The sequence below is a fragment of the Roseomonas sp. CAU 1739 genome (assembly GCF_039839775.1).
Lineage (GTDB): Bacteria > Pseudomonadota > Alphaproteobacteria > Acetobacterales > Acetobacteraceae > Neoroseomonas.
This window is the reverse complement of record NZ_JBDOQQ010000011.1, coordinates 1-199,964: the sequence shown is the minus strand read 5'-3', so window position 1 is coordinate 199,964 and position 199,964 is coordinate 1. Positions and strand designations below refer to the sequence as shown.

The 199,964-nt window shown below is 69.4% G+C and carries 181 protein-coding genes, 3 tRNA genes and 1 pseudogene; 112 read left to right on the top strand and 73 right to left on the bottom strand.

Features of this window, described 5'->3' with window-relative positions:
• Together AAFN86_RS18555 and AAFN86_RS18550 are read left to right on the top strand one after the other, a co-directional pair.
• A pseudogene (locus AAFN86_RS18555) lies at positions 1-103 on the top strand (IS5/IS1182 family transposase); the annotation flags it as partial.
• Positions 104-224: 121 nt separating this feature from the next.
• On the top strand, positions 225-1,349 hold the full coding sequence (locus AAFN86_RS18550) for an OmpA family protein (protein WP_347544934.1): 1,125 nt from the start codon (positions 225-227) through the stop codon (positions 1,347-1,349).
• Positions 1,350-1,807: 458 nt separating this feature from the next.
• Here the strand turns inward: AAFN86_RS18550 and AAFN86_RS18545 are convergent, their stop codons facing one another.
• Positions 1,808-5,602 carry a translocation/assembly module TamB domain-containing protein gene (locus tag AAFN86_RS18545; protein WP_347544933.1) on the bottom strand — a complete coding sequence of 1,265 codons (3,795 nt, stop codon included), beginning with the start codon at positions 5,600-5,602 and terminating at the stop codon, positions 1,808-1,810.
• A gap of 2 nt (positions 5,603-5,604) precedes the next feature.
• Entirely contained in the window at positions 5,605-7,539 is a 1,935-nt protein-coding gene (locus AAFN86_RS18540) for an autotransporter assembly complex family protein (protein WP_347544931.1), read from the bottom strand.
• Between AAFN86_RS18540 and AAFN86_RS18535 the strand changes: the two genes are divergently transcribed.
• Both AAFN86_RS18535 and AAFN86_RS18530 read left to right on the top strand, forming a co-directional pair.
• Positions 7,538-8,692, top strand: coding sequence for an amidohydrolase (locus AAFN86_RS18535; protein ID WP_347544929.1), 1,155 nt, complete (start codon positions 7,538-7,540; stop codon positions 8,690-8,692). The two genes, AAFN86_RS18540 and AAFN86_RS18535, sit on opposite strands and share 2 nt — an antisense overlap.
• Positions 8,693-8,764: 72 nt before the next feature.
• Positions 8,765-9,337 (top strand): hypothetical protein, encoded by a 573-nt coding sequence (locus tag AAFN86_RS18530; RefSeq protein ID WP_347544927.1) that lies wholly within the window; start codon positions 8,765-8,767, stop codon positions 9,335-9,337.
• 16 nt (positions 9,338-9,353) lie between these two features.
• Here the strand turns inward: AAFN86_RS18530 and AAFN86_RS18525 are convergent, their stop codons facing one another.
• Positions 9,354-9,812, bottom strand: coding sequence for a nuclear transport factor 2 family protein (locus tag AAFN86_RS18525; RefSeq protein WP_347544926.1), 459 nt, complete (start codon positions 9,810-9,812; stop codon positions 9,354-9,356).
• A gap of 79 nt (positions 9,813-9,891) precedes the next feature.
• Here AAFN86_RS18525 and AAFN86_RS18520 point away from each other — a divergent pair, with 79 nt between their 5' ends.
• Complete coding sequence (locus AAFN86_RS18520) at positions 9,892-11,325, top strand: NAD(P)/FAD-dependent oxidoreductase (RefSeq protein WP_347544924.1); 1,434 nt, start codon at positions 9,892-9,894, stop codon at positions 11,323-11,325.
• Positions 11,326-11,529: 204 nt separating this feature from the next.
• On the opposite strand, the gene AAFN86_RS18515 is transcribed toward AAFN86_RS18520, so the two are convergent.
• From AAFN86_RS18515 to AAFN86_RS18500, 4 genes are all read right to left on the bottom strand, one after another.
• Entirely contained in the window at positions 11,530-12,771 is a 1,242-nt protein-coding gene (locus tag AAFN86_RS18515) for a glycosyltransferase (RefSeq protein ID WP_347544923.1), read from the bottom strand.
• 100 nt (positions 12,772-12,871) lie between these two features.
• Positions 12,872-13,843, bottom strand: a complete 972-nt coding sequence (locus AAFN86_RS18510) for a tripartite tricarboxylate transporter substrate-binding protein (RefSeq protein WP_347544921.1) — start codon at positions 13,841-13,843, stop codon at positions 12,872-12,874.
• Positions 13,844-13,911: 68 nt separating this feature from the next.
• Complete coding sequence (locus AAFN86_RS18505) at positions 13,912-14,724, bottom strand: hypothetical protein (RefSeq protein ID WP_347544920.1); 813 nt, start codon at positions 14,722-14,724, stop codon at positions 13,912-13,914.
• 1 nt (position 14,725) lies between these two features.
• Entirely contained in the window at positions 14,726-15,688 is a 963-nt protein-coding gene (locus AAFN86_RS18500) for an alpha/beta hydrolase (protein WP_347544918.1), read from the bottom strand.
• A gap of 224 nt (positions 15,689-15,912) precedes the next feature.
• Here AAFN86_RS18500 and AAFN86_RS18495 point away from each other — a divergent pair, with 224 nt between their 5' ends.
• Positions 15,913-17,385 (top strand): hypothetical protein, encoded by a 1,473-nt coding sequence (locus AAFN86_RS18495; protein ID WP_347544917.1) that lies wholly within the window; start codon positions 15,913-15,915, stop codon positions 17,383-17,385.
• Between the two features lie 12 nt (positions 17,386-17,397).
• Positions 17,398-18,543 (top strand): GNAT family N-acetyltransferase, encoded by a 1,146-nt coding sequence (locus tag AAFN86_RS18490; RefSeq protein WP_347544916.1) that lies wholly within the window; start codon positions 17,398-17,400, stop codon positions 18,541-18,543.
• A gap of 122 nt (positions 18,544-18,665) precedes the next feature.
• Here AAFN86_RS18490 and AAFN86_RS18485 read toward each other — a convergent pair whose 3' ends face one another.
• Complete coding sequence (locus AAFN86_RS18485) at positions 18,666-19,544, bottom strand: helix-turn-helix transcriptional regulator (RefSeq protein ID WP_347544915.1); 879 nt, start codon at positions 19,542-19,544, stop codon at positions 18,666-18,668.
• 283 nt (positions 19,545-19,827) lie between these two features.
• A complete protein-coding gene (locus tag AAFN86_RS18480) occupies positions 19,828-20,712 on the bottom strand; it encodes a 2-hydroxy-3-oxopropionate reductase (protein WP_347544914.1) in 885 nt (294 codons plus the stop codon).
• A gap of 211 nt (positions 20,713-20,923) precedes the next feature.
• Between AAFN86_RS18480 and AAFN86_RS18475 the strand changes: the two genes are divergently transcribed.
• A complete protein-coding gene (locus AAFN86_RS18475; protein ID WP_347544912.1) occupies positions 20,924-21,478 on the top strand; it encodes a hypothetical protein in 555 nt (184 codons plus the stop codon).
• A 27-nt stretch (positions 21,479-21,505) separates the two neighbouring features.
• Here AAFN86_RS18475 and otnI read toward each other — a convergent pair whose 3' ends face one another.
• Entirely contained in the window at positions 21,506-22,285 is a 780-nt protein-coding gene (gene otnI / locus AAFN86_RS18470) for a 2-oxo-tetronate isomerase (RefSeq protein WP_347544911.1), read from the bottom strand.
• Between the two features lie 240 nt (positions 22,286-22,525).
• Between otnI and AAFN86_RS18465 the strand changes: the two genes are divergently transcribed.
• From AAFN86_RS18465 to AAFN86_RS18440, 6 genes are all read left to right on the top strand, one after another.
• Positions 22,526-23,614, top strand: a complete 1,089-nt coding sequence (locus AAFN86_RS18465) for an AI-2E family transporter (protein ID WP_347544910.1) — start codon at positions 22,526-22,528, stop codon at positions 23,612-23,614.
• A gap of 66 nt (positions 23,615-23,680) precedes the next feature.
• Positions 23,681-25,267, top strand: a complete 1,587-nt coding sequence (locus AAFN86_RS18460) for an ABC transporter substrate-binding protein (RefSeq protein WP_347544908.1) — start codon at positions 23,681-23,683, stop codon at positions 25,265-25,267.
• A 54-nt stretch (positions 25,268-25,321) separates the two neighbouring features.
• On the top strand, positions 25,322-26,305 hold the full coding sequence (locus AAFN86_RS18455) for an ABC transporter permease (RefSeq protein WP_347544907.1): 984 nt from the start codon (positions 25,322-25,324) through the stop codon (positions 26,303-26,305).
• Between the two features lies 1 nt (position 26,306).
• The gene (locus AAFN86_RS18450) at positions 26,307-27,221 is read left to right on the top strand and encodes an ABC transporter permease (protein WP_347544906.1); all 915 of its coding nucleotides are present in this window, start codon (positions 26,307-26,309) and stop codon (positions 27,219-27,221) included.
• Positions 27,221-28,207 carry an ABC transporter ATP-binding protein gene (locus tag AAFN86_RS18445; protein ID WP_347544904.1) on the top strand — a complete coding sequence of 329 codons (987 nt, stop codon included), beginning with the start codon at positions 27,221-27,223 and terminating at the stop codon, positions 28,205-28,207. Before AAFN86_RS18450 ends, AAFN86_RS18445 begins: the two co-directional genes overlap by 1 nt.
• The gene (locus tag AAFN86_RS18440; protein WP_347544903.1) at positions 28,200-29,231 is read left to right on the top strand and encodes an oligopeptide/dipeptide ABC transporter ATP-binding protein; all 1,032 of its coding nucleotides are present in this window, start codon (positions 28,200-28,202) and stop codon (positions 29,229-29,231) included. The genes AAFN86_RS18445 and AAFN86_RS18440 overlap by 8 nt, the downstream gene beginning before the upstream one ends.
• A gap of 682 nt (positions 29,232-29,913) precedes the next feature.
• Here AAFN86_RS18440 and AAFN86_RS18435 read toward each other — a convergent pair.
• Both AAFN86_RS18435 and ggt (AAFN86_RS18430) read right to left on the bottom strand, forming a co-directional pair.
• Entirely contained in the window at positions 29,914-30,384 is a 471-nt protein-coding gene (locus tag AAFN86_RS18435; RefSeq protein ID WP_347544901.1) for a CreA family protein, read from the bottom strand.
• 42 nt (positions 30,385-30,426) lie between these two features.
• A complete protein-coding gene (ggt, locus tag AAFN86_RS18430; RefSeq protein WP_347544899.1) occupies positions 30,427-32,109 on the bottom strand; it encodes a gamma-glutamyltransferase in 1,683 nt (560 codons plus the stop codon).
• Positions 32,110-32,126: 17 nt separating this feature from the next.
• On the opposite strand from ggt (AAFN86_RS18430), the gene AAFN86_RS18425 reads away from it, so the two are divergent.
• The gene (locus AAFN86_RS18425) at positions 32,127-32,519 is read left to right on the top strand and encodes a YraN family protein (RefSeq protein ID WP_347544898.1); all 393 of its coding nucleotides are present in this window, start codon (positions 32,127-32,129) and stop codon (positions 32,517-32,519) included.
• A 100-nt stretch (positions 32,520-32,619) separates the two neighbouring features.
• Here AAFN86_RS18425 and AAFN86_RS18420 read toward each other — a convergent pair whose 3' ends face one another.
• A complete protein-coding gene (locus AAFN86_RS18420; RefSeq protein WP_347544897.1) occupies positions 32,620-34,140 on the bottom strand; it encodes a YifB family Mg chelatase-like AAA ATPase in 1,521 nt (506 codons plus the stop codon).
• A gap of 130 nt (positions 34,141-34,270) precedes the next feature.
• On the opposite strand from AAFN86_RS18420, the gene AAFN86_RS18415 reads away from it, so the two are divergent.
• Both AAFN86_RS18415 and AAFN86_RS18410 read left to right on the top strand, forming a co-directional pair.
• On the top strand, positions 34,271-34,648 hold the full coding sequence (locus tag AAFN86_RS18415; RefSeq protein WP_347544896.1) for a hypothetical protein: 378 nt from the start codon (positions 34,271-34,273) through the stop codon (positions 34,646-34,648).
• Positions 34,649-34,665: 17 nt separating this feature from the next.
• Positions 34,666-34,863 carry a hypothetical protein gene (locus tag AAFN86_RS18410; RefSeq protein WP_347544894.1) on the top strand — a complete coding sequence of 66 codons (198 nt, stop codon included), beginning with the start codon at positions 34,666-34,668 and terminating at the stop codon, positions 34,861-34,863.
• Between the two features lie 10 nt (positions 34,864-34,873).
• On the opposite strand, the gene AAFN86_RS18405 is transcribed toward AAFN86_RS18410, so the two are convergent.
• Together AAFN86_RS18405 and AAFN86_RS18400 are read right to left on the bottom strand one after the other, a co-directional pair.
• Positions 34,874-35,887 (bottom strand): dipeptidase, encoded by a 1,014-nt coding sequence (locus AAFN86_RS18405; RefSeq protein WP_347544893.1) that lies wholly within the window; start codon positions 35,885-35,887, stop codon positions 34,874-34,876.
• The gene (locus AAFN86_RS18400; protein ID WP_347544891.1) at positions 35,884-36,921 is read right to left on the bottom strand and encodes a histone deacetylase family protein; all 1,038 of its coding nucleotides are present in this window, start codon (positions 36,919-36,921) and stop codon (positions 35,884-35,886) included. The genes AAFN86_RS18405 and AAFN86_RS18400 overlap by 4 nt, the downstream gene beginning before the upstream one ends.
• A 116-nt stretch (positions 36,922-37,037) precedes the next feature.
• Between AAFN86_RS18400 and AAFN86_RS18395 the strand changes: the two genes are divergently transcribed.
• From AAFN86_RS18395 to AAFN86_RS18355, 9 genes are read left to right on the top strand one after another with little or no spacing between them, the layout of a single operon-like run.
• Complete coding sequence (locus tag AAFN86_RS18395) at positions 37,038-38,627, top strand: ABC transporter substrate-binding protein (protein WP_347544890.1); 1,590 nt, start codon at positions 37,038-37,040, stop codon at positions 38,625-38,627.
• A 3-nt stretch (positions 38,628-38,630) separates the two neighbouring features.
• Entirely contained in the window at positions 38,631-39,617 is a 987-nt protein-coding gene (locus AAFN86_RS18390) for an ABC transporter permease (RefSeq protein WP_347544889.1), read from the top strand.
• A 51-nt stretch (positions 39,618-39,668) separates the two neighbouring features.
• Entirely contained in the window at positions 39,669-40,514 is an 846-nt protein-coding gene (locus AAFN86_RS18385; protein ID WP_347544888.1) for an ABC transporter permease, read from the top strand.
• Positions 40,511-42,118, top strand: coding sequence for an ABC transporter ATP-binding protein (locus AAFN86_RS18380; RefSeq protein ID WP_347544887.1), 1,608 nt, complete (start codon positions 40,511-40,513; stop codon positions 42,116-42,118). Before AAFN86_RS18385 ends, AAFN86_RS18380 begins: the two co-directional genes overlap by 4 nt.
• A gap of 10 nt (positions 42,119-42,128) precedes the next feature.
• A complete protein-coding gene (locus AAFN86_RS18375) occupies positions 42,129-43,424 on the top strand; it encodes an ArgE/DapE family deacylase (protein WP_347544886.1) in 1,296 nt (431 codons plus the stop codon).
• The gene (locus AAFN86_RS18370; RefSeq protein ID WP_347544885.1) at positions 43,421-44,656 is read left to right on the top strand and encodes a Zn-dependent hydrolase; all 1,236 of its coding nucleotides are present in this window, start codon (positions 43,421-43,423) and stop codon (positions 44,654-44,656) included. The genes AAFN86_RS18375 and AAFN86_RS18370 overlap by 4 nt, the downstream gene beginning before the upstream one ends.
• Complete coding sequence (locus AAFN86_RS18365) at positions 44,653-45,906, top strand: Zn-dependent hydrolase (protein WP_347544884.1); 1,254 nt, start codon at positions 44,653-44,655, stop codon at positions 45,904-45,906. Before AAFN86_RS18370 ends, AAFN86_RS18365 begins: the two co-directional genes overlap by 4 nt.
• Before the next feature lie 54 nt (positions 45,907-45,960).
• Complete coding sequence (locus AAFN86_RS18360) at positions 45,961-47,463, top strand: M81 family metallopeptidase (protein WP_347544883.1); 1,503 nt, start codon at positions 45,961-45,963, stop codon at positions 47,461-47,463.
• Positions 47,464-47,469: 6 nt separating this feature from the next.
• Entirely contained in the window at positions 47,470-47,964 is a 495-nt protein-coding gene (locus tag AAFN86_RS18355) for a GNAT family N-acetyltransferase (protein ID WP_347544881.1), read from the top strand.
• On the opposite strand, the gene AAFN86_RS18350 is transcribed toward AAFN86_RS18355, so the two are convergent.
• From AAFN86_RS18350 to AAFN86_RS18335, 4 genes are all read right to left on the bottom strand, one after another.
• Positions 47,925-48,338, bottom strand: coding sequence for a hypothetical protein (locus AAFN86_RS18350; protein WP_347544880.1), 414 nt, complete (start codon positions 48,336-48,338; stop codon positions 47,925-47,927). The two genes, AAFN86_RS18355 and AAFN86_RS18350, sit on opposite strands and share 40 nt — an antisense overlap.
• Positions 48,335-49,255, bottom strand: a complete 921-nt coding sequence (locus tag AAFN86_RS18345; RefSeq protein ID WP_347544879.1) for a sugar kinase — start codon at positions 49,253-49,255, stop codon at positions 48,335-48,337. The genes AAFN86_RS18350 and AAFN86_RS18345 overlap by 4 nt, the downstream gene beginning before the upstream one ends.
• Before the next feature lies 1 nt (position 49,256).
• Entirely contained in the window at positions 49,257-49,883 is a 627-nt protein-coding gene (locus AAFN86_RS18340; protein WP_347544878.1) for a bifunctional 4-hydroxy-2-oxoglutarate aldolase/2-dehydro-3-deoxy-phosphogluconate aldolase, read from the bottom strand.
• A gap of 61 nt (positions 49,884-49,944) precedes the next feature.
• Positions 49,945-50,244 carry a hypothetical protein gene (locus AAFN86_RS18335; protein WP_347544877.1) on the bottom strand — a complete coding sequence of 100 codons (300 nt, stop codon included), beginning with the start codon at positions 50,242-50,244 and terminating at the stop codon, positions 49,945-49,947.
• Positions 50,245-50,697: 453 nt separating this feature from the next.
• Between AAFN86_RS18335 and AAFN86_RS18330 the strand changes: the two genes are divergently transcribed.
• Complete coding sequence (locus tag AAFN86_RS18330; RefSeq protein WP_347544876.1) at positions 50,698-51,996, top strand: hemolysin family protein; 1,299 nt, start codon at positions 50,698-50,700, stop codon at positions 51,994-51,996.
• Positions 51,997-52,198: 202 nt separating this feature from the next.
• Here AAFN86_RS18330 and gpt read toward each other — a convergent pair whose 3' ends face one another.
• The 3 genes from gpt to AAFN86_RS18315 form a co-directional block, all read right to left on the bottom strand.
• The gene (gpt, locus tag AAFN86_RS18325) at positions 52,199-52,675 is read right to left on the bottom strand and encodes a xanthine phosphoribosyltransferase (RefSeq protein ID WP_347544875.1); all 477 of its coding nucleotides are present in this window, start codon (positions 52,673-52,675) and stop codon (positions 52,199-52,201) included.
• A gap of 1 nt (position 52,676) precedes the next feature.
• Positions 52,677-53,018, bottom strand: a complete 342-nt coding sequence (locus AAFN86_RS18320) for a tRNA-binding protein (protein WP_347544874.1) — start codon at positions 53,016-53,018, stop codon at positions 52,677-52,679.
• A 324-nt stretch (positions 53,019-53,342) separates the two neighbouring features.
• Complete coding sequence (locus AAFN86_RS18315) at positions 53,343-54,125, bottom strand: tetratricopeptide repeat protein (RefSeq protein WP_347544873.1); 783 nt, start codon at positions 54,123-54,125, stop codon at positions 53,343-53,345.
• Positions 54,126-54,230: 105 nt separating this feature from the next.
• Between AAFN86_RS18315 and gorA the strand changes: the two genes are divergently transcribed.
• Complete coding sequence (gene gorA, locus AAFN86_RS18310) at positions 54,231-55,613, top strand: glutathione-disulfide reductase (protein WP_347544872.1); 1,383 nt, start codon at positions 54,231-54,233, stop codon at positions 55,611-55,613.
• A gap of 81 nt (positions 55,614-55,694) precedes the next feature.
• Here gorA and AAFN86_RS18305 read toward each other — a convergent pair whose 3' ends face one another.
• Positions 55,695-56,858 carry a serine hydrolase domain-containing protein gene (locus tag AAFN86_RS18305; RefSeq protein ID WP_347544871.1) on the bottom strand — a complete coding sequence of 388 codons (1,164 nt, stop codon included), beginning with the start codon at positions 56,856-56,858 and terminating at the stop codon, positions 55,695-55,697.
• 153 nt (positions 56,859-57,011) lie between these two features.
• Here AAFN86_RS18305 and AAFN86_RS18300 point away from each other — a divergent pair, with 153 nt between their 5' ends.
• The 14 genes from AAFN86_RS18300 (at position 57,012) to AAFN86_RS18235 (ending at position 70,488) form a co-directional block, all read left to right on the top strand.
• On the top strand, positions 57,012-58,391 hold the full coding sequence (locus AAFN86_RS18300; protein WP_347544869.1) for a class II 3-deoxy-7-phosphoheptulonate synthase: 1,380 nt from the start codon (positions 57,012-57,014) through the stop codon (positions 58,389-58,391).
• 113 nt (positions 58,392-58,504) lie between these two features.
• Complete coding sequence (locus AAFN86_RS18295) at positions 58,505-59,635, top strand: nicotinate phosphoribosyltransferase (RefSeq protein ID WP_347544943.1); 1,131 nt, start codon at positions 58,505-58,507, stop codon at positions 59,633-59,635.
• On the top strand, positions 59,632-60,423 hold the full coding sequence (locus AAFN86_RS18290; protein ID WP_347544868.1) for a transporter substrate-binding domain-containing protein: 792 nt from the start codon (positions 59,632-59,634) through the stop codon (positions 60,421-60,423). The genes AAFN86_RS18295 and AAFN86_RS18290 overlap by 4 nt, the downstream gene beginning before the upstream one ends.
• Before the next feature lie 16 nt (positions 60,424-60,439).
• On the top strand, positions 60,440-61,324 hold the full coding sequence (locus AAFN86_RS18285) for a DMT family transporter (protein ID WP_347544866.1): 885 nt from the start codon (positions 60,440-60,442) through the stop codon (positions 61,322-61,324).
• A 61-nt stretch (positions 61,325-61,385) separates the two neighbouring features.
• Complete coding sequence (locus tag AAFN86_RS18280; protein WP_347544864.1) at positions 61,386-62,306, top strand: DMT family transporter; 921 nt, start codon at positions 61,386-61,388, stop codon at positions 62,304-62,306.
• A gap of 34 nt (positions 62,307-62,340) precedes the next feature.
• A complete protein-coding gene (locus tag AAFN86_RS18275; RefSeq protein ID WP_347544863.1) occupies positions 62,341-64,011 on the top strand; it encodes an NAD+ synthase in 1,671 nt (556 codons plus the stop codon).
• Positions 64,008-64,397 carry a hypothetical protein gene (locus tag AAFN86_RS18270; RefSeq protein ID WP_347544862.1) on the top strand — a complete coding sequence of 130 codons (390 nt, stop codon included), beginning with the start codon at positions 64,008-64,010 and terminating at the stop codon, positions 64,395-64,397. Before AAFN86_RS18275 ends, AAFN86_RS18270 begins: the two co-directional genes overlap by 4 nt.
• On the top strand, positions 64,394-64,699 hold the full coding sequence (locus tag AAFN86_RS18265; RefSeq protein WP_347544861.1) for a hypothetical protein: 306 nt from the start codon (positions 64,394-64,396) through the stop codon (positions 64,697-64,699). The genes AAFN86_RS18270 and AAFN86_RS18265 overlap by 4 nt, the downstream gene beginning before the upstream one ends.
• Positions 64,696-66,036 carry a glutamate--tRNA ligase gene (gltX, locus tag AAFN86_RS18260; RefSeq protein WP_347544860.1) on the top strand — a complete coding sequence of 447 codons (1,341 nt, stop codon included), beginning with the start codon at positions 64,696-64,698 and terminating at the stop codon, positions 66,034-66,036. The genes AAFN86_RS18265 and gltX overlap by 4 nt, the downstream gene beginning before the upstream one ends.
• A gap of 108 nt (positions 66,037-66,144) precedes the next feature.
• The gene (locus AAFN86_RS18255; protein ID WP_347544859.1) at positions 66,145-66,918 is read left to right on the top strand and encodes a hypothetical protein; all 774 of its coding nucleotides are present in this window, start codon (positions 66,145-66,147) and stop codon (positions 66,916-66,918) included.
• A gap of 291 nt (positions 66,919-67,209) precedes the next feature.
• Entirely contained in the window at positions 67,210-68,634 is a 1,425-nt protein-coding gene (cysS, locus tag AAFN86_RS18250; protein WP_347544857.1) for a cysteine--tRNA ligase, read from the top strand.
• A gap of 61 nt (positions 68,635-68,695) precedes the next feature.
• A complete protein-coding gene (locus tag AAFN86_RS18245; RefSeq protein WP_347544856.1) occupies positions 68,696-69,052 on the top strand; it encodes a DUF305 domain-containing protein in 357 nt (118 codons plus the stop codon).
• Complete coding sequence (locus AAFN86_RS18240) at positions 69,049-69,885, top strand: RNA methyltransferase (RefSeq protein WP_347544854.1); 837 nt, start codon at positions 69,049-69,051, stop codon at positions 69,883-69,885. Before AAFN86_RS18245 ends, AAFN86_RS18240 begins: the two co-directional genes overlap by 4 nt.
• 96 nt (positions 69,886-69,981) lie before the next feature.
• Entirely contained in the window at positions 69,982-70,488 is a 507-nt protein-coding gene (locus tag AAFN86_RS18235; protein ID WP_347544853.1) for a hypothetical protein, read from the top strand.
• A 184-nt stretch (positions 70,489-70,672) separates the two neighbouring features.
• Here the strand turns inward: AAFN86_RS18235 and glp are convergent, their stop codons facing one another.
• From glp to AAFN86_RS18205, 6 genes are all read right to left on the bottom strand, one after another.
• The gene (gene glp / locus AAFN86_RS18230) at positions 70,673-71,878 is read right to left on the bottom strand and encodes a gephyrin-like molybdotransferase Glp (protein WP_347544942.1); all 1,206 of its coding nucleotides are present in this window, start codon (positions 71,876-71,878) and stop codon (positions 70,673-70,675) included.
• Between the two features lies 1 nt (position 71,879).
• Positions 71,880-72,350: a cyclic pyranopterin monophosphate synthase MoaC gene (moaC, locus tag AAFN86_RS18225; RefSeq protein ID WP_347544852.1), complete on the bottom strand. Its 471-nt coding sequence runs from the start codon at positions 72,348-72,350 to the stop codon at positions 71,880-71,882.
• A gap of 10 nt (positions 72,351-72,360) precedes the next feature.
• Positions 72,361-73,200, bottom strand: a complete 840-nt coding sequence (trpC, locus tag AAFN86_RS18220; protein ID WP_347544851.1) for an indole-3-glycerol phosphate synthase TrpC — start codon at positions 73,198-73,200, stop codon at positions 72,361-72,363.
• Positions 73,197-74,222: an anthranilate phosphoribosyltransferase gene (gene trpD, locus AAFN86_RS18215; RefSeq protein WP_347544849.1), complete on the bottom strand. Its 1,026-nt coding sequence runs from the start codon at positions 74,220-74,222 to the stop codon at positions 73,197-73,199. The genes trpC and trpD overlap by 4 nt, the downstream gene beginning before the upstream one ends.
• A 4-nt stretch (positions 74,223-74,226) precedes the next feature.
• Complete coding sequence (locus AAFN86_RS18210; protein WP_347544848.1) at positions 74,227-74,826, bottom strand: aminodeoxychorismate/anthranilate synthase component II; 600 nt, start codon at positions 74,824-74,826, stop codon at positions 74,227-74,229.
• A 350-nt stretch (positions 74,827-75,176) separates the two neighbouring features.
• Positions 75,177-76,574 carry a hypothetical protein gene (locus AAFN86_RS18205; RefSeq protein WP_347544847.1) on the bottom strand — a complete coding sequence of 466 codons (1,398 nt, stop codon included), beginning with the start codon at positions 76,572-76,574 and terminating at the stop codon, positions 75,177-75,179.
• Between the two features lie 48 nt (positions 76,575-76,622).
• Between AAFN86_RS18205 and AAFN86_RS18200 the strand changes: the two genes are divergently transcribed.
• From AAFN86_RS18200 to AAFN86_RS18190, 3 genes are all read left to right on the top strand, one after another.
• Complete coding sequence (locus tag AAFN86_RS18200; RefSeq protein ID WP_347544846.1) at positions 76,623-77,618, top strand: tripartite tricarboxylate transporter substrate binding protein; 996 nt, start codon at positions 76,623-76,625, stop codon at positions 77,616-77,618.
• Positions 77,615-78,817, top strand: coding sequence for a mandelate racemase/muconate lactonizing enzyme family protein (locus AAFN86_RS18195; protein WP_347544844.1), 1,203 nt, complete (start codon positions 77,615-77,617; stop codon positions 78,815-78,817). The genes AAFN86_RS18200 and AAFN86_RS18195 overlap by 4 nt, the downstream gene beginning before the upstream one ends.
• Before the next feature lie 115 nt (positions 78,818-78,932).
• Positions 78,933-79,940: a hypothetical protein gene (locus AAFN86_RS18190; RefSeq protein WP_347544842.1), complete on the top strand. Its 1,008-nt coding sequence runs from the start codon at positions 78,933-78,935 to the stop codon at positions 79,938-79,940.
• A gap of 117 nt (positions 79,941-80,057) precedes the next feature.
• Here AAFN86_RS18190 and AAFN86_RS18185 read toward each other — a convergent pair whose 3' ends face one another.
• The 5 genes from AAFN86_RS18185 to AAFN86_RS18165 form a co-directional block, all read right to left on the bottom strand.
• Positions 80,058-81,152 carry a glycosyltransferase family 9 protein gene (locus AAFN86_RS18185; protein WP_347544841.1) on the bottom strand — a complete coding sequence of 365 codons (1,095 nt, stop codon included), beginning with the start codon at positions 81,150-81,152 and terminating at the stop codon, positions 80,058-80,060.
• 11 nt (positions 81,153-81,163) lie between these two features.
• The gene (gene trpE, locus AAFN86_RS18180; protein ID WP_347544840.1) at positions 81,164-82,678 is read right to left on the bottom strand and encodes an anthranilate synthase component I; all 1,515 of its coding nucleotides are present in this window, start codon (positions 82,676-82,678) and stop codon (positions 81,164-81,166) included.
• Positions 82,675-84,567 (bottom strand): peptidyl-prolyl cis-trans isomerase, encoded by a 1,893-nt coding sequence (locus AAFN86_RS18175; protein ID WP_347544839.1) that lies wholly within the window; start codon positions 84,565-84,567, stop codon positions 82,675-82,677. Before AAFN86_RS18175 ends, trpE begins: the two co-directional genes overlap by 4 nt.
• Before the next feature lie 305 nt (positions 84,568-84,872).
• The gene (locus AAFN86_RS18170; RefSeq protein WP_347544838.1) at positions 84,873-85,643 is read right to left on the bottom strand and encodes an ABC transporter permease; all 771 of its coding nucleotides are present in this window, start codon (positions 85,641-85,643) and stop codon (positions 84,873-84,875) included.
• Positions 85,643-86,566, bottom strand: coding sequence for an ABC transporter ATP-binding protein (locus AAFN86_RS18165; RefSeq protein ID WP_347544837.1), 924 nt, complete (start codon positions 86,564-86,566; stop codon positions 85,643-85,645). The genes AAFN86_RS18170 and AAFN86_RS18165 overlap by 1 nt, the downstream gene beginning before the upstream one ends.
• A 320-nt stretch (positions 86,567-86,886) precedes the next feature.
• Here AAFN86_RS18165 and tpiA point away from each other — a divergent pair, with 320 nt between their 5' ends.
• The 8 genes from tpiA to AAFN86_RS18125 all read left to right on the top strand — a co-directional run bounded on the left by tpiA (position 86,887) and on the right by AAFN86_RS18125 (position 92,462).
• Entirely contained in the window at positions 86,887-87,606 is a 720-nt protein-coding gene (gene tpiA / locus AAFN86_RS18160; RefSeq protein ID WP_347544941.1) for a triose-phosphate isomerase, read from the top strand.
• Positions 87,607-87,642: 36 nt separating this feature from the next.
• Positions 87,643-87,966, top strand: coding sequence for a preprotein translocase subunit SecG (gene secG, locus AAFN86_RS18155; RefSeq protein WP_347544835.1), 324 nt, complete (start codon positions 87,643-87,645; stop codon positions 87,964-87,966).
• A 90-nt stretch (positions 87,967-88,056) separates the two neighbouring features.
• Positions 88,057-89,691: a CTP synthase gene (locus AAFN86_RS18150; RefSeq protein WP_347544834.1), complete on the top strand. Its 1,635-nt coding sequence runs from the start codon at positions 88,057-88,059 to the stop codon at positions 89,689-89,691.
• Between the two features lie 237 nt (positions 89,692-89,928).
• The gene (kdsA, locus tag AAFN86_RS18145) at positions 89,929-90,750 is read left to right on the top strand and encodes a 3-deoxy-8-phosphooctulonate synthase (protein WP_347544833.1); all 822 of its coding nucleotides are present in this window, start codon (positions 89,929-89,931) and stop codon (positions 90,748-90,750) included.
• Between the two features lie 5 nt (positions 90,751-90,755).
• Positions 90,756-90,959, top strand: a complete 204-nt coding sequence (locus AAFN86_RS18140) for a hypothetical protein (protein WP_347544832.1) — start codon at positions 90,756-90,758, stop codon at positions 90,957-90,959.
• Entirely contained in the window at positions 90,956-91,198 is a 243-nt protein-coding gene (locus AAFN86_RS18135; RefSeq protein ID WP_347544831.1) for a hypothetical protein, read from the top strand. The genes AAFN86_RS18140 and AAFN86_RS18135 overlap by 4 nt, the downstream gene beginning before the upstream one ends.
• A 261-nt stretch (positions 91,199-91,459) precedes the next feature.
• A complete protein-coding gene (locus AAFN86_RS18130) occupies positions 91,460-91,759 on the top strand; it encodes a hypothetical protein (protein WP_347544830.1) in 300 nt (99 codons plus the stop codon).
• 400 nt (positions 91,760-92,159) lie between these two features.
• Positions 92,160-92,462: a hypothetical protein gene (locus tag AAFN86_RS18125; protein WP_347544829.1), complete on the top strand. Its 303-nt coding sequence runs from the start codon at positions 92,160-92,162 to the stop codon at positions 92,460-92,462.
• Between the two features lie 76 nt (positions 92,463-92,538).
• On the opposite strand, the gene AAFN86_RS18120 is transcribed toward AAFN86_RS18125, so the two are convergent.
• From AAFN86_RS18120 to AAFN86_RS18105, 4 genes are all read right to left on the bottom strand, one after another.
• Positions 92,539-93,555 carry a hypothetical protein gene (locus AAFN86_RS18120; RefSeq protein WP_347544827.1) on the bottom strand — a complete coding sequence of 339 codons (1,017 nt, stop codon included), beginning with the start codon at positions 93,553-93,555 and terminating at the stop codon, positions 92,539-92,541.
• A 413-nt stretch (positions 93,556-93,968) separates the two neighbouring features.
• Positions 93,969-94,241 carry a hypothetical protein gene (locus tag AAFN86_RS18115; RefSeq protein WP_347544826.1) on the bottom strand — a complete coding sequence of 91 codons (273 nt, stop codon included), beginning with the start codon at positions 94,239-94,241 and terminating at the stop codon, positions 93,969-93,971.
• Between the two features lie 65 nt (positions 94,242-94,306).
• Positions 94,307-95,380 carry an LLM class flavin-dependent oxidoreductase gene (locus AAFN86_RS18110; protein WP_347544825.1) on the bottom strand — a complete coding sequence of 358 codons (1,074 nt, stop codon included), beginning with the start codon at positions 95,378-95,380 and terminating at the stop codon, positions 94,307-94,309.
• Between the two features lie 185 nt (positions 95,381-95,565).
• Positions 95,566-96,399 carry a hypothetical protein gene (locus AAFN86_RS18105; protein ID WP_347544824.1) on the bottom strand — a complete coding sequence of 278 codons (834 nt, stop codon included), beginning with the start codon at positions 96,397-96,399 and terminating at the stop codon, positions 95,566-95,568.
• A 611-nt stretch (positions 96,400-97,010) separates the two neighbouring features.
• Between AAFN86_RS18105 and AAFN86_RS18100 the strand changes: the two genes are divergently transcribed.
• Positions 97,011-97,928 carry a thioesterase family protein gene (locus tag AAFN86_RS18100; RefSeq protein ID WP_347544940.1) on the top strand — a complete coding sequence of 306 codons (918 nt, stop codon included), beginning with the start codon at positions 97,011-97,013 and terminating at the stop codon, positions 97,926-97,928.
• 24 nt (positions 97,929-97,952) lie between these two features.
• Here AAFN86_RS18100 and AAFN86_RS18095 read toward each other — a convergent pair whose 3' ends face one another.
• The gene (locus AAFN86_RS18095; RefSeq protein WP_347544822.1) at positions 97,953-98,381 is read right to left on the bottom strand and encodes a DUF1810 domain-containing protein; all 429 of its coding nucleotides are present in this window, start codon (positions 98,379-98,381) and stop codon (positions 97,953-97,955) included.
• A 107-nt stretch (positions 98,382-98,488) separates the two neighbouring features.
• Here AAFN86_RS18095 and AAFN86_RS18090 point away from each other — a divergent pair, with 107 nt between their 5' ends.
• Complete coding sequence (locus AAFN86_RS18090) at positions 98,489-99,463, top strand: tripartite tricarboxylate transporter substrate binding protein (protein WP_347544821.1); 975 nt, start codon at positions 98,489-98,491, stop codon at positions 99,461-99,463.
• 99 nt (positions 99,464-99,562) lie between these two features.
• Here the strand turns inward: AAFN86_RS18090 and AAFN86_RS18085 are convergent, their stop codons facing one another.
• On the bottom strand, positions 99,563-100,282 hold the full coding sequence (locus AAFN86_RS18085; protein ID WP_347544820.1) for a carbonic anhydrase: 720 nt from the start codon (positions 100,280-100,282) through the stop codon (positions 99,563-99,565).
• A gap of 116 nt (positions 100,283-100,398) precedes the next feature.
• Between AAFN86_RS18085 and AAFN86_RS18080 the strand changes: the two genes are divergently transcribed.
• The 3 genes from AAFN86_RS18080 (at position 100,399) to AAFN86_RS18070 (ending at position 104,369) form a co-directional block, all read left to right on the top strand.
• A complete protein-coding gene (locus tag AAFN86_RS18080; RefSeq protein WP_347544818.1) occupies positions 100,399-101,742 on the top strand; it encodes an LLM class flavin-dependent oxidoreductase in 1,344 nt (447 codons plus the stop codon).
• A gap of 60 nt (positions 101,743-101,802) precedes the next feature.
• The gene (locus AAFN86_RS18075; RefSeq protein WP_347544816.1) at positions 101,803-102,633 is read left to right on the top strand and encodes an NADPH-dependent oxidoreductase; all 831 of its coding nucleotides are present in this window, start codon (positions 101,803-101,805) and stop codon (positions 102,631-102,633) included.
• A 197-nt stretch (positions 102,634-102,830) separates the two neighbouring features.
• Positions 102,831-104,369: a glycosyltransferase family 39 protein gene (locus tag AAFN86_RS18070; protein ID WP_347544815.1), complete on the top strand. Its 1,539-nt coding sequence runs from the start codon at positions 102,831-102,833 to the stop codon at positions 104,367-104,369.
• A 247-nt stretch (positions 104,370-104,616) separates the two neighbouring features.
• On the opposite strand, the gene AAFN86_RS18065 is transcribed toward AAFN86_RS18070, so the two are convergent.
• The 8 genes from AAFN86_RS18065 to AAFN86_RS18030 are packed head-to-tail and all read right to left on the bottom strand — an operon-like array spanning position 104,617 to position 114,766.
• Complete coding sequence (locus AAFN86_RS18065; protein ID WP_347544814.1) at positions 104,617-105,579, bottom strand: UDP-glucuronic acid decarboxylase family protein; 963 nt, start codon at positions 105,577-105,579, stop codon at positions 104,617-104,619.
• The gene (locus AAFN86_RS18060; protein WP_347544812.1) at positions 105,576-106,742 is read right to left on the bottom strand and encodes a glycosyltransferase family 4 protein; all 1,167 of its coding nucleotides are present in this window, start codon (positions 106,740-106,742) and stop codon (positions 105,576-105,578) included. Before AAFN86_RS18060 ends, AAFN86_RS18065 begins: the two co-directional genes overlap by 4 nt.
• Positions 106,743-106,753: 11 nt before the next feature.
• Positions 106,754-107,809 (bottom strand): glycosyltransferase family 4 protein, encoded by a 1,056-nt coding sequence (locus AAFN86_RS18055; RefSeq protein WP_347544811.1) that lies wholly within the window; start codon positions 107,807-107,809, stop codon positions 106,754-106,756.
• Between the two features lie 4 nt (positions 107,810-107,813).
• Positions 107,814-108,776, bottom strand: coding sequence for a glycosyltransferase family A protein (locus AAFN86_RS18050; RefSeq protein WP_347544810.1), 963 nt, complete (start codon positions 108,774-108,776; stop codon positions 107,814-107,816).
• Positions 108,773-109,813, bottom strand: coding sequence for a glycosyltransferase family 2 protein (locus AAFN86_RS18045; protein WP_347544809.1), 1,041 nt, complete (start codon positions 109,811-109,813; stop codon positions 108,773-108,775). The genes AAFN86_RS18050 and AAFN86_RS18045 overlap by 4 nt, the downstream gene beginning before the upstream one ends.
• Positions 109,810-111,282 carry an O-antigen ligase family protein gene (locus AAFN86_RS18040; protein ID WP_347544807.1) on the bottom strand — a complete coding sequence of 491 codons (1,473 nt, stop codon included), beginning with the start codon at positions 111,280-111,282 and terminating at the stop codon, positions 109,810-109,812. The genes AAFN86_RS18045 and AAFN86_RS18040 overlap by 4 nt, the downstream gene beginning before the upstream one ends.
• The gene (locus AAFN86_RS18035) at positions 111,279-113,426 is read right to left on the bottom strand and encodes a hypothetical protein (protein WP_347544805.1); all 2,148 of its coding nucleotides are present in this window, start codon (positions 113,424-113,426) and stop codon (positions 111,279-111,281) included. The genes AAFN86_RS18040 and AAFN86_RS18035 overlap by 4 nt, the downstream gene beginning before the upstream one ends.
• Entirely contained in the window at positions 113,423-114,766 is a 1,344-nt protein-coding gene (locus AAFN86_RS18030) for an oligosaccharide flippase family protein (RefSeq protein WP_347544804.1), read from the bottom strand. The genes AAFN86_RS18035 and AAFN86_RS18030 overlap by 4 nt, the downstream gene beginning before the upstream one ends.
• Before the next feature lie 315 nt (positions 114,767-115,081).
• On the opposite strand from AAFN86_RS18030, the gene AAFN86_RS18025 reads away from it, so the two are divergent.
• From AAFN86_RS18025 to AAFN86_RS17985, 9 genes are read left to right on the top strand one after another with little or no spacing between them, the layout of a single operon-like run.
• Positions 115,082-116,569 (top strand): exopolysaccharide biosynthesis polyprenyl glycosylphosphotransferase, encoded by a 1,488-nt coding sequence (locus AAFN86_RS18025; protein WP_347544802.1) that lies wholly within the window; start codon positions 115,082-115,084, stop codon positions 116,567-116,569.
• 47 nt (positions 116,570-116,616) lie between these two features.
• Positions 116,617-117,324: a sugar phosphate nucleotidyltransferase gene (locus tag AAFN86_RS18020; RefSeq protein ID WP_347544800.1), complete on the top strand. Its 708-nt coding sequence runs from the start codon at positions 116,617-116,619 to the stop codon at positions 117,322-117,324.
• A 17-nt stretch (positions 117,325-117,341) separates the two neighbouring features.
• A complete protein-coding gene (locus AAFN86_RS18015; RefSeq protein ID WP_347544799.1) occupies positions 117,342-118,349 on the top strand; it encodes a GDP-mannose 4,6-dehydratase in 1,008 nt (335 codons plus the stop codon).
• Entirely contained in the window at positions 118,346-119,857 is a 1,512-nt protein-coding gene (locus AAFN86_RS18010) for a Wzz/FepE/Etk N-terminal domain-containing protein (RefSeq protein WP_347544798.1), read from the top strand. Before AAFN86_RS18015 ends, AAFN86_RS18010 begins: the two co-directional genes overlap by 4 nt.
• Positions 119,858-119,860: 3 nt before the next feature.
• Positions 119,861-120,460, top strand: a complete 600-nt coding sequence (locus tag AAFN86_RS18005) for a hypothetical protein (protein ID WP_347544797.1) — start codon at positions 119,861-119,863, stop codon at positions 120,458-120,460.
• Positions 120,457-121,455: a glycosyltransferase gene (locus AAFN86_RS18000; RefSeq protein ID WP_347544796.1), complete on the top strand. Its 999-nt coding sequence runs from the start codon at positions 120,457-120,459 to the stop codon at positions 121,453-121,455. Before AAFN86_RS18005 ends, AAFN86_RS18000 begins: the two co-directional genes overlap by 4 nt.
• A 21-nt stretch (positions 121,456-121,476) precedes the next feature.
• Positions 121,477-122,373, top strand: a complete 897-nt coding sequence (locus AAFN86_RS17995) for a methyltransferase domain-containing protein (protein ID WP_347544795.1) — start codon at positions 121,477-121,479, stop codon at positions 122,371-122,373.
• Positions 122,374-122,411: 38 nt separating this feature from the next.
• Entirely contained in the window at positions 122,412-123,584 is a 1,173-nt protein-coding gene (locus tag AAFN86_RS17990; RefSeq protein ID WP_347544794.1) for a glycosyltransferase family 4 protein, read from the top strand.
• 2 nt (positions 123,585-123,586) lie between these two features.
• Entirely contained in the window at positions 123,587-124,669 is a 1,083-nt protein-coding gene (locus tag AAFN86_RS17985; protein ID WP_347544792.1) for a polysaccharide biosynthesis/export family protein, read from the top strand.
• 121 nt (positions 124,670-124,790) lie between these two features.
• Here AAFN86_RS17985 and AAFN86_RS17980 read toward each other — a convergent pair whose 3' ends face one another.
• Complete coding sequence (locus tag AAFN86_RS17980; protein WP_347544791.1) at positions 124,791-125,846, bottom strand: alpha/beta hydrolase; 1,056 nt, start codon at positions 125,844-125,846, stop codon at positions 124,791-124,793.
• 133 nt (positions 125,847-125,979) lie between these two features.
• On the opposite strand from AAFN86_RS17980, the gene ggt (AAFN86_RS17975) reads away from it, so the two are divergent.
• Together ggt (AAFN86_RS17975) and AAFN86_RS17970 are read left to right on the top strand one after the other, a co-directional pair.
• Entirely contained in the window at positions 125,980-127,584 is a 1,605-nt protein-coding gene (gene ggt, locus AAFN86_RS17975) for a gamma-glutamyltransferase (protein ID WP_347544789.1), read from the top strand.
• 388 nt (positions 127,585-127,972) lie between these two features.
• Positions 127,973-129,469 carry an amidase family protein gene (locus tag AAFN86_RS17970; protein ID WP_347544787.1) on the top strand — a complete coding sequence of 499 codons (1,497 nt, stop codon included), beginning with the start codon at positions 127,973-127,975 and terminating at the stop codon, positions 129,467-129,469.
• A 7-nt stretch (positions 129,470-129,476) separates the two neighbouring features.
• On the opposite strand, the gene AAFN86_RS17965 is transcribed toward AAFN86_RS17970, so the two are convergent.
• Entirely contained in the window at positions 129,477-129,719 is a 243-nt protein-coding gene (locus AAFN86_RS17965; protein ID WP_347544786.1) for a hypothetical protein, read from the bottom strand.
• A 316-nt stretch (positions 129,720-130,035) separates the two neighbouring features.
• Positions 130,036-130,290: an Lrp/AsnC ligand binding domain-containing protein gene (locus tag AAFN86_RS17960; RefSeq protein WP_347544784.1), complete on the bottom strand. Its 255-nt coding sequence runs from the start codon at positions 130,288-130,290 to the stop codon at positions 130,036-130,038.
• 426 nt (positions 130,291-130,716) lie between these two features.
• Here AAFN86_RS17960 and AAFN86_RS17955 point away from each other — a divergent pair, with 426 nt between their 5' ends.
• From AAFN86_RS17955 to AAFN86_RS17935, 5 genes are all read left to right on the top strand, one after another.
• A complete protein-coding gene (locus tag AAFN86_RS17955) occupies positions 130,717-131,769 on the top strand; it encodes an ABC transporter ATP-binding protein (RefSeq protein WP_347544783.1) in 1,053 nt (350 codons plus the stop codon).
• Positions 131,766-132,758, top strand: coding sequence for an ABC transporter ATP-binding protein (locus AAFN86_RS17950; protein ID WP_347544781.1), 993 nt, complete (start codon positions 131,766-131,768; stop codon positions 132,756-132,758). The genes AAFN86_RS17955 and AAFN86_RS17950 overlap by 4 nt, the downstream gene beginning before the upstream one ends.
• A 73-nt stretch (positions 132,759-132,831) precedes the next feature.
• A complete protein-coding gene (locus AAFN86_RS17945; RefSeq protein ID WP_347544779.1) occupies positions 132,832-133,950 on the top strand; it encodes an efflux RND transporter periplasmic adaptor subunit in 1,119 nt (372 codons plus the stop codon).
• A gap of 16 nt (positions 133,951-133,966) precedes the next feature.
• Positions 133,967-137,104 carry an efflux RND transporter permease subunit gene (locus tag AAFN86_RS17940; protein WP_347544778.1) on the top strand — a complete coding sequence of 1,046 codons (3,138 nt, stop codon included), beginning with the start codon at positions 133,967-133,969 and terminating at the stop codon, positions 137,102-137,104.
• 63 nt (positions 137,105-137,167) lie between these two features.
• Positions 137,168-138,931, top strand: a complete 1,764-nt coding sequence (locus tag AAFN86_RS17935) for a thiamine pyrophosphate-dependent enzyme (RefSeq protein WP_347544777.1) — start codon at positions 137,168-137,170, stop codon at positions 138,929-138,931.
• 4 nt (positions 138,932-138,935) lie between these two features.
• Here AAFN86_RS17935 and AAFN86_RS17930 read toward each other — a convergent pair whose 3' ends face one another.
• Positions 138,936-139,343 (bottom strand): carboxymuconolactone decarboxylase family protein, encoded by a 408-nt coding sequence (locus AAFN86_RS17930; protein ID WP_347544776.1) that lies wholly within the window; start codon positions 139,341-139,343, stop codon positions 138,936-138,938.
• A 50-nt stretch (positions 139,344-139,393) separates the two neighbouring features.
• Here AAFN86_RS17930 and AAFN86_RS17925 point away from each other — a divergent pair, with 50 nt between their 5' ends.
• A complete protein-coding gene (locus AAFN86_RS17925; protein WP_347544775.1) occupies positions 139,394-139,885 on the top strand; it encodes an NAD(P)H-dependent oxidoreductase in 492 nt (163 codons plus the stop codon).
• 88 nt (positions 139,886-139,973) lie between these two features.
• Here AAFN86_RS17925 and AAFN86_RS17920 read toward each other — a convergent pair whose 3' ends face one another.
• From AAFN86_RS17920 to AAFN86_RS17910, 3 genes are read right to left on the bottom strand one after another with little or no spacing between them, the layout of a single operon-like run.
• Positions 139,974-140,795, bottom strand: coding sequence for an amidohydrolase family protein (locus AAFN86_RS17920; RefSeq protein WP_347544774.1), 822 nt, complete (start codon positions 140,793-140,795; stop codon positions 139,974-139,976).
• Positions 140,792-141,649 (bottom strand): hypothetical protein, encoded by an 858-nt coding sequence (locus tag AAFN86_RS17915; protein WP_347544772.1) that lies wholly within the window; start codon positions 141,647-141,649, stop codon positions 140,792-140,794. Before AAFN86_RS17915 ends, AAFN86_RS17920 begins: the two co-directional genes overlap by 4 nt.
• Positions 141,649-143,490, bottom strand: a complete 1,842-nt coding sequence (locus AAFN86_RS17910; RefSeq protein ID WP_347544771.1) for a gamma-glutamyltransferase — start codon at positions 143,488-143,490, stop codon at positions 141,649-141,651. The genes AAFN86_RS17915 and AAFN86_RS17910 overlap by 1 nt, the downstream gene beginning before the upstream one ends.
• Before the next feature lie 78 nt (positions 143,491-143,568).
• Between AAFN86_RS17910 and phnN the strand changes: the two genes are divergently transcribed.
• Positions 143,569-144,120 carry a phosphonate metabolism protein/1,5-bisphosphokinase (PRPP-forming) PhnN gene (gene phnN / locus AAFN86_RS17905; RefSeq protein ID WP_347544769.1) on the top strand — a complete coding sequence of 184 codons (552 nt, stop codon included), beginning with the start codon at positions 143,569-143,571 and terminating at the stop codon, positions 144,118-144,120.
• Here the strand turns inward: phnN and AAFN86_RS17900 are convergent.
• From AAFN86_RS17900 to phnG, 8 genes are all read right to left on the bottom strand, one after another.
• Complete coding sequence (locus AAFN86_RS17900) at positions 144,086-144,766, bottom strand: DUF1045 domain-containing protein (RefSeq protein ID WP_347544768.1); 681 nt, start codon at positions 144,764-144,766, stop codon at positions 144,086-144,088. The two genes, phnN and AAFN86_RS17900, sit on opposite strands and share 35 nt — an antisense overlap.
• The gene (locus AAFN86_RS17895) at positions 144,763-145,905 is read right to left on the bottom strand and encodes an alpha-D-ribose 1-methylphosphonate 5-triphosphate diphosphatase (protein WP_347544767.1); all 1,143 of its coding nucleotides are present in this window, start codon (positions 145,903-145,905) and stop codon (positions 144,763-144,765) included. The genes AAFN86_RS17900 and AAFN86_RS17895 overlap by 4 nt, the downstream gene beginning before the upstream one ends.
• Positions 145,902-146,600 carry a phosphonate C-P lyase system protein PhnL gene (gene phnL, locus AAFN86_RS17890; protein WP_347544766.1) on the bottom strand — a complete coding sequence of 233 codons (699 nt, stop codon included), beginning with the start codon at positions 146,598-146,600 and terminating at the stop codon, positions 145,902-145,904. The genes AAFN86_RS17895 and phnL overlap by 4 nt, the downstream gene beginning before the upstream one ends.
• Positions 146,597-147,382 carry a phosphonate C-P lyase system protein PhnK gene (gene phnK, locus AAFN86_RS17885; protein WP_347544764.1) on the bottom strand — a complete coding sequence of 262 codons (786 nt, stop codon included), beginning with the start codon at positions 147,380-147,382 and terminating at the stop codon, positions 146,597-146,599. Before phnK ends, phnL begins: the two co-directional genes overlap by 4 nt.
• The gene (locus AAFN86_RS17880; protein ID WP_347544938.1) at positions 147,379-148,227 is read right to left on the bottom strand and encodes an alpha-D-ribose 1-methylphosphonate 5-phosphate C-P-lyase PhnJ; all 849 of its coding nucleotides are present in this window, start codon (positions 148,225-148,227) and stop codon (positions 147,379-147,381) included. The genes phnK and AAFN86_RS17880 overlap by 4 nt, the downstream gene beginning before the upstream one ends.
• 86 nt (positions 148,228-148,313) lie before the next feature.
• Positions 148,314-149,399 (bottom strand): carbon-phosphorus lyase complex subunit PhnI, encoded by a 1,086-nt coding sequence (locus AAFN86_RS17875; protein WP_347544762.1) that lies wholly within the window; start codon positions 149,397-149,399, stop codon positions 148,314-148,316.
• A 3-nt stretch (positions 149,400-149,402) separates the two neighbouring features.
• Entirely contained in the window at positions 149,403-149,975 is a 573-nt protein-coding gene (gene phnH, locus AAFN86_RS17870) for a phosphonate C-P lyase system protein PhnH (RefSeq protein ID WP_347544761.1), read from the bottom strand.
• The gene (gene phnG / locus AAFN86_RS17865) at positions 149,972-150,427 is read right to left on the bottom strand and encodes a phosphonate C-P lyase system protein PhnG (RefSeq protein WP_347544760.1); all 456 of its coding nucleotides are present in this window, start codon (positions 150,425-150,427) and stop codon (positions 149,972-149,974) included. The genes phnH and phnG overlap by 4 nt, the downstream gene beginning before the upstream one ends.
• A gap of 87 nt (positions 150,428-150,514) precedes the next feature.
• Here phnG and phnF point away from each other — a divergent pair, with 87 nt between their 5' ends.
• From phnF to AAFN86_RS17840, 5 genes are all read left to right on the top strand, one after another.
• Complete coding sequence (gene phnF, locus AAFN86_RS17860) at positions 150,515-151,246, top strand: phosphonate metabolism transcriptional regulator PhnF (protein WP_347544758.1); 732 nt, start codon at positions 150,515-150,517, stop codon at positions 151,244-151,246.
• Between the two features lie 4 nt (positions 151,247-151,250).
• Positions 151,251-152,393, top strand: a complete 1,143-nt coding sequence (locus tag AAFN86_RS17855; RefSeq protein ID WP_347544756.1) for an alpha-D-ribose 1-methylphosphonate 5-triphosphate diphosphatase — start codon at positions 151,251-151,253, stop codon at positions 152,391-152,393.
• A 114-nt stretch (positions 152,394-152,507) separates the two neighbouring features.
• Complete coding sequence (locus tag AAFN86_RS17850) at positions 152,508-152,957, top strand: hypothetical protein (protein ID WP_347544755.1); 450 nt, start codon at positions 152,508-152,510, stop codon at positions 152,955-152,957.
• A gap of 40 nt (positions 152,958-152,997) precedes the next feature.
• A complete protein-coding gene (gene ppk2, locus AAFN86_RS17845) occupies positions 152,998-153,873 on the top strand; it encodes a polyphosphate kinase 2 (protein WP_347544754.1) in 876 nt (291 codons plus the stop codon).
• A gap of 130 nt (positions 153,874-154,003) precedes the next feature.
• Complete coding sequence (locus AAFN86_RS17840) at positions 154,004-155,155, top strand: glycosyltransferase family 4 protein (protein WP_347544752.1); 1,152 nt, start codon at positions 154,004-154,006, stop codon at positions 155,153-155,155.
• Positions 155,156-155,445: 290 nt separating this feature from the next.
• On the opposite strand, the gene AAFN86_RS17835 is transcribed toward AAFN86_RS17840, so the two are convergent.
• Together AAFN86_RS17835 and AAFN86_RS17830 are read right to left on the bottom strand one after the other, a co-directional pair.
• Positions 155,446-155,521: transfer RNA gene (locus tag AAFN86_RS17835), tRNA-Asn, on the bottom strand.
• A gap of 59 nt (positions 155,522-155,580) precedes the next feature.
• A tRNA-Cys gene (locus AAFN86_RS17830) sits at positions 155,581-155,654 on the bottom strand.
• Between the two features lie 107 nt (positions 155,655-155,761).
• Here AAFN86_RS17830 and AAFN86_RS17825 point away from each other — a divergent pair.
• From AAFN86_RS17825 to AAFN86_RS17815, 3 genes are all read left to right on the top strand, one after another.
• A complete protein-coding gene (locus AAFN86_RS17825; RefSeq protein WP_347544751.1) occupies positions 155,762-156,418 on the top strand; it encodes a protein-L-isoaspartate O-methyltransferase in 657 nt (218 codons plus the stop codon).
• Positions 156,419-156,633: 215 nt separating this feature from the next.
• The gene (locus AAFN86_RS17820) at positions 156,634-158,169 is read left to right on the top strand and encodes a TolC family outer membrane protein (RefSeq protein ID WP_347544750.1); all 1,536 of its coding nucleotides are present in this window, start codon (positions 156,634-156,636) and stop codon (positions 158,167-158,169) included.
• Positions 158,166-158,735, top strand: coding sequence for a DUF2497 domain-containing protein (locus AAFN86_RS17815; RefSeq protein WP_347544749.1), 570 nt, complete (start codon positions 158,166-158,168; stop codon positions 158,733-158,735). The genes AAFN86_RS17820 and AAFN86_RS17815 overlap by 4 nt, the downstream gene beginning before the upstream one ends.
• An 18-nt stretch (positions 158,736-158,753) precedes the next feature.
• Here AAFN86_RS17815 and AAFN86_RS17810 read toward each other — a convergent pair whose 3' ends face one another.
• Positions 158,754-159,722, bottom strand: a complete 969-nt coding sequence (locus AAFN86_RS17810; protein ID WP_347544748.1) for a tripartite tricarboxylate transporter substrate-binding protein — start codon at positions 159,720-159,722, stop codon at positions 158,754-158,756.
• A 106-nt stretch (positions 159,723-159,828) separates the two neighbouring features.
• On the opposite strand from AAFN86_RS17810, the gene AAFN86_RS17805 reads away from it, so the two are divergent.
• From AAFN86_RS17805 to AAFN86_RS17780, 6 genes are all read left to right on the top strand, one after another.
• Positions 159,829-162,528: a valine--tRNA ligase gene (locus AAFN86_RS17805; RefSeq protein WP_347544747.1), complete on the top strand. Its 2,700-nt coding sequence runs from the start codon at positions 159,829-159,831 to the stop codon at positions 162,526-162,528.
• A gap of 6 nt (positions 162,529-162,534) precedes the next feature.
• The gene (locus tag AAFN86_RS17800; protein WP_347544745.1) at positions 162,535-162,708 is read left to right on the top strand and encodes a hypothetical protein; all 174 of its coding nucleotides are present in this window, start codon (positions 162,535-162,537) and stop codon (positions 162,706-162,708) included.
• Positions 162,709-162,782: 74 nt separating this feature from the next.
• The gene (locus AAFN86_RS17795; protein ID WP_347544744.1) at positions 162,783-163,586 is read left to right on the top strand and encodes a DUF72 domain-containing protein; all 804 of its coding nucleotides are present in this window, start codon (positions 162,783-162,785) and stop codon (positions 163,584-163,586) included.
• 41 nt (positions 163,587-163,627) lie between these two features.
• Complete coding sequence (locus AAFN86_RS17790; RefSeq protein ID WP_347544743.1) at positions 163,628-164,629, top strand: LLM class flavin-dependent oxidoreductase; 1,002 nt, start codon at positions 163,628-163,630, stop codon at positions 164,627-164,629.
• 86 nt (positions 164,630-164,715) lie between these two features.
• Positions 164,716-166,440: a dihydroxy-acid dehydratase gene (gene ilvD, locus AAFN86_RS17785; RefSeq protein WP_347544742.1), complete on the top strand. Its 1,725-nt coding sequence runs from the start codon at positions 164,716-164,718 to the stop codon at positions 166,438-166,440.
• Between the two features lie 366 nt (positions 166,441-166,806).
• Positions 166,807-167,130: a hypothetical protein gene (locus AAFN86_RS17780; protein WP_347544740.1), complete on the top strand. Its 324-nt coding sequence runs from the start codon at positions 166,807-166,809 to the stop codon at positions 167,128-167,130.
• Positions 167,131-167,166: 36 nt separating this feature from the next.
• On the opposite strand, the gene xth is transcribed toward AAFN86_RS17780, so the two are convergent.
• Together xth and AAFN86_RS17770 are read right to left on the bottom strand one after the other, a co-directional pair.
• Positions 167,167-167,934: an exodeoxyribonuclease III gene (gene xth, locus AAFN86_RS17775; protein WP_347544739.1), complete on the bottom strand. Its 768-nt coding sequence runs from the start codon at positions 167,932-167,934 to the stop codon at positions 167,167-167,169.
• Between the two features lie 275 nt (positions 167,935-168,209).
• On the bottom strand, positions 168,210-168,563 hold the full coding sequence (locus AAFN86_RS17770) for an iron-sulfur cluster assembly accessory protein (RefSeq protein ID WP_347544737.1): 354 nt from the start codon (positions 168,561-168,563) through the stop codon (positions 168,210-168,212).
• Between the two features lie 102 nt (positions 168,564-168,665).
• Here AAFN86_RS17770 and AAFN86_RS17765 point away from each other — a divergent pair, with 102 nt between their 5' ends.
• The 12 genes from AAFN86_RS17765 (at position 168,666) to serS (ending at position 180,575) form a co-directional block, all read left to right on the top strand.
• Positions 168,666-169,814, top strand: a complete 1,149-nt coding sequence (locus AAFN86_RS17765) for a deoxyguanosinetriphosphate triphosphohydrolase (protein WP_347544736.1) — start codon at positions 168,666-168,668, stop codon at positions 169,812-169,814.
• Positions 169,815-169,893: 79 nt separating this feature from the next.
• Positions 169,894-170,469: a hypothetical protein gene (locus AAFN86_RS17760; RefSeq protein ID WP_347544735.1), complete on the top strand. Its 576-nt coding sequence runs from the start codon at positions 169,894-169,896 to the stop codon at positions 170,467-170,469.
• A 179-nt stretch (positions 170,470-170,648) separates the two neighbouring features.
• Positions 170,649-172,496 carry an arginine--tRNA ligase gene (gene argS, locus AAFN86_RS17755; RefSeq protein WP_347544734.1) on the top strand — a complete coding sequence of 616 codons (1,848 nt, stop codon included), beginning with the start codon at positions 170,649-170,651 and terminating at the stop codon, positions 172,494-172,496.
• A 43-nt stretch (positions 172,497-172,539) separates the two neighbouring features.
• Positions 172,540-173,319 carry an SPOR domain-containing protein gene (locus AAFN86_RS17750; protein ID WP_347544733.1) on the top strand — a complete coding sequence of 260 codons (780 nt, stop codon included), beginning with the start codon at positions 172,540-172,542 and terminating at the stop codon, positions 173,317-173,319.
• 10 nt (positions 173,320-173,329) lie between these two features.
• Positions 173,330-174,361 carry a beta-N-acetylhexosaminidase gene (gene nagZ / locus AAFN86_RS17745; protein WP_347544731.1) on the top strand — a complete coding sequence of 344 codons (1,032 nt, stop codon included), beginning with the start codon at positions 173,330-173,332 and terminating at the stop codon, positions 174,359-174,361.
• Positions 174,361-175,068 carry a site-2 protease family protein gene (locus AAFN86_RS17740; RefSeq protein ID WP_347544730.1) on the top strand — a complete coding sequence of 236 codons (708 nt, stop codon included), beginning with the start codon at positions 174,361-174,363 and terminating at the stop codon, positions 175,066-175,068. The genes nagZ and AAFN86_RS17740 overlap by 1 nt, the downstream gene beginning before the upstream one ends.
• Positions 175,065-175,823: a ScpA family protein gene (locus AAFN86_RS17735; protein WP_347544729.1), complete on the top strand. Its 759-nt coding sequence runs from the start codon at positions 175,065-175,067 to the stop codon at positions 175,821-175,823. The genes AAFN86_RS17740 and AAFN86_RS17735 overlap by 4 nt, the downstream gene beginning before the upstream one ends.
• 118 nt (positions 175,824-175,941) lie before the next feature.
• Positions 175,942-176,631 (top strand): SMC-Scp complex subunit ScpB, encoded by a 690-nt coding sequence (scpB, locus tag AAFN86_RS17730; protein WP_408906612.1) that lies wholly within the window; start codon positions 175,942-175,944, stop codon positions 176,629-176,631.
• A gap of 156 nt (positions 176,632-176,787) precedes the next feature.
• Positions 176,788-177,843 (top strand): ABC transporter ATP-binding protein, encoded by a 1,056-nt coding sequence (locus AAFN86_RS17725; RefSeq protein ID WP_347544728.1) that lies wholly within the window; start codon positions 176,788-176,790, stop codon positions 177,841-177,843.
• An 88-nt stretch (positions 177,844-177,931) separates the two neighbouring features.
• Positions 177,932-178,489 (top strand): Sec-independent protein translocase protein TatB, encoded by a 558-nt coding sequence (tatB, locus tag AAFN86_RS17720; RefSeq protein WP_347544727.1) that lies wholly within the window; start codon positions 177,932-177,934, stop codon positions 178,487-178,489.
• A 57-nt stretch (positions 178,490-178,546) separates the two neighbouring features.
• The gene (gene tatC / locus AAFN86_RS17715) at positions 178,547-179,293 is read left to right on the top strand and encodes a twin-arginine translocase subunit TatC (protein WP_347544935.1); all 747 of its coding nucleotides are present in this window, start codon (positions 178,547-178,549) and stop codon (positions 179,291-179,293) included.
• A gap of 13 nt (positions 179,294-179,306) precedes the next feature.
• Positions 179,307-180,575 (top strand): serine--tRNA ligase, encoded by a 1,269-nt coding sequence (serS, locus tag AAFN86_RS17710; protein WP_347544725.1) that lies wholly within the window; start codon positions 179,307-179,309, stop codon positions 180,573-180,575.
• 144 nt (positions 180,576-180,719) lie between these two features.
• Here the strand turns inward: serS and AAFN86_RS17705 are convergent, their stop codons facing one another.
• From AAFN86_RS17705 to AAFN86_RS17695, 3 genes are all read right to left on the bottom strand, one after another.
• Positions 180,720-184,727 carry a clostripain-related cysteine peptidase gene (locus tag AAFN86_RS17705; RefSeq protein ID WP_347544724.1) on the bottom strand — a complete coding sequence of 1,336 codons (4,008 nt, stop codon included), beginning with the start codon at positions 184,725-184,727 and terminating at the stop codon, positions 180,720-180,722.
• Positions 184,728-184,827: 100 nt separating this feature from the next.
• Entirely contained in the window at positions 184,828-185,787 is a 960-nt protein-coding gene (locus AAFN86_RS17700) for an MBL fold metallo-hydrolase (protein ID WP_347544722.1), read from the bottom strand.
• Positions 185,784-186,647: an ATP-binding protein gene (locus AAFN86_RS17695; RefSeq protein ID WP_347544720.1), complete on the bottom strand. Its 864-nt coding sequence runs from the start codon at positions 186,645-186,647 to the stop codon at positions 185,784-185,786. The genes AAFN86_RS17700 and AAFN86_RS17695 overlap by 4 nt, the downstream gene beginning before the upstream one ends.
• Positions 186,648-186,815: 168 nt before the next feature.
• On the opposite strand from AAFN86_RS17695, the gene yajC reads away from it, so the two are divergent.
• The gene (gene yajC, locus AAFN86_RS17690) at positions 186,816-187,178 is read left to right on the top strand and encodes a preprotein translocase subunit YajC (protein WP_347544719.1); all 363 of its coding nucleotides are present in this window, start codon (positions 186,816-186,818) and stop codon (positions 187,176-187,178) included.
• 82 nt (positions 187,179-187,260) lie between these two features.
• On the opposite strand, the gene AAFN86_RS17685 is transcribed toward yajC, so the two are convergent.
• Entirely contained in the window at positions 187,261-187,902 is a 642-nt protein-coding gene (locus tag AAFN86_RS17685) for a superoxide dismutase (protein WP_347544718.1), read from the bottom strand.
• Between the two features lie 152 nt (positions 187,903-188,054).
• On the opposite strand from AAFN86_RS17685, the gene AAFN86_RS17680 reads away from it, so the two are divergent.
• The 3 genes from AAFN86_RS17680 (at position 188,055) to AAFN86_RS17670 (ending at position 191,091) form a co-directional block, all read left to right on the top strand.
• On the top strand, positions 188,055-188,864 hold the full coding sequence (locus AAFN86_RS17680) for a squalene/phytoene synthase family protein (protein WP_347544717.1): 810 nt from the start codon (positions 188,055-188,057) through the stop codon (positions 188,862-188,864).
• Positions 188,865-189,021: 157 nt separating this feature from the next.
• Positions 189,022-189,825 (top strand): hypothetical protein, encoded by an 804-nt coding sequence (locus AAFN86_RS17675; RefSeq protein WP_347544716.1) that lies wholly within the window; start codon positions 189,022-189,024, stop codon positions 189,823-189,825.
• A 138-nt stretch (positions 189,826-189,963) separates the two neighbouring features.
• The gene (locus AAFN86_RS17670; RefSeq protein WP_347544715.1) at positions 189,964-191,091 is read left to right on the top strand and encodes a hypothetical protein; all 1,128 of its coding nucleotides are present in this window, start codon (positions 189,964-189,966) and stop codon (positions 191,089-191,091) included.
• Between the two features lie 398 nt (positions 191,092-191,489).
• Here the strand turns inward: AAFN86_RS17670 and uvrA are convergent, their stop codons facing one another.
• Positions 191,490-194,351: an excinuclease ABC subunit UvrA gene (uvrA, locus tag AAFN86_RS17665; RefSeq protein WP_347544714.1), complete on the bottom strand. Its 2,862-nt coding sequence runs from the start codon at positions 194,349-194,351 to the stop codon at positions 191,490-191,492.
• A 243-nt stretch (positions 194,352-194,594) separates the two neighbouring features.
• Between uvrA and ssb the strand changes: the two genes are divergently transcribed.
• The 6 genes from ssb (at position 194,595) to AAFN86_RS17635 (ending at position 199,767) form a co-directional block, all read left to right on the top strand.
• Positions 194,595-195,134, top strand: a complete 540-nt coding sequence (gene ssb / locus AAFN86_RS17660; RefSeq protein WP_347544713.1) for a single-stranded DNA-binding protein — start codon at positions 194,595-194,597, stop codon at positions 195,132-195,134.
• 109 nt (positions 195,135-195,243) lie between these two features.
• On the top strand, positions 195,244-198,015 hold the full coding sequence (gene gyrA, locus AAFN86_RS17655) for a DNA gyrase subunit A (protein ID WP_347544712.1): 2,772 nt from the start codon (positions 195,244-195,246) through the stop codon (positions 198,013-198,015).
• Positions 198,008-198,517, top strand: coding sequence for a pantetheine-phosphate adenylyltransferase (gene coaD / locus AAFN86_RS17650; RefSeq protein WP_347544711.1), 510 nt, complete (start codon positions 198,008-198,010; stop codon positions 198,515-198,517). Before gyrA ends, coaD begins: the two co-directional genes overlap by 8 nt.
• A 14-nt stretch (positions 198,518-198,531) precedes the next feature.
• The gene (locus tag AAFN86_RS17645) at positions 198,532-199,122 is read left to right on the top strand and encodes a peptidylprolyl isomerase (protein ID WP_347544710.1); all 591 of its coding nucleotides are present in this window, start codon (positions 198,532-198,534) and stop codon (positions 199,120-199,122) included.
• Positions 199,123-199,144: 22 nt separating this feature from the next.
• Complete coding sequence (locus AAFN86_RS17640) at positions 199,145-199,648, top strand: peptidylprolyl isomerase (protein WP_347544709.1); 504 nt, start codon at positions 199,145-199,147, stop codon at positions 199,646-199,648.
• Positions 199,649-199,691: 43 nt separating this feature from the next.
• Positions 199,692-199,767: transfer RNA gene (locus AAFN86_RS17635), tRNA-Lys, on the top strand.
• Positions 199,768-199,964: the final 197 nt, after the last annotated feature.

Below are 199,964 nucleotides of genomic sequence, written 5' to 3'. Positions count from 1 at the left end.
CAAGCTCAAGCAGTTCCGCCGCGTCGCCACACGCTACGAAAAGACCGCCCGCAACTTCCTCGCCGTCGTCACCATCGCCGCCACCATCCTTTGGCTCAGGTAACTGTCCACGGAACCTAGCGCCACATATCGCGGCCTGAATATCGGTCGCAGGAAACGCATGCCGCTCTCGGCGGTTGGATGTTCGGCTTCGCAGGCCGCTCATCAACCACGGGATCCATGCCATGAACCTCAAGAATGCATTGCTCGCGGCGACCATGCTGGCGCTGCCGGCGGCGGCGTCCGCCCAGCCCGTATCGGGCCTGTACATCGCCGGCGGCGCCGGCCTGAACTGGTTGACCGATTCCGATGGCGGCAACCTCCAGAGCTTCATCGATGCCTCGGATGTGAACCCGAACAACCTCGGCCTGACGCCGAGCGGGCGTTTCAACGCCTCCTTCGACATGGGTTTCGTGGGCGTGCTGTCCGTTGGCTGGGGCTTCGGCAACGGGCTGCGGCTCGAACTGGAGGGCAATTTTCGCTACAACGAGGTGGATCAGGTCACCGCGCGAGGCTTCGGCGGCACCTCCGGCGGCCGCGCCAAGACCTACGGCATGATGGTCAATGCGCTGTACGATTTCGGCGCCACGCAGAACTGGCCCGTGCAGCCCTATCTCGGCCTCGGCGCCGGCTACGCCTGGCAGGAATACGACAATGTGAATGTGCGGGCGCGGCAGACCGCCGGTAGCACCCTGCCGCAATTCAGCATCGACGGTACCGATGGCCGCTTCGCCTACCAGGCCATCGTCGGCGCCGCGCTGCCGATCTCCTCGGTTCCCGGCCTTGCCCTCACGGCGGAATACCGCTTCTTCGGCACGCTCTCGCCGGAACTCGATGCCAGCGCGCGCAATGCCAATGGCGTCGTCCGCCGCACCTCGGTCGAGGTGGATAACTTCAACCATTCCATCCTGCTCGGCGTCCGCTATGCCTTCGGCGCCGCTCCGCCGCCGGCCCCCGCGCCCGCGGTGGCCCCCACGCCGGCGCGCACCTTCCTGGTGTTCTTCGACTGGAACCGGGCGGACCTGAACGACCGCGCGCGGCAGATCATCTCCGAGGCGGCGCAGGCGCGCAGCCGCCAGGCGGTCACCCGCATCGAGGTCAATGGCTACACCGACACCTCGGGCTCGGCGCAGTACAACCAGGGCCTGTCGGTCCGCCGCGCCAATGCGGTGGCGGCCGAATTGGTGCGGCTGGGCGTGCCGCGTCAGGAGATCGTCGCGCAGGGCTTCGGCGAGACCAACCTGCTGGTCGCGACGCCGGACAATACCCGCGAGCCGCAGAACCGGCGTGTGGAGATCATCCTGCGCTGACCGAGCAGGCGCTTTCGCGTCGGCTGGAGGAATCCGGAGAGGGGCTTTGCCCCACTCCGGACTACCCCAAACAAAGCCTTGGAGCGGATCCCGATCAGGTGGAACCACCTGATCGGGTGACGTTTGTTGCGAAAACAATGGGCTGAAGACGGGGCCGTGGGCCGGTGCGAACGGAAGCGTCCCCAAGCCATCGGATACCTCGACCTGGTGACGGGCGGCTGGCGGGGCGACCGTTGGTCAACACCGTCCCAGGCACGCGTCTCGGCTGCCGCACCCGGCGCCAAGTGGCGGCTCCCAAAGGCCTCAAGCCTGTGGTGGGGTGGCGTGGAGGGGCAAGGCCCCTCCAACCTGTTTCCCGCCCGCGCCCGGCCAATCCTCCGCCCACGACCAACGCAACTCTGCTGGCCCATGGCATTGCGGCCAGCCGGCACGCGTTTCCCGTGCGATCGCGCGGCGTTTCAGTATTCGAACTCGAACGTCACCCCGAGGCGGTCCCCTGCGCTGCTGTTGCCGCCCGTCTCGGCCTGCAGCCGCACCCGCGGCAGCACATCCACCTGCACGCCGACGCGCGGTGGCCCGCCATCGGTGCCCTGCCGCACGCCGACATAGACGCCATCGGCAACGTAGCGCCCGGTCTCCAGCGTCGCGCCCTGGTTGCGATTGTCATTGCCCTGGCTGGTGTCGCTGCCCACGGCCAGGCGGTCCAAGGCGAGCGCCCGGCGGATGCGGTCGAGGATGCCGCCCGCGCCCGGCACGTCGATGCCGGCCGCGCCGGCGAGTACCTGCGCCAGCTGCGCCAATTGGAACGGGCTGAGCTCACTCGCCCGCCGGTCGAACAGCAGTCGGGACAGCACCTCATCCTGCGGCAATTCGGGAGTGGAGGAGAATTCCAGTTTCGGATCATTCGCCGGCCCGGTGACGGTGACATTGGCCGTCACCTCCCGCGCCCGCGCGCTGGCCAGGAAGTCGAGGCTCGGCACCAGCGTCCCGGCATCGAAGGCGATGGTGCCGCGGCGGAAATCCAGCCTGCGGTCGAACACCGAGATCTCGCCGCGCCGCAGCGCCAAGCCGCCGGTGACGAGCGGTGCCGCGAAGCTGCCGCCGACGCCGAGCGTTCCGCCGAACTCCGCATCGATGCCGCGCCCGCGCACGAAGACGGCGCGCGGTGCCGCGACCTCCACCTCCAGCGTGATGTTCGGCCCGCCGGATGCGGCGGCGGGCGGTGCGGGCGGTGCCAGCGGCGGCGTGCCGGCGGGGCGACGTCCGGTCTCGCGCACGCCGTCAAGGCGCTGCACGCTGCGCGGCAGGCGTTCCGGCACCGTGATGTCGAGCCGCCGGACCTCCATCCGTCCCGTGAGCCGCGCCTGGTCCAGCAACTGGCCGGTCAGCCGAAGATCGGCGTCGAACAGGCCGGTGATGATGTCCGACCGCAGCGGCCGCGCATTGCGCGCCGTCAGTGCGATCTCCGCCGGCAGGCCGGGTGCGGCGGGCGACAGTGAACCGCTGGCGCCGAGCGTCCCGCCGCCTGGGGTGCGCGCATCGAAGCGTTCGATCACCACGCGGTCGCCTTCGCCGCGCAGTTCGGCCGCGATGCCGGTCAGCGTCAGTCCCTGGGCGAGGTCGCGGAACGTCCCGTTCGCCACGCTGGCGCGGCCGGTGGCGCGCGGCGCGCCGACCGTGCCGGCTACATCCACCTGCAGGCTTGCCCGGCCGGTGGCACGCTGCGCCCCGGCCGCGAGCAGCGGCCCGGCCAGCGCGGCAAGGTCGGAATTGGCTTCGAGCCGCGCCGTGAGCGGCGCGCTGGCGGCGAAGCCGCCCGGCAGCCGCGCGGTGCCGGTGGCGCGCAGCGCGGTGCCGGCATTGGCCTCCAGCCGGATATCCGCGGCACGCGCGCCTGCCGTGCCTTCGACGACGACACGCCCCGCGGGCAGGCCGCGCAGCGCCGGATCGGTGTAGCGCAGGCCGCTCGCTTCCAGCCTGAACCGTGCCGAGGGATCGGCGACCGGCCCGGTGATGCGCGCCTCGGCGCCGATCGTGCCTTCCACCGCCAGATCCGGCGAGGCCAGCGCGGCCAGTCCGGCCACCGGCAAGGCGCCGAGCGTGGCGCGCAGATCGGCCTGCGCCGGGCCCCAGCGCCCTTCCGCGCGCAGCGCCCCGCCGCGGCTGGTGGTCAGCGCCAGGGCCTCGATCGTCACGCCGCCATCCGGGGTGACCAGGATGCGCGCCGGCGCCGTGGTCCGCAGGCTGTCGGCGCCACGGCGCAGCAGTAGTTCCGGGACCTCGACGCGACGCGCCCCGCCGTCCTGGGTCACGCGGGCGCGGGTGGTCAGCCGGGCATCCTGCGCGCGCGCCTCCAGCGATGCTTCCAGCGCCGCCAAGGTGCCCGCCGCCTTCAGCGTGCCGCCAAGCGGCGTGCCGGCGATGGTCGCCTGTGGAACCTCCAGCGTCGCATCGAAGCCCTGCACCCCGTCGCGCAGGTCGAGCGCGGCACGCAGCGCGACGCGCCCGGCCATCGGCGTGCCCGCCAGGGCGGCGAAAGGTGCGAGGTCGGGCACATCGAGCGTCGCCTCGCCGACGAAGGTCGCCGCCTGCGGGTCCAACAATCCCTGGCCCGCGAGCCGCGCCGAGCCGAAACCTGCGGTCAGCGCCTCGATCCGCAGCTTCTCGCCCTCGGGCAGGCCGCGCAGGTCGAGCGCGACCGCCAACCCGGCATAGGTGGCGCGCAGGGTTCCCTCGGCACGCGGCGCTGACAGCGGCGTCGCGACCCGCAGATCCAGCGCGAGCCCCTCGAGCACCTGCCCCTCGCGTTCCAGCCTTTCGCCCTGCGCGGTCAGGGCCAGGGAGGGATCGCCGCGCGCGCCGGTGGCGCGCAGTTCTGCCTGCACCCCGCCGGCCAGTCCCGGCACCAGCGGCGCGAGATCGGCGATGGTCGCGCGCAGCGTGGCATCCAACGTCTCGCCGACGGTGCCCTCGGCGGTGACGCGCAGCGAAGCGCCCTCCAGCGTCAGCGTCTCGATCCGGTCGGGCAGGGTGGCGCGCAGCGCGAGGCGCGGCGCCGAGCCCAGCGCGGCCACGACCTGGGGAATGGCACTGCCGAAGCCTTCCGGCGCGACATCCAGCGTGACGGTCGGCGCCGCCATCCGCCCGGTGGCGCGTGCCTGGGCGCGCAGGGCCTCCCAACGCGCGGCATCGGGGAGCAGCGCGCCGAACGCCGCGCTGCCGACGGCCTCGATCCGCGCGCCGAGGTCGAGCGTCCCTGCCGCGAGATCGGCGCTGCCGTCCGCCACTACCTGGCCGAAGGGTCCGCGCAGCGTCAGTCCGCGCAGCGCGACCTTCTTCGCGGCGTCGATCCCGGCATCGAGCGTCAGCGCCAGCGGCATGGCGACGGCGCGCAGATCCTCGGGCAGCAAAGGCGCGGCGGCGACCTCGATGGCGAGCCGCGCCCCGGCTGCACCATCCGGCGCGGCGCGCACATCGCCATTGGCGGTCAGAATGATGTCCGGGCCGAGCGTCGCGCGCAGGTCGAGCCGTGCGCCCGTCGCCGGTCCGTCCAGGGTCAGCAGCGCCTCGGACGCGCGGTCGGGCAGGCCGAGCATCGTCGCCAGCAGCCCGCCCGGCGGTTCACGCGCTTCCAGCCGCGCCGCCAGCCTATCGGCGCCGGGGGCGAGGTCGAGGGTCAGCTTCACCTCGGCCGGCGCATCGAGCCGCCGGACATCGAGCCGCGCGGATAGTCGCCCGGCGGCAAACAGCGCCTCGCCTTCCGCCGCCAGCATGGCCGCCACGCCCGCGACGGGCGCGCCCAGTTCGATCCGTTCCACCGCCAGCCGGTCCAGCCGGACATCGACCGGCAGGGAGGGCAGGGCAGGGATCAGCGGCGCATCGGGGGCGGCCGGCGGGGCCGGTTCGGTCGCCGGCGGCAGGCGATGCAGGGTGACGCGCCGCGCGCTTAGCGCGGTGATCCGCGCCTGCCGGCCGAGCAGCGCCGGCAGGTCGAGCGCGATCCGCGCATCCTCCAATTCCAGCCAGGGGCCATCGGCATCGGCCATGACCAGCCGGCCGATGCCGAGGCTGGACGGCAGGTGGCCGCCGAGCCGTTCGATCGTCAGGCCGGGCACGGCATCGGAGGCGAGCCGCGCAATCGTCGTGCGGCCGGCCTCCGTATTCGCCCAGGCCAGCGCGCCGGTGATCGCGACCAGCAGCAGCACCGGCAGTCCCAGCAATACGAAGGCGGCAATGCGCAGGGTGCGTCGCATCTTCAGAAGGCCTGCCCGATTCCGACATACAGACCATAGGCCGGATCGCCCTGCTGCGGGTTCAGCGGCACGCCGATATCGACGCGGATCGGCCCGATCGTCGTGAGATACCGCAGCCCCGCGCCGACGCCGACGCGCAGCGTGCCGGTGCCGGGCGTCTGGTCCTCGCTGACCGTGCCGGCATCGACGAAGGCGACCGCGCCCCATGGACCCGAGATCTGCTGACGCCATTCGGCGCTGAGTTCCAGCAGGCTGGCCCCGCCGAGCGGCCGGTTGCCCGCATCGCGCGGCCCGATCGACTGGTAGGTATAGCCGCGCACCGACCCGCCGCCGCCGGCATAGAAGCGCTTGTCCAGCGTGATCTGGTCGAAGCTCGCCCCCAGCGCCGAGCCCACCGAGCCGCGCAGCGCCAGCACCCCCGATTGGTCGCCAGACAGGTCGAGATAGATGCTGCCTGTCCCCAGCAGCCGCACATAGGTCGTGCCATCCAGCAGCGAGTAATACGGCGTGGCGTTGAGGTTGATGCGATACCCGCTGGTCGGATTCAGCAGGCTGGTCGTGGTGTCGTAGCGCAGCCCGGTGACGAAGCCGGCCAGCGTATACTCCTCCAGATCGCCATAGCGGCCGATGCGACCGGTCTCGAAGGTCGGGCCGGCCTGGGCGGTCAGCCGGTCGGTCAGCCGCCGCTGGGCGATCGCCGAGGCGACGACGGCCTCCCGGTCATAGGCTTCGAGATTCTCCCGCACCGCCCCGATGCGGGTGACCAGCTGGATGTCCTGCTGCCACAGTTCCGGCAGGGTCAGCGTCGCGAAGGTGCGGTAGGTGGCGTTGCCGAAACTGCCATCGGAGATGCGGGACGCCTCGGCCTCCAGCCGCAGGCGCTCCGCACCGCCCCACAGGTTGCGGTGTTCCCAGAACAGGCTGACGGCGAGGCCGAAATTGGTCTCGTAGGCCACCGAACCGCCGATCGCGCGTAGTGGGCGCTCGCTGACCACGAAGGCGATCGGCAGCGTGCCGTCCGGCCCAACCGTCGTGCCGGCCTCCACCCGCACGCTGTCGAAGACACCGAGCGACACCAGCGCGCGGCGTGCGCGTTCGAGCGCGGCCGGGGAATAATCCCGGCCTTCGATCTGCCGGGCCGCGGTGCGACGCAGCAGGCCGGTGTCGGTGCGGGTCTGGCCGGTCACCTCGGGGGAGGCGAAGCGGGCGCGCGGGCCGGGGGCGAAGCGCCAGGCGATGTCCATCGCGCGGCGGTCATGATCGACCGTGACCTCGCGCCCCGCCACCGCGGCCAGCGGATGGCCGAGGTTGCGCAGCGCGTCGCGCATCGCCGTCTCGGCGGCCAGCACGGCCTCGGAGCGGGCCGGGTCGCCTTCGGTCAGGCCCGCCTGGCGGGCGGCGTCGCGCACCACGGGGGCGAATTCAGCGGGTTCGGCGGTGACGGCGACGCGTCCGATGCCGTAGCGCGGACCCGGGGTGAGGGTGAAGGCGACCGGCACCGGAGCGCTCGCGGCCTGGAGCCTGGACGGCAGGGCGGGATCGTCGGGCGCCAGGCCATCGATGGTGACGGCAACCTGGCCGCCCCAATAGCCTTCCGCCCGCAGGGCTTCCTGCAACCGTGGCAGGTCGGCCCGCACGCGGCCGATCAGGCCGAAGGCGTCGGTCGGCGCCCGTTCACGCAGCGTGACAGTCTGCGCCACAGCCTGGCCGAGGCTGGCAAGGTCGGGGTTGTCGGGTGCCGTCACCTCGGCGGTGTAGGGCAGGCCGGGCGGTTCGGGCGGGTCCTCGCCGGGCGCGGGCGGGGCCTCGGCGTCGCGCGGCTGGGCCTGGTCGTCCTGCGCCAGGGCGGGCACGAGCCAAAGCCATGCGCCGAGCGCAGCAATTGCGCCAAGGCCAGTGGTGAGTCGCAACGTGGCGGGATAGGCTTCCGGAATCATGCACACCGATCTCGCCGCGACCCTTACATCCTGGCGCCGCCATCTGCACGCCAACCCCGGCCTCACGCTTCACGAAGGGGAGACCGCGGCCTTCGTGGTCGCCCGCCTGAAGGAGATGGGCCTCACCGACATTGCCGAGAACGTCGGCGGCCATGGGGTGGTTGCGACGATCCGGCGCGGCGGCGGCAACCGCTCGGTCGGGCTGCGCGGCGACATGGATGCGCTGCCGATCCAGGAGCAGAATGAGGACCTGCCCTGGAAATCGACGAATCCAGGCGTGATGCATGCCTGCGGCCATGACGGGCACACCACGGCGTTGCTCGGTGCCGCGAAGATGCTGATCGACGACCCGAACTGGACCGGCACCGTGCGGCTGGTGTTCCAGCCGGCGGAAGAAGGCGGCGGCGGTGCGCTGAAGATGATCGCCGATGGGCTGTTCGAAAAATTTCCGATGGAGCGCATCTTCGGCTGGCACAACTGGCCGGGCCTGCCGGCCGGGACCATCGCCGTGCATGACCGCGCCGTGATGGCCGCCGGCGCGCGATTCGAGATCGTCTTCAATGGCCACGCCGGCCACGCCGCCCTGCCTCACCTGACGCGCGACCCGATGATCGCCGCGGGGCATGCGATCGTCGCCATCCAATCCATCGTCGCCCGCAACCTGGATCCGCTGACCGGCGGCGTGGTGTCGGTCACCGTCGTCGAGGGCGGCGAGGCGCAGAACCAGATCACCGCCCGCGTCACGCTGAAGGGCACCGCCCGCTGGCTGCGCGACGAGGACCAGGCGACCATCGAGGAAGGCCTGTCGCGCATCGCCCATGGCATCGCCGCGACCTATGGCGTGGAGGCGACCTTCTCCTTCCGCGCCGGCGTGATGGTCACGGCGAACAGCCCGGCCGAGCGCGACCTGGCCGCCGAGGCCGCCGCCGCGGTGACCGAGGTCCGCCGCGACATGGCCCCGGCGATGACCGGGGAGGATTTCGCCTGGTACCTGAAATACGTCCCCGGCGCCTTCGTCTGGATCGGTAATGGTCCGGCGGAGAACGGGCGCGAACTCCACCACCCGCGCTACGACTTCAACGACGAGGTCCTGCCGACCGCGGCAGGCTTCCTGGCCGAGACGGCGAAGCGGGCGCTGGCGGGCAAGGACTGACCCGCGCGGCAGACCTCGCCAAATTGGTGCATCGGCGGCAAGATCATCGCGCAATGCGCGAGGATCGATCCCATGCCGCTGACCATCGTGGATGCCGAAGCGGAGCCCGAGGCGGCCGGGGCGATCTTTCGCGCAGGCTGGGACCTGACGTTCCGGCAGAATGGCGAGGCGGGCATGGGCGGCTTCTGGGTCAGCCAGCGCGCTGGGCTCGATACTGTGTTGACGACCTCGGGCGCCATCACCTGCGTCATCATCGTGATCCGCACGATCGACGGCAACGGGGCGCTGGGGCACTACGCCGCGGAGGTCGATCCGAATGAGGTCCTGCGCGGCGTCGCGGTGATGATCCAGTGTCTCGACCAACGCCCGATCGACGCCGTGCTGTTCGCGGCCGGCATGATCGGCGTCAATCCCGAGCAGTCCCAGTATCAGGACGCCATCATCGCCGGCACGCGGCAACTCGCGCCCTGTGCGCCCGTCGATTGGCGCCTGGAACTGCGCAATGGCTCGGTCCCAGATGCCGCGGTCTTCCTGCCGCATACCGGCCAGGTGGCGCTGTTCGACAGCCTTCCCCGCCAGTTCATTGGCCGATCCGATGCCGGGAACGGCCTGACGCCCTATTCCTATGGCGGCCTTCTGCGATAGGGGCGGGGCCGCGCCGTCAGGCGGCCGGGTTGTGGAACGGCCGCCCCGCCCAGCCTTCATGCAGCGGCGCCAGGAAGTAGAAGGTCAGCCGCCGCGCGGCGAAGCGCCAGACGCCGTCCTGCTTCACCATCTCGTCGTCGTAATGCCCGGCCGAGACGTAGGACACGCCCTTCATCACCGACAGGTATTCCATCGAGATCCGCCCCGTCGCGCGATCCCCGTCCAGCACCACCGTGCCGTTCGAGCAGAAATGCCAGAACTCCTCGGTCATGGCGGGGACGCAATGGGCGAAGAATTCGGTCAGCGCAGCGCGGCCGCGCACGGCGGACAGGCCCTCGAACACGCCCTCCTCGGTGAACAGGTCGATGAAGGCGGGCCATTGCCGGTCATCGAGCAGATGGCAGTAGCGCGCCCGCAGGTCGGCGATGGCGAGCTGGTCCTCCACCGCGCGCAGGCGGTCCTCAATGCTGGTCACTGCACAGTCCCCCTTCGTCATCCGCCAGTATAGGCAGCCCTCGGCGCTTCCGCGCGACACACCGACCGGGTAATCCCGGATGATGCAGCACGACACCGCGCCCGGCCTCCTCGTACTCGAGGGCCGCCTCGCCGAAAGCCTCGAACGCCTCCAGGAGCCCTCCAGCGACTGGGTACCGCCGACCATCGCGCCCGATGGCTCCCCGGCGCTCGACGTCGCCATCCTTGGCGCCGGCATGGCCGGGCTGTCGGCCGGCTTCGCGCTGAAGCGGGACGGGGTGCCGCGCGTCACCCTGTTCGACCCCGCGCCTGCCGGCGAGGAAGGCCCCTGGGCGACCTATGCCCGCATGCGCACGCTGCGCAGCCCGAAGCAGCTCGCCGGCCCGGCGCTGTCGCTGCCGGACCTCACCTTCCGCGCCTGGCATGAGGCGCAGCACGGCGCCGCCGGCTGGGAGGCACTGGGCAAGATCCCGACGCCGATGTGGATGGACTACCTGCGCTGGTACCGCCGCGTATCGGGGCTGGATGTCCGCAGCGGGGTCGGCGTGGCGCTCATCGAACCGGATGGCGCGCTGTTCCGCCTGACGCTGTCCGATAGCGGGACGGTCTTCGCGCGGCATGTCGTGCTGGCCACCGGGCGCGACGGCCTGGGCGGACCGCGCATCCTGCCGGGCTTCGAGCCGGGCTGGCGCGGCACGTTGTGGGCGCATTCGGCCGATGCGGTGGATTTCGCCGCGTTGGCCGGCAGGCATGTGGTCGTCATCGGCGCTGGCGCCTCGGCCTTCGACAATGCCGCCGAGGCGCTGGAGGGCGGCTGCGGCCGCCTGACCATGCTGCTGCGACGCAGTGCCCTGCCGCGGGTCAATTCCGGCAAGGCGCTGGACGGGCGCGGCATCTGGCATGGCTGGCACGACCTGCCGGCGGAATGGCGCTGGCGCCTCGCCCTGTCGGTCGAACGCCGCCAGACGCCGCCGCCGCATGAAAGCGTGCGCCGCGTCGCCGCCCATGCCCATGCGACCCTGCTGACCGGCGCGGGGGTCGAGGCCGTCACGCGCGACGGCGATGCCCTGCTGCTGGCGACGCCGCGCGGCGTCGTGCGCGCCGACTTCACCATCCTCGGCACCGGCTTCCTGCAGGATGCGGCGCTGCGACCGGAACTCGGCGCCATGGCGCGGCAGATCCGCCTGTGGCGCGACGCCTATGACCCGCCCGCGGCGGAACGCGATGCGGCGCTCGGGCTCAACCCCTGGCTCGACGGCGCCTTCGCCTTCACCGAGCGGGTGCCGGGCAGCGCCCCGCATCTGGCGCGGCTGCACTGCTTCAACTTCGCCGCGACGCTCAGCCACGGCAAGCTGACTGGCGACATTCCGGCGATCAGTGCCGGCGCGCAGACGCTGGCGCGGGGCATCTGCGCCAGGCTGCTCGCCGCCGACATTGGGCAGCACGCCGCGCGGCATGCGGCCTTCGACGAGCCGGAGATCGCGGGCGACGAATGGCCCGGCGTGGCGCTGTAGGCCACGGCCCCAAAGCGTGATCGCCGCAGGTGGACTCACCGGAGATGCGAATCACACGATCAAACAAAGGCATGGAGCAGGACGCGTGAGCGAAAGCGAACGGATCCTGCTCTAAACGCCCGCCGCGCCTGGCCTTGTCCGGGGAACCGGACGGGCAGCATCGCTTCCTTCCGACCCCCGAGGCCGCTCGATGGGCCGCCGGGATCAGCCGCCCATCCCCAGCCGCCGCAGCGCTATGCGCAGGCGCGCCCCGCGGCGGACCATTCGCCGCCGCCCGGTCAGTTGTCCGACCATGATCCGCAGCGCGGCCAGGGCCCTCAGCGGCGCGCGGGGCCCGCGTGGCAACGCCGCAAGGTCGCGCAGATGCGCCTTCATCCGGCCGATCTCCGCATCGCGCGCGGCGATGTCGCGACCCGCCTCCGCCCGTGCTGCGTCGCGGTCCCGGATCGCCGCCTCGCGGTCGCGCAGGGCGGCATCGCGTTCGCGCAGGACGATGTCGCGATCGACCTCCGGCGGCAGGTCGATCGCGGTGGCGATCTGCGCGGCGTCCATCAGCGCCTCCTCCGGCCGGCCCGGCGCCAGATAGGCTCGCTTGATGGCGAGGACGCAGCGCAGGTGGCGCAGCGTCTCCTCGCCCGGCGGCCCGGCGTCGCGCGCCTTGTGCGCGTGGTGCGACAGGGCGCCATGCACCGCGCGGGCGAAGGACGCGGCGTTGTCGCGGACCAGGTCCGCGGCGATCATCGCCTCGCGCATCCGCTCGAAGGTCACGACATGGTCCACGAGATGCGCGATGTCGAAGCCATGCGACAGCGAGTCCGGCCGCAGCAGGTAGTTGTAGTAGGCGTGGCCAAGGGTGCGGATGCGCCTGGCCTGCATCAGGGCGCGGTAGGTCCAGCCGAGATCGTCGTGGCGCGTCTGGCCGGCGAACCAGATGTCATGGTCGGTGTAGATCGACCGCCGCCACAGCTTGTTCCACACCGTCGGATCCATCAGGTCGAACAGGTCGCGGTGGCGGTCCGCCACGATCACCGTCGCATCGGGGCGGATCCAGGTGTCGATCACCCGCCCGGCTTCATCAATCACGCGGGCGCCGCAGCACACGACGTCGAAATCACCTTCAAGGGCGGTTGCGTGCAGGGTGGCCAGCATGTCGGCGTCGATGAAATCGTCATTGTCCACCGAGGCGATGTAGTCGCCGCGTGCGGCCCGCACCCCGGTATTGCGGGCGGGGCCGACGCCCTGGTTGGTGGCGTGGGTCAGGATGCGGATGCGCGCATCCTCCTGCGCCAGCGCGCGCAGGATGGCGGGGGTGCCGTCGGTGCTTGCATCATCGACGCAGATGATCTCGATGTCGCGCAGCGTCTGCGCGGTGATCGAGTGCAGGCACTTCGCCAGCAGGCGCTCCCCGTTATAGACGGGAACGACGACCGAGACGGGCGGGTTCACCGGCAGGTTCCAGCCTGCCGGCGGGCATCAAGCCGCGCGACCGTGCCCACCTCGACCCGGGGCACCACCCGCACAGGCCACCACCTTGCGCGGCTGGTGTTCAATCCGCGCTCAGCCGCATGTCCCGCGCGATCGCCTGCCAGCGCATCGCACTCGCCGCGATCCAGGCATCGCCTTCGGCTGCGGGCACCGAGATCGGCTCGACGAAGGCGGTGCGCAGGCGATCGCCGTTCTGCGGCGTGGCGATGTGCGCCATCGCCTCGCGCAGCCGTGCCACGATCGGGGCGGGGGTGCGCTTCACCACGCCGAGGTTGAACCAGATGCCGAGGTCGTAGCCCGGCAGCCCGGCCTCGGCCATGGTCGGCACATCCGGTAGCGCGCTGGCGCGGCGGGTGGTGGTCACCGCCAGCGCGCGGAAGGCGCCGGAGCGGATATGCGCGGTCGAGGTCGCCGTGGTGTCGAAGCCGAAATCGACATCCTTCGCAAGCATGGCGGCAACCAGCGGGGAGGAGCCGCGATAGGGCACGTGGGTCGCCTCGATCCCCGCCATCTTCATGAAGACGGCAGCGGAAAGATGCGAGGAGGAGCCGTTGCCGACCGACCCGAAGACCAGCGGGCGGCGCTTGGCTTCCTCAATGAAGGCGGTGAGCGTCGTCGCCTCGACCTTGCCGGGGATCACCGAGAGCACATTGGCGACCTCGCCGATCAGGCCGATCGAGGTGAAGTCGCGCAGCGCATCGACGCCGGTGCTCGCATAGACGACCGGGTTCACCCCGAACAGCGCGGTGGTGCCGAGCAGGATGGTCAGCCCATCCGCCTCGGCCTGGGCGGTGACCTGCGTGCCGATATTGCCGCCGGCACCCGCGCGGTTCTCGACCACCACGGGCTGGCCGAGTTCGCGCGACAGCGGCTCGGCGACGATGCGCGCGACGATGTCGTTCACCCCGCCGGGCGGGTAGGTGACGATGATGCGGATGGGGCGCGTCGGCTGCCAGCCCTGCGCGCGCAGGGCTGGGGCGGCGAGCATGGTGCCGAGCCCGGCAAGGGCAGCGCGGCGAGCGATCTGGGTCATTGGACGGTCCCGTTTCTCGGTTCGGTGGGGCGGTTCCTAGACCCGGCGCAATCGCGCGGCCAGGGGCTTCAGGACAGGGCTGCGTCGCCTTCGGTTCGATTGCTGCGCGAACGCAATGCTTCCTCGCGCATCTCGATGGCGTTCAACAACCACCAGATCGTGCCGGCGACGAGCAATGCGCCGACGGTTGTCATGAACACCGCCCCCGCCGCCGCAAAGCGCCATCCACCGGAGGCCAGGGCCGCCGTGACGTCCGGAGGCGGCGCCTTGTTCAGCAGACCGAAGGTCAATGGCACGAAGGCCAGGACGAGGGGGAAGAGTGGCAGAGCCACGTACATCAGGAAGCGGAATGGTCCCAGGATGTCCGCCTCCTCCAGCAACCGCATCTCGCCGCGCATGTAGCGGTTGTTCACGCTCGACAGGATCAGGAAGATCCCAGCCTGCATCGTGAGCCCGGCGGCGCCCAGTGAGATCAAGAAGCGCGAACCGCCAGCCGCCTGCAGGTCCTCAACCAAGTGCGACCGAATGCTGGGGCGCGATCCGCCTTGCCGAGTTGCTTCGATCGGGAGGTCAAGAAGCGTGGCTGGCCAAACGGCGCCCGTCCCGATCACGAATACGAGCATCGCGATGCCAACCGCCAGCACCATGCCGCCGATGGCAAAAGGGAGGTAGCGCCGTCTCCGAATCAGGTGGGACAGCACCGCAACCACCAGTGCTGCTGTGAAGACGCCACCGGCGGCGGGGCTGGAGCCCACCAGGGGAAATGCCAGGAACACCAGCGTCCAGGCAATATTGACGCGGAGTATGAACCGCAGGATGGCGTTCTGAATCCTGAAGACGGCGGCGCGCCATCCGGTGCCTTTGGATGATGACGCCGCCATCTCAGCGATAGACCCGCCGGAGCCACGCCCCCCCATCCGCCACCGCCTGGTCCGACGCCTTCACATGCCCGATCGCGCGCAGGAAGCCGTGCAGCACGCCGGGGAAGGTCTTCGCTTCCACGCTGACACCGGCCTCGCGCAGTCGCTTCTCCATCGCGAAGTTCTCGCCCGATAGCACGTCGAGTTCCGCGACATGCATCAGGCAGGGCGGCATCGCGGCGAGTTCCGCGAGATCCGCGCGCAGCGGCGCGGCGAGGGGATGCATCCGGTCCGCCTCCCGCGGGGCATAGCAGCGCCAGTAGAAATCCATCTTGTCGCGCGTCAGCGTGTGGCCGGTGGCGAATTCGTCATAGGATTTCGTATCCAGCCGTGAATCGAACACGCCGTAGTTCAGCAGCAGGCCCGTGAGTTTCAGGTCGGGGTCGGTCTGCCGCAGCAGCAGCGCCACCGCCAGCGCCAGGTTGCCGCCCGCCGAATCCCCGCCGATCACGATGCGCGACGGGTCCAACCCCCATTCCGCGCCGTTCTTCGCCACCCAGCGCACCACCGCGGCACATTCCTCCAGCGCCTGGGGGAAGGGCGCCTCGGGCGACAGCGCGTAATCCGGCCCGACCACCGCGCAATCCCCACCGGCGGCGTAGGACCGCATGATGTGATCATGCGTGTCGATGCTGCCCCAGACCCAGCCGCCGCCATGGATGTAGACCATCACCGGCAGTGCCGCGTCGGTGCGGGGGCGATGGACCCGGCAGGCCAGGCGGCGCCCACGCACGGACAACCATCGGTCGCCGCTCTCGGCCATCGCCGGCCCACCCGCCGCCGCCAGCGCCAGCCCCGGACCGTCATTCGAACGCCGCGCGTCATCCAGTGGCAATTCCAGCCGGATCGGTGGGAAGGCGCGGCCGCGCTCCTCCATCATGGCGGTGAAGGCGCGCATCTCGGGGTCCCAGCGGTCCTGGCTCATTCCATCATCCTTCAAGGCGCGGCTGCCGCGGGTCCGCACGGCCGGACAAGGCCGGTCGGTGAGGATCCTCGCAGCAGCCCGACGCTACAGTGCCTTCCACCATCAACGGCATATCGAGGCATCGCAGTGGAAGCCGCGCGGGCAAAACCGGCAAGATGCCGCGCGACGGTGAAACGAAACCGCGGTTGCGGCGATGGCCGCACATCGCCATGTTGCACTGCACAATGCTGAATACACTCTCCCTTGCCCCGCGTGCGGGGTTTCGCCCCGCTGCGCTGTTCCACCCGGCCAGCCTCGTGCTGGTCAGCGGGGAGGGCAGCGCCGAGGCGCCGATCCTCGCGCGCAACCTCGCCGCCGGCGGCTTCCGCGGGCGGATGATGGCGGTCGGCGCCGCGCCGGAGGGCTTCGAGGCGATCCCCGACATCGCCGCCTTGCCGGTTGCCCCCGACCTCGCCGTGCTCTGCCTGCCGCCCGATGGGCTGGAGCCGGCGATGATCGCCCTGGCCGCGCGGGGCTGCCACGCGGCGGTCGTGCCCGGCCCGGCGCCGGACCTGGCGGCGCTGGAGCGGCGCAGCGGCATGCGCGCGCTGGGGCAGGGGTCCTTCGGCCTCGCCGTGCCCGGGATCGGCCTGAACGCGACGCTGTCGCACATTCCCCCGGCCAAGGGGCGGCTGGCGCTGGTGACGCAATCCTCGGCCATCGCGCGCGCCGTGCTCGACTGGGCGGCGGCCGAGGCGGTGGGCTTCACCCATGTCATCGGCATCGGCGGCAATCAGGGCCAGGGCTTCGCCGGCGCGCTCGACTGGCTGGCGCGCGACCCGGGGACCGGGGCCATCCTGCTCGACATCCGCCGCATCAAGAACCGGCGCATGTTCATCTCCGCCGCCCGGGCCGCGGCGCGCACCCGCCCGGTGGTCGCCATCCGCGCCGGCGGGCGGCTTGCCGATGCCTCGGGGCAGGCCGATGCGGTGATGGAAGCCGCGCTGCGCCGTGCCGGGGTGCTGCGCGTCGCCGGCCTCGAGGATTTACTGTCCGCCGCCGAGACGCTGGCCAAGGTGCGCGTCTCCTCGCGGCCGCTGGCCGGGGCGGGGGACAGGATCGCGGTGGTGACCAACGGCATCGGCCTCGGCAGCCTCGCCTCGGATGCCGCACTGGCCGGCGGCGGGCGGCTCGCCGAGATTGGCGACGAGGCCCTGGCGGCCGTTGCGATCGGCCTGCCGGATGGCTGGACCGGTCGCAATCCGCTTGCCCTCGGGCCTGGTTCGGCGGCCCGGCTGGGCGAGGCGGCCGCCATGCTCGCCGGCCTCCCGGGCGTCGATGCCGTCGTTGCCCTGCACGCACCGGAACCCGGCGGCAGCCCTGACGTGGTGCGGGAAACCCTGGCGGCTGCGGTGAAGGCCAGCCGTGGCGCGCCGATCCTGGTTGGCTGGCCCGGCCAGGCCACCGCGGGCCCCCAGCGCGCCCGGCTGGCCGAGGCCGGCGTCGCGGTCTTTCCCACCCCCGAGGCCGCCGTGCGTGGCGCCCTGCATCTGGCGCAGGACCGCCGCAACCGCGTCGCCGCGGCCGAATTGCCGTCGCGCGCGGTGCTGGACCTGGCGCCCGACCGCGTCCGGGTGGCGCGCATCTTCGCCACCGCCCGCGCCGCCGGCCGGCGCGAGTTGACGGAGGAAGAAGCCCTGTCGGTGCTCGCCGCCTAGGGCATCCCGACGGTGCCGGGCCGCGGCGTCGCCGGGCCGGAGGAGGCCGGCGACGCCGCCGCAATGCTCGGCTTCCCGGTGGTGCTGAAGATCCTCAGCCCCGATATCTCGCGGAAGACGGAGGTGGGGGGCGTGGCGCTCGGCCTCACCAGCGCTGCCCAGGTGCGCGCGGCGGCCGAGGCGATGGCCGCGCGCGTCGCCACGCTGCGCCCCGCCGCGCGGCTGACCGGCTTTCTGGTGCAACGCCAGGCCGGGCGGGCGCAGGAACTGCGGCTGCGCCTTGCCGATGATGCGATGTTCGGGCCGTGGATCTCCTTCGGCCGGGGCGGCACCGCGGCGGATATCGACCCGGATGACGGCTTCGACCTGCCGCCGCTGAACCTGCCGCTGGCGCACTCGCTGATCCGCCAGACCCGGACCGCACGGCTGCTCGACGGTTGGCGGGACCACCCGCCGGCCAATATCCCGGCGATTGCCGATGCGCTGGTCCGGTTGTCCCAGATCGCGGTGGATTTTCCGGAGATTGAATTCTGCGGAATCAATCCGTTGGCGGCCGATGCTGACGGTGTACTTGCGCTCGATGCGTCGCTGATGCTGCGCCCGGCGGGGGTGGCGTCGCTGCTGGCAATCCCGCCCTATCCGGCGGAGTTGGCGCGCGTTTGGCGCGGCAAGGATGGGCGGTCGGTGCTTGTCCGCCCGATCCGGCCCGAGGACGCCGCGGCGCATGCCGAGGCCTTCCGGCGGCTGACCCTGGAGGATGTGCGCTACCGCTTCTTCTCGGCGATGACGGAACTCAGCGCGGCGCAGATCGCCCGCATGACGCAGATCGACTACGACCGCGAAATGGCCTTCGTCGCCGTGGAGCATGTCGACGGCGCTGCGGACCTGACGGTCGGCGTGTCCCGCCTGATCCGTGAACCGGGTGGCGAAAGCGGCGAGTTCGCCGTCATCGTGGACCCGACCTGGAAAGGGCAGGGGTTGGCCCGGCACCTGATGGAACGGCTGTTCGAATGGGGCCGCAGCGTCGGCATGACCGAGATCGTCGGCCAGGTGCTGGCGGAAAACCGGCCGATGCTGGCCTTCATGCGCGCCCTCGGCTTCGGGCTTCGCGTCAGCGCCGAGGATGCGGATGTGATGGAGGCCCGCAAGGTGCTGTGACGGCCCGGCGCTGGCGCCGGGCGCAGTGTTGAAGTGGCCACGCCATCGGCCGCCTTCGCGCCCCGGCGACATATCCAGGCAGGGCGCTCCCTTCCAATTCCGGAGCGCCCGGACCCGTCGCCCTACGACGCCGCGTGCACCCGGATCAGTTCGCGCAGCCGCGCAGCCGCCTCGCCGCCCTTCAGCGCATCGCGCCAGGCGGCCTCGGCCACACGCTGGTGGGTTCCCACCGCCTCATCCGCGGCGGTGATGAAGGCGACGCCCGCGGCGGCGGTCGGGTGGGCGTCCGGGGCGAAGGCGCTGCCGACGACATGGGCGCGTTCGCGCCCGCGCAGCACCATGAAGGGCCCCGAAGGTTCGGATCCGGCAATCAGGCCGAGTTGGAGGCCGATCGGAACCGTCTCCATCTGGTTGGCGATGGCCTCGGCTTCGGAACGTGCCGCAAGGCGGCACCGGATCCGCGCGCGTTCCGACAGTTGCAGGCCGCCGGCGACGCCGTCGGTGAGCAGGCGCGCGATGGTCGCTTCGCCGAGAAGGGCGATGATGTTGGGCTTGCGGGACTGCTGCAGCTTCTTCCGCGCCGTCAGCAGGCCAAGCATCTGTTCGACCTGGGTCCGGGCGAGCAGTCGATCGGGGCTGGCATCCGCGTGTTCGGTCCAGGCCTCGCTGAGCGCGCCGTCAAAGGCCTCGGTCGCCACCGGGTAGCACATGCCGCCACCCACCTGCAGGACCTGGTCGGCTTGCTCCTCCACCTGGCGCAGACGCTCCTGGAAAGCGGCGGGGCGCCCGAAATACTCGACGCCGATGCCCAGCAGCGACAGCGGCGAAATCTTGAGCAGTTCGGCGAGGCGGCGAATGGTGTCGAGCTTGATCACCTCGCCCTTTTCGTAGCGATACAGGGCGGCGCGCGACACGCCGAGCCGTGCGGCGATCTCCTCGGCCCGCAAGCCGGATTCCAGCCGATAGGCTCTCAATTGCTGGCCGATTTCCGCGAATCGCATTGCAACCCTCCCGTGGGCGAGACTGGGTCAGATTACCTGGTATCGGCACGATTTCCGAGACAAAATCTCACGGCACGGCCCTGGGCCCGTTGCCCGCACCGACAAGTGAGTGGCGAGACCTCCTGCGTGACCGTCCGATTTTCCGCGGACGGGGTCGCGGGCGGCGCGACGGCGCGGCATTGGGGCGCGCGCCGTCACCGCGGGAACCGGTTCGGCCCGCGATGTCTGTCGTCCGACCGGACCGCCGACGCAGCGTTGCTGCGCGGGCGGTCCGCCATGGCGTTCAGGCGTCCTCGGCAACCTTGTGGGCGGCGAGCGTCTCGAGTGCCTTCACCAGACCGGAATGGTCGAGTTCCGCCCCGCCGGCCGCCGCGACCGCGGCAAACAACTGCTGGGTCGAGGCGGTGTTGGGCAACGCCACGCCCAGGTCCCGCCCGGCCGACAGCGCCAGGTTCAGGTCCTTCTGGTGCAGCCGGATGCGGAAGCCCGGGTTGAAGGTCCGCTTGATCATCCGCTCGCCATGCAGTTCCAGGATGCGCGAGGTGGCAAGGCCGCCCATCAGCGCCTGGCGCACCTTGGCCGGATCGGCGCCTGCCTTGGAGGCGAAGGTCAGCGCCTCGGCTACGGCCTCGATGGTGAGCGCCACGATGATCTGGTTGGCGACCTTGCAGGTCTGCCCCGCGCCCACCGGCCCGACCAGCGTCACGTTCTTGCCCATGGCGTCGAACAGTGGCTTGGCGCGGGCGAAGGCGGCGTCGGACCCGCCGACCATGATGGTCAGGCTGGCCTGCTTCGCACCGACCTCGCCGCCCGAGACGGGGGCGTCGAGATAGTCGCCTCCCCTGGCGGCGATCTTCTCGGCGAAACCCTTGGTGGCGGTCGGGCTGATCGAGGACATGTCGATGACCAGCGTGCCCGGCTTCAGCCCCTCGGCCACGCCCTTCGCGCCGAACAGCACGGCTGCGACATCGGGGGTGTCGGGCACCATCAGGATGGCGACCTCGGCACCGGCGGTGGCGGCGGCGGCGTCGGGGGCGACGGCGAAGGCGGCGCGGTCCTCGGCGGTCAGGCTGGCGCGCTCGACCACGGTGATGTCATGGCCGGCGGCCTTGAGATGGCCGGCCATGGGGCGGCCCATGATGCCGAGGCCGATGAAGGCGATCTTCATGCATTTCACTCCGTGTTCGGCCGCTGCGGCGCGGGACGCCGCCCTTCTGGCCCGCTGCGGAGAGATAGCCGAGCCCTCCGGGCGGGGGAACCTGCCCCGCGCCGAAGCCGAACAGATGTGCGAATTCTGCGTCAGTGCACCAAAAAATATGAATCTGATCGGCAGTAACGCTATATTGATACGGACTTGAAGCCTTTCGGACGGGCAAAAAATGCACCGTATCGACGCCATCCGCCGCCTCGCGGCTCTTGCCATGATCTGCGCCGGCCAGCCGGCCGCCGCGCAGGACAGCATTGTCCGCCTGCAGGAGGCCGACACCGGCCAGCCGCTGATATCGGTGCTCGGCACCGGGTTGGGGCTGTCCTTTGCGACGCTTGCGCTCGAACTGGGCTGCCCGACGCCGCAGAGCTGGACGATGGCGGTGACCGGCGTGCAGGCGCAGCCCGGAACCCAGGTGAGCCTTGGCTTCGGCGATCCGATGGGTGGCTATACCGAGGTGCGCGCCTGGCCGGTCGACTACCGCGAGGACCGGCTGCGCCTGCGCGTCGACCGCAACGCCTTCCGCGCCGCCCTGGCCCAGGCGCGAACGGATTATCCGGAGCCCGCGGGCACCGATATCCGGGTCGTGGTCGGCGGCATGGTGGGCGTATCGGTGCAGCGCGATACGCTGGTGCGGGCACTGACCGCCTTCGCGCAGGATTGCGAGGCTGCCCGCCCGCCCCCGCGCCCCGCTGCCCGCCTCAACGCCCGCGGACCGGGGCGCTGAAGCAGAACGCGCGGGCGTGCGACCGCGTCACGCCAGGTAGGGCTTGGCCCACCCCAGCCCGGCCTCCGTGTTTCCCGCCGGGCGATACTCGCAGCCGATCCAGCCGCGGAAGCCCAGCGCGTCGATGCGGTCGAACACGAAGGGCCAGTTGACCTCGCCCGTGCCGGGTTCGTTGCGGCCCGGATTGTCGGCCACCTGCATGTGCGCGATCAGCGGCAAGTGCTTCTCGACGCGCTTCACCACGTCGCCCTCGGTGATCTGGCAGTGATACAGGTCAAACTGCATCCCCAGCCGCTCCGGCCCGACCGCCGCGATGATCGCCGCCGCCTGGTCGGTGGTGTTGAGGAAGAAGCCGGGGATGTCGCGGTGGTTGATCGGTTCGATGATCGGCTTGACGCCGGCCTTGGCGCATTGGTCCGCTGCCCATGCCAGGTTCGCGCCGTAGACGGCCGTCATGGTGTCATGCGCCACGCCTTCCGGCGCCAGCCCCGCCATCACATGCAGACGCGGGCATTGCAGCGCCGTGCTGTATTCGAGCGCCTTCGCGATGGCGTCGCGGAATTCGCCCTGGCGGCCGGGCAGGGCGGCGATGCCGCGTTCGCCCTTCGTCCAGTCGCCCGGCGGCGCGTTGAACAGCACCTGCGACAGGCCGTTGTCCTGCAGTCGCGCGGCGATCTCGGCGGCCGGGAAATCATAGGGAAACAGGAACTCCACCGCCTTGAACCCCGCCTTCGCGGCCAGCGCGAAACGGTCGAGGAACGGCACCTCGTTGAACATCATCGAGAGGTTCGCGGCGAAGCGAGGCATTCCGGCATGTCTCCCAAAGGTCGTGCGGCAGGCTAGAGCAGATCGCGTCCGGGTGGAATCACCCGGCAGGGTGACGACGGCGTCCTGAAAACGGCGCGCGACGCTTCCGTCGGCGGCGGAACCGCAGCGCCGCCCGCCCCGACGCTTGCCAATCCCGGGCGGGGTTTGCCCTGCTGCCGGCAGGTCGCGGCTGACTGCCCCGGGCTCGCCTCCGATCAGGGCTTCGGGCAGGATGGCGCCATGCCCATGGATACTCCGCGCGCGGCGCGCATCATCGGGATGGCGGCCTTGGCGGGGCTTGCCGCGGCCTGCCTGCTGGTGCTGCGGCCATTCATCTCGGCGCTGCTCTGGGCGGTGATCCTCGCCTTTTCCACCTGGCCGGTCTTCACCTTCGTCTGCCAGCGGCTGCGGCTGTCGCGCGGGATCGGCGCGGCGCTGATGGTCGCGGTCATGTTCCTGCTGATCGGCCTGCCCATCGCGCTCGCCGCACCGACCAGCCGCGAACAGGTCGAGGCGCTGCGGGTCAGCCTGGAGGCGCTGCTGACCGAGGGGCTGCCCGGCCTCGGCGCCTGGCTGTCCGGCCTGCCGGTGGTCGGTCCCTGGATCCATAGCTGGATCGGGGAGGCGGAGTTCGACCTGCTCGGCCTCGCTGGGCTGCTGCGACCCTATGCGGGGACGCTGACGCAGCAGGCGCTGTCGGTGCTGCTCGCGGTGCTGTCCGGGCTGGCGGAGCTGCTGCTCGCCATCCTGCTCGCCTTCTTCTTCTACCGGGACGGGCCGGCCATGGCGGACCGCGCCCAAGCGCTCATGCGGCGGCTGGCCGGCGATACCGGCATCCGGATGATGACGCTTGCCGCCGACGTCACGCGGGGCGTGGTCTGGGGCCTGGTCGGCACCGCCGTGGCGCAGGGCATCCTGACCGGGATCGGACTGTCGATCGCGGGCGTGCCGCAGCCCATCCTGCTGGCGGTGATTGCCGGGGTCATCTCGATCATGCCGGTCGGTGCGCCGCTGATCTGGATCCCGTCCAGCCTGTGGCTGCTGACCCAGGGTGAGACGGGGTGGGGGATCTTCATGGCGCTGTACGGGGCGCTGGTGATCTCCTCGGTCGACAACATCATCCGTCCCTGGGCGATCGCCCGCGGGGCGGACCTGCCGCTGCTGCTGACGCTGATGGGCGCGCTGGGCGGCGTGCTGGCCTTCGGCTTCCTCGGGCTGTTCCTCGGGCCCGTGGTGCTGGCGGTCGGCTATACGCTTCTGCTTCAATTCGCCAGCGGGGTGGAGGAGGGGCCGCAAGCCCCTTCCACGCCGTCCCCGCCGGCCCTATAGCCGCGGGCTTCCGTCCAAAGGCCGGTCCACAAGGCCCGGCGCCGGGAAACGAGGGGGTGCAAAGGGATGCGTAAGCTGCTGATGGCGGCCGCACTGGCCGTGGGGCTGGGCGCGGGATGGGCTGCGGAGGCCCGCACGGTACGCTGGGCCGCCTCGGGCGATCCGAACACCATGGATCCGCACAGCCAGAATGTCGGCACCGTGACGATGGTGCTGCAGCAGATCTACGACACGCTGATCTCCCGCAACCAGGAGCTTGGCCTCGCCCCGGGGCTTGCCACGCGCTGGGAACAGGTCGAACCCACCCGCTGGCGCTTCTGGCTGCGCGACGGCGTGAAGTTCCATGAAGGCCAGGCCTTCACCGCCGGGGACGTGGTGTTCTCCATCACCCGCGCGCAGCAGCCCACCTCCAACTACGCCATCTATGTCGACACCATCGACCGCGCCGTGCAGGTCGAACCGTTGGTGGTCGACGTCATCACCCGCGTTGCCGACCCGATCCTGCCGAACAAGATCGCGTCGCTGATGATCATGTCGCAATCCTGGTCCGAACAGCACAACGCCACCCGCCCGCAGAACACCCGTGCGCGGGAGGAGATGTTCACCACCCGCAACACCAACGGCACCGGCGCCTTCCGCCTGAGCGTGCGCGAGCCCGATGTGCGCACCGTGATGGTGCGCAACACCGACTGGTGGGGCTGGAGCGAGCCCGCGAGCCGCGAGGCCAACATCACCGAGATCATCTACCGCCCGATCTCTTCGGATGCGACGCGCATCGCGGCGCTGCTGTCCGGCGAGGTGGATTTCGTGCTCGACCCGCCGCTGCAGGACCTCGCCCGCCTGCGCGCCGCGCCGAACATCAAGGTGACCGAGGGGCCGGAGGTCCGCACCATCTTCCTCGCGATGGACGTGCATCGCGATGAGCTGCTGTACTCCGACGTGCGCGGCCGCAACCCGCTGAAAGACCTGCGGGTGCGCCAGGCGCTGTACCAGGCGATCGACATCCAGGCGATCCACCGCACGACGATGCGCGGCCAGTCGGTGGTGACCGGCACCTTCTTCCCGCCGCAGGTGAACGGCTACACGCAGTCCGAGGATGTCCGCCTTCCCTATGACCAGGCCCGCGCCCGCGCCCTGCTGGCCGAGGCGGGGTATCCGAACGGCTTCGAGATCACGCTCGACTGCCCGAACAACCGCTACATCAACGATGAGCAGATCTGCCAGGCGATCGTCGCGATGTGGGCGCGCGTGGGCGTCCGGGCGCGGCTGAACTCCATGCCACTGGCGCCGTTCTTCGCGAAGATCCAGCGCGACGACACCTCGATCTACCTGCTCGGCTGGGGCGTGCCGACGCTCGATGCGCTGTATTCCTTCCAGTCGCTGCTGCGCTCCCGCGATGGCGGGCAGGGCAACGGCATCTGGAATTACGGGCGGTATTCCAACCCCCGGATGGATGAGCTGATCGACATCATGACGAACCAATCTGGCGCGCCGCGCGACGCGGCGATCCGCGAGGCGCTGCGCATCTATCGCGAGGACGTGCCGCATATCCCGCTGCATCACCAGATGATCCCCTGGGCGATGCGGGCGAACCTGACCATCCCGCATATGGCGAACAACCAGCCGTATTTCCGCTGGGCCCGCATGAACTGAACAGCATCGCGGGCGCGGCGGAACACGCCGCCGCGCCCGTGCCGGAGTGAATGAATGTTCGCCTTCATCATCAACCGCATCCTGCAAGCGATCCCGGTCATGCTGGCGGTCGCGCTGATTTCCTTCGCGATGTTCGCCTATGTCGGCGACCCCGTGGCGATCATGCTTGGGCAGGATTTCACCGAGGCGCAGCGCGATGCACTGGTGCGCGACCTCGGCCTCGACCAGCCCTTCTGGGTGCAGTTCGCGTCCTTCGTGGGGCATGCGGCGCAGGGTGAATTCGGCCTGTCCTACCGGCTGTCGCGCCCGGTCGCGCAGCTGATCGCGGAACGCGCGCCGGCGACGCTGGAACTGGCCTTCTGCGCGGCGGCGCTCGCGCTGCTGATCGGCGTGCCGATGGGGGTCTATACCGGGCTGTACCGGCATTCCTGGCTGTCGCGGTTCTTCCTGACCTTCTCCCTGATCGGCGTGTCGCTGCCGACCTTCCTGATCGGCATCCTGCTGATCCTGGTCTTCGCGGTGTGGCTCGGCTGGCTGCCCTCCTTCGGGCGGGGCGATACGGTGCAACTCGGGTGGTGGTCCACCGGCTTCCTCACCTGGTCGGGGGTCAAGGCGCTGGTGCTGCCGGCGATCACGCTCGGGCTGTTCCAGCTGACGCTGATCATGCGCTTGGTCCGTGCCGAGATGATGGAGGTGCTGCGCACCGACTACATCAAGTTCGCCCGTGCGCGCGGCCTGCCGAACCGGGCCGTGTATTTCGGCCATGCGCTGAAGAACACGCTGGTGCCCGTCATCACCATCGTCGGGCTGCAACTCGGCGCCATCATCGCCTTCGCCATCGTCACCGAGACGGTGTTCCAGTGGCCCGGCATGGGGCTGCTGTTCATCCAGTCCGTCGGTGCGGCCGACATTCCGGTGATGAGCGCCTATCTACTGCTGATCGCGCTGGTCTTCGTGTCGATCAACCTGATCGTCGACCTGCTGTACTACGCCGTCGATCCGCGATTGCGGATCGGGCGCGGCAAGGGAGGGCACTGACATGGCCGCTTCCGTTGCGCGCTTCCTCGATTCCGACCTGTGGTGGTCCTTCAGGCGGTCCCCGGTCACGGTGGCTTCGGCCATCGTGGCGGCGATCTGCATCCTCGGTGCCCTGCTGGCGCCGTTGATCGCACCGCATAACCCGTTCGACCTGGCCAGCCTGAACCTGATCGACGCCTTCAAGCCGCCGGCCTGGGACGAGGACGGGGTGAGGGAGTACATCCTCGGCACCGATGACCAGGGGCGCGACGTGCTCTCGGCCATCATGTATGGTGCGCGGGTGTCGTTGCTGGTCGGGCTTTCGGCGACGGCCTTCGCGACGCTGCTGGGCGTCTCGCTGGGGTTGCTGGCCGGCTATATCGGCGGCGCGGTGGACGGGCTGCTGATGCGCATCTGCGACGTGCAGCTGACCTTTCCCTCGATCCTGGTCGCCCTGCTGGTCGATGGCGTGGTGCGCGCCGCCCTGCCGCGGGAAGTGCATGACCAGATCGCGCTGTTCGTGGTGATCTTCGCCATCGGCATCAGCGAATGGCCGAAATTTGCCCGCACGGTGCGCGGATCCACCCTGGTCGAGCGCAACAAGGAATACGTCCAGGCCGCCCGCGTGATCGGCGTGCCGAAGCTGCGCATCATGGTCAGCCATGTGCTGCCGAACGTCGTCGGGCCGGTGCTGGTGGTGGCGACGCTGAACCTCGGCCTGGCGATCCTGGCGGAGGCGACGCTGTCCTTTCTCGGTGTCGGCGTGCCGCCGACCCAGCCATCGCTCGGCACGCTGATCAGGATCGGCAACGACTTCCTGTTCTCCGGCGAGTGGTGGATCACCATCTTCCCCGGCGTCGCGCTGATCGCCATGGTGCTGTCCGTCAACCTGCTGGGCGACTGGCTGCGCGACGCCCTCAATCCGAAGCTGCGCTAATGTCCAATACCGCCCCCCTGCTGCAGGTCAGGAACCTGCGCGTTGAGTTTCCGACCCGGCGCGGGACGCTGGTCGCGCTGGACGACGTGTCCTTCGACATCGCGCCCGGCGAGGTGCTGGGCGTAGTCGGTGAATCCGGCGCCGGCAAGTCGATGACCGGCGCGGCCATCATCGGCCTGCTGGAACCGCCTGGGCGTATCGCGCGCGGGGAGGTCCTGCTCGACGGCAAGCGCATCGACAACCTGCGCTACGAGCAGATGCGCCGCATCCGGGGCAAGGAGATCGGCGCGATCTTCCAGGATCCGCTGACGACGCTGAATCCGCTCTACACCGTGGGCCGGCAACTGGTGGAGACGATGACCACCCATCTGCCGATCGGCCCCGGCGAGGCACGCAAGCGTGCCATCGGCTGGCTGGAGATGGTCGGCATCCCCGCCGCGGCGCAGCGGATTGATTCCTACCCGCATGAATTCTCGGGCGGCATGCGCCAGCGCGTGGTGATCGCGCTCGCCTTGTGTGCCGAACCGCGGCTGATCGTGGCTGATGAACCGACCACGGCGCTCGACGTGTCGATCCAGGCGCAGGTCATCGCTCTGCTCAAGACGCTGGCGCGGGAGAAGGGCACGGCGATGATGCTGGTGACCCACGACATGGGCGTGATCGCCGAGACCGCCGACCGCGTCGCGGTTATGTATGCCGGCCGCGTCGCCGAGATCGGACCTGTGCGGGAGGTAGTGAAGCATGCCAACCATCCGTATTCGGCCGGGCTGATGGCCTCGATCCCGCCCTTGGATCGCCGCGTCGAGCGCCTCGCGCAGATCGATGGTGCGATGCCGCGGCTATCCGCCATTCCGCAGGGCTGCGCCTACAACCCACGCTGCCCGCAGGTCTTCGACAAATGCCGCGAATTGCGGCCCGACCTGATCGACGCCGGTACCACCCGCGCGGCCTGCTGGCTGTTCGACACGGAGATCGCCCGTGGCTGACGCACCCCCGATGTTCGAGGTTCGCGACCTCGCGCGCCATTTCGACGTGTCGCGGCCCCTGCTGCAAAGGCTGGTAACGCGCGAGGGCAAGCGGATCCTGCGCGCGGTGGACGGCATTTCCTTCGCGATCCCGAAGGGCACGACGCTGTCGCTGGTGGGTGAATCCGGCTGCGGCAAATCGACTGTCGCGCGTCTGTCGGTCGGGCTCTACGGGCCTTCCGCCGGGGCGGTGATCTTCGACGGGCGCGACCTGGCGGAAGCGCGCGCCCTGGCCGACCAGCGCCGGCGCATGCAGATGATCTTCCAGGACCCCTATGCGTCGCTGAACCCGCGCTGGCGCGTGGCGGACATCATCGCCGAACCGATCCGCGCCTTCGGGCTGGCGGGCACGCGCGGCGAGCAGGAGAACCGCGTCGCCGAGTTGCTGACCCAGGTCGGGCTGTCGCCGCTCGACGGGCAGAAATTCCCGCATGAATTCTCCGGCGGGCAACGCCAGCGAATTTCCATCGCGCGCGCGCTGTCATCCAACCCGGAATTCCTGGTCTGCGACGAACCGACCTCGGCGCTCGACGTCTCGGTGCAGGCGCAGATCCTGAACCTGATGAAGGAGCTTCAGCAGCGGCTGGGGCTGACCTTCTTGTTCATCAGCCACAACCTCGCCGTGGTGCGTCAGGTCAGCGACCGGATCGGGGTGATGTATCTCGGGCGGCTGGCGGAACTCGCCCCGGCCGAGACGCTGTTCCGCGCCCCGCGTCATCCCTATACGCGCGCGCTGATGGAAGCGATCCCGGACCTCGACATGACCGGGCGGGAACGCATCCCGGTGGGTGGCGAGGTGCCGTCGCCGATCACGCCGCCATCCGGCTGCGCTTTCCATCCGCGCTGCCCGCTGGCCAACGACCGCTGCAAGCGGGAACGGCCGGAATTGAAGCCGGCCGGGGAGGCGATGGTCGCCTGCCATGCGGTGGAGGAAGGCCGTGACGACGCGATGCCGATGCCGGCGATCGCGCGGGCGGCGGCGTAGGGCGCAGCGGAGAGGGGCGTCGCCCCTCCCCGGAACCCCACCCCACCAAAGGCCTAAGGGCCTTTGGAAACCTCCTGCCGCCCTCGAAGGAAGGCTGCCCCAAGCTAGGGAGAACTTGAGCGTCTATAGTCTTCGCACAATAGCTCCCAGGACTCAGCGTGGCATTCGATCGTTTCATCGCGGAAATAGAACAAAAAATGTCGCTTTGGCCTCATGTGCGGTATACTTCCAGGAATTGCGTTCTCTCCCAACGGTTCACCTCCGATTATTTCGTAGAACTCGCCCCATTTTGGGGCTTGGAGCGCGAACCGCCCCGCGCCTGCATACCAGCCGTGGTCATTTGTAGAATCCCAGCACCATCGGCTGTAGTTTTCAAATCGCAATAAACCTCGAATACCCCAGCGGTCGTCCCAGCCAAATGATGAATTCGACATGAGGAAGGAGATGGTCAGGTAAGAGAATCTGTTAGAGACGGTTGGGTCAGGGCCATTCGAGTCAGCATTCCAATCAGTATTTTGTCGAACGAATTGTAGCTCAGCCATCGCGCTCGTCTTTCTGCATGGTCTCGGTGCTACGCGTGATCGGCGCCTGCAAATGCGCGGCGCCACGCTTGCAGCGGCATAAGGCGCCCAATAACGCGGACTCTTCTGGCGCCCACTATACTAACGTCTTCGTCGCATAGTCACCGATAGGGCACCACCGCCACCGCATTGAACGGCGACCCATCCACCAGCCGTGTCGACCAGGCGAGATAGACGACGGTGTGTGCGTCCTCATCCACGAAGCGGTGCACCCGCGTCTCCTTGAAGAACAGCGACGTGTTGCTCTCGTAAACCTGCTCGCCGCGTTCGCCGCGGCGGGCGCTGTCGGCCACGCGCACCTCGCCGGTCGCCACGCAGGTCAGGGAGAAGCGGCCGGGATCTTCGGCGAGGCCCACCATGCCGGACACGCCGCCGGTGCGCGCCTGGCTGATGTAGCAGGACACGCCGGCGACCTCGGGGTCGTTGAAGCGTTCGACCACCACGCGGTGGCTGCGCGTCAGGCCGAGATTGGTCAGCGCCGTGTTCACATAGCCGATCTCGCGGGTTTCCTGCGCCCGCGCGGGGGCGGCGAAGGTCAGCGCCAGCAGGGCGGCGAGAGCAATTCGGGTCATGGGTGTCTCCGTCATCCGCAGGCACAACGCAGCAGAAGGCAATCAGTCACCGATCGCCACGCCTTCCCGGCGCGGATCGGCACCGCCGACCAACCCCTCCGGCGTGACGCGGATGATCTGCAGGCCGGAATTCATCTCGCCGAGCCGCACGTCGTGGCCCAGCGCGCGCAGGGCAGGGGCGAGGGCCGCGGCCGGCGTGCCCGTCTCCAACTCGATGGACCCGCCCAGCGTGCCGACATGCGGCAGCGCGGCCGCCTCCTGCGGCGCCATCCGCCAGTCGAGCAGCGCCACCAGCGACTGCGCGACATACAGGATGATGCGCGCCCCGCCCGGCGCCCCGGTCACGGCGTAGAGCTTCCCCTCGCCATCCAGCACGATCGTCGGCGACATCGAGGATCGCGGGCGCTTGCCGCCTTCGACGCGGTTGGCGATCGGGCGGCCATCGCGCTGCGGCTCGAAGGAAAAGTCGGTCAGCTCGTTGTTCAGCATGAAGCCGCGCACCATCACCCGCGCGCCGAACAGCGCTTCGATGGTGGTGGTCATCGACACGGCATCGCCATCCGCATCGACGATCGAGACATGGCTCGTCCCGGCTTCGAAATCCTGCCGTTGCGGGGCAAGGTTCGTCTCCCGCCACGGTGGATTGCCGGCGCGCGGCGCAGCCACCGCACGGCCGCGATCCATCTGCTGCGCACGCGCGGTCAGGTAGCCCGGATCGGTCATGCCGCGCGTCGGCACCGAGACGAAATCCGGATCGGCGACATAGGCATTGCGGTCGGCGAAGGCGAGCCGCCCGGCATCGGCCAGCAGATGCGCCGCCTCGGCCCCCTGCGGGTCCAGCCGCGGCATGTCGAAATGCCCGAGCAGCCCAAGGATCTGCGCCACCGCGATGCCGCCCGAGGAGGGTGGCGGGAAGCCGCAGACGCGGAACCGGCGATAGGGCGTGCAGACCGCGTCGCGCCGCCGCGCCGCATAGGTGGACAGGTCGGTCGCCGCCATCACGCCGGGATTGGTCGGATGGCCGGTGACGGCGGCGACGATGGCCTCGGCGATCGGCCCTTGCGCGAGCGCCTGCGCCCCGTGATCGGCGATCGCCCGCAGCGTTTCCGCCAGCGCGGGATTGCGCAGGCGATGTCCCGCCGGCAGCGGCACGCCCTGCTCCGCGAAGAAATACGCCGCCGCCGCCGGGTCGCGCCGCAGCGCCGCGCTGTCCGCCACGATGTCGCGCGCCAGGCGTTCGCTGATCGGGAAGCCGTCCTCGGTCAGGCGTATGGCGGGAGCGATCAGGCGCGGCCAGGGCAGGCGGCCGAATTCCCGGTGCGCGGCTTCCAGCATCGCCACCGTGCCCGGCACACCGACGGCGCGGCCGCCGACCACGGCCTCCATGATGGGCATCGGGCGGCCATCGCGCAGGAACAGGTCCGGGCCGGCGGCGGCCGGCGCGGCTTCTCGCCCGTCCCAGCCGGTTAGGCGGCCGGTGCCGGCGCTGAGATGCAGCAGCAGCGCGCCGCCGCCGATGCCGGAGGATTGCGGTTCGACCAGCGTGAGGACCATCTGCACGGCGACGGCGGCATCGACGGCGCTGCCACCGTCGCGCAGGATTTCGACGCCGGCGGCGGCGGCCAGCGGATGCCCGGCCGCGACCATGAAGCGTCTTGCCGGGGCCTGGGCCGAGGCCACCCCGGTCAGCAGGATCAGCAGCAGGATGGCGCGGCGCAGGATCATCGCGGCAGGATAGCGCAATGAACGACCACGGCGAGCAGGCACGTCGGCTGTTGCGCGGGCGCCGGGCCGAGGCCACCGGCCGCGACGCGGAGGATGTCGCGGCGGCGGCGCTGGCCCGCGACGGCTGGGCCGTGCTGGCCCGACGCGCCCGCACGCCGGCGGGCGAGATCGACCTGGTGGCGGAACGCGATGGGTTGCTGGCCTTCGTCGAGGTGAAGGCGCGGCCTTCTTTGTCCGAGGCGGCCTTCGCGCTGGGTCCGAAGCAGCGGGCGCGGCTGGTGGCCGCGGCAGAATGCTGGATTGCGGCCAATCCCGGCCATGGCGCGGCGGGCATGCGCTTCGACGTGGTGATCGTGGCGGCGGATGGTACGGCGCGGCGGATCGCCGATGCGTTCAGGCTCGGGGATTAGAGCAGGTCGCGCCTGGCCGTACCCGGTCAGGCGCGTGAAGATGTTCGCTCAGACAATTGGCTGCGGCGGTTCGCGGCGGCACGGTTCGACGCCAAGCGTTCTAGGCGACCGCCGCGCGCCCCGGCATGCGGTGCCGGAAGGCCAGCGCTTCCGCCACATGCGCGCGGCGGATCGAGGCACTTCCGGCCAGGTCCGCGACGCTGCGCGCGACGCGCAGAGTGCGCACATGGGCGCGCGAAGACAGTCGAAGCCGCGTCGCCGCGGTCTCGACCAGCGCCTCGGCCTCGGCATCCAGCAATGGCATGAGGTGGCCGATCTCGGCCTCGGCATTGTTGCGCGGGCCATCCTCGCCCCAGCGGGCGCGCTGCGCGTCGCGGGCAGACTGCACGCGGGCGGCGACAACGGCGCTGGTCTCCCCCGCTGGGGCGCGCGTCAGTTCCGCCGCGGGGATCGGCATGACCTCGATCGTCAGATCCATGCGGTCGAGCAGCGGGCCCGACAGCCGCCCCTGGTAGTCCTCCCCGCAGCGCGGCGCGCGGCCGCATTCGCGCCCAGCCTGGCCGAGATAGCCGCAGCGGCACGGATTCATCGCGGCGATGCACTGGAAGCGCGCGGGATAGGTGACGTGCGCATGGGCGCGGCTGATCGTGGTGCGGCCGGTTTCCATGGGCTGGCGCAGCGCCTCCAGCGCCGGGCGCGGAAATTCCGGCCATTCGTCGAGGAACAGCACGCCGCGATGCGCCAGGCTGATTTCACCCGGCTTGGCGCGATGGCCGCCGCCGATCAGCGCAGGCATGGAGGCTGAATGATGCGGCTCGCGGAAGGGCGGTCGCGTCACCAGCCGCCCGCCTTCCAGCATCCCGGCGATCGAATGCACGAGGGAGACTTCGAGCGCCTCGCCCGGCGACAGATCCGGCAGCAGTCCCGGTAAGCGCGCCGCCAGCATGGATTTGCCCGCGCCAGGTGGGCCGACCATCAGCAGGTTGTGCGACCCTGCCGCGGCGATCTCGATGGCCCGTTTCGCGCTCTCCTGGCCACGTACCTCCGACAGGCAGGGGCCAGCCCGTGGCGCGGCCTCAAGGTTCGGTGGCGCGGGCGGCGAGAGCAACTGCGTGCCGCGGAAATGGTTGAGCAGTGCGAGGATGTCGGGCGCCGCCAGCACTTCGATCTGCCCGGCCCAGGCGGCCTCGCCGCCCTGCGCGGCAGGGCAGATCAGCCCGAGGTCGCGGGCGCTGGCCCCCAGTGCGGCAGGCAGCACGCCCGCCACCGGCATGATCGACCCGTCGAGCGACAATTCGCCCAACGCAGCATAGCCCGCAGCATCCTCCTTCGGGATGATCTCCATCGCCGCGAGCAGCGCGAGGGCGATCGGCAGGTCGAAATGCGATCCTTCCTTGAGGATGTCGGCCGGCGCCAGGTTCACCAGCACGCGCTTCGGCGGTAGCGACAGGCCGAGGCCGGTGAGGGCGGCTCGCACCCGTTCACGGCTCTCAGCGACGGCCTTGTCCGGCAGGCCGACTAATAAGAAGGCCGGAAGGCCAGGGGCGATCTGCACCTGCACCTCGACCGGCACGGGGTCGATGCCGGCGAAGGCGAAGGTAGCGATGCGGGCGATGGTCACGATTGCTTCATGCGAGCGTTCCGCGCCTCGAATTTCAACTAGTACGTTCTATTCGTACTCTTGCTCTCTCGGCAATGGCGATGGCCAATGTGGCTCCTGCCGAATGGGACGTCGCATGCGGCTTGCTTCGATGATTTTGATCGCCCTCGCACTCGCCTTGCCGGCCAATGCTCAGCCGCCCGCGCCCGCGGCCGACGCTGCACAGGCGGAACGTGACGCGATGATTGCCCGGGTGCTGGCGAGTGGTGATGGTCGCGGCTCCGCGACCGCCTATGTCGTCGAGCGCGCGGTCGACGCCCATCTGCTGATCCTCCAGCAGGGGAGACGCTTCCAGCGGCAGCGGTCGGTCGAGGATGGCCTATCCGTGCTCGATATCTGGACCGTGCGGGACACCGACGGGACGGAGCGCGACGTCTACTTCCGGGTCCCTGCCCCCGATACCTTCCCGGCCGAGGCTGGCGAGACGGAGCGGAATATCCGTCGCATCCTGACCTCGGGTGATGGGTGACGCCGGAGACGGCCTTCGTGGTCGGCGGCGCGATCCCGGCGGAATACGCGATCCTGCGGCTGATGGGCCTGCAACGGGGCGTCCAGGCGCTGATCAACCGCGACGGCTGCAATTACGACATCCAGAACGCCCGTGACCCCTCCAGCGGTGAATCGCGGCAGGTCTGGTTCCGCCTTGGTGGCGCCGGCCCGCTTGCTTATTCGGGCCGATGCTAAGCGTGCTGAACTAACCCGAAGCGGCGGCCGCAACGCGCATCATACGACGGAAATTGCCCGACCACAGCAGGTCGATCTCCCGCGCGCCGTAGCCGCGCGCGTGCAACTCGGCCGTGAGGTTCATCGTCTGGGACGCATCCGCCCAGCCCGGAATGCCGCCGCCGCCGTCGAAGTCGGATGACAGGCCGACATGGTCGATGCCGATGCGCTGCACCGCGTAGTCCACATGATCGACCATGTCCTTCACTGTCGCGGGCGACTTCCCGCCCGGCGGTGCCGTCTTGATGAAGGCATCAAGTGCGGTGATCTGCACCAGCCCGCCCGTCGCACGCAGCATGTCGAGCTGTTCGTCATCGAGGTTGCGCGGATGATCGCACAGTGCACGACAGCAGGAATGCGTGGCCACGATCGGCACCCGCGACAGTTCCGCCGCCTGCATCATGGTGGTCTTCGCGCTGTGCGAGACATCGACCAGCAGGCCGATGCGGTTCATCTCGCGCACCACATCGCGGCCGAAGGCTGAAAGCCCGCCATGCTCCGCGACGCCGTCGCCGAGGTCCGGCTTGGGCCGCGCCGCATCGGCGAGGTCGTTGTGCCCGTCATGCGTGAGCGTCAGGTAGATCGCACCGAGATCGCGCCACACCTTCAACCGCGACAGGTCGCGGGCGAGGGCGTTGCCGTTCTCGACCGCGCTCAGCACCGCCAGCGCGCCCGCCGCATGCGCGGCTTCGAGTTGCGCCGAGGTCGCGCAGAAATGCCGCGTGGTGCCATTTGCGCGGGTGCGGATGTGACGCAGCATCGCCTCGGCGCGTGCCGAGGCGGCGGCGAGCCCCTCCGCATCGCGCTTGCCCTGTTGGGTATAGGCGATGAACACCGCGGCCTTCAGCCCGCCGCGCAGCATCTTCGGGAAATCGACGCGGCGGTCGGTCTCGCCCGTGGCATCAGGCGGCTCGGGCCAGCGTATGTCGATATGGGTGTCGAGCGTCAGCGTCGCGGCGTGGATGGCGGCGGCGGTGGTGGTCATGCGGTGCTGCTCCAGCCGGTCAGGAAGCGTTCGAGCAGCGTGCCGATGATATCGACATTGTAGCCGCCCTCCTGGGTGATCGCGGTCGGGATCTTCAACCCGCCGATCATGGCGCCCGCACGGGCGAAGCCGTCCTCGGTAACCGCCAGGGCGCCGAGCGGTTCATCCTTCGACGCATCGAAGCCGAGCGGCACCACCAGCGCATCGGGCTTGAAGTCGCGGATCGCGGCGAGCGCGTAGCGCAGCGCATCGAGCCAGCCCGCATCATCGGTGCCGAAGGCAAGCGGCATGTTCATGTTGCACCCGTCGCCCGCGCCCGCGCCGCGTTCCGCCGTGCGGCCGACGAACCACGGATAATAGTTGTCCGGGTCGCCATGAATCGAGATCGTCAACACGTCGCCGCGGTCCCAGAAGATGCCCTGGGTGCCGTTGCCGTGATGGCTGTCGATATCGAGCACCGCGACGCGGCCCGCCCCGCCATCGCGCAGTGCCTGGGCGGCAAGGGCAGCATTGTTCACATAGCAATGCCCGCCGGCGCGCGCCGCATAGGCATGGTGGCCGGGTGGGCGACACAGCGCATAGGCGGTGCGGCCCTGCGCGGCCTCGGCCGCCGCGGCCAGCGCGCAGGCGGCCGCACCCTGGATCGCGGCCCAGGACCCGGGGCCGATCGGGCAGGCGGTATCGGCGGTGTACCAGCCGGTGCGGCCGACGATGTTCGCACCCGGCCGGCCGCCCTGGGCGAGCATCTCGGGCGCGGCATGGATGTTGGCGACGACCTCCGGGCCCGGCGAGGGCAGCTTCGCCCAATCGATCGCTGCCGTGGCGAGGAAGTCGAGGTAATCAGCCGTATGGACCGCCTCCATCGCGCGCGACGCCAATGGCGGCGGTGCATCCGGTGCGAGACCGAGACGGTGCAGCGCGGCTTCGAGTGCCTCGGCGCGGGCCGGGATCTCGAAGTTGCGGCGCACCTGGCCGCGTTGGAGGAAGAAGGTGGGCGTATGCCCTGCCTGATCGGGATGCGCGAAGGTCTTCATGCTGCCCCGAGGCTAGGCACCCACGTCAGGCTTGTCCACGCACCGGCCGGCAGGGACCTTGTCCGCGCCGCCACCGGGGGGATAGCCTCCCGCTACAATCCTGGGAGACTTCAACGATGGCCGTCTCGCGTCGCGGTTTCATGGCCGCAGCCGCTTCCGCCCCCGTCCTGATGACCGTCGAGCAGGCGCGGGCCCAGGGCATCGCGCCGCGGCGCGGCGGCACGTTGCAGATGATGCTGACGCCTGAACCCCCGGTGCTGCAGATCGGCGTGAACCAGCAGGGGCCGACGCTTGCCGCCGCGCCCAAGATCTTCCAGGGGCTGCTGACCTTCTCCCCGACGCTGGAACCGCTGCCGCTGTTGGCGAAGTCCTGGACCATCAGCCCCGATGGCAAGGAATACATCTTCAACCTGCAGGACAATGTGAAGTGGCATGACGGCCAGCCCTTCACGGCCGATGACGTCGTCTTCTCGATCATGAAGTTCCATACGGAACTCTCGCCGCGCGCGCGGGCGATCTTCACCCTGATCGAGACCTGCGAGGCGCGTGACCCGCTGACCGTGCGCATCGTGCTGAAGCAGGCCTTCCAGCCCTTCCTGCTGATGTTCGACGCGACTGCCGCGGCGATCGTGGCCAAGCACCTGTTCGACGGGCAGGATTATCGCACCGCGCCGGCGGTGCAGCGCCTGACCGGCACCGGTCCGTTCAAGCTGACTGAATGGCAGCGCGGCAACTTCATCCGCATGGACCGCAACGAGGATTACTGGAAGCCCGGCCAGCCCTATCTCGACACCATCATCTACCGCATCATCCCCGACAGCCAGAGCCGTCGCCTCGCCCTGGAATCCGGCCAGGTGCTGCTGAGCCAAGCCTCGGACATCGAGCCCTTCGACATTCCGCAACTTCGCCAGCGGCCGAACCTCGAGGTCAACACCAAGGGGTGGGAGTATTTCTCCCCGCTGTCCTGGATCGAGCTGAACCATCGCGTGAAGCCGCTGGATGATGCGCGGGTGCGGCGCGCGATGTCGATGGCGATCGACCGCAACTTCATCGTCAACCGGCTGTGGTTCGGCGTCGGCAAGCCGGCGACCGGCCCCGTGGCCTCGACCACGCGGTTCTTCGATGCCAATGCGAAGATCGCCGCCTTCAACGTGCAGGCGGCGAATGCGCTGCTGGACCAGGCGGGCTTTCCGCGCAACGCGCAGGGCATCCGCTTCACCCTGAAGCATATCCCGCTGCCCTATGGCGAGATCTGGACGCGGCTGTCCGAATACCTGCGCCAGGCGATGCGCCAGATCGGCGTGGCGCTCGACCTGGAAAGCACCGATGCCGGGTCCTGGGCGCGGCGTGTCGGCAACTGGGAATACGAGACGACGATCAACTTCGTGTACCAGTTCGGCGACCCGACGCTGGGTGTCGAGCGCACCTACGTCTCCTCGAACATCCAGAGGGTGACCTTCACCAATACGGGCGGGTATTCGAACCCGCAGGTCGATGCGCTGTTCCTGCAGGCGCGCAGCGCGGCGGCGGCCGCGGAACGGCAGCGCGCCTTCTCCGACGTGCAGAAGATCCTGGTCGAGGACGTGCCCCAGATCTGGCTGACCGAGCTGTCCTTCCCGACCGTCCACGACAAGAAGGTGCAGAACGTCATCACGACTGGCCTTGGTGTCAGCAAGTCATTCGACGACGTCTTCATCGCCGGCTGACGGATGGAGCTGTCACGGCTGCCGGGCTTCCTGCTGCGGCGCGGGATCAAGGCGCTGATCGTCATTCTGGCGATCGTCGTCTGCAACTTCTTCCTGATCCACGCCGCGCCCGGCGACCCGGCGAGCGTCATCGCCGGGCAGTCGGGGGCGGCGGATGAACGGTTCCTCGCGCAATTGCGGCAGCAGTTCGGGCTCGACCAGCCGCTGTATGTGCAGCTCTGGATCTATCTGAAGGGCGTGCTGACGCTCGATCTCGGCTTCAGCCACAGGCAGCAGTTGCCGGTCTGGACTCTGATCGCCGAACGGCTGCCGGCCACGCTGCTCCTGACTGCGGCGGCCTTCGTCTTCGCGGTATCGGCAGGGGTGACGCTGGGCACGCTGGCGGCGCGGCGCGTGGGCACCTGGTGGGATTCCGTCATCACCGTGATCGCCCTGACCTTCTATGCCACGCCGCTATTCTGGGTCGGGCTGATGCTGGTGCTGTTCTTCTCGGTCTGGTTGGAATGGCTGCCGAGCTTCGGCATGGCGAGCGTCGGCGTCGAGTTGCACGGCATCGCGGCGGTGCTGGACGTGGCGAAGCATCTGCTGCTGCCGGCGCTGACGCTGGGGCTGTTCTACCTGGCCGTCTATGCGCGGCTGACGCGGGCGACGATGCTGGAAGTGGCCGACCAGGATTTCGTCAAGACGGCGCGCGCCAAGGGCGTGCCGGAGGGGCAGGTGGTCCGCCGCCATGTGCTGCGCAACGCGCTGCTGCCGGTCATCACCTTCGCCGGTATCCAGGCCGGGCAGTTGATCGGCGGGTCGATCCTGGTCGAGACGGTGTTCGCCTGGCCGGGCATCGGGCGGCTCGCCTTCGATGCCTTGCTGGCGCGGGATTATGCCGTGCTGCTCGGCGTGTTCTTCTGCACCTCTGTCATGGTCGTGCTGTTCAACCTGGTGACCGACCTGCTCTACGCGGTCGTCGACCCCCGGGTGGAGGTCGAGGGATGAGCCCGTTTGGTCGCGGAGCACCGCAGCGGAGCGTGAATCGCGGGGGGCGGCATGTCTGACTTCTGGCGCCGATACCGTCGCAACCGTGGTGCCGTGGTCGGGCTGGTGATCCTGTTGCTGGTCTTCGCCATGGCGGCCTTCGCCTCAGTGCTGTTCCCCGGCAGCCCGTGGGACATGGCCACCGCGCCCTTCGCACCTCCGGGCGAGGACGGCATGCTGCTCGGCTCCGACAGCCTTGGCCGCGACGTGGCGGCCGGCATCGCGCATGGCGCGCGCATCTCGCTGATGGTGGGTGCGGTGTCCACCGTCGCGGCGCTGTCCATCGGTGTCACGCTCGGGGCCATTGCCGGCTATCTCGGCGGCTGGGTCGATGACGCGGTGATGCGTTTCACCGAATTCTTCCAGACCATCCCGTCCTTCGTCTTCGCCATCCTGCTGGTCGCGATCTTCACGCCGACCATCGGTTCGGTGGTCTTCGCCATCGCCGTGGTGTCCTGGCCGCCGGTCGCGCGCGTCGTGCGGGCGGAATTCCTGTCGCTGCGATCCCGCGAATTCGTCCAGGCGGCGGAGGTGCTGGGCAAGTCGCGCGTCGCCATCGTGGTGACGGACATCCTGCCCAATGCGCTGTCGCCCATCGTGGTGCTGTCCTCGCTGATGGTGGCCTCGGCGATCCTGCTGGAATCCGCGCTGTCCTTCCTTGGCCTCGGCGATCCGAACCTGATGACCTGGGGGTTCCTGATCGGATCGGGGCGTAGCGTGATCCGGATCGCCTGGTGGATGTCGGTATTCCCAGGCCTCGCCATCTTCGTCACCGTGCTGGCGCTGAACCTGGTCGGCGAGGGATTGTCGGACGCGCTGAACCCGCGCCTCGCGCGCCAGCGGGGGACGGCGGCATGACCCTGCTGTCCGTCGAAGGCCTGACCGTCGCCCTGCCGCCTGGCGGCGACCGTCCGCATGCGGTGGAGGACATCACCCTGTCCGTCGATGCGGGGGAGATCGTCTGCGTCGTCGGTGAATCTGGCTCGGGCAAGTCGATCACCGCCAATGCCGTGATGGGGTTGCTGCCCAAGGGCCTGCCGGTGAAGTCCGGCCGCATTGGCTTCGAAGGCCAGGACCTCCTGTCCTTCGGCGCCGAGGCGATGCGTCGCCTGCGCGGCCAGCGCCTCGCGATGATCTTCCAGGAACCGATGACGGCGCTGAACCCCGTCATGCGCGTGGGCGAGCAGATCGCCGAGGCGATGCGCGTTCACGGCTTCGGCGGCGATGCGGGCAAGCGCGTGCCGGAACTGCTGGCGGCGGTGAACCTGCCGGACCCGGCGGCGACGGCGCGGTCCTATCCTTTCCGGCTGTCGGGCGGGCAGCGGCAGCGTGTGATGATCGCCATGGCACTGGCGCTGGAACCGTCGCTGCTGATCGCCGATGAACCGACTACCGCGCTCGACGTCACGACGCAGATGCAGATCCTGCGGCTGATCCGCGAGATCCAGTCGCGCCGCGGCATGGGTGTCATGTTCATCACCCATGATTTCGGGGTGGTGGCGGAAATCGCCGACCGCGTCGCCGTCATGCAGAAGGGTCGCATCGTCGAACAGGGCAGCGCGGCCGAGGTGCTGAACAACCCGCAGCATCCCTATACCCGCGCGCTGATCGCCGCGGTGCCGCATGGCGCGCCTGCCACGACCGTGACTTCTACCGCGCCGCTGGTGCTGGAGGCGCGCGGCGTCGAGAAGACCTATCGGCGTCCCGGCGGCTGGTTCGGCCCGAAGCCCGTGGTGCGCGCCGTGCACGATGCCGATTTCATCCTCCGCAAGGGCGAGACGCTTGGCCTGGTCGGTGAATCCGGTTCCGGCAAATCGACGCTCGCGCGTTGCGTCGTGAAGCTGGTGGTCCCGGAGAAGGGTGAGATCATCTTCGAAGGCGAGGATCTGCGCCCGCTGACACGCGGCGCCTGGAAGCCCTTCCGCAAGAAGATCCAGATGGTGTTCCAGGACCCCTTCGCGTCCTTGAACCCCCGTCGACGTGTCGGCGACATCATCGCGGAAGGTCCGATCACCCACGGCGTCGAACGCGGAGCGGCACTCGACCGCGCGCGGGACCTGCTGCGACTGGTGCAACTCGACCCCGGTGCGATCGACCGGTATCCGCATGAATTCTCGGGGGGGCAGCGGCAGCGCATCGGTATCGCGCGGGCGCTGGCGATGGAACCGGAACTGCTGATCGCGGATGAGCCCGTCTCCGCGCTCGACGTGTCGGTGCAGGCGCAGGTGCTCGACCTGCTGGCGGACATTCGCGCGCGGCTGGGGCTGACCATGCTGTTTATCACGCATGATCTGCGCGTGGCGGCGCAGATCTGCGATCGCATCGCGGTGATGCAGCGCGGCGCCATTGTCGAACAGGGACCGACCGTCGAGGTGTTCGGCAATCCGCAACACGCCTATACGCGGCAATTGCTGGACAGCATTCCGGGCCGCGCCTGGACGCCGCCCGTCATCGCCGCCTGAGGAGCACGCCATGACCGAAACGCTCGACCCCGGCGCGCGCCGCGCGATCCTGCAGGCCGTGGATGCGCTGCGCGACGATGCGGTGCGCACGCTGGAGACGCTGGTGCGCTGCCCCTCGACCTTGGGCAATGAGCAATCCGCGCTGAACGAGATGGCGCGGATCTATGAGGGCCTGGGCCTGGCACCGCGCCGCGTGCCGACGGTGCCGGAACAACTGGAGTCGCATCCGGGCTTCTCGCCGCCGCTGGTGTCGTATGAGGGGCGCGACAACGTCGTCGCCGTGCACACGCCGCGCGAACGGCGTGGCCGCAGCCTGGTCTTGCAGGGTCATGTCGATGTGGTGCCTGAAGGGGCCGCCGACATGTGGGTCACGCCGCCCTATCAGCCCACCATCCGCGATGGCCGCATGTATGGCCGCGGCGCGGGCGACATGAAGGCGGGCATCGTCAGCTATGTCGCCGCTTTCAAGGCGCTGCGCCTCGCCGGGCTGCAGCCGGCGGCCGAAGTGCAGATGCAGTCGGTGATCGAGGAGGAATGCACCGGCAATGGCGCGCTCGCCGCCATGCTGGCGCTGCCGCGCACCGATGCGGTCATCATCCCCGAACCCGGCCCCGGGCTGCCGGCGATGTATTCGGCGGAGGTCGGCGTGGTCTGGGCATGGGTGACGGTCTCCGGCCGCCCGGCGCATGTGCGAGACATGCAGGCCGGCATCAACGCCATCAAGGCCGCCAATGCCATCGCCGCGCGCTTCGACGACTACCAGGCCGAGATGAACAAGGCCGAGCGCATCCATGCCTCCTTCCGCGGCGTGAACCATCCGGTGAATGTCAATTTCGGCACCATCGAAGGGGGCGAGTGGAACAGCAGCGTCCCAACGCGCGCGCGCATCGGCATGCGCGTGGGCGTGATGATGGGCTACACCGCCGCGCTGACGAAGGCGGATATCGAACGCCTGGTGGCCGAGGCCGCGCAGGACCCCGCGCTGAAGGGCGCGACCGTGAAGCTGGAATTCAAGGGCTTCATGGCCGATCCCTGCGTCTTCGACATGAATGCGCCGATCGTGACCATGGCCAAGGGCCACTTCGCCGATGTCTCGGGCGGCTTCCTGCGCGACTACCCGGCGACGGGGCTGACGGACGGGCGCTTCTTCGCGCTGTACCAGGATACCCCGGTCGCGTGCTTCGGCCCCGACGCGCAGGAAATCCACGGCATCGACGAAAGCGTCGGGCTGGATTCCATGCACGACATCACCCGCACCATCGCGTTGACCATGGCCGAGTGGTGCGGGGTGGAGAAGGCGGCATGAGCATCCCGTTCAGCGCCGACCGCTTCTGGGACAGCCTTGAACGGATGGCGCGCATCGGCGCGACGCCCGAAGGCGGGGTGAAGCGCCTGGCGCTGTCGCCCGAGGACGATCACGCCCGCAAGCTGCTGCGCGACTGGGCGATTGCCGCCGGCTGCACCGTGATGGTGGACCGCCTCGGCAGCATGTATTGCACCTATCCCGGTGCCGATCCGCAGGCCGCGCCGGTTGCGGTGGGCAGCCACCTCGACAGCGTGCCGACGGGCGGGAAATACGACGGCCCCTATGGCGTTCTGCTCGGGCTCGAGATCATCCGTGCGCTGCATGAAGCCGGGCGTCGCACGAAGGCGCCCATCGTGATGGTGAACTGGACGAATGAGGAAGGGTCTCGCTTCAGCCCCGCCATGTCGGCGAGCGGCGGCGCGATGGGCGTGATCGAGGAGGCGGCGGTCCTTGCCGCGCACGACAATTTCGATCCGTCCTTCACCTATGCCGATGCGCTCGCTGCCACGAGTTGGGCGGGCACTGCGGACCCTGCGCGGGCGCGTGACTTCGCCGCCTATTTCGAGGCGCATATCGAACAGGGCCCAATCCTGGAGCGCGAGGGCATCCCCATCGGCATCGTCACCCACTGCATCGGCGTCGAGCAATGGGACGTGATCGTCATCGGCACGGATGGCCATGTCGGCTACCCGATGCCCGGGCGAAAGGATGCGCTGGCGGCGTCGTCGGAGCTGATCCTCGCGCTGGAACGCATCGCCATCGAGACCGGCGGGATGGCGACGGCGACGCGGCTGACGTTGCAGCCTGATGCGCGCGGCAACATCCCGTCGATGGTGCGGGTCGCGGCGAACATCCGCCACCCCGATGCCGACGGCAACGCGCGGATGGAAGCGGCCTTCCGCGCCGTTGTCGCGGAGGTCACCGCGCGGCGCGGCGTGCAGGTGGATATCCACCGCGTCGGCGGCTATCCGCGCGTGCCCTTCGCGCCGACGCTGCTCGACGCGCTGCGCCGCGCCGCCGACGGCGCGCAGTTGAAGCACCGCGACATGCCGGGGCCGATCCCGCAGGACGCGCTGCATGTCGGCATCGTCGTGCCCTCGGCGCTGATGTTCATCCCCTGCCATGGCGGCGTCAGCCACCACCCATCCGAGAGCATCTCGCGCGAATGGTGCGCGGCGGGCTTGGCCACCATGGGCCCGGCCGTGATCGAAGCCGCAGGAGGCCTCGCATGAAGAACATCCCCTTCTCCGGCCCGCGGCTGTGGGACAGCCTGATGGAGATGGCGCGCATCGGTGGCACGGCGAAGGGCGGCAACAACCGCCAGACGCTGACCGATCTCGATTCCGAAGGCCGCCATCTGCTGCAGCGCTGGGCGGAAGCGGCCGGCTGCACCATGGCGGTGGATCGCGTCGGCAACATGATGCTGACGCGCCCGGGCCGCGATCCGTCGCGCAAGCCGGTCGCCTTCGGCAGCCACCTCGACACCCAGCCGACGGGTGGCAAGTTCGACGGCGTGCTCGGCGTGCTGGCCGGGCTGGAAGTGCTGCGCGCGGTGCATGAGGCCGGCATCGAGACCGAGGCACCGCTCATGCTCATCAACTGGACCAATGAGGAAGGCGCGCGTTTCGCGCCCCCCATGATGGGCAGCGGCGCGGCCATGGGCATCTTCACGGAAGACGAGGTGCTCGCGAAGCAGGACCCCGAGGGCCACGTCTTCGGTGCCGAACTCGCCCGCATCGGCTGGAAGGGCGATGCCGACCCGGCCGCGCTGCGCGACATCGGCGCCTATCTCGAACTGCATATCGAACAGGGCAAACTGCTGGAGGATGCCGGCAAGGATGTCGGCGTCGTCACCCATGCGCTGGCGCAGAACTGGCTGGAAGTGACGATCGAGGGCGAGGAGGCGCATGGCGGTTCCCCCATGGCCGGCCGCCGCGATGCGATGATGGCCGCCGCCCCGCTGATCGCGGCGATCGAGGAGATCGCGCTCGCCTCCGTCACGCCCCAGGGTGATCCGGGCCGTGCGACGGTCGGGCGGCTGACCGTCTATCCCGACAGCCGCAACATCGCGCCGTCGCGCATCTGGTTCTCGATCGACACGCGGCACCACGACCCGGAACTGCTCGCGCTGATGGCTGCCGAGATCCGCGCGCGCGCCACCGCCATCGCCGCGCAGCGCGGCGTGGCGATCTGCGTGGAGGATTTCTGGTATTCGCCGGCCACACCCTTCGATCCGGCGCTGGTCGGCCGCGTGCGTGACGCTGCCCAGCGTCTCGGCTACAGCCACATGGACATGCCGACCGGCATCGGGCACGACGCCGTCTATGTCGCGCGCCGCGTGCCCACCACGATGATCTTCTGCCCCTGCCATGGCGGCATCAGCCACAACGAGGCCGAGAGCATCACGCCCGCCTGGGCCGAGGCCGGCATGCGCGTGCTGGCCGATGCGGTTCTCGCCACCGCCGGCATTGCCAAGGACTGACGCATCCGCCATCCGGCCCGCGGGTCCGGATATCGGATGCGCAAAGGAGCATTCATGACCCGTATCGCCATCGGCGGCTTCCAGCACGAAAGCCATTCCTTCGCCCCGCGCCCGACGGCGTGGATGGATTTCGTCAAGCCAGGCGGCTTCCCGCCGTTGCAGCACGCCGCGACGCTGCTCGATGCGCTGCGCCCGACAGCCGCCCCCTGTGCCGGCGCCATTGCCGTCGCCGAGGCCGAAGGCGTGGACATTGCCCCGCTCGCCTGGGCCTTTGCCAACCCTGCCGGCCCGGTGACGCGCGAAGCCTTCGAGCGCATCACGGGGCTGCTCGTCGCCGCGCTGTCCGACGCGATGGAGGCCGGGCCGCTCGACGGCGTCTATCTCGAACTGCATGGCGCGATGGTGTCGGACGACTTCCCCGATGCGGAGGGCGAGGTGCTGCGCCGCGTCCGCGCCGTGGTCGGCCCTGACATGCCTATCGCCGTCAGCCTCGACCCGCATGCGAACAAGACCGCGGCGATGGTCGCGCATTCCGATGTGCTGGTGCCCTACCGCACCTATCCGCATATCGACATGAAGCCGGCCGGCGCGCAGGCGGTGCGCCTGCTGCTGCGCATGATCCGCGACGGCGTGCGTCCGGCCAAGGTGTTCCGCGAGCTGGATTTCTGGACCCCGCTGCCCGGCCAATGCACGATGGTCGCGCCGATGGCCGATGTGATGGCGGAACGCGCACGCCTGAACGAGGCCGATGGCGTCTGGGAACTCGGCTTCTGCTTCGGCTTTCCCTATGCGGATTTCCCCGGCTGCGGCATGGCCATCGCATCCTATGCCGACACGCTCGACCAGGCTGCCGCCGCGGCCGAAGCCCTCGCCGCCTTCATCACCTCGAAGGAGACGGACTTCGCCCTCGGCGTCGCACCGGCCGCCGAAGGCGTGGCGCGCGCGATGGCGATGCGTGGCATGACGGGACCTGTCGTGCTCGCCGACACGCAGGACAATCCTGGCGGCGGCGGGCATGGCGATACCACCGGGCTGCTTGCCGAACTGATCCGCCAGGATGCGCAGGGTGCGGTGCTCGCCCCGATGAACGATGCAGATGCCGCCGCCGCCTGCCACGCGGCAGGCGAGGGGGCGGAGATCACCCTCGACCTCGGCGGCAAGAGCGACGGCGCACCACTGCGCGTCACTGCGCTGGTCGAGAAACTCTCCGATGGCTGCTTCACCCTGTCGGGGCCGATGGGGAAGGGGAATCCGGCCAATCTCGGCCTCTCGGCGCTGATCCGCGTCGCACCGGGGGTGCGGGTGGTCGTCGTCAGCCGCAAGATGCAGGCGCATGACCAGGAGATTTTCCGCTTCCTCGGCATCGAGCCTGCGGAACAGAGCATCGTCGCGGTGAAGTCATCGGTGCATTTCCGCGCGCATTTCCAGCCCATCGCGTCGGAGGTCATCGTCGTCACCGCGCCAGGGCCGGTGGTCGCCGATCCGGCGGTGTTGCCCTTCACCAACCTGCGTCCGGGCCTGCGGCTGCGGCCAGGGGATAATCGCCGCACGGCGTGATCATCGATGCGGGAGCCCGAGGCGATGCAGATCCTGCGCGTCACGACGATCCTGCCCGCCGGATTGCCCGCCCTGGCACGCGATGCCGCCGGGGAGGGCTTCGGCATGCTCGATGTGCTGCTGCGCGACTGGGCCGATGGCCGCCAGCGTTTCACCGGTGCCGGGGAGGCGCTGTTCGCTGCACGTGATGCCGAGGGTCGGCTCTGTGGCATCGGCGGCGTCACACGCGACCCCTGGGTCGAGGCCCTGCGGATGCGACGCTTCTATGTCGCCGGCTGGGCGCGGCGGAGCGGAATCGGCGCGGCGCTGGCGCGTGCGGCGATCGGCCATGCGCGACAATCCGGGGCAGCCCATCTCCGGCTGCGGGCGCCGGTCACGGCCTTCCCTTTCTGGGAGGCTCTGGGCTTCGTGCCGATCCCGGGCAATCCGCAGGCAACCCATGCCTTGGCGATCGCCGCCGATCAGCCGCTGAGCGTCTCGATCTCCCGCCAGGCCGGCTGACGTGCCGCCGGGGCGCGGCCGATGCCCCACGTCACCACATGCGACTGCCCATCCCGCAGCCAGGTGATCGAGCAGGTCATGTTGGACGGCGCGCCGCGCGGCATGCGGACAAAGCCCGCACTGTCGAGCAGGGCGGCGATGCGGGCATAGGGTGCAGGCACGTCGAGCCGGGTCTCCTCGGCTGGCGCGCCGGCGCGCGGACGTCGTAGCAGGGCGGCTGTGCCATCTACTTCGATGCAGGTGCCGCCACCGCCTCCGGTCACGCCGCCGCCGCAATCGCTGATGATGGTATCGGTCGAGGCCTGCTCCGTTGCGCCCAGCAGCAGCGCCGGCAGCAGCGACAGTGCCAGCAGCGCAGCCGGACGCGCTGTCACCCGGCGAGCAAGGCGCGCACCGCCGCCTCGCGCGGTATGGGTGCGACCGCGCCATGGCCGGTGGTGGACAGCGCCGCGGCCGCGTTGGCGTATCGCGCGGCACCGACCGGATCATCCCCCGCCAGCAGGCGCGCCAGCAGCGCACCCGCGAAGGTGTCGCCGGCGCCGGTCGCATCCACCGCCTGCACGCGATGCGCCGGGATGCGCGTACGGCTGTCCCGCGTCGCCACGACGCAGCCCGCCGCGCCGCATTTCAACAGCACCAGCGGGCAGAGCCGCAGATAGAAATCCGCCACCGCATCCGGGTCGGTCAAGCCGGTCAACGCCGTCGCGTCATCCAGTGACGGCAGGGCGATATCGGCCATGCCGATCGCGGCATGCATCACCGCTGCGGCCCGCGCTGCCGGCCAAAGGCGCAGCCGAAGATTGGTGTCGTAGGACACCTTCGCTCCAGCCTCTCGTGCCAAATGGATGGCGTGGAAGACGGCGTCGCAGGCACTTTCGGAGATCGCCTGGCTGATGCCGGAGACATGCAGGATGCGCGCGGCGCCGATGGCATCCCCGGGCACCTCCTGCGGCCGGTACAGCGCGGCGGCGCTGCCGGTGCGGTAGAAGGTGAAGTGATGCCCGCCGGCATCATGGGTGACGAAGTAGATGCCGGTCTGCCCGCCAGGGCGGCGGATGACGGTGTCGGTGGCAACGCCTTCCCGGGCCCACAGCGCCATGAAGCTGTCGCCGGCCGCATCGGTTCCGATCGCACTGACATAGCCGACCGATGCGCCCGACCGTGCCGCGGCGATGGCGGCGTTGGAGGTGTCGCCGCCATGGCCTTCCAGATACAGCACGCGGCCATCCGGGCCGGGGCGAAGCTGGTTGAACTCGAGCATCGGCTCGCCCATGCACAGCAACTCGGCCATGTCAGGTCCTCACGATGCCGAGCGCGTCCTCGGCGGCGCGCTGCACCGCGGCACGGTCGCCGGCGGCGATCAGCGCCTCATCCACCAGCTTGCCGCCGATGCCGACGAAGGCCGCGCCGGCGGCCAGGTAGTCTGGCAAATTGCGCGCATCGACGCCACCGGTCGGGCAGAACACCACGTCGGGGAAGACCGAGCGCAGCGCCTTCACATGCGCCGGACCGCCGACCGAGCTCGCCGGGAAGACCTTCACCACATCGGCGCCGGCGGCCAGCGCCGCGCGCACCTCGGTCGGCGTCAGCGCGCCCAGCATCAGGCAGGCACTGGCCTCCTGCGCCACGCCGGCGAGGGTGGGATCGACCCAGGGAGCGACGATGAATTTCGCACCGGCATCAAGGCAGGCCTCGGCCATCCGCGCATCGGCCACCGTGCCCGCACCGACCAAGATGTTCGGATCGGCGGCCAGGGCTCGGATCAGGGCAGGGGCCTCGGGCACCGTCATGGTGATCTCGAAGATGCGCAGCCCGGCTTCTTGCAGCCAAGCGACGGCCGTCGCGGCGCGGGCCGCCGAGGAGGTGCGCACCACCGGGATGATGCGGGCCTCGCGCAGACGAGGGATCAATGGGTGCATGGCGCCGGTTCCTCCGGCCGGCATGCTTGGCCGGGCCGGGGGCGGTGGCAAGGGCCGGTGGTCAGACCACCATGCAGGCGGCCGTCATCTCCAGCCGGCGGGCGGCGGTCAGGGCGCGTTCGATCTCCGAGGCGGTGGTATCGAGCGCGCCGCGATAGCCAGCGACACTCTCGCCGAGGCGCGACATGGTGCGCGACAGGTCACCGATGGCATCGCGCAGCCCGGCGGTGGCGACGGACTGCTCGCCGATCGCTTCATCAAGCCGGCGCAGCGCGAGGCGGAGACGGTCCTCGGGACGCTGGGGGAACCGCGCGACGGAGGCCGGGTTAGCGGATTCGGGCGGGGAATTGGTGTCGGGCATCGGCCTCGCGCTCGCGTCTTAAGGCCTTCTTAACGAAGAGCTGCGCGCTGCGCGAGCAGAAATCGTCTCGGAATACGATGAGAGTCGCGAAATTCCACGAATCGTAGCAACCATGATTGGAATGTTGATTCCCATCAAAATTACATAATATCAGTAGTATAGGTGGTCGTTCGTATATTTGCGTTGAGGCGGCCGAGAAGCCCGCATCGATCCTTGTGCAATCCAGAGGCGAGGCCTCGCGCGTCACGGCCTACCCGCCACCATGCGGCGGCGACAGGGCGGTGTCGCTGCCTCACATCGGCATCCCCCATATGCTGTGGCGCGCTCCCGGATCGCAGCGCCGTCCCGTTCGGCGGCAGACATCTGTGTTTTGCCGAACATCTTCCCCCGACCAGGTGATTTCGCCTGCGCGGGATCTGCTCTAGAAGCCCGCGCGGAGGTTCCTTCTTACCCATGGGCACAGCCCTCGAAATTGGCGTCATCTTCCTGCTTGTCCTGCTCAATGGCGCTTTCGCCATGAGCGAGCTGGCCATCGTCTCCTCGCGCCGGTCGCGCCTGATGGCGCTGCAGCGCCGCGGCAGCCTGGGTGCCGAGGCCGCGCTGGCGCTGGCCGACGACCCGCAGCGCTTCCTGCCTACCGTGCAGGTCGGCATCACGCTGGTGGGCATCTTCGCCGGCGCCTTTGGCGGCGCGCGCCTGGCCGGCACGCTGGGGGAAGCGATCAGCGTCATTCCCTTCGTCGCCCCCTACGCGCCCGAAATCGCCTTCACGCTCGTCGTCATCGTCATCACCTATCTCAGCCTGATCCTTGGCGAGCTGGTGCCGAAGCAGGTCGCGCTGCGCAATCCGGAACGGGTTGCCGTGGTCGTCGCCCGGCCGATGGCCACGCTGTCTCGCTTCTCCTCGCCCGTCGTCTGGGTGCTGGGGCGCTCCTCGGCGGTGGTGCTGAAGCTGTTCGGCCCCGCCGTGCCCGGCGAGCAGTCCGTGACGGAAGAAGAAGTGAAGGCCGTGGTCGCCGAGGGTGCGCAGGCCGGCGCGCTGGAGACAGAGGAGCAGCACATGATCGAGCGCGTGCTGCGCCTGGCCGACAAGCCCGTGCGCGCGCTGATGACGCCGCGCAACGACCTCGCCTGGCTGGACCGGTCGGACGCACCGGCCGACATCGCCGCGCGGCTGCGCGCGAGCAACGTGACACGTTTCGTCGTCGCCGATGGCCGCGTCGACAACGTGGTCGGCGTGGTGGTGGCCAAGGACCTGCTCGACCAGATGCTGGAGGGCACGCCGATGTCGCTGAGCACCGTGCTGCGCCAGCCGCTGGTGCTGCCGGACACGCTGACCGCGCTCGATGCGCTGGAGCGGCTGCGCGGCGACCGGCTCGGCATGGCGCTCGTGATGGACGAATACGGGTCCTTCGAGGGCGTCGTCACCGCCTCCGACCTGCTCGAGGCGATCGTCGGCGATCTCGGCCCGACCGAGCCTTCGCCCGATGGCGTCGCCATCGAGCGGCATGACGGCTCCCTGCTGCTCGACGGGTCGATGCCCTCGGACGAGCTGCGCGCCCGGCTGGACCTGCCGGCGCTGCCCGGGGCCGGTACCTACCACACGGTGGGCGGGCTGATGCTGGCACTGCTCAAGCGCGTGCCCAAGGAGGGCGATCGCATCATCTGGGCCGGTTGGCGCTTCGAGGTGGTCGACATGGATGGCCGCCGCGTCGACAAGGTGTTGGCGAGCCGCGAGGATGTGGCGGCCTGAAGCGCCCGTGGTTACCACTGCCCGCCGATGAATGCCGACCGGCGCGGCCGGCATCTGTCGATCGGGTGATCAGCCAGACACCCAATGCCGAGATCCGCTGGAACGCCTGCCGCCCCGATGAAGACGGTACCGACGTCTTCGACTGGGATCAGCCGGAATATTCGCCGGCCCTGCTGGCGCCGGTCCGCCTCCGGGCAGCGTGCTACTTCGCGGCTGTTTTCGCGATCGGCGCGATGAATTGCGGCTCGGTGTCCCAGGGGAACATGATCCAGGTGTCCTGGGACACCTCCGTGATGAATGTATCGACCAGCGGCTTGCCGGCGGGCTTGGCGTAGACCGTGGCGAAATGCGCCTTCGGCACCAGGGCGCGGATCACGCGGGCCGTGGTGCCGGTATCGACCAGGTCGTCGACGATCAGCCAGCCTTCGCCATCGCCCGCCGCGACCGGTGGCTTGGCGACAAGCGGGTCGCCGCGCTTCTCCTCGTCATAGGTGACGATCGACACGCTTTCGATCAGCCGGCAATCCAGTTCGCGGGCGATGATCGCCGCGGGGATCAACCCGCCACGGGTGATGGCGACGATGCCGCGCCATGGTCCCTTTTCCAGCAGGCGCCAGGCCAGCGCCTTGCTGTCGCGGTGCAACTGGTCCCAGGTGACGGTGTAGTAGCGTGGCGCCATCTCAGAACATCCTTCCGCCGTCCGGGACCCGCAGGTCCGGCTTCAGCAGCACCACCGCGCCGCTTTCGTCAGGGACGCCGAGGACCAGCACCTCGCTTTCGAAGCCTGCGATCCGGCGGGGCGGGAAATTCACCACCGCCATCACCTGGTGGCCGATCAGCCGGTCCGGCGCGTAATGCACGGTGATCTGCGCCGCGGATCGTTTCACGCCGATCGTGCCGCCGAAATCCACCCATAGGCGGATGGAAGGCTTGCGGGCCTCGGGGAAGGGCTGGGCGTCCACGATGGTGCCGGCGCGGATGTCCAGGCGGTTGAAATCGTCGATGGTCGCTGGCGTGTCCATGGATGGCGTCTAGATCAGTTGGGCCGGCGGCGCGAGAGGGCGCGCGGCGTTGAGGGCCACTCGCCCTCTCCCGTCCTCCCCCACCAACGCGCCAAGCCCACTGAAAACCCTTGTTTTGGCACCGCACCGCGAAGGCGGCCGCAATGCGGTGCTGCGCACCCGTGCAAACAGGCGCTACTACCCCGGAAAATCGCCAGGAATCCGCGGTCCAGGGACCCGTTGGTCCCTGGCGGGGTGGCTTGGAGGGGCGGTGCCCCTCCAATCCTCACGCGTCCGGGCCAAAGCCCAGGGGCGGCGACGTCTGGCGCGCCATTTCGCTGCCTGTCACGCGGACCCGCCGCGCGGGATCTTCGCCGCGACTGCCCGCAGTTCAGGCTCCGGCCGTGCCGCCAGCCGTTCGGCCATGCTGTGCCGGAACGCCTCATGCGCGCCTTGCGCGGCTGCGCGGAACCAGTGCGCGGCCTCATCGATGCGCCCTTGCGCGGTCAGCAGGGTGCCAAGGTTGAACTGTCCGCGGAAATCCCCGCGCTCGGCCGACAGGGCGTAGAGGCGGGCGGCCCCCTCGGGGTCGGCAGGGCCGTCCCAGCCTTCCTCGAGGAAGCGCGCGACCATGTTGATCGACTTGGCATGACCCTGGGCGGCCGCGGCGCGATACCAGTGCAGCGCGACGGCGCGATCCTCCTCGATCCCGCGGCCCTGCAGCAGCATGTTGCCCAGGTTGTACTGCGCCCAGTCGAGCCCGGCCTTGGCCGCGCGCGCGAACCAGCGTGTCGCCTCGGCCTCATCGATGGCGACGCCCCAGCCATTCTCCAGACAGCGGCCGAGCATGTTCATGCCCTCGACCTCGCCGACCGAGGCGGCGATCCGGAACCAGGCGCAGGCCGCCGCGCGGTCCTGCGGGACCCGGCCCAGGCCGTCCAGCAGGAAGTGCCCCCAGAAGACCATTGCGCGCGGCATGCCGTATTTCGCGGCGGCCTCGACCCACGGCGCGGCGTCCTCGGGCGGGGCGGAAAAGGCTGTGGCGAGGCGCTCGGCGCTCGCCTGCCGGATCGTGGCGGCCGAGACACTGGGGCGCGGAAGGCGGGCGGGCGACCGGCGGCGGAACATGATGGTGGGTCTGACATAAATGCGAATGACTCGCAATTAAGGTGACTTGGCGCCTACCGGCTTCCACCCGATATGCTGCGCCGCAGAGACAGGAGCGTATGCCGCATGGCTGCCTATGATTTCGATCTGTTCGTCATTGGCGGCGGTTCCGCCGGCGTGCGCCTGGGGCGCATTTCCGCCGGGCATGGCGCCCGGGTGGCGGTGGCCGAGGAACGCTTCTGGGGCGGCACCTGCGTCAATGTCGGCTGCGTGCCCAAGAAGATCATGGTGCAGGCCGCCGAATACGGCGCCTGGGCCGAGGATGCGGTTGCCTTCGGCTGGCCGCAACACCGCCACCAGGGCCATGACTGGGCGAAGCTGGCCGCCGCGCGGGATGGCGAGGTGGCGCGGCTTTCGGGCATCTACGGCAAGCTGCTCGCCGGGGCAGGGGTGACCTCCTTCGATGCGCGGGCGACCTTCATCGATGCACATACGCTTGATGTCGGCGGCCAGCGCGTTACCGCCGAACGCATCGTCGTCGCCACCGGCGGCACCCCGGCGCGGCTCGACATTCCCGGCGCGGAACTGGGCCTGGTCTCCGACGACCTGTTCACGCTGAAGGCATTGCCGAAGCGCGCCATCGTGATCGGCGCCGGATATATCGCGGTGGAATTCGCCACCATCCTGCGCGGCCTCGGCGCCGAGGTGGACCTGATGTACCGCGCCCCCCTGCCGCTGCGCGGCTTCGACGAGGATGTGCGCGGCGCCGCGGCCGAGGCGCTCGCCGCCCAGGGCATCCGGCTGAACCCCGATGCCAGCCCGCTGCGCATCACGAGGCTGGGCGCCGGGCTGATGGTCGCGATGTCCAACAACTTCATGCGCGAGGCGGATGCCGTGTTCTTCTGCACCGGCCGCATGCCGAACACGGCGGGGCTGGGGCTGGAGAAGGCCGGCATCGGGGTCAATGCACAGGGCGCGATCCCGGTCGATGAGGATCACCGCACCGCCGTGCCGCACATCTACGCCATCGGTGACGTGATCGACCGGGTGAACCTGACGCCGATGGCAACCGCCGTCGGCCATGCGCTGGCCGACACGCTGTTCGGCAACAACCCGCGCCACGCCTCCTATGACAACGTCGCGACGGCGGTGTTCATGTCGCCGCCCATCGCCACCGTCGGCCTGACCGAAGCCGAGGCCGCCGCGCGCGGGCCGGTCGATGTCTACGTCACCCGATTCACCCCCATGCGCCACACCATCAGCAAGCGGGACGGGCGCAAGACGCTGATGAAGCTGGTGGTCTGCCAACAGACCCAGAAGGTGCTCGGCGCCCACATGCTTGGCGAGGATTCGGCCGAGATCATGCAGGGCATCGGCATCGCCATCGGCATGGGCGCGACCAAGCAGGATTTCGACCGCACCATCGGGATCCATCCGACGGCAGCGGAGGAATTCGTCACGCTGCGGACGCGCACGCGGGTGGCGGGGGTGCAGGCGGCGGCGGAGTGAAGGTCGGGGGAGGGAACTCCCCCGAGCCCCCTCCTTTGTCTGTCCGTCGGCGGGACAGCGCAGGCCCGTCGGTACGGCCCATCAAAGCCCGTTCAGCGTTGCCTCGAAATCACGGAACAGCCCCACCGCCTTGGCGTCGAAGAAGGGCAGCACCTGGGAGATGAAGATCCCCGTCGTGCCCCGCCCATGGTCGATCCAGTAGTAGGTGTTCGCCAGCCCGGCCCAGGCCAGGCCGCCCGCCGCGCGCCCCTGCGGCGAAGGATGCCGGTTGACCAGGAACGAAAGCCCCCAGCCGCAATGCTGGCCAGGGAAGAAATCCGCGTCGTTCGTCGCCCCGGGCATCGCCGAGATCATCGGCTGCACCGCCATGCGCGGGATCTGGTCCTGCGCCATCATCGCCACCGTCACCGGGCTCAGCAGGCGCTCGCGGCCATGCCGCCCGCCATTCAAGATCATCCGCGCGAAGGTCAGGTAGTCGCGCGCCGTGGAATACAGCCCACCGCCGCCGCTCTCGAATTCCGGGTCCTGCTCGATGATCATGTCGATGGGCGTGAGCACGCCATCGGGGCCCCGAGCATGGATGCTGGCCATCCGCGCGCGCATGTCGTCGCGCAGCCGGAAGGCGGTATCGGCCATGCCGAGCGGCGCGAAGATCGTCTCGGCGAAATGCGCGCCCAGGGTCTGCCCGGTCGCGGCCTCGACCATCCGCCCGACCCAATCCAGGCCGATGCCGTAGTGCCAGGCCTCGCCGGGTTCGAACAGCAGCGGCAGCATCAGCGCGGCGCGCCTGCCGCTGGTCATCGGCGGCAGGCCGAGCGCCTTGCGCGCCTTGATCGTCTGCGGGCTCCACATCTCATAGGAAAAGCCCGAGGTATGGGTCAGCAGGTGGCGCAGCGTGATGGCCTGCTTCGGGGCCCGCAGCACCGGCTGGCCGGCGCCGTCGAAGCCATCGAGCACCTGCACCTGCGCGAGTTCGGGCAGCATATCCGCCACGGGTGCATCCAGCGAAAGGCGCTTCGCCTCGACCAGACGCATCGCTGCGACCGCGGTGACCGCCTTGGTCATCGACGCGATCCAGACCACCGTGTCGGGTGCCATCGGCTCCGGCGCGCCCAGCCGCCGCGCGCCGAAGGCCTCGACGAAACCGGCCTCGTCGCGCCCGCCGGCGGCCACCACGATCCCGGGCAGGTCGCCCGCCTGGATGGCGCCCTGCATCCGCAGCGCGACCTGGTCCTGACCCTTCATCGGCGTTCCTCCCTGATGCTGTGTCGCGCGGCCGCGAAACCAACCCGGCGGCATCACATGGCCGCCCTGCCAGCCTCGCACGGCCGCGCCGCTTCCCCCATCCCCCGAGGCAGGGCTAAAGTGCCCGACTTTCATGGAGGAGAGTGCCAGACAATGAGCGCGCGAGGCTGGAGCCCCGAATCATGGCGGGCGATGCCGATCCGGCAGGTGCCGGACTACCCGGACCAGGCGGCCTTGGCCGCGATGGAAGGGAAGATCGCGCGATTTCCTCCCTTGGTTTTTGCAGGCGAGGCCCGGCGCCTCCGGTCCGCGCTGGCACGCGCCGGCGACGGTGAAGCCTTCGTCCTGCAGGGTGGCGACTGCGCCGAGAGCTTCGGCGACTTCACCGCCAACGTCATCCGCGACACCTTCCGCGTGCTGCTGCAGATGGCGGTGGTGCTGACCTTCGGCGGCCAGGTGCCGGTGGTGAAGCTCGGGCGCATGGCCGGGCAGTTCGCCAAGCCGCGCTCCAGCGACACGGAGAGCAAGGGCGGCGTCACCCTGCCATCCTATCGCGGCGACATCGTCAACGGCCCCGACTTCACCGCCGAGGCCCGCATCCCGGATCCGTCGCGCATGGAATTCGCCTACATGCAGTCGGCCGGCACGATGAACCTGCTGCGCGCCTTCGCCACCGGCGGCTATGCCGACCTGCACCATGTCCATCGCTGGAACCTCGGCTTCGTCGCGCGCAGCCCGCTGGCGGATCGCTATGCGGACCTCGCGACGCGCATCGACCAGACGCTGAACTTCATGCAGGCCTGTGGAATGTCCGACCTGCCGCAGGTGCGGGAGACGGATTTTTACACCAGCCACGAAAGCCTGTTGCTGCCGTATGAGCAGGCGCTGACCCGCATCGATTCGACCACCGGCGACGCCTATGCCTGTTCCGCCCATTTCCTGTGGATCGGCGACCGCACCCGCCAGCCGGACGGCGCGCATGTGGAATTCCTGCGCGGGGTGAAGAACCCGATCGGCATGAAGGTCGGCCCGACCATGGAGGCCGACGAACTGGTCCGCCTGACCGAGATCCTGAACCCGGCGAATGAGAAGGGCCGGCTGACCCTGATCTCCCGCATGGGTGCGGACAAGGTCGAGGCCAAGCTCGCCCCGCTGGTGCGCGCGGTGGCGCGCGCCGGGCGCAACGTGGTGTGGCTGTGCGACCCGATGCACGGCAACACCACCACCGTCGCCGGGTACAAGACCCGCGTCTTCGATTCCATCATGGGCGAGGTGCGCGGCTTCTTCGACGTGCATGAGGCCGAGGGCACCACCGCCGGCGGCGTGCATGTGGAAATGACGGGTTCGGACGTCACGGAATGCCTCGGCGGCGCGCATCGCCTGTCCGAGACGGACCTGTCGGCCAATTACGCGACCACCTGCGATCCGCGGCTGAATGCGGAACAGTCGCTGGAACTGGCCTTCTTGATCGCCGAGGAGCTCAAGGCCCGCAAGGCGGCGGCCCAGGCCGCACCGGCCCAGGCAGCCCAGTGAACAAGCCGGCGGCGCTGGGGTCTGGCGCGCTGGGCACAGCGTTGGCGACCGGCGTGCCGAAGCGGGATACCCCCGCTTCGGTCGCCGCGCCGGCGGCCGACACCAACGATGCGGTGATCACCGCGCGGACCGATTCCTACTTCAACCGCACCAAGCAGATCGTCCAGCGCTTCGGCGATTGCCGCGTGACCTATGCGGTGTTCCTCCGCCGCCCGGTCGTCTCGGCGCCCCGGCTGGCGTTGGACTGGATGCGTGCCGTCGCGGAGGCGCGCGGCACCGACATCCAGATCGACCTGGTGCATGAGGAAGGCACCTGGGTCGGCGCCGGCGATCCGCTGATCTACGCCACCGGATCGCTGATCGCGCTATCGGACCTCGAGACGCTGCTCCTGCAGAAGCTCGGCGCGGCCTGCGTGGCCGCCCACAACGCCTATCAGATGTGCCTCGAACTGCCGAACGTGGCCTTCCTGGCCATGGAGGCCCGCCACTGCGCCGGGGCCGAGATGCAGGAGATGATGGCCTATGCCGCCGCCATCGGCAGCCGCGCCGCGCAGGCCGAAGGGGCGAAGGGCTTCATCGGCAATGCCAATGACGCGACGGCCCACTGGTTCGGCCAGAAGGCCGGCTACGGCACCATGCCGCACGCGCTGATCGGCTATGCCGGCACGACCGTCCGCGCCGCCGAGATGTTCCACGAGACCTACCCGAACGAACCGCTCACGGTGCTGGTGGACTATTTCGGACGGGAGGTATCGGACGGCCTGGCCGTGGCGCATCGCTTCCGCGAACTGGCTGCCGAGGGCAGGCTCGCGATGCGGCTCGATACCCATGGCGGGCGGTTCCTCGAAGGTCTGGACCCGGCCGAATCCTACGCCGTGCTGGAACGCCACGCACCCGCCGCGATCCGCCGCTACCGATCCGAGACGGAGCTGCGCCACCTGGTCGGTACCGGGGTATCGGCGGCCGCCGTATGGAAGATGCGGGAAGAACTCGACGCCGCCGGCTTCACGAAGGTCCGCATCGTCGCCTCCTCCGGCTTCGGCGTCGGCAAGTGCCGCGTCATGGCGGAAGCCCGCGCGCCGATCGACGTGGTCGGCACGGGGTCCTTCATTCCCGATGCCTGGTCCGAGACCTACGCCACCGCCGACATCGTCGAATATGACGGGGCGCCGCGGGTGAAGGTCGGGCGCGAATTCCTGCTGCGCCGCGGCGAGGCGCGACGCAAGAGCGGTGGCGGTCAGTGACCACTGCGGTCCTTCGCCGCGCCATCCTGTTCCTGCCAGGCATTGCCCTGGCGCAATCCGCCCATCCGCTGGCACCTGGCGGGCAGGTGCGCATCGGCATCGGCGTCGCACCCGTCTCCTCGGCCTTCTGGGCGAGCCCCGACGCCGCCGGCGCGCCGCAGGGCGTGACCGTGACGCTGGCGCGTGCCCTGGCTGCAGATGCCGGGGCGACGCTCGACCTGATCACCTTCAACTCTTCCTCCGAGGTCACCGACGCGATCGCCTCGGGCCGGCTCGACGTCGCCTTCGTGCCGATGGATGCCGAACGCGCCGCGCGCGTCGGCGTCGGGCCCAACTACTACCTCTCCGTCTCGACGCTTGCGGTCGTGGCGGGCGTGGCCATCATGCGGGTCGCGGACGCCAACACGCCCGACCTCACCATCGCGGGCGTGCGCGGCACCACAACGTTGCGCAGCGCCGAGCGGGCCTTCCCCCGCGCCCGTTTCCTTGCGGCCGTCGGCGTGCCGGAGGCGCTGGGCTGGATGCGGGAGGGCAGGGCGCAGGCCATCGCCCTCGGGCTGGAATCGTTGCAGACGCTGCTGCCGCAGGTGCCGGGGCTGCGCATCCTGGAAGGGCATTTCCACGCCCTCGGCACAGCCATCATCGTGCCGCCGAACCGGCCGGAATCGCTGGCCGCCGCCACTGCCTGGATCGAACGCGCCAAGGCAGACGGCACGGTGCGGCGCGCGTTGGATGCCGGCGGCATCGGCGGGGCGGTCGCGCCGCCGGGCTCGCGCTTCGAGGGCTGAGACCTCGCCAGCCGCCATGACCGTGACGCCGAACGCTGCGCGCGAGCGGCTGGTCGGCTGGATCTGCGCAGGGCTGCTGTTGCTGGTCTGGACCGGGTTTCACCTGGTCTCGCGCTTCATCGTGCGCGACGGGCTGACGCCCTGGGATGTCGCGATGCTGCGCTATGCGGGCGCTTTCGTCTGCGTGCTGCCCCTGTTGGCCTGGCATGGCCTGCCGCGCATCGCCCCGCGCCGGGTGCCGGCGGTCCTGGTCTTCGCAGGGTTCGGCTTTCCGCTCGGCGCCTACGCCGGATACCAGCTGGCGCCTGCCGCGCATGGCGCGACGGTGATGGCGGCGGGACTGCCGGCGGTCACCGCGTTGCTCGCCACCGCCTGCGGGATGGGGCGGATCACGGCACGCCGGCTGGCGGGGCTGGGCATCATCACCATGGGCAGCGTGCTGCTGGCCTGGACCACCAGCGGCGCCTGGGAAGGGGCCTGGCGGGGGGATCTGCTGTTCCTCGCCGCCGTGTCGAGCTGGGCGGTCTATACGCTGCTGGTGCAGCGCTGGGCCTTGCCGGCGCTGGATACGACGATCGCGCTGGGCCTCGCGGCCGCGCCGGTCTTCCTGCCGGTCTGGTTTTTCCTGCTGCCCTCGGGCATGGCGGGGGCGTCATGGACCGTCATCCTGACCCAGGCGGCGTTCCATGGCGCGGGGGCCTCGGTGATCGCGGGCATCCTCTACACGCGGTCGGTCGCGGCCCTCGGGCCGGCGGCGACGACCATGATCGGCGCGGCGGTGCCGGCGCTGGTTGCCATCACCGCCTGGCCGCTGTTGGGGGAGGTGCTGTCCCCGGTCGCGATCCTGGCAGTGCTGCTGGTTTCGGGCGGGATGCTGGTGGGGATGGGGCGCGCGCGTTGACCAGCCGTCGCGCCAGGGCCGAAATTCCGCCCGTGGAAGGTTTGATCTAGGCTCCGGCACTATGAACGACATGATCCGTGCCACCCTGGCCGACCCCGACGATCAGGCCGGGTCCGCCACGCGCGAACGCCGCACCGGTTTCCTCTGCGCCTTCGGCGTGCTGTTCGTCTGGTCGGGCTTCCTGCTCAGCGCCCGGCTGTCGCCGTCGCTCGGCCTCACGCCCTTCGACATGCTGGCGCTGCGCCATGGCGGTGCCTTCCTCGCCGCCCTGCCGGTGCTGGCATGGCGCGGCCTGCCGCGCATCAGCCTGCCGCGCGCGGCCGTGCTGACGGTCTTCGCGGGCTTCGGCTTTCCTTATGCGGCGTATCTCGGCTTCTCGATGGCGCCGGCCGCCGATGGGGCGGTGCTGCTGCCGGGGCTGCTGCCCTTCAGCATCGCGCTGGTCTGGTGGGTCGCCTTCGGCGAGAAGCCGAAGGGGCGACGCTTCCTCAGCCTGGTGATCGTGGGGACGGGCATTGCGCTGATCGCCTCGGAGACCGTCGGCGCCTGGCCCGGCGCCTGGCGCGGCGACCTGATTTTCCCGCTCGGCGGCCTGTCATGGGCCCTCTACATGGCTTGCGTGAAGCGGTGGGAGGTCTCGGCGCTGGATGCGACGCTGGTGGTGATGCTGCTGGCGGCACCTGTCACCCTGCCGTTGTGGTGGTTGTTCGGCGGCGGTTCCATCGCCGCGGCGCCGCTGCTGCCGGTGGTGCTGCAGACCATCTACCAGGGGCTGTTCGCCGTGCTGCTGGCCGGCTTCCTGTTCACCCGCGCGATGAATTCGATCGGTGCGGAGACCACCAGCGCCATCACCTCCCTGGTGCCGGGCATGACCGCGCTCGCCGCCTGGCCCCTGCTGGGGGAGCCGTTGGGCGTCGCTGCGCTGACTGGGCTCGCCGTCGTCACGGCGGGGATGGTGCTGGGCGTCACCGGCTCTCGTTGACCCCCCGGGGCCACGTCCCTAGGTTCCGCCCATCATGGCCGACACGCTCAAGATCGCCCTCGCGCAGATCAACACCACCCATGTCGGCGCGCTGCACGCGAATGCCGACCGCATCCGCGCCGCGCGTGCCGAGGGTGCGCGCCTCGGCGCCGACCTAGTGGTCACGCCGGAATTCTCGGTGGGCGGCTACCTGCCCGAGGACCTCGTCCGCAAGCCGGCTTACGTCGCCGCCTGCGCCGAGATCATCGCGGCCCTGGCCGCCGAGACCGCCGATGGCGGGCCGGGCCTGATCGTCGGCGGTCCCTGGGCGGATGGGGACAAGCTCTACAATGCGGCCTTCCTGCTCGAAGGCGGGCGCATCGCCGCCCGCCGCGCCAAGCACGAGTTGCCTAATTACGGCGTGTTCGACGAGAAGCGCGTTTTCGACGCCGGCCCGGTGCCTGGCCCGATCCCCTTCCGCGGCTTCCGCATCGGGCTGATGGTCTGCGAGGATTGGTGGCTGCCGACTGTCGCCGAGACGCTGTGCGAGACCGGTGCGGAAATCCTGCTCTCGATCAACGGTTCGCCCTTCGAGGCCGACAAGCACGACCGGCAGCGCCTGCCGCTCGCGGTCACGCGGGTGGTGGAGACGGGGCTGCCCTTTGTCTTCCTCGCCCAGGTCGGGTCGCAGGACGAGATCGTCTTCGATGGCGCGTCCTTCGTGCTGAACCCCGACCGGTCGCTCGCTGGGCTGCTGCCGAGTTTCGCCGAGGAAGTCCGCCTGACCGAATGGCGACGCGAGGGCGAGCGCCTGGTCTGCGTCCCCGGCGCGGTGGTGCCCCCGCCCGACACGCTCGGGCAGGTCTATGCCGCGATGACGCTCGGCCTGCGGGATTATGTGAACAAGAACGGCTTCCCCGGCGTGGTGCTGGGACTGTCGGGCGGCATCGATTCGGCGATCTCGGCGGCCGTCGCGGTGGATGCGCTGGGCGCCGACCGCGTGCAGGCGGTGATGATGCCGTCCCCCTACACCAGCTCGGAAAGCCTGGAGGACGCCGCCGAATGCGCGCGGCTGCTGGGCATCCGCTACGACACCATCGGCATCGGCCCGGCGATGGACGCCTTCGCGGGGATGCTCGCGCCGACCTTCGGCAACCGCCCGCCCGACATCACGGAAGAAAACCTCCAGTCGCGCATCCGCGGCGTGACGCTGATGGCTCTGTCGAACAAATTCGGTTCGATGCTGCTGACGACAGGCAACAAGTCGGAGATGTCCACCGGCTACGCCACCATCTATGGCGATATGTGCGGTGGCTATTCGGTGCTGAAGGATGTCTACAAGACCATGGTCTTCGCGCTGTGCCGCTGGCGCAACGCGAATATCCCAGCCGGCGCGCTGGGTCCCGCCGGCGCGGTGATGCCCGAGCGCGTCATCACCAAGCCACCTTCCGCCGAATTGCGCCCCGACCAGAAGGACCAGGACAGCCTGCCCGAATACGAGGTTCTGGACGCCATCCTGGAAGGGCTGATCGAGGGCGAGAAATCCGTCGACGCCCTGGTCGCCGACGGCTTCGACCGCCCGACCGTGCTGCGCGTATGGAAACTGCTGGACCGCGCCGAATACAAGCGGCGGCAGGCCCCGCCGGGGGTGAAGATCACCGCCCGCGCCTTCGGTCGCGACCGCCGCTATCCCATCACCAACGGCTTCACGGCGCTCGTGAAATGACCGAGGAATTCGAAGCCCAGGTCTTCCCCGAAGGCGAATTCGCCGTGCAGATCATGGACATGTCCGGTGCCAACGGCTCTGACCCTGTCGAGACTGTCACCGGTTTCATCAGCATCGAGCACGCCAACGCCTTCGCCCGTCGCTACGTCCGCGATTCCGTCGAACGCTGTCGCGCGCCGGGGGCGGATGCCAAGGCCACGCTCGATGCCTGGTTCGCCTATGGCGAGGATGCAGAAGTCCTCGGCGCCGGCGACGATGCTTGGGTCAGCCGGTCGGAACTGAAGGATTTCGCCGACGCCCCGGTCCGCGATGCAGAGGACCGCAACTGGCGCGTCCTCGACCCCCGCCGCGACGAGGATGACGAAGACGAGGACGACGAGGCGTGAGCCATTCCGTCCTTTGCGGTGACTTCGCCCATTACCAGGACCCTGACGAGGAGTGGTCCGTCGACGGCTTCCGCACCGCCGAGGCCGCGGCGGAATACGCCCGCCGCTTCATCCGCGACCAGGTGGAGGGTCTGCGCGGCGAATATCCCGACCCCGCTGCGCTGGAGCAGGCCTTCCTGGCCTTCGGCGAATACGCCATCGCGCCGGGCTTCGAACTGAAGCCCTGGCTCGCCCACTGCATCGCGCAGCCGGCCACGAAACGGGCCGACACCGACTACCAGGCACTTGATCCCAACCCATGAAACTCCGCTTCGCTCCATCCCCCACCGGCCTGCTGCATGTCGGCAACGCCCGCGCCGCGCTCGTCAACTGGCTGCATGCCCGCCGGCATGGCGGCGCCTTCATCCTGCGCCTGGACGACACCGACCTCGAACGATCCAAGCCCGAGTACGCCGCGGCCATCGAGGAAGACCTCCGCTGGCTCGGGATGGATTGGGATGAGCGTGTCGCGCAGTCCGACCGGCTTGACCGCTACGCCGCCGCGGCTGAACGGCTGAAGGCGTCCGGGCGCCTTTATCCGTGCTTCGAGACGGAAGAGGAACTCGCCTACAAGCGCGAACGCCGCCGCCGCGAGGGCAAGCCGCCGCTGTATGACCGCGAGGCGTTGAAGATGACGCCGGACCAGATCGAGCGCGCCCTGGCCAACGGCAAGCAGCCCTATTGGCGCTTCAAGCTGGCACCGCGTTCGGTCGCCTGGCGCGACCTCGTCCTTGGCGAGCGCAGCGTGAAGCTCAGCGCCATCTCCGACCCCGTGCTGGTGCGCGCGGATGGCTCGCCGCTCTACACCTTCACCTCCGTCGTCGATGACATCGAGATGGGCATCACCCACGTCATCCGCGGCGAGGATCATGTCACCAACACCGGCATCCAGCTCGACATCTACGAAGCCCTGGGCGGCAACCCCAAGACGCTGACCTTCGGCCACCTGCCGCTGCTGACCGACGATGATGGCGGGCCGCTGTCCAAGCGCCTCGGTTCCATCTCGCTCCGCCACCTGCGCAAGGATGGGATCGAACCCGCGGCGCTGGCCGGGTATCTGGCGGCCCTCGGCACCTCGGCCGACCCGGTGCCGGGGATGCCGGCCGCACTCGCCCCGGCCTGGGACATCTCCCGCGTGTCCCATGCCACCGCGCGCTTCGACACTCGCCAGATGCTGGTGCTGAACCGGCGCATCCTGCATGAGGCTCCCTTCGCCACCGTGCGGGACCGCCTGCCGGAAGGCGCGGACGAAGCCTGGTGGCTGGCCGTGCGCGGCAATCTCGACCTGATGCGCGAAGCGAGGCCGTGGTTCGACATCATCCGCGGCACGATTGTCCCGCCGGTGCTGGACGGGGAAGGCGAGTTCCTGACCGCCGCCCTGGCCGCCCTGCCGCCCGAACCGTGGGACGCCACGACCTGGGCCGCCTGGACCGGCGCGCTGAAGGAAGCCACGGGCCGCAAGGGCAAGGCGCTGTTCCTGCCGCTGCGCCTCGCTTTGACCGGCGAGGACCACGGCCCCGACCTCGTCACCCTGCTGCCGCTGATCGGGCGGGAGAAGGCGGCGCTACGGTTGCGGCTATCTGGCAACGCGACGGCCTGACGGGGATCGCGGCCCGGCGGTAGGCGACCAAGCGGTGCGGATTTGTATCGCGCTGCTTGCAAATCCCGCGTCGCCGGTCATCAATTCGGTAAAACGCGAGCCGGATGCATGACCGTTCCCAGCCTGACTGCCAATGGCTTCATGCGTTGGCCCCTGCGGGCTTGGGTGGAAAGCCTCTGTACGCCGCAGCCGGATGGCACTTGGCTCGTTCAAACGCCAATCTCCGGCAAACAGGAGCCGCGGCTTTACCTTCTGCCGGATGCGAAGACCAAGGACCAATATCTGCGGTGGGCGACAGTAAAATGCTGGATAAGCGCCTTGGTGCAGTCGCTCGTCCCACTGTTTACGGCGCTTGTGGCTGCTGCAAATAGTCTTCCGTTGGTCATGCCACCGGGCGACCGCACTACCATGGTGGCCCTGTTAATCGTCGGTGTCATTCCCGCCCTTCTCTGGTTCTTAGCCTATGTCGTGGTGGCCAACCGGTTGTTTGATCTGTTGCCTGACGCGCGCCGCCAATCCACGGAGATATGGCTGCGGCACGGCGTGGTCGTGTGCCAAGCGGTCGAGTGGGATGCGATTTACATTTCCAGATGCTTGGCGCTCGCCTTCATCGCCATGTGGCCCACCATCGGCCTATGGGCGGCGCTTGGGATGCTGTTTGTGGTGACGACTCTCGATGCGTGCGGAAGCGTCGACATGCTCGCAGGAACCTTCCTCGAAACTCGACGGCTTGAAAGGCCGGAAGCGTTCAGCATCTGCCGAAATCTCTACCTGTGGCTGGGCGGCGTAGTCCTTGCTGTGGCCTTTTCGTGTGCGACCCTGATTCGTCAGCGGCAAAAACGGAAAGCAGGTCGCGCGAGACTTCTTCAGAACCGGGGGTGACGCCGCCAGGGCAGACCATGTCGAGCCGGGGCCATGATCGTGTCTCCCATCGCCGAGGGCCGATGCCGTGCGGGTTGAGATCGACCAGCGACAGGCCGTCAGGCCGGATCGTGAACTCGCCACTCTGCCCATGAAGGAGGACCCTTGAACGGGATGGCCGATCGGCGCAAAAGCTATCTCATGTCCGTGTCCAGGCCCTTCGTGCGCGCGCTCTGTCGCTGAACCGCCCAACCGGGGAAGAACCATCCCCGCGCGCCTGCACGACCGCCCCTTGATCCGCCGGACACCGCCATGACAGACCTCCTCATCCACGACAGCGCCGCGCGCACGAAGCGCCTTTTCGTGCCGATCGACCCCAGCCATGTCCGGCTCTACGTCTGCGGTCCGACGGTCTATGACCTCGCGCATCTGGGCAATGCCCGCCCGGTCGTGGTGTTCGACGTGCTGGCACGCCTGCTGCGCCGGCTCTACCCGCGCGTGACCTACGTTCGGAACATCACCGACGTGGACGACAAGATCAACGCGCGGTCGCGCGAATCCGGCGAATCCATCGCCGCCATCACCGCCCGCACCACGGAAGACTTCCACCGGGACATGGCAGCGCTGAACGCACTGCCGCCTGATGTCGAACCGCGTGCCACCGGCCACATCCCGGCGATGATCGCGCTGATCGAGCGCCTGGTCGCCAATGGCCACGCCTATGCGGCGGATGGCCATGTGCTGTTTTCCGTGCCGTCCTTCGCCGACTACGGGAAGCTGTCGGGCCGCTCGCCCGACGATCTGCTGGCCGGCGCGCGCATCGACGTCGCGCCCTACAAGCGTGATGCTGGCGACTTTGTGCTGTGGAAGCCCTCGGACGAGAACACGCCGGGTTGGGACAGCCCCTGGGGCCGTGGCCGTCCGGGCTGGCACATCGAATGCTCCGCCATGTCCTGGCAGCATCTCGGCGAGGAATTCGACATCCATGGCGGCGGCCACGACCTGATCTTCCCGCACCATGAGAACGAGGTCGCGCAATCCGTCTGCGCATTCCCCGGCCATGCCTTCGCGCATTACTGGATGCACAACGGCATGCTGCTCGTGGATGGGGAGAAGATGTCGAAGTCGCTCGGCAATTTCCGCACCGTGCGCGACATCCTCGCTGAGGGCGCCTGGGCCGGGGAGGCGTTCCGTCTGCTGCTGCTGCGCACGCATTACCGCCAGTCGCTCGACTTCACGATCGAGGGATTGCAGGAAGCCAAGGCGGAGCTCGACGACCACTACGCCATGCTGTCCCGCGCGCCGGCTGCGCCCGGTGGCAATGCTGCGGCGCAACTGACCGAATGGGCAGTAGCCCCGCTGCTCGATGACCTGAACTCGCCGCTGGCCCTCGCGCGCCTGCGCGACTTGCGCACGCTGGAGAACGCGGTGACGGTGGGCGGGTCTCCGGCGGTCGCGATGGAACGCGCCGGCCTGTCGACGCCGCCCGCGCCCGGCACGGCCGCCGCCGCCTTCCGCGAGGCCGCCGCTATCCTCGGCGTCGCCACCGGCGACCCGGCTGCCTGGCGCCAGGGCGGAGCCGATGACGCGGCCGCCGTCGAGGCCGCCATCGCCGCCCGCCTCGCCGCCCGCAAAGCCAAGAACTGGGCCGAGGCCGACCGCATCCGCGACGACCTCACTGCCCAGGGCATCCTGCTGGAGGACGGCCCCGCCGGCACCACCTGGCGCCGCGCTTGACCTTGACGCCATGGGAAGCCTGATCACCTCGCCCGGTCACGACCAACCGGGAGCCACCATCATGAACCGCCTGATCCTCGCCGCCGCCATCGTCCTGATCGCACTGCCCGCCGCCGCCCAGTATGCGGGCCACGGCGCGCCCGCGCCGGCGGCGCAGGAACCCGCCTCGACCCGCGAATTCATCGCGGCCAACGACCGCATGCACCGCGACATGGCGATCGCCTTCACCGGCAATGCCGACCGCGACTTCGCCGCCGGCATGATCCCTCACCACCAGGGTGCGATCGACATGGCGAATACCGTGCTGCGCCACGGCACCGACCCCGAGATGCGCGCCCTGGCCCAGGCCGTCATCCAGGCCCAGACGGCCGAGATCGCGCAGCTGCGCGCCTATCTCGCCCGCACCGCCCCGCGATGACCGGCGGGCGCAGGGACGGGCGCGCGACGCTCACGCCGCCTTCGGGCGAAAGCCCCATCGTGGTCCTGGTGCGCCCGCAGATGGCGCGCAACATCGGCACCACCGCGCGTGCCATGGCCAATGGCGGCCTGTTCCATATGCGCATCGTCGCCCCGCGCGACGGCTGGCCGCAGCCCGATGCCTATCCCTCCGCGTCGGGCGCGGATGCCATCCTGGATGCGGCGACGGTGTTCGGCAGCGTTCCCGAGGCCGTCGCCGATTGCCACCGGGTGCTGGCCACCTGTCCGCGGCCGCGCCACATCGTCATCCCTGTCCTGACCGCCCGTGCCGCGGCAGAGGATCTGCGTTCGCTCGCCGCGCGCAACCTGCGTTCCGCCGTGCTGTTCGGCCCCGAACGCGCGGGGCTTGAGAACGAGGACATGGCCTGCGCCGACACGCTGGTCCGCTACCCGCTCAACCCCGAGCACATGTCGCTCAATCTCGCCCAGGCGGTGATGATCCTCGCCTATGAATGGTGGACGGCGGCCGAAGCCACGCCCCCGCGCGCACTGATGACCAATGAGACGCGCATCGCCACCAAGGGTGAGCTGGAGATCTTCCTCAACCGCCTGGTCGGTGAGCTGGATGCGACGGGCTTCCTCGACACCGCCGAGAAGCGCCCGGGCATGGTGCGCAACCTGCGCCACTGGTTCCAGCGCGGTGAGGTCACCGAGCAGGAACTGCGCACCCTGCACGGCGTGGTGACGGAACTCTCGCGCGGGCGCATGCGGCGCGGCCGGCCCGAGCGCGACGATCCGCAATCACCCTGGGCGCGATCCCCTTCGGAGGGCTGACCCCGCGGCGTTCATATCACACGGGATTGTTCACGGAGTTTTGCGCGCAAAAGTTGTATAGCCGGTCCGGCCTCAGCACCGAGCCCGGAGCACCCCATGGTGGACGTCGTTTGCCTCGAATGCGCGCTCGCCTTCCGCAACGAGATGATGGACATCGTCGTCGCAGACGGAAACGACACGATCGTCTTCCCGCATGTGGACAGCTGTGTCGCGGTCGTATTCCTGCATGCCGGCGGCAAGGCGACCGGCGGCCATGTCTCCCTGACGGCGGCATCCGGCGGATTTGGCGAGGCGCTGAGCCTCACCGAAATGCTGGGGCGAATGCTCGACTGGACGCCCGATCCTGTCCAGCAGGTGATCTTCATCGGCCACCACGATTGGCGCGGCGTCTGCGATACGGTCATCGCCAGCCAACCGAAGCTCGCAGCCGTGCCTTACGCCAATGTCTGCCGCTTCAACGACCCGCTGGACATCTTCGTCGAACTCGGTTCGCAGAAACTGCGGGTTCAGAACTGGCAGAAGGACACCGCGCGCCACGAAACGGTCGCCCCTGCGCGGAGCGGCCACTGGATCTACGACGAGAACCTGCCGACAGGCAGTTGAGCCGTCGCCAGGCCGGATGGCGGTGTCCGGGAATGCAGGGCCGCCGAACGGGGCCGGTACGCTCGGGCGAACGCATCCGTCCTGGAGCATGCTGCGTTCGCATGCGCTCGCGCCACATGCTCCAGCCCAATGTTTTGAGAGCATCTTCACGCGTCCAGATGAGTCCATCCGAACGCGATCTGCTCTATACGCTGAGCTCCGCCAGGACGATCACCTCGACCTCCGTCCCGGCCGGCACGGCCGGTGCGAAAGGCGGGCGCAGCACCAGCGCATCCGCCCGCGCAAGCGTCGCCAGCATCGACGAATCCTGCGCTGCCGCGGGCGTGACCAGCATCCGCCCATCGCGATCGACGGACAGCGTCGCCCGCAGGTGATCCGCCCGCCGGTCATTCTGCGCCAGCGCCACCTGCGTCACCACGCGCCGCGTCGGCACCGCCGCACCCGGTAGGCCGGACAGCCTGGCGATGGCCGGGATCAGGAACACCACGCCGCAGACCAGCGCGCTGACCGGATTGCCCGGCAGCCCCATCACCGGCGTCCGCCCCAGCCTGCCCCAGATCAGCGGCTTGCCCGGCCGCATGGCGATCTTCCAGAAGCCGAGCGCGAAGCCCTCGCCGCCCAGCGCCTCCTGGATGAGGTCATGGTCCCCCACGCTGGCCCCGCCGGTGGTCACCAGCAGGTCGAAGGCCTGGGCGGTCGCGGCGACCTCGGCGATCGCGCGGGTGTCGTCGGGGGCGATGGGCAGCACCACCGGGTCGCCGCCGGACGCCCGCACCAGCGCGGCCAGCGCATGGGCGTTGGACGATACGATGCCGCCGGGCGGGATCGGGTCGCCGGGCAGGGCGATTTCGTCGCCCGTCGCCAGGATGCCGATGCGCGGCTTGCGATGCACGGCAAGCCACGGGTTGTTCGATGCGGCGGCGAGGCCGATGTCGCGCGCCGTCAGCCGTCGCCCCGCCGGCAGCACCTCGGTGCCCTCGCTGAAATCGAGGCCCCGCCGGCGGATATGCCGGCCGGCCGTGACCGTTTCATTGACGCGCACGGCGTCGCCTGAGGCCGTCGCGTCCTCCTGCAGCAGGATCGCGTCGGCGCCGGCGGGCACGAAGCCGCCGGTGAAGATCCGCACCGCCTGGCCGGGGCCGACGGTCCCGCCGAAGGGCCGCCCGGCCGGGGCCGACCCGATCACCGCCAGGCCCGCGCCCTCGGTGGCATCGGCCGCGCGTACCGCGTAGCCATCCATCGCCGAGACATCCGCCGGCGGCTGCGTCAGCCGCGCAGTGACGCCGCGCGCCAGGACACGCCCCGCGCCTTCGGCCAGCGCTACGGTTTCCGGCGCGGTGGGCGTCAACCCGGCGAGGATACGCGCACGCGCCTCATCGACCGGCAGCAGGTCATCCGCCATGGAACTCGCCCGACTTGCCACCGGCCTTGTGGACCAGGCGGACATCCTCGATCCGCATGCCGCGATCGACGGCCTTGACCATGTCGTAGACGGTCAGCGCGGCGACGGTGACCGCGGTCAGCGCCTCCATCTCGACGCCGGTGCGCCCGTTCAGCGCCACAGTCGCCTCGATGGCGACCGCGTTCTCACCCTCCGGCTCAAGATCGACCGTGACCTTCGAGATCATCAGCGGGTGGCACAGCGGGATCAGCTCCGACGTCTTCTTCGCCGCCATGATGCCGGCGATGCGCGCCACGCCCAGCACGTCCCCCTTGCCGGCGCGACCCTCGCGGATCAGCGCCAACGTGGCCGGTTGCATCACGATCCGCCCGCGCGCGGTCGCTGTGCGCGATGTCTCGTCCTTGGCCGAGACATCGACCATCGCCGCGCGGCCGGCGGCGTCGAAATGGGTCAGCGCCATGGCGATGCGCTCAGCGCGCGTCCACCAGGGTGCGCGCGGCGATGGTCACGTCCGGCTGGCGCATCAGGTGCTCGCCCACCAGGATGCAATGCGCCCCGGCCATCGCCATCCGCCGCACATCGTCCGGCGCGCGGATGCCGCTTTCGGCGACCGGCAGGCGGTCGGCCGGGACCAGCGGGGCCAACGCCTCGGTCAGCGCGATGTCCGTCTGCAGCGTGCGCAGGTCGCGGTTGTTGATGCCGATCAGGCGCGTTTCCAGGCCCAGGGCGCGATCCAGCTCGCGCCGGTCATGCACCTCGGCCAGCACCGCCATGTCGAGCGACCGGGCGATGTCCTCCAACTCGCTGGCGCGTTCGTCGGACAGCGCGGACATGATCAGCAGGATGGCATCCGCGCCCATCGCGCGGGCCTCGAAGACCTGCCAGGGGTGGATCATGAAGTCCTTGCGCAGCACCGGCAGGGAACAGGCGGTCCGCGCCGCTTCCAGATCCTCCCGCCGGCCTTGGAAATACGGCCCGTCGGTCAGGATCGACAGGCACGCCGCGCCGCCGGCCTCATAGGCCCGGGCCAGCGCCGGCGGGTCGAAGGGATCGCGGATCAGCCCGCCCGAGGGCGAGGCGCGCTTGATCTCGGCAATCAGCCCGGTGCGGCCCTCGCCGATGCGATGGCACAGCGCACCGATGAAGTCGCGCAGCTTCGGGGCATGGGCGGCGGCCCGCTCGATCTCGGCCTGGGGGGTGGCGGCCATGCGCTCGGCCACCTCCTTCTCCTTGTCGGCGAGGATGCGGACCAGCACGTCGGGAACCGAGCTTGCCTCGGCAGGGGGGGTGACGATAACGGGCGCGTTCATGCGGCGGCGTCCTTGGGGGGGCAGGCGGCGCGGAGGCGGGTGAGTACGCCAAGAGCCGCGCCATCGTCTATGGCCTTGGCGGCGATGGCCGCACCTTCACGCAGGTCTGCCGTGCGTCCGGCGACGATCAGCGCGGCGGCGGCGTTCAGCACCACCACGTCGCGATAGGCGCCGGGCGCGCCGTTCAGCAGGGCTTCCAGTGCGACGGCGTTCTGCGCCGGATCGCCGCCCTTCAGCGCCGTGGCGGGCGCACGGGGCAGGCCGGCATCCTCGGGTGAGATGGTGAATTCGCGCAGGCTGCCATCGGGTTCGAGCGCCACCACCTGGCTTTCGCCGGCCAGCGTCAGTTCATCGAGCCCCTGGCCATGCACCAGCCAGGCGCGCTCGCTGCCCAGCCGGCCCAGCGCCTCGGCCATCGGGCGCAGCCATTCGGGGGCGAAGGCGCCGGTCATCTGTCGCTTCACCCCGGCGGGATTGGCCATCGGCCCCAGCAGGTTGAAGATGGTCCGCGTGCCCAGTTCCACCCGCGGCCCGGCGGCATGGCGCATGGATGCGTGGTGGCGCGGCGCCATCAGGAAGACCATGCCGGCCTCCGCCAGCACCGCGGGCAGGCGATCGATCGGCACATCGAGCGAAATGCCCAGTGCGGAGATCGCATCCGCCGCGCCGGATTTGGACGACAGCGCGCGATTGCCATGCTTAGCGACCGGCACGCCGCAACCGGCGACGACCATGGCCGTCGCGGTCGAGATGTTGAGCGTTCCCGCCGCATCCCCGCCGGTGCCGACGATGTCCATCGCGTCGGGCGGTGCGGCGATCGCCACCATGCGGGCGCGCATCGCCCGCACGGCGCCGGTCATCTCCGCCACCGTCTCGCCGCGCACGCGCATCGCCATCAGCAGGCCGGCGATCTGCGCGGGGGTGGCCTCGCCGGCCATGATGATGCCGAAGGCTTCCTCGGCCTCGGCTTCCGCGAGGCGCTCGGCATTGGCCAATCGCGCCAGGATCGGTTTGAGCGACATCCGGTCAGGCCGCGGCAGGGGCGGCCATGCGGGCACCGGCAAGCGTCAGGAAGTTGCGCAGCAGGTCGTGACCATGGGCGGAGGCGATGCTTTCGGGATGGAACTGCACGCCCGAGATCGGCAACTCCCGGTGCTTCAGCCCCATGGCGATGCCGTCCTCCGTCCAGGCGGTGACCTCGAGGCAGTCCGGCATGGTCGCGCGGTCGACGATCAGCGAGTGATACCGCGTGGCGGCAAACGGGGAGGGGATGCCGGCGAAGACGTCCCGCCCATCGTGATGGACCTGCCAGACCTTGCCATGGACGGGTTCGGGCGCGCGCACCACCTGGCCGCCGAATGCTTGCCCGATGGCCTGGTGGCCCAGGCAGACGCCAAGCACCGGGAGCCTCACCTCGGCGGCGAGGCTGATCAGCGGCAGGCAGATGCCGGCTTCGTTCGGCGTGCAGGGGCCTGGGGACAGGACCACCGCCTCCGGCTTCATGGCGAGCACCCCCTGCGGATCGATCGCGTCGTTCCGCCGCACTTCCACCTGGGCCCCGAGGTCACCCAGGAAATGGAAGAGGTTGAAGGTGAAGCTGTCGTAGTTGTCGATCAGGAGGATCATGGGCGGATCGTTGGCCCCGCTGGCCGCCGAAATCAAGTCGGGTGGTGCGTGGAAGCCCCGGCGCCTTCGTTCCAAGGCGGGATCGCCTGGCGTGACAGCCGGTTTCGCCGCCGCGCCGCAGCGCCCGACCGCGACCGGCAGCCCTGCTCAACGCACCAGTCGCCTGAGGGTCGAGCACCAACGGGTCGAGGCAATGCCTCGATCCGGGAGCGCGCCGCGACACTGCCCAGACCGACAACCCCGTTCGCCGCGCCAGTCCAGGGCACGAAGTCCAGCGGCCCGGATGGGTCGCGCCCGCCGCCTGAGGGGCGCGCCAAAACGCCGACGATCGCCACGGGCGATCGTCGGGATCAGCGCACGTCGCCCATGAAGGTCGCGACCTGCCGCTCCAGCGGCGCGGCTTCCAACCCCGGGCGCAGGCGCAGCAGATGCAGCGTCCCGGTGCTTGCCTCGGTTTCCCAGGCTTCGAAGATCGGTCCGTAATGGGGGCGCTCGGGCCCGACATCGTGCAGCAGCATCGCCGGCGGCGTCAGGTCGGGCCGGCGCGCCACCTCCCACGCGATGGCCAGGGCACAGGCGACGCGGAAACGCCCATCGACCAGGACCAGGCCCGGCCAGGCGCCTTCGGCGCGCAGCGCCTCCAGCGGCGTGTCGATATAGGGGGCCCAGCTTGCGGCATTGCCGCCCTTGGGCCGGCCCCACGGGCCGGTGGGCCCGACATCGCCATGCAGGATGGTCAGCCGCCCCCCGGCCTCGGCGGCCTGCACTTCGGGATCGGCCTTGGCCTCGGCGATCCAGGCCTGGTCGCTTTCGACCGAGATGATGCGGCGCGCGGTGGACTGCAGCGCCGCGCGCGTAGACCCGCCGAGGCCCCATTCCAGGTAGCAGTCGAGCGGGCGGGCAAGGGCGGTTCGGAAGGCCTCGGCCTCGGCGGATGTCATGGCCAGCCGGCCGAAGACCGGCTTTTGCGGTGGCTTGGCGGTGGCCGCCGGCGCGGCCGGGCCGGAGGCACGCCAGCCCGGTGGCAGCGGCAGCGTCGCCAGGGTTTCCGCCTTGGCCATGCGAATGCCGCGCGCCTCGCGCAGGGCGATCCAGGCGGCGCGACGCTCCTCGGGGGGCTGCAGGCGGTCGATCTCGCGGAAGCGCCCGGGCTTGGTCCCGGTCTGGGGGTTGCAGGCGGTGATCGCGTCCATCACCGCGAAGCGGCCCGACCAGGCGGCGCCGAGTTCATGGGCGAACCACCAGTCGATGCCCCAGCCGACCAGGCTGCCATCATAGGCGGCGAGGAAGGTTTCCAGCTTGTCCCGGCGGAACAGCGGGCAGGTCACCTCGACGAAACTGGTCAGGCGGATCTGGTTGCGCGTCTCCGCCACCCTGGTCACCGGCCAGGACACGCGGCTGGCGGCGACAAAGGCGGGCTGGCTCACCCAGAGATCATAGGCGGCCGCCAGGGCGAACAGGCGCGGGATGTCCGCCGGGTCGATCTGCACGTCGTCATCGGGCACCCAGACGTGGCTGTAGGCGGACAGGTCGATCTCGCCGGCCTGAACCAGGGCGTGCAGGTTCTGCATCTTGCCGCCCTTGATGCGCCAGGCGCGGGTCGCGACCTCGCGCAATTCGGCGAATCGCGTATCGTCGTCGCCGTAGAAGGCAACGAGCAGGTCGAAGGTCCGATCACCGCCGGGTGGCAGCCAGTGCCGGACGGCATTGCGGTCCCCGGCGCTGGTGAAGACGCAATGTCGCTGCACGCACGGACCTTACAGGAGGAAATGATGGCATCGGCATATTCGGGCGGAATGCGACCGACCACAACGGGCGGGGCTGGCGCGGCGGTGCTGCGGGCGTTTGGCCTCGCTGGACTGCTCGCGCTGGCCAGCCCGCTGCCGGCGCGTGCGGCGGACCTGCCGGACCGCCCGGTGCGCATCATCGTGCCCTTTACCCCCGGCGGGTCGAGCGACATCGTCGCCCGCGTGCTGGCCGAAGCCGCGTCCGCTCATCTGCCACGCGGCGCGGTGGTGGAAAACCGCGGCGGCGCCGGCGGCAACATCGGCATGGCCGAGGCGGCGCGCAGCGCGGCGGACGGCTCCACCCTGGTGCAATGCGCCTTCGGCCCCTGCGGCGCCAATCCCGCGCTCTACGCCAATCCGGGCTACGACCTGCTCAACGACTTCGCCCCCGTCATCCTGACCGGGGCGGTGCGCAACGTGATGACGGTGCGGCGCGACCTGCCGGCGCAAAACGTCCAGGAATTCATCGCCCTGGCGCGACGGCAGCCTCTCACCTTCGCGTCATCCGGCGTCGGCGCGTCGAACCACCTGGGCCCCGAGCTGCTGCGTTCCATCACAGGCATCGAGATGACGCATGTCCCCTATCGCGGATCGGGCCCGGCGATCACCGACCTCGTCGCCGGCCGTGTCGATGTGTTCTTCGACAACCTGCCGTCGATCCTGCCGCATATCCGCGGCGGCTCGGTGCGCGCGCTCGCCGCCGTCAGCGACAGCCGCATCCCCGAATTGCCGGATGTCCCGACCTTCGCCGAACAGGGCGTGCAGGGCATGGCGATCGATTCATGGTTCGGCTTCATGGCGCCTGCGCGCACGCCGCCGGCCGCCATCGCCGCGCTGAACGCCGCCTTCGGCCGCGCGCTTCAGGACCCGGCTGTGCGCGCCCGCATGGCTGAACTGGGGGCGACGCCGCTGGGTGGCACGCCCGACCAGATGGGCACCCATGTCCGCGCCGAGGCCGCCCGCTGGGCCGAGGTTGTCCGCAAGCAGGGAATCCGCGCCGAATGAGCCGCATCACATCCATCCGCACCATCCGCATCGGCGAACGCCCCAACCTGATCTGGGCGGAGGTCACCACCGACGAAGGCCTGACCGGCCTGGGCGAGGCCTTCCGCGGTGCGGCGGCGGTCGAGGCGGTGATTCACGAAAGCGTGGCGCCGATGCTGATCGGCCGCGATTCCCGCGACATCGAGCCGATCTCCCGCGCGCTTCTCACGCCCTATGTCGGCTTCGGCGGATCATCCGCCGAGGTGCGCGCGGCGTCGGCCATCGACATCGCGCTGTGGGACCTCAAGGGCCAGCGCCATGGCGTGCCGGTGCATGAGGCGATGGGTGGCAGGTCGCGCGACAAGGTCCGCAGCTACAACACCTGTGCCGGCTACGACTACAACACGAAGTCCGCGCAGCGGCGCGACATCGGCGCGGCGGATGAAGCGCGCGGGCCGTATGACGACCAGGTCGCCTTCATGCGCGACGCCGGGGTGCTGGCCGAAAGCCTTCTGTCAGAAGGCTTCAACGCGATGAAGATCTGGCCGTTCGACATCTACGCCCCGGCGACGCAGGGCGTGTCGATCACGTTGTCGGATCTCAAGAAGGGGCTGGAGCCCTTCGCCAAGATCCGCCGCGCGGTGGGCGACCGCATGGAGATCATGGCGGAACTGCACTCGCTGTGGTCCTACCCGGCGGCGCTGTCGATCTGCCGGGCGCTCGAGGACTTCAACATCACCTGGGCGGAAGATCCGATCGCGAAGATGGACGACGTGGCCTCGCTCGCCGAACTGCGTCGCGCCGTGCGCACCCCGATCTGCGCGAGCGAGACGCTGGGCGGCAAGGTCGCTTTTCGCGACCTGCTGGTGGCCGGGGCGACGGATATCGTCATGCTGGATCTCGCCTGGTGCGGCGGGCTGACCGAGGCGCGCAAGATCGCCGCGCTCGCGGAAGCCTGGGCGCGGCCGGTCGCACCCCATGACTGCACCGGCCCGATCACGCTGATCGCGTCCGTGCACCTCGCGATGCACGCCCCCACCGCGATGTTCCAGGAAGTGGTGCGGGCGACACTGGCAACCTGGTATCGCGACCTGGTGACGGTGCTGCCGCGCGTCGAACAGGGCTGGGTTCTGCCGATGGCAGGGCCGGGGCTGGGGGCGAAGCTGCTGCCGGACGTGGCGCAGCGGGAAGACGCCATACTGCGCGTGACCGGCATGTGAATGCGATGGGGGACCATGGGATACGGCGCGGTCACTACCTCTCACCGGGCCGCGGCGCGGCGGCATGGATCGGGGTGCGATCAGCCGCGCCGCAATCCGGCCGGAGGGGAGCCGCTTGATCTACGTCTCGTTTCCCCGAACTCCTGATGACTATCTCCAGGATTGCCGGTGGCATGCCCAGCTGTCGCATCATGTCTATCATGGGCTGCGGTCGCGGTTCGGCCGGCTGGGCGTCGAGTTCGTTGGCTGGGACAGCGATATTCCGGCTGGTCCGACGGACCTTGTCGTCACCTGCCTGCCGAACCGCAACTATCGGTCCGGCGCGCGCATCATCGGCGTCGAGAATGACACCCTGATTCCGGAGCGTTGGACGCAGGCCACCGCCGATATCCATGGGCTCACGGTGCAGGTGGACGACATCGCCGCGCTCCACTCGCTGGTCGACAACGCAGTCGGCCTGATCGTCATGACGAATGACGTGGCGCTGGGCCGCCTCCGGGCGAATGAGGCGCGGGCAGCGTCACATGCCGCTTGGCTGTCGCGGGCCTGCAACGGCAACATTGGCTACACGCCGCACCCGATCGACCATCAGCGCTTCCGCAGGATCCCGAAGCTGTTCCTGAACCGCAAGCGGTTGTGGAATTCGCAGCAGCACCGGATGATGGTCTACCATGCCGGCTGGAGAAAGAACTCGGCCGAGGCCATCACCATTCTCGAGGGCCTGGGCCTGGTCCGCGATCAGCACTTCGACGTCGTCGATACCGTCGACAAGAACGACCCGCAGGCCATGGCCGCGCTGGTCGAGAGGTACAACGTCATCTTCTCGGGCTCCTTCTCGGAATCCGGCCCGATCAACATGATCGAGTATCTGGTGCAGGGCTTCGTCATCGCCGGCCACGAGGAATGGTGGGGTGGCTACGGCTTCGTGGAATCGGTGTGGTCTTACGATCCCGCCCTGCGCGACGAGATGACGCGTCGCATGGCCTGGCTGATGAACCCGCGGAATGTCGGTCAGATGCAGCAACACAGGGACCGGATCCTGCAGCACTTCCTGACGCGCGACGACATGAGGTGGGAGACCTTCCTCGAACGGCTTGGCACGATCATCCGCCACGCCCTGTGACAGTGCCGGCGCGGGGAAGCGCCGGTCCACCGGCCTGCCTTCAATGGCCTGGAATGCCGGGCAGCGGGTCCAATGCCGCTGGCAGCGGCGCATCCATCACGGCCCGGGCCGCCGACGTCACACGGCCGGCGGCAGATTCCCGGTTCGGATCAGCAGCGCCGCCCGTCCCGCCGCCGCCTGCCAATCCGCCGTCCCGTCCGGGCAGCGTACCAGCCGCATGGAAGGGTACCACACCGGCACATCCGCCGCGTTCAGCCAGCGCCAATCCATATGCCGCCCATGGGTCAGCATCAGCACCGGCCGACCGAGCGCGCCGGCCAGATGCAGCACCGCGGTATCGACGGTGACGACCAGGTCCAGAGCCTCGATCGCCGCTGCCGTGTCGAGGAACCAATCCGGCCCGCCATCCAGTTCCGGTCCCAGCCGGTCAAGCGGGAAGGGGGCTTGCTGGTCCTCCCCGGGTCCCTTCTGCAAGGCGAACAGCCGCACGCCGGGAATCGCCGCGATCGGCGCGAAGGCGGCCAGCGGCGCCGACCGGTTCGCATCGACCGGCGCGGCCGGATTGCCCTGCCAGACGATGCCGATGCGCAACCCGTGCTCGCCGATGCGCGCGCGCATCCGCGCGCGGCGTTCGCGGTCCACCGCCAGATAGGGCACCCGTCCGCGATACTGTTGCGGCGTCAGCCCCAGCGCCCGCGGCAGGTTCAGCAGAGGCAGCCATGCGGTCACCCCGGCGACGGTGCCCGGCGTGCCGCTGGATCGCAGGTCCAACCCCTCGGTCACCGGCGCCAGCAGCCTGTGCAGCCGTGGGTCGAGCACCGCATGCACCCGGATGCCCCGCGCCACCAGCAGCGGCAGGTAGCGCGCAAACTGGATGGTGTCGCCAAGGCCCTGTTCGCCCATCACCAGTATCGCCTCGGGCCGGCCGTCGCCGCGCCAGATCGGCATCGGCAGCGGGCCATCCGGACCTGGACGGGTCACCCGCGGGAAGGCGGAGGGCAGCAGGTCGAAGCGGACCTCGTAGGCGTCCCACGCCTCGTTCCACAGCCCGGCCTGGAACAGGGCGCGGGCGAGGGCGGCGCGCACCGCCGCATCGCCCGGCGCCATGGTTGACAGGCTGCGCAGCGCCGCCGCCGCCTCCAGCGCCTGGCCGCGGAAGCGTGCTTCCTCGATCAGCGACAGCAGCGCGGCGAGGTCAGGCGTTGCCGCCACGCGGCACACGTTCAAGCATTGCCGCGCTCCCGCCGTCCGGCGGCGAAGCGCACCGCTTCCTCCGCCGCGCGGAACAGCGCGCGCGCCTTCTGCTTCGTCTCCTCGTATTCCGACTTCGGGTCGGAATCGGCGACCACGCCCGCACCGGCCTGGACGTGCATCACGCCGTCCTTCACCAGCGCCGTGCGCAGCGCGATGCAGGTATCCATGCCGCCATCGGCACCGAAATACCCGATCCCGCCGGCGTAGAGCCCGCGTCGCGATGGCTCCAGTTCCTCGATGATCTCCATCGCCCGGATCTTCGGCGCGCCGGTCAGCGTGCCCGCCGGGAAGCCGGCGCAATAGGCATCGAGCGCATCGAGCCCGTCGCGCAGCCGCCCCTGCACCTCCGACCCGATATGCATGACCTGCGAATAGCGTTCGATCTGGAACTGCGCCGTCACCTTCACCGACCCTATGGCGGCCACCCGGCCCACATCGTTGCGGCCGAGGTCGAGCAGCATCAGATGCTCCGCCCGTTCCTTCGGATCGGCGAGCAACTCGATCTCCAACGCGCGGTCTTCCTCCGGCGTCGCGCCGCGGCGGCGCGTGCCGGCGAGCGGGCGGACGGTCACCGTGTTGTCGCGGCAGCGCACCAGGATCTCGGGGCTCGCGGCGACCACCGAGAAACCGCCGAAATCCCCGAACACCAGGAAGGGCGCGGGATTTATCCGGCGCAAGGCGCGGTACAGCGAGAAGGGCGGCAGCGCGAAGGGCACCGAGAAGCGCTGCGCCGGCACCACCTGGAACACGTCGCCGGCGCGGATGTATTCCTTCGCGCGCTCGACTGCGGCGATGTAGCCGGCCTCGGTGAAGTTGCTCTCGGGTTCGCCGAGCCGCGGCAATACCGCTGGCGGTGCCGCGCGCGGCACCGGGCGGTCGAGCGCCGCTTCCGCCTCATCCAGCCGTGCCTCGGCCGCTTCCAGCGCCGCACCGGGTTCGCCGCCCGGCCAGACCGGCGCGCACAGCGTCAGCGTGTCCCGCACATGGTCGAACACCGCCATCAGCGTGGGCCGCGTCAGCACCGCATCGGGAATGCCGAGCACGTCAGGGTTGGTCTCGGGCAGCTTCTCGATCAGCCGCACCATGTCGTAGCCGAGATAGCCGAACAGCCCCGCCGCCATCGGCGGCAGCCCCGGCGGCACCGGCATGCGCGCCGCCGCGATTACGCGGCGCAGGCTGTCCATCGCCGGGCCGGCTTCGGGCTCGAAAGCATGCGGCGCCGACAACGCGTGGCGGTTGATCTCGGCCTTGCCGCCGCGGCAGCGCCACACCAGGTCCGGCGCCAGGCCGATGCCGGAATACCGACCGCGCGCGGCCCCGCCTTCGATCGATTCCAGCAGGAAGGCATTGGCCTGCGCCCCGCCGGTCAGCTTCAGGAAGGCGCCGACCGGCGTGTCGAGGTCGGCCACCCGTTCCCGCACCAGCACCGTACCATGCCCGGCTTCCAGCGCCGCGCGCGCCTGTGCCAAGGACGTTCCGCTCATCGCCCGGTCACCTGTTCCAGCATCTGGGTGTTCACCCGCACATTCGACCGCGCCCGCAGCGCCGCGGCGAATTGCTGTTCGAGTTCTTCCTGCATGGATTGCTCGATCTCGGTCCGCACCCGCCCGAGTGCTGCCGCGTCGCTCGCCGGGTCGAAGGGGACGATACCGGTCACCTGCGCCACGGCGAAACCATCGCGCGTCTCGGCCATGGTCGCCTCGCCCCGCTTCGTCTCGAACAGCGGCGCGATGAGCTCCTGCGGCACGGTTCCGGCCAGCGCCGGGTCGCGGGTGAAGGGGCCCATCGCCTCGCCGGTCAGCCCGGCCTCGGCCGCCGCTTCGGCCAGCGTCTTGCCGCCACGCACCGCGGCCAGCAGACCGGCGGCCTTCTCCTCGGCCGCGCGCCGGCGCGCATCGGCGACATAGGCGGTGCGCAGCGCATCCTCCACGCTCTCGAACGGCCGCAGCGCGGGCGGCACCACGCCGCGAACCTCGATGGCGACGAAGGCGTCGCCCATCTCGGTCATGCGCGGCGCATCGCCCTGCCGCGCGGCGAAGACCGCGCGCAGCAGGTCGGCGCGCTGCGCCTCGGCGATCGGCAGCGCCACCACCGCATTGGCCTGGTCGCGCCCATTGGCATCTAGTGTCGCGGCCACGATCGGCAGGGAGAACCGCGTGCCCACCTCGGCCAGCGAGGCACCGCCGGCCAACGCATCCTCGACCCGGTTGGCACGCTCATAGGCGACGTCGAGGGCGCGATCATGCGCCACCTCGCGCCGCAGCTGGTCGCGCACCTCGGCGAGGCTGCGCTGCGTCGCCGGCTCCACCCGCGCAACCTTCAGCACATGCCAGCCGAAGGCGCTGCGCACCGGATCTGTCACCGCGCCCGGCTCGGCCGAGAAAGCGGCCGCCGCGACATCGGCGATCGGCAGCGCCGCCCGGTCCAGCAGCCCGAGATCGGCCGCCCCGCCATCGGCCGCCCGCGCCTGCGCCTCGATCGCCGCAAGATCCGCCCCGCCGCGCCACGCCTCGGCGATCGCGCGCGCGGCCGCCTCATTCGGCACCACGGCCTGTTCCAGCGCGCGCCGCTCGGGGGTCCCGAAGGCGGCGCGCCGCGCCTCATAGGCCTGCTCCAGATCGGCATCGCTCACCGCGACCTCGCCGGCCAGCGTCTCGGGCGAGAGCACCAGCACCGATGCCTCCCGGTATTCGGGCGAGGAGAAGCGCGCCGCGTTGTTCTCCTGATACCGCCGCAACTGCGTCTCGGTCGGCGCCTCCGGCTCGGGCATGTCGGCACGGGCAACCCGCACCACCTCGGCCGTTCGGCGCTGCAGCGCCCAGGCGAGCAGCGGCCCGGTCATCGCATCGGGGCCTGCCGAGCCCGCCCGGACGGCGCCGAGCAACTGCTGGCGCAGCACGTCATCGGCCACGATCTGCAGGAACTGTCCCTCGGACAGTTCATTGCCGCGCAGGAAACTGTCGAACACCTGGCGGGAGAAGCTGCCATCCAGCCCGCGCAGGCCGGGAATGGCGAATACCGAATCGCGCACCACATCGGCCGGCGCGACGATGCCCATGCGCTGGGCTTCCTGGCGCAGCACGCGTTCGCCGATCAGGCGTTCTAGGGCCGTGGCGCCCACCGCGCGGCGGATATTGTCATCCGGTTCGAAGCGGTTGCCGAGCTGCCGGGCAATCCGCGCCATCTCCCGCCGCGCGGCCATCTGGGCCTCGGGCAATTCGATCGCGCTGTCGCCCACGCGCACCACGGCGCTGTCGCGGCCGAAATTGCGCACGACATCCTCGATCCCCCAGATGGCGAAGGACGCAACGAGGAGCAGGAAGAGAAGCCTGGCGAACCAGGTGCCGGCGAGGCGGCGCATTGCGGTCAGCATGGGGCGCGTGCTTAGCCGGGGTGGGGGCGGGACGGAAGGGGCGGCGGCGAGGATCGGCCCCGGACCGCCGGCCATCGGCCCCCACCACCCTATGCAACGCGGCGTCGAGGGCGCAGCCAGGCCCGCGCGGGCGGACGCCGGCCAGGCTAGGTCGATGCCCGGCCGGGGCGATGTGCGGCCCGCCCGCCCGCTTTGGCGAGGCCTAACCGGGCCGCGCCTGTACGCGCCCCCGGCGCGTGCTCGAACGCATTGCCGTACCGGCGCGGCCCTGCGTCCTGTTACGGTCCCCCCGGATGCAATCCGCCCTACGGCTTCAGCCGATACCCCGTGCGGAACATCCACCACAGGATGCGCAGGCAGATCGCCATGAAGCCCGCCATGAAGGCGAGGCTCGCCGCCACGCTGACATCCCCCACCCCGTGGAAGCTCCAGCGGAAGCCGCTGACCAGGTAGACCACCGGGTTGAACAGGCTGATCGTCCGCCAGGGCTGCGCCAGCATGTCGATCGAGTAGAAGGCGCCGCCCAGAAAGGTCAGCGGCGTCATCACCAGGGAGGGGATGATCGCGAGCTGCTCGAAGCTCCTGGCCCAGATGCCGATGATGAAGCCGAACAGGCTGAAGGCGACCGAGGTGATCACCAGGAAGGCCAGCATCCAGAACGGATGGCGAATCTGGAGATCCACGAAGAAGGTCGCCGTCAGCAGGATGATCAACCCGATGCCGACCGATTTGGTCGCGGCGGCCCCGACATAGGCGATCACCGCCTCGAAGGCGGAAAGCGGTGCGGACAGGATCTCGAACAGCGTACCGGTGAATTTCGGGAAGTAGATGGCGATCGACGCGTTCGAGATGCTCTGCGTCAGGATGGTCAGCATCATCAGCCCGGGCACGATGAAGGCGCCGTAATCCACCCCGCCCATCTGCTGCATGTGCGACCCGATCGCCGCGCCGAACACGACGAAATACAGCGCCGTGGTGATCACCGGCGTGGCGATGCTCTGCCACACGGTCCGCCAGGCGCGCTGCATCTCGGTGCGATAGATCGCCCACATCCCGTGGTGATTGATCCCGCGCATCAGCCGCGCTCCACCAGGCTGACGAAGATCTCCTCCAGCGAACTGCGCGTGGTTTCCAGATCCGTGATGTCGATACCGAGCTCGCCGAGACGCTTGAGCAATGCGGGGATGCCGGTGCCTTCCGCATGGGCGTCGAAGGTATACAGCAGCCGGTGCCCCTCGGCCTGCAGCTCCAGCGGCCAGGCCTGGAGCTCCGCCGGGATCGCCGCCAAGGGGTGCTGCAGCACCAGCATCAGTCGGCGCTTGCCCATCTTCTCCATCAGCGCCGCGGTATCCTCGACCAGCAGGATGCGCCCCTTGTCGATGACGCCGACGCGGTCCGCCATCTCCTCCGCCTCCTCGATGTAATGGGTGGTCAGCACGATGGTCACGCCGCGGTCGCGCAGCTTGCGCACCAGCGCCCACATGTCGCGGCGCAGGTTCACGTCGACGCCCGCGGTCGGTTCGTCGAGGAACAGCAGGTCGGGCTCGTGGCTCAGCGCCTTGGCGATCATGACCCGCCGCTTCATGCCGCCCGACAGCTCGATGGTCTTGCTGTGGCGCTTGTCCCACAGAGACAGGTCGCGCAGCAGCTGCTCGAGATAGGCGGGATCGGGTGCGCGGCCGAACAGGCCGCGGCTGAACTGCACCGTGTTCCAGACGGTTGCAAAGATATCGAGCGCGATCTCCTGCGGCACGAGGCCGATGGCGGACCGCGTCGCGCGGAAATCAGTCACGATGTCATGACCGGCGACGCGCACCGTGCCCGCGGACATGGTGACGGTCCCGCAGACGATGCTGATCAGCGTCGTCTTGCCGGCCCCGTTCGGGCCGAGCAGGGCGAAGATTTCCCCCCGCCTGACCTCCAGATCGACGCCCCCCAGCGCGGTCAGGCCCGTCTCATAGTGCTTTTCGACACCGGAAATGGAAAGGATTGCCGACATTGCCTCTGCTCTGATGGCCACCTCGCGCCATGGCTGGCCGGCGCACGAATGCGGCGGCATGGCTGGGCGGCGGCGATTTCGATGATGCGTCCCGCGCGGTCGATCCTGGCTGAACGAGGCCGGGCGGGCAGGCGATCCTGCCCATGCCGCAAACGCGACCTGCCCTGATGTGATGCGGCGTCCGCCCGGCGCAAGGATCGCCTGGTCGCGATTGCCCGCCGTGCCGGCCCTGCGGCGTCCCACCCCCATGGACAGTCCCGCCCCCCGCCGCTAACCGCAATCCTCGCAAGCAAGGGGGAGACATCGCCGTGACGCCAGGACTGCGCCCGCTGATCGCCGGGAACTGGAAGATGCACGGTTCGCTGCGCGCCTCCGTCGCACTGGCCGAATCCGTCCGCGCCGGCGCCGACGATCTCGCCGCCGAACTCCTGGTCTGCCCGCCCTTTCCCTATATCCAGGCCGTGGCGATGAGCCTGCTCGGCCAGCCTGTCGCGGTCGGCGCCCAGGACTGCCACCCGGCGGTCCAGGGGGCCCATACCGGCGACGTCGCCGCGCCGATGCTGCGCGACTGCGGCGCCACCCATGTCATCCTCGGCCATTCCGAACGCCGCGCCGGCCACGGCGAAACCGACGTGGTGGTGAAGGCCAAGGGCGCCGCCGCCATCGCCGCCGGCCTGACGCCCGTCATCTGCGTCGGCGAAACCCTTGCCCAGCGCGAGGCCGGGCAGGCGGAAGCGGTGGTCCGCGCCCAGGTCGCCGGCAGCCTGCCGGACGGCTTCGCCGAGGCCGGCGGCATCGTCGCCTATGAACCCGTCTGGGCCATCGGCACCGGCAAGACGCCCACCGAGGCCGACATCGCCGCCATTCACGCCGCCCTGCGCCAGGCAGTCGGGCCGGACACGCGCCTGCTTTACGGCGGCTCGGTCAAGCCGGCCAACGCGGCGGCGATCCTCGCCTTGCCGCATGTCGACGGCGCCCTGGTGGGGGGTGCGAGCCTCATCGCCGAGGATTTCCTGGCCATCGCCCGCGCGGCGGGGTAGCCCCCCGGCCCGCCCTTGCTGTAGAAGCGCGCCACCATGACCACCGTCCTGCTCGTCCTCCACCTGTTCGTCACCCTGACCCTGATCGGCCTCGTGCTGCTCCAGCGCAGCGAGGGCGGGGGCCTGGGCATCGGCTCCTCCCAGGGGATGGGCTCCTTCATGGGCGGGCGCGGCACGGCGAACCTGCTGACGCGTGGCACCGCCATCATGGGCACCGCCTTCTTCGTGCTGGCGCTGGCCCTGGCGCTGCTGAACCGCGGTTCGTCGATGCAGTCGCGCTCGATTCTCGATTCGCCGCCCGCGACCAGCGCCCCGGCCGCACCCGCGGTTCCCGCGCTGCCGGCCGTGCCGAACAACTAAGCCAGTCTTTTCAACCACGTCCCGCCGCGTGGCCGCCCTGCGCAAACCGCAGGTAGCGGGACCGCGCGCGGCTTGTTATGGAGGCCGCCCATGGCCCGGTTCGTATTCATCACCGGCGGCGTGGTCTCCTCGCTTGGCAAGGGTATCGCTTCCGCCTCCCTCGGCGCGTTGCTCCAGGCACGCGGCTACAAGGTGCGGCTCCGCAAGCTGGACCCCTACCTCAACTACGATCCGGGGACGATGTCCCCGTATCAGCACGGCGAGGTCTACGTCACCGACGACGGTGCCGAGACCGACCTCGACCTCGGTCACTACGAACGCTTCACCGGAGTCGCGGCGCGCAAGCCCGACAACTGGACCACGGGGCGCATCTATTCGGATGTGATCGCGGCGGAGCGGCGCGGGGACTATCTCGGCGGCACCGTGCAGGTCATTCCGCACATCACCGACAAGATCAAGGAAGTCATCCAGGCCGAGACCGACGGCTATGACTTCATCCTGGTCGAGATCGGCGGCACCGTCGGCGACATCGAAAGCCTGCCCTTCCTCGAAGCCATGCGTCAGCTGGCCAATGAACTCGGCCCGCAGCGCAGCCTGTTCATGCACCTCACGCTGGTGCCCTACATCGCCTCGGCGGGCGAATTGAAGACCAAGCCGACCCAGCACAGCGTGAAGGAACTGCTCGGCCTGGGCATCCAGCCCCAGATCCTGCTCTGCCGCTCCGACCGCCCGATCCCGGAGAATGAACGCCGCAAGATTGCGCTGTTCTGCAACGTCCGGCCCGAAAGCGTCATCCCCGCCCTCGATGCCAAGACCATCTACGAGGTGCCGCTGAAGTACCACGCGGAAGGCCTCGACCAGGAAGTGCTTCGCCTGTTCGGCATGTCCGCCTATGGCGAGCCCGACATGTCGCGCTGGGAACGCATCGTCCATGCGGTGAAGGAACCGGAAGGCGAGGTCACCATCGCCGTCGTCGGCAAGTACACCAACCTGCTCGATGCTTATAAGTCGCTGGCGGAAGCCCTGACCCATGGCGGCATCGCCCACAACGTGAAGGTCAATCTCGACTGGGTGGACAGCCAGATCTTCGAGAATGACAGCGCCGCCGTCACCCGGCTGGAGAAGGTGAACGGCATCCTCGTGCCCGGCGGCTTCGGCGAGCGCGGCTCGGAAGGCAAGATCGAAGCCGTCCGCTTCGCCCGCGAGCGCAAGATCCCGTTCTTCGGCATCTGCTTCGGCATGCAGATGGCGGTGATCGAGGCGGCGCGGAATCTGCTCGACATCAAGGGCGCGTCTTCCACCGAATTCGGCCCCTGCCCGGAACCCGTGGTCGGCCTGCTGACCGAATGGCTGCGCGGCAACGAGATCGAGAAGCGGGCCGCGGCCGGCGACCTCGGGGGCACCATGCGCCTCGGCGCCTATCCGGCGGTGCTCGGCGACGGATCCCTGGTGCGGGCCGTCTATGACGGAGCCGGCACCATCGAGGAACGCCACCGCCACCGCTACGAGGTGAACGTCGCCTACAAGGACCGGCTGGAAAGCGCCGGGCTGCGCTTCTCCGGGATGTCGCCCGACGGGGTGCTGCCGGAGATCGTGGAATATCCCGACCATCCCTGGTTCATCGGGGTGCAGTACCACCCGGAACTGAAGTCGAAGCCGTTCGACCCGCATCCACTGTTCGCGGGGTTCGTCGGGGCGGCGGTGAAGCAGGCGCGGTTGGTCTGAACATGGCCAGGAGGGGCGCCGCCCCTCCCGGACCCTCCCCGCCAGGGGGCAGCGGCCCCCTGGACCGCGAAGACCTGGCGCGGACCGGTTTTCGCTTGCCGACCAGCCCGACGATGGGCTGTAGGAAGAATGTCAGGGCGCCTTGCACCGAATGGCGGCAAGTGACACCCGAATACAGGGCTGAAATCCAGTGTGGCGCGGCGAACCCCGGCGCGGCCAGCGCATCCGGAGCACACCATGCGTCACGTCACCATCGGCCCCGTCACCATCGGCAATGACCTTCCGCTGGTCTTCATCTCGGGCCCCTGCCAGATCGAAAGCCGCGCCCACGCGCTGGAAACCGCCGCCGCCCTCGCCGAGATGGCCAAGGCAGCCGGCGTGCCGATGATCTACAAATCATCGTTCGACAAGGCTAACCGCACCTCGGTCAGCGCTGCGCGCGGCATCGGCATGGCCGAAGGCCTCGCCATCCTTGCCGAGGTCCGTGAGCGCACCGGCCTGCCCACCCTGACCGACGTGCACCTGCCCGACCATTGCGCCCCGGCCGCCGAGGCGGTGGACGTCCTGCAGATCCCGGCCTTCCTGTGCCGTCAGACCGACCTGTTGCTCGCCGCCGGTGAAACCGGCCGCGCGATCAACGTGAAGAAGGGCCAGTTCCTCGCCCCGTGGGACATGAAGAACGTCGCTGCGAAGATCGCCAGCACGGGCAACGAGAACATCCTGCTCTGTGAGCGCGGCGCGTCCTTCGGCTACAACACGCTGGTCGCCGACATGCGCTCCCTGCCCATCATGGCTGGGACTGGCTACCCCGTGGTGATGGACGCGACCCACGCCGTGCAGCAGCCGGGCGGGCAGGGGACCTCCTCGGGCGGCCAGCGCGAATACGCCCCGGTGCTCGCCCGTGCCGCCGTCGCCGTCGGCGTCGCCGCCGTGTTCATCGAGACGCATGAGGACCCGGACCACGCGCCGAGCGATGGCCCGAACATGATCCCGCTGCGCCAGATGCCGGCGTTGATCGCCCGCCTCAAGGCCTTCGACGCCTTGGCCAAGGCCGGCTGACCGTCGTGCGGCGGCTCGGCCTGGGGGCCATGGCAGCCTCGGTGCCGCTGCTCGGGCTGTCCCTGGCCGGCCTGGGGCCGGGCGAGGGCGGTGTCGTCACCGGCATCTTCGGCACCGCGCTGGCCCTTGCCGCTGGTTCAACCGGCAGTGATGGCGGCGTCGATGGCGTCGATGGCGTCGATGGCGGCGATGACGGCGGTGGCGAATGACGCGCCCGCCTGGCCTGCCGCCGATGCCGCGCCGACCGGTGCCGGCCGCGATCCTGGTGGTCGCCCTGGCGGCGATCCTCTGGTTTTCCCTGCCCGCCGCCCTTCGGCTGATGCAGGCCTCCGGCTGGCAGTGGGAGATCGTGCTGGCGGCGGTGGGTGCACATGCCTTGGTGCTCGGCGGCCTCGGTTGGATCGCCTGGCTGTTCTGGGCCGCCCGCCGGCCCGGCGATGGCGGCTGACGACGCACGCGCGGGACACCCACAGCAGCGTCCGCTGCCGGCCTGGCCCCCTCGGCAGCGCATCGGGTTGGTTGTGACTGGGCTCAGAACGGCCATGGCGGCCGCCGCGCTCCGTACGCGAACCCGGCGCCGACTCCCGCAAGCCTGCGCTTGAAGTCCGCCATGGTCGGCGGCGGTTCACGATCGTGGCCGGGCACATAAAACAATCCTTCACCCACTTGCTGCGACGCTGCGGGGTTCATGGCGCAAACCGGGGCCGGCATGCGGATCAGCTATCGCGCGGACGGCACGCCCGTGCCGGTCTACGAGCCCGGTGATTTCGTGCGCCTCCTGCACGATGACCCGGGCCCCCTACCAATGGCGTTTGCCGGGGAGTGGGATTGCGTACTGCGCAATCGCGGCGTGGAAGGTCTCGATATCCGCCTCGCCGGCCATTCGCGGCCGCGCACCAGCGACCTGCCCGACGTCACCGGCGTGCCCGCGCGGCTGGTCCTGCCCTGCGACCGCGCCGGGCTGAGCCTTGGGCTGCAGCGTGACCTGCGGCGCGTGGCCCGCGCCTAGGGCAGGGTCCGCTCGCCTTCGCTCACGCCGCCTGCTCCATGCCTTCGTTGGGTCGTGTGATTCCACCTGATCGGTATCCGCGCGTGTGCCAGCGGCACGAGCCCTCAACCCGAGCCGAGGCTGCTGCCGCGTCGCGCCGGAGTACCGGTTGCGGCGGGGCGCCAAAGCGTCCGGAGGTGTGCGATCGGTGTTCGAGGATCAGGCAGACCGGAGATCAGGGCACGCGCCTGGCGACCCCGGTGTAAGCAATTCCTTCACCGATTGCCCGCAGACTGTCGAGGCGTGGATCGCCATCCATTCACCCCGGTGATCCGCCGCAGCGTTCTGGCTGAATGTCCGTGCGGGTGGATCCATCCGCGTGGTCCTGGACGCCCCCGCACCCATGCCGCCGGGAGGACCGATGCGAATTACGTATCAGCTCGATGGCACGCCGGTGCCGCGCTTCGAGCCTGGCGACATGGTACGTCTGGTGCGTGACGAGCCAGGCCCCATGGTCACCGCCCATGCCGGTGATTGGGGCGAGGTGATGCGCAACCATGGCGCAGGCGGCCTCGATATCCGGCTTGCCGGGTTTTCGCGTCCGCGCAACGCGCCCATGCCCATCGCGACCGCCGTGCCCGCCAGCTACGTCTCGCCCTGCGACCGCAATGGCGTCCGCCTGCGCCTCCAGCGCGATCTCGCCCGCCGCACCGAACTCATCTGACGGCCGCATCTGCGGCGCGCTGGCCGGGATGTGCCGGCCAGCGGCGCGCGGCGCGACGTGCCGTTCCTGCTGCTACCTATGTTCCCAGTTCGAACCCCGAACTGACGGCGCGCTGCAGGTCGTTCACCGAGGCCGCGAAATTCTCGCGCCGCGCGATGTTGGTCCCGACCAGCGTGCGCATCCGCGCCGCATCCCCGGCGCCCGCGACGGCCGGCATGGCGATCGCGCGGGTCTGGGAGGCAGGAATCGCGAAGGCTGAAGCCGGCGCATAGCCCAGCGGCTGGCCGGCCGGGGTTTGCACGGCGACGAAGGCCTCGTTGCGGGTCGGCACGATCTGCACGGCCTCGCGCGCGGGCACCTCTGCCACCGGCGCGGCCGAGGGCAGTGGCGCGGCCTGCAGCGGCACGGGGCGGGTCACGCGGGCGGTGACGGGGGCTGGCCGGGGCGCGGCCGCGGTCTGTGCGTCGGGAGCCACGGCAGCGACACCCGTGCCGATCTCGGTCGCGCGCGCCTGGATGCGCTGTTCGATCTGGCGGCTCTGCGCGAGGTCGCGCTCGGCCTGCTGGCGCATCGCGGCAAGGCGCGCTTCGGCCACCTGGCGCTGGATCTCGCCGGCGCGGGCGGCCTCCTGCACCCGGCGGGCCTCGCGCAGACGGCAATCGGTAACGCTGTCCAATGCCTGCTGCGACTGCGCGATGCCGTTGTTCTCCTGATCGATGTCCGTCGCAACGGTGGCGGCAAGGGCATCCGCATTGCCGGCCGCACGGCGCTGGCGATCCTCGAGATAGCTGGTGGCGGTGACGGCGGCGGCGGCGGAACTGGCCGCCCAGACCAGGCCGCCGATGATGCCCGGCCGGGTGCCAAGGATGCCGCCGGCGCCGATCACGGCGGCCCCGGCGACGATCGGCGCGGCGAAGAAGGCGGCGGAGCGGTCGAACTGCTCGACCTGCGGGCGACACGCATCGGTGCCGTCATCGGCGGCGAGGGTGTTGCCACCAGGCTGGGCGGCGCAGGCACTCACCATCAATGCGCAGGCCAGGGTCGCCGGAATGTGGAGCCGCACGGGCCGTGGGCCGGGGAACGGTTTGGACAAGACAGGATCCTCCGGTGACTGGTCCAGAACGATACACCCGCGCTTTTGAGACGACCAAACGCAGAAACAGCGGTGTCCGCGGTCCCTGAACGCAAGGATCGGACTGTGGTTGCCGCTGTTCGACCCAAGGTTGGCATGCCGGCGTCAGGCGGTGCCGTGCGCCAGCGCATCCCGCAAGCGGATCGCAGCATCTGGCGGCGCTTTTTCGGGCGACGATGATGCGCGGCGTGGCGCGCCCGCGCCCAGTTCCCCTCAGGCATGATCGGACACGTCCGCGCAAGCATCGCCATGTCTCGGCGCCGCGGAAGCCTTGCCGGCCGCCGATCCCGACCCTGCAAGCCCACCTTGGGCCATGCGCTTGGCGCCATCGGTCGCGCACGGTCTTCGACAGGGCGGGCCCGACGTCTGACGTGCTAGATCATCTGCCCGCGCAGGAAGCCCAGTGCCGGCAGCGGGGTCCATTTCCGCGGCAGGTCGGACCGGCGGATCGGCGCCACGGAATAATGCGGGACTGGCTGCTTCGCGCGTACCAGCCAATCGGCATAGGCCTTGACCTGCTGGTCGCGCCAGGCGCGGTCATCCAGCGCCTGGGCGCGGGACCGGAATACCTCCGCCACACGGCTGCGCCGCCCTACCGTCGCCACGACGGCCCAGAGCGTGTCGTCATCCCCGGCACGGACATTCACCAGGATCCCCACGGGTATGACGGTGGCAAATCCGGCCTGCGCGGGTCAAGCACCCCGGCCGGCGGTCAGGCGGCGGCGGCCGGCAGGCCAATCCGCTCCAGCGGGCCGAATTCGCGTTCGAGCAGCGGCTTCACCGCGCCCTGCCAGGCCGCGATCGACCGCAGCGCGGTCGCCGGCGCCATGTTCGCAACCTGGGCCTGCAGCAGGTAGTGGCAGGGATTCGCCGCGCGAATCTCGGCGGCCATACGGGATGCGACGGTCGCGGCGTCACCGACCAGCATGTGCGATCCCATCTCCTCGAGGCTCGGCTCGCCCTCCCAGGTCTTCTCGACCAGCATGCCGCCATCCATCTCCTGCTCGCGTCGGCGAAGGGACTGGGACAGGCGGATCTGCCAGCGGACATTCTCGAGGAATTCCATCGCCTCGGCGCGATCGTCGGTGACGCAGAAGGGGCGCATCGCACCAAAGCGCAGCGTGTCGGGCGTGCGGCCGGCGGCGGCGCGGATCGCCTCGAATCGTGCGCGCGCAGTCGCGAGCATCGCGGGCGTGAAGTGGCGTGGCGTGACCATCACCACGCAATCGCGCTCGGCGGCATAGCGATGGAGGTCGGGATTGTCTCCGGCGACGTAGATGTCCGGCAGGCCGCGCACCGGGCGCGGGGCGATGTGCGCCGTCGGCATGCTGTAGTGCGCGCCCTGGTGGGCGAAGGTTTCGGCGCCGAAGGCCGTCTCCATCATGCCCATCACTTCCAGCAGCCGGGCCGGGGCTTCCGCCAGGTCCTGGCCGAAGCGTTCGAATTCGAAGGGCTGGTAGCCGGAGCCGATGCCGAGGACGAGCCGCCCATGGGTCAGCGAATCGATCATGCCGATCTCGGCGATCAGCCGCGACGGGTGGTACAGCGGCACGATCACCACGCCGGAGCCGAGCCGGATGCGCGAGGTTTCGCCGGCCATGCGCGCCACCATCATCAGGGGCGACGGACAGACGCAGTAGTTGCTGAAGTGATGTTCTGCGAACCAGGCGATGGCGAAGCCGGCCTGCTCGGCGGCCTTCACCTGCGCGACGGCGTCATCGTAGATCGCGGCAGTCGGCGTGCCGCGCGTGCGATAGCCCATGAGGCAGAACAGGCCGACATCCATTGGTTGGTTTCCTTGGCTTCCCTGGGGGCATGGTTCCCGCGAAGGCAGCCGCCCGCAAGGGCGCCTGGTTTGCCCGTCGGCTGACAGGACCGGCGCCTTGGCTCGCCTTACCCGCCGGCAAGGTGTGCACCTTCGTGCGGGCACGGCTGCATCGCACTGCCAATCAGGTGGCGGGTCGTGCAGGGCTAACGAGCCGTCTGATCGGCCGCAAATTGCCGGAGGGCCCGCCGCGCGTTTGCCATGAAGACCTCGGCCTCCGACACGTCTACCGCGAAAAATGAGAAGTTTGCGTCTACTCGATCTGGCACGAGCCGTAGTCGCGCCGAGCATGTCAGCCGGCCGCGGGCATGGTCGAGGAATGGACTATCTGCTGGCTGTGGCCGCGGCGTCTCACAGGTCAGCGCGGCGACGGTATTGTCGCCCTCGACCCATGCGCGCGTCAAAAAGATGCGCTGTCCTCCAAGGTAAGGGTTCCGCTGCCAGTGGGGAGCCGGGCCCGCCGTCGGGGCGTCGTAACGCGAACTGTCATCCGACCAACGCAACGGCCGCCGAACCTGAACGTTCGTGACGCGCTCACAGAGCGGTTCCGAGCGCTGCAACCGACACCGCGACATGGCCTCGACGAAGCTCGCTGGATCGCCTGATAGATCGAGATAAAAATCGCCGAGCCGGGTTTCGCCAACAGGGACGTTGTTCCAGGCGTAGGGGCCAAGGTTTGCGATGGGCACCTGCAAGACTGCCGTGCCGATCCTGACGGGAACGAGCATCGCAGGATCGAGCGGCTGGTCTCGCCAGCCTCCGTCGACGTTCCGATCCCGCGCGCAAACGTGGAGGTAGGCCCCACTGTCAGTTCCGTCCGGCGGATGGCTCGGCAAGCGGTTGAGCAGGATCGTTTCCGGAGATACGCCCCGGGACAGCAGCAGCCCGCGCACCCGCTGGCCATTCAGCGTCGCAACAGCTTCAAGGTCTCGGATGTTGTTTTCACGTTCGGCGGGCGAATAAGTCCCAGTGATTGTCACCGCGCCGGTCCGCCGTCCGACAGCAGCCGCTGTGTCCAGAATTTGGTCAGCGCTTAGATCGGGTTCGCCCGATCCGGACGGGAGAACGACGCGGAACCCGCACTCCGAGATCCGTTGGGACGTCCTCGCTCCTGGCTGCGCGACGGCGCAGGAGGTCCCAAGCACCGCGCCAAAAATCAGCGCAAATGCGGACGCGCGTGCGTGTTGCGGGGAATGCGACATATCCCTCATGTCCAACAGAGTGCTGAACAGGATCGCTCGGGGGCGGCCGGACTGTCCATTGGCACCGTGCGCCCGCACAGGACCGCCGACCGCCATCACCATTCACGTTAGCCACCACCAGCGCCATCCGCGACTGGTCACAGCGCGCGCCGCCCGCCTCGCACAGCCGCGCGCCAGTGCCGTTGCGACCGCTCGACCCGACCCGACCAGCCGCAAACCCCTTAACGCCGCCAGCGACGCTCCCGTACGTCTTATTCATGCGTAGTCATGCGAATGACCGCACCGCCGACCCGATGACGCCACCCGACCCGACTGAGCCACCGCCCACTTCCCAGCCGTCCCCCGCCGCCCCACCCTGGTGAGCCGCCGTGGACACCCCCAGGGTCGGGATGAATGTGGACCAAAGTGTGGACCAGATAATGATCATCATCGGCAAAGGCAGTGTACAACAGGAAGAATGCGACGTGATGGGGCACATGAATGTGCGCCATTACGTCGCGCGCACGGCGGATGCACTCGATTGGCTGCTGTTGGAGGCAGGGTTGCCGCCCTCGCGGGGCCGGCTCGCGGTGGTGGACCAGCATCTGCGCTTCCTGCGCGAGATGTCGCCCGGCACGCCCTTCACCATCCGCGGCGGCATCGTGCGAGCCAGCGCGGATCGGCTGCGCACGGTGGTCGAAATTCGCAACAGCGCGACGGATGCGCCAGCGGCGACGCTGGTGACGGACCTCGGCGCCTGGGCGGGACCGGCAGGCGGGCTGGCGCCGCTGCCGGTGGCGCTCGCGACCGATGCGATGCTGGTCGTGCTGCCCGACCATGCCGGGCCGCGCGGCCTTGGCTTCGATTCGCCGCCGCCGCTGCCGGACCGCGCCGCGGCCCGGGCGATGGGCCTGACCGAGGGTTATCGCGGCGCCATCCGCCCGCATGAATGCGACACCAGCGGCGTGATGCGTCCGGATGTCATCATTGCCCGGATCTGGGATGGCGTGCCGAACCTGCGCAACCGCGGCACCGGGCTCGGCATCAAGGAGGAAGGGATGGGTTCCGCCGCGCTGGAATACCGCGTGGTGCAGTTCCGCCCGCTGCACGCCGGACAATTGCTGACCGTGTGCAGCGGGCTGAAGGCGTTGGGCGAGAAGACCACTACCTGGACCCACCTGGTCCATGACGGCGAGACCGGCGCCGTGGTCGCGGCGGCCGAGGCGGTGGGCATCGCCTTCGACCTCAAGGCGCGCAAGGCGGTGGCCATACCGCCGGAACGCCGCACGGCGCTGGAAGCGCTACTGGTGCCCGGGCTGGGGCTTTAGCGGAGGTCTGGCAGCGCGCTGGGGTCAGCCCGCGCCGAGCAGGGCCAAGGTCTGCGGGTCGGGCGATCCCGCGCAGAAAATCTGCAGCGCCTGGGTGAACTGCGTCGCCGCCGGATCGGCGGCGGCGAACAGCGTCATGCAGGAGCGGAACTTCATGTCGTCCGGACTACCGAGGATCTGGAAGATCGTGCGGCCCCGCACGGCGCAGACGAGGCTGGTGCATTCGACCAGCCGCGGGCCCAGCACCGGATGCGCCAGATAAGCTTGCGCCTCGGCCAGCGATGCGATGCCGTAGCGCTGCGCCATGGCGCTGTGGCCCAGGGCGCGCAGTTGCGGGAAGACGAACCACATCCAGTGCGTGCGCTTCCGCCCGGCGCGCAGTTCGTCCCGCACCGCCGCCATCACCGGGGCCTGTGCCTGCATGAAGCGTTCGAGGTCGAAGGGATCGTCCATGGACGCAGCATAGCGCGATGCGCCGTTCGGGCGTGACCGGGCGCGTGCATCCCTCTCCAAATACCGTCGCGGCTCGGCTACACCTACAGTCCCGGAGGAAACACAGAATGAAAATATCCATCCATCGCCGAGCCGCGCTTGCGCTGCCTGCCGTGCTCGCCCTTCCGGCCCATGCCCAGACCCTGCAGCGCCCGGCGCGGGTGGTGATTGGCTTCCCGCCTGGCGGGTCGTCGGATGTCGTCGCGCGGCTTTATGCCGAGAAGCTGCGCGGGACCTTCGCGCCGCAGGTCGTGGTGGATGGGCGGGTCGGCGCGGCCGGGCGGATCGCGGTGGAATTCGTCAAGGGTGCGGAGCCGGACGGGACGACCTGGCTGCAGACGCCGGCGTCGATGCTGACCCTGCAGCCGCATGTATTCCCCCGGGAGGTGCGCTACGACGCGCTGGTCGACCTGATCCCGGTCTCGACCGTGTGTTCCTATCCCTTCGCCTTCGCCGTGCCGAAGGATCATCCGGCGCAGGACTTGGCGGGCTGGATCGCCTGGGCGAAGGCGCAGGGGCGGGAGTTGCCCTGGGCGTCCCCGGCGGCGGGATCGGCGCCGCACTTCATGGGCATCATGCTGGCGCGCAAGGCGGGGATCGAGATGACGCATGTCCCGTTCCGCGGCGCCGCGCCGGCGGTGCAGGAACTGATCGCGGGCCGGCTGGCCTGCTTCATCGGCGTGCTGGGCGACGTCTCGCCGCAACAGGGGGAGGGGCTGCGCATGCTGGCGGTGTCGTCCCCGGCGCGGAACCCGCGCTTCCCTGCGGTCCCGACCTTCGCGGAACTGGACCAGCCTGATCTGAACAAGGATGAATGGTTCGGGGTGCTGCTGCCGGCGGGCACTCCGGATGCCGTGGTCCGCGCGCTGCACGGGGCCATCGTCGCCGCCGCCGCAACGCCCGAGATGGTTGCCGCGCTGGATCGCCTGGAATATGCGCCGACCGTCTCGGCATCCCCGGCGGCCTTTGCCGACCGTATTCGCCAGGAGCGTGCCGACTGGGCTTCGATCGTGCGCTACAGCGGCTTCCGCCCCGAAAACTGAGCGTCGCCGGATGGGCGTTCCCGTCGCACCGAAGCGCGCTGCCGACAGACAGAAAAAGGAGGGGGCTCGGGGGAGTTCACTCCCCCGCCCTTCCTTCCGTCAGACCAGTTCCACCCGCCCCGTCGCCAGGTCGTAGATCCCGCCCTTCACCGCCAGCGCCCCACGCGCGACGAGGTCCGACAGGATGGGCGTTGCCGTTTCCAGCGCGCGGACATTGTGCCGAACGTTCGAGACCAGCGCGCGTCGCGTCACGTCGCCGCCGGTCTCCGCCAGGGCGGGCTCGATGCCCGGCTTCATGGCCGTGACCAGCCGCGCGATGCTGCCGGGCAGGTTGTTGCCCTGCCGCAGGGCGGCAACCGTCGCATCCACCGCGCCGCAGCTCGTGTGGCCGAGCACCAGGATGAGTTTCGACCCCAGCACGGCGGAGCCGAATTCCAGGCTGCCCAGACCTTCCGGCGTGACGAAGTTGCCTGCCACTCGCACGACGAACAGGTCGCCCGGGTTCTGGTCGAAGGCGAGTTCGGGTGCGACGCGTGAATCCGCGCAGCCGAGGATGGAGGCGAAGGGTGCCTGGCCGCGGGCCCGGGCGGCACGCCCGGCCGAGAGGTCCCGTGTGCGGGGCCGGTTCGACGCGTAGCGGGCGTTGCCTTCCACCAGGGCGCGGAGTGCCGCGTCAGGGGTGTCGGGCCGGGCCGGCGTCGGGGCAGGGCGGGTGCCTTGTGCCTGCGCCGAAGGGATGGCCGCGCAGGCGAACAGGGCGGCGCCGGCGGCCAGCAGGCCGCGTCTGTCGAGCGTGACGGGAGGGCAGGCGAGGCACATGGGCTGGCTCCTGTGGATGGCGTCCATCTTCTGCGGCGGCAGCGTCGCACCATTGGGGTGAATGAACCAGCCGCCCGCCATTGCGGATCGGGGGGCTGCCGCGCACCCTGGGATGCATGACAGCACAGCGTGAAATCCGCCTTAACGCCTTCGACATGGCCTGCGTCGGCCATATCCAGCAGGGATTGTGGACGCATCCGCGCGACCGGGCGCTGGACTACCTGTCGCTCGATCATTGGATGGACCTGGCGCGGCTGCTGGAGCGCGGCCTGTTCGACGGTTTGTTCCTGGCCGATGTGCTCGGCGTCTACGACGTGCATGGCGGCAGCCAGGATGCGGCCGTGCGGCATGGCGTGCAGATCCCGCTGCTGGACCCGATGCTGCTGGTGCCGGCGATGGCGGCGGTGACGCGGCATCTGGGTTTCGGCGTGACGGTGAATTTGGCGTGGGAGCCGCCGGCGCTGCTGGCGCGGCGCTTCTCGACCCTTGATCACCTGACGCGCGGGCGGATCGGGTGGAACATCGTCACCGGGTATCTGGACAGTGCGGCGCGGGCGATGGGGCTCGACCGGCAGATGGCGCATGACGACCGCTACGGCATGGCGGATGAGTTCATGGGCGTCGTCTATCGGCTGTGGGAGGAATCCTGGGCCGCCGATGCGGTGAAGCGGGACAAGGCGAGCGGTGTGTATGCGGACGCCGCGCGGGTTTCGCGCATCCGTCATGACGGGCGGCAGTACCGGCTGGATGCGCCGCATCTGGTGGAGCCATCGCCCCAACGCACGCCGGTGCTGTACCAGGCCGGCGCGTCGGATCGCGGGCGGCAATTCGCGGCGACGCATGCGGAATGCGTGTTCATCAATGGCGGGCCGAAGCCGCATGTGGCCGCGCTGGTGGCGGATCTGCGCAAGCGCGCGGCGGGGCGGCCGATCCGGGCCTTCATGGGCGCGACGCTGATCGTCGGCCGCACCACGGCCGAGGCGCGGGACAGGCTGGAGGAATATCGGCGCCACGTGAGCGTGGAAGCCGCGCTGGTCCACGCCTCCGCCTCGCTCGGGATCGACCTGGCGGCATTCGGCATGGACGACGAATTGCCCACGACCTCTGAGGCGATCCGGTCGAATGTCGAGGCACTGCGGGCCGCCGCCCCGCGCGCGACCAAGCGGGCGTTGGTCGACCGGATGATCCTGGGCAGCCGGCAGCCGCCGATCGTGGGAAGCGTGGAGGACGTTGCCGAAGCGCTGATCGGCTGGGTGGAGGACGCCGACATCGATGGCTTCAACCTCTCGCGCACCGTTATCCCCGAATGCCTGGAGGATGTGGTGACGCTGCTCGTGCCTGCCCTGCAGGAGCGCGGACGCTACAAGCGGGGCTACGCGCCCGGCACCTATCGGGAGAAGTTGTTCGGTACCGGGCCGCGGCTGGTGGCACCCCATCCGGCGGCGGCCGTCGCCCGCTGACTTGCCGCGGCGTCTCATCACGCTACGTTTCCCGCCAAGACCCCAGGGGATGACGGAACGATGGACGGAAACCAGATGCCCGCCGCCGCGGCGGCGATGACCGCGCGCTACGGCGCCGGCGCCGAGCCCAAGCCGGGCCCGTGGAACGACACGCTCGCGCTGCTACTGTCGCATCGGTCGGTGCGCGGCTTCAAGTCGGACCCGGTGCCGGAGGGCACGCTTGAGACGCTGGTCGCCGCAGCGCAGTCCGCCGCGACATCATCCAACCTGCAGACCTGGTCGGTCGTCGCGGTGGACAGCAAGGAGGTGCGGGCGGAACTTGCCACCATCGCCGGCAACCAGAAGCACATCGAGGTCTGCCCGATATTTCTCGTGTTCCTCGCCGATGTGTCGCGCAATACGCGGCTGGCCAAGGACGCCGGGGTGGAACTGGCCGGTCTGCCCTATCTGGAATCCTTCCTGGTGTCGTCGATCGACGCGGCCCTTGCCGCGCAGAACGCGGTGGTGGCGGCGGAAAGCCTTGGGCTGTCGACCGTCTATATCGGCGCGCTGCGCAACGACGTGACGCGGGTGGCTGAGCTGCTGGGCCTGCCGCCGGGCGCCGCGCCAGTGTTCGGCCTGTGTGTCGGCCATGTGCTGCCCGGCCGGGAAGGCGAGGTGAAGCCCCGCCTGCCGCAGGACGCCGTGTTGCACCACGAGACCTACGACGCCGACGATGCCGGCCATCGCGCCGTATATGATCCGCGCATGGAGGCGTTCTCCCGCCGCCAGGAGATGGCGGGCAGCACCTGGACGCAGCGGGTGATCCTGCGGCTGGGCACCTTCGCTGCGCTGCATGGTCGGGAGAAGCTGAAGGAGAAGATCATCGCCCTGGGCTTCCCGCTGCGCTGAGGGGCGCAAGGCCGGGGCATGACGGCCTTCACTTCTGCGGCACCGGCGCGCCGGTGCCGTAGGTAGACCCACGGTTTCGGCCGCGACGCGCGCGGCCTTGGGTCGGCCGGGCGTTGTGATGCGCCTCCTGTCGCGGCCGCGCGTTCGTCTATAACGTGGCATCGATGCAGACCCGAGACGAAAGGATGCCGTGCGACGTGGCATCCCGTAACCCTGCCGACAGGACCGCTTCGGCCTGGCTCTGGCTCGGGGGCATCGTCGCCTTCGCCTTCCTGATCCGGTGCTACCGGATCGCGGCCGACCCGGTCTGGATCGACGAAGCCGCGAGCATTGGTCTGGGCTCATTGCCCTGGTCCGTGGTGTTCGGCGAAATGGCTCGGATCGAGGCCAGTCCGCCAGGCTATTACGCCATCGCCAAGGTGATCGGGATGGTGGCGGGTCCGCAGGGATTGCCGCTGCGGCTGGTCTCGGCCGCCGCGGCGGCGTTCGCCATCGTGCCGCTGTGGATGTTCTGCCGGGAGGCACTGGGCAGCCGGGCGGCCTGGACCGCCGGGCTGATCGTGGCCTTGCACGCGCTGCTGTTCCGCATGTCCCAGGACGGGCGGACCTACGCCATCCTGTTCCTGATGTTCTGCTGCGCGCTGCTGGCGGCCTGGCGCCTGGTGGCGGCGGCGCGGCGGGGCGAGGCCGGGGTGGCGGCGATCCTGGCCCTCGGCCTGTGCCAGGGTGGGATGCTGTGGCTGCACCACACGGCGGGTATCGCCAACCTGGCGCTGAACGCCTTCGTCCTGACCGTGCTGGTCGCATCGCGGCAGGGCGTCTGGCGGGGTGTCGTGCTGCTGGTCGCCGCCGATGCGGTCGGGCTTGCGATCGGGGCCGCGCCGATCTGGTGGGCCTTGCAGCACGCCGTCGAAGGCGCCTTCGTGACACGCTGGATCGAACCGCCCGGGCTCGAAGAAGCCTCCTTGATCTACACGCGCGGCTTGGTCGCGCCCTACCACCAGCCGGTGTCGATCATCACCGGCATGCTGTCGATCGCCGGTGTCCTAATTGGCGTGTTCGCCGCCCGCCAGCCGGGCTGGCCGGCGCGCCTTGGCCTGCTGGCGCTGCTTGGCAGCGCCGCGCTGCTGTTTCCGCTGGTGAGCCAGTCATGGCCGGTCATGTTGGACCGCACGGTGCTGTTCATGGCCGCCCCACTGGCCGCCAGCATCGCCGGCGGCCTCGCCTTGCTGCCGCGGTCCGCCTTCCTTGGGACCGTGGCCGTGCTGCTGGCGCTGCATGCGCACGGCATCGTCGGCTACATCGACTGGCCGACCCACAAGGAACGCTGGGACGATGCGGCCGGCTTGCTGCGGGCACGCGCCAGCCCGGGCGACCGCGTGGTCGTCACGGACAGCGTCTTCGCGGCCATCTCGCTGCGCATGGCGGCCATCGAGCAGGGGGGGCTGGCCGCGCCGATCCTGCTGGTGCCGGCGGCTTCGCCACTCGAAAGCCGATCGGCGGAATTGCTCGACCCTGCATCGAACACGACGATCGGTGACCTGTGCCGACGGCTGCATGGCGCGGAGTTCGTCTGGCTCGTGGCCCGCCCGGTGCCCGAGGCGGTCGAGGCGGATCCCGGCTTCTCCACCTGGCGGCCGGTGCGCGCCGCGCTGCGCAGGGCCGGCGGCGAGGAGGTCGACGACCTCAGCAGCCCGACCGTGCTGGTGCAGCGGTGGCGCGTGCCGGGGTGCTGAACAGGTGGGCGCGGCGAAACGGAGATGGGCTTTGCTCCTCGCCGGACCTCACCCCATCAAAGGCCAAGGCCTTTGGAAACCGTCACTTGGCGCCGGACCTTGCGGTCGGACAGCCGTGCGGGCCTGCTCATCGGCGGCATCTCACCCCGGCCGAACCCCGGCGCCAGGTGCCCGCGGTCCAGGGGCCCGTTGGCCACTGGTGGGGTGGTCTGGAGGGGCAAGGCCCCTCCATCCCGAGCGCCCGACGTCAGGTTTCGGTTGCCGGCTTGCGCAGCAGCCCATCGAAATAGGCGACCGTGCGCCGCAGCCCGTCCTCGAGCGGCACCGTCGGTTCCCAGCCGAGCAACCGGCGCGCCAGCGAGATATCGGGGCAGCGCCGGGTCGGGTCGTCCTGCGGCAGCGGGCGCTTTTCCAGCGGCACGGCGTCGCCGCACAGGGCGATGACGCGCTCGGCCAGTTCGCGCACGGTGATCTCGTGCGGGTTTCCGATATTGACCGGACCGGTCACCTCGTCGGGCGTGTCCATCAGCCGCATCAGCCCCTCGACCAGGTCGTCGACGAAGCAGAAGGACCGCGTCTGCGTGCCCTCGCCATAGATGGTGATCGGCTTGCCCTGCAGCGCCTGGACGATGAAGTTGGACACCACGCGCCCGTCATTGGGGTGCATGCGGGGCCCGTAGGTGTTGAAGATGCGCACAACCTTGATGCGCACATTATGCTGGCGCTTGTAGTCGAAGAACAGCGTCTCGGCGCAGCGCTTGCCTTCGTCGTAGCAGGCGCGGGGGCCGAGCGGGTTCACTGAACCACGGTAATCCTCGGTCTGCGGATGCACCTCCGGGTCGCCATAGACTTCCGAGGTGGACGCCTGCAGCACCTTCGCCTTCACTCGCTTGGCCAGGCCGAGCATGTTGAGTGCGCCGGAGATCGAGGTCTTGGTCGTCTGCACCGGGTCGAACTGGTAGTGCACGGGGGATGCCGGGCAGGCGAGGTTGTAGATCTCGTCCACTTCCACATACAGCGGGAAGGTCACGTCGTGGCGCATCGCCTCGAAGCGCGGATGCGGCAGCAGGTGGGAGATGTTGTCCCGCGTGCCGGTGAAGTAGTTGTCGACGCAGAGCACCGAATGCCCTTGCGCGAGCAGGCGCTCGCATAGATGGGACCCGATGAAGCCCGCACCCCCTGTCACCAATACGCGCTTGCGCGAAATCATACGGCCACCAGCTCCCTGCGTTCCTCGACCATCGTCTCGATAGCGTCGTCCAGCCCGCTCACGAAGGCGTCCCAGGTGAACAGCCGGGCGCGTTCCAGCCCTGCCTCACCCAGGCGCTTCGCCAGGGCGGGATCCTGCGCCAGCTGCACCATCCGCGCGGCGAAGGCGGCGGGGTCGTCGGGGGCGAGGAACCCGGTGACGCCATCCGCCACGCTTTCGCGCGGGCCGCCGCGATCCACGGCGATCACCGGCTTGGCGGCCGCCATGGCCTCGAGCGGCGTCAGCCCCCAATCCTCGTTGAACGGGGTGAACAGCAGCGCGGAGCAGCGGTCGTACAGGGCGCGCATTTCAGCGTCCGTATTGCCGATGCGGAATTCCACGTCGCCGATCTCCCGTCCCCGCGCCATTAAGTCGTCGGCGTATGCGCGGCTCTTTTCGTCCACCATGCCGGCGACGACAAGCCGCCATCCGGGCAGGTTCTTCTTCGCCAGGGCGAAGGCCTCGAGCCCCAGCCCGATATTCTTGGTCCACATGACACGGCCGCTGATCAGGAAATACGGATCCGAGCCGCTGCCCGCGGCGATCCGGCCGGCATCGATGCCCGGATAGAACACCTGGACACGGTCGGCCGGCCACAGCCCACCGGCATCGATCCGCTGGCGGATCGTATCGCTGATCGCGACGGCCGCCGAGTAATGCCGCCAGCAGGCGCGGTCGATCGCCCGGAAGCCGGCCTCGAGCCCCAGGGCCAGCGGCCGACCGACCGGCCCGACCCGGTCGAGCAGGCGGGTCCGGTAGGCATCGTCGAACACCGCGCGCAGCGGGGTGAAGCACAGCGACAGCACCGGCTTGTCGTGGTTGCGCAGCGTCAGCAGGTCGCCCAGCCCCTCGCAGGAGATCACAAGGGCGTCGAAACTGGCCGGGTCGATGCGCGTCCGGGCGATCTGCGCAGCGGCGGCCAGAACCTGCCCATATGACCGGCGCACCGATACGCGCGGCAATTCGACCACGCCGGTCTCGGCGAGTTCGGGATAGGTCCCATCCCGGTCGTAATGGCTCGTGTAGATCGTCACCTGGTGGCGGCTGCGCCGGTGGATCTCGAGCAGCGTCCGCTCGAGCCCCGACTTCAGGTAGACCCAGGGGTGATACAGGGCGACGCGCATGGGTCCTTCCATCACGGCGGGCCTTTGCCCGCAATGACCTCGGCATAGGTCCGCATGATCTTCGTTACAATGATGTCCTGGCCATAAGCTTCTGCGCGGCGGTGATTCTCCATCCCGGCGGCCTCGGCCCCGGTTGGATCGGCCGCCAGCCGCGCCAGGGCCTCGATCATGCCCGCCTCATCCCCCGGCGCGACTTTCGCGCCGGCGAAATCGAGCGTGTCGAGCGTCGAGACCACGGCGCAGCCCGATGCCATGGCCTCCGCCACCACGATGCCGAAGGTCTCGGCATAGGAGGGGAAGAAGAAGATCCGCGCCCGCGACAGCCCCTCGGTATAGGCAGGAGAGCCGCGATCCTCGACGATGTCGAGATTGGCCGGCGCGGCGGCGCGCAGCGCGGCGACATCGGGCGCCCAGCCCAGCGCGCGGAAGCGCAGATGCGGCAGCGCGCGGGCCGCGGCCATGACGTGGTGGAAGCCCTTCCGGCGGTCGAGCTGGCCGGCGAAGACGATCGCATCGTCGCGCGCGCTGGCCGGGCGGAAGCGGGCCAGGTCGATGCTCGGCGCGATGACCGTGCTGGCCGTGGCGCGCGCCCCCATGGCGATGCCGGCGCGGCGGGAGGCTTCGCTGAGGAAGATGGTGCGGGCATAAGGCCAGGAGACGATGCGCCGTTCCAGCGCCTCGAAGGCGCGACCGAGGATGGGGCCGCGCATCTCCCGCCAGGTCGGGCCGAACAGCCCGAGGATCGAGCACACCACCGGGATGCCGAGCCGGCGGCCGGCGGCGAGCGCGGGCAGGGCTGCATGGTAATTGAAGGCGTGGATCAGCGCGGCACCCTGTGCTTCCTGCGCGATGCGCCCCGCCTGCAGGTTCAGCGCGTAGCGCGAGATGGGCAGCCGGGTGGTCGGCACACCCTGGTATTCGCGCAGCGCCGGGTTGCCGGTGGTCAGCACGCGCAGGTCAACGCCGCGTTCGATCAGCCCGCGCGCCGTCTCGAACACCACGTATTCGCCGCCGCCGCGCACCTCGGGCGGGAAATGCTCATGTGCCAGCAGGACCTTCAGGGCCATGGCGCTACAGCACGATGCTGCGCGCGGCGACGGACGCGCGCAGCAGCACCGCGGCCAGGATGATCGCGCGCGGCAGCCCGAAGATCAGGCGTGCGACCAGGTGGATCGGGTTCGACAGCCGCCCGCGGTCGAACATGCGCAGCCCGAGATAGGGCAATGCCAGCAGCAGGAAGGCCGGGTGCAGCAGCGCGCCCAGCACCAGCCCCAGCGCGAACAGGTCGAAGGCCGCGGTCAGCCGCGACAGGAAATAGCCGAGGAACAATTCCCGCCGCATCGCCGGATAGGCGCGCACCAGCGCCGGCCAGTGGCGCATCGTGCGCGGCTCCATCAGCCAGCGCATGAAGGATACGGGGAAGACCTCGTGATGCACCAGGGCATCCGGGTCGTAGCCGGTCGGGTATCCCGCCAGGCGGACCGCCCAGCCCAGGGCGGTGTCCTCGCCATAGAAGCGTTCGCGGAAATCCGCCGGGAAGCCGCCGACGGCGTGAAAGGCGGCGGCATCGTAAAAGATGTTGCAGGTCTCGAAATACGACGTCGGGCCGGTGACGCTGACGGTCTTTTCCAACAACCGGCGCGACTGGTCGGGCCGGGGCAGGGTGCGGCCCTGCACCACGGCGAGGCCACCGGAGATAGCGCGCGCCCCGGCGGCGATCCAGCCAGGCGTCGCCGCGCAATCGTCGTCGATGAAGGCAATGATCGACCCGCGGGCTCGTTCCGCTCCGAACTGCCGCGACGGGCCGGGGCCGGAGAAGGCGGTGGGGTGATACGCGATCGGCACCGGGCTTTGCGCGGCGAGGCCGGCAACCATATCCGCCGTGCCGTCCTCGGTGACGTTGTGGACGACAATGATTTCGAAGCGGTCGCGCGGCCAGTCCTGCGCCATCAGCGACTCCAGCAGCCGGCGCAGCAGGTCGCGCCGGCGATGGGTCGGCACGATGATGCTGACGAAGGGGTGCGCCTCTGTCACCGCGCGGCCCGGTCATCGGCGATGTTGCCGACCGCGATGCCATCGACGGGGCGGCGGCGCAGTCCGGCGAGGCGCGTCGGCGGAAACCAACGGGATTCCATCAAGCGGAAGGCGACGGCATGGGGGACGCGCCGGCGCGCCTGCACCGCGGCGCGTGCGCGCAGCGCATCGGGCAGATTGCGCAGGTTCCACACCAGGCCGCGCAGCCTGGTGCGTCGTGGCTTGTGCAAGGTGGCATCGAGCAATGCATGGGCGAAGGCCACCGGTACCCACCAGGCCAGCTTGCCGGCACTGAAGCATTTCAGACCCATGCGCAGCCGGTTCTTGATGTGGTGGAAGACGAAGTCCGGATGGCTGCGCCCGATATCGCTGCCGACATGGTGGATGGCGATGGCGCCCGGCACCACGCGGCAGCCCCAGCCTTCGAGTGCCAGGCGCAGCCCGAGGTCCGGTTCCTCATAGGCGTAGAAGAAGCGTTCATCGAAGCCGCCCGTCGCGCGCACCGGCGCGGTGCGCGCCAAGAAGGCGGAGGCGTTCAGCCACAGCACGTCGCGCGGTGCATCGGCGACCGAGACGGGCGAGCCTTCCTCCAGATCCCAGCCGAGGCCGAGCGGGGACAGCGTCCCGCCATAGCAGTTCAGGATGGCGCGGTTGTGCCCGAACACCACTTGGCCACCGACCAGGGCGAGCGTCGGGTCGGCCTGCATCGCCGCCATCGTCGCCCGGGTCCAGGCCGGGTCCAGTTCGACGTCGCTGTCGACAAAGGCGCAGAAGCCGTCGGCCGCGGCCTTGGACAGGCCGACATTGCGCGCGATGGACGGGCCTTCGGGCGCCTTGCGGATATAGGTGATGCGGATCGGCAGGCGGGTGGCAAGGTCGGCGATCACCGCCTCGGTGTTGTCGGTGGAGGAATTGTCCACCACCAGCACGCCGAGTTCGTCCTTCGGCCAGTCCTGCGCGGCGATCGCACCAATGGTGCGCGGCAGGTCCTGCGCACGATTGAAGGTCGGGATGACGAAAAGGATCGGCTCTGTCATGGCAATCCTGGCCTTATCCGCGGCGCCGTCCCGAGCACCGCCGCGATCAGCGCCAGCGTGTACCAGGACGGGTCCCACCACAGGGAGAAATCGAGCGTCTGCTGCACGATCTGCACCAGCATCCCGGCGGTCAGGCCGACGCAGACGCCGCGCGATCCAGCCGTGGTCAGCCATACGCCGCGGATGCCCCGCAATACCACGGTGACGAGCAGGATGCAGAAGCCGAGGAAGCCGAGCGTGCCGGCCTCGGCCAGCATGACGACATAGACATTGTGGATCGGCGCACCGGCCCTGACGTCGGCGAGATGGGCGAAGCGCGCCACCTGGATCAGCTCGTCCGCGATCACCCACCACAGCTGCGCCATGCGCTCGGCTGACGAGCCGAATCCGATGCCCAGCAACGGGTTCTCGCTGAACACCAGCATGCCGACGCGGTTGTAGTCGGCGCGGAAGGTGATCGAGACGCCGAAATCGCCGCGGAATCGCTCGATGATGTCGTTGAGGAAAGGCAGAAGTGCGAGGGCGATGATCAGCAGGGCCCAGATGCCGGCGCCGAGCAGCGCCTTCGGCGTCAGCGCCCGCAGCCAGGCCCCGGCCATCGCGGTTCCGACCAGCGCGCCCAGCAGCAGCACCCCGGGCGCACGCGACTTGGTCGCCACCATGCCCGCGATGGCGATGGCGGTGATCGCCAGCGCGACCAGCTTCAACGGCGCGCTGCGGGAGAAGATCGCCACGCCGAATGCGCCCGGTGCGAGCATCAGGAGGTAGGGGGCGATCATGTTCGGATGGCCGAGCGTGCCGCGCGCGCGGTTGTCGATCTCCTCCGGCAGCGCATCGGCGCTGCCGGCACCGATGATGGACAGCAGCGACTGCCCTGCCTTGAACACCACCTGCAGCGTGCCGAAGGTCGCCTGCAGCGTGACCGAGGCAGCCAGGGCGCCGACCAGCGTCAGCCACAGGGAACGGTCCATGTTCCGGTGCAGCCACGCCAGCAGCAGCGCGAACTTCACGATGCGGAAGGTGTCGCCGGCGGCCAGGTCGATGCGCTCGGCGGCGAGCGTCGACAGCAGCGCGGCGAACAGGAAGGGCAGGACCGGGGCGCTGGCCACCTCGGCCACCGGCGGGGGCATGCGCGCGCGCCCGAGGCAGCCTTCGACGACATTGGTGGCGAACAGGCACAGCAGCATCAGGTCGGCCGGCACCCAGTAGAAGCCCGGGCCGAGCAGGGATGAAAAACCGCCGTAGTATTGCCGGTTGTAGGTCAGCGCGAAGACGAAGAAGGTCAGGAAGACTTCCTTCGGCCGCCCGGTCAGCAGGATGACCGCGCCGATCACGCCAAGCCCGCCGAGTGCCGCGATTCCCTTGGTGCCGAATTGCGGCAGCATGACCGCCAGCGTGACCGCCAGCAGACCGCCGCCGAGCAGCCCGGCGGCCGGCAGCAGCACCCGTGGGGGAGGCAGGATGGTCACGGCCGGCGCAGGCCCTCGTAGCGCAGCAGGGTGATGGAATGAGGCGGCACGCGCACCAGGGTCTCGGCCTTCGCCTCGCCCAGCGACTGGCGGTCCAGCCTGATCTCGCTTTCCGCCCCTTGCTGGAAACGCCCGCGCGGCCCCGCCCGCGCCTGGTCGCCCCAGCGCAGCCCGGGGATGCGCAGCACGTCGGTGCCGGTATTCGCATCCGCCGCGTCGCCCGTCAGCGTCTCGGTGGTCAGCGCCGCCGCGCCGGATGCACCGCTCAGGGCGACGCGCGTGGCGATCGCCGCCGAGGGATGGCGGTTGATCAGCAGCACCGTCGCCGTCCCGCGATCGGGCGTGGCCGTCGCCAGCACATCAAGGTAGGGCGCGTTGGATACGCGGTCGACGAAGCCGACGGCCCGGCTGCCATAGGTCGCCACCTCGACGCTGGAGGACAGCAGGCCGCTTTCCAGGCCGCGCGCTATCATGCGGAAGGCCATGGCCGGGGCGGTCATCGCCCACTGCCCATTGCGCCGCCCTATCCAGCCCATGAACAGCGATTCGTTGAGCTTGAAGAAATTGGCCAGTTCGACCGACGGGTCCTCGGCGAAGGCGCGCAGCGCGGAGGCGACGAAGATCGCCGAGCCGATCGTCTTGACATGGTCGATCATGGGCGAGGCCGGATCGACCGCGAACAACGGTCCCCATTCGGTGACGCCGAGGCCGATGCGCCGGCCGGGGGCGAAGCGGGCGACCTCCCCGCGCGTATCGGCAAGGTTGCGCGCGATGAGCTGCGGGAAGGCCCACATCGCCGCATAGACATCGAGCGGTTCCACCCCGCGCGCATCCGGCACGACCGGTGCATAGGCGTTGTGGACGGCGAGCAGGTCGATCTCGCCCCCTGCGCGGCGCAGCACCACCTCGTTCCAGTTGTCGTGGCTGTTGAAGCGGTAGCGGCCGAAATTGCGCAGGCCTATGGCGGCGACGCGGATGTTGGGATCGACCGCCCGCATCGCGCGGGAGAAGGCGATGACGCGGTCCGCATAGCGCTGCGGCGTGGTCGCCCCGCCGGAGGCATCGCCCTCCATGTACAGCTCGTTGCCGATTTCCCACCAGGTCACGCGACCATTGCGCGGGGACCGACCGCCATCGCCGTTGACGTAGCGTACCCAATCGGCGGCCATCTCCGGCGTGCCGGTGCCGGCATTGACGGTGATCAGCAGGCTGCCGCCGATCTCGCGGGCGAAGGCCAGCGCTTCGTCGGTGCCGAAGACGTGGCGGAAGCGTTCATCGGCGCCGGGATGGGTGGGCGTCGTCGCCCGCGCCGACATCGGGCCGATGCCGTGGCGCCAGTCATAGGCATCGGACCAGACGCCGCCGGGGAAGCGCACCAGGGAGATGCCCATGTCGCGCGCCATGCGCACCACATCGGGGTCGAGCCTGTTGCGCCGGGCATCCCACAGGCCGTTGGCGTCGCGGATGATCTCGACATTGGTGCCGAAGATCTCGCGCGGGATGACGCGGCGCACCGCCGTGGTGTCGACGCGCACGCGAGCGGGGATCTCGGTCGCCGGGGCGCTGGGCGCGGGGGCGGCGGCGCGCGGGGCAGGGGCCGCCGCCCCCGTGCCGATCACGACATTGGCGAACAGCGCGGTGCCCGACACCCCTTCGGCGACGAGGAACAGCACCACCCCCTCGACCGACCGGTCATCGGGCACCTCGAGCGTATCGGTCTGCACCTGCAGCGTGCCGTCGGCCGCGGCGCTGCGCAGTTGGATCGAGCCGCCATCCCCGCCGCGCCGCAGGATGGCGAGGCCGAGCACCGCCCGCGCCGCGCCGGTGGCGCCCAGCGACGCCGAGACCTGCAGCGTCCGCCCACGCACCGCCGCGGCCGGCAGCAGCTGGCCGAGCCCGAGCGGCTTCGCGCTGGGCGTGTTGCGCCCATTGGGCGCGAGTTCGAGAACCTGCCCCGGCAGGCCCGCCGGCGGCGGCAGCAGGCGGATGCGCCCCTTGGGCGTCGTCTCGTCATCCTGGAACCAGTCTGCGGGTGGGCTGCCGCCCGTGGCGAAGGTGCCGTTCTGCGGCAGGGACTGCCCCTGCGCGCCAGCGGACGCACCGGCAAGGGCAAACGCCAGGACCAGCAGCAGCCGTCGGATCATGGCGTTCCCTCATGTCCTGCGTCCGGCCGAAGCGACCGCCACGCCAGTCGCACCGCGCCCAGCAGCGTCGGGTCCACCCCGAGCGACCGCCACGCCACCGCCGACAATGCCACGGCCTGCGCCAGCAGCGTCGCCACCGTCGCGCAGGCCGCCCCCACCGGTCCGAACACTGGCACGAGCAGCAGGCACAGGGCCATGTCCAGGATCACAGCGGCAAGCGCAGCCGCGATCAGCGGGCGGTTGAGCCCGGCCAGGGCGAGCAGCCCACCGGCACTGCCGCAGGCGGCGACCGCGACCTGGCCGACCAGCAGGATCGCAAGCGGCATGGCGGCAGCCTCGAAGTCGCGCCCGAAGGCCGGGAGCAGCCAGGGCGAGGCGCCGCCCAGCACGGCCGCGACGCCGAGCGAGAGCAGCAACGCCAGCGCAACGGCGATCGACGCGCTGCGCTGCAGTCCCGCGCGGTCGCGCGCGGCGGCCTGGCGCGCCAGGGCCGGCGCCATCAGGGCCAGCACCGAAGTCGTCGCCAGCGCCACCGTCAGCGCCAGGCGCGAGGCAACGCTGTAGATCCCGGCCGCCTCGGCGCCGACCAGCGCGCCCAGCATGATGGTGTCGAGCCGCTCGATCAGCGAGACCGAGGCCATGGCGAGCACGAAGGTCATGCCTGCCGAGATCCAGATCGGGCGCTCATCCTGTGTGCGCGGGCCGGCTGCGCCCGCGGGCATGCTGCGGCGGGCGGCGGTGTTCGCCGCTGCCCAGGCAACCAGCCCCGCCAGGCCAGTGAGCCACAACGCGGTGACCGGCCCAGCCTGGTCGAACCACCATGACAGGAGCACGAACATTCCGATCAGCAGGGTGCGCGCGAGATTGACCAGAACATCTGCACGCAATGGCTGTCCCAGCGCCTGCAGCATCCCCGCCGCAAGAGTGGCGAGCCCGAAAACCGGAATGAGTGCCGCTGCAGCGAGTGCCGCGCCGAATTGCTCGCGCAGGGCGGGCAATGACAGGAAGACCAGGCTGAAGGCGAGCGCCACCGGGATCGCGGTCGCCAGCGTCAGTCGCTGCGCGGCGTGGACGAAGCCGCGCAGCCGCGTCTCCTGCCCGTTGGCGATGTACACGGGCATGAAGCGGACCGCGGCCATGGGCATGCCAAAGCCACCTGTGATTGAGAGCACCGTCGCCAGGGACAGAAACGTTGCATAGACGCCAAGACCCTCGGGACCGAGGGTCCGCGCCAGGATGATCTGCATGCCGAAGCCTGCTGCCACGATCCCGCCCTTGAGGCCGAGGGCCAGAACGGTCCGCGTGAGGACGTGCCGGGGCCCGGGCGTCGATCCGTCCACCAAGATCTTCCCTGTTTCAGGATTCGAGATTGAAGCAGAATGTTACGCTGGCATAGTGTGCCGCGGCATGATCGCCGTCTGCCACCGCGTCACCGTGACGGCGCAATGGCATGTCGGGCGTTCGTTCAGGCCGCGCGGACGGCAGAAGTCGCAGGCGCAGAGGGAGGCAGGGTCGAGGGTACTCCGGGGCGGCCATGGCGGCGCTTCGGAGGTTTCGCGCGTGACTGGGAGTGGCGATGGAGCCGTTGCCTTGACATCGACTGAACCCCGCCTGGACGGGCTGCGCCCCGCCGCGTGCCAGGGGCGCGCGTGGACATGAACCGCCTGACCCTGGTCGAGGCCGATGGCGGCAGCCATGGCGCCGCACTGATGGCCGGCGCAAGGCCTTCGCCGCTGATGCGCCGTTCGGTCGCCCTGATGGCCGGCATGTTGCCGGTGGTGGACGCGACGGTCGCTCTGGCCGCCAACATGGTCGTGGGCGTCGCCCTTGATGATGAGACCGGCATCGGCGTGGCGCGGCAGTCCGCAGCAGCGCTGGTCGGCACGGGCCTGTTTGTCGGCATGGCGGCGCTGGGCGGGCAATACCGCGTCGACAATCTCGACCGCCGGATCGGCGCGCTCGGTCCGCTGACCGCTTTGTGGGCGCTCGCGATCGTGCTGACCATCACCGTCGCCTATCTGTGGGATGGCGGTGTCGCGGTGCCGCGCGGTTGGACCGTGGGCTGGTTCCTCGGCGGCGGTGGGGCGCTCGCCGGCTGGCGCATGATTGCCGCGGCGCGCATGCGCCGGTGGCGCGAGGATGGGCGACTGGCCGAGCGTGTTGCGATCGTCGGCATGGCCGAACAGGCGCAAAGGCTTGTCGAACACCTGGCGCAGCCGGGCCTCGAAGGGCAGGTGAGCGTGCTGGGCGTCTATGATGTCGGCGGCATGCCGCGGGCATCGGGCGGTCACGGCATGCCGGTGCAGGGTTGTCTCGACGATCTGCTGCGCGATGCGCCGTCGCTCGGGCTGGACGCGGTGATGGTGGCGCTGCCCTGGTCCGACCCCGACCGGATCGGCGAGGTCTGCATGCGGTTGCGCGACCTGCCGGTCGATGTGCGCCTGGCGCCCGACCTGGCGGCCTATGAACTTCCAGCTGGGGCGCCGCGCAACTTCGCCGGGCGGCTCGCGCTCGAGGTCTGGGGACGGCCGTTGCGGGATTGGCGCGGCTTCGTCAAGCGTGGCGAGGACCTGTTGGTTGGTTGCGGCCTCGTGCTGCTGTTCGCGCCGGTGATGGCGCTCGCGGCCCTGGCGATCCGGCTCGACAGCGCGGGGCCGGTGATCCTGCGCCAGCGGCGCTACGGCCTGGGCAATCAGCCGATCATGATCTTCAAGTTCCGCACCATGTATCAGGACAAGGGCGACGCCAGTGGCCGGCTCGCCACCCTGCGCGGCGATCCGCGGGTGACGCGCGTCGGGCGCTTCCTGCGGCGCACGAGCCTCGATGAATTGCCACAGCTGTTCAACGTGCTGCTCGGCACGATGTCGCTGGTCGGCCCGCGCGCCCATCCGGTCGAAATGCAGGTCGGCGGCCGCTATTACCACGAGATCGTCAGCCACTATGCGGCGCGGCACCGCATGAAGCCCGGCATCACCGGCCTCGCGCAGATCAACGGGTATCGCGGCCTGGTGGACACGGTCGAGAAGGCGCAGCGACGGCTCGACTACGACCTGCACTATGTCGAGCATTGGTCGATCGGAATGGATCTGCGGATCCTGTTCGTCACCGTCTTCCGCGGCTTCACCAGCGACAGCGCATTCTGAACGCGATGGCCCGGCGGGCGCGCCCGCCACACGAAGGAGCACATGACATGAAGGTCGTCATCCTCGCCGGCGGCTCCGGCACGCGGGCCTACCCGTATACCGAATACCTGCCGAAGCCGATGATGCCGGTCGGCGGCAAGCCGATCCTGCTGCGCGTGATGGATATCTATGCGCGCCAGGGCATCACCGAATTCGTCATCTCGGTCGGCCATCGCAAGGAGATCATCCTCGACTATTTCGATGGCCGCGACTTCGGCTGGAAGGTGGACCTGGTGGATACCGGCGCGCAGACCGACACCGGCGGGCGCATCCATGGCTGCCGGCATCTGCTCGGCGACACCTTCATGGCGACCTATGCGGACGGGCTGTGCGACGTCGACTTGGGCAACCTGCTCGGCTTTCATCGCAAGATGGGCAAGCTCGCCACCATCACCTCGGTGCCGCTGCGGTCCCAGTACGGCACCATCGAGGCCGATGCCCACGGCGTCATCAACGACTTCCGCGAGAAGCCGGTGATGAAGGACCACTGGATCAACGCCGGGTATTTCGTCATGGACAAGCGCATCTTCGACCATTGGCACGGCGAGAACCTGGAGCGCGACGTGTTCCCCGGGCTGCTGCCGGGGCGCAACCTCGCCACCTTCCGGCATGACGGATTCTTCAAGTCGATGGACACCTACAAGGACCAACAGGAAATCGAGGCGATGTACAGCGAGGGGCGCACGCCCTGGGTCCGCACCGCGCAGGCTGCCTGAAGGGGATACGGATTCACATGACCGGAACTGCCGGCTTCTGGGCCGACAAGCGCGTATTCGTCACGGGATCCTCGGGCTTCCTCGGGTCCTGGACGGTGAAGGAACTCAATCGCCGCGGGGCGACCACCATCGGTTATGTGCGTGACCTCGGCCGGCACCTGTCGCGCCGCGACGACCCGGAGACCGAGCCGCATTTCACCGTGCATGGCGCGCTCGAGGACTACGAGACCATCCTGCGCGCCATCAACGAGCACGAGGCCGACACCGTCCTGCATCTTGGTGCCCAGCCCATCGTCGGCATCGCCAACCGCAACCCGCGCTCGACCTTCGAGGCGAATGTGCGCGGCACCTGGAACGTGCTCGATGCCTGCCGCGAACTTGGCGGGCGGGTGAAGCGCATCGTCGTCGCGTCGTCGGACAAGGCCTATGGCACCGCGCCGTCGCTGCCCTATGACGAAACGATGCCGCTGAACGGCCGGCATCCCTATGACGCGTCGAAATCCTGCACCGACATCATCGCGCAGACCTATGCCCATACCTACGGCCTGCCGGTCTGCGTGACGCGGGCGGGCAATTTCTATGGCGGGCGGGATCTCAACTTCAACCGCATCGTCCCCGGCGTGGTGCGCTGGGCGATCAACGGCGAACGTCCGATCCTGCGGTCCGACGGGTCGATGATCCGCGACTACATCTATGTGCGCGACGTGGTCTTCGCCTATCTCGCCTTGGCCGAGAAGATGGAAGACAAGGCGATCCACGGTCACGCCTTCAACTTCTCGACCGAACAGCCGATGTCGGTGGTGGCGCTGGTCAAGCACATCCTGGCCGCCGCCGGGCGCCCGGACCTTAATCCCATCATCCTGGGCGAGGCGACCAACGAGATCCCGGAGCAGCATCTATCCGCCACCAAGGCGCGTTCGATGCTGGGTTGGACACCGGCCTTCACGCTCGATGCCGCGCTGGACGAGACGGTCGCCTGGTACCGCGCCTGGCTCGCTGCCGCCGCCGAGGGCCAGCGCGCATGACCGACCCGGCCGGCACATCGCCGGCGCCTTCCGGCGGTCTGCTGCCGCCCGTCTCCCTGCACGAGATCGCCGAGATCCTGTTCCGGCGGATCTGGAGCGTGGTGGCGATCGTGGTGCTGTCGGTCACCTTCGCCTCGGTCTATGCGTTCGTGATCCGCGGCGATTTGTGGGTGGCCGAGGCCAAGCTTCTGGTCCGTCTCGGCCAGGAACAGGCCCCTCTGCCGACCATGCTGGCCGGCGGCCAGACGGTCGTTGCCACCACGCCGAGCCATGTGAACAGCGAGATGGAACTAATCCGGTCGCGCGACCTGATCGCCCGGCTGGTTGACCGCGTGGACATGACGCCACAGCCGCGCCCGGTGCCGACGTCCCTGTTCGGTCGGATCAAGGAAGCTGCTCGCAACGCGTATCATTATGTCCAGGACCAGTTCAGCGAATTGCTGATCGCCATTGGTGCGCGCACCCGCCTGACCCCGCGGGAGGCGGCGATCGAGGCGATCGCAGGGGCATTGCTGCTTGAGACGCAGGCCAACAGCAACGTGGTCGGCGCCCGCTTCTTCTGGCCGCAGCGTGGCGTTCCCGAAGCCATCCTGCGGGAATTGCTGAACCTGTATTTCGAGATGCGCGGCACGATGTTCCAGGGCACCCAGGCGGTCGCCTTCTTCACCGAGCGCCGTCGCGAAACCGCGCTGCGCCTTCAGGAACGCGAAGCCGCCCTGGCGAATTTCGAACGCGACAGGGGCCTGTTCAATCCGGACGAACAGCGCTCCACCCTGCACCGGCGTCTCGCCGAGGCGGATACCGCGGTGCAGGCCGCGACGCTGGAACTCGGCATGGCGCGCACCTCGCTCGAACAGCTTGAAGCCGCGCAGGCCGCCGGGGACGAGACGCTGGCGAGCGTCGCGCTGGCCGGCAACCCGCTGCAGCAGTCGCTGGCGACGGAACTGGCGACGCTCGGCGCGCGCAGCGCCGGGGCGCAGACCACGCTGAACCCGCAAGACGTCAATGTTCGCCGCCAGCGCGCCGAGATGGCATCGCTGTCGCGGCAATTCGCCGAGCAGGTGCGCGCCACCTTCACTCAGCGCCGGCAGTTGCTCGAGGCGCGCGAGCAGCAGCGCGCGGCGATCCTCGCGGAGCTCGAGCAGCTGCAGGCCGACCTGCCGCGCTGGTACGAGCTGCGCCGCGACGTCGATTCCACCCGCCGCGCCTATGAGTTCAACGACAACAAGCTGAACGACGCATTGTCCGTGGCAGCGCTGGAGGAAGCCCGCATCGGCAATGTCCAGATGGTGCAGCACCCAACCGAGAATGCGACGCCGGTGGGCGTGCGCAAGACGTCGCTGATCATGCTGTCGACGGCGGCGGGGCTGGTGCTCGCACTCGCCTGGGTGGCGTTGCGAACCTTCTTCGACCATCGCCTCTATGGCCGGAGCGATGTGGAGAAGCACCTCGGGCTGCGCGTCCTGGCCGTCGCGCCGCGCGTGCGGCGCCCGCAACCGGTCGCTTGAGCGATGCGCCACAGCCTGCGCCCCGAACTGGCTCGCGCGGCCGCAGCGCTCGCGCGCGCGGCCGAGGAAGGCGGCCTGCGCGCCTTGGCCGTCACCGCCGCCGCGCGGGGGGAGGGTGTGACGACCATCACCGCGCATCTCGCGCGCGAACTGGTCGAGGATCTCGGTCAACGCGTGCTGCTCGTCGATCTCTCGGCCGATGGCCAGGGATTGGAAGGGGTCCTCGCCGGCCTTGCGGAGCCGCCGCAGCGGCTGGCCGAGGCCGACGTCGCGACGGCTTCGGCGCGCTGGGTGCTGACCGGCCTGGCCATCGCTGCAGCGCGCGAATTGCGCCAGCGGCTCGATGCCCTGCTCGCGGCCGCTTCGGGCCGCTTCGACATCGTGCTGATCGACGCGCCGCCCGTGCCGGACGGGCTCGACGCCATGGTCGCCGCGCGTGCCTGTGGCCAGGCGCTGCTGGTGATCCGGGCGGGCAACCTGCCCTATGAGACCCTCGAACGGATGCGTGACGACCTGGTCGAGGCCAAGGTCGGCATTTTTGGCGCCATCCTGAACCAGCGGCGGGACGTCGTGCCCGGCTGGATCGACAGGTTGCTGCGATGACCGCGACACCGGATGTCAGCGTCGTCATCTCCTGCAGGAACCGCCAGGCGATGCTGTGGGACTGCTTCCTTGGCCTTGGCGAGCAGACCATGCCGCGCGACCGCTTCGAGGTCGTGCTGATGGACAATGTCTCCTCCGACAACCTTTCGGCCGTGGCCGAACGCGCGCGGCGGGACCTCGGCCTGACCGTGATCTTTACCCGGATGGACAGCGACCACGGTCCGGCCCCCGCGCGCAACCGCGGTGTCGAGATGGCACGCGCACCCGTCATTGCCTTCACCGACAGCGATTGTCGGCCGGAACCGGGTTGGCTCGAAGCCGGTCTGGCCCCCTTCGCTGATCCGTCGGTCGCGCTGGTAACCGGCCCCGTACTGCCGAAGGACGGCCAGCGCATCACCGTCACGTCCAAGCTGACCTTCATGGTCGAGACGGAACACCCGTCCTTCCCGAACGCCAACGCCTTCTATCGGCGCGACGTCTTTCTGGCCTTCGGTGGCTTCGACACGGCGCTGAGCTTTGACGACCCGTTCGGCCGGTCCACCGAATGCGCGGATACCGATCTCGCCTGGCGCATCATCAAGTCCGGCCATGCGCGCCGCTTCGTCCCCGAGGCGCGGATGCGCCATGAGATCGAGCAGCTTTCCGTCTTCAACTGGCTGATCGAGCCGACACGCGTCTTTCCGCTGCCGGAGCTGGTGCGTCGGCACCCCGAATTGCGCGCGGAATTGCTGACCTGGGGCGTGTTCTTCTACCCCTGGGGCACGGCGCGGGTGGCCGCCATCTTGGTGTGGCTGATGGCCTGCCTGTTCCAGCCCTGGCTGCTCCTGCTGGCACCCATTGGCCTGCTTGCCATCGCGCTGAAGCCCGGCCGCGCGCCGGCGGTGGGTGATCCCGGTCAGCGCCTTGGCAAGGCGGTCGGTGAGATACTGCGGCTCTTCGCCCTTTCCCTGTCGCTGGCCTATGGGAGCGTGCGGTTTCGCTCCCTGGTCCTCTGATCTTCTCCGGAGACGTTTCCCATGCCCCGCAAGACGCTTTCGGTCCTTGGCCTGCGCGCCAGCATCTTCGCCGATCGCGGTGAGCTTGGCCTTGAGGTCGCCGCCCGCCGCCCGCGCCGCGACGCGCCTGTGGCGCTCGAGGACATCCAGCCGCCGCCCGCACCACCCGTGCCGACCGGCGGCGGGGAGGAAGCCAAGGCGCTTGCTGCGCAGGTCGCCGAGCTGACCTGGTACCACACGCTCGAACTGCCGAATGGCATCGTGACGCCCGGCTATTTCGACCATCGTGACCTGCTGCCGCGCTACGGGCTGCCCGAACGCCTTGACGGGCTGCGCGTGCTGGATGTCGCGACCTTCGACGGCTACTGGGCCTTCGAGTTCGAACGCCGCGGGGCGGACGAAGTGGTTGCGCTCGACGTGCGCGAGAAGCGCGAGATCGACCTGCCACCGCGCACCCGCGCGGGGATGACCGAGGAGGAACTGTCCTTCGCCTTCGGCAAGGGTTTCGCGCTGGCGCACGCGGCGCTGGGCAGCAAGGTCCAGCCGCTGCACTGCAATGTCTATGACCTTTCGCCCGAACGGGCGGGCATGTTCGACCTGGTGCATGTCGGCGACCTGCTGCTGCATCTGCGCGACCCAGTCGGCGCGCTGACCGCCATCCGCAGCGTGTGCCGCGGCCAGGCGATCATCTCGGATGTCATCTTTCCCGATCTCGATCGCGGCAATCGCGGCGTGCCGCTGGTGCAGTACCAGGGTGGTCGCGGCCAGAACATCTGGTGGCGCCTGGGATCCGAGGCGCTGCGCGCGATGATCGAGGATGCCGGCTTCGAACGCGTGGAGGAGACCGCCCGGTTCAAATACGGCCAGCGCGGCATGCCGCCGTCGATCTGGCATGCGGTGTATCGCGCCGGCGTGTGACGGCACGCTACCCTGCTTGACGCCGCGCGGACCGGACCATGCGCCTCGCCATCACCCATGCCACCTGCTGGCCCGAGATCCGGCGCGGTTCCGAACGCATGCTCGCCGACATGGGCCGCGTGATGGCCGCGCGCGGGCACGACGTCACCATCATCTCGACCACGCCGGGCCTGCCGGGCGGCGGCGAGGAGCAGCGCGGCGCGGTGCGCCACCTGTTCCTGCCACGGCGCGACCCGCCGGCGCTGCTGGCGCGCACCCGGCAATTGACGCTGCATCACCTGTTCGCCTGGGAGGTACGGCGGGCATTGCTGCGCGGCGCCTATGACAGCGTCTTCTGCCTGGGCTGGCACGATGCCGCCGGCGCGCTGGTGGCGCGCCGTGCCGGTGCACGCTTTCGCCTCGTGGTCGCCATGACCGGCATCCCGGTCCGGGCGTATTTCCGGCGCACGCCGCTCGACGGCCTGGCATATCGGCGCGTGCTGGCCGGCGCCGATGCCATGGTCACCGTCTCCCGCTTCGCCGCCGAGCGGATGCGCGCGGAATTCGGCCGGCAGGCAGAGATGCTGCCCTCGCCGGTCGATACGGCGCCTTTCGCGGCGCAACCCGAGCCGACGCCGGACGGCGTCACCCGCATCCTGTTCGTCGGCGACGCCGAGGAACCGCGCAAGGGTGCGCTGCCCCTGGCGCGCGCCTATGCCATCGCGCGGACGCGGCTGGGTCCTGACGCGCGGCTCGAATTCTCCGGCCGGATGGCGGAGGCGACGCGCGCGGCCATCCTTGATGCGTTGCCCGAGGCATTGCGCGCCGAGGCAACCTTCCATGGCGTGGGCGCGGTGGACGACCTGCCCCGCTTGCTGGCGCGAGCGAGCGTGGTGGCCAATCCGGCGGTCTGGGAAGCGCTCGGCATGGTGTTGATCGAGGCGCTGGCCTCCGGCACGCCGGTGGTTGGCTGTGCCCATGCCGGGACGCTCGACATCATCGACGACCCGCGCATCGGCACGCTGTTCGACCCCGGTGCCTTTCGCCACGTCGCGGCCAATGATGCAGGCCTTGCCGAGGCGCTGGTGCGCACGGCGGGCCTCGCCGCCCTGCCCGGGACCGCTGCGCTGTGCCGGGCGCGGGCGGCGGCCTTCTCCTGGGACGCGCTCGCCCCGCGCTATGAAGCGTTGTTGCAGCCGGAAGGGGCAGGCATGGGGGGCGCAGTGCGCTAAGCATGACCATGGTCCGAAACCGATTCGCGGTCGCAAGGGCGTGGCGCCTCGCCGGGACGATGCTGGTGGTGCTGCTGGCCGCCTGCGTGCCGCGCAGCTTCGATCGTGCGCTGGGGGAGGAGCCGGTCTATTTCGACCAGGCCACGCCTGAACAGCGGGACGCGGCAGCGCGCATGGTCGGCGATGGGCTGCTGCGCGGCAGCGGCACCTATCGCCTGCAACCCGGCGACCGCGTCGAGGTCTTCTACCACACCAACAACCAGCGCCTGCGGCCCTACCGGATCGGCATCGGCGACGAGTTGGAACTGGATTTCGACTTCAACCGCGACCTCAACCGCCAGATGGTGGTGCGGCCGGACGGCATGATCTCGCTGCCCGGCAAGGGCGAGATTCGTGCGCTCGGGCAGACGCCGGCGGAACTGTCGGCAGAGGTCGCGCGACGCTTCAGCGATGTGGCGCGCACGCCGGTCGTCACCGTCATCGTCCGCCGTTTCACCACGCCGGCCGAGGACCTCGCCGAGGTGGTGCGCAACGGTGCGGATGGACGCGCGCGCACCGCGCTGGTGCGCCCCGATGGCGTGATCGACCTGCCGCTCGCGCAGGGCATCCAGGCGGCGGGGATGACGCTCGACGAACTGCGCGCGACGCTCAATGCCCGCTACGCGCGGGAGGTTGGCGGGGTGACGGTGACGGCGCGGCTGACCCAGATCGGCGCCAACCAGATCTTCGTCTTCGGCGAGGTGCGCCAGGCTGGCGCCATTCCGGCACCATCGCCGCGCACGCTGCTGCAACTGGTCGCCGCCGCCGGCGGGCCGATGCCCACCGGGGCGATGGACCAGGTGCGGGTGCTGTATTTCGACGCGGTCGGGCGGCCGCGCGTGCGGCAGGTGAACCTCGAACGCGTGCTGAACGACCTCGCGATCGAGGAGGACATGGTGGTCCCGCCGAACGCGACGGTGTGGATCCCGCCGACCGATGTCGCTCGCGTCGGGCGTTTCGTGGACCAGGTCATCCGCCAGATCTTCCTGTTCAACGGTACGTCGATCTCGTTCAACTACGGCAACAGCTTCCGCTTCCCGAACTGAGCCGCCGACGGCGCGCGCCCCATGCCAGGGAACGCGCCGTGATGGTCAGGACCGCCGGCATCCCCGTGGATCCGCGGCGACGTCGCTGCCTGCGGCCGATGCCCATCGGCCGGGCCGCCGGTCACAACAGATGCCGGTCCAGGAACAGGGCGATCTCGCGGAAGGCTTCCGTCGTTTCCGGCACGCCGGGGCTGATGAACTGGGCGTGGCTTTGCCCTTCGAACACCTGGAGTTCCGCCACAACGCCCGCCTGACGCAATTTGCGGTGCACGCGGACCGTGTCGCTCAGCAGCAGGTCGCGCGTGCCCGACGTCAGGATGGCCGGCGGGAAACCGGTGAAATCCCCGTGGATGGGGGAGATCAGCGGGTCCGCCAGGTTCCGCCCGCCGGCATAAAGCCGCGCCGCACCGGCAAGCCAGCCCGACCCGCTGACCAGCACATTGTCCACGAAGGCATTGGCCTGCAGCGAATCCCCCGCGCCGGCCAGGTCGCACCACGGCGTGCCTGGGGCGATGGCGCCCGGCAGCGGCAGGTCTTCCTGCCGCGCCCGCAGCAGCGTCGCCAGCGTCAGCCCGCCGCCGGCCGAACTGCCGAAGATGGCCATGCGGCGCCGGTCCCGCTGGCCCAGCAGCGCCCGCCATACCGCGCTCGCATCGTTCAACGCGGCCGGAAAGGGGTGGTCGGGGGGCATGCGGTAGTCGACCGACACGCAGCGGAAGCCGCCATGGCTGGCCATCAGCATCGCCTCGCCGGCGCCGACCTCGCCGGGGAACAGGACATAGCCACCGCCATGGAGATGCAGCAGCAGGCGGTCGCGATTGGCCGGCGGCAAGATATCGGGCGTGATGACGAAGACCGGCACGCCGGCGATGCTGGACCGTTCCACCTGCACGCGCAGCGCGGCGCGAAGGGCGGGCAAATGCGGCGCCATGGCGGCGGAACTGGCCGTCTGAAGGGCGCGCCAGCCCGCCGCATCGACGGGCACCGTGTCCCAGCCGGGCGGGTAGGGGGCGCCGATAAGCGCCTGCAGGGCCGGGCTGACGGTACCGGGCACCGGCAATGGTCGGGCGGGGATCGATCGCGCGGCCTCGACCGGCACCGCCGCTTCGCGCGCACGCGCCAGCGCCGGGACGGCGAGGGCCACGGTCAGGACGAGGCGACGACGCAACAGGGGCATGGCGGCGGGGATTCTCCGACGGGTTCGCCGAGCCATTCCAGCATCGCGGGGCGGGTCCGTCGCCCCCTGGCCTTTCCATGACCGCCGTCCCGTTGCATGGATGGGGCAATCCCTGACGGAAACGGACCCTGCGATGCGCGATTTCCACCTGCCCGGCCGCTCGGCCGCCTATGGCACCAATGGCATGGCCGCGACCTCCATGCCGCAGGCGACGCTGGCCGCGCTCGACATCCTGCGGGCCGGGGGCAATGCGATGGATGCCGCCATCGCCGCCTGCGCGGTGCAATGCGTGATCGAACCGGCCTCGACCGGCATCGGCGGCGACAATTTCTGCCTGTATGTGCCGGCCGGCTCGTCGAAGGTGATCGCGCTGAACGGGTCCGGCCGCGCGCCGGGGGCGGCGACGCCGGACGCCCTGCGCGCCGCGGGGCTGACCGCCATGGTCAATACCTCGGCCCATTCCGTGACCGTCCCCGGCGCCATCAGCGCCTGGGAATTGCTGAACAGGACGCATGGCAGGCTCGGCCTGGACCGCATCCTGCAGGCGGCGATCGGCTATGCCGAGGAAGGCTTCGCCGTCTCCCCGCGTGTCGCCTCGGATTGGGAAGGCTCGGTCGGCAAGCTGATGAAGCACCCGGCCTCGGCGCGGCGGTTCCTGCGTGATGGCGAGGCGCCGTCCCTGGGCAGCCGCTTCACCCAGCCGGAACTGGGCAAGACGCTCCGTGCCATCGCCGCGAAGGGCAAGAAGGCCTTCTATGAGGGCGAGGTCGCGGCCGACATCGTCGCCACGCTGCGCGCCGCCGGGGGCCTGCACACCGAGGAGGACTTCGCCCGCGGTGCCGATGTCGCCGAGTTCGTCGAGCCGATCTCGATCAAGTGGCGCGATGTCGAGGTGTTCCAGTGCCCGCCGAACGGGTCCGGGATGCATGTGCTCCAGATCCTCGGCATGATCGGCAGGATGGCCACGCCGGAACAGGGGCCGCTGTCGGCAGAACGTTTCCACCGCCATATCGAGGCGGCGCGGCTGGTCTATCGCGACCGCGACGCCTTCCTTGCCGATCCGTCGATGGTCGATGTGCCGGTCGAGAAGTTGATCTCCGACGAATACCTTGGCCGCCTGGCGAAGCTGATCAGCGATGAGCGCGCCATGGCCGAACTGCCGCCGGCCGGCGAGAGCGACTTCGCCAAGCACAAGGACACCGTCTACCTCTGCGTGGTGGACAAGGACGGCAATGCCTGTTCGTTCATCAATTCGCTGTTCGAGGGCTTCGGGTCGGGCATCCTGGCCGAGAAGTCCGGCGTGATGCTGCAGAATCGCGGCTTCGGCTTCCGCATCCAGGATGGCCACCCGAACTGCATCGCGCCGAACAAGCGGCCGCTGCACACCATCATCCCCGGCATGGTCATGAAGAATGGCCAGGCGATCATGCCCTATGGCGTGATGGGCGGGCGGTTCCAGCCGACCGGGCAGACGCTGTTCCTGGCCAATCACTTCGAGTTCGGCATGGATGTGCAGGCGGCGATCGACTTCCCCCGCCTGATGCCCGAGGCCGGCAAGGTGCAGGTGGAGCGTGGGATCCCGGGGCAGGTCATCGATCGGCTGAACCGGCTGGGCCACGACTGCACGCTGGTGGACAAGCCGCATGGCGGTGGCCAGGCGATCTTCATCGACCGCGAGCGCGGTTGCCTGGTGGGCGGGTCGGACCCGCGCAAGGATGGCTGTGCACTGGGCTACTGAGCCTGGCTTGGCGGCGCGCCGGAAGGGGGCGCCGCTGCGTATGACCGGACACGGCCCGTAGCCCGAGGCGGCCGCTCTCGATCGGCGCAGTCGAGACACGCGCGGTCGTGACGGCGAGGATCGGGCGCGCCCACGGGCTGCTGACGCCCACCGTCTCGCTTCGCCGAGGGGGACGCTCACTGCGCCGGCCTGGTTGCCGCCGACGCCGCAGCCTTCGGCGGCAGCGATGGCGACCCCGCGCGCCCGGCATCGCGCAGTGCAAGGCTTCGTCGACCCGGATTGCCGTCGCGGCGGCGAGGGAGGATGGTGCGCGCCACGGCGACCGCGACAGCACCTCCGCCTGTTTCGACCGGGCAATGCTGGATCTCTACGGGAAGGAACTCACGTCATGACCGAACCCTGCGACCTCACCGCACTTGAGGCGCGCCGCCTGATCGGGCGCAAGGCGCTCTCCCCGGTCGAACTGCTGGACTCCTGCCTCAAGCGCATCGGCGCGGTGAACCATGCCGTCAACGCCATGGTCGCGATCGACGAATCCGCTGCTCGTGCCGGCGCGCGTGCGGCCGAGGACGCGGTGATGCAGGGCGGCCCGCTCGGCCTGCTGCATGGGCTGCCGGTCGGCATCAAGGACCTCGAGGAGGTGAAGGGGCTTCGCACCACCTATGGCAGCCCGATCTTCAGGGACTTCGTGCCGGAGGCCGATTGCGACATGGTCGCCAACCTGCGCGACGAAGGCGCGGTGGTGATCGGCAAGACCAACACGCCGGAATTCGGCGCCGGGGCGAACACGCGCAACGCCGTCTATGGCGTGACGGGCAATCCGTTTGACCCGACCAAATCCGCCGCCGGGTCCTCCGGCGGGTCGGGCGTCGCGCTGGCTTGCGGCATGGCGCCGATCTGCTCGGGGTCCGACACTGGCGGTTCGCTGCGCAATCCGGCGGCGTTCAACGGGATTGTCGGCTACCGCCCCTCGCCGGGGCTGGTGCCGTCGGAGAAGCGTGGCCATGGCTGGTCAGGGCTGCCGGTGCTCGGGCCGATGGCGCGCAATGTGCCGGATGCGGCGCTGATGCTGGCCGCCATGGCGTCGGACGATGCCATGGACCCGCTTGCCTACACCCTGCCTGAAGGGCCGGTGCGCGGCGTGCCGGAAGCCTTTTTCCCGATGCAGCCAATCGACCTCGCGTCGCTGCGGCTGGCAATCAGCGTCGATTTCGGCCAGGCGCCGGTGGAGAAACTGGTGCGCGAGGCCTTCGCCATCCGCGCCAAGGCGATCGCCCCGCTGTTCGGCGCCGCCGAGGAAGCCGACCCCGATTGCCGCGGTGGCGACGAGGCTTTCGAGGTGCTGCGCGCCATGGGCTTCCTGACCGCCCACGCGCAGAAGGTGCGCGAGCGGCCGCAGGATGTCGGCCCCAATGTGCGGGCCAATGTCGAGGAAGGGCTGCGATACAGCCTGGAGGACGGGTCGAAGGCGGCGGCGGCTCAGACCCGCATGTATCGCGCCTGGCAGCATTTCTTCGCCCACCACGACGTTCTGATCACGCCGGCGATCACGCTGTCGCCGCGCCCGTGGAAGGAGTTGTATCCGGCCGAGATCGACGGCAAGCCGACGCGCACCTACTACCATTGGCTCGCCTGCGCCTATTACGTGACGCTGTGCGGTCATCCGGCGATTTCGCTGCCGATGGGCGTGGACCGGCTCGGCATGCCGTTCGGATTGCAGATCGTCGGGCCGCGCGGGGGTGATGCGCTGGTGCTGCGCGTGGCGGCGGCGATCGAGGAAGCCTTCGCCGCCGATTCGCTGTTGCGCCGGCCAGTGCCGGACCTCGCCGTGCTGGCTGCCGCGAAGCCGGTGACTGAGATGCCCGGCGCGGTCGGTTGGGACTGAACCCGCTTCACCAGCGGCGGTAGTAGCCCTGGTTGCGGTCGGCATAGCGTGGATAGCCGCGGTAGCGGCGCTGGCTGTAGCCATAGTCGCTGTTGTTGCTGCTGTTGGCGGCGACCGCCACCAGCCCGACCAAGGCGGCCGCGCCGATGCCGAGCGCGGCCGTGCTGCCCCAGTCGGTCTGCCCGTCAGGGGTCTGGCAGGCGCCGAGCGCGAGGCTGGCGGAGAGGGCGAAGGCGGGGAGCAGGCGCATAATCGGTAACCTCCTGGCCTGAGCATCCTGGAGGTCACGGGTGTCGGTCCGCAGGCGAAAGGAAGGCCGCGCCGCGACGTCATTGCGGCGGCGGCGCCACGATTGGCGCCGCGTCGGCCTTCAGGGACGCGTCGTGTAGCCCCCGCGCGGCGCGTCGGTGCGCGGTTGCGAGACCCCCGCGCCGGCCATGCCGACCGATCCGCCGACACCGATGGTCAGTGATCCCGGGCGGGCGGCGTCAGGGGTGGTGGTGGCGTCTTGGCAACCTGTCAGGACTGCCGCGGCGACCAGGCAGGTGGCGAACAGCCCACGCATCTCAGCCGCGCTGGCCGGAAAACGCGTTGAAGGTCTGCAGCGTATAGGTGTCCTTCACGCCGGGGACGGTCTGCACTGTCTCGACCACGAACTGGCCGATATCGCGGTCGGCATCGAGGTAGAATTTCCCGAGCAGGTCGTACTGGCCGGAGATGGAATGCATCTCCGACAATTCCTCGATGGTGTCGGCCATGTCGCGGGCGACGCGGTAGGCTTGGCCCATGTCGCATTTGATCATCACGAAGATCGCACGCATCGGCGATTGCATCCTTCTCGCGCAGCTTTCGGGGCCTTGATAACACCCATGGATGCGGCGGCCCAACCGATGGTGCCGAGGTCCGGTGTTTTGCTTCCCGGATCCTGCGATCGCCGAGCCCCAGCCACCTGGCGCCCGTGGTCATCCCGACCCGGCGCCGGGCCGTCCGGGCGTTCGGCTTCATCGGCTACGACCTGATCGCAGAGGCCATCTTGCCATGGTCAGCGAACGCCGTGGCCATGATGCCCGGAATAAGGATGCCCGTGCTTCCCGGCCTTTGGCCGGATGGTTCCGGGCGCCATGATCTTCCGAAGTCATGGCTGACCCCTCCGCGAGCGCTTCCGCCCACCGATTGGGCATCCTGTCGCGCCTATCGGAGTCGGCCTCCGCGCCGGGCGCGGCACGGCGGTTGCTTGTTGTTTACGCATGACAACCATCACCCAGGCGCCCGACCGCGGCGGACCCGCCCAGCCCCTCCTCAGCGTGACGGGGCTCGTGAAGCATTTCCCGATCCGTGGCGGGTTGCTCGGCCGCCAGGTTGCGGAGGTGCGTGCGGTGGATGGCGTGGACCTGACCATCCTCAAGGGCGAGACCTTGGGGATCGTCGGTGAATCGGGTTGCGGCAAATCCACCACCGCGCGGCTTTTGATGCGGCTGATGGATGCCGATCGCGGCGAGATGATCTTCGACGGCGAGACGGTCGGCGGCAATGACGAGACCGGCGGCGTACCGCTGCGCGACTACCGCCGCCAGGTTCAGATGGTGTTCCAGGATTCCTACGCCTCGCTGAACCCGCGCCTGACCATCGAGGAGACCATCGCCTTCGCGCCAAAGGTCCACGGGATCGGCACGGCCGAGGCGCGGGAACGGGCGCATGAACTGCTCGCCGCGGTCGGCCTCGCGCCGGGGCAGTTCGCGCAGCGCTACCCGCATGAATTGTCGGGCGGCCAGCGTCAGCGCATCAACATCGCCCGCGCGCTGGCGTTGCAGCCGAGGCTGGTGATCCTGGATGAGCCGGTCTCCGCACTCGACAAATCGGTTGAGGCACAGGTGCTGAACCTGCTGATGGACCTGAAGGAGAAGTTCGGCCTCACCTACGCCTTCATCAGCCACGACCTGAACGTGGTGCAATACATCTCCGACCGCGTGCTGGTGATGTATCTCGGCAAGGTCGCCGAACAGGGGCCGGTCGGCGAGATCTACGAACGGCCGGCGCATCCGTACACCCGGGCGCTGCTGGCCTCCCGTCCCTCGATGGATCCGTCGAAGCGGCGCACCGAACCGCCGCTGACCGGCGACCCGCCCAATCCGGTCAACCCGCCCTCCGGCTGTCGATTCCGCACGCGCTGCCCGATGGCCGAGGCGATCTGCGCCGAGCGCGAGCCGGCTGCGGCGACGCTGTCCCCGGGGCATGAAGCCGCCTGCCATGCGGCGATGCCCGGATCCGGGCATTCCCTGGCTGGGAGGATGGCAGCTTGAGCGCGGCGCTGAAGTTGGACGCGGCCCGCCCGCTGGTGCGCGCCCGCGACCTGACCGTGCGCTTCGTCAATCGCGACGCGACGGTGCATGCGGTCAACGGCGTCGATCTTGACCTCGCGCAGGGGGAGGTGCTGTGCCTGCTGGGAGAATCAGGCTCGGGCAAGTCCGTGACGCTGCGCGCGCTGATGAAGTTGTTGCCGAAGCAGGCCAAGGTCGGCGGCAGCATCGAGGTCGCCGGCCGCGACGTGCAGGCGATGAGCGAGAGCCAGTTGTCGGAGTTCCGCGGCGGCGATGTCGCGATGATCTTCCAGGAGCCGATGACGGCGCTCGACCCGGTGTTCACCATCGGCGGGCAGATCGCCGAGGCGGTGCAGCGGCATGAGGGCGCCTCGCGCTCCGCGGCCGATGCGCGGGCGCTGGAATTGCTGGAACTGGTGCAGATCCCTTCGGCAAAGCGGCGCCTTGCCGCCTACCCTCATGAGTTGTCTGGCGGCTTGCGACAGCGCGCAATGATTGCGGTCGCCTTGGCTTGCAAGCCGAAACTGCTGCTGGCGGATGAGCCCACAACCGCTCTCGATGCCACGGTGCAGATCCAGGTGCTGCTGCTGCTGCGCGAATTGCAGGAGAAGCTTGGCATGGGTGTCATCTTCGTCACCCATGATCTTGGCGTGGCGGGGGAGATCGCCGACCGGATCGCCGTGATGTACGCCGGGCGCGTGGTCGAGGAAGGCCCCGTGGTGCCCTTCATGGCCCGCCCGATGCACCCCTATCCCCAGGGTTTGTTGGGGGCGACGGTCCATGGCGGTATGCGCGGCAAGCGGCTGACCACCATCCCCGGCGCACCGCCCAGCCTTGAAAAGGTGCCAACCGGCTGCGCCTTTGCCCCGCGCTGCGAGATCGCCGAGCCTACCTGCCTGGCCGAGGTGCCGCAGGCACGACCGATGGGGGGTGGACGCTCGGTCCGCTGCTTCAAGGTCGGCGACGCGTGAGGCGCCGCCCGACGGACGCTTGCCGAATGCTTGCCGCGACGTCATGTATTCGGGGTTCGCGGGCAGGCTCACGATGAAAACCTCTACACAGTTGGCGATCCTTGCCGTGGTCGGCGGGGTGGGTGCGGGTTGGCACTACTACGGTGAACAGTTCGGGCTGCGCCCGCCGCTGGAGGTGATTGGCCTGCGTTCGGGCGCTTCGCAGGGTGCGGCGCGTGGCGGCGGCGCGGGGGGGCCGGTTGGCGTGATCGTCCAGCCCGTGCGGGTCGGACAGGTCGTCGAACGGGTCGAGAGCGTGGGCACGGTGCGTGCCCGCGAAGCCGTCACCATCACCACGAAGGTCGCCGGCATCGTCGAGGCGATCCGCTTCACCGAGGGCGAGCGCGTGGAAGCCGGCGCGACGCTGGTGCAACTGGATGCCGCGGCGCTGCGTGCGGAACTCGACCAGGCGCGCGCCATGCTGGATGATTCGCGAAGCCAGCTTGTGCGCGGGCGGCAGCTACAGGCCGGCGCGACCATCGCCGCCCAGCGGCTTGAGACCCTGGAGGCCGTGGCGCGCCAGGCCGAGGGCCGGGTCCGCCAGGCCGAGGCCCGGCTTGAGGAATTGCGCGTGAACGCGCCCTTCGCCGGGCGCGTTGGCCTGCGCCAGGTCAGCCCCGGCGCGCTGATCCAGCCGGGGACGGTGATCACGACGCTCGACGACACTGCGCGCGTGCGCGTCGAATTCTCGGTCCCCGAGGTCTATCTCGCCCGCATCCGCGTCGGCAGCGGTGTCACGGCGCATAGCAGCGCGTATGAGGGGCGCCGGTTCCAGGGAACGGTTGCGGTGATCGACACGCGCATCGATCCGGCGACGCGGTCAGTGCGCGTCATCAGCGAATTCGACAACGCGGATGAGGCTTTGCGCCCGGGTCTTTTCCTGACGATCGAACTGGTGCTCGAGCAACGCGAGCGTGCCCTGCTGGTCGCCGAAGAAGCGATCGATCCGGTCGGCGACCGCGCCTATGTCTATGTGGTGCGCGACGGCCGCGCGCGCCGGCAGGAGGTGCGGCTGGGCCTGCGGCTGCCCGGCGAGGTCGAGATCCGCGAGGGGCTGAACGCCGGCGAACCGGTGGTGGTCCGCGGCGTGCAGCGGCTGCGCAATGACATTCCCGTCCGGGTCACCGAGACCCTGACGCGACCGACCAGCTGACGGGAGCGAGGCGCCGATGGTTCTCTCCGACGTCTCGATCAAGCGTCCGGTCTTCGCCACCGTCATCAGCCTGATGCTGACGGTGCTCGGCATCTTCGCGCTGCTGCGCATGCCGATCCGCGAATACCCGGCGATCGACCCGCCGATCATCCAGATCACTACCACCTATCGCGGCGCATCGGCGCCGGTGGTGGACAGCCAGATCACCGAGCTGCTCGAAGCCGCCGTCGCGGGGATCGAGGGGATCAAGACCATCTCCTCCCAGTCGCGCGATGAGCGCAGCCAGATCACCCTGGAATTCCGCCTGACGCGCAATGTCGATGCCGCGGCGAACGACGTGCGCGACAAGGTGGCGCGCGCGCTCGCCAGGCTGCCGGAACAGGCCGATACGCCCGTTGTCGCCAAGGTGGATGGCGACAGCCGGCCGATCCTGTGGATCGCGCTGGCGTCGGACCGGCTCACGCCGCTCGACCTGACCGACCTTGCGCGCCGGCGCATCGTCGACCGGCTTGCCATCGTCGAGGGCGTGGCCCAGGTGCTGATCCAGGGCGAGCGGCGCTTCGCGATGCGCGTCTGGCTCGATCGCCAGGCGCTGGCGGCACGCAACCTGACGGTGCAGGACATCGAGGAGGCGATCCGGCGCGAGAACATCGAACTGCCCGGCGGCCGCATCGAGAGCCAGCAGCGCGAGTTGACGGTGCGCACCGACAGCCGCATGTCGCGCCCCGAGCAGTTCCGCGACATCGTCATCAGCCGCAATGCCGGCGGTGCCCAGGTGCTTCTGGGCGAGGTGGCGCGCATCGAGGTGGCGGCGGAGGACACGCGCGGCGGCTATCGCATCAACGGCCGCCCCGCGATCGGGCTTGGGATCCTGCGGCAATCCACGGCCAATACGCTGTCCGTCGCCAATGGCGTGAAGGAGGAGATGGCGCTGATCACGCCATCACTGCCCGAAGGCGTGGACACCATCATCGGCTATGACGAGAGCCTGTTCATCAGCCAGTCGATCTACGAGGTCGAGCACGCGCTGATGATCGCCCTCGCGCTGGTGATCGGCGTCATCTTCCTGTTCCTGCGATCGGTGCGCGCGACGATCATCCCCGCCGTCGCCATCCCGGTGTCGATCATCGCGTCCTTCATCGCCATGGCGGCGCTGGGCTTCTCGGTGAACGTGCTCACCTTGCTGGGCCTGGTGCTCGCCATCGGCCTGGTGGTGGACGACGCCATCGTGGTGCTGGAGAACATCCATCGACGGATCGAGGAGGGCGAGGAGCCGCTGCTCGCCTCGCTGCTCGGTGCGCGGGAGATCGCCTTCGCGGTCATCGCGACGACGCTGGTACTGGTCGCGGTGTTCGTGCCGCTGTCCTTCATGGGCGGCAATACCGGGCGGCTGTTCACGGAATTCGGCCTGGCACTGGCTGCGTCCGTGCTGTTCTCGGGACTCATCGCGCTGACGCTCACACCGATGATGTGCTCGAAACTGCTGAAGGCGCATCAGGGCGAGACGTGGTTCATCCGCGTCACCGAGCCCTTCTTCCTCGGCATGAACGGTGCGCTGCGCTGGACGCTGGACCGCGCGCTGCGAGCGCCGGTGCTGGTGCTGGGGGCTTCGGCCGCGATGTGCGGGCTCGCCGTGGTGCTCTATGCCATCCTGCCCAAGGAATTTGCGCCGACCGAGGATCGCGGCGTGGTCATCATCCCGACCACGGGGCCCGAAGGGGCTTCCTTCGGCTACACCATGGAGCACGTGACGCAGATCGAGCGTTTGCTGCAGCGCTATGCCGACAATGGCGAGGCGGAGGCGATCTTCTCCACCGTGGGCGGCTTCCAGCGCCCGGCGGTCGGCAATGTCGCGAATATCTTCATCCGCCTGTCGCCCTGGGCGCAACGCAGCCGCAAGCAGCAGGAGATCGCCGCGGAGGTCTTCCCGTTGATCGCTGCCATCCCCGGCGTACGCGGCTTTGCGCTCAACCCGCCCTCGCTGGGCGCGCGCGGCTTCCAGCCGCCGGTGCAGTTCGTCATCGGTGGGCCGGACTACGACACGCTGGTCGAATGGCGCGACCGCTTCCTGGAACGCGCACGGACCAATCCGCGGCTGCTCAACCTCGATCACAATTTCAAGGAAACCAAGCCCGAGATCCGCGTCAGCATCGACCGCCGCAAGGCCGCGGATCTGGGCATCTCCATCGCCGCCGTGGGTCGAACCATCGAGACGATGATGGGCTCGCGCGAGGTGACGACCTACGTCGTGGGCGGGCAGGAATACAAGGTACTGCTTCAGGCACCCGACGACCTTCGCCTGTCGCCCTATGACCTGCAGAACGTCTTCGTCCGGACCTCCTCGGGGGGGCTGGTGCCGCTGTCCAATGTCGTGACGATCTCCGAACGCGCCCGCGCCCAGACCCTGGCACGCGAGGACCGGGTGCGCGCCATCACCATCACCGCGTCGCTCGCTCCGGGCTATTCGCTCGGCGATGCGCTCGGTTTCCTTGATGGCGTGGCGCGGGAGGTGCTGCCGGCCGACGCCCGCATTTCCTATCGCGGCCAATCGCTGGAATTCAAGGAATCCTCCGGCGCGCTGTACGTCACCTTCGCCATGGCGCTGCTGGTGGTGTTCCTGGTGCTGGCCGCGCAGTTCGAAAGCTTCATCCACCCCTTCGTGATTCTGCTGTCCACGCCGCTCGCCATCACCGGTGGGTTGCTCGCGCTGTGGTGGACGGGGCAGTCGCTCAACATCTTCAGCCAGATCGGCATGATCCTGCTGATCGGGCTGATGGCGAAGAACGGCATCCTTGTCGTCGAATTCGCCAATCAGTTGCGCGACCGCGGCATGACCATCCGTGAAGCGGTGCTGGAAGCCTCCGTGGTCCGGCTGCGGCCGATCCTGATGACCTCGATCGCGACCGTGTTCGGTGCCTTCCCGCTGGCGATGGCGACCGGGGCGGGTGCCGAAAGCCGCCAGGCGCTGGGCGTGGTGATCGTGGGTGGGATCACGCTGTCCACCATCGTCACGCTGTATGCGGTGCCGGCGCTTTATCTGCTGCTCGCCCCCTATACCAAGCCGATCGGCGCGATCGCCGCGAAGCTTGCGGACCTGCAGGCCGGGCAGGGCAAGGGTCATGGCCATGGGCCCGGGCCCCAGCCGGCGGAGTGACGAGCCCGGCCGGAGGCGCTAGCCTCGGGCTTGGTTGGTTCCGAATCACGGGAAGGATGTCCGATGACTGAGTCACGGCGCGCCGCTGTTGGGCGCACGGGGGGCAAGCTGCTGGCGGATGCGCTGGTGGCGCAGGGTGTGACGCATGCCTTCTGCGTTCCGGGCGAATCCTATCTCGACCTGCTCGACGGGCTGTATTCGGTGCGCAACCGCCTGCAACTGGTCACCTGCCGCTTCGAGGCCGGCGCCGTCCACATGGCCGAGGCCTATGGCAAGCTGACCGGCAAGCCGGGTGTCGCCATCGTCACGCGCGGCCCCGGCGCCTGCCATGCCGCGATCGGCGTGCATGTCGCCTTCCAGGATTCCACGCCGCTGGTGCTGCTGGTCGGCCAGATCCCGGTCGATGAGACGGATCGCGAGACCTTCCAGGAGGTCGACTACCGTCAGATGTTCGGCCCGCTGGCCAAGTGGGTGACGCAGATCGACGACGAGAAACGCATCCCCGAGCTGATGGCGCATGCCTTCGATGTCGCGACGTCCGGCCGCCCCGGCCCCGTCGTGGTGGCGATCAGCGAGGAGATGCAGAAGCGCCTCGCCACCGTGCCGGACATCGGCCCGGCCGAGGTGCTGCCGCCGAACCCGGCCCCCGATGCGCTGCCGCGCGTGATGAAGATGCTGGGTGAGGCGAAGAAGCCGCTCGTGATCCTCGGCGGGTCGCGCTGGTCGGACCAGGGCCGCGCGGATATCCGGGACTGGCTGCTGGCCAACGACCTGCCGGTGTCGGTCGCCTTCCGCCGCATGGGGCTGTTCGACGGGACCTCGGCGAACTATGTCGGCGACCTCGGCGTCGGCGCCGATGGCGGGCTGGTCGCCAAGGCCAAGGAAGCGGACCTGATCCTGGCGATCGGCACGCGCATCGGCGAGCCCGTCAGCCAGGGCTACACGTTGCTCGACATGGCGGGTGCCACGCCGATCATCCATGTCTATCCGGACCAGGCGGAGATCGGGCGCGTCTATCGCCCGGCACTCGGCATCGTGTCGGAGGTCAACGCCTTCGCCGCCGCGGCCAAGGCGGCCGGTGCGGTGAAGAAGCCGGCCTGGGCGGCCTGGACCAAGGAACTGCGGGCGCTGCGCGTCGCGCAGGCCAAGCCGCAGGATTACGAAGGTCCGCTCAACCTCGCGACCGCGCTGCAGGAACTGGAGAAGGTCCTGCCCAAGGACACCATCTTCACCACCGACGCCGGCAACTTCGCGACCTGGCCGAACCGCTTCATGCATTTCAGCGAGAAGCAGGACTTCCTCGGGCCGACCAACGGCGCGATGGGGTATTCGGTGCCGGCGGCGATCGGGGCGAAGATCACGCATCCCGACCGCACGGTGATCGGCTTCGTCGGCGATGGCGGCTTCATGATGACGGGGCAGGAGATCGCCACCGCGTTCCATCATTCGGTCAACCCGATCATCATGGTCTTCAACAACCAGATGTACGGCACGATCCGCATGTACCAGGAACGCGCCTATCCGCACCGCGTCTCGGGCACCGCGCTGACCAACCCGGACTTCGCCAAGTTCATCGAGGCCTTCGGCGGACACGGCGAGATCGTCGAAACGACCGAGCAACTGGTCCCGGCGGTGAAGCGCGCCATGGCGTCCGGCAAGCCGGCGATTGTCGAGGTCCGCACCAACCCCGAGCAGGTGACGAACCGCGCGACCATCGCCGACCTGCGCGCGCAGGCGGCGAAGGCGGCGGCTGGCGTGGCCGAGGTTCCGGCGCAGGCCGCGCGCGTCACCCCAGCGCCCCGGCGCACCGGGCCGCGCATCCGCTGACGCGTCAGCGCGAGGTTGGCGTGGCGCCGACCTCGCGCAACACTTCCTCCGCCGTGCGCATCGCGGCGATCGCGGCGGGGAAGCCGGCATAGGCACAGGAATGGGTGATCACCTCGGCGATCTCCTCGGGCGTGCAGCCATTGTTCAGCGCGCCGACCAGATGGCCGCGCAACTCGTGATGCTGGCTCATCGCCACAAGCATGCCGATCGTCACCATGCTGCGCTCGCGGCGCGTGATCACATCCCGGGTCCACAGCGACGCGTACGGAAATTCCTCCGACAGGTGACGCAGCGCCTGGTTCAGCGGCGTCGTGCTGGCATCGCGCCTTGCGATATAGGCATCGCCGAGCACCTCGGTCATGGCCTTCCGCCCGGTGGATTGCAGCGCGCCATGCGCGTTATCGTCAGTCATCGTCGATCCTTCGGCATGATGATGGATGAGCATAGCCACGGCGCCGCGCAATGACGAAGGCGCTGCTGGTGGTCTTCCATTCCATGACCGGCGGGACGCGGCAGATGGCGCAGGCCGCGGCGCGCTCGGCCGCGGCGCAAGGCGTGGCGGTGCGTCTGCTTGAAGCGCGCGACACGACGGCGGAGGACCTGCTCGCGGCCGATGGCTACATGTTCGCCACGCCCGAGAACCTCGCCGCCATCGCGGGCATGATGAAGGATTTCTTCGACCGCACCTACTACGCGGCACTCGGACGCATCGAGGGTCGAGCCTTTGCCTTGATGGTCTGCGCCGGCAGCGACGGGACCAGCGCGGTGCGCCAGATGTCGCGCATTGCGACGGGGTGGCGGCTCCGCGCAATTGCCGAGCCGATCATCGTCTGCACATGGGCGCAGACGCCGGAGGCGATCCTTGCGCCGAAGATCATTTCGGCGATCGACATCGCGCGTTGCGAGGAACTGGGCGCAACGATCGGCGCGGGGCTCGCGATCGGGATGTACTGAACGGAGAGGGGCCTTGCCCCTCTCCGAACCTCACCCCACCAAAGGCCAACGGGCCTTTGGAATGCGGGATTTTGGCGGCAGGCGGGATTCAGTCGCGCCAGCCGATCCAGTCGCGGAACGCACCGCCCATCACGCGTTCCTGCGCCGGACCGTCCAGCCACGGCAATTCCTCGGTGAACAGCGTGATGCACTGTTTCCACGAACATGGCATGCGGGTGATGTCGGTACCCCAGAAGAAGCGCTCCGGGCCAAAGGCGTCGTACAGGCGGTGCAGCCCGTCATGGATGTCGTGGAACGGGTAGCCCTGCTGCGAATAGCCCGGCGCGCCCGTTGCCTTCAGAGCGACATTCGGCAGCCGCGCCAACGTGGTGACGGCATCGATGTCGGCGAAGGCCGCGGCACCCTTCTCATGGCGGATCAGCCCGCAATGATCGATGATCAGGCGCAGGCCCGGATGGCGTTCGGCGATGCGGCCGAACTCCGGCAGGAAACGCCAGGCCATGGTGGCGACGGGCAGGCCCTCGGCCTCCGCGACCGGCCACAGCCAGTCGAGCGTGCCGTCGAATGGCCAGTCCTTCTGGTCGGCTCGGATCAACGGGTAGCGCAGGCCGCATTGCCCCGGCCGGTCGCGCCAGCCCTTCAGAAGGAGGCGGCTCGACTGCGGCGTATCGAGCGGCACCTGGCCGAGCACGGCGAAGCGGTCCGGATACTGCGCCGCGGCGGCTTCCGCCAAGGCATTCGCATCCGGATCCCACGACACCGGCGGATGGATCACCGCCCCATCGACGCCGGCATCCGCCATCTCGGCGAGCAGTTCGTCCACCGTGAAGGACGACACCTGGCGATGGTCGCCGCTCGGCGTGCCGCTCGCCCAGATATGCACCTGCGCGTCGATGATCCGCATGGTCATGCTCCCGGCAGTTTCATGGAGGAAAAGCGGTTGTCGAGATGCTCGATCTCCAGGAAGCCGGCATCCGGGCCGAAGGCCTTGTAGATCGGGAAGGTCTTCATCACCGCGAGCGTCGCCGCGCTTTCCAGGGGCGAGATGAAGGAACAGTCCAGATCGAGGAAATGCGGCTGCCGGACCCAATGGGCGAGTTGCGGTGCCGACAATGCGAAGAAGCCGCTATGCGGGTTCATCGCGCGGCGGAACAGGACTGGTGCGCGACCCGGCATCGGCAGGGTCAGGAACGCCTCATCGGGCAACGGATCGCGCCAGCGTTCCGTGGCGCCGGGACGAAGATCCCCGTCGATCCAGGTCTTCAGCGTGGGCCCGGCCGGGTTCCATTCGAAGCGGTTCGGCATCAGCAGCCGCTTCCAGCCGAAGGCGTCCTGGAATGCGCGGATGCGATCGACGACGCCGGGATCGGCGATGCGCAGATCGTCCTCGGAATAGCAGAACAGGTCGTAGCCGTTGCGTGCCTCGGCGAACAGCCGGTGGGCGGCGAAGCCCAGCATGCGCGGATTGTCCACCTGCACCTTCACGTGGCGCACGCCGCGCGCCTTCGCGAAATCCTCGTCCAGCAGATGGTCGGCGCCGTTGGTGACGACGCAGATGTCGAGGCCATCCACCGTGCCGCGCTGCCGGTCGAAGCGCTTGGTCTCGATGTTCAGCGTGGTGGTCGCCCCTAGCGAGCCGCGCCATGAATCGATCGCGCGGCGCAGCACCGTGGCGCGCTGGTCGCGCCGATGCGCATCGGTGGAGGAATGCGTCGAGCCCGCCTCGGCCTTGAAGTAGTGGACCAGGGCGAGAAGGATGCGCATCAGCGACCCACCGCGTAGCCCTGCATGCCGCGCGGATTGGCGCCGGCGCGGATGGTGCCGTCGGCTTCCCGCCGCGCACCGGACAGCCGGCCTTCCGACCATTCGCCGCCCATCTCCGCGGCATGGCCACGCCCGATCAGGTCGGCTAGCACCTCGGGCGCATAGCGGCCTTCGATCACGGCCTTGTTGGGCTTCGCACCGCGCGGCCAGAAGGAACTGATCCAATGTTCGGAATGGAAGGAAGGCAGGTCGATCGCCTGCTGGATGTTCAGCCCGTGATGGATCATGCGCATCAGCATGATGGGCTGCCACTGGTCCTGCTGCTCGCCGCCCGGCGTGCCGAAGGACAGCCAGGGCTTGCCGTCGCGCAGTACCATCGACGGCGACAGCGTCGTGCGTGGCCGCTTGCCCGGCTGCAGGCCGTTCGGCAGCGTCTCATCCAGCCAGAACATCTGGCAGCGCGAGCCGAGGCAGAAGCCAAGTTCCGGAATGGTCGGCGAGGACTGCAGCCAGCCGGCCGAGGGCGTGGCGCTGACCATGTTGCCATCCCTGTCGATGACATCGACATGGCAGGTATCGCCGCCGGACGCACCGAGGCGCGACACGGTCGGCTCGCCCGAGCCCATTGCCACCGCCAATTCCTTCGACCGCCGGATCGCCGCGGCATAGTCGGTGCGCGGCGTCAGCCCATCGGGGCTGCCCGGGCGGAACTCCATCGAAGCGCGCGGGCCCATCAGCGCGCGGCGCGCATCGCTGTAGGCGGGCGACAGCAACGTGGTCATCGGCACATCGGCGAATTCCGGGTCGCCGTAGAACGCCTCGCGATCGGCGAAGGCGAGTTTCTGCGCCTCGATGACATGGTGGATGAAGTCGGCGCCGACCGGATCCATCGCACCGACATCGAAACCGGCCATCAGCGCCATGGTCTGGAGCATGGCCGGGCCCTGGCTCCAGGGGCCGCACTTCAGGACGGTGTGGCCGTGGTAGTCGAGGGGCGTCGGCGCCTCGATGCCCGCCGACCAGCGCGCCATGTCGTCGGCCGTGATCACGCCTCGATTGCGCCTGCCGGACGTGTCCATCGCCTCGGTCGTCGTGGCGAACTTGCCGATCGCCTCGGCGACGAAGCCGCGATACCAGGCGGCGCGGGCGGCATCGACCTGCTTCTCGCGCGAGCCGCCGGCGGCCTCCGCTTCACGCACCACGCGGTCATAGGTGTCGGCCAGCGTGGGGTTGGCAAAAAGGCCGTTCGGTTCCGGCCCGCCATTCTTCAGCCACAGCGCGGCCGAGGTCGGCCATTCGGTCTCGAACAGCGGGCGGACGCTTTCGATCGTCGCGCGGATGCGCGGGACCATCGGCGCGCCGTGCCGCGCATAGCCGATGGCGTAGGCCAGCACGTCGCGCACGGACCAGGTCCCGTGGTCGCGCAGCATCAGCATCCAGGCGTCGAAGGCGCCGGGGATGGGCGTGGCCAGCAGGCCGGTGCCGGGCATGATCTCCATCCCCAGCTGGTCGCGCACCAACCCGACCGTCAGCCCGGACGGTGCGGGCCCCTGGCCGCAGATCACCTGCTGCGTGCCGGTCCGCGCGCTGTGCAGGATGATCGGACAGTCGCCACCGGGACCGTTCAGATGCGGCTCGACGATCTGCAAGGCGAAGCCCGCGGCGGCGGCGGCGTCGAAGGCATTGCCCCCGCGTTCGAGCACCGACATGCCGACCTGGCTGGCGATCCAATGCGTCGAGGCGACGGCGCCGAAGGTGCCGATGATCTCGGGGCGGGTGGTGAACATGCTGGGCGCCTCCTTGGCGGGGAAGCCGATCATCTCCGGCGTCACGGCGGACATGTGGGCGGTTCCTCGGTCTTGCAGCGAAACTCGTCGCGCGGCAGACCGGGCGCGTCAATCCTGCGGGGGCGAAGGGTGATGCTGGTGGCGGTGGTCGGGCCTTCCGGGGCGGGCAAGGATACGCTGATGGAGCTGGCGCGGGCGCAGTTGGACAGCGATCCGCGCTTCCGTTTCGTCCAACGCGCCATCACCCGGCCGGCTGAGGCCGGCGGCGAGGCGCACCGGCCACTGGGCGTGGCGGAATTCGAGGCGGAATGCGAGGCCGGCGGCTTCGCCCTGCATTGGGACGTCCACGGACTGCGCTACGGCATCCCGCGCGACATCGAGGCCGATCTTGCCGCAGGGCGGGTGGTGGTGGCGAACCTGTCGCGCAGCGTGCTGGCGGACGCCGCGTCACGCTATGCGTTGCGCGTGCTGGTGGTCACGGCCCCGATCGCCGTGCTGGCTGCGCGGCTGGCCGCACGCGGGCGCGAGACGCCAGAGGACATCGCCGCCCGGCTGGCGCGCGAGATGAGGCTGGCGCCGGGTCTCGACGTGGTCACGGTGATGAACGACGCGACGCCGGAGGACGGCGCTGCGCGGGTCGTCGCGGCACTCACCCGCGCAGCGGAAGACGCTCGGCGATCGTGAAGGGGGCGCCGGGTGCGGGCTGGACGAACAGGCTGACGGCGGAAACGCGCCGTGTGCGCCCCGGCGCTTCGCCGAGGAACGCCGTCACCGCTGGCATCAGCACCGCCTTCTCCTCGGCTCCGAGGCGCCGCGTCAGCGTGACGTGGAAGCGCCATTCCTCGAAGACGTAGGGATAGCCCCAGCGGGCCAGGTGGTCGCGCTGCAATTCGGTCAGGCGTTCGGGGCGGCGGCGGGCGATCTCGGCAGCATCCGGCGGCGTGCGGTGATCGTCCAGCGCCGTGACGCACGCATCGGCGAGGGCGTGCAGGGCGGGGCAGGGGGCGTCCTCGCGCAGCGCGAGGAAGCCATAGAGGTCTTGCACGGACAGCGGCGGCAGGTCGAAGGGCGCGGTGCGCGCTGCGAGTTCGGCCGTCGCGTCCCGCGCCGCCACATAGCCATGGGCCAGTCGGAAGGGTGGCTTCAATGTCGCGTGCAGGCCATAGCCACGCGGGTCGGACGTTGCCTGCGCCAGATCGATTCCACCGATCGCCGGCTGCGCCACTGCCACGCCGCGCACGGCATCGCGCCCGAGCCAGGTGGAGCCGCGTGCGTGCAGCGGATCGTCGTCCTCCGGCGCCCAATAGAGCGCCAAGCGGTGGGGCGTCATGCGACGCGGCTGCCCTCTCGCCACACGCGCCGCACCACCGGGATGTCCTCGACCGGCCGCACCTGCACGAGATCGGCGCGCAAGCCGGCTTCCAACCGGCCGCGATCGGGTAGGCGGGCCATGCGGGCCGGGGCCTCGGCGATCATCGCGACCGCCGCCGGCAGGGTGATGCCGGTTTGTTCCACCGTGCGCCAGGCGGCCTCGATCATGGAGGCCGGGACGTAATCGGAGGCGAAAGCATCGGCCGCCCCCGCGCGCACCAGATCGGCCGCCGCCACATTGCCGGAATGGCTTCCGCCGCGGACGATGTTGGGCGCGCCCGCGATCACCGCGACGCCCGCATCGCGCGCTGCCTCGGCGGCTTCCATCGCCACCGGGAATTCGCTGATGGCGATGCCGTCGGCGAGGTTGCGGCGCACTTCCTCGGGCGAATCATCGTCGTGGGAGGCGACCGGCAATTCGCGGTGGCGGATGCGGTTGAGCAGCCAGGCGCGTTGAGGCTCGCGGAGGCGTTCGCGCTGGGCGAGCAGTTCCTCGATGCGGCTTTCCACCTGTTCGACCGTCATGCTGGTCTGCTTGCGGCGCATGGTGACGTAGCGCGGAATGTCACGGTACTGCCCGACGCCCGGTGAATGGTCCATCAGGCTGACCATGCGCACCAACGGGTGGTCGGCGACCGGGTCAAGCGCCGGCACCATGTCGGCGGCGGGCAATTCGCAGCGCAGATGCAGGAAATGCTCGGACCGCATCACGCCGGCCGCGGTCAACGCATCGAGATCGGCGACGCCGTCGAGGAAGGTCTGCCCGCGTCCCTGGTCGAAGCCGAGGTCGCCGAGGCAGAGCGCATCGAACACGGTGGTTACGCCGGCCGCGGCGCATTGCGCGTCATGCGCGATCATCGCCGAACGCGACGGCCAGCGGGCGTTGGTGCGCGGCTGCACCTGGCGTTCCAGGTTGTCGGTGTGCACATCGACGACACCGGGGATCAGGTGGTCGCCTTCCATGTCGCGCGCCGCCGACGCATGGCTGCGGCCCCGCTGCACCTCGGCAATGCGTCCCGCGCGGATCACCAGCGTGCCGTGGATCACCTCGTCGGGCAGGACGAGATAGGCGTTGGTCAGGATGGTTTCGTCGGTCATGCGGCGTCCTGCTGGGGGAGCACGTCGAACAGGCGGTCGGCCACGGCCTCGCGCACCTCGGTATCGTGGAAGATGCCGATGATGGCGGCACCGGCGGCCTTGGCTTCATTGATCAGGGAGAGCACGACGGCGCGGTTGGCGCCGTCGAGGCTGGCGGTCGGTTCATCTAGCAGCAACACGGGGTAGCCGGGCGCGAAGCCGCGGGCAAGGTTCACCCGCTGCTGCTCGCCGCCCGAGAAGGTCGCCGGCGGCAGCCCATGCAGCCGCTCGGGCAGGTTGAGCCGGTGCAGCAGGGCGGTGGCGCGGGCCAGCGCGTCGTCGCGCTTCATGCCGCGGGCGATCAACGGCTCGGCCACGATGTCGCGCGTGGCCACGCGCGGGATGACGCGCAGGAATTGGGAGACGTAGCCGAGTGTCTCCCGCCGCACCTCGATCACCGTTCGGGGATCGGCGGTGGCGAGGTCCAGATCAGCCCCGCGATGGCGCAGGATGATGCGACCGGCGCCGGCGCCGTAATTACCGTAGAGGCAGCGCATCAGGGTGGATTTTCCCGCCCCCGACGGCCCCCACAGGGCGACGCATTCCCCGGGATGGACAGCGAGATCGACATCACCCAGCACCGGGATATGCGTCCCGCCCTGGAGGTGCAGCGTGAAGGCCTTGCCCAGACCTTCGGTGCGCAGTGCGGGGGTCATGCCGCGAGCACCGAGGAGACGAGCAGTTGCGTATAGGGATGCTGCGGATCGTCCAGCACCCGGTCGGTCAGCCCCTGTTCCACCACGCGGCCCCGCCGCATCACCAGGATGCGGTCCGCAAGCAGCCTGGCGGCCGCGATGTCATGCGTCACGATCAGCACCGAAAGCCCGAGTTCGCGCGACAGCGAGCGGATCAGGTCGAGCAGGCGCGCCTGCACCGACACGTCGAGCCCGCCGGTCGGTTCATCCATGAAGACCAGCCTCGGGTGCGTGACCAGGGTGCGGGCGATCTGCAGCCGCTGCTGCATGCCGCCCGAGAAGGTGCGCGGCAGGTCATCGATGCGCGAGCCGTCGATCTCGACCTTCGACAGCCAGGACAGCGCCTGCGCCCGTATATTGCCGTAGTGGCGGGCGCCGACGGCCATCAGCCTTTCGCCGACATTGCCGCCGGCCGAGACCGCCAGCCGCAGCCCGTCGCGCGGATTCTGGTGCACGAAGCCCCATTCGGTGCGCATCAGGCGACGGCGCGCGGCCTCGCCCATGGCGAGCACATCCTGGCCGAGCCAATGCACGCTGCCGGCATCGGGGGCCATCATGCCCGACAGCACGCGCAGCAGCGTGGTCTTGCCCGAACCGGATTCACCGACGATGGCGACGACCTCGCCGGCAGTGATGTCGATATCGACATCGATCAGCGCAGGAATGGCGCCGAAGCGCAGGGTCAGGCCCTTCGCTTCCAGCAGCGGCGTCAGGCCGGGGGCCTGCGAGACATGCGTTGTCATTCGGCGGCCTCCTTGGCCGCATCGGCCTGGCGCTCGGCGCAGAAATCGGTGTCGGAGCAGACGAACAGCCGCCCGCCGGCATCGTCGGTGATCACCTCATCGAGATAGGTGTCGCCGCTGCCGCACAGCGCGCAGACATGCGGCGCGCGGATCGGGCGGAAGGGATGGTCCTCGAAGTCCAGGCTGCGCACATCGGTATAGGGCGGGATGGCGTAGATGCGCTTCTCGCGCCCCGCACCGAATAATTGCAGCGCGGCCATGCGGTGCATCTTCGGATTGTCGAAGGCCGGGATGGGGGAGGGGGACATCAGGTAGCGGCCATTCACCATCACCGGATAATCATAGGCCTTGGCGATGTGGCCGAGCCGGGCGATGTCCTCGTACAGCCGTACATGCATCAGCCCGTAATCGGCCAGCGCATGCAGCCGCTTCGTCTCGGTGCGGCGCGGCTCAAGCTTGAACAGCGGCTCGGGCTGCGGGACCTGGTAGACGATGATCTGGTCTTCCCGCAGCGCGCGTTCGGGGATGCGGTGGCGGGTCTGCACCACGGTCGCGTCCGCTGTGTGTTCGGTCGTCGCCACGCCGGCCACGCGGGTGAAGAAGCGGCGGATGGAAATTGCGTTGGTCGTATCGTCCGCGCCCTGGTCGATCACCTTCAGCGTGTCATCCGGCCCAAGGATCGACGCCGTCACCTGGATGCCGCCGGTGCCCCAGCCATAGGGCAACGGCATCTCCCGCGCGCCGAAGGGGATCTGGTGGCCGGGGATGGCGACGGCCTTGAGCAGTGCGCGGCGGATCATCCGCTTCGTCGCTTCGTCGAGATAGGCGAAGTTGTAGCCTTCGATCGCGCCGGAGGCGCGTAGGGTATCGGTCGCGCCATCGGCGCGCGGGGTGTCGGTCGCGCCATCGGCGCGCGGGGTGTAGTGCTTGGTCATTCCGCGGCCTCCTGCATCGCCTGTTCGGCGCTGCGCCGGATGGTGCGCAGGTTTTCCAACTCGCTCTGGAAATCGACGTAATGCGGCAGCTTCAGATGCTCGACGAAGCCGGTCGCCTCGATGTTGTCGGAGTGATAGAGCACGAATTCCTCATCCTGCGCCGGCGCGGTGATGTCCTCGCCAAGTTCACGCGCCCGCAATCCGCGATCGACCAGTGACATCGCCATTGCGCGTCGCTCGCCATGGCCGAACACCAGCCCGTAGCCACGCGTGAACTGCGCCGGTTCGGTGCGGCTGCCCTTGAACTGGTTGACCATCTGGCATTCGGTGATGCCGATCTCGCCAAGCTCGATCGGGAAGCCGAGTTCGGGCGGGGTGAATTCCACCGCAATGTGCCCGACGCGGATCTCGCCGACGAAGGGATGCGCGTTGCCGTAGCCGCGCTGCGTCGAATATCCCAGCGCGAGCAGGAAGCCTTCGTCACCGCGCGCGAGGTTCTGAAGCCGCACCGGCCGCTCCGCGGGAAAGGCCAAGGGCTGCCGCGTCAGGTCGCCCGGCTCGTCATCGGCGACATGCTCGCGCTGCATCAGCCCCTCGCGGGCCAGCAGCTCGGTCACGCGCGGCACCTCGGCGGCCGGCGCGGATGCTTCTGGCGCCGCTGGACGCTCGCTGCCTTCCGCGGCCAGCGCGAAATCCAGCAGACGATGCGTGTAGTCGAAGGTCGGGCCCAGCACCTGGCCGCCCGGGAGATCCTTGTAGGTCGCGCTGATGCGCCGGCGCAGCCGCATCCGCGATGTCTCCAGCGGCTCGGACGCCCCGAAGCGCTGCAGGGTCGTGCGATAGGCGCGCAGCAGGAAGGCGGCTTCGATCAGGTCCCCCTTGGCCTGCTTGATCGCGAGCGCGGCGAGGAAGCGGTCATGGCAGGACCCTTCCGCCATCACCCGCTCCACCGCGAGACCCATCTGCTGTTCGATCTGCGCGATGGTGAGTTCCGGCACCGACACGTCGCCGCGCCGGGTTTCGTCCAGCCAGGCATGCGCGGCGCTGATCGCGCGTTCCCCGCCCTTGACCGCGACATACATGCGTCAGCCCTCCGCGATCATGACGCTGCGGGGCAGGGCGGCGAGCCGGTCCCCCGCGCACAGCACGACGTCGACGCCGCATGGAAACCCCACGCGGTTCGCCGCCCAGGCGGCGAGGAAACCCGCCGGCGCGCCATCGACGCGCAGGCGGTGTTCGTGTTCGATGCCCGGGCCGGTCAGACGCCAGCCTTCGCCTTCAGCCAGCGCCGCGACCTGCAACACCAGCGTTGCCCCGCCCTGCGGTTCTTCCTCGCTGCCCTGCGCCAGTGCCGAGAAGGCCGGCGCGGCTCCCGTGGCCAGCACGAAGGCCGCCGAAGCCGCCGGCACAAGCGGCATGCCGCAATGGAAGCGCAGCCAGGCCTCGGCATCCGGCCCTGCATCATGGGCGAAGGGCGTATCGGCATCGGCGAGGGTCAGCAGCACCGCCGCCGCCGCCCGGTTCAGCGGTGCGGGCGGGCGCAACGCACCACCGGCGCGCTGGACGCGGCCGGGCCGGCTCATCGCCTCCAGCACGGCGCGGAACGTTGCCTGGCCGTCGAGGACGGGATCGGCGAAGCCGGGGGTCAGGCTGCTCATCGCGTCGTCTGCATGGTCAGGAAATCCACCCGTGTCGCGGCGGCACGGCGCGCCTCGGCATCCCGTGCGGCCTGCTGGCGCGCGGCGAGCGGGCCGATCACGCCGTCCATGAAAACGTCCCGCCGCGCCGGGTCCTGCAACGCGGCATCGACGAGGGCGGCGAGTTCCGCCTGCCGCTTGTCGCGCCCGGCGACATAGGCGTGGCCGACCGCATCGCCGAGCCGAACCGCGCAGCGCGTCACGGTCATCTCACCCAGGTTGAACGGCGCGCCATCGCCGCCGGCACGGCCGCGCACCATGACCAATCCGGTCTCCGGCGGGCGCAGCCTTTCATGCGGCGGCAAGGCGGGCAGCGGGGCGAGGAGGGCGGTAATCGCCTCGGCCTCGGCACGGGCGAGGACCGCCATCCAATGGCGGCGCTCGGGGTCTGGGTGGGGTGCGTTCTGGGTCATCGGATTTGTCTAGACAGTTAGACGTCCATCCGCCAGAAAGTCCACACGGATATCCCACGGACATGATCGGTGATGGTTGAAGTTTCGATGACAGGCGCACCGCTCGCCCGCGGCCAGGGGGTGGCGCTGTGGCGACAGATCGCCGCGACCATGGAGGGCGAGATCGCCCGCGGCTCCAAGGCCGCCGGCGAACGCCTGCCGACCGAAGCCGCGCTGACCACCCGCTTCGGCGTCAACCGCCACACCGTGCGCCGGGCGCTTGAGGACCTGGAGGCGCGCGGCCTGATCCGCGTCGAACAGGGCCGCGGCGCCTTCGTGGCCGAGGATGTGGTGGACTACCGGCTCGGGCCCCGCACGCGCTTTTCCGAACTGCTGCGCCGGCAGAACCGCGAACCCGCCGGGCGCATACTGCGAATCGGGGAGATCCCGGCCGAGACACAACTCGCCGAGGCGCTGGGCATCCGCCGCGGGCGGCTTGTGCTGCGGATCGACCGCCTTGGCCTCGCCGATGGGCGCCCCGTGGTGCTGGGGGCACACCACCTGGCATTGCCGCGCTGCGCCGCGGCCGCCGAGGTACTGGAGACCAACGCCTCGATCACCGCGGCGCTCGAAGTCTGCGGCATTCCCGATTATCGCCGCCAATCCTCCCGCATCACGGCGCGCCTGCCGACGCCCGAGGAAGCGGATCTGTTGCAGCAATCCCGCTCGCGTCCCGTGCTTGTCGCGGAATCCCTCAATGTCGATCCGGCGGGGCAGCCGGTGGACTGGACCATCGCGGTCTATGCCGCGGGGCGCGTGCAATTGGTGGTGGAGCCCTGAACGCATGGATTGGACACTGACCGGCGGCACCGTCCTGCGGGACGGGGCGATGGCCGAGGGCGCGCTTGCGCTCGTCAATGGCGTGGTGGCGAAAACCGCCGCCCTGGGCGCCGCGCGTTTCGATGCGACAGGGCTGCTGGTGCTTCCGGGGCTGGTGGATATCCACGGTGACGCGCATGAACGGCAGTTGCAGCCGCGTCCGGGTGTCGATCTGCCGGTCGGGCTGGCGCTGCGCGATTCCGCCGCGCAACTGATCGCCTGCGGCATCACCACCGCGTATCTGGGCGTGACGCTGTCGTGGGAACCGGGGCTGCGGTCGCTGGCGGCCTGGCGGGCGCTGAAGGCGGCTTTGCCGGCGGCGCGCGCGCAGGCGGCCACCGACCTGCGCGTGCATCTGCGCTTCGAGGCCGACAATTTCGACGCGCTGGAGGATGCGCTGGCGGGCATCGCCGACGGGTCGGTGCATTTGCTTGGCTTCAACGACCACACCATGGCGATCGTGAAGAAGCTGGGCGATCCGGTGCAGACGGCGAAGTACGCCGGGCGGGCTGGCATGAAGGCGGGTGAGTTCCGCACCCTTGCGGAATCCGTCGCGGCGCGGCGCGACGAGATCCCGGCAGCGCGCGACCGGTTGGCCGAGGCCGCCCGCATGGCCGGCATCCCGGTGCTGAGCCACGACGATGCCACGCTGGAGGACCGCGCCTACTACCGCGGCTTTGGCGCACATATCTGCGAGTTCCCGATGGCCGAGGCGGTGGCCGCGGACGCGCGGGCCGCCGGCGAACATGTGGTGATGGGGGCGCCGAATGTGGTGCGCGGCGGCAGCCATCTCGGCTGGGCCTCCGCGGCACCGCTCGCCGAACGCGGCCTGGTGACGGTACTCGCCTCCGACTACGTCTGGCCGGCGATGCTGGAGGCTGCCTTCGCCATGGTGAAGCGCGGCGTGCTGGACTTGCCGCGCGCCTGGGCGCTGGTCTCGGCCAACCCGGCCGCGGCTTGCGGGCTGGACGACCGCGGGCGGCTCGCCCCCGGCCTGCGCGGCGATGTGGTGGTGGTGGATCCGGCGGGGCCGGCGCCGGTGGCGGTCTTCGCATCGGGCAGGCTGGCCTGGATCGCGCCTGGCACGGCGGGCCGCATGGCGGCCTGAGCACGCATTGGCGTCTGGTTTCTTGATCTTCGTCAAGGCGCCGGGCCGGTCGGATACCTACTTGTTCAGGGTGGGCGGGCCTTCCGGCGGTCCGCCAGGCGATGGAGAAAACCGATGAGCGTGACGGGCGGCAATCTCAGCGCGCAGGCGATATGGGATCTGATCGCGGACAAGCGGAAGCGGGCGGAGGATGAACGCCGCGCCCAGGACGCCGCGAAGAAGGAGGAACGCGACCTGATCCGCCAATCCTTCGAAACCCGCGAGGTCCAGCCCGAGGCGATGGAGCGCATCGCCACCGTCGTCCGCCGCGCCGTCGAGAATGGGGAGAAGCAGGCGCTGGTCCTGCAGTTTCCCTCCGAGTGGCTGCCGGATTCGGGGCGGTCGCTGACCACCCACGCCAAGGATTGGCACGAGAAGCTCGAAGGCTTCCCCAAGCGCGCCTATGAATTCTATGCCAGGGAACTCGCCCCGCGGGGCTTCCAGTTGAAGGTCGAGATCGTCGACTGGCCGGGTGGCATGCCGGGCGATTGCGGCTGGTACCTGACCTGGGAGCACCCGGAGTAGGCGCGCGCGGTGACGCCATAGAAGGGGGGAGGCAATGTCCATGACGAGCAAGCACAAGGACAAGGACAAGGACAAGGGCGGCAAGCCCGCCTCGGTGGCGGATACGCCGGATCCGCGCTTTCGCGCCGATGGCCGGCTCGCGCGCAAGGCCTATGAGCAGATGCTCGCGGACCTGCATGTCGAACTCGTGAAGCTGCAGCTATGGGTTCAGAAGACCGGCGCCAAGGTGTGCATCGTCTTCGAAGGTCGTGACGGTGCGGGCAAGGGCGGTACCATCAAGGCGATCACCGAGCGCGTCAGCCCGCGCGTCTTTCGCGTCGTGGCGCTGCCCGCGCCGACTGAACGTGAAAAGTCGCAACTCTATATCCAGCGCTACGTCCAGCACCTGCCCGCGGCTGGCGAGGTCGTGATCTTCGACCGGTCCTGGTACAACCGCGCCGGCGTCGAGAAGGTGATGGGCTTCGCCACCGACAATCAGGTCGAGCGCTTCCTGCAGATGGCGCCGGCGGTCGAGAAGGCTTTCGTCGATTCCGGCATCATCCTGTTGAAATACTGGCTGGAGGTCAGCCCCGAGGAGCAGACCCGCCGGCTTGCCGCGCGGATCGACGATGGGCGGAAGCTGTGGAAGCTGACCGGGATGGATCTGAAGTCCTATAGTCGCTGGTACGACTATTCCCGCGCGCGGGATGCGATGTTCCTCGCGACCGATACCGCCTGGGCACCGTGGTATGTTGCGCAATCCGACGACAAGAAGCGCGCGCGGCTGAACATCATCCGCCACCTGCTTCGTCACATCCCGTATGAGGCGCCCAAGCGCGAGAAGATCGAATTGCCCAAGCGGCAGAAGGCAGCGGGCTATGTGCCGCCGGATTATTCGTTCAAGCCGGTACCCGATACCCTCGCCTCACCGGCTTGAGGGAATGGCCGGCATCCGACGTCGGTTCGGCGCCCCCGGCGGGGGCAGCCGGCGACCCGCGCAATTGCGGACTGGTGAAATGCCGTCGCCGCGCCATGATGCGGTCGTTGTGAAGGTGCAGGCGGCATAGGTGACAGTCGGGCGGAAGCTCCTGGTCGAAGGGTGGCGCGGGATCAATCATTCCTACGCCATGGTGAATCAATGGCAGATCCTCGAATTGCTGCGACGAGGACAGGCGCTGCGTTTCATCGACCTGCCCTTCTTCAGGCCGGAGTGGAACGACCGCAGCAATTCCGGCGGGTTCGATGCGCCGCAGGCCGCGGCGATTGCAGCGCTGCGCGCCCCTGATCCGGCGGAAGCGATCGACGTCACCTTTCGTATTGCCTACCCCTATGACTTCTCAGCAGCCCGCACCGACCGCCTCCATGTCTTTGGAACCTCCGAGGATGGCTCGATCGAGGGCATGGTGCGCGATGGGCTGGGCGTCGCGCAGGCGCGCCGCAACGGCGTGCGTATCGTGACGCCGTCCGCCTGGTCGAAGCACGGCTTCCTGGCATACGGCTTCACCGAGCAGGAGGTCGCGGTCGTTCCGCATGGCGTCGACCCGGCCATCTTCCACCCGGCCAGTCCGGCCGAGCGGGAGCGTCTGCGCGGCATGCTGCGCTTCGAGCCCGATGCCGTCGTGCTGTTGTCGCTCGGCAGCATGTCGCGCAACAAGGGTGTGGATCTGCTGCTGCGCGCCTATGCCATCCTGAAGCCGCGTCACCCGCGGCTGCGCCTGGCGCTGAAGGATTCGTCCGACCTCTATGGCTGGCAGGGCCAGGGCATCTTGCGGGGCCTCATGGCCGGGCCGCATGCGGGGGATTTCACCGAACCGGTGCTGCGTGGGCTTTCCTTCATTTCGCGCAACCTGACGGTGCGGCAGATGCAGGCGCTCTACGTCGCGGCCGATTGCTACGTCTCGCCCTATCGCTGCGAGGGCTTCAACATGCCGCCGCTCGAAGCGGCGGCGTGTGGGACGCCGATCGTGGTCACGCGCGGCGGCGCGACCGACGCATATTTCGATCCGCGCCTGGGCCATGCGATTGAAAGCCGAATCGTCGAGGACGGGCCGCGCCGTACGCTCGAGCCCGATCTGGATTCGCTGATCGACGCGATCGAGAGGGTGATGGCCCGGCCACAGGCGACAGGCGGACCTGATGGCAGCCGCCTGGTCCATGATCGATTCTCGTGGCAGGCGGTGTGCGACACGCTGCAGGGCGTGCTGTTCGACAAGGATTGATGCCCAATCCCGCGGATCGCTATCGGCCCGTGGGGTTTGCCTCGGGCGCCGGCGGCAATGCCTGGGCCGGCGGATTTGCGACGCGCCGCCATGCGCGGGCGATCCGCCGATGCGGCCCGCGCCGTGGCCATGCGTGGCAGCCAATGCGGCGCCAACGCCGCATGCGACAGGGCGTCGGCAGATCAGAAATGTCATGGGTTTTGCCCGATGGCACGGGCGTCCCGCCAAGCCAGGACAACGCCTTGCGCTGGATCAGTGCCACCACATTGGCTGTCGAGAGGAAGGAAGGGTGGCTCCCCGAGTAGGACTCGAACCTACGACCTAGGGATTAACAGTCCCGCGCTCTACCAACTGAGCTATCGGGGAAAGGAGCCGGGCGCCGCGTATAGTCTGGCACGACACCGGTGTAAACCCATCCTGCGCGGTGGAGGTCCGGAGCGGAATCGAACCGCTGTAGAGGGTTTTGCAGACCCTTGCCTGACCACTCGGCCACCGGACCGCGCGGGCGCTTCTATCGGGGCATCGCGCTGCCGGGTCAAGCGCCGGCTTGGCGCGATGGTGCCGGCCGACCTATAACGCCGGCTCGAATTCGAAGGGCGGTCACAGATGGATTTCGCCGAGGCGCGCCGTTTCATGGTCGAAGGCCAGTTGCGCCCGAACCGCGTCGAGGACCCGCGCATTGTCGCGGCGCTGCGCGACCTGCCGCGGGAACGGTTCGTCCCGGCGGCGATGGCTTCGCGCGCCTATGCCGATGCCGACGTGCCGCTGCCTGGTGGGCGGGCGATGCTGAAGCCGCTGGTGCTCGCGCGGCTGGTGCAGTTGTCGGGCCTTCGGCGCGGCGAGCGCGCGCTGGTGCTGGCTGCCGGCACAGGATTCGGCGCAGCGCTGATGGCTGCGATCGGGGCCAGCGTGACCGCGGTCGAATCGGATCCCGTGCTGCTGGCGACCGCACGCGTCGCCATCGCCGCGACTGTGCCGGCGGGTACCGTGACGGTCGTCGAGGGCAACCCGGCCGCAGGTCATGCCGCCGGTGCGCCGTATGACGTCATCATGATCGAGGGTGGCGTGCAGGCGGTGCCCGACGCCGTGCAGGACCAGCTGGTCGAGGGTGGCCGGCTGGTGGCCATCGGGCTCGCCGGCGGGCCGCCGGGCCGCGCCCTGCTGCTGCGGCGCGCCGGTGGGGCGGTCAGCACGACGGTGGACTTCGACGCCCATGCCGCGGCGTTGCCCGGTTTCGCCACGGCGCCCACCTTCGCATTCTGAGCGGCTCGACGCAGCGCGGGCGGTTGGCGGCGCCGGGGCGGGACGTCTCCGCATGAATGTGCGGGCGGTTTCACGCCGGTGTCGGTCACACTTCTTTTGGCAGCCCGGGCTGGCGCCCTCCTGTGGCGGTGCGATATGACTCCTACATTAGACTTTGGGCGCCGAGCGGACCGTGTCCGTGGCCGCGCGCCATCCAGTGGGGGATTGCGGACGTGATGACCAGCCTGCGTCGGACCTTGGTTCTCTCCGCCGCATTGACCGTGCTGCCAGCGGCCGCGTCCTGGGCGCAGACCTTGCAGGAAGCGCTGGCTGCGGCCTATGCGAACAACCCGACGCTGCTGGCCGCCCGCGCCCAGGCGCGCGCGGTGGATGAGAACGTGCCCCAGGCGCTGTCGGGCTGGCGCCCGACCGTCATCATCGGCGCGGCCGGCGGTTATGCCGATACGTCCACGCGCAACCAGTCGACCGTCAGCGTGCAGCGCGACGCGGCGGGCAACGTGGTGAATTTCGACAGCGCGGGCACGCCGTTCTCGCTGTATACGGACCAGCCGCGCAACACGGCGAACGTGACTGCGACGGTGACCCAGCCGCTGTATCGCGGCGGCCGCACCACTGCGGCAACGCGCCGCGCGGAAAACCAGGTCTATGCCCAGCGCGCCCGGCTGCTCGCCACCGAACAGACCGTGCTGCTCGACGGCGTAAGGCAATACGTCGCCGTGGTGCAGAGCCAAGAGGAAGTGCGCCTCAACACCAACAACGTGCAGGTGCTGGTCCGTCAGCTGCAAGCCACCAATGAGCGCTTTCGCGTCGGTGAAATCACCCGCACCGACGTCGCCCAGGCCGAAGCGCGCCTTGCCCAGGCGCGCTTCCAGCTTGATCAGGCGCAGGGCAATTTGCAGGCGTCCCGCGCGCAATTCCAGCGCGTTTTCGGGTTGGATGCCAATCGCCTGACACCGCCGCCGCCGATCCAGTCGCCGGTTCGCAACCTTCAGGATGCGATCCGCGTCGCCATCGCGAACAGCCCGGCCGTGGTGGAGGCGACATTCAGCGAATCCGCCGCGCGGGACAATATCGACCTGCAGTTCGGCGCATTGCTGCCCACGGTCAGTGCCCAGGCCCAGGCCTTCCGCCTCGACAACAACACCGTGCGCGGGTCGCGCCAGACCGGCGCGCAGATCACCGCGAACCTGTCGGTGCCGCTGTACCAGGGCGGCGCCGAACATTCCGCGGTGCGCCAGGCGCGCCAGCAGGCGCAGCAGGCCCGCCAGGTGCTGATGGATGCACGGCGCGTCGCCGAACAGGATGCCACCCGCACCTGGGAGGCGCTCGGCACGGCGCGCGCGCAGGTCGAGAGCTCGCGCGCGGAAATCCGCGCCCAGGAAATCGCGCTCGATGGCGTGCAGCGTGAAGCCGTGGTCGGCAGCCGCACCACGCTCGATGTGCTGAATGCCGAGCAGGAACTGCTCAACGCCCGAGTGCGGCTGGTGACCGCGCTCGCGAACCTGATCCGGAACTCGTACGAACTGACCTCATCCTTGGGCCGGCTCACGGCGGAGGACCTAGGGTTGGCCGTGCAGATCTACGATCCGCGCGCCTACTACAATGCGGTGCGAGATCGCTGGGTGGGCACCGGCGACTTCAACGAACAAGTCCCGCAGGCTGCGGTGGTGCCGCAGGGCGTGATCGCCGTGCAGCCGCTGGTGCCGATCAACCCGAACCCGCCGCCCCAGCCGGCACGCCGGGCGCCATGAGCGGCGCGGGCACGCCGACGCCGGCCGGCGGCACGCCGTCCGGGGGCGCATCCGACCAGTCGATGGAGGATATCCTTGCCTCCATCCGGCGCATCCTGAACGAGGATGAGGTGGCGGCCTCGCTGGCGGAATCGACCGCACCGTCCGGCCTGACGCCGCCTGCGACCGACGCGGGGGCCGAGCCCTTGTTGCTGACCGAGGAGATGATGGTGACCGAGCCTGGCGACCCCGTGCCGCCCGAGCCGGCTGTCGTGGCGCCGCCGGCCGCATCGCCTGCAGCCGCGCCCGCGCCCGCGCCCGTGCCGGAAGTGGCACCGGCTGCCATCGAGGGGTTGCTGGCCCCCGCGGTTGCCGCCGCCGCAGCCGCCTCGGTGAGCCAGTTGTTGCGTGCCGTCAGCACCGAACGCGGGGCGATGGTCCATCGCGCCGGCCCGAGCATCGAGGATGTGGTGCGCGAGGAACTCCGCCCATTGCTGAAGGACTGGCTCGACCAGCACCTGCCGGCGATGGTCGAGCGCCTGGTCCGGGCCGAGATCGAACGCGTGGTGGGCCGCGCGCTGTCCTGACGCGGCCGCAGCCGCGCGTCAGTCCGGCCGGATGTTGTTCTCGCTGACCACCCGGCCCCATGTCTCCATCTGGATGTCGAGGAAACCGCCGAAGGCCTCGGGCGTCGAGCCGACGATCTCGATGCCCAGCGGGCCGGTCAGCCGGGCGCGCACCTCCGGCACCGCCAGCGCCTTTTCCAGCGAGGCGTGGAAGCGACGCAGCACCGGTTCCGGCACGCCGGCGCGCCCGATCGCGCCCCACCAGGCCAGTGCGTCGATCCCGGGAATGCCGGATTCCGACACTGTCGGCAGGTCGAGGAACAGGCTGGACCGTCGTGCGCCGGTCTGGGCCAGCGGGCGCAGGGTCTGGCCGACCTGGCCGCCAAGCCCGGCATTGGTCGCCATCGGCAGGTCGAGTTCCCCCGCCGCGGCCGCCGCGCTCATCGGACCGCCGCCGCGATAGGGGACATGCACGACCTGGAAGCCGCCGGCCTTCTGCATCAGCGACATGGTCAGATGCGCCAGGGATCCATTGCCGATCGACCCATAGGTCAGGGTGTCGGGGCGCGCCTTGGCGGCGCCGACCACATCCTGCAGCGTCCGCCACGGGCGCGAATTGTGGGTGGTGATCAGCATCGGCGAGGTGCCGACCAGCATCACTGTCGTCAGGTCCCGCCTGGTGTCGAAGCCGAGATTGGCGATGAGCGCCGGATTCACCGCATGGGTGTCGAACACCATGGCCCAGGTCAGGCCATCCGCCGGGGCACGGGCCAGCGCCGCGGTGCCGATGGCGCCCGAGGCACCGGGACGGTTTTCGATCACCACCGGAACGCCGAGGTCGGCCGAAAGATGCGGCTGCAGCAGCCGGCAGACCGTGTCGACCGACCCGCCAGGCGGGAAGGGGGCGATCAGGCGGATCGGGCCGCTCGGCCAGGGCGCCTGGGCCAGCGAGGGTCGGGCCAGCGCGGCGGCCGGCAAGGCAAGCAGGAGGCGGCGATTGGCATTCATGGTCGTTCTCCCCGGACAGCTTGCCGATTAGCCCGGCGCCTGCCGCACGTCCAACTTGCGTGCGTTGCCCTTGACGCGGGGCGGCCGGCGATGAAGGGATGCGCCCATGCTCGACAAGTCCTTCGACCCCGCCGCGATCGAACAGCGCCTCTATGAGGGCTGGGAGGGCGCTGGCGCCTTCTCGGCGAACCCTGCTTCGCCCGCCAAGCCCTTCACCATCATGATTCCGCCGCCCAATGTGACGGGCAGCCTCCATATCGGGCATGCGCTCGACAACACCTTGCAGGATGTCCTGATCCGCTGGCGGCGGATGCAGGGGCGCGACGCGCTGTGGCAGCCGGGCACCGACCATGCCGGCATCGCGACGCAGATGGTGGTGGAACGGCTGCTGGCGCAGGAAGGCAATGCGGACCGGCGCAGCCTGGGGCGCGAGAACTTCGTCAAGCGCATCTGGGAATGGAAGGCGGAATCGGGGGGCACCATCACGCGGCAGTTGCGCCGCCTCGGCGCCTCTCTGGATTGGCCGCGCGAACGCTTCACCATGGATGAAGGCCTGTCCGTCGCGGTGCGCGAGGTGTTCGTACGGCTGTACCGGGAAGGGCTGCTGTATCGCGACAAGCGGCTGGTGAACTGGGACCCGAAGTTCCTCACCGCGATCTCCGACCTCGAGGTCGAGAGCAAGGAGGTGAAGGGACATCTGTGGCACCTGCGCTACCCGGTCGAGGGCCAGCCGGGCCGCTTCCTGGTGGTGGCCACCACCCGGCCAGAGACGATGCTCGGTGACACCGCGGTGGCGGTGCATCCTGATGACGACCGTTTCCGCGACCTGGTCGGCAAGCGGGTGATCCTGCCGCTGGTGGGGCGGTCGATCCCCGTGGTGGCGGATGAGTATTCGGATCCGGAAAAGGGCTCGGGCGCGGTGAAGATCACCCCCGCGCATGACTTCAACGATTTCGAACTGGGCAAGCGCCACGACCTGCCGATGCCGTCCGTGCTGGATGCCGAGGGGCGCGTGTTCCTCGACGAGATCACGGCGGCCTTCGTGGCGGTGGATGGTTTCAGCGACCTTGATTTCGTGCGCGGCCTGGCCGGCCAGGACCGCTTCGCGGCGCGCAAGGCGATCGTCGCGCGGTTGGAGGAACTGGAACTCGTCGAGACGATCGAGCCGCACACCCACGCCGTCCCGCATGGCGACCGGTCCGGCGTGCCGATCGAACCGCGCCTGACCATGCAGTGGTATGTCGACGCGAAGACGTTGGCAGCCCCGGCGATCAAGGCGGTCGAGACCGGACAGACCGTGTTCACGCCCAAGCAGTGGGAGAACACCTTCTTCGCCTGGATGCGTGACATCCAGCCCTGGTGCGTCTCCCGCCAGCTCTGGTGGGGCCATCAGATCCCGGCCTGGTATGCGGCGGATGGCGAGGTGTTCGTCGCTCACACGGCGGAGGAAGCCGCATCCCTGGCACGCGCGAAGTTCGGCCGCGAGGTCGAGCTGACGCGCGACGAGGACGTGCTCGACACCTGGTTCAGCTCCGCGCTGTGGCCGTTCAGCACCATCGGCTGGCCGGAGAAGACGCCGGAACTGGCGAAATACTACCCCGGCGACGTGCTGGTGACGGGCTTCGACATCATCTTCTTCTGGGTCGCCCGGATGATGATGATGGGCATCCACTTCATGGGCGAGACCCCCTTCAAGACGGTGTGCATCCACGGCCTGGTGCGCGACGAGAAGGGCCAGAAGATGTCGAAGTCGAAGGGCAATGTCCTCGACCCGCTGGAACTGATCGACGCGCATGGCGCGGATGCGGTGCGCTTCACCCTGTGTGCCCTGGCTGGGCCCGGGCGCGACATCAAACTGGCGAAGCAGCGCATCGAGGGATACCGCGCCTTCGCCACCAAGATCTGGAACGCGTCGCGCTTCTGCGAAATGAACGGCATCGCGCCGCGTGCGGATTTCGATCCGACCACGGCAACACTGCCGTTGTCGCGCTGGATCCTGGACGCGGCGAACACCGCCGTCGCGGAAGCCAATGCGTCGCTCGAAGCCTTCCGCTTCGATGACTATGCCCTGGCCTGCTACCGCTTCACCTGGAACACCTTCTGCGACTGGTTCCTGGAATTCGCCAAGCCGGTGCTGCTCGGCCCCGATGGGGTGGAGAAGGAGGAGGTGAAGGGCGCGGCCCAGCATGTGCTGGGCACCATCCTGCGCATGCTGCATCCGGTGATGCCGTTCCTGACCGAGGAATTGTGGCATCGGATGGGCTACGGCGCGGAAGGCAGCCTGATCCGCACGGCATGGCCCGAAGCGGTGTCGGTTGCCGATGCGGCCGAAGCGCGAGCCGAACTGGATTGGGTGGTGCGGCTCGTCTCCGAAATCCGCACCGTGCGGTCGGAGATGAATGTCGCGCCCTCCATCACCGTGCCGCTGCTGTTGTCGGGTGCGTCGGGTGAATCGCTCGATCGCGCGGCGCGGTGGTCGGACGCGATCAAGCGGCTCGGCCGCGCGACCGAGATCCGCGAACTGGCCGGCGACCCGCCCAAGGGCGCCGTGCAGGCCGTGGTTGGGGAGGCGACGATCATGTTGCCGCTCGGCGACGTCATCGACCTGCCGGCCGAACGCGCGCGGCTGGCCAAGGAACGCGCCCGGATCGAAGGCGATGCCAAGAAGGCCGAGGCCAAGTTGTCCAGCGAGGTGTTCATGTCCCGCGCGCCGGAGGACATCGTGCAGGAGAACCGCGACCGCCTCGCCGCCGCGCAGGTCGAGATGGCGCGCCTCGATGCCGCCATGGCGCGCATCGCCGGCTGACGCGCCATGCCCGGTGCCGGCACCATCGGCCTGCTGCTCGCGATCACGATCTTCTTCGTCGTGACCGTGATCGGGCGTGGGGTGCTGGTGCGGCGGGGGATGTCGGTCGCGGCGGCGCAATCGCTGGCCGGGGCGGTGGGGATCGCCCTCGCGGTGGCGCTGCTTCTCGCGCTGGGGTGACGTTGCCGTGCCGCGGGAGGTGATCTCGCGCCGCGGCGGAACTGGTTTATGCCAGCACGAGAAGGAGCCCTACCATGCCAGCGAAGGCGATCGGACGCATCCATGTCGGCATCGGCGGCTGGACCTTCCCGCCCTGGCGCGGCGACTTCTATCCGAAGGGCCTGCCGCACAAGGCGGAGCTCGCCTATGCGGCGCAGCACCTGTCTGGCATTGAGGTCAACGGCACCTACTATCGCCTGCAGACGCCCGACACCTTTGCAAAATGGCATGACGAGACGCCCGATGGTTTCGTCTTCGCCCTGAAGGGCTCGCGTTTCGTCACCAACCGCCGCGTGTTGGCGGAGGCCGGACCGTCGTTGGAGAAATTCTTCGCCAGCGGCCTGACGGCACTGAAGGCCAAGCTCGGCCCGATCAATTGGCAACTTGCTGCGACCAAGCAGTTCGACGCCGGGGATATCGATACCTTCCTCGGCCTGCTGCCGAAGTCGATGGGCGGGCTGACGCTGCGCCACGCGATCGAGGCGCGGCATGAGAGCTTCCGCCACCCGGACTTCGTCGCCATCGCCCGCAAGCACGGCGTCGCCATCGTGACGGCCGCCGACAGCGAGTACCCGCAATTCACCGATCTGACGGCGCCCTTCGCCTATCTGCGGATCATGGGGACCGCTGACGACCATCCGGACGGGTATGACGCGGCGGCGCTCGATGCCTGGGTGGCACGGGCGCAAGCCTTGGCGGCGGGGCAGGGGCTCAGCGGCCTGACCGCACCGGTCGCAGACCCCGGTCCGCCGACCCCGCGCGACGTCTTCCTGTTCGTCATCAGCGGCGCGAAGGAACGCAACCCTGCCGCCGCCAGGGCGCTGATCTCGCGGCTCTGACCGAGGCTTCCGGGCGGGCATGCAGCGCCCATATGCGATGCATGATCCCGCTATCCATCCTCGACCTCTCCCCGATCCCCGAGGGCAGCGACGCCGGCCAGGCGTTGCGCCACTCCCGCGATCTCGCCCGCCATGCCGATGCGCTGGGCTACCGGCGCTTCTGGATGGCGGAACATCACAACATGCCCGGCATCGCGAGTGCCGCCACGGCGGTGGCACTCGCCCATGTCGCCGATGGCACGCAGCGCATCCGCATCGGCGCCGGCGGCATCATGCTGCCCAACCATGCGCCGCTGGTTATCGCCGAGCAGTTCGGCACCCTCGCCGCGCTGTATCCCGGCCGCGTCGATCTGGGCCTCGGCCGCGCGCCGGGGACGGACCAGGTCGCCGCACGCGCGCTGCGGCGGACCCTGAACGGCGATTCGGATGCCTTCCCGCAGGATGTGGTGGAGCTCCTGGCGTATTTCCGCCCGGCGGAACCTGGCCAGGCGCTGCGTGCGGTGCCTGGCGCTGGGGAGGATGTCGAGGCCTGGATCCTCGGTTCCAGCACCTTCGGCGCGCAGCTCGCGGCCTATCTTGGCCTGCCCTATGCCTTCGCGTCCCATTTCGCGCCGGCGCAGATGATGGATGCCATAGCGGTATACCGGGATCGCTTCCGGCCATCCGAGCGCCTCGCGGCGCCGCATGTGATGATCGGCGTCAATGTCTTCGCGGCGGACACGGATGCCGAGGCGCGCTTCCTGTTCTCCTCCCTGCAGCAGGCCTTCGTGAACCTGCGCAGCGGTCGCCCTGGCAAGCTGCCGGCGCCGGTCGAAGGCCTGGACGCGCAACTCGACCGTTACGCGCGCGCCATGCTCGACAACGCGTTGTCCTGTTCGGTGGTGGGTTCGCCGGCGACGGTGCGGCAGGGCATCGCCGAGATCGCGGCGCGGACCGGTGCCGATGAACTGATGGTCACCGCCCAGATCCACGACCACGCCGCGCGGCTGCGGTCCTTCGAAATCCTCGCGCAGACGCAGGCTATGGCGAGCGTCGCGGCCTGACGGCTTGACGTCCCTTCCGATCATGGCGTCCTGATACGGGCGAAGCCGGCCGCACCGGCGTCCGACACGCGTGAGGGAGCCCGTCCATGCCCGCCAACACCTGGGACAAGTCCCGCCTGCCGAGCCGCCACACCACCATGGGGCCGGAGCGCGCGCCGCACCGGTCCTACTACTACGCGATGGGCCTGACGAAGGAGGAGATCGAGCAGCCGCTGGTCGGCGTCGCCTCCTGCTGGAACGAAGCGGCACCGTGCAACATCGCGTTGTCGCGCCAGGCGCAGGCGGCGAAGAAGGGCGTGAAGGCGGCGGGGGCGACGCCGCGTGAGTTCACCACTATCACGGTGACCGACGGCATCGCCATGGGGCACCAGTCGATGAAGTCGTCCCTGGCATCCCGCGAGGCCATCGCGGATTCGATCGAACTGACCATGCGCGGCCATTGCTACGACGCGCTGGTCGGCATCGCCGGCTGCGACAAGTCGCTGCCGGGCGTGATGATGTCGATGATCCGGCTGAACGTGCCCTCCGTCTTCATGTATGGCGGGTCGATCATGCCGGGGCGCCACCACGGCCATGACGTGACGGTGCTCGACGTTTTCGAGGCGGTCGGCCAGCACGCCGCCGGCAACATGTCCGATGCCGAGTTGGATGAGCTGGAACGGCACGCCTGCCCCGGGGCCGGCGCCTGCGGCGGCCAGTTCACCGCCAACACCATGGCCTGCGTGTCGGAGATGATCGGCCTCGCCCTGCCATTTTCCGCCGGCGCCCCGGCGCCGAACGAGACGCGCGACGACTACGCCGTGGCGTCGGGCAAGGCGGTGGTGGAATTGATCCGCCGCAACCTGCGCCCGCGCGACATCGTCACGCTGGACGCGCTGCACAACGCCGCGGCGATCGTCGGCGCGACAGGCGGTTCCACCAACGCCGCGCTGCACCTGCCAGCCATGGCGCATGAGGCGGGCATCCGCTTCACCCTGCAGGATGTCGCCGAGATCATGCGCAAGACGCCGCATATCGCCGACCTCAAGCCGGGCGGGAAATACGTCGCGGCTGATGTGTTCCGCATCGGCGGCGTGCCGGTGATCATCAGGGCGCTGCTCGACGGCGGCTATGTGAGGGGCGATTGCCTGACCGTCACGGGCAAGACGCTCGCCGAGAACCACCGCGAGGTCATCGTCCCGAAGGACCAGGATGTGGTGTATCCGACGACCAACCCGATCAGCCCGATCGGCGGTGTCGTCGCGCTGCATGGCAACCTCGCCCCCGAGGGGGCGATCGTGAAGATCGCCGGCATGCACAACCTGCGCTTCGAGGGCACCGCGCTGTGCTTCGATTGCGAGGAAGACGCCTTCGCCGCCGTCGAGGCCCGCGCCTACAAGCCCGGCGACGTCATCATCGTCCGCTACGAAGGCCCCAAGGGCGGGCCAGGCATGCGGGAGATGCTGTCCACCACCTCCGCGATCTACGGCCAGGGCATGGGCGACAAGGTGGCGCTGATCACCGATGGGCGGTTCTCCGGTGCGACGCGCGGCTTCTGCATCGGCCATGTCGGGCCGGAAGCCGCGGTGGGCGGCCCCATCGCGCTGCTGCAGAATGGCGACAGGCTGGTGATCGATGCCGAGAAAGGCACCATCGACATGCTGGTCCCCGATGAGGAGATCGCCCGCCGCCGTGCCGCCTGGAAGCCGCGCGCGCATGACTACAACGCCGGCGCGCTGTGGAAATACGCGCAACTCGTCGGGCCGGCCTATCTCGGTGCCGTGACCAATCCCGGCGGGGCTGCCGAGACGCATTGTTACGCCGACCAGTAGCCACGAAGCCGCCACGGCGGCGCCACAGGCAACGCGCCAGGCTTCCCGTGCGTTGAAGGACAGCGACAGACAGCCATCGCTGTTCCGCACGGGAGACCCTGACGATGACGTCCCGCCTGCTGCTGCCTGTGCTAGCCGGCCTCGGCCTGGCCGGCTGCGTTGCGTATCCGGCACCCCCGCCGCCACCGCCGCGCGTGGTCTATGCGGCCCCTGCGCCCCCGCCGCCGGTGTATGTTGAACCCGTGGAGCGTCGCCGGGTTTGGGTGCCGCGGCGCTGCGATGCCTATGGTCGGTGCTGGGGCGGCCATTGGCGCTGGGTTTGAGGCGGCCGACCACCCGGGCCGTCCTGCGCGGAAGGATGCTCTGATGCGTGTGGTGCCGCCGGCCCTGGCCGTTTTGGCGTCTGTCGCCCTTGGCGGCTGCGTGCAGTATCCGAACGGCACCTGGGGGCCACCCTTGGCCCAGGCGCCGCTGCCGCCCATGGCCTACATGCCGCCGCCCCCACCGCCGGTGGTCTATGCGCCGCCCGCCTATGGCTACAATCCGGGCGTGCCGGTCTATGTCGTGCCGCAGCAGCCGGTCTATGCGGCCCCGCCGGTGAGCATCGGGATCGGGCTTGGCTGGGGCTGGGGTTGGGGTGGCTGGGGGCGCGGCTACTATGGGCGCCCGTATTATGGCCGGCGCTGGTAGACCACGTTTCCAGTGACCGTCAGTGACAGCCGCCGCTCAGCGCAGCGTGGCAATCACCGGCGTGTGGTCCGAAGGCTGCATCTCGCTGCGCGGCATCGTATCCACGTCGCAGGCCTCCAGTCGCTCGGCCAACTCCGGGCTCAGCAGCACATGGTCGATGCGTAGGCCGCGATTTGTTTCGAAGGCGGCGCCGTAATCCCAGTAGGTGAACAGCGTCTCGGCCGGATGCAGCGCCCGCAGCGCGTCGGTCATGCCCAGATGCAGCAGCGCGCGGTATTGCGCCCGGCTTTCCGGCCGCACCAGCGCATCGGTTGGTGGCAGCGCGCCGGGCGCGAGGTCCGCATCGGTCGGGCAGACATTGAAATCGCCGAGCACCGCGAAGGGCGTGAAGGTATCGACACGATCGGCCACCACGCTCCGCAGCCGCTCCATCCAGGCGATCTTGTAGGCGAAGCCCGCCTCCCCGCCGGAATTGCCGTTGGGCAGGTAGATGCCGGCGGCGTTCATGCCGGCCGCATGCACCTCGATGTAGCGGGCATGGCCGTCCTCGGCATCGCCGGGCAGGTCCGTCGCCACGACCTCGAAGGGAATATTGGCGATCACGGCGACGCCGTTGCGCCCGCCGGCCTGGCCGACGGCGCGGGTGGTGTAGCCGAGCGCCTCGAATTCGCCGACCGGCACCTGTTCCTCGGTGCAGCGCGTCTCCTGCAGGAACAGGATCTCCGGCCGCATTCGGCCGAGGAAGCGCGCGACATGGCCGGCCCGCTGGCGGATCGAATTGACGTTGAAGGTCGCGAGTTTCATGCCGCCATCGGTCGGGAGGGGAAGGGCGCACCATACCCCCCGCGCCGAAGCCGCGGTCAAGCCGCGCCGCGGCGCCCTATGCAGCGACCGCCATCGCCATGCAGGCGAGGAAGACGCCGATCCTCAGAATGATCGCAGACAGGACGCCGGGTTCGCGAAGCGGGTCGGCCATCGAAGACTCCTCCGGTTGGCTTCGCCGCGTGCTGTGCTTCCTGGGGCAGCATAAAAGTCAGCAATGCTGACCTGCAACAAAATTGCTGCGATGCACCAAATCGTCAACCGACCGAAAAGGATGTCCCGCAGCCGCAGGCCGACACCGCCTGCGGGTTACGGATGGCGAAATGTGCGCCAATCAGCTCCTCCGCCCAGTCGAGTTCCGCCCCGGCCAGCAGGTCGAGGGAGACGGGGTCCACGAAAACCCGGCCCGACCCGTCGCCGACCACCAGATCCTCCTCGGCGGGGGCGTCCTCCAGGCCGAACTTGTACTGGAAACCCGAGCAGCCGCCGGCTTCGACCGCCAGGCGCAGCCCGGCTTCGGGCCGGCCTTCGCGCGTCGCGATGTCGGTGATCTGGGCGTGGGCGCGCTCGGTCACGCGGAAGGCGGGGGCGGTGATGGACCCATCGGGCATGGCGGTCGGACTCCTTGGCACCCAAGATAGGCGTTCGCCGCGCCAGTTCCAACGCGGCCGTGCGGTTGCCGGGCCAGGGGAGGGGGTGCTACGGCCCCCGCCATGGTTTTGGCACCCTATGCCGTCCGGCCCGAGACCTCCCGCGGAAGGCTGCATCCGGAAGCGGGGGGCGATGCGCGCTCGCCCTTCCAGCGGGACCGCGACCGCATCGTGCACGCCACCGCCTTCCGGCGGCTCCAGTACAAGACGCAGGTCTTCGTCTATCACGAGGGTGACCATTTCCGCACGCGGCTGACGCATTCCATCGAGGTGGCGCAGATTGCCCGTTCGATCGCCCGGCTGCTGATGCTGGACGAGGATCTGGCCGAGGCGCTGGCGTTGGCGCATGACCTTGGCCATCCGCCCTTCGGCCATGCCGGCGAGGATGCGCTGAATTCCTCGATGAAGCCCTATGGCGGCTTCGACCACAACGCGCAGTCGCTCAAGGCGGTGACGCTGCTGGAAACCCGCTATGCCGGCTTCGACGGGCTGAACCTGACGTGGGAGACGCTGGAGGGCCTGGCCAAGCACAATGGCCCGCTGCGCCGCCCGGCACCCTACATCGCCGAATACGATGCCCGGCACCCGCTCGGCCTCGACACCCATGCGAGTGCCGAGGCGCAGGTCGCCGCGTTGGCGGACGACATCGCCTACAACAACCATGACCTGGATGATGGGCTGCGTGCGCGGCTGTTCACGCTGGAGGAAGTCGGCGCGCTGCCGCTGATCGGCGATGCACTGGCCGAGGCGCGGGCCGCCACCCCGGACATGCCGGCCGATCGCGTGGCCCCCGAGACGATCCGCCGCGTGATCAACATGATGGTCGGCGACGTGGTGGCCGAGACGCGCCGGCGGATCGCCGCGCTGGCCCCGGCCACGGTGGACGACATTCGCCGATCCAGCGGGCCGGTCGTGGCGTTCTCGCCCCGCATGGCCGAGGCGAACCTCGCGCTGCGCGACTTCCTGTTCACCCGCATGTACCGCCACTGGCGAGTCAACCGCACCATGGCGAAGTCGAAGCGCGTGGTGCAGGTGCTGTTCAGCCTGCTGCATGGCGGGCCGCAGATGCTGCCCCCCGCCTGGCGCAGCCGTGCCGGCGATGCCGGCAGCGCGCGCTGCGCCCTTGTGGTGTGCGACTACATTGCCGGCATGACCGACCGCTATGCGCTGGAGGAACACCGTCGCATGACCGACCCGGACGTGCCGGGATAACGTCGGGCCTCTCTCATTCCATTCCGTCGACGGTTCGGTTAGCCTGCCTGGCAGGCGGGCAGGCGGAGGGAGTGGTTCGATGAGCGGATCAGCCGACGACAGCGCCAAGCGGGCAGCCCCCCAGGGCAACCTGACCAGTGGGCGACCGAAACGCTCGAGGCGCGAGTATCGCGAATTCGACGTCGCGGAAGCCTGGGACAGCTTCGCCGCCGAGGAACAGAGCGGCGACCATGATGACCATTCCGCCCAATGCCGCGCGGTCATTTTCGTCGACAGCGACGAGTTCGACTCCGATCCCGAAGGCTATGAAGGCCAGACCGGCAACGGCCACGGCCATGCGGAGATGGATGCGCTCGACTTCCTGATCGCCAGCATGGGCAATGAGGCGGTGGCAGAGGTGCTGCAGGAAGGCGCGGTGACGCTGGACTTCGTCGGCAAGCCGTGTTGCGTGCAATGCTCGACGATGCTGGGCCTGCTCAACATCGGGCCGCGGACGCCGGCGACCAGGAAGTCCCGCAACACCATGCTCGCCGGCGGGGCGTGGTCGGTATCGCTGCGCCTCAAGACCTTCCTGACGGACAAGTGGAACATGAAGGAGTCCGACATCCAGGACTTCGCCGTGATGGACCAGAACCGCTTCAACAGGACGCTGTAGCGTCCGCCCGTCACCGGTTCTGCCCGGCCGATGCGGGGCCGCATCGGTGGCATTGGTTCCGTGGCGGGGGTCCTGCGGGCCCGGACCGGCGGCAATTCGTCGTCGGGTGGGCCAGGGTGGCTACGCCCCGGCGCCGGCATGGCGTATCAAGCGCCCCGACATCCCTGCCTGAGTATGCAATGACCGAAAACATCTTCGCCCTGCTGACGCAGGAGGTTCGCGGCGTGCTGGCCGCCCTGGTGCCCGAACTGCCGCCCGAGGCGCTGGCCCGCGTGCAGGTCGAACCGCCGCGCGACGCCGCGCATGGTGACATGGCGACCAATGCGGCGCTGGTCGCGGCCAAGCCGGCGCGGATGCCGCCGCCGAAGCTTGCCGCCGCGCTGGCTGAGAAGCTGGTCGCCCTGCCCATGGTCACCGAGGCGACACCCGCCGGGCCGGGCTTCGTGAACCTGCGCCTGAACGAGGATTTCCTGCGTGCTCAGGTGCCGACCGTGCTGCGGGCGGCCGAAGCCTACGGCAACAGCACGCTTGGCGCCGGGGTGCGGGCGAATGTCGAATACGTCTCGGCCAACCCGACTGGGCCGATGCATGTGGGCCATTGCCGCGGCGCCGTGGTGGGCGATGCGCTGGCCAATCTGATGGCCAAGGCCGGCTGGCACGTCACCAAGGAATACTACGTCAACGATGCCGGCAACCAGGTCGCTGCCCTCGCCTGGGCGTCCTACTGGCGCTACCTGCGCGCCATCACCCTCGATGCCGATGAATGGAATGCCGAGAACACCGAGCAGCGCTTCGGCGTGACGCTGCAATACCGCGGCGACTACCTGGTCGCCGTGGGCGATGCGCTGGCTGAACGTTTCGGCGCGGGGCTGATGCCGAAGCGCCTTCAAGGCGGGGTCGTGCCGGAGGAGGAGACGGTGTCCGCCTATGCCCCCGCGCTGGAACGCGGCTGGTTGGTGCGGACGGCGTGGCTCGACACAGCGCGCGAGATCGCGGTCGCGATGATGCTGGCCGAGATCCGCGAGGACCTCGCCTTGCTCGGCGTCGCGCAGGATGTCTTCACATCGGAACGCGCATTGGTCGAGGCCGGCGCGGTGGAAGGCGCGGTGCGCCTGCTCGAGGAAAAGGGCCTGATCTACGAAGGCGTGCTGGAGCCGCCGAAGGGCAAGACGCCCGATGATTGGGAACCGCGCCCGCAGACGCTGTTCCGCGCCACCGATTTCGGCGACGACGTGGACCGCCCGCTGCGCAAATCCGATGGCACCAACACATATTTCGCCAACGATATCGCGTATCACGCGGACAAGGTCCGCCGTGCGCAGCAATTGCTGATCGACGTCTGGGGCGCGGATCATGGCGGCTATGTCTCGCGCATGCAGTCGGCGGTTCGCGCCATCTCGGACAACGAGGTGCCGCTCGAGATCGTGCTGTGCCAGATCGTGCATGTGATGAAGGCCGGCGAGCCCGTGCGCATGTCCAAGCGCGCCGGCACCTACATCACGCTGCGCGACCTGATCGAGGAAGTTGGCCGCGACGCGGTGCGCTTCACCATGCTGACGCGGAAGTCCGACGCGCAGATGGAATTCGACCTCGACAAGGTGGTCGAGCAGTCGCGCGACAATCCGGTCTTCTACGTGCAGTACGCCCATGCGCGGTGCCGCTCGGTGCTGCGCCAGGCGGAGGCCACGGACGCCGCGCTGACGGCCGATCTCGCGGCGGTGCCGCTCGCCGCGCTGGCCGATCCGGCCGAGATGGCACTGATCCGACGCATCGCCGCTTGGCCGCGCACGGTGGAATCGGCCGCAACAGCGCGTGAGCCGCACCGAATCGCCTTTTATCTGGCGGACTTGGCCGGGGACTTTCATGTATTGTGGAACCGTGGTCGCGACGATTCGACGCTGCGGTTCATCCGGGCGGAGGATCCGGCGGCCACGAAGGCCAGGCTGGCCCTCGTCGCCGCGACGGCGACGGTGATCCGCTCGGGCCTCGGCGTCATGGGGGTGACGCCGGTGGAGGAAATGCGCTGACGGCCTGGCCCATGGCCCCGGGCCCGGTCAGGGGGGGTGGGGCGTGACAGATGTACCGGTGCCATCCTATCGCGTGCGGCCATCCGATGATGGCGGGCCGCCTTGGCGCATGCTCGCCTTTGGCGGCGGCCTGGCGGCCGTGCTGGTGGTTGGTGGCGCTGCCTGGTGGGGCTTGAGCCATGTCGGCGGGCAGCGATCGGTGCCGCTGATCGAACCCGATCCGCGGCCCTTCAAGGTTCGCCCGGATGATCCGGGCGGGCTGCGCGTGCCGAACCAGGACGAATTGATCTTCGAGCGCAACCGCGGCAGCAACGCGCAGCCGCCCGGCGCGCGCCTGGCGCCGGAACCCGAATCGCCGAGCATCGAGGCGCTGCGCGCCCAGGTGGCTCAGCCCGCGCCGCGACCGGCCGCAACGACCCCGGCGGCACCCGCCGTCGCGCCGCAGCCACAGGTCGCGGCGCGGGCGGGAGCACCGGCGGCCGCCACATCGGCGGCACCCGCGCCGGCCGTCTCCACTCCGGCCGCCACCGCGCCTGCGGCGACCCCCGTCGCGTCCCGGCCCGGCCCGGCGCCGAATGGCCGGATCCGGGTTCAACTGGGCGCGCTGACCTCCGAGGAGGCAGCCCAGAGCGAGTGGGAACGACTGGCGCGCCGCCACGCAGACCTGCTCGGCGCCTTCCGCCCGCAGGTCGTGAAATTCGAGCGGGACGGGCAGGCGACGCTGTACCGGCTGCGCACCGGCGGCTTCGCCGATGTCGCCGCGGCCCAGTCCTTCTGCGAGCAGGCGCGCGCCAAGCAGATGCCCTGCACCGTGATCCGCTGACGCGTCTGCCGTGACCCCGCTTGCCGCCATCATCGGCCTGTCCGGCCATCGCCTGACGGCCGAGGAGGCCACGCTGCTGCGCGACCGGCGCCCGGCGGGCGCCATCCTGTTCGCCCGCAACGTGGCCGACCCGGCGCAGCTGCGCGCCCTGACCGGGCAGGTCCGCGACATCCTCGGCGCCGATGCGCCGATCCTGGTGGACCAGGAGGGCGGCCGCGTCGCCCGGCTCAAGCCGCCGCATTGGGAACGCTTCCCCCCCGCCGCGGCCTTCGAGCACGCGCCGGAGGCTGCCTTGCGCGCCAATGCCGAACTACTCGGCGGCATCTGCCGCGATGCCGGCCTCGACGTGGTCTGCGCTCCGGTGCTGGACCTGCGGCTACCCGGCGCGCATGGCGTGATCGGCGACCGAGCCTTCGCCGAGGACCCGTCCACGATCGCCCGGCTCGGCGCAGCCTTCGTCGCCGGGTTGCAGGCGGCCGGCACGATTCCGGTGATCAAGCATATTCCCGGGCATGGCCGGGCGCTGGCTGACAGCCACCATGAATTGCCGCGTGTGGCGGCATCGGCGGCGGATCTGGCGGCTGATATCGAACCGTTCCGGGTGCTGGCCGGGTCCGGCGCCTGGGCGATGACCGCCCATGTGCTCTATGAGGCCTGGGATCGGGCCTTGCCCGCCACCATCTCCCCCGCGGTGATCAGGGACATCATCCGTGGCGAGATCGGTTTCGAGGGCGTGTTGGTGACGGATGACCTGGCCATGGGCGCACTGTCCGGCGCGTCGAACGACCTTGCCGGCGCGGTGCTGGCGGCGGGCTGCGACTTGGTGCTGCATTGCACCGGGCGGCTGCCCGACACCGCGGCGCTGCTGGCGTCCTGCCCACCGCTGACCGACCGTGCGGCCGAACGGATGGCGCAGGCCCGCGCCATCACCGAGGCCTTCCATTCACGCCGGCCCGAGGCGCTGCGCGCCCTGCGCGACGGCGCCCTGGGCGCCCTGGCAGCGGCCGCCCCCGGCGAAGACCCGACCGCACGGCCCGCCTGATGCCCGAATGGCTGCCGGAAGTAGCGGCGGCGGTCATCGCCGCCGTCCTCGCCATCGCGCTGCATGAGGCGGCGCACGGCTATGCCGCGCTGTGGCTCGGTGACGACACGGCGCAGCGCGCCGGCCGCATCAGCATCAACCCGCTGCGCCATGTCGATCCCTTCGGCACGCTGATCCTGCCGGGCATCATGGTGATCGGGCAGTTGCTGGCGATGGGGCAGGTGCAGGGCGTGTTCGGCTGGGCGAAGCCGGTGCCGGTGAATATCTGGCAATTGCGCAACCCGCGATGGGGCATGGTGCTGGTGGCCGCCGCCGGGCCGGCGGCCAATGCGTTGATCGCCTTCGCCGCCGCCCTGCTGGCCCATGCGGTGATGGCCGGGCAGGACGCGCTGGGCCCGGATGCGACGCGGTATCTGCTGCGTTTCGCGGGGCTTCTGATCATCTCCAACCTCGTGCTGGGCCTGTTCAACCTGCTGCCGCTGCCGCCGCTCGATGGCGGACGGATCATGGTGGGGCTGTTGCCGCGCGGGCCGGCCATGGCGCTGGCCCGTGTCGAGCCATACGGCATCCTGATCGTGCTGCTGGGGCTGTTCATCCTGCCGATGGCGATGCCGTCCTGGGATCCCATGCGGCTGTTCCTGAATGCCATCGTCGCCCCCGCCTTCGACCTGGTCCTGCAACTGGCCGGGCATGGGGGCGGCGGATGAGCGAGTCACTGCATATCAGCCTCGATGGCTTCGAGGGGCCGCTTGACCTGCTGCTGGAACTGGCACGGTCGCAGAAGGTCGATATCGCGCGCATCTCGATCGTCGCCCTGGTGGACCAGTATCTCGCGGTGATCGAGGGCGCGCGGCGCGTGCGCCTGGAACTCGCCGCCGATTGGCTGGTCATGGCGGCCTGGCTCGCCTGGCTGAAATCCCGCCTGCTGATCCCGCCGGAGGAAGCCGAGGGCGAGGATGCCGAGGTGCTGGCCGAACAACTCGCAGAACGGCTGGTCGAGCTGGAACGCATGCGCGCCGCAGCATTGTGGCTGAACCGGCGGCCCTGGCTCGGACACGACGTCTTCGCCCGGGGCGCGCCGGAAAGCCTGCGGGTCGAGGACCGTTCCGGCCTGCATGCCGACCTGCCGTCGCTGCTGCAGGCCTATGTCGCGGCACGGCGGCGGGCGCTGGCGCGGCGGCCCTATCGACCCAAGCCGCGCAAGCTGTTCTCGGTGCAGGAAGCGCTGGAGCGGCTGACCCGGCTGGTTGGCGCCTTGCCGTCCTGGACGGTGCTGCAGGGCTTCCTGCCGGATACCATCCTCGATCCGCTGGAACGTCGCGCCGCTCTTGCCAGCACGTTGATTGCAGGGTTGGAGATGGCGCGCGGCGGCGGGATCGAGATGCGCCAGGATGAGGCCTTCGGCCCGATCATGGTGCGCCGCCGGGCCGAGGAGGGTGCCGCGGATGAACAACCAGGCTGAGGAGCCCGATCCGGAAGGGCCGGGAGCCGCCCCGGCGCCCGGGATTGAAGGCGCCATGGGTGAATTGCCGGCCGACCCGGCCGCGCCCGGCATCGCGGGGGCCGTGCCGCCGGACGCCATGCCAGCGGCCGGGGAGCCGGCGTCGGCGGCCGCCGCCACCGAAGAAGGGCCGGACCCGGATCTGCTCGGCACCGCCGTCCGGCTGGCGGAGGCGCTGGTCTATGCCTCCGACCGCCCTGTCACGCCCGCCATGCTCGGCGCCATCCTGCCGGACGGCCTGACCGCGGGCATGGTCATGGCCGCCCTGGCCGAAGCCTGCGAGGGCCGCGGCGTCGTGCTGACCGAGGTGGCCGGCGGCTGGGCCTTTCGCACGGCACCGGACCTCGCGCAGCGGCTGACCAAGGTGGTTCAGGCGCCGCGCCGCCTGCCGCGCGCGGCGATGGAGGCACTGTCCATCATCGCCTACCACCAGCCCTGCACGCGCGGGGAGATCGAGGAGATCCGCGGCGCCGCCCTGGCGCAGACCACGCTGGAAGCGCTGCTCGAACTCGGCCTTGTGGCGCCGCGCGGCCGGCGCGAAGTGCCGGGTCGTCCGACGCTGTGGGGCACCACGCCGAAATTCCTGGAGCAGTTCGGGCTCAAGGCGCTTGGGGACCTGCCACGCAAGGAGGAATTGGTGACCGCCGAGACGGGGCCGGCACTGCCGGGGCTCGCGACCGCCGGGGAAGAACCGCCGCCTGGGCCGCCGGCCGAAGGCGAAGCACCGGCCACGGACGACGAAACCCCGCCGCCCCCGGCCGCGCCGTGACCCGATTCCCGCCCGGCATCACCGAGCCCTTGGCGAACCGAAGGCCCGCCGCGAGCGCACGACGCGACCGCGCCCATTCCCGCCAAGCCACCAGCGCGTGGCGCGAAGGCAAGCCGGCCGGATGGCCGGCGCCCGCCGTCTGAGGGCATCAACACCGTGTCTCTCGAATTTCACGACATCCGCCATGCCTACGGCGCCCAGACGGTGCTGCGCGGCATCGACCTGTCCGTCGCGCCGGGGGAGATCGTCTGCCTGCTTGGCGCGTCGGGCTGCGGCAAGACGACGCTGTTGCGGCTCGCGGCGGGGCTTGAGCCCTTGCAGGCCGGGCGAATCGACCTGGGTGGCCAGGTGATCGCCGAGCCGGGCCGGGACGTGCCGCCGGAACGCCGCGGCGTCGGCTTCGTCTTCCAGGACTACGCGTTGTTCCCACATCTGACCGTGGCGGAGAATGTCGCCTTCGGCCTTCGCTTCGCCCCGCGCGGCGAACGCGGCTGGCGGGTGATGGATGCACTCGCCCGCGTCGGGCTCGAAGCCTACCAGGCGTCCTTCCCGCATATGCTGTCGGGTGGGCAGCAGCAGCGCGTGGCGCTGGCGCGGGCGCTGGCACCGCGCCCGGCGGTGCTGCTGCTGGACGAGGCATTCGCCAGCCTCGACGCCCGCCTGCGCGAACAGGTCCGCGACGACACGCTGCACGTGCTGCAGACCTCCGGCATCGCCACCCTGCTGGTGACCCACGATTCGGAGGAGGCGATGTTCATGGGCGATCGCATCGCCCTGATGCGGGAGGGGCGCATCCTGCAGCTGGGCCCGCCCGAGGCGCTGTATTTCGGACCGGCCAACCGCTACGTCGCCACCTTCCTCGGCGAGGTGAATCGCCTGCCGAGCCGCGTGCAGGGCGGCCTGGCCACCACCGCGATCGGTGCGCTGCCAGCCGCGGGACTGGCCGAAGGCAGCGCGGTGGATGTGCTGGTGCGCCCGGAGGGGCTGCGACTGGGCGCCCAGCCCGCCCGGACCGCCCAGGAGGCGGAAGTCGAGGCCTGCCGATTGCTCGGCGCCACCACGATGGTTCACCTGTCGCTGCCCGACGGCGCGGGGGGACTGCTCCATTTGCATGCGCGATTGCCGCCCGGGCGGCGCCTGTCGCGTGGCGAACGCGTAACGGTCGCGATTGATCCCGAGCGGGCCTTCGTCTTTCCGCCCGAGGCACCCTAGATAACCTCCGCCGCATTGGCGGCGTGCCGGCTTCCTGCTAACGGGGCGTCCCCTGCCGGCAGAGACAACGCCGGGGGAGAAGGAGCGCATGTTCGACCTCGCCTGGTCAGAGATCGCCTTGATTGCCGTGGTGGCGCTCGTCGTCATCGGGCCCAAGGACCTGCCCGATGCCATCAAGGGCGTGGCGAAGGGCATCCAGTCCCTGCGCCGCAAGGTTGCCGAGTTCCAGCAGCAGGCCGATGAGCTTGTGCGGGAAGCGAAGCTCGACGACGTGCGCAACCAGATCGCCGATGTGCGCAACACCATCAGCGACATCCGCAACTTCGACATCAAGGGTCAGATCGAGAAGGCGGTGGATGGCGACGGATCCGTCCGCAAGGCCTTCGAAGACCCGATGATGGGGGGTTCGACCTACACCCCGCCGCCGGCCTATGAGCCGCCGCCGGTGCCCGACAATGCGCCGGCCTTCGTGCCGCCTGACGTGGCGCGCTGGGCGGCGCCGCCGCGACCCTTGCCGCCGGCACCCGAGCCGGCGCCGGCCCCCGCCTTCGTGCCGCCCGACGCGCCGGCGCCGGTCCTGCCCGCCGCGGAGGCGTTGCCGCCGCCCGAGCCGGCACGGCCTTCCCCCTCCACCCCGAGCGTGTAGGGGACTGCTTCCTTGGCTTCGAATACCGACGACGACGATCCCATCAACGACAAGCCGATGCCGTTGATGGACCACCTCAAGGAACTGCGCACGCGGGTCCTATGGTCGGTCGGCGCCTTCATCATCGCGTTTGCCGCCTGCTATTATTTCTCCCGGCAGATCTACGCCTTCCTGGCGGAGCCGCTGGCGAACATCCTGGCGCATCAGTCGGGCGGCGAGCGGCGGATGATCTTCACCGCGCTGTACGAGGCGTTCTTCACCTACCTGAAGGTGGCCTTCTTCGGTGCGGTGTTCATCAGCTTCCCCATCTGGGCGACGCAGCTGTGGCTGTTCATCGCGCCGGGGCTGTACCGGTCCGAGAAGCGGGCGATCTATCCGTTCCTGCTCGCCTCGCCCTTCCTGTTCCTGCTGGGGGCGGCGCTCGCCTACTACTTCATCTTTCCGCTGGCCTGGAAATTCTTCATCTCCTTCGAGACGCCACCGGGTTCGGGCGGAATCCCGATCCAGCTGGAAGCGAAGGTCGGCGAGTATCTCTCGCTCGTGATGCATATGATCCTGGCCTTCGGGATCGCCTTCCAGCTGCCGGTGCTGCTGACGCTGCTGGTCAAGGTCGGCATCGTGAATGTCGACACACTGCGCAAGGGGCGGCGATACGCCGTGGTGGGGATGTTCGTGGTGGCCGCGGTGATCACGCCGCCGGACATCATCAGCCAGATCGGCCTCGCCGTGCCGTTGATCCTGCTCTACGAGCTGTCGATCTTCGCGGCGCGGTGGGTGGCGCCGAAGCGCGACGACGACGCCTGAGGGGTGCCGGGCCATGCATGATATTCGCGTAGTGCGCGCCGATCCCGCGGCTTTCGATGCCGCGCTGGCGCGACGGGGCATCGAGCCCGTATCCACGGCGATCCTGGCGCGCGACGAGGCGCGCCGCACCGCCCAGACCGTGCTGCAGGAGAAGCAGTCGCGCCGCAACGCCATCGCCAAGGAGATCGGCATGGCGAAGCGCCAGGGTGGCGACACCGCCGCCCTGGAAGCCGAGGCGATCGCGCTGCGCGATGATATGACCGCGTTGGAGGCCACCGCATCCGAGGCTGAGCGCGAGCAGACCGCGCTGCTCGAGATCCTGCCCAATACCCTCGACCCCGAGGTCCCCGACGGCACCGACGAAACCGCCAACGTCGTCCTGCACCAGAACGGCGACATCCCGGCCTATTCCTTCCTGCCGAAGCAGCATTTCGAGCTCGGCGAGGCGCTCGGCCTGATGGATTTCGGCACCGCGACGAAGATCGCCGGCGCCCGCTTCACCATCCTGAAGGGCACGCTCGCACGGCTGGAACGCGCGCTTGGCCAGTGGATGCTGGCGCTGCACACCGAGGCGCATGGCTACACCGAGGCGTCCGTCCCGCTGCTGGTCAACGATGCCGTCGCCTATGGCACCGACAAGCTGCCGAAATTCGCCGACGACCTGTTCCGCACCACCGATGGCCGCTGGCTGATCCCGACCGCCGAGGTGCCGCTGACCGGTTTCGCGATGGACGCCATCATCCCCGAGGCCGAATTGCCGATGCGCCTGACCGCGCTGACGCCCTGCTTCCGGTCGGAAGCCGGCAGCGCCGGGCGCGACACGCGCGGGATGCTGCGCCAGCACCAGTTCTGGAAGGTGGAGATGGTCACCATCACCACCCCGGAGCAATCGAGCGAAGAACACGAACGCATGACGCGTTGCGCCGAGCGGGTGCTGAGCGATCTCGGCCTGACCTGGCGGCGGGTGTTCCTGTGTGCCGGCGACACCGGCTTCGGCGCGGCGCGGACCTATGACCTCGAGGTCTGGCTGCCGGGGCAGCAGGCCTGGCGGGAGATCTCCTCCTGCTCCAACACGCGGGACTTCCAGGCGCGGCGGATGAATGGCCGGTTCAAGCCGAAGGAAGGCAAGGGCAATGTGTTCCTGCACACGCTGAACGGGTCGGGCGTCGCGGTAGGCCGCGCACTGATTGCGGTGATGGAGACCTATCAGCAGGAGGACGGCAGCATCACCGTCCCGGATGTGCTGCTGCCCTTCATGGGCGGGCTCGGCCGCATCGGCTGATCGGCCGCGGACACCACATCCGCCAGTGATCTTCGGCCTGATGCATCGCATCGGGCCGCAAGCGCGAAGCGCGACCGCGCCCAGACCATCATTCGCCGCCGTGCAGCGGTGCAGGGCGCACAAGTCAAGGCGGCGCCTGAGGCTTCAAACGATCGCCAGGAAATCGTCCCAGGCGACGCTGTTCAGAAAGCTGTAATTCGCCGCCGTGTAGTCCGCCTGCACGCCATTGATCGGCAGATTGATGCTCAGGCCCTCGGCCTCCGGGACGGTGCTGGCGATGGCGATCACCGCATCGCGCACCGCGTCGATCACCGCAGCCGAGGCATTGTCCAGCGCAACGGTCGCGGTGCGCGACATCACATTCTCCATGAAGTCCACGATGTCGCGCCACGGTGCCGTATCGCCTGACGGGAAGCGATGCGCCGCCGCGGCAGCTTCCGAAATCTTGGTCTTGTCGGCCGCGCTGGCCGCGAGCGCGGTCGTCACGAAGCCATCCAGCGCGGTATCGACTGCGTCGAGCTTCGCAGTGGACAGGGCCGACAGCGTGATGTCGTTCTGGCCCGCGAAGGCCGCGCCATATGCCGAGACGATCGACTGGGCGAGCTGCACATCCGTCATGTTCGGGTTGAGCTTCAACGCCGTGAGGAAGGTGTTGTAGGCCCAGCCATCGCCGGGCTCGTTCTCCTCGGACCCGATGAAGACATCGGTCAGGTCGCGCAGCGCGAAGGCGACCTCGGCCATCGCCATCTGGCAGGCGTCGAAGCCGATGATGTCGAACTTGGCGACGGAGGAGGCATCGACCGCGGCCCGGATCTCGTTCAGCTTCAGATTGTCGCCGGCGCTCGCGTCATCCCAGGCCGCGCCAGCCAGGCCGCCGCCATGGTCCCAAATCACCAGACCGTAGTTCTGGGCGGGAGCATTGGTCTTGGCCCAGTCGATGAAGCCGGTCAGGTTCGCACCATCGCCCATGTTCAGCTCGCCGAGCGAGGTCGCGGCGTTGCTGAGCGAGGTGACGGTGGCGTTGGCGCCGTCGGCGACGATCTGGGCGCGGCGCGTATCGGTCCAGTTGCCGCTGGCGCTGGTGAAGCCGGCGGCGCGGTCGACCATCACCATGATGTTCACGCTGGCTGGCAGGCCCATCACGGATTCCATCTCGTTCAGGTCGGACAGTGCGAAGGGTTCGAGGTTGTTGTCCCCCGCGATGTAGACCATCAGCGTCCAGGTATCGGCCGGCGCGGCGGCGGAGGTGGTGAAGTCGAGCGTCGAGCCGCCGCCGATGCCGGCGAAGGAATTGCCGACGATGTCCTTCACCGCACCGGCATCGATGCTGACCTTGTAGCTCGTATTGGCAACCAGGTTGGCGGTGGGATTCACCGTCATCACCTCGCCCGAGAAGCTGACCTGCGGGTCGCCGATCGGGATCAGGATGTCGGCGAAGCCGGTGCGGGCGATGTGGATATTGCCGGTGCCCGCGCGCACCGCTTCGTCGAACAGGAAGGTCAGGTTGCTGCCGACGCCGACCCCGGTCGCGTTGTCGAAGGGGCTCATCGCGACCAACTGCGGCGCGGTGGAATCGGCGCCGTTCACCGTGTTAACATCGAGCTTGAAGGTACCGGTGCCGGAATTGCCGCTGCGCACGGCGATATAGGCGTTGCCGGTATAGCCCGACAGGAAGCTCGCCTGGCTGTCGAGCGAGCCCGGCACGTCCGGGGTCACCTGCGTCTGCAGCGACACACCCTGGCCGTCGAAGACGCCGATGATGCGCGCATCGACCAGCGTGCCGTTGCCCAGCGGCGCACCCAGCATGTTGGCGACGTAGGACACGCCGTAATCCACATGCAGGCGGACCCAGTCCACATCGCCGACGAAATCGATGTTGCCGGCATACAACGCACCATCCGCGATGACATTCGCCGTGGTGGTGTAGTTCGCCGCGACATCGGTGGTCGGCGCGGTGGTCTCGACCGACAGGCGATAGGTGCCGGCGTCGCTGCCATACCCGCCGGCAGCAATGAAATAGACACCCGAGACGGTCGGGCGGAAGATCGTCTGCGCATCCAGCGTGCCCGGCGCATCGTCGTTCGGCGTGCCGGGCAGCAGCGTGCCGACGCTGTTGTAGAGGCCGACGATGCGCGGGTCGATCAGCGTGCCGTTGCCGCTCGATTCGCCGCGCAGGTTGATGGCATAAGTCGTGCCGGCCACCAGGTTGACCGCGAACCAATCCTCGTCGAAGGCGGAATTGATCGTGTTGACGACATTGCCGCCGACGGCGACCAGCCCGCTGGTGGCGATGGTGTTGCTGATGGCATCGACCACATTGCCGACCGTGCGGACCGACAGCAGGTAGTCGCCGATCAGGTCGCCATAGCCAGCGGCACCAATGAAGTGGTTGCCCGTATAGCCCGCGGTGAAGGTCACGCGGCTATTGAGGGATTCACCGTAATCGTCATTGCCGCTGTTCGGCAGCAGCGTGCCGAGCGTGTTGTAGACACCGGTGATGATCGTGTCGGTCAGCGCAACGGGGCTGTTGCCGTCGCTGCTCAGCTCGATCGTGTAGACCTGTCCGGCGGTCAGCGCGACGCGGAACCAGTCCTGGTCGCCGGCGCTGTCGATACGGCTGGACACCAGGCCGCCCACCGCGATCACGCCGGTCGTCGCCGTGGTCGCCGAACGATCGGGCGGCGTGACGTCGACGACGCTCAGCTTGTAGGTACCAGTGCCCGTCCCGTAGCCGCCCGCGGCGATGAACACCGTCCCGCCCGGCGAGGTGATGGTGACGCGCGAATTGACCCCCGTGCCGAAATCGTCATTCGCGGTGCCTTCGATCAGCGTCCCGTCACCGTAGTACAGGCCGCGCAGGAAGGGATCGGCCAGCACCGTGCCATCCCCGGCCTGGCCTTCCAGGTCGATCCGATAGGTACGCCCAGGCAGCAGCGCAGCCCGGAACCAGTCCACGTCATTGGCGGTATCGACGCGGCCGAGAACGCTGCCCCCCACCACGGCGGCCGCGGTGGTATTCAGGTTCGCCAAGACATCGAGCGGCGTTGCCACGCTGCGCACCGCGACGCGGTAGGACCCGATGCCGCCCGTCGCGTCCTGCGCCTCGATGAAATAGGTGCCGCTCGACCCCGGCGTGAAGGTCAGCCGGCTGTTGAGACCGAGCCCACTGTCGTCGTCGGAACTGCTGGCGACGACGACCCCCGCCGCATTGCGGATGGACGCGATCAGCGGGTCGTCGAGCGTGCCGTGCCCGGTGGCAAGGCCCAGCATCTCGACCGTGTAATGCACGCCGGCGGTCAGGGTCACCTTGAGCCAGTCGGCGTCGCTGCCGCCCTCGATCCGCCCCACCGTGCCGACGCCGTTCACCGCGACAGCGGTGACTGACGCGGTGCTCGCCGCCACATCGGCCGGCGTGATGTCGAGGACGCGCAGATTGAAGGTGCCAGTCAGTCCGGCATAGGCGGCGACGTCGATGGTGTGCGTGCCGGTGCTCTCGGCGAGGAAATCCACCCGCGAGTCGAAGGTGCCGGGCGCATCGTCATTGCCGGTGAAGGGCTGCAGCACGCCGCCGGCATCGCGGATGCCGCGGATGACAGTGTCGGACAAGGTGCCATTGCCGCTGTCGAAGCCACGCATTTCGACGCGATACAGATGCCCCGCCGTCAGCGCGACCTTGTACCAGTCGGCGTCGCCGGCCAGGCCAATGCGCCCCTGCACGCCGAGTGCGCCGAGCGCCACCGTGGCCAGGGTGTTGCCGGCGGCAGGGATGTCGGCGGCCGTCAGGTCGGTGACCGCGAGGGCGTAGCTGCCGACCGAGACGTTATCCGCGTTGGTGGCGTCGATGTAGTAGGTGCCGGTCGTCACCGGCGTGAACAGAAGCAGGCTGTCCAGGTTCTCGTTCGGCACGACGTCGTCCTGCGTCGTGCCGGGGATGAAGACGCCGGCGCTGTTGAAGATACCGCCGATGAAGGGGTCGGCCAGGGTGCCGGACCCGCTCGACAGGCCGAACAGGTCGATCTGGTAGGTCCGGCCGGCGATCAGGGTGACGCGGAACCAATCCTCGTCAGCGCCGCTGTCCACGGTCGAAAAGACCAGGCCGTTGACGCGCAGTGTCCCCGTGGTCGCGGTGTTCGCGGTCTGCAGGTCAGCCATGGCGTCTTCTCCGGCCCACTCACGGGCGCGGGAGGCTGCGCTGCGCGCATTCCAAACGTCAAGCGGAACGTTCCTGTGGCGCGATAGGCTGTGATCCGGATCAATCCCTGGTATCGAAGGGCAGGGTGATGGTCTCGCCGAAGGCCGGAATGCGGAAATCCACGTCGCCGCGCAGGGCGGCAAGGCGCTCGGCGGGTTCGCCGATTGCTTCCCGTGTCAGCTTGAAGACCCCGAAATGCATGGCGATCGAGGTCCTGGCGTGCAGCGCGCGATGGGCGCGCAGGGCTTCCTCGGGGTCCATATGGACGCTGTCCATGAACCAGCGCGGATCGTAGGCGCCGATCGGCACCAGCGCGACGTCGAAGGGCCCAAGCCGCGCACCGATCTGTTCGAGATGCGGCCCCCAGGCGGTGTCGCCACAGAAGAACAGCCGCGCGCCGGCGGCGGTCTCGACCGCGAAGCCGCCCCACAATGCGCGGCACCGGTCCCGCAGGTTGCGCGCCGAACCGTGGCGCATCGGCAGGTAGGTGATGCGATGGCCCCCCGGCAGCATGTGCGTCTGCCACCAATCGAGTTCGGTCACGTCGTGCAACCCGGAGCGGCGTACCAGCGCGGCATTGCCAAGCCCGGTCAGCACCGCGGGCGCGCCCGCCGCTGCCAGCCGCCGCAGGGTGGCGAGGTCCAGATGGTCGTAGTGGTTGTGGGAGACCAGCACGGCGTCCGGCCGTGGCAGCGCCGCCAGCGCCTGGCCGGGCGGGCGGGCCCGGCGCGGGCCGATGAAGCGGAAGGGGCTGGCGCGCTTGCTCCAGACCGGGTCGGTCAGCAGCACCGGGCCGCCGGCGAAGGCGATGCAGAAGCTGGCATGGCCGATGGCGGTGACGGCGACATGGCCGGTCGGGGGCGGCGCGGGCGGCGGCTGCGGTGCGTCGCGCTGGCGGCGCGGCCAGCGCTTGCCGTCGCCGCCGAACATCAGGCGCAGCACCTCGCCCAGCCGCTTGCCGCCGTTCGAACCATCCGGGTTCAGGAAGCGGCCATCCGGGCCGCGCCGCGCACCGGTCAAGGGTCGATCTTCACCCCGAGCCGTCCCGCCAGGTCCTGCACGAATTGCCAGGCGACGCGGCCCGACCGCCCGCCGCGCGTCACCGACCATTCGATGGCCTGGGCGTGCAGGGCCTCGGTGGTGATGGGCAGGGCGAAATGGGCGGCATAGCCCTCGATCATCGCGAAGAAGGTCGGCTGGTCGGCGTTGTGGAATCCGATCCACAGGCCGAAGCGGTCGGACAGGGAGACCTTCTCCTCCACCGCCTCGCCGGGGTTGATGGCGGTGCTGCGCTCATTCTCGATCATGTCGCGCGACATCAGGTGCCGGCGGTTCGACGTCGCGTAGAACAGCACATTGGGCGGACGTCCCTCGATGCCGCCATCCAGCACGGATTTCAGCGCCTTGTAGTCCGCATCGTCCTTCTCGAAGGACAGATCGTCGCAGAAGACGATGCAGCGGCGCGGCTGCAGGCGCAGCTGGCTGAGCAGGTCGGGCAGGGTGCGAATATCCTCCCGATGGATCTCGATCAGCGCCAGGCCGCCGGGGAGCTCGGCATTGGCAGCGGCGTGGGCGGCCTTGACCATGGAGGATTTGCCGGTGCCGCGGGCGCCCCACAGCATGGCGTTGTTGGCGGAGAACCCACGGGCGAAGCGCATGGTGTTGTCGAGCAGCAGGGCCTTCTGGCTTTCGATGCCCTGCAGCAGGCCGATCGGCACCGCGGCGACCCTGGGAACCGGCGCGAGGTGCGGCCGCGGTTCGGGGTGCCAGACGAAGGCATCGGCGGCCTTGAGGTCCAGGCCCGAGGCGGGCGGCGGGGCCAGGCGCTCGAGCGCTTCGGCAATGCGGGTCAGGGCAGGCAGCAGGGCGGGATCATCCATGATCCACCGGGCATAGGACGGGTTGCCAATGACGGAAAGGGGCGGGTCGCCGAAGCCGATCCAGCCCGGGTGGACGACGATGCCGGATCAAACAAGCCGAGAGGGGTTCCACCCTTGGGGGAACCCCTCTAGGTTCCGCGCCTTCACGCCGGAAGACGGAACAAACTCATGTGGAACCCCTTCGCGATTTCGGTCGCGCATGCCCAGGACGCCGCCGGCGGTGCCGCCGGCATCGTCATGCAGATCATGCCGCTCGTGCTGATCTTCGTCGTCTTCTACTTCCTGCTGATCCGCCCGCAGCAGAAGAAGATGAAGGAACACCGGGAGATGCTGACGCAGCTCAAGCGCAATGACCGCGTGGTCACGGCGGGGGGCATCGTCGCGACCATCACCAAGGTGAAGGAAGGCTCGGATGAGATTGAGGCCGAGATAGCCCCCAATGTGCGCGTGATGCTGGTGCGCGGCACCATCACCAGCGTCGTGCGCCCGCAGGCGGCCAACGACCAGGGCGCGGCCGCCAAGACGAGCTGAGCCGGCATCACTGCCGGTCACGAAAAAGGGCGCCGGGGATGACCCTGGCGCCCGTCGCGTATCCGCCGCCTGGCGGGTCGGATCAGGCCGACTGGCCAGCCGTGAAGGACCCCTTCGCCAGCAGGCCGGCGACGACGTCCCAGTTCACCAGCTTGTCGAGGAAGTTCGCCAGGTAGTTCGGGCGCACGTTGCGGAAGTCGAGGTAGTAGGCGTGTTCCCACACGTCGCAGCCGAGGATCGGCTGGCCTTCGCCGGTGGACAGCGGGTTGGCGCCGTTCGGCGTCTTGGTCACCTTCAGCTTGCCGTCGCTGCCGATGATCAGCCAGGCCCAGCCGGAGCCGAACTGCGTCGCACCGGCCGCCTTGAAGGCGTCCTTGAACGCGGCGAGGCCACCGAGGTCACTGTCGATCTTCGCGGCCAGGGCGGCCGGGACGCTGTCGCCATGCGCGCCGCCGGGGGCCATCACCTGCCAGAACAGGCAGTGGTTCCAATGCTGGCCGGCCTGGTTCAGCACCGGGGCGCCGTCGGCACCGGCCTTGCCGGCCTCGGCGCAGATCGTCTCCAGCGACTTGCCGGCGAGGCCCTTGCTCTCGACCAGGCCGTTCAGCGCGGTGACATAGGCGTTGTGGTGCTTGCCGTGATGGAGCTCGAGCGTCTCCTGGCACATGCCGGTCGCGGCGAGGGCGCCGGTCGCGTAGGGCAGCGGGGGAAGGCTGAAGGCCATGGGGGGTCTCTCCCGATCATCGGACGAAGCGCGGGCCGCGCCTCCCGGTCGAGGTAGGCGGCGCGTTGTCGCGCGTCAACCGCGCGCGGACCATCGGTCGTGTCAACCGCATGGGGGTTTCGCCCAGCCTTCCGGGCGCGCATATCGGCGCCGTGAGCCTCTCCCCGATCGGCGCCTTTGCGCGCGCCCATGACCCCGACCGCTTCCTCTGCGCGCTGTTCGCGCCCGCGGAGCGGCGAGAGGCGATCTTCGCCCTGATCGCCTACAACCACGAACTCGCACGCGCGCGGGAGGCGGCGACCAACCCGATGGCCGCGCTGATCCGCCTGCAATGGTGGCGTGACGCCGTGGAGGAAGCCCGCACCGGCCGCCCGCCCCGCCGGCATGAGGTCGCGGGCCCACTGCAGGCAGCCATCGCCGAGGCGGCGCTCGACCCCGATGCCCTGGTCGAACTGGCCGATGCGCGGGAAGACGAGACGGAGGAGGGCGGCTTCGCCAGCGAACAGGATTTTGTGACCTGGCTGCGCGGCACCGCCGGCGGCTGGTCAGCGGTGGCCGGCCGTGCGCTTGGCGCGGATGCCGAGGCGGCGGAGTTGCTGCGCGCCCTGGGTGCGGCCTATGGGCTGGCCGGCGTGCTACGGTCGGTCGCCGCGCACGCCGCCCAGGGGCGCTGCCTGCTGCCGCTGGACCGGCTCGCCGAAGCCGGGCTGCGCGCGGAGGAGGTGATCGCCGCGCCACAAGGTCCGGCGCTGGCGGACCTGGTGCAGGCCATGGCGGCGGAAGGGCTGGCGGCGCTGGCGGGTGCGCGGCGCGACCTGCCGCCGATGCTCATCGCCGCGGCCTTGCCGGCGGTATTGGCGGGGCGCGACCTGCGGCGGATCGCGCGCGGCGGGGCGGTGGATGCGCGCGGCATCGGCGACCGGCTCGCGGTGTCGTGGGCTGGCCTGCGGCATCGGTTGTGATCCGGTTCATGTTGCGCCGCGGTGCCCCGGGGTAGTGCTGCGTTTGAAGCTGATCGAATGCAGGGACCGTGGAGGATGCGGGTGAGCGCGCCTGCTCCGTTTCCGGTACCGTGACGACTGCCGGGCGGCCCGACCGCCCCTGATGGAGCCTGACGCGATGTCTCCTGTCCTCGCCGCCTTTCCGCAGCGTCCGTTGAAGCTCCACCCCGGACGCGGATCGCTGGGCGGCTGGCTCATGGCCCTGCTGGGCCTGGTGCTGTTCGGGGCCTTCATCGTCATGCTGGCGATCGAGATCGGCCCGGCGATCCGTGACGATTTCGCGGTGCGCGACACGGCGCAGCCGATTGCCTCGGCACGGATCAGCGATGGCCGCTGCCAGTCCCGCATGTTCCTGTTCCAGACCTGCGACCTGACCCTGGCCTGGCGGGACAAGGAGGGCAGCCACACCCGCAAGGTCAGCTACATGTTCGTGGAGCCGCATATGGGCTCCTGGACCGCCAACCCGATGATGGACCCGCAGCGCCCTGCGCTGGTGACGACGGATCTGGGCCTTGACCGGCTATGGAACCGCGTCGCGACCGCTGCTGGCGGCGGCATCTTCGCCGTGATGCTGATCGGGGGGCTGTTCGTCGCCGCGCGCAAGTCGCAGGCAAAGCGGAGCGAGGTGAAGACGCTGTCCGGCCGCCCGCTGCGGCCCGTCGCAGTCGCCTTCGATGGTTGGGGGCAGGGGCCGACCTGGCGGGTCCGTGACGAGCGTGGGACCGTTTTCGAATGGCCGGTGCGCAAGTCGGACAAGCCCTTCCTGCTTGATCCGCAGCGCGGCCTGGTGCTGGCGCTGCGCGCACCGGAAGGCGGGCCGGCCTTCCCGCTCGACGACAGGCTGCGCTTCGTCACATTGGAGAAGGAAGAACGCGCCCGCATCGAGGCGGCACGCTGGTCGGCGGTGCAACCCGGCCGCTGACGCCGGCCGCAGGCCCGCGGCGGGCAGGCGAACGCCGCTGAGCCCTGGATTCACGATCAGGCCCGCGCTACGCGGTGACGGTGCCGGCCGTCTTGCTGACCCGGCCGCGCGGATGACACCGGGGGCGGGGAAGCAGGCATGGCGATCGACGGTGTCGCGGCGGGCGTGACCCAGGTCCCGATCGTCATCTACGCCTTCGACCGGCCGGATTACCTTGATGTGCTGTGCCGTGGCCTGCTGGCGCAGACCCAGGTCCGGGCCGACCCGGCGCGCATCTTCCTGCTGCAGGATGGCGCGGTGTCCGCCCGCACGGGCCACCTGCACGCCCGCCCGGCCCTGATCAACCGCAGCACCGAGGTGTTCCGCCGCCACTTTCCCGAGGGTCAGGTCGTCGCCGCGTCCCATAACCTTGGCATCGCGGAGAACGTGTTTCGCGGCCAGCGCCATGTATTCGAGACATTGGACGAGGAAGTCGGCTACTTCTTCGAGGACGATCTGGAGCCCGGGCCGCTCTACCTCGCCGCACTCGAGGCGATGCGTGCCGCGACCGAACCCTTCGCCGACCGGGTTGGCCATTTCGCCGCCTACGGCCCGCAGCGGGCGGCGGAGCAAGGCCCCGAGGTCGGCTATCGCCAACTCGGCCACCATTGGGGATTCGGGCTGCGCCGCGCCGCCTGGCAACGGATCCACGCGCAACTCGGCGACTGGTGGGAGGAGATCCGGCGCAACGACTACCGTGCCCGCAACCGGCGACGCCTGTTCGAACTCTGGCGGCGGCGCGAACTGTCGGCCGAAGGCATCGGCCAGGATGCCGCGAACGAACAGGGCTGCCTCGAACTCGGCCTGGCGCGGATCAACACCACTGTCTGTTTCGGTCGCTATGTCGGGGTCAAGGGCGAGCACTTCACGCCCGGCGTGTTCCGCAACCTCGGCTTCGAGGAGATGCGCTGGGCCGAGGGCGAGCACTTCGCCTTCCAGCCCCTTGATGCGGCGCGGGTCGAGGAGATTGCCCAGGCGGCCAGCCGCACGCGGACGGCCTGGCGGCGCGAAGCGCTCGACCAGCGCATCGCGCAGATCGAATCGGAGCGCGACGATGCCGACCGGTTGGTGACGGAGGCGGAGGTCGCGGCACTGTGGCACCTGATGCTCGATCGCAGGCGCGTGCCACCGGGCGTGATGGAGCGCCATGTCGGCAAGACGCGGCTGCGCGACCTGCGGCGGGAGATCGTGCGGATGCGGGAGTTCCAGCACCAGACCGGGCCGTGAGAGGTAGGCGCCGTCGCCCGGTTCGCGTGAAGGTTGGAGGGGCGCTGCCCCTCCAAGCCACCCCGCCAGGGACCAACGGGTCCCTGGACCGCGGGAATCTTGGGGATTTGCGCGGGGCGTAGCGCTTGCGTGGATCGGTGAGCGCAGAACACCTCGGCCCTGGTCCGGGACGTCGGCGTTCGGCGCATGGCCCTTGGCGCGACGAACTTCGGCCAGCGCCCTTTTGCCCGACGCATCCGTGACGAGCAGGATCAGCCAATCGGTCCGGAACCAGGAATCGGTTTCCAAAGGCCCACTGGCCTTCAGTGGGGTGGCTTGGAGGGGCAACGCCCCCCCAATCTCAGGCGACGAACAAATCCATATCGTGCCGCGCCGCCCTCTGAACTACTCCCGGGCCATCAGGCACGGCTGCGCCGACGCGCCGGCGCTGCGACCCTCGTCAGCAATGGCGCCAGGAAGCGCCCGGTATGGCTTTCCGCCACCGCGGCGATGTCCTCCGGCGTACCCTCGGCAATCATGCGCCCGCCGCCTTCGCCGCCCTCGGGGCCCAGGTCGAGCACCCAGTCAGCGGTCTTGATGACTTCGAGATTGTGCTCGATCACCACGACCGTGTTGCCTTGTTCGACCAGCGCGTGAAGCACTTCCAGCAGCTTGCGCACATCCTCGAAATGCAGCCCAGTGGTGGGTTCGTCCAGGATGTAGAGCGTGCGGCCGGTCGCGCGACGGGACAGTTCCTTCGACAGTTTGATGCGCTGCGCCTCGCCGCCCGACAATGTGGTCGCCTGCTGGCCGAGATGGATGTAGCCGAGGCCGACATCGCGCAGCACGGAGAGCTTGTCGCGAATGGATGGCACGGCGGAGAAGAATTCCACCCCCTCATCCACCGTCATGTCGAGCACATCGGCGATCGACTTGCCGCGGAATTTCACCTCCAGCGTCTCGCGGTTGTAGCGCTTGCCCTTGCAGGTATCGCAGGTGACGTAGACGTCGGGCAGGAAGTGCATCTCGATCTTGATGAGGCCGTCGCCCTGGCAGGCCTCGCACCGGCCGCCCTTCACGTTGAAGGAGAAGCGGCCGGCCTTGTAGCCGCGCGCCCGGCTTTCCGGCATTTCCGAGAACCAGTCGCGGATCGGCGCGAACAGGCCGGTATAGGTCGCGGGGTTCGACCGCGGCGTGCGGCCGATCGGCGACTGGTCGATGTCGATGATCTTGTCGAGATGCTCCAGCCCCTCGATCCGGTCATGCGGGGCAGGGACCTCGGCCGCGCCCATCAGGCGGCGGGAGGCGGCCTTGTAGAGCGTCTCTATCACCAGCGTGGACTTGCCGCCGCCGGACACGCCGGTGATGCAGGTGAAGGTGCCGAGCGGGAGCGACGCCGTCAGGTTCTTGAGGTTGTTGCCGGTCGCACCCACGACGCGGAGTTGCTTCTTCTTGTCGATCTTGCGCCGCGTGGCGGGCACTTCGATGCGCCGGATGCCGGACAGGTACTGCCCGGTCAGGCTCGCGGGATTGGCCGCGACTTCCGCCGGCGTTCCTTGCGCGATGACGTGGCCGCCGCCCTTGCCCGCCGCGGGCCCGATATCCACCAGATGGTCGGCTTGGCGGATCGCGTCCTCGTCGTGCTCGACGACGAGCACGGTGTTGCCGAGGTCGCGCAGCCGCCGCAGCGTGCCGAGCAGGCGTTCATTGTCGCGCTGGTGCAGGCCGATGGACGGTTCGTCCAGCACATACAGCACGCCCGTCAGGCCGGAACCGATTTGCGATGCCAGACGGATGCGCTGCGATTCGCCGCCCGACAGCGTGGCCGATGATCGGCTGAGGCTCAGATAGTCCAGGCCTACATCGACAAGGAACTGCAGCCGTTCCTCGATCTCGCGCAGGATGCGGCGGGCGATTTCCTGCCGCTGCGGCGTCAGGGTTTCCATCACCGTGGCGAACCAGTCGCGGGCGCGACGGATGGACAGTTCGCTGACCTCGCCAATGTGCCTGGCCGCGATCTTCACCGACAGTGCCTGCGGCTTCAGCCGGTAGCCGGTGCAGACCTGGCACGGCTTCTGCGCCTGGTAGCGGGACAGATCCTCGCGCACCCAGGGGTTGTCGGTTTCCTTGAAGCGGCGTTCGAGGTTCGGGATCACGCCCTCGAAGGCCTTCTTCACCTCATAGGCGCGCAGGCCGTCCTTGTAGCGCAGGGTGACGACCTCATCCCCGGTGCCGTGCAGGATGGCCTTTCGCACGGCTTCCGGGATGTCCTGCCAGGGCGTCGTCATGGCGAATTTGAAGTGCTTCGCCAGGCTCTCAAGGGTCTGGGTGTAATAGGGCGACTGCGCGCCGGTCCAGGGCATGACCGCCCCGTCCTTCAGCGAGACATCATCCTGCGGCACCACCAGCTGCGGGTCGAAGAAGGTCTCGGTGCCGAGGCCGTCGCAGGACGGGCAGGCGCCATGCGGGGAGTTGAAGGAGAACAGCCGCGGCTCGATTTCCTCGATGGTGAAGCCGGAGACCGGACAGGCGAATTTCGCGCTGAACACGGTGCGGTCCTGCGTGTCCGCGTTCTCGGCATAGGCGATGCCGTCCGACAGGCCGAGCGCCGTCTCGAAGGAATCGGCCAGGCGCTGGGCTATGCCCTCGCGCACCACGATGCGGTCGATCACCGCCTCGATGTCGTGCTTCAGCTTCTTGTCGAGCTTCGGCGCCTCGGCGATCAGGTGCAGCATGCCGTTGACCTTCACGCGTTCGAAGCCGCGGCGTTGCAGTTCGGCGAGTTCCTTCTTGAACTCGCCCTTCTTGCCGCGCGCGATCGGGGCGAGCAGCAGCAGCCGCGTGCCTTCCTCCATCGCCATGACGCGATCGACCATCTGGGAGACGGTCTGCGCCTCGATCGGCAGGCCGGTCGCCGGGGAGTAGGGCACGCCAACGCGCGCCCAGAGCAGGCGCATGTAGTCGTGGATTTCCGTCACCGTGCCGACGGTGGAACGCGGATTGTGGCTGGTGGTCTTCTGCTCGATGGAAATGGCCGGCGACAGGCCCTCGATGCTGTCCACATCCGGCTTCTGCATCAGTTGCAGGAATTGCCGGGCATAGGCGGACAGCGACTCGACATAGCGGCGCTGGCCCTCGGCATAGATCGTGTCGAAGGCGAGGGAGGACTTGCCCGATCCCGACAGGCCGGTAACGACCGTCAGCTTGTCGCGCGGGATGTCGAGGTCGACATCCTTGAGGTTGTGCTGGCGCGCGCCGCGAATACGGATCTGGCCGGTCATGCAGGGGTGCTCCGCCCGGGGCGCGGCGGGGCCGGCCGGGAGTGTTCCGGTGATGTTCCCGTTACTATATGAGCCGCGATGCGGCGGTTGGGAAGGGGATGTTGCGATGCGGGCGGGCGCCTGCGCGGCCGCGCGACCCGCTCAGGGCTGGCCGGGCCGCGCCAAAGCGGTTAGGAACGGTGTTTGAAAAAACGATGGGGAACCGACGTTTCGGCCCCCCTCAGACCTTGGCGGAAATCAAGCATGGCAGGCGTCAACAAGGCGATCATCCTCGGGCGGCTGGGTCGCGATCCGGAGGTCCGCAACTTCCAGAATGGCGGTAAGGTCGTGAACCTGCGCATCGCAACCTCCGAGCGATACAAGGACCGCGAGGGAAACCAGCAGGAACGTACCGAGTGGCACGCCGTCGCCATTTTCAATGAGCGCCTGGGAGAAGTGGCCGAGAAGTACCTCCGCAAGGGCAGCGAAGTGTACATCGAGGGCCAGATCGAAACCCGCAAATGGCAGGACCAGGCAGGCCAGGAGCGCTACACGACCGAGATCGTGCTGCGCCAGTTCCGCGGCGAATTGCAGTTGGTCGGCGGCCGCAGCAGCGGAGGCGGGTCCGCGCCGGATGAAGGCGGCTATGCCGAGCGTCCGTCGGGTGGCGGTGGCGGCGGTGCGTCGCGCGGCGGCTATGAAGGCGGCGGTGGTGGTGGCGCTGCCCGTTCCGGCGGCGCGCCGCGCGGCGGCGGCGGGTGGGACTCGAAGAAGACGGACCTCGACGACGAAATCCCCTTCTGAGGCCATGTAGGCGCGGCGGTTGACTGCGGCCGCCGCGCGGTGCCTATGACGCCCCAAACCAGCGCGCGGCCGCGCCGCGCGCGCCCATGACCGGATCGAGCCCAGCCGCGTGAGCGACCCCAGCACCCCTGGCGAAACCCCCACCGACACGCAGCCTGTCGCGCTCGAGGAGGAGATGCGCCGCTCCTACCTCGACTACGCGATGAGCGTGATCGTCGCGCGCGCCCTTCCGGATGTGCGCGACGGGCTCAAGCCGGTGCATCGCCGTATCCTGTTCGCGATGCAGGAGGCCGGCTACACGTCCGACAAGCCGTATCGCAAGTCGGCCCGCGTCGTCGGCGACGTCATGGGTAAGTACCACCCGCATGGCGATGCCTCCATCTACGACGCCATGGTGCGCATGGCGCAGCCCTTCTCGATGCGCGTGCCGCTGATCGACGGGCAGGGCAATTTCGGCAGCGTGGACGGCGATCCGCCGGCGGCGATGCGCTACACGGAAGCGCGCCTCGCGCCATCCGCCATGGCGCTGCTGGAGGGCATCGACGAGGACACCGTCGATTTCCAGCCGAACTACGACGAAAGCGCGGATGAGCCCCGCGTGCTGCCAGCCGCCTTCCCGAACCTGCTGGTGAACGGCGCGGGCGGCATCGCCGTCGGCATGGCGACAAACATCCCGCCGCACAACCCGACCGAGGTGATCGACGCCACGCTCGCCCTGGTCGCGGATAATTCGCTGACGCTGGACGATCTGATGAAGATCATGCCCGGCCCGGATTTCCCGACCGGCGGGCTGATCCTGGGGCGCTCCGGCATCCGTTCGGCCTTCGAGACGGGCCGCGGGTCCATCCCGCTGCGCGCGCGCGCCGAGATCGAGGACATGAAGGGCGGCCGCCAGGCCATCGCCGTCACCGAGATCCCCTACCAGGTCAACAAATCCACGCTGCTGGAGAAGATCGCCGAACTGGTCCGCGCCAAGGCGATCGAGGGCATCTCCGACCTGCGCGACGAATCCGATCGCTCGGGCATGCGCATCGTCATCGAGCTGAAGCGCGACGCCACCGCCGAGGTGGTGCTGAACCAGCTGTATCGCATGACGCAGCTGCAGACGTCCTTCGCCGTCAACTTCCTCGCGCTGGATACTGGTCGCCCGCGGCAGATGGGGCTGCGCGACGCGCTGCTCGCCTTCATCGCCTTCCGCGAGGATGTCATCCTGCGCCGGTCGCGCCATCGCCTGGCCAAGGCGCGCGAACGCGGCCACCTGCTGATCGGCCTCGCGATCGCGGTCGCCAATATCGACGAGGTGATCCGCGTCATCCGCGCCAGCAGCGACGCCGCCACCGCCCGCGCCGCGCTGATGGACCGCGCCTGGCCGGCCGGCGATGTCGGCGTGCTGCTGGAACTGGTCGATGACTACCGCAACGTCATCACCCCGGAAGGCACCGTCCGGCTGACCGAGGAGCAGGCGCGCGGCATCCTCGAATTGCGGCTGCAGCGACTGACCGGGCTGGAACGCGAGAAGATTACCGGCGAACTCGGCGAGGTCGGGGAGAAGATCCGCGACCTGCTCGACATCCTCGGTTCGCGCCCGCGCCGCATGGAGGTGATGGATGCCGAACTGCGCGCGGTGCGGGAGAAGATCGCCTCCACGCGCATGACGCAGATCCTCGACGGCTTCTCGGATGTCGATGACGAGAGCCTGATCGAACCCGGCACCATGGTGGTGACGCTGACGCGCGACGGCTACGTCAAGCGCACGCCGCTCGACACCTTCCGCGCCCAGGGCCGCGGCGGGAAGGGGCGCACCGGGGCAGGAACGCGGGAGGATGACGTCGTCATCCGGTCCTTCGTCGCGCACACCCATCAATTCGTGCTGTTCTTCACCAGCCGTGGCATCGCCTTCCGCGAGAAGGTCTGGCAACTGCCCGAAGGCGGGGCCACCGGCCGGGGCCGGTCGCTGCGCCAGGTGTTGGCGTTGCAGGAAGGCGAAAGCATCACGGCGGTGTTGCCCCTGCCGCTGGACGAATCCCTGTGGGACGGGCTGCACCTGGTCTTCGCGACGGTGCAGGGCAATGTCCGGCGCAACCGGCTCTCGGATTTCAAGAACGTCCGCGCCTCCGGCCTGATCGCCATGAAGCTGGACGAGAATGACAGCCTGGTCGGTGTCGCCACCTGCCGCGAGGGCGACGACGTATTGCTCGCCACGCGTGCCGGCAAGGCGATCCGCTTCCAGGCCGAGCCCGACACGCTGCGGCTGTTCGCCGGGCGTGATTCGACCGGCGTGCGCGGCATCCGCCTCGCCGAGGGCGACAGTGTCATTGCGTTGTCGGTGCTGCGCCACGGCGACGCGTCGCCGGAGGAACGGCTCGCCTACCTCAAGGCCGCCGCCGCCCGCCGACGCGCCGCCGGGGAGGATGCCGACGCCGCGCCGGTCGAGGAGAGCGAGGAGCCGGTCGACGACGTCGCGCTCAGCGCCGAGCGCTTCGACGCCCTCGCCGAGGCTGAGGAAGTGATCCTCGCCGTCACCGATGGCGGTTTCGGCAAGCGCACCTCCTCCCATGAGTATCGCGTCACCGGTCGCGGCGGGCAGGGGATCAACGGCATCACGTTGTCGAAGCGCACGGGCCGCGAGGTCGTCGCCACCTTCCCGGTGCGCGCCGGCGACCACCTGATGCTGGTGACCGATGGTGGGCAGCTTATCCGTATCCAGGCCGATGCGGTCCGGGTTACCGGCCGACAGGGCATGGGTGTGATGCTGATGCGCCTGGCCGAAGGCGAGCGGGTGATCTCCTGCTTCCCCGTGGCCGATGAAGACGACAGCGACAGCGGCGATGATGCGCCGCCTGACGAAACGCCCGGGGAAGCGGCAGACGGCAATGACTGAACGGATCGCCCTGTATCCGGGCACCTTCGACCCGGTCACCAACGGGCACCTCGACGTGATCGGCCGCGCCGCACGGCTGGTGGACAGGCTGGTGGTCGGTGTGGCGATCAACATCGGCAAGGGGCCGCTGTTCGACCTCGATGAACGGGTGGACCTGGTGCGCGTCGAGGTGGCGCCGATCGCCGCACGCACCGGCACCGTCATCGAGGTGCGCCCGTTCCAGGGCCTGCTCGTGCATTACGCGCGGGAGATCGGGGCGGGGATGATCATTCGCGGCCTGCGCGCCGTGTCCGATTTCGACTATGAGTTCCAGATGGTCGGGATGAATCGCCGCCTGGACCAGGAGATCGAGACGGTCTTCCTGATGGCGTCCGAGACCAACCAGTTCATCGCCTCCCGCCTCGTGAAGGAAATCGCGAAACTGGGCGGCGACATTTCCGGCTTCGTGCCGAAGACGACGCTTGACCGCACCATGGCCAAGATCCGCGCAACGCAAGGCTGAAGGGAAACCCACACATGGACCGCAGGACGCTTCTCGGCGGCAGCATCGCCGCGTTTGGTCTCGCCGCCTGCGCGCAGCAGGCCCCGGCGCAGACGACGCCGGCCCCGGCTGCCGCGCCCGACCCCGAGAACACACTGATCCTTGAACTGCCGAGCGGTCCGGTGACCATCCAGATGCTGCCGGACCTGGCGCCGAACCATGTCGCCCGGATCAAGACGCTGGTGCGCCAGGGCTTCTACAACAACACGCCCTTCCATCGCGTGATCGAGGGCTTCATGGCCCAGGGCGGCGACCCGACCGGTACCGGGACGGGTGGTTCGCCGCTGCCGGACCTGGCGGCGGAATTCAGCCCACCCTCGCGCGCGCGTTTCATCCGCGGCACCGTGGGGATGGCCCGCACGGCCAATCCGAACAGCGCGAACAGCCAGTTCTTCATCATGTTCGCACCGAACCAGGGCCTGGATGGGCAGTACACCATCTGGGGACGCGTGATCGGTGGCATGGATGCGGTGGACCGCATCAAGAAGGGCGCCCCCGGTTCGGGCACCGTGACCAACCCCGACCGCATCCGCACCGCGCGCATCGCCGCGGATGCTCCTCGCTGACCATTCGCCGAAAGCACAGACCATGAGCGACACCCCCGCCGCCGACCCCGAGAACACGCTGATCCTCGAGATCGAGCACGGCACCGTCACGATCGCACTGCGCCCCGACCTCGCGCCGAAGCACGTCGAACAGATCAAGGCGCTCGCGCGCCAGGGTTTTTATGACGGCGTGCCCTTCCATCGCGTGATCGAAGGTTTCATGGCCCAGGGCGGCGACCCCACCGGTACCGGTTCGGGTGGTTCCGAACTGCCGGACATCGAGGCGGAGTTCAGCCAGCCGGGCACGGCGCGCTTCCAGCGCGGCACCTGTGGCATGGCGCGCACCTCCAACCCGCACAGCGCGAACAGCCAGTTCTTCATCATGTTCGCCCCGGCGCCCAGCCTCGATGGCCAATACACCATCTGGGGCCAGGTGACGGCCGGGATGGATGCGATCGACAAGATCAAGCGCGGCGCCGGCGGGTCGGGCATGGTGCAGGGCCCGGACAAGATCCGCAGCCTGAAGGTGGCGGCCGACGCCGCTTGAGTCTATGAACCCGGCGCCATGACGACCCGGCGCCGGGTCCTGCGTGCCCGTAGCTCAGCCGGTAGAGCACGTGACTTTTAATCATGGGGTCCCGGGTTCGAGTCCCGGCGGGCACACCATTGAAGACCTAACATTGAGAGAGGTCGGCGCATCTCGCCGGCTGTGCCAAACCGGACATTGACCGGACGCGCGACCTTAGAGCCCATCCGGGAAGTTTGGATTCACATTGAGGGCGTTGCGGCGAGGCGCCGCAGCATGATGCGGATCATGGCCATGCGGACAAAGGCGGCAGCGATGCGGCAATGCCGCTCGAAAT

Bases quoted from the DNA above. Each gene is read 5' to 3' on its own strand.
- AAFN86_RS17800 (WP_347544745.1), top strand. From the start codon at position 162,535: ATGCCCGGTGCCGGCACCATCGGCCTGCTGCTCGCGATCACGATCTTC.
- AAFN86_RS18080 (WP_347544818.1), top strand. From the start codon at position 100,399: ATGACAGCACAGCGTGAAATCCGCCTTAACGCCTTCGACATGGCCTGC.
- AAFN86_RS17825 (WP_347544751.1), top strand. From the start codon at position 155,762: ATGGATTTCGCCGAGGCGCGCCGTTTCATGGTCGAAGGCCAGTTGCGC.
- AAFN86_RS18240 (WP_347544854.1), top strand. From the start codon at position 69,049: ATGACCGGCGGGCGCAGGGACGGGCGCGCGACGCTCACGCCGCCTTCG.
- AAFN86_RS17955 (WP_347544783.1), top strand. From the start codon at position 130,717: ATGACAACCATCACCCAGGCGCCCGACCGCGGCGGACCCGCCCAGCCC.
- AAFN86_RS17685 (WP_347544718.1), bottom strand. From the start codon at position 187,902: ATGGCCTTCAGCCTTCCCCCGCTGCCCTACGCGACCGGCGCCCTCGCC.
- AAFN86_RS17900 (WP_347544768.1), bottom strand. From the start codon at position 144,766: ATGACGCCCCACCGCTTGGCGCTCTATTGGGCGCCGGAGGACGACGAT.
- AAFN86_RS17820 (WP_347544750.1), top strand. From the start codon at position 156,634: ATGACCAGCCTGCGTCGGACCTTGGTTCTCTCCGCCGCATTGACCGTG.
- AAFN86_RS18015 (WP_347544799.1), top strand. From the start codon at position 117,342: ATGACCGGAACTGCCGGCTTCTGGGCCGACAAGCGCGTATTCGTCACG.
- AAFN86_RS17640 (WP_347544709.1), top strand. From the start codon at position 199,145: ATGAGCGACACCCCCGCCGCCGACCCCGAGAACACGCTGATCCTCGAG.
- AAFN86_RS18505 (WP_347544920.1), bottom strand. From the start codon at position 14,724: ATGGCGGCGTCATCATCCAAAGGCACCGGATGGCGCGCCGCCGTCTTC.
- AAFN86_RS17760 (WP_347544735.1), top strand. From the start codon at position 169,894: ATGAGCGGATCAGCCGACGACAGCGCCAAGCGGGCAGCCCCCCAGGGC.
- AAFN86_RS17810 (WP_347544748.1), bottom strand. From the start codon at position 159,722: ATGAATGCCAATCGCCGCCTCCTGCTTGCCTTGCCGGCCGCCGCGCTG.
- AAFN86_RS18285 (WP_347544866.1), top strand. From the start codon at position 60,440: ATGACCGTGACGCCGAACGCTGCGCGCGAGCGGCTGGTCGGCTGGATC.
- phnH (WP_347544761.1), bottom strand. From the start codon at position 149,975: ATGAGCAGCCTGACCCCCGGCTTCGCCGATCCCGTCCTCGACGGCCAG.
- AAFN86_RS18520 (WP_347544924.1), top strand. From the start codon at position 9,892: ATGATGCAGCACGACACCGCGCCCGGCCTCCTCGTACTCGAGGGCCGC.
- AAFN86_RS17850 (WP_347544755.1), top strand. From the start codon at position 152,508: ATGAGCGTGACGGGCGGCAATCTCAGCGCGCAGGCGATATGGGATCTG.
- gorA (WP_347544872.1), top strand. From the start codon at position 54,231: ATGGCTGCCTATGATTTCGATCTGTTCGTCATTGGCGGCGGTTCCGCC.
- gpt (WP_347544875.1), bottom strand. From the start codon at position 52,675: ATGGCGCCACGCTACTACACCGTCACCTGGGACCAGTTGCACCGCGAC.
- AAFN86_RS17675 (WP_347544716.1), top strand. From the start codon at position 189,022: ATGTCTCCTGTCCTCGCCGCCTTTCCGCAGCGTCCGTTGAAGCTCCAC.
- AAFN86_RS17935 (WP_347544777.1), top strand. From the start codon at position 137,168: ATGACTGAGTCACGGCGCGCCGCTGTTGGGCGCACGGGGGGCAAGCTG.
- AAFN86_RS17985 (WP_347544792.1), top strand. From the start codon at position 123,587: ATGACCATGGTCCGAAACCGATTCGCGGTCGCAAGGGCGTGGCGCCTC.
- AAFN86_RS17670 (WP_347544715.1), top strand. From the start codon at position 189,964: ATGGCGATCGACGGTGTCGCGGCGGGCGTGACCCAGGTCCCGATCGTC.
- argS (WP_347544734.1), top strand. From the start codon at position 170,649: ATGACCGAAAACATCTTCGCCCTGCTGACGCAGGAGGTTCGCGGCGTG.
- AAFN86_RS18045 (WP_347544809.1), bottom strand. From the start codon at position 109,813: ATGACAGAGCCGATCCTTTTCGTCATCCCGACCTTCAATCGTGCGCAG.
- AAFN86_RS18390 (WP_347544889.1), top strand. From the start codon at position 38,631: ATGGAGCTGTCACGGCTGCCGGGCTTCCTGCTGCGGCGCGGGATCAAG.
- AAFN86_RS18510 (WP_347544921.1), bottom strand. From the start codon at position 13,843: ATGACCCAGATCGCTCGCCGCGCTGCCCTTGCCGGGCTCGGCACCATG.
- AAFN86_RS18395 (WP_347544890.1), top strand. From the start codon at position 37,038: ATGGCCGTCTCGCGTCGCGGTTTCATGGCCGCAGCCGCTTCCGCCCCC.
- yajC (WP_347544719.1), top strand. From the start codon at position 186,816: ATGTGGAACCCCTTCGCGATTTCGGTCGCGCATGCCCAGGACGCCGCC.
- trpC (WP_347544851.1), bottom strand. From the start codon at position 73,200: ATGAACGCGCCCGTTATCGTCACCCCCCCTGCCGAGGCAAGCTCGGTT.
- AAFN86_RS18005 (WP_347544797.1), top strand. From the start codon at position 119,861: ATGCGCCACAGCCTGCGCCCCGAACTGGCTCGCGCGGCCGCAGCGCTC.
- AAFN86_RS17920 (WP_347544774.1), bottom strand. From the start codon at position 140,795: ATGACCATGCGGATCATCGACGCGCAGGTGCATATCTGGGCGAGCGGC.
- AAFN86_RS18435 (WP_347544901.1), bottom strand. From the start codon at position 30,384: ATGACCCGAATTGCTCTCGCCGCCCTGCTGGCGCTGACCTTCGCCGCC.
- AAFN86_RS18100 (WP_347544940.1), top strand. From the start codon at position 97,011: ATGAATGTGGACCAAAGTGTGGACCAGATAATGATCATCATCGGCAAA.
- AAFN86_RS17990 (WP_347544794.1), top strand. From the start codon at position 122,412: ATGCGCCTCGCCATCACCCATGCCACCTGCTGGCCCGAGATCCGGCGC.
- AAFN86_RS18480 (WP_347544914.1), bottom strand. From the start codon at position 20,712: ATGAAGATCGCCTTCATCGGCCTCGGCATCATGGGCCGCCCCATGGCC.
- AAFN86_RS18125 (WP_347544829.1), top strand. From the start codon at position 92,160: ATGCGAATTACGTATCAGCTCGATGGCACGCCGGTGCCGCGCTTCGAG.
- AAFN86_RS18110 (WP_347544825.1), bottom strand. From the start codon at position 95,380: ATGGATGTCGGCCTGTTCTGCCTCATGGGCTATCGCACGCGCGGCACG.
- AAFN86_RS18315 (WP_347544873.1), bottom strand. From the start codon at position 54,125: ATGTTCCGCCGCCGGTCGCCCGCCCGCCTTCCGCGCCCCAGTGTCTCG.
- AAFN86_RS18330 (WP_347544876.1), top strand. From the start codon at position 50,698: ATGGGCACAGCCCTCGAAATTGGCGTCATCTTCCTGCTTGTCCTGCTC.
- AAFN86_RS18255 (WP_347544859.1), top strand. From the start codon at position 66,145: ATGACCGTTCCCAGCCTGACTGCCAATGGCTTCATGCGTTGGCCCCTG.
- AAFN86_RS18095 (WP_347544822.1), bottom strand. From the start codon at position 98,381: ATGGACGATCCCTTCGACCTCGAACGCTTCATGCAGGCACAGGCCCCG.
- AAFN86_RS18060 (WP_347544812.1), bottom strand. From the start codon at position 106,742: ATGCGCGTCGCCCTGTATCACCCCTGGGTCTACCTGAAGTCGGGGCTC.
- AAFN86_RS17875 (WP_347544762.1), bottom strand. From the start codon at position 149,399: ATGTATGTCGCGGTCAAGGGCGGGGAACGCGCGATCAGCGCCGCGCAT.
- AAFN86_RS18000 (WP_347544796.1), top strand. From the start codon at position 120,457: ATGACCGCGACACCGGATGTCAGCGTCGTCATCTCCTGCAGGAACCGC.
- AAFN86_RS18380 (WP_347544887.1), top strand. From the start codon at position 40,511: ATGACCCTGCTGTCCGTCGAAGGCCTGACCGTCGCCCTGCCGCCTGGC.
- ilvD (WP_347544742.1), top strand. From the start codon at position 164,716: ATGCCCGCCAACACCTGGGACAAGTCCCGCCTGCCGAGCCGCCACACC.
- coaD (WP_347544711.1), top strand. From the start codon at position 198,008: ATGACTGAACGGATCGCCCTGTATCCGGGCACCTTCGACCCGGTCACC.
- AAFN86_RS18460 (WP_347544908.1), top strand. From the start codon at position 23,681: ATGCGTAAGCTGCTGATGGCGGCCGCACTGGCCGTGGGGCTGGGCGCG.
- AAFN86_RS18345 (WP_347544879.1), bottom strand. From the start codon at position 49,255: ATGGCCGAGTTGCTGTGCATGGGCGAGCCGATGCTCGAGTTCAACCAG.
- secG (WP_347544835.1), top strand. From the start codon at position 87,643: ATGACCACCGTCCTGCTCGTCCTCCACCTGTTCGTCACCCTGACCCTG.
- AAFN86_RS18065 (WP_347544814.1), bottom strand. From the start codon at position 105,579: ATGATTTCGCGCAAGCGCGTATTGGTGACAGGGGGTGCGGGCTTCATC.
- gltX (WP_347544860.1), top strand. From the start codon at position 64,696: ATGAAACTCCGCTTCGCTCCATCCCCCACCGGCCTGCTGCATGTCGGC.
- AAFN86_RS18135 (WP_347544831.1), top strand. From the start codon at position 90,956: ATGACGCGCCCGCCTGGCCTGCCGCCGATGCCGCGCCGACCGGTGCCG.
- AAFN86_RS18210 (WP_347544848.1), bottom strand. From the start codon at position 74,826: ATGATCCTCCTGATCGACAACTACGACAGCTTCACCTTCAACCTCTTC.
- cysS (WP_347544857.1), top strand. From the start codon at position 67,210: ATGACAGACCTCCTCATCCACGACAGCGCCGCGCGCACGAAGCGCCTT.
- AAFN86_RS18085 (WP_347544820.1), bottom strand. From the start codon at position 100,282: ATGTGCCTCGCCTGCCCTCCCGTCACGCTCGACAGACGCGGCCTGCTG.
- AAFN86_RS17915 (WP_347544772.1), bottom strand. From the start codon at position 141,649: ATGCGCATCCTTCTCGCCCTGGTCCACTACTTCAAGGCCGAGGCGGGC.
- scpB (WP_408906612.1), top strand. From the start codon at position 175,942: ATGCCAGCGGCCGGGGAGCCGGCGTCGGCGGCCGCCGCCACCGAAGAA.
- AAFN86_RS18130 (WP_347544830.1), top strand. From the start codon at position 91,460: ATGCGGATCAGCTATCGCGCGGACGGCACGCCCGTGCCGGTCTACGAG.
- serS (WP_347544725.1), top strand. From the start codon at position 179,307: ATGCATGATATTCGCGTAGTGCGCGCCGATCCCGCGGCTTTCGATGCC.
- AAFN86_RS18075 (WP_347544816.1), top strand. From the start codon at position 101,803: ATGGACGGAAACCAGATGCCCGCCGCCGCGGCGGCGATGACCGCGCGC.
- AAFN86_RS18235 (WP_347544853.1), top strand. From the start codon at position 69,982: ATGGTGGACGTCGTTTGCCTCGAATGCGCGCTCGCCTTCCGCAACGAG.
- AAFN86_RS18425 (WP_347544898.1), top strand. From the start codon at position 32,127: ATGAACGACCACGGCGAGCAGGCACGTCGGCTGTTGCGCGGGCGCCGG.
- AAFN86_RS18150 (WP_347544834.1), top strand. From the start codon at position 88,057: ATGGCCCGGTTCGTATTCATCACCGGCGGCGTGGTCTCCTCGCTTGGC.
- tatB (WP_347544727.1), top strand. From the start codon at position 177,932: ATGTTCGACCTCGCCTGGTCAGAGATCGCCTTGATTGCCGTGGTGGCG.
- AAFN86_RS18550 (WP_347544934.1), top strand. From the start codon at position 225: ATGAACCTCAAGAATGCATTGCTCGCGGCGACCATGCTGGCGCTGCCG.
- AAFN86_RS18355 (WP_347544881.1), top strand. From the start codon at position 47,470: ATGCGGGAGCCCGAGGCGATGCAGATCCTGCGCGTCACGACGATCCTG.
- AAFN86_RS18020 (WP_347544800.1), top strand. From the start codon at position 116,617: ATGAAGGTCGTCATCCTCGCCGGCGGCTCCGGCACGCGGGCCTACCCG.
- AAFN86_RS18305 (WP_347544871.1), bottom strand. From the start codon at position 56,858: ATGAAGGGTCAGGACCAGGTCGCGCTGCGGATGCAGGGCGCCATCCAG.
- AAFN86_RS17645 (WP_347544710.1), top strand. From the start codon at position 198,532: ATGGACCGCAGGACGCTTCTCGGCGGCAGCATCGCCGCGTTTGGTCTC.
- AAFN86_RS17980 (WP_347544791.1), bottom strand. From the start codon at position 125,846: ATGCCCCTGTTGCGTCGTCGCCTCGTCCTGACCGTGGCCCTCGCCGTC.
- AAFN86_RS17855 (WP_347544756.1), top strand. From the start codon at position 151,251: ATGGATTGGACACTGACCGGCGGCACCGTCCTGCGGGACGGGGCGATG.
- AAFN86_RS18400 (WP_347544891.1), bottom strand. From the start codon at position 36,921: ATGAAGACCTTCGCGCATCCCGATCAGGCAGGGCATACGCCCACCTTC.
- ggt (WP_347544789.1), top strand. From the start codon at position 125,980: ATGCGCGATTTCCACCTGCCCGGCCGCTCGGCCGCCTATGGCACCAAT.
- AAFN86_RS17995 (WP_347544795.1), top strand. From the start codon at position 121,477: ATGCCCCGCAAGACGCTTTCGGTCCTTGGCCTGCGCGCCAGCATCTTC.
- AAFN86_RS17795 (WP_347544744.1), top strand. From the start codon at position 162,783: ATGCCAGCGAAGGCGATCGGACGCATCCATGTCGGCATCGGCGGCTGG.
- AAFN86_RS17925 (WP_347544775.1), top strand. From the start codon at position 139,394: ATGACGAAGGCGCTGCTGGTGGTCTTCCATTCCATGACCGGCGGGACG.
- phnG (WP_347544760.1), bottom strand. From the start codon at position 150,427: ATGACCCAGAACGCACCCCACCCAGACCCCGAGCGCCGCCATTGGATG.
- phnF (WP_347544758.1), top strand. From the start codon at position 150,515: ATGACAGGCGCACCGCTCGCCCGCGGCCAGGGGGTGGCGCTGTGGCGA.
- AAFN86_RS18385 (WP_347544888.1), top strand. From the start codon at position 39,669: ATGTCTGACTTCTGGCGCCGATACCGTCGCAACCGTGGTGCCGTGGTC.
- AAFN86_RS18090 (WP_347544821.1), top strand. From the start codon at position 98,489: ATGAAAATATCCATCCATCGCCGAGCCGCGCTTGCGCTGCCTGCCGTG.
- AAFN86_RS18010 (WP_347544798.1), top strand. From the start codon at position 118,346: ATGACCGACCCGGCCGGCACATCGCCGGCGCCTTCCGGCGGTCTGCTG.
- AAFN86_RS18455 (WP_347544907.1), top strand. From the start codon at position 25,322: ATGTTCGCCTTCATCATCAACCGCATCCTGCAAGCGATCCCGGTCATG.
- AAFN86_RS18360 (WP_347544883.1), top strand. From the start codon at position 45,961: ATGACCCGTATCGCCATCGGCGGCTTCCAGCACGAAAGCCATTCCTTC.
- AAFN86_RS17780 (WP_347544740.1), top strand. From the start codon at position 166,807: ATGCGTGTGGTGCCGCCGGCCCTGGCCGTTTTGGCGTCTGTCGCCCTT.
- AAFN86_RS18465 (WP_347544910.1), top strand. From the start codon at position 22,526: ATGCCCATGGATACTCCGCGCGCGGCGCGCATCATCGGGATGGCGGCC.
- AAFN86_RS18245 (WP_347544856.1), top strand. From the start codon at position 68,696: ATGAACCGCCTGATCCTCGCCGCCGCCATCGTCCTGATCGCACTGCCC.
- AAFN86_RS17735 (WP_347544729.1), top strand. From the start codon at position 175,065: ATGAGCGAGTCACTGCATATCAGCCTCGATGGCTTCGAGGGGCCGCTT.
- moaC (WP_347544852.1), bottom strand. From the start codon at position 72,350: ATGGCGCTGACCCATTTCGACGCCGCCGGCCGCGCGGCGATGGTCGAT.
- AAFN86_RS17945 (WP_347544779.1), top strand. From the start codon at position 132,832: ATGAAAACCTCTACACAGTTGGCGATCCTTGCCGTGGTCGGCGGGGTG.
- uvrA (WP_347544714.1), bottom strand. From the start codon at position 194,351: ATGACCGGCCAGATCCGTATTCGCGGCGCGCGCCAGCACAACCTCAAG.
- xth (WP_347544739.1), bottom strand. From the start codon at position 167,934: ATGAAACTCGCGACCTTCAACGTCAATTCGATCCGCCAGCGGGCCGGC.
- AAFN86_RS18500 (WP_347544918.1), bottom strand. From the start codon at position 15,688: ATGAGCCAGGACCGCTGGGACCCCGAGATGCGCGCCTTCACCGCCATG.
- AAFN86_RS18530 (WP_347544927.1), top strand. From the start codon at position 8,765: ATGCCGCTGACCATCGTGGATGCCGAAGCGGAGCCCGAGGCGGCCGGG.
- kdsA (WP_347544833.1), top strand. From the start codon at position 89,929: ATGCGTCACGTCACCATCGGCCCCGTCACCATCGGCAATGACCTTCCG.
- AAFN86_RS18280 (WP_347544864.1), top strand. From the start codon at position 61,386: ATGAACGACATGATCCGTGCCACCCTGGCCGACCCCGACGATCAGGCC.
- AAFN86_RS18540 (WP_347544931.1), bottom strand. From the start codon at position 7,539: ATGATTCCGGAAGCCTATCCCGCCACGTTGCGACTCACCACTGGCCTT.
- AAFN86_RS18035 (WP_347544805.1), bottom strand. From the start codon at position 113,426: ATGATCCGACGGCTGCTGCTGGTCCTGGCGTTTGCCCTTGCCGGTGCG.
- ggt (WP_347544899.1), bottom strand. From the start codon at position 32,109: ATGATCCTGCGCCGCGCCATCCTGCTGCTGATCCTGCTGACCGGGGTG.
- AAFN86_RS17930 (WP_347544776.1), bottom strand. From the start codon at position 139,343: ATGACTGACGATAACGCGCATGGCGCGCTGCAATCCACCGGGCGGAAG.
- AAFN86_RS17740 (WP_347544730.1), top strand. From the start codon at position 174,361: ATGCCCGAATGGCTGCCGGAAGTAGCGGCGGCGGTCATCGCCGCCGTC.
- AAFN86_RS18495 (WP_347544917.1), top strand. From the start codon at position 15,913: ATGCTGAATACACTCTCCCTTGCCCCGCGTGCGGGGTTTCGCCCCGCT.
- AAFN86_RS17790 (WP_347544743.1), top strand. From the start codon at position 163,628: ATGATCCCGCTATCCATCCTCGACCTCTCCCCGATCCCCGAGGGCAGC.
- AAFN86_RS18375 (WP_347544886.1), top strand. From the start codon at position 42,129: ATGACCGAAACGCTCGACCCCGGCGCGCGCCGCGCGATCCTGCAGGCC.
- trpE (WP_347544840.1), bottom strand. From the start codon at position 82,678: ATGAGCGGAACGTCCTTGGCACAGGCGCGCGCGGCGCTGGAAGCCGGG.
- AAFN86_RS18335 (WP_347544877.1), bottom strand. From the start codon at position 50,244: ATGCCCGACACCAATTCCCCGCCCGAATCCGCTAACCCGGCCTCCGTC.
- AAFN86_RS18300 (WP_347544869.1), top strand. From the start codon at position 57,012: ATGAGCGCGCGAGGCTGGAGCCCCGAATCATGGCGGGCGATGCCGATC.
- AAFN86_RS18475 (WP_347544912.1), top strand. From the start codon at position 20,924: ATGCACCGTATCGACGCCATCCGCCGCCTCGCGGCTCTTGCCATGATC.
- AAFN86_RS18200 (WP_347544846.1), top strand. From the start codon at position 76,623: ATGCGACCGACCACAACGGGCGGGGCTGGCGCGGCGGTGCTGCGGGCG.
- AAFN86_RS18165 (WP_347544837.1), bottom strand. From the start codon at position 86,566: ATGTCGGCAATCCTTTCCATTTCCGGTGTCGAAAAGCACTATGAGACG.
- tatC (WP_347544935.1), top strand. From the start codon at position 178,547: ATGCCGTTGATGGACCACCTCAAGGAACTGCGCACGCGGGTCCTATGG.
- AAFN86_RS18275 (WP_347544863.1), top strand. From the start codon at position 62,341: ATGGCCGACACGCTCAAGATCGCCCTCGCGCAGATCAACACCACCCAT.
- AAFN86_RS17705 (WP_347544724.1), bottom strand. From the start codon at position 184,727: ATGGCTGACCTGCAGACCGCGAACACCGCGACCACGGGGACACTGCGC.
- AAFN86_RS18055 (WP_347544811.1), bottom strand. From the start codon at position 107,809: ATGGCCCTGAAGGTCCTGCTGGCACATGAGCATTTCCCGCCCGAGGTG.
- trpD (WP_347544849.1), bottom strand. From the start codon at position 74,222: ATGTCGCTCAAACCGATCCTGGCGCGATTGGCCAATGCCGAGCGCCTC.
- AAFN86_RS17970 (WP_347544787.1), top strand. From the start codon at position 127,973: ATGACCGAACCCTGCGACCTCACCGCACTTGAGGCGCGCCGCCTGATC.
- AAFN86_RS18370 (WP_347544885.1), top strand. From the start codon at position 43,421: ATGAGCATCCCGTTCAGCGCCGACCGCTTCTGGGACAGCCTTGAACGG.
- AAFN86_RS17765 (WP_347544736.1), top strand. From the start codon at position 168,666: ATGGTTTTGGCACCCTATGCCGTCCGGCCCGAGACCTCCCGCGGAAGG.
- AAFN86_RS18545 (WP_347544933.1), bottom strand. From the start codon at position 5,602: ATGCGACGCACCCTGCGCATTGCCGCCTTCGTATTGCTGGGACTGCCG.
- AAFN86_RS18175 (WP_347544839.1), bottom strand. From the start codon at position 84,567: ATGCTGACCGCAATGCGCCGCCTCGCCGGCACCTGGTTCGCCAGGCTT.
- phnN (WP_347544769.1), top strand. From the start codon at position 143,569: ATGCTGGTGGCGGTGGTCGGGCCTTCCGGGGCGGGCAAGGATACGCTG.
- AAFN86_RS18485 (WP_347544915.1), bottom strand. From the start codon at position 19,544: ATGCGATTCGCGGAAATCGGCCAGCAATTGAGAGCCTATCGGCTGGAA.
- AAFN86_RS18320 (WP_347544874.1), bottom strand. From the start codon at position 53,018: ATGGACACGCCAGCGACCATCGACGATTTCAACCGCCTGGACATCCGC.
- AAFN86_RS18170 (WP_347544838.1), bottom strand. From the start codon at position 85,643: ATGCGCGGGATCAATCACCACGGGATGTGGGCGATCTATCGCACCGAG.
- AAFN86_RS17695 (WP_347544720.1), bottom strand. From the start codon at position 186,647: ATGGATGATCCCGCCCTGCTGCCTGCCCTGACCCGCATTGCCGAAGCG.
- AAFN86_RS18405 (WP_347544893.1), bottom strand. From the start codon at position 35,887: ATGACCACCACCGCCGCCGCCATCCACGCCGCGACGCTGACGCTCGAC.
- AAFN86_RS18415 (WP_347544896.1), top strand. From the start codon at position 34,271: ATGATTTTGATCGCCCTCGCACTCGCCTTGCCGGCCAATGCTCAGCCG.
- AAFN86_RS18535 (WP_347544929.1), top strand. From the start codon at position 7,538: ATGCACACCGATCTCGCCGCGACCCTTACATCCTGGCGCCGCCATCTG.
- AAFN86_RS18450 (WP_347544906.1), top strand. From the start codon at position 26,307: ATGGCCGCTTCCGTTGCGCGCTTCCTCGATTCCGACCTGTGGTGGTCC.
- AAFN86_RS17910 (WP_347544771.1), bottom strand. From the start codon at position 143,490: ATGTCCGCCGTGACGCCGGAGATGATCGGCTTCCCCGCCAAGGAGGCG.
- AAFN86_RS17805 (WP_347544747.1), top strand. From the start codon at position 159,829: ATGCTCGACAAGTCCTTCGACCCCGCCGCGATCGAACAGCGCCTCTAT.
- AAFN86_RS18365 (WP_347544884.1), top strand. From the start codon at position 44,653: ATGAAGAACATCCCCTTCTCCGGCCCGCGGCTGTGGGACAGCCTGATG.
- ssb (WP_347544713.1), top strand. From the start codon at position 194,595: ATGGCAGGCGTCAACAAGGCGATCATCCTCGGGCGGCTGGGTCGCGAT.
- phnK (WP_347544764.1), bottom strand. From the start codon at position 147,382: ATGACAACGCATGTCTCGCAGGCCCCCGGCCTGACGCCGCTGCTGGAA.
- AAFN86_RS17895 (WP_347544767.1), bottom strand. From the start codon at position 145,905: ATGACCGACGAAACCATCCTGACCAACGCCTATCTCGTCCTGCCCGAC.
- otnI (WP_347544911.1), bottom strand. From the start codon at position 22,285: ATGCCTCGCTTCGCCGCGAACCTCTCGATGATGTTCAACGAGGTGCCG.
- AAFN86_RS18025 (WP_347544802.1), top strand. From the start codon at position 115,082: ATGAACCGCCTGACCCTGGTCGAGGCCGATGGCGGCAGCCATGGCGCC.
- AAFN86_RS18195 (WP_347544844.1), top strand. From the start codon at position 77,615: ATGAGCCGCATCACATCCATCCGCACCATCCGCATCGGCGAACGCCCC.
- AAFN86_RS18340 (WP_347544878.1), bottom strand. From the start codon at position 49,883: ATGCACCCATTGATCCCTCGTCTGCGCGAGGCCCGCATCATCCCGGTG.
- AAFN86_RS17940 (WP_347544778.1), top strand. From the start codon at position 133,967: ATGGTTCTCTCCGACGTCTCGATCAAGCGTCCGGTCTTCGCCACCGTC.
- ppk2 (WP_347544754.1), top strand. From the start codon at position 152,998: ATGACGAGCAAGCACAAGGACAAGGACAAGGACAAGGGCGGCAAGCCC.
- AAFN86_RS17965 (WP_347544786.1), bottom strand. From the start codon at position 129,719: ATGCGCCTGCTCCCCGCCTTCGCCCTCTCCGCCAGCCTCGCGCTCGGC.
- AAFN86_RS17815 (WP_347544749.1), top strand. From the start codon at position 158,166: ATGAGCGGCGCGGGCACGCCGACGCCGGCCGGCGGCACGCCGTCCGGG.
- AAFN86_RS17960 (WP_347544784.1), bottom strand. From the start codon at position 130,290: ATGCGTGCGATCTTCGTGATGATCAAATGCGACATGGGCCAAGCCTAC.
- phnL (WP_347544766.1), bottom strand. From the start codon at position 146,600: ATGACCCCCGCACTGCGCACCGAAGGTCTGGGCAAGGCCTTCACGCTG.
- AAFN86_RS17770 (WP_347544737.1), bottom strand. From the start codon at position 168,563: ATGCCCGATGGGTCCATCACCGCCCCCGCCTTCCGCGTGACCGAGCGC.
- AAFN86_RS18270 (WP_347544862.1), top strand. From the start codon at position 64,008: ATGACCGAGGAATTCGAAGCCCAGGTCTTCCCCGAAGGCGAATTCGCC.
- AAFN86_RS18445 (WP_347544904.1), top strand. From the start codon at position 27,221: ATGTCCAATACCGCCCCCCTGCTGCAGGTCAGGAACCTGCGCGTTGAG.